Below are 226,184 nucleotides of genomic sequence, written 5' to 3' on the forward strand. Positions count from 1 at the left end.
GCCGATCAGGTGGTCCTCGTCCGTTCGCGCCCCGAAGAGTGCGACGTCCTCGCGGTCGAGCAACTGCGCGGTCCGCTCGACGGCACGGTCATTGTCCCAGTCCCCGGGAGGACGACCGGGAGGGGCGAACAGCCATTCCAGCCCCATGACGAACTGCGCCTCGGCGCCCCGCTGCAACCGTCTAACTTGGACTGCCATAGGAGCATCATCGACGGCGCCGTCGATGCCGTGGGGCCGGCCAGGCCAACGGTTGCGGAATTGCTCCCCCCGGGTACTACCGCAGCACCCGACGGCGGGTTACCGTTTCGCCCCAGCAGCCAGGGTCCGCAGGCAGCGTCGCCACCCCGCGGACCAGAGCGGAAGGTTGGCCGGTGAGCGTGCAGGAGTCGACGTTCCACGGCTTCGCGAACCCCGTCGATCCAAGTCCGGCGGAATTGCGAGCTTGGGCGTACAAGCCCGATTCTGTGCCTTTGGCCTCGATGCCACCCGACTGGGACCTGCTGGTCTCCGGTGACCGGCTGGTCCTGACGCTCTTCGACCTGGCGATGGATCCGACCTGCCCGGCACGACGTTTCGCGTTGCACTGTCTCTACATCTACGCGGCCGACGGCATCCGGACGAACTTCCGCGCCCACCCCAAGCGCCGCTTCCGCAAGCTCGTCGAGCAGGCCGAGCGCAACGGCGACGAGCTGATGAAGATCTGGGCGCACAACGGCCGGGTGCTACTGGCCCGCCCGGGCCTCTTCGTCTACCGGGACTGGTGCGAGGGCGGCCTGGTCCGCGAGAACCGCCGCCTCGGCTGAACGGATCTCCCGCCCGCAATCACGGGCCGGGACCCCCTTGCGGCAGCACCGCGTCCCGGCCCGAACCGCTGACGAGGTGCGGGCCGGGACCCCCTTGCGGCAGCACCGCGTCCCGGCCCGAACCGCTGACGAGGTGCGGGCCGGGACCCCCCGTGGGTCCCGGCCCGCACCTCGGTCACCGGTCAGTCCTGCTTGCGTTCGGCTTGGGTTGGGTTCTTGTCGCCGCCGTGATCGCCCTGTTCGGCGGCCTGGCCCGGGGCGTCCCGGTCCCGGTAGGTACCGTCGGTCACCTTGTCGAACTTCTTGCGGACGGTCTCGGCCAGGTCTTCCAACCGTTCTTCCGTCTGCTGGGCAACCTTCTTCGCCTGCTCCGCCATCGCTCCCCCTCGCCATGCCGGTAGGTCCGTATTAAGGCGATTGGACCCGTATCGACAGGCTAACCGAAGCGGCCCGGACCGCGCCGGGGAATCCGGTGCGATCCGGGCCGAGAAGACAGCTCCGGGTGCGCGGCAGGTCAACGATCGGGAGTACGACGGGGTCGCCACACCACAAGCGCGGTGGACGTGCGGTTGGTCGGGACCAGGTCACTGCCCGGGAAGCGGGCCAGTGACTCCAGTTCGGCAATTCTGCGGTACGCGGCGTCCAGCTCCGCCTCCAGCCGGGCCACCCGCTGCTGCGCCTGTTCCAACAGCCGTTCCAGCCCGATGATCCGTTTGACGCCGGCCAGGTTGATCCCGTCGTCCTGGCTGAGCCGCTGCACCTCGCGCAGCAGCACCACGTCACGGACGCTGTACCGACGCCCGCCGCCAGCGGCCCGGCCGGGCTGCACCAGCCCCAGCCGGTCGTACTGGCGCAGGGTCTGCGGGTGCATCCCCGCCATTCGCGCCGCAACCGAGATCATCAGCACCTTGGCCTCGTAGGCAGGGTCACCCGAACCGAGGAACTCGCCCGACATCCCGCTCACCTCCGCGTCCCTTCCACCGGACTAACTGACCCGACGCACCCGCGCCTCTAGATGTTCCCGGGCCGCTGGCGGGCTCTGCTCGGCGAACGCCTCAAGCGCGGTGCGCGCTTCGTCGGACAACCGGGCCGGCACCACCACGTCCAACGTGACGAGCAGGTCGCCGGCCTGCCCGTCGCGGCGGACCACACCCTTGCCCCGGGCCCGCAGCACCCGCCCGCTCGGCGTGCCCGGCGGGACCCGCAGGGTCACCGCACCGTCGAGTGTGGGCACCCGCAGGTCCGTGCCGAGCACGGCCTCCGCGAAGGTGATCGGCACGCTCAGCGTCAGGTCGTCACCGGTACGCCCGAACAGCTCGTCCGGCCGAACCTTGACGTGCACGAACAGGTCACCAGCCGGCCCGCCGCGCTCACCTGGCTCACCGCGCCCGGCCAGCCGGATGCGCTGACCGTCGGCCACGCCGGCCGGAAAGCGCACGTTCATGGTGCGTGTCTTGGTGACCCCGCCGCTGCCGTGGCACTCCGGGCACTTCTCCTCGACCACGGTGCCGACGCCCTGGCAGTTGCGGCACGGCTCGGAGAAGCTGAACGACCCCTGGTTGCGGGTGGTCACGCCGGCACCGTGGCAGACCGGGCAGGTCCGAGGCTGGGTGCCGGGCTTGGCCCCGTTGCCGTGACAGGTCTCGCAGACTCCCGGCGCGCGCAACGTCAGGGGCAGCGTGACACCCCGCACCGCGTCACCGAAGTCCAGTGCCACCTCGGTCTCCACGTCCCGACCACGGCCCGGACCGCGTGGTGCCGCCGGCCCGCCACCCTGCCCGCCCGTGAAGATCGAGCTGAACAGGTCCTGGAAGCCGGAGCCGCCGAAGCGGCGGTCGCCGCCTGCGGCCCCGCCGCCGAACATGTCGGAGACGTCGAAGGGCATGCCGCCCGGCTGTCCGCCACCCCGGGCGTTGCGCCGGAACGCGCCCGAGCCGAACAGTGAGCGCATCTCGTCGTACTCGCGACGGCGGCCGGCGTCCGACAGCACGTTGTACGCCTCGGACGCGGCCTTGAACCGCTCCTCCGCCTTGGCGTCACCCGGGTTGTGGTCCGGGTGCGACTCCCGGGCCAGCTTGCGGTACGCCTTCTTGATGTCGTCCGCGGAGGCGGCCTTGTCCACGCCGAGCACGGCGTAGAAGTCCTTCTCGATCCAGTCCTTCGAACTCACCGGTCCACCCCCTCTCGACCGTCGCGGTCCGGCCGTCCCGCCCACCGCGTGGCGGTGGGCGGGACGGCCCGGTCACTGCTTCGCACTATTCCGGATCCGCGACCGCTACCAGCGCGGGGCGCAACAGCCGCTCACCGAGCTGGTAGCCGCGCCGCATGACCTGCACGCAGGTCGGCTCGGTGACCTCGGCCGAGGTCTGGTGCGCGACCGCCTCGTGGCGGGTCGGGTCGAACGGGTCGCCCTGTTCGCCGAAGGCGTTCAGGCCGAACTTGCCGAGCGCGGTGGTGAGCTGTTCCGCCACCGTGCCGAACGGTCCGACCAGGTCGCCGTGTTCCCGAGCCCGGTCCAGGTCGTCGAGGATCGGCAGCAGTGCGGCCAGCACCGAACCGGTCGCCTGCTCCTGCACCAGGTTGCGGTCGCGGTCGACCCGCTTGCGGTAGTTGGCGTACTCCGCCGACACCCGCTGCACGTCCCTGGTCCGCTCGTCCAACTCGGCCCGGAGCGCCTCCAGTTCGGCACCGAGCGAGGTGCCCGTGCCGCCGCCGTCCACCGGCTGCGCCGGGGCGTCCACCACCGGCGGACCGGACGGCTCCGGACCGTCTGTGGAGTTGACCTCGACCTCGATCTCGTCGACCACGACCTCGGCGTCCTCGACCAGACCCTCGGCCGGCACACCGGTTTCCGCGTCGGCGGCGGTGCCCTCCGGCTCCGCCGTGTCGACGAGCTTGCGCTTGTTGCGGATGACCACCCGCTCCTCGTCGCCGCTGGTCGGCTCCGTGGGCGCGGAGCCACCCGGCGTCGACCCGGTGTCGCCCGGGTCGGCGGCTCGTGGCTTCTGCGTCATGCGGCTACCTCATCCCCTTCGCCGTGGACACGTGTCGGAGGCCGACTGTCACTTCTTGCCGTCCTCGTCCACGATTTCTGCGTCGACCACGTCGTCGGCGCCGCCGGACTGCGGGCCGGGCTGTGCGCCGGTCGCACCCGGGCCGGCCTCGCCACCCGGCTGCTGACCCTGCTCGTCCTGCTGCGAGTAGAGCAGCGAGCCGGCCTGCTGGGAGACCTGCGCCAGCTTCTCGTGCGCGGACTTGATCTTCTCGATGTCCTGGCCGCCGAGGGCGCCGCGCAGCTCGCCGAGCGCCTCGTTGAGCTGCTCCCGGTTTTCGGTGGGCAGCTTGTCACCGCTCTCGGCGAGGAACTTCTCGGTCTGCCACTGGAGCGCCTCGGCCACGTTGCGGGTCTCGGCGTCGTCGCGGCGGCGCTTGTCCTCCTCCGCGTGCTCCTCGGCGTCCCGGCGCATCCGCTCGATGTCGTCCTTCGGCAGCGACGAGCCGCCGGTGATCGTCATCTTCTGTTCCTTGCCGGTGCCCAGGTCCTTGGCGTGCACGTTGACGATGCCGTTGGCGTCGATGTCGAAGGCGACCTCGATCTGCGGCACACCGCGCGGCGCCGGCGGCAGGCCGGTCAGCTCGAAGGTGCCGAGCTTCTTGTTGTAGGCCGCGATCTCCCGCTCACCCTGGAAGACCTGGATCAGCACCGACGGCTGGTTGTCGTCCGCCGTGGTGAAGACCTCGGAGCGCTTGGTCGGGATGGTGGTGTTGCGCTCGATCAGCTTGGTGAAGATGCCGCCCTTGGTCTCGATGCCCAGGCTCAGCGGGGTCACGTCGAGCAGCAGGACGTCCTTGACCTCACCCTTGAGCACACCGGCCTGCAGGGCGGCGCCGACGGCGACGACCTCGTCCGGGTTGACGCCCTTGTTCGGGTCACGCCCGGTGAGCTGCTTGACCAGGTCGGTCACGGCGGGCATCCGGGTCGAACCGCCGACCAGGATGACGTGCTCGACGTCGGAGATCTTGATCCCGGCGTCCTTCACGGCCTGCTCGAACGGGCCCTTGCAGCGGTCCAGCAGGTCCTGCGTCATCCGCTGGAACTCGGCGCGGCTGAGCGTCACGTCGAGGTGCAGCGGGCCGGCCGCGCCGGCAGTGATGTACGGCAGGTTGATGTTGGTGGTGGTGGCGGCGGACAGCTCGATCTTGGCCTTCTCGGCGGCCTCACGGAGGCGCTGGAGGGCCATCTTGTCCTGACCGAGGTCGATGCCGTGCTCACCGCGGAACGTCTTGACCAGGTGGTCGATGATCCGCTGGTCCCAGTCGTCGCCACCGAGGTGGTTGTCACCGCTCGTCGACTTGACCTCGATGACGCCCTCGGCCAGCTCGAGCAGCGACACGTCGAAGGTGCCGCCGCCGAGGTCGAAGACCAGGACGGTCTGCTCCTTGGAGCCCTTGTCCAGCCCGTACGCCAGTGCGGCCGCGGTCGGCTCGTTGACGATCCGCAGCACGTTGAAGCCGGCGATCTCGCCAGCTTCCTTGGTGGCCTGACGCTGACTGTCGTTGAAGTAGGCCGGGACGGTGATCACCGCGTCGGTGATCTGCTCGCCCAGGTACGCCTCCGCGTCCCGCTTGAGCTTCATCAGCGTCCGGGCCGAGATCTCCTGCGGGGTGTACTTCTTGCCGTCGATGTCGACGGACCAGTTCGTGCCGACCTCGCGCTTGACCGACCGGATCGTCCGATCCGGGTTGGTCACCGCCTGGCGCTTGGCGACCTCACCGACGAGCACCTCGCCGTTGCGGGCGAACGCGACGATCGACGGGGTCGTCCGCGAGCCCTCCGCGTTGGCGATGACGGTGGGCTCACCGCCCTCGAGAACGCTGACGCAGGAGTTCGTCGTGCCGAGGTCGATACCGACCGCACGTGCCATCTTCGCTTCCTCGCTTCGTAAGGTTGTGCAGATGACGGGGGTTGCCCGTGACTGCTGGCGGGCACCGCCGGCAGCGGGCCACACCACAAGTTGAGTGAACTTGACTCAATAGTGCCACGCGTTGGCGAATCGTCAAGTCGAGTTGAGTCGACCCGACGCAACCCAGCCGTTACTACCGTCTGGTTGTCTTCCCTTGCATCGGTCGGGCACGCTTTAGCGGTGACGACGCACGGCGATTCCGCCACCCGTTCCGGCGCGCCCGCCGTCGCAGCCCGCACCGGTCCGCCGGACGCCGCGGAGGAGCCGCCCGCCACCACCGGGGACGACAGCCTCCCCGGCGCCCTGTCGGGCCTCCGGGAGGCGATCGGTGCGACCCGGTACCCCCTCGCACTGCCCTCCGCCGGCCCCGCCCGGCACACCGCCACCGCCCTCACCGACCAGCTCGACGACTACCTGCTACCCCGGCTCGCCCGGCTGGACGCCCCCCTTCTCGTGGTGGTCGGCGGCTCCACCGGGGCGGGCAAGTCGACGCTCGTCAACAGCCTGGTCAAGGCCCGGGTCAGCGCCGCCGGCGTGCTCCGGCCGACCACCCGCTCCCCGGTGCTTGTCTGCAACCCGTCCGACGCGGCGTGGTTCCGCCAGGGCGACCTGCTGCCCGGTCTGACCCGCACCACCGAGCCGAGCGACGACCCCCGCGCCCTACACCTCGTCACCGCCCCCGCACTACCCGCCGGGCTGGCCTTCCTCGACGCGCCCGACATCGACTCGGTGGTCGACGCCAACCGGGCGCTCGCCACCCAACTGCTGGCCGCCGCAGACCTCTGGCTCTTCGTCACCACCGCCGCCCGATACGCCGACGCGGTGCCCTGGGAGTTGCTGCGCAGCGCCCGGGCGCGCGGCGCGGTGATCGCCATGGTGCTGGACCGGGTGCCCGCCGAGGCCACCGACGAGATCGCCGCGCACCTGGCTGAAATGCTCGCCGCACAGGATCTCGGCCGGGCGCCGCTGTTCGTGCTGCCGGAGACCTGGGTCGACGGGCAGGGGCTGCTGCCCGAGGGCACGACCGCGGCACTCGCCGACTGGTTCGCCCGACTGGCCGCCGACGCGGACGCTCGGGCGGCCGTGGTCCGCCAGACGCTGGACGGGGCGCTGGCCGCGCTCCACCCCGCCGTCGAGGAGCTGGCCGACGCCGCCGACGAGCAGGTCACCGCCGCCGACGGGCTGGACGACCGGGTCCGCGCCGCGTACCGGGGTGCCGAGCGGACCACCGAGCAGGGGCTCCAGGACGGTCGACTACTTCGGGGCGAGGTGCTCGCCCGCTGGCAGGAGTTCGTCGGCACCGGGGAGTTCTTCCGCACACTCGAGGCACGGATCGGCCGCCTCCGGGACCGGGTCGTCGCCGCTGTCTCCGGTCGGCCGGCGCCCGCCGTCGAGCTGCGCAACGCCATCGAGTCGCAACTGATCACCCTGCTGCGCGGGGTGGCCTCGGAGGCCGCCGAGTCGGCGTACACGGCCTGGCAGGCGCACCCGGCGGGCCGAGGGCTGCTCGATCCGGCGCTCGCCCACCCGAGCGACGACCTGCCCGAGCGCGCCGAACGGATGGTCCGGGACTGGCAGCGCGGCGTGTTGGAGCTGGTCCGGGTCGAGGGCGGCGACAAGCGGTTCGTGGCCCGCACCGCCGCGTACGCGGTGAACGCCACCGGGTTGGCCGTGATGATCGCCGTCTTCGCCTCCACCGCGTTCATCCCGACCGGGCTGGAGCTTGCCACCGGGGCCGGCACCACTGTCGCCGCGCAGGCCGTGCTCCAGGCGATCTTCGGTGACCAGGCGGTGCGTACCCTGGCCGCCAAGGCCCGCACCGACCTGCTGGCCCGGGTGCGGACCCTGCTCGACGCGGAGGCCGACCGGTTCCTCAGCCGCACCGCCGACGCCCGCCCCGCCGCGGACGCCGGCGACGGGCTGCGCCGGGCCGCCGGCCGGGTCGAGCTGGCCCGGCACCGCAGCGGCCTGTCCGCCGGCGGCGACACCCGACCGGCCGGCGACGAGGAGGGCAACCGGTGAGCAACATCACCGGTCGGGTACGCGAGGCGTTCCGCGGTGAGCAGCGGGTGGACGCCGACGCGCTGATCGCCCGACTCGACGCGGTCCGGCGCCTGTTGACCGCTGTGGACGGCCTGCTGCCCGACGCCGAACTGGTGCCGGCGCACACCCTGGTCGAGCGGGCCGGCACGCGGCTGGCCCTGTCCCGGGATCACACGGTTGTCGCGTTGGCCGGTGCCACCGGCAGTGGCAAGTCCAGCCTCTTCAACGCGTTGGCCCAACTGGAGCTCTCGCCGGTGGGGGTCCGCCGGCCGACCACCGGCGTCACCCACGCCTGCGTGTGGGGGCCGTTGGCTGGCGCCAACCAGTTGCTCGACTGGATCGGCGTGCTGCCCCGACACCGCTTTGTCCGGGAGAGTGCCCTGGACGCGGACGACGAGTCGGCGCTGCACGGGCTGGTCCTGCTCGACCTGCCCGACTTCGACTCGGTGCAGCGCTCGCACCGCCTGGAGGTGGACCGGCTCCTCGGCCTTGTCGACCAGGTGGTCTGGGTGGTCGACCCGCAGAAGTACGCCGATCGGGTCATCCACGACAGTTACCTGCGCGAGTTCCACAGGCACCGCGACGTCACTGTGGTCGTGCTCAACCAGGCCGACCGGCTGCCCCCGGCCGAGCTGCCCCGGGTCCTGGGCGACCTGCGCCGGCTGCTCGACGCGGACGGGCTGACCGGTGTGCCGCTGCTGTCCACCACCGCCATCGACCCGGCCGGCATGGTCGGGCTGCGCGGCGCGCTGGAGCGGACCGTCGCCGAGCGGCAGGCCGCGCTGCGCCGACTCGCTGGTGACGTCGACACGGTTGTCGCCGGACTGACCGAGTTGATCGGCTCGGCCAACCCCTCGGCCGGACCGGACAGCTCAACCGTCGACGGGCTCAACCGGGCGCTGGCCGGGGCGGCCGGGGTGCCCACCGTCACCGTGGCGGTGGAGCAGGCGTACCGGCATCGGGCCGGCGCTGCCACCGGCTGGCCCGTGGTCCGGGGTTGGCGGCGGTTGCGACCCGACCCGCTGCGCCGGCTGCACCTGCCCGGCCCGGGCGGCGACCGCGACGCCCCGGCGGAGAGCCTGGTCGCGGCCACCTCGGTGCCGGCACCATCGGCCGCCCAGCGCTCGGCGGTGGGCCTCGCCGTCCGCGCGGTGGCCGACCGGGCCGCCGCCGACCTGCCCGCCGCCTGGCCCGGCGCGGTGACCTCGGCCGCCCGGTCCCGCCTCGGTGACCTGCCGGACGCGCTGGACCGCACGATCGCCGGCACCGACCTCGGCCTGGACCGGCGACCGCTGTGGTGGCGGGTCGTCGGCGGGGTGCAGTGGCTCGTCACCCTCGCCGCCGTGGTCGGGCTCGGCTGGCTGGTGCTCGGGTACGCACTGCGAGCCCTGGGCCTGCCGGCGCTTGACAACCCGACTGTCGGTCAGGTGCCGCTGCCCACCCTGCTGCTGCTCGGCGGGCTGCTGGCCGGGCTGCTGGTGGCGGCGCTGACCCGGCCGGTGGTGCGCTGGGCTGCCCGGCGGGCCCGGGCCCGTGCCGAGCAGCGGCTGACGGCAAAGGTCGCGGTGGTCGGCGAGGAGTACGTGCTGACACCGGTGCGGACCGTGCTGGACTCGTACGCGCAGGCGCGCGACGCGCTGCGGGACGCCGCCCGCCGCTGAACGCCCCGCCCGGCTCGCTACCGCTCTCCATCGGCCCCGGGCGGCGTAGGGTCGGAGCATGGCCACGCCTGAGACCCCCTACGACGCGGTGCTGCACGCCGCACGCGACGTGACCAAGCTGGAGTCCGCCCTCGACGCCGAGATGCTCGGCAGCGCGCTGCTGGGCAGTGTCTACGCCATCGCGGAGACCGACCGCGACACCGCCGTACGGGAGTTCGTCACCGGGTTCCTCGCCGCCACCGCCCGCCGACGGATCGCTGCGGCCACCACCATCCGGCAGGTCTTCGCCTCGCTCGTCCCGGACGCCGCGGGCACCGAACGGGTCCGTCCGGGCAGCCAGGCACCCGCCTGGTCCGGGCAGCTCGGCCGGGTGCACCTCACCGGCACCTGGGCGTACGGCGACGTGTACGGCGACCAGACCTCCTATCTCGCCACCTTCGCGTACGACGACGCGTCGGGTGGCACCGAACACGCGTTGGTGGCCCTGGTGGACCACAACATCGGGATCACCAAGGACATCTTCGTCGGCGGGCCGGCGGAACGGATCCTGGACCAGGTCCGGCAGATGTGCGCCGACGACGAGTTGACCTGGTTCCGGACCGAGAATCCGGCCCGACTCCGTGGCGAGGTGGCCCGCCACCTCGCGGTGACCGACGACCTGAGTGAGTTGCCCGGCGAGGGTTCCCTCGCCACCGACCGGGCGCTTGTCGGTGCCCGGCTGGCGCTGCTGCCCACCGCTGCCGATCCGACCGGCCCGGCGGCTGTCGAGCCGCTGTCCGCGGCTGAGCGCACCGACCTGGTCCGGCGGTTCCTCGCCGCGCCGGAGGCCGCCCGCTTCGGGCTGGACGCCGTCGACGGCGCGGAGTTGGCCTCACTGCACTTCTGCCTGAGCCTGGTGCTTGACCATTCGGCGAGCTTCCCGGACGGCGACCCGATGCGCTGGAGCCCGGCGGTGTCCGGGCTGTTCCTGCTCGACTGGGTGCACCGCCGGGCGGTGCTGGACATGGACGACGCGGCGATGCTGCCCCGGGTGCTGCGCGGCTGGGCACGGTACGCGTCACGCCAGCGTGGGCTGCCGGAGGCGGCGGCGACGCGCACCGACGAGGCGATCGAGGAGATGGTGCCGGAGTTCGCACGCCTCTACTCGACAGGTGAGCGGCGCAGTCCGGCGACCGCCGCGGTGGCGCAGCTGATGGCCGACGGGGTGGACCCGGACGATCCGGCCGCGTTGGACGCCTGGATCGAGGCGAACCGGCACCGCCTCGCCGACGACGGCGCCTGACGGTCTTCCGGGGCGGGTGGCATGCCGCCCGTCCCGGGTCCGCGCCCGGTGACGGGGCTCGGTCGGGGGCAGGCTGCCGGTCAGCGCAGCGCGCCGAAGACCACAGCGGCGATCAGCCCGCCGAGGACGCCACCCGCGAGCACCTGCGGCACCGTGTGGTCCCTGAGCCGCACCCTGGACCAGCCGACCAACACCAGCAGCGGCGCGGCGACGACCAGCCGGGTGCCGAAGGTCAGCATCAGGATGACCAGGGTGCCGGTGGCCACCGCTACGTGGACCGACATCTTCCACCAGTGGCTCACCGACACGGTGACCACGAGACCGACCAGCCCGGCCACGGCCAGCGCCAGCACCGGGCGGGGCGCGTCGAGCACGACGAGCAGGGCGAGCCCTGCCGTCACCGAGGCGAGGCCGACCAGCAGCGGCGCGCGGCGCTGCTCGCGCCTGCCGACATGGTGGTCGGTGAGGCGGCCTCGGCGTACCCCGCCGACGACGTAGGCGAACGGAATGCCGATGACGAAGAGCGTGGCGAGCAGACCCCAGATCAGGCCCTGACCAGGGCGGCGGGCGCTGTGCCAGCTCACTGTGACGATCAGCAGCGACACGATTACGGCCGGCGCGCTCACCTCGGTGACCAGCCGGGCGAACCGCAACCCCGGGCCGGGTCGGGTGGTGACCGGGCGGAATCTCGCACCGCCGCCCACGCCACCCCCTCCGGTACGTGCCCACCGCCGGGTCACGCCTGAGGGTCACCGTACCGTCGCGACGCGGAGCGTGGGGTGCGTTGGTCAGGCCACCGGCGAGCGGCTGACCGGGGGCGTCGACCGAACGTCAGTGGGCGACGGAACCGCCGGGCCGGGCCGGCTTGTCGGTGTGGCAGGGACGGCGGGTGGCCCGGGGGTGGTGGCCGGCGCTGACGGCGCCCTGGTCGGCACCGCGGTCGCGGTGGGGACGTCCGTCGGCGTCGGATCAATCGTGGGCGTCGGGTCCGTGGACGGCGTCGGCTCCATCGTCACGGTCGGGGTCGGGTCGGGAGCCGCCGAGTCGGTCGGGTCGGGATCCGCTGGGCCGGTCGGGTCGGGATCCGCCGAGTCGGTCGGGTCGGGATCCGCTGGGCCGGTCGGGTCGGGATCCGCCGAGTCGGTCGGGTCGGGATCCGCCGGGCCGGTCGGGTCCGGGTCGGCCGGTGTGCCGGTCGTCGGCGCTGGCGGGCCGGGCGGGGGGACGGCGGGCCAGGTCTCGCGGGTGGGCTTCGGTGCCAGTGGCGGGTAGGTCGTCGACCGGCCGGGGGCCTGGCCGGTCACGGGCTCCGAGCCGGGTCTCTCCGCGGTACGCCGGGGAGCGGGCAGCCAGCCACTGGCCGGGTCGACGCTTGGTGTGCCCGGTGGCGGGAGCGCCGGCTGGCTGGTCATCGGCATCGGGATGACCACCGGTCCCACCGACGGGGTCGGGATGAACGGGGTGCTGCTGTCGGGCAGCGCGGTGCTGCCCGGGGTGGCCGAGCCCGCGCTGATCGCGGCGAGGATGGGCATCGACGCGGTGCCGGCGAGCAGCGCGACGGTGAGCAGATAGCCCCGGGACGGGCCGCCCGCTCCCGGGGCGCGGTGGACGCCGACCATTCGGCGGTAGCCACCGGTCGACCGATGCCGGCCGAGTGCTGGTGGGCCTGGACCGTCAGCTGGCTCGTGCACCGCACACCCCTTGTCGTCGGCCGCCGCAGGACACGGATGGACGCCGTGCGAACGCCTGGCCGCCCCCCGTCGCCGGGCTCGTCGCCATGAGCCACAAATCCGGCATATAACCCGATAAACGTGATCGCGCAGGAATCAGCCTGGCCCAGTTACCCTCCGTCAGCCAACCTCCACCGCGTGTCGACACGCCGGCCTGACCGAACCGTGACGAATCATCGCCGGAACGTCTCGGAACGGCAGGCCGGCAGGAGGGCGACAAACAGCAGTAAAGGGTGGGTGGTCGGAATCCGGGGCGGGCGTACTGTGGGCGCGCTCACCTGCTCTGCGAATATGGAGCACGACGGCAACGCAGCCGTGACCTCCGCGCACCCTCGCGGCAGGCGCGGCCCGGCGCCGGCGCTCCCGATCCGGGTTCGGCCAGAACCCGGCTCATGCCGTGCGGCAACCCCCACCGGGGCTAGGCGCGGCCGCCAGGAACCGGTCCGGCAAGAGCCGGGCAGGCGCACGAGTTGCGTGGCCGGGTGACCCCCCGGTGCCGACGCAGACACGACAGGGAGAGACCGATGGCAAAGGGCGACCCCGGGGGCACCACCCGCAGCAGGCGGGCGGCACCCCGCTCCAAGAAGGGCACGGCCGGCGATCCCGAGCTGGTGCAGTTGCTCACCCCCGACGGCGAGCGGATCGACAGCGTCACCGGGCCGGACGGCACCGAATACCGCGTCGACTTCACCGACGAGGAATACCGCGGCCTCTACCGCGATCTGGTGCTGGTCCGCAAGCTGGACGCCGAGGCGACCGCTCTCCAGCGCCAGGGCGAGCTGGGCCTCTGGGCCAGCCTGCTCGGCCAGGAGGCCGCCCAGGTTGGTTCGGGACGGGCGCTACGAACGCAGGACATGGCCTTCCCGACCTACCGGGAGCACGGCGTCCTCTACTGCCGGGGCATCGACCCGATCATGCCGCTCGGCCTGTTCCGCGGTGTCGACCAGGGCGGTTGGGACCCGAACGAGTTCAAGTTCAACATGTACACGATCGTCATCGGCGCGCAGACCCTGCACGCGACCGGATACGCCATGGGCATCACCATGGACGGCAAGACCGGCACCGACGACGGCGAGGCGGTCATCGCCTACTTCGGCGACGGGGCCACCAGCCAGGGCGACGTGAACGAGGCGTTCGTCTGGGCGAGCGTGTTCAACGCCCCGCTCGTGTTCTTCTGCCAGAACAACCAGTACGCGATCTCCGAGCCGCTCGAGCGGCAGACCCGGGTTCCGCTCTACCAGCGGGCCGCCGGCTTCGGCTTCCCCGGCGTACGCGTGGACGGCAACGACGTGCTGGCCTCGTACGCGGTCACCCGCACGGCGCTTGACAACGCCCGCCACGGGCAGGGCCCGAGCCTGATCGAGGCGTACACCTACCGGATGGGTGCGCACACCACCTCCGACGACCCGACCCGCTACCGGATCGCCAGCGAGGTCGAGGCGTGGCAGGCCAAGGACCCGATCGCCCGGGTCAAGGCCTTCCTGGAGAAGCAGCAGATCGCCGACGCGGCCTTCTTCGCCGAGGTCGACGAACAGGCGCGCCGGGAGTCGGTGCATCTGCGTGAGCGGGTGCTCGACATGCCCAACCCCGAGCCGGTGACGATGTTCGACCACGTCTACCCGAACGGTTCTCCACTGCTCGACAAGCAACGTGCGCAGTTCAGCCGCTACATGGAGTCCTTCGAGGGGAGCGCCCACTGATGGCCACTGAGACGCTCACCATCGGCAAGGCCCTCAACACCGGCCTGCGCCGCGCCCTGGAGAACGACTCCAAGGTCATCATCATGGGCGAGGACGTCGGCAAGCTCGGCGGCGTCTTCCGGATCACCGACGGGCTCCAGAAGGACTTCGGCGACCAGCGGGTGATCGACACCCCGCTTGCCGAGTCCGGCATCATCGGCACCGCCGTCGGTCTGGCCATCCGCGGCTACCGGCCGATCTGCGAGATCCAGTTCGACGGCTTCGTCTACCCCGCGTACGACCAGATCGTGTCGCAGGTGGCGAAGATGCACTACCGCTCGGGCGGCAAGCTCAGCATCCCGATGGTGATCCGGATCCCGTACGGCGGTGGCATCGGCGCTGTCGAGCACCACTCCGAGTCGCCCGAGGCGTACTTCGCGCACACGGCTGGCCTGAAGGTGGTGACCTGCGCCAACCCGCAGGACGCGTACGTGATGATCCAGCAGGCGGTCGCCTCGGACGACCCGATCGTCTTCCTGGAGCCCAAGCGGCGCTACTGGGAGAAGGGGCAGGTCGACCTGGACGCGCCGCTGTCCGAGGCGTACCCCCTGCACTCGGCCCGCGTGGTGCGGCCCGGCACCGACGTGACGGTGCTGGCCTACGGGCCGATGGTGCGCACCTGCCTGGAGGCGGCGACCGCCGCCGCGGAGGACGGCCGGGAGCTGGAGGTCATCGACCTGCGTTCGCTCTCCCCGCTGGATCTGGCGGCGGCGTACGAGTCGGTGAAGCGCACCGGCCGCGCGGTAGTGGTGCACGAGGCGCCGTCCAACATCGGCCTCGGCGCCGAGCTGGCCGCCCGGATCACCGAGGAGTGCTTCTACTCGCTTGAGTCGCCCGTGCTGCGGGTCACCGGCTTCGACACCCCCTACCCGGCAGCCCGGGTGGAAGAGGAATACCTGCCCGACCTCGACCGGGTGCTCGACGCCGTCGACCGCACCTTCGGCTGGTGAGCGACATGTCCCGGATCAAGACGTTCAACCTGCCCGACCTGGGCGAGGGCCTGACCGAGGGCGAGATCCTGGCCTGGCTGGTCAAGGTCGGCGACACCATCGAGCTGAACCAGCCGATCGTCGAGGTGGAGACGGCCAAGGCGGCGGTGGAGATCCCGGCGAAGTGGGCCGGGCAGGTGCAGGCGATCCACCACCCGGAGGGCACCACTGTCGAGGTCGGTACGCCGATCATCGCGATCGACACCGACCCCGGTGCCGGCCCGTTGGCGGCACCGTCGACCACTGCCACGCCCAGCGGTGACCTGCCCACCCCGTCGGCGGCTTCGCTGGCGGCGGTGGAGGTGGCGCCGGCCGAGGGCATGGTGGAGCCGGGCCTGATCGGTGGCGCCGCCCCGGGCGGCCGCACTGCGGTGCTAGTCGGCTACGGCCCCCGCACCACCGCCGCAAAACGCCGCCCCCGCAAAAACGCGCCCCCCACCCCCACCCCCACCCCCACCCCCACCCCCGCCGCCGTCGATCATGGACTTGTGGTGGGGGACAAACCCGCTACTACCCCTGCAACTCCGGCACCACAAATCCATGATCGACGCGATGGGGTGAGCCTTGGGCGCGACGGGGTTGTGCTTGCCAAGCCTCCGGTGCGGAAGCTTGCCAAGGATCTTGGCGTGGACCTGCGCACGCTCACCGGGTCGGGGCCGCTGGGCTCGATCACCCGGGAGGACGTGCAGCAGGCGGCCAGTGGGGTGGCCCCGGCCGCCGAGCCGGTCACCGTCACGCCGGTGGCGACGAGCGCCGCGAGCTTCGGCACCGACCGGGAGCAACGCATCCCGGTCAAGGGGGTCCGCAAGCTCACCGCCGAGAACATGTCCCGCTCGGCGTTCACCGCACCGCACGTGACGGAGTTCCTGACCGTCGACGTGACCCGGGCGATGAAGGCACTTGAGCGCCTGCGGGGTCGGCGGGAGTGGCGCGAGGTGCGGGTCTCGCCGCTGCTGCTGGTGGCGAAGGCGGTGCTGCTGGCGGTCAAGCGGCACCCGATGGTCAACTCGACGTGGGCCGGCGACGAGATCGTGGTGAAGGAGTACGTCAACCTCGGCATCGCGGCGGCCACCGAGCGCGGTCTGATCGTGCCCAACGTCAAGGACGCCGGCCGACTCTCGTTGCGGGAGCTGGCGGACGCGCTCACCGACCTGGTGCAGACGGCGAAGTCCGGCCGCACCTCGCCGGCGGCCATGTCCGGCGGCACCCTGACCATCACCAACGTCGGTGTGTTCGGCGTGGACACCGGCACGCCGATCCTGCCGCCTGGTGAGTCCGCGATCCTGGCCTTCGGCGCGGTACGGGAGATGCCCTGGGTACACAAGGGCAAGGTCAAGGTGCGTCAGGTCACCACGCTGGGGCTGAGCTTCGACCACCGGATCATCGACGGTGAGTTGGGCTCGAAGTTCCTCCGCGACGTCGGTGACTTCCTGGCGGATCCGGAGGCGGCGCTGCTCGCCTGGACTTGATCGTCGATACGCCAGCCACGGCCGGTGTGCCACGGGTTAACGCCCGGCACACCGGCCGTGTCGTTGAGGCGACGAAAGCATCGGCCAGACAGCCTGTTGACCTTTGATTGTTAGGCAGGTGTCTCAGCTCACCTAATAATCGATGGAAGTTGGCGGGGTTCTGCTGTTGAATAGATGCATCAGGGGCTGACAACCGAATAGCTAGGGGGACCCACCAATGAGCATGATCGAGCGAATCCGCAACCACCGCGACGCCACCCGCCGCGCCCGTGCCATCGAGCACGCGCTGCGCTCGGCGAACACGCCGGCAGTTCGCGAGGAACTCCTCGTCATCGCCCAGCGTCACATGAGCTGACGCTCCACGACATTCCGCACCTCCTCCAGATCGATGGCCCACCCGGCCCACCGGGTGGGCCATCGGCGTTCCCGGCCACCCGCCACCGGGATTCCGCCCTGCCGCAGCGCCCGGTACGGTGGGCTTCGGTCGCCGCCCGCCGACCCGGCAGAGGCCGAGCAGTCCGAAGCTGCTCGACACCGACCGGCCACGCGGAGTGACGACCGGTGCTCCTTGGACGTGCCGTGCCACCACCCGATACCGTGCGGGGAGCCGGCACAGCGGTACGCCGGTGACGCCGGCAGCCATGCCGAGGAGACCGATCGGCACCGGCGAGCCGACATGTGATGGAGGAGGCGCACCCATGACGTCCGAGGGCCCGCACCGCACCGGCCATGAGCCGGACGAGGTGTCACCGGGCGCCGGCGGACCGGCGCCGTACGGCGACCGCCCGGCGCAGCCGGACAACGGCCACAACGCCGCCGGCCCCGACCTGGGCTGGGCACCCCCGCCACCGGCGCGGCCCGACGCGTCGACGCCGGCATGGGCGACCCAGTCCGAGCAACCGCCGGCCCCCGCCTGGGGTGCCGTCGCTGCCCCACAGCCAACCGACCCGCCGCAGCCCGCCTGGGGCGCCGCCCCCACCGCACAGCCGAACGACCCGCCGCAACCCGCCTGGGGCGCCGCCGCTGCCCCACAGCCAACCGACCCGCCGCAACCCGCCTGGGGCGCCGCCCCCACCGCACAGCCGAACGACCCGCCGCAGCCGGCGTGGGCGGCCGGCGGTGGCGTGAGCGAGCCGCCGCAACAGCAGCCCGGCACCTGGCCCGGCAGCGAGGGCACACCAGCCCCGGCGCAGCCGGCCTGGGCCGCACCCCAACAGCAGGGCTGGACGCCCGCTGAGCAGGGCACGCCCGCCCCCTCCTGGACCCCGAACGCGGCCGAGCAGCCCGACTGGGCGCAGGCCCAGCAGCCCGCGCGGGGCGCCGCGCAGGTGCCGCCGGCCACCACCGCCTGGCCCGCCCAGGAAGATCCGGCCGCTGCCGGTGGCTGGGGTGGTGCGGCGCAGAACAACCCGCCCGCCGCTGACTGGCACGGAGCCCAGGGCCAGCAGGCCGAGCCGCAGCCGGCCGCCAACTGGTCCCGCAGCGCTCCGCAGGACGAGTCATCAGGCAACGGCGGCTGGCCTGCCACCGCAGCGGGACGCGACGACCAGCCAGTGTGGACGCCGGCTGAGCAGTCGCCGCCGGCCTGGGGTCAGTCCGCCGAACCCGCCGAGCAGCCCGCCCCCGGGTGGGGTCAGGCCGCTCAGCCCAACGCGGCCCGTGGCGCGGCGCAGGTGCCGGCACCGGCGACGAACTGGCCCGGTCAGGACGACCCGGTCCGCTCCGGTGGCTGGGCCGCCCAGCAACAGCCGGACCAGCCCGCGCAACCGGCCGTCTGGGGCGATGCCGAGAGCCGTCCGCAGCAGCCCGACTGGGTGCTCCCGCCGCAGGACCAGCCCGCCGAGCGGCCGGAGCAGGTCGGGTGGACCCCCCCGGCGCAGAGCGCCCTGCCCTCCCGCGCCAGCGCCAGCGTGCCCGGCAAGGATGGCCCGGCCGAGGTCGAGCCGTGGGCACCCGGCGAGGTGTGGGGTCGCGCCGAGGCGGAAGCCTCCGCGCAGGCCCGCGGCGGCTGGGAGGCGGACCGGGGCGACGAGGCGCCGGCCTACCAACCCGGGCCCGCGCCGGGCATCTCACCGGCGAACGCGGTGCCGCTGCCGCCGCAGGAGCAACGGGTGCCGGGCGCCAGCCTGGCGGCTGCCCCGCCGACCGACTACGCACCCCAGGCCCAGTTCGCACCGATCCCTGAGCAGCCCGCGTACGCCGAGCGGGAGACCCCGGACGCCGCCGCGCAGTACGAGGCGGACCCGGCCGGTTGGGGCCGCGCCGAGGATGCCCCCGCCAATGCCGCGGTGGTGCCCGCACCGCGTACCTCTCCGGAGTCCGGAGCGGGTCGCGCGGTGGTGCCGGTGTCGGACGCCGAGTCGGCAGCCAGCGCGGCGGCCCGGGCCACGGCGAGCGCTTCGGTGCCGCTGGCCAGCCGGGTGATGCCCCCGACCGACCAGGCCATCCGCCCGACCGGCACTGCCACACCACAACCCCGGGTGTACGGTCGGCCGGCGCGAACCGAGCCGGAGAACGAGCCGGAGCCGGAGGCGTTCCAGGCCGACCCGGCTGCCGACCGCCAGTCGGCACCGGAGTGGCAGCACGATGCCCAGCGGCAGGTCGCACCGGAGTGGCAGAACGACTCCCCCCGTCAGGTCGCACCTGACTGGCAGAACGACCCGCAGCGGCAGATCAGCCCCGGCTGGGGCGGCGAGCCCGCTGCCGAGCCGCGCTTCGACGACCGGCAGCCCGCCCCGAACGCGTTCGGTGAGGCTGCGGCACCGCCGCCGGCGTTCCCGCCCGGTGTGCCTTCCTTCGTCGACGCGCCCAGCAACAACCGGCCGATGAACGGCACCCGGCCGCACGGCGGCGCCGAGCGGCCGGCCGACCAGTTCGGCGGCGCCGGATCGTCCGCCGCCGGCACCGCAGCGGTCGGCGGCACGTCGACGTTCGGTGCGACGAACTACGGCGGACCGGGCCCCAACGGGCCCGGCTTCGGCGGGCCCCCGATCGAGTCGGGACCGGGCGGCAGCTTCCCGCCGGCCTTCCCGCCACCGCAGCAGCCCGCGCCGTCCTGGGGCCAGGAGCCCGGCAAGTCGGATCAGGGCCGGTTCGACGCGTTCAAGCCGGACGCCGAGGAGCCCAAGACGGAGGCACCGGCGCCGAAGGTACGCAACGGTCGGGTGCTGGCCGCGGTATTGATCGCCGCGGTGCTCATCCTGGCGGTGCCGCTCGGCCTGCTGCTGCTCCTCGGGAAGGTCGGCAAGGAAGACACCCCGGCCTTCGACCCCGCGGTCGGCAGCTGCGTGAAGCAGTCCGGTCAGGGTGGCGCATCGGCGGCAACCTGCGGCGAGGCCGGTTCCTTCACTGTCGTCTCCAAGGTGGACGCCAAGGAGAAGTGCGCCGACCCGACGCAGCCCCACGTGGTGTTGCCGGGTAGCGGCACCAACAGGGTGCTCTGCCTCAAGCCGGCCACCAAGTAACTCCACCGACGGCGGGGTCACGGGCAACCGTGGCCCCGCCGTCGTCGTACCCGCCGCGGCGGCGCAACGCCCATGGCCAGGCGTAACCCGTCCCCGACCGACGCGGTCGAGGTCCGTGAATACGCCGCGAGGCGTCGGGAGCGCGACGAGGGCGGCGCGGGCGGGGACTGCTCAGCGGTCTGTCGCCCGGGTCACGGCGGTCGGGACTGCGGCGTGGCAGGCTGGCAGGCATGGGAACGACAGCGCGTGTACGTGCGCCCGAACTGCGGGGCCGCCAGTGGCTCAACACGGGCGGACGGAACCTGACCTTGCAGGACCTTCGCGGCAAGATCGTGGTCGCGGACTTTTGGACGTTCTGCTGCATCAACTGCCTGCACGTGCTCGACGAACTGCGCCCGCTTGAGGAGAAGTACGGCGACGTGCTCGTCGTGATCGGTGTGCACTCGCCGAAGTTCGAGCACGAGAAGGACGCCGACGCGCTCGTCGCGGCTGTCGAGCGGTACGGGGTGCACCACCCCGTACTCGACGATCCTGAGATGGACATGTGGCAGCAGTACGCGGCCCGGGCCTGGCCGACCCTCTCGGTGATCGACCCCGAGGGTTACGTGGTGGCCACCATGGCGGGCGAGGGTCACGCCGAGGGGCTGGCCCGGTTGATCGACGAGCTGATCGCCACCCACGAGGCCAAGGGCACCCTGCACCGGGGCGACGGCCCGTACGTTCCGCCGCCGGCCCCGGAGACGGCGCTGCGCTTCCCGGGTAAGGCGGCGCTGCTGCCGAACGGGAACCTGCTGGTCTCGGACTCGGCCCGGCACTCACTTGTCGAGGTTGCTCCCGACGGCGAGACGCCGGTGCGTCGGATCGGCTCGGGCGAGCGGGGCCGGGTCGACGGGCTGGCTCCTGCGGCGACGTTCTCCGAGCCGCAGGGGGTGTGCCTGCTGCCCACGCATGTCGCCGAGGTCGCCGGCTACGACCTGGTGGTGGCCGACACCGTCAACCACCTGCTGCGCGGTGTGCGGCTGGAGTCCGGCGAGGTGGTCACCGTGGCCGGCAGCGGCCGGCAGTGGCGTGCCGAGGTCGACGACCACGCCCACGACGCCCTCGCTGTGGATCTCTCGTCCCCGTGGGACCTGGCCTGGTACGACGACAAGTTGATCATCGCGATGGCCGGTATCCACCAGCTGTGGTGGTTCGACCCGATCAAGCGGACCGCCGGCATGTACGCCGGCACCACTGTCGAGGCGCTGCGCGACGGCCCACTGGCCGAGGCGTGGATGGCGCAGCCGTCCGGGCTCTCCGTCTCCGCCGACGGTGCGCGGCTGTGGATCGCCGACAGCGAGACCAGTGCTCTGCGGTACGTCGAGAACGGTGTGCTGGGCACCGCCGTCGGGCAGGGCCTGTTCGACTTCGGGCACGTGGACGGTCCGGCGGAGTCGGCGCTACTGCAACACCCGCTCGGTGTGTGCGCCCTGCCGGACGGCTCGGTGCTGATCGCGGACACGTACAACGGCGCGGTTCGTCGCTTCGACCCGGCCACCAACCAGGTCTCCACAGTCGCCGACGGGTTGGCCGAGCCGAGCGACCTGGTGCTCACCCCGGCCGGCGAGGTGCTGGTGGTGGAGTCCGCCGCGCACCGGCTGACCCGGCTCGCCCCGGGTGCCCTGTCGGCGGCCGGTGCCAGCACTGTCGACGGCCCCCGGCACCGCACCGAGCGCAAGCCGACCGACGTCGCGGCCGGTGAGGTCACCCTGGACATCGTCTTCACCCCCGCGCCGGGGCAGAAGCTGGACGAGACGTTCGGGCCGTCGACCCGGTTGGTGGTCTCCGCGTCACCGCCGGAGCTGCTGGTGGAGGGTGCGGGCACGGGCACCGACCTGTCCCGTCGGCTGGTGCTCAACAGCGAGGTCACCGCCGGGGTGTTGCAGGTGACCGCCCAGGCGGCCACCTGCGACGCGGACGTCGAACACGCGGCGTGCCACCTGACCCGGCAGGACTGGGGCGTACCGGTCCGGGTCGTCGACGGTGCGGTGACCCGACTCCCGCTGGTCCTCCGCGGCCTGGACGCCTGACGTGTGGAGGGGCCCGTGCGGGCCCCTCCTCTCACGCGAACGGTGCCAGGGACACGTCGGCGTCGATGAGGGTGGCGCGGACCAACTCGGCGGCGGAGACCGCGCCCGGGGTGTCGCCGTGCACGCAGATCGAGTCGACCGAGCAGGGGATGACGGTGCCGTCCACCGCCACCACGATCCGTTCGGTGGCCATCCGCGCCGCCCGTTCCGCCACCTGCTCCGGGTCGGTGATCACCGCGCCGGGTGTGCCGCGCGGCACCAGCGCCCCGTTGGGCAGGTAGGCACGGTCGGCGAAGGCCTCCGCGACGACCGGCAGGCCCGCGCCGACAGCGAGTTGGGCGAGCGTCGACCCGGGTAGGCAGAGCACCGGCAGCTCGGGGTCGTAACCGGTGACCGCCGCGACCACCGCCGCCGCCTGGGATTCGTTGGTGCTGGCTGCGTGGTAGAGCGCGCCGTGCGGTTTGAGGTAGCGGACCCGGGTGCCGAACAGCCGGCAGAACGCGTCGAGCGCCCCCAGTTGGTAGGTCACCTCGTCGCGTAGTTCGGCGAAGTCGTACGCGATGTGCCGTCGACCGAAGCCGGCCAGGTCCCGGTAGCCGACCTGCGCGCCCACCGCGACCCCCCGTCGCGCGGCGCCCTCGCAGACCCGCCGCATGGTGGACGGGTCGCCACCGTGGAAGCCGCAGGCGACGTTGGCGGAGGTGACGAGGCTCAGCAGCGCCTCGTCGTCGCCGAGCCGCCAGATGCCGAATCCCTCACCCAGGTCAGCGTTGAGGTCCATGGAATCTGACGGTAGTACCTGGCCGGGCCTGCGCGAGCGCTGTCACGTCGCTGACCACCCCGATGACGGGGTATCCACCGGTGGTCGGATGGTCGGCGAGGAAGATCAGGGGCTGTCCGTCCGCCGGCACCTGCACCGCGCCGAGCACGATGCCCTCGCTCGGCAGTTCGCCGGCCACCGCGCGGGGCAGCGCCGCGCCGGCGAGCCGCGCCCCGACCCGGTTGCTCACCGGGCTGACGGTGTACGCGGTGCCGAACAGCCTGTCGAACGCGGTCGGCGTGAACCAGTCCTCCCGAGGGCCGGGATGCAGCAGCAGGTGCAGTTCCGACGCCGGCGCGGCGGTGACGGTCAGGTCCACCGGCGCGGGCGGGCCGTGGGGCTCGCCGAGCGGCAGCCGGTCGCCGTCGCGCAGCGGAGCCGGCCCGAGCCCGGCGAGGGTGTCGGTGGCCCGACTGCCGAGTACCGGCGACACGTCGATGCCACCCGCCACCGCCAACCAACTCCGTACGCCCCGACGGGCCGGGCCGATCCGCAGCACTGTCCCGGCCGGCACGGTGAGTGGTCGTCCGGTGTCGCCGGGTCGATCGCCCGCCTGGACCGTCACCTCGGCCCCGGTGATTGCCACAGTGGTGGCCCGGGTCAGCCGCAGTGTGCAACCGGACAGGGTGACCTCCAGGCCCGCGGCGTGCTCCGGGTTTCCGACCAGCCGGTTGGCCAGCCGCAGCGCCGCCGGGTCGAGGGCACCGGAGCGGGGTACGCCCAGGTGCGCCCAACCGGGCCGGCCCAGATCCTGCACGGTGGTGAGCGCACCGGCGCGCAGCACTTCGACAGCGGCCGGACGGGTCATGTCGCCGCCATCCGGACCTGGGTGCCGGGTCCGAGTCGGGCCGGGGGATCGGCGTGCACGTCGAAGAGGACCAGCTCGGTCCGGCCGACCAAGAGCCACCCTCCGGGGGACGCGCTCGGGTAGATGCCCGCGTACGGGCCGGCCAGCGCGACCGATCCGGCCGGCACCCGGGGGCGGGGGGTGGCGAGCCGGGGCAGCGCCAACTCGTCGGGCAGCCCGGTCAGGTAGGGAAACCCGGGGGCGAAGCCGCAGAACGCGACCCGGAACCGGGTGCCGGTCAGCCGGCGTAGCACTGTCGGCACGTCGACGCCCCACTGCTCGGCCACCACCGGCAGGTCCGGTCCGTCGAAGACGACAGGCACGACCACGTCCGCCGCGGCACCGGCACGGCCGCCCGCCCCGCCGCCGCTGGCCCCGACAATGCCCACCGCTGTGACGCCGGGTGCCCATCGGGCCAACTGCTCGGCCGTGCCGGCCGGGTCGGGCAGGCCGTCGAGCAGGACCGTGCTGGCTGCAGGGACGATCTCGACGGCGACCAGGTCACCCTGTGCCCGACGCCGCCACAGCTCGGCCCGCCACGCTTCCACGAGCGCGGCGTCGGAAGTGCCGGCGGGGGCGGTGCAGTCGAGGAGCAGGGCTCGCGCCCCGACGGGTCGGATCCGCATCCGCTCATCCTCGCCGATGTCGTGCCGGTACGGAGTTCACGATGACGGTGCCAGGCGTCACCTACACCACTACTTGCAAGTAACCTACGGTGCCGTAACCTGACTGTGTGAGCACTTCCGCCCCGCTTCGCCTGAAGCCGGTCGACATCGGTAAGCCCCGGATGCGCGGCTGGCTACACACGTACGCCTTCTTCGTGGCCGTGATCTGCGGCATCGTGCTGTGCTCGATCGCCGCCACCCGCCCGGGGTGGGCACCCCTGGTCAGCTGCCTGATCTACAGCGTCACGGTGTGTGGGCTCTTCGGCACCAGCGCGCTCTACCACCGTCGGGTGTGGTCGGAGCGCGGCTACCAGGTGATGCGCCGGATGGACCATTCGATGATCTTCGTGTTCATCGCCGGCACGTACACACCGCTCTGCACGATGCTGCTCGCGCCCCGGCCGGCCACCGTGATGCTGGCCCTGGTCTGGGGTGGTGCGCTGGCCGGCGTTGCGGTCACGATGGTCTGGCCGCACGCGCCGCGCTGGGTGTCCGCGCCGCTATACCTGGCGCTGGGCTGGGTGGCGGTGGCCATGCTGCCGGAGATCCTGCACGGTGGCGGCGTCGCGGCACTGGTCTTGCTGATCGCCGGTGGCGCGATCTACAGCGCCGGCGCGGTCTGTTACGCGTTGCGCCGGCCCAATCCGTGGCCGACCGTCTTCGGTCACCACGAGTTCTTCCACGCCTGCACGCTGCTGGCAGCGCTCTGCCACCACATCGCGATCTACCTCGCGCTGTTCGCCTGACCTTCCGGGCCGACGAAGCCCGGGACCGTCCGCGACGCCGGGCCAATACGCGAGCCGGGGCCCCGCGACGCTGCGGGACCCCGGAGTTCGCGAGCGAGGATCAGACCGGCCGGCCCGGCCGACGCACCTCGCGGTACTCCTGCACAACCTGGTTGTCCTGGACCGGCACGACCCGGTCAGCCACCACGCGCTCCTCGCGGACCGGTGCGGCGACCACTGTGCGACGGCGGCTGTTCCAGAAGTAGAGGGTGGCGATCAGGCCGGCGACACCGGCCAGCATCAGCACCCAGCCGACCACTGACAGGTTCAGCCAGCCCAGATCGGCGTCCACGGCGAACGCGAGGATCGCGCCCAGCGCGATCAAGAAGATGCTGCCACCAATGCCCATGTCTCGCTCCTCGGCTCTAACCTGGCGTACGACGCGCCGCGGCCGTCGGTAGGGGTGCGGCATCCATCGACTTACCCAGGCACAGAGATCGCCAATCGGGCAAGCTGGGGGCATGACGGACGCTGACTCCGAGATGCGGACTCTGGTGTTGCTGCGGCACGCGAAGGCCGAGCAGGGCAGTGACGCGGCAGATGATGCCGAGCGCCCACTCAGTGCCCGTGGGGAGGCGGACGCGGCAGCGGCGGGTGCCTGGCTGGCGCACCACGGGTTGCTGCCGGACGTGGTGATCTGCTCGACGGCGAGACGTACCCGGCAGACCTGGCACGGGGTGGCGATGGGGATGACCGGCACGCCACCGGAGGGTGGCCCGGCCGGTCCGCGGCCAACTGTTCGTTACGAGCCCGGCGCGTACGACGCCCACCCGGAGGAGTTGTTGGCGCTGGTGCGTACGGTCGACGCAGCGGCCCGGACCGCCCTGTTGATTGCCCACAACCCGGGCATATCGCTGTTCGCGGGCCTCCTCGACCCGACAGGTGCGCCAGATGAGGGTTTGCGGACCGCCGAACTGTCGGTGCACCGTGGCCGGTTCGCCTGGATGGAGTTGGCGCCGGCGGGAGCGCCGGTCTCGGCCCGTCACATCGCACGCGGCTGAGCCACCCGTCGATCATCGACGGGTGGCTCAGCGGGATGTGCCGGCGTCAGGACGGCGGCGCGGTTGGTGGCGGTGGGTCTGGCGGTGGCGGCATCATCGCCGTCGGATGGGAGAGCCGGTTCTCCTCGACGATGAGGGTCCGGGCCCGCTTGCGCCGGTCCTGCCAGAACCAGACAGTGGTCAGCAGTACGGCCAGCCCGGCCAGGATGAAGACCCAGCCGACCGCCCGCACGTCGATCCACCAGACGTTGGCCCTCAGTGCGAAGGTCAGGATCGCGCCGATCGCGATGAGAAAAATGCCGCTTCCTACACCCATGTGCGCTGCACTCCCCCGTGCGGTGGCTCTGGGCGTTCCCTTTCGAGGTCACGCGACGGTTACCCGCCACGACGCCGGCATACCCGGCGGGGCTGGCCCAATGCGTGCCGGCCCTCGCAGCCGGGCCGTCCGACGCGACGAGGCCGGTCCGGAGCCGCCGCGATCCGGAGCCGCCACCCCGCTCTGTCGGCGACGCGCGGCGGCCCCGGACCCGGACGCGGCGACGGCCGGCGGGGCATGTCGCCCTCGCCGGCCGTCGGTGTCGGTACCGGGTGGTGCGACCCGGAACCGTCAGCCGTGCCGTGGTGCGGTCAGAAGGCCTCCTCCGGGAGGTCCATGATGTCGAGATCGGTGCCCTCGATGATCCGCCGGTCGGCGCCGATGCGGGGCAGCACCTCGCGGGCGAAGAAGCGGGCGGCGGCCACCTTGCCGGTGTAGAACGCCTTGTCGCTGGCGGTGACCTCGCCGGCCAACGCCTTCAGCGCCACGTCGGCCTGCTTCTGCAGCAGCCAGCCGACCACCAGGTCGCCGATCGCCAGTAGGAACCGCCGGCTGCTCAGCCCGACCTTGTAGAGCGCGCGGGTGTCGCCGCCCTGCGCCTCGCCCAGCCAGCCGGTCATGACGCCCAGGATGTTCTGGACCTCGACGAGCGCCTTGCCAAGCGCCTGCCGCTCCTCCTTGAGCTGGCCGTTGCCCGCCTCGGAGGAGATGAATTCCTGGATCTCGCTGGCTACCGCCATCAGCGCCTTGCCGTTGTCGCGGACGATCTTGCGGAAGATCAGGTCCAGGCTCTGGATGGCGGTGGTGCCCTCGTACAGGGTGTCGATCTTCGCGTCCCGGACGTACTGCTCCAGCGGGTAGTCCTGCAGGAACCCGGAGCCGCCGAAGGTCTGCAGGGCCTCGTGCCCGAGCAGCTCGTAGGCCCGCTCCGAGCCGACGCCCTTGACCAGCGGCAACAGCAGGTCGTTCACCCGCTTGGCAAGCTTGGTGGCCTTCTCGTCGCCGGCGGCCTCGGCGATGGCGACCTTGTCCTGCCAGCTGGCGGTGTAGAGGACAAGGGCACGGAGACCTTCGGCGTACGACTTCTGCAGCAGCAGCGAGCGGCGGACGTCCGGGTGGTGGGTGATGGTGACCCGCGGGGCGGTCTTGTCCGCCTGCTGGATCAGGTCGGCGCCCTGCACCCGGCTCTTCGCGTACTCCAAAGCGTTGAGGTAGCCGGTGGAGAGGGTGGCGATGGCCTTGGTGCCCACGAGCATCCGGGCGTACTCGATGATCATGAACATCTGCCGGATGCCGTCGTGCTTGTCGCCGAGCAGCCAGCCCTTGGCCGGTACGCCGTGCTCGCCGAAGGTCAGCTCGCAGGTGTTGGAGACCTTCAGGCCCATCTTGTGCTCGACGTTCGTGGTGTAGACGCCGTTGCGTTCACCCAGCTCGCCGGTGGTCTCGTCGAAGTGGAACTTCGGCACCACGAAGAGCGACAGACCCTTGGTGCCGGGGCCACCGACGCCCTCCACCCCGACCGGGCGGGCCAGCACGTAGTGCACGATGTTGTCACTCAGGTCGTGCTCGCCCGAGGTGATGAAGCGCTTCACGCCCTCGATGTGCCAGGAACCGTCGGGCTGCTGGATCGCGCGGGCGCGGCCGGCGCCGACGTCCGAGCCGGCGTCCGGCTCGGTGAGCACCATCGTGGAGCCCCACTGCTTGTCGATGAAGAGCTTGGCCCACCGCTTCTGCTGCTCGTTGCCCTCGACCTCCAGGACGTGCGCGAAGGAGGGGCCGGAGGCGTACATCCAGATCGGGGCGTTGGAGCCGAGCACCAGTTCGGCCATCGCCCACCAGAGGGCGCGGGGCGCGTTGGTGCCGCCCAGGTGCGGCGGCAGGTCCAGGCGCCAGAACTCGGAGTCCATGAATGCCTGGTACGACTTCTTGAACGACGCCGGCAGCGGCGCGGTGTGGGTGGCCGGGTCGAACACCGGCGGGTTGCGGTCACTGTCCGTGTAGCTGGCGGCGAGCTCCCCGCGAGCGAGGCGGTCCAGCTCGGCGAGGAACGTGCGGGCGGTGTCGGTGTCGAGATCCGAGTACGGCTCCTGGCCGAACGACCGGTCGGCACCGAAGACCTCGAACAGGTTGAACTCAAGGTCCCGCAGGTTGCTCTTGTAGTGGGTCATGCTCACTGGCCCCGCTTCCGGACAGGTGTTACCGATCAGTAACCCCGACTGTATTACTCGCGGGTAGGCAGCGACAAGCGGATGAGCCAAGTGACGGCGATTACACACTCCGCTCGGGTCAGCTCTCGGCGGCGCCGAACTCCCAACTCGGTACGGCCGCCGCCGCGCCGGTACGGGCACCGACGTACTCCATCAGCACCAGGGCGATGTCGTCGTCGAGCCGGCCGTGCACCCACTCGACCAGGGCGGTCTCCAGGGAGGCCAGCCCGTCGGCGACGGTGCCGTGACCGAGCAGCCGCCAGGCGCGGTCGGCGGTGGGAAAGAACTCACCATCCCGCCGCGCCTCGCCGAGACCGTCGGTGAACAGCAGCAGCCGGTCTCCCGGCTCCAGGCGCTCGACCCGGGGGCGGACCACCGGCATGAATCCGAGCGGGGGTGCCGGCGCCGGTGGTTCCAGTGGAATCACCGCACCCCGGCGCAGCAGCAGCGGTGACGGATGCCCGCAGTTGACGATGGTCAGTGTGCCGCCGCGCTCCTCGACAAGCGCGGCGGTCACGAAGTCCTCGTCGCCGACGTTACGAGCCACCGCGCGGTCCAGGTCGGCGACCACGGCGCGCAGGTCGGCCCGCTCGTACGCCACGTGCCGGTAGGAGCCGAGAACGATGCTCGCCAGCCGAACCGCGTCCAGACCCTTGCCGCGCACGTCACCGATGATCATGCGGACGCCGTAGGGCGTGTCGATCGCCTCGTACAGGTCACCACCGATCTCGGCCGTCGCGGTGGAGGAGATGTAGCGTCCCGCCACCGAGAGCGTCCCGACCTGGGGCCCGAGCGGACGCAGCACCGCCTGCTGGGCCACCGACGCGAGTTTGGTCAGCTCGACGATCTGCTCCGCCTGCCGCTGCCGGACCGACGCCACCGCCACCGCCAATCCGGTGGCGACCGCGACCGCGACAACGCTGACCGGGGTGATCATCGACATCTTCGGCTCGGTCAGGGCGAAGCCGGCACCGGTCAGGGTCGCCACGATGCCCACCCCCAGCACCACCGGCCAGGACGCCACGGCGGCGGCCAACCACGGTACGGCCGACAACAGTGCGACGTAGTGCGCGAACCGGCCGTCCGCCGCCTCCACCGCCGACACGATCCCGAGCAGGACAAGGGCCGCGCCGAGGCCGGCGCGGGATCCGGGGCTCAGCGGGCGACGGCCCGGCTGGAGGAGTCGCGTGGGTACGACTGACAGTTTGCCTGATCCACGTGAGTCGGTGAATGAACCTGACCCGTCGTCCGAGAAGGTTCTGTCCGGCCGGCCCTGTCGACCGGCCGAATCGGCGCGACCCGACCCGGTCAGCCGAGGACCTCGTAGCGGACGGTGAGCGCGCCCACGTCGACCGAGGCGATGGTGGCGAACGCGGCCCGGGAGAGGTCCAGGCAGCGGCCGTCGATGAACGGGCCGCGGTCGTTGATCCGCACCACTACCGACTTGCCGTTTGCCGGGTTGGTCACCCGGACCTTGGTGTTGAACGGCAGCGTCTTGTGCGCGGCGGTGAGCGCGCTCGGGTTGAACGACTCACCGTTGGCGGTCAACTGCCCGTCGGAGTAGAACGACGCGCCACACGAGCCGCTCTCCAGGACCTTCGCTGCCGCGGTGGTCTTCTTCACGGTCGGCTTCGGCGTCGGCTTCGGCGGCGCCGTACGGGTCTTGCCCCGGGAGGCCGCCTGCTGCGACCGGATGGCCGACGGGCTGGCGGACCCGCTCGGCGACGGGCTGACGGTCGGGGAGACGGCCGGGGAACTGGGGGTGAGGCTGCTCGCGGCGGTGCTCGGGGTGAGGTCGAGGCTCGCCTGCTCCGCCTGGCCGGAGCCGGAGGTCAGCTGCACGGCACCGAACGTGCCCCCGACGGCGAGGGCGACGCCGACCGCCGCGGTGGCCACGATGCCCGCCGGAGAGGAGAAGATGCGGGTACGGGAGTGCTTGGCTGCCACCGGCCCGGTCCTTTCGTCGTCTGAACAAACCGGGTCGGACCGTAACGAGAGAAGCACTTCCGACGTCAACGTGATCATGGTGGTATGCCCGTAATTGCACTGGTACGTGTAGCCGATCATCCGACCCGGGGTGGGCCGGCCGGCCCGGGTGCCGGCGCACCGACCACGGGTGCCGCAGGATGAGCGGATGCCCGCTGAGCTGACCGCACGCCTGGCCACCCTGTTCCAGTGGATCGACCCCGGACCGGACAGCAGTCACCTGGTCAGCGACATCTCCGGCTGGTGGCGGGACCCGGCGGTGCTGGCCGAACTCGGACCGGCCCTGGTCGCGCCGTACCGGGCCGCCAGGCCGACGGTGGTGCTCGCCCCGGCGGTCACCGGGCTGCTGCTCGGGCCGTTGGCCGCCACCGCCCTCGGGGTCGGCTTCGTGGCCGCCCACAAGCCCGGCGACGGCCGGTTGCCGGCCGGGCCGCTCACCTGGGCGCAGAGCCCACCGGACTACCGGGGTCGGCGGGTCGACCTGGCCGTCCGGGACCGGCACCTCGGCCCCGGCGACCGGGTCCTGGTGGTGGACGACTGGGTGCGTACCGGCGCCCAACTCCACGCCCTGTACGACATCTGCTCCGCACGCGGTGCCGACGTGCTGGGCACGGCGGTGGTGGCCGTCGACTGCCCGCCGGACGTCGCGGCCGAGCTACGCGTCACCGGCCTGATCAACGCGGCGGATCTGCCCGCCTGACTGCGTATTGCGGCGGCGGGCTGAGCCGTGCTGGCCTAGCCTCGGCAGGATGTGGCCTCGGATCGGTGAACTGCGCACCCTCGCCCTCGGCACGCCGGGTGAGCTGCGGACGACCCTCAACACCCTGGTACTCGCCGGGGTGAAGACGGCGACGGCCGGGCGGCTCGCCGAGTACGCCGAGGAAGGCGAGGAGTTGGAGCACGTCGGCGAACGGTTGGCGCTTGTCGACGACGACAACGCACTTGCCGGCGTAGTCGAGATCACCGAGGTGGAGGTGGTCCGCTTCGCGCAGGTGTCCTGGGACTTCGCCCACGCCGAGGGCGAGGGTGACCGCTCGATCGAGGAGTGGCGGGCCGGGCACTCGGCCTACTGGGCGCGGCTCGGCACCCCGGTCGACGGCGACACCCCGATCGTCTGCCTCCGGCTACGGCTGGTCTCCGCCGGCGAGGGCGGCGTGGCCAGCGGCGACCTCGGCACCTGAGCCGGTCACGTCGGCAGCGCGAGCTGACGCCACCGGTCCGCCGCCGGCGCTGTCCCGACCGTCGCCGCTGTCCCGACCGCTGGCGCTGTCCCGACCGCTGGCGCTGTCCCGACCGTCAGCGATGCGGGGGCGCGTGGTCAGCCGCGCAGCTCGGGGAGGAGTCTTGTCGCCACGTCCACCAGGATGGCCTCGTCGCCCGCGTACCAACTGCTGGCCCGCGGCCAGTGCGTCACCACGTCGGTGAAGCCGAGGTCGGCGGCCCGGCCGACCTGATCGGCGAAGAACTGCGCACTGCTGAGCGAGAAGACCGGCGCGGCGTCCAGTGAGAGATAACGGTCCAGGGTGGCCGGATCGCGGTCGGCCTCGGCCAGCGCCCGGTCCATCCGCGCGGAGAGGGCGACCACGCTGTCCCACCAGCCGGCCAGGTCGTTGTCGTCACCGGTGCCGGTGGTCACCCAGCCCTGACCGAAGCGCGCCACCAGCCGCATCGACCGGGGTCCGTTGGCGGCCATCACGAACGGCACCCGGGGTTGCTGCACGCAGCCGGGGTTGTTGCGGGCATCGACGGCGGCGAACCAGTCACCACGCCAGGTGGTGCCGTCCTCGCGAAGGATCAGGTCCAGCAGTTCGGTGAACTCGGCGAACCGTTCGACCCGCTGGCGCGGTGGCAGCGTCTCGCCGCCCAGCACCGCCGAGTCGAACCCGATGCCGCCCGCGCCCAGGCCGAGCAGCAGCCGACCGGCCGAGACGTCGTCCACGGTGGTGATCTGCCGGGCGAACGCGGCCGGGTGCCGGAAGTTCGGCGACGCGACGAGGGTGCCCAGCCGGATGCGGGAGGTCACCGAGGCGGCGGCGGTGAGCGTGGCCATCGAGTCGAACCACGGGCCGTCGACGAGGTCCCGCCAGCCCAGGTGGTCGTACGTCCAGGCGTGGTCGAAGCCCCACTCGTCGACCTGCCGCCAGCGACGCTGCGCCTCCGCCCAACGCTGGTCCGGCAGGATCACGATGCCAATGCGCATGATCGCCAGCCTAGCCGGGCCGGAACGGGGTGCCCTAGCATCGCGGTGATGCGGAGAAGCGGGCCGGCGGTACGACCGGCGGAGTTGTCAGACGTACCGGCACTCGTGGAGCTGCGCCTGGCGAACGCCACCGCGCACCTCGCCCTGGACCCGGACGTCTACCGGCTGCCGCAGCGCGAGGCGGTCGCCCAGCACTTCACGACAGCGCTCACCGCCGAAGCCGGCCGCGACGCGATCCTCGTCGCGGAGTTGAACGGGCAGGTGGTCGGGATGGTCGAGGTGCTGCGCCTACCCGAACCGCCAGCGCACCAGATCCTGCGCCCCGAGCCGTCGGCACAGATCCACACTGTGGTGTCGGACTCGACCAGGGGGCGCGGGGTGGGTGCGGCACTGCTCGACGCGGCCGACCGGTGGGCGACCGAGAACGGGATCACCAGCCTGTCGGCGGGCATCCACCACCGCAACGACGGCGCGGTGCACTTCTACCGCCGCCACGGCTACGCACCCTCGGGCACCTCCTTGAACAGGCAACCCGGGGCCTAGACCCGGGCACCACCGCTCGGGGCCACCACGGGGCCGGCGCTGCGGCTACCGTTCCGCTGTGGACCTACACGCTCAGCGCGTCGCCACCGTGCGATCGTTCGGCACGGTGGCGCTCGTGGCCGGCTTCATGACCTCGCTGATCACCATGGCATCCGCGTACCACGGGCTTGAGCCGCACATCCTCGCCACCTTCCTCATCCTGATCGGCCTTGGTCTGCGGATCGAGGCGGCGATCGTCGACCGGAGGTCGTAGCTCCATGCCGGGCCTGAGCATGAGGTGACGCACGTCACACCTCGATCCGGTAGGGAGACGCCGTTCGGCGCCGACCCCTCGGCGAGCGACATCCGTTGGTGAGGTGTCAGCCGAGGAGAGGACCAGACGCAATGACGAAGGTGACGGCACAGCTGTCGGTGTCGGTGGACGGCTGCTACGCCGGCCCACGGTTCGACGGAGACGGCGACTGGATGGACTCGGCGGAGAGCGCCAAGTTCTTCCGGGTCACCCGGTGGGCGACCGAAGCGGCGGCCTGGCGCGAACGGCAGGGTTTTGCCGGCGGGGAGCAGGACGCCAACTCCGAGGTGATCGCCGAGTCGTTCGGCGCTGCCGGCGCGTACGTGATGGGGCGCCGGATGGCCGACGGCGGTGAGGTGCCCTGGGGTGAGGAGCCGCCGTTTCGCGCGCCGGTCTTCGTCGTCACGCACCGCCCTCGCCAGCCGCTGCTGCGCGGCGGAGGCACCAGCTTCACCTACGTCACCGATGGCGTGGCCAGCGCCGTCGAGCAGGCCCGCGCCGCGGCCGGTGGCAAGAACGTCGCGGTGGCCGGGGGTGGCAGCCTGGTGCGGCAGGTGATCGAGGCCGGCCTGCTCGACGAGTTGGAGCTGCACGTCGTACCCGTCGTGCTGGGCAACGGTCTCCGACTGTTCGACGCGGACCTCGACCTCGGCGAGAAGGAGGGGTTCGAGCTGACGCCGACCCGGGTGATCCACACCCCGCAGGTCACCCACATCCGGTACGAGGTGCGCGGTCGTGCCCCGCTCGTGCTCGACGACCGGGGTAGGGGTGGCGGCCCGACGGTGACCGCCAACTGAACCCGGCCCGTCTACCCGAGAGGGGATCCTCATGCCGCAACTGCTGCGGGTGCAGTGCTTCAACGTTTCGCGCGACGGGTTCGGCACCGGGGAGGGGCAGAGCCTGGAACGGCCCTTCGGCCACGCCGACCCCACCCCGCTGTTCTCCTGGCGGGCCGCCACCGCGAGCTTCGTGTATCGCACCGAGCCGGGGGGCACCCGCGGCCTGGACGACTACCTGACCCGCGATGCCGAGTGCAACATCGGCGCGGAGATCATGGGTCGCAACAAGTTCGGCCCCCAGCGTGGCCCCTGGGAGAACCATGACTGGCAGGGCTGGTGGGGCGACAACCCGCCGTTCCACACGCCGGTCTTCGTGCTCACCCACCACGTGCGCCCGTCGTTCGCCCTGGCCGACACCACGTTCCACTTCGTCAACGCCAGCCCGGCCGAGGCGCTGGCCCAGGCGAAGCAGGCTGCCGCCGGCCGGGACGTACGCCTCGGGGGTGGGGTCGCCACCATCCGCGAATTCATCGAGGCGGACCTGGTCGACACGATGCACATCGCCGTCGCGCCCGTCGACCTGCACCGGGGCGAGCGGCTGTGGGGAAGCCCCGACGAACTGCTGGACCGCTTCCACCTCGAGTCGGTGCCCAGCCCCAGCGGAGTCACCCATCTGCTCTTCTGGCGACGATGACCCCGCCCTAGCCTAGAGCCGGGCCAGCACCAGCAGTCGGTTGCCGTCGGGGTCGGTGACCCGCGCGGACCGCTCACCCCAGGGCTGGTCCACCGGCTCCTCGGTGACTGTCGCTCCACCGGTGCGCAGCGCGCCGACGGCCGCGTCGCAGTCGTCGGCGTAGACGCACAACTCCCAGCGGTGCGACTCGGCCGGCCCGCCCGCCTCCGGGTTGGCGGCCAGGCCGAGCTCGCTACTGCCCAGCCGGAGAGCGACGAACTCCGGGACGCCGTGGGCGGGGAACCGGTAGGTCAGCTCGAAGCCGACCACGTCCCGGTAGAACGCGACAAGTCGTGGCAGGTCAGGTGTCGTCACGATCGGAAAAGCCTCGGTGAACACGAACCACCTCCACGCCGGACCCTAGCCGGTGCCGGATCCGGCAGGAACCGCCACTGTCGATCCCCCGGATGCCGTCGGCGCGCTGAACCGCTTGCGCCAAATGGTTTGTGATGCAAATCTATTGGCAGTGCAGCACCCGCGCAGCAGCCTGGAGGCCACCGTGTCGGACCGATGGAGCACCACACCGAACAGCGGCGACACACCAGGAGAGCTGCTGGCCTCGGTGACCGCCCTCCAGCGGCGTACCCGGGCCGTCCGCAATGCCTACTGGCTGCCGCTGCTGCTGTTCGGCCTGCTGATGGCGGCAGCCGCCCCGCTGTACGTCGAGTCGGTCGAACCGCCCGCGCTGCGCGTCGGGCCGGAAAACCCCGCCCTGACCGGCCTGGGTGGAGACTTCCTCGAACGCTCGGCGGCGCTCGGCTGGTACTGGCTGGCGGCGCTCATCGGCGGTTACCTGCTGAGCCTCTGGTGGTATCGGTGGCATGGTGTGCGGGTGGGCGTCCAGACACCGACTCGGCCGTACGTCATCGCTGGCATCGTGGGCACCACCGTCGGGCTCGTGCTGCCGATCGTGCTGCGGTACCTGCTGCTCAACACGGGTGCGGTGATCTCGACCGGGACCAACTGGTTGACCACACCGCTGCTGGGCATCTCCAACCGCGGGATGATCCCGCACCTGGTCATCGCGGCGGGCCTACTGGTCCTGGCCCGACTGGAACGCAGCCGCGGCCTGACGGTAGTGGCCACGGTCTACGTCGCGGCGATCGTCCTCGTGACCATCTACTTCCAGACCGCCGACTTCGAACCGGGGGACCTGAACCGCCACAGCTTCCTAATGGCGGCCCTGCTGCCCGCACCGATCCTGCTCGTCGGCGGCGGCATCGCCCTGCTCAACACGATCAGAGGTCGGCGTGAGCAGTAACGCGATGCCCGGCGGCCCGGGCAACGGCGGGCACCCGACGAACGGGCTCAGCGACACCGTCCACCAACGCAACCGGCTCGGCATCCTCACCATCGCGGCGGAGGCCGACCGGGTGGAGGTGGCCTACCTGCGCGACGCCCTCGAACTCACCGCCGGCAACCTCTCCCGACACCTCGCGGTGCTGGAGGAGGCGCAACTCATCCAGATCGAAAGGGGCTATCACGGGCGCCGGCCCAAGACCTGGATCAGGATCACCGCGCAGGGGCAGGCCGCGCTTACCGCCGAGATCGAGGCCCTGCGGGAACTCCTTCGACGCCACCAGGGGTTCCGGGCCACCACCTGACGGCCAGCCGGGTTCGGGCCGCAACAGCCGGAAGACCAGGCGGTGCGGGCGTTCGCCGCAGCGGAGGAGCTGACCACGCCGGAGGCGTCGAGGCCGCGGCGCGCGGTGTCACCGACCGGCCAGCCCTAGCGGTCGGTGCCGGCACCTGCGTCGAGCGCGCCACGGGCACCTGCCCGCACCCGGGTGAGGAACGCCAGTAGGAGCAGCAGCACCGCGCCCCCGGCACCGATGAGAATCGCGTACGGCGCGGCGACGTCAAGCACGCTGATCCAGGTCGGCGTCGTGTCGTCGTGGACGATGCCCAGTTGGTTCGGGTCGCTGCCGTCGTTCGGCGTGGCCAGCACCCCGGCAGCGCCGTAGGCGGCCAGCACCCCGCAGACCCACGCGATGATGCCCGGCCACCTTGATTCGGCGACGGCGACCCGCCGTGCCGCGATCCACAAGATCGGCAGCAGCACCGCCGTCAGGACCAAGCGCAGGTAGGCGAAGACTTCCTCCATGAGGGAGGCGAGCGACCCGCTCATGCTGCTGCCATAGTTGAACAGCTCGTTGAAGTGCACGAGGTCCCAGACCGTCCCGGCGGCACGGAGCAGCAGCCCGACGCTGAGCACGGCAATGGGGAGCGGCATCCAGGCGAGGTGCTGTCGATCTCGGGGTAGCGCGCCAACCGTCACGGCGCCCAATCTATAAGGCAGTTGTCCGTAGACGGTGCCACCGTCGACAGTTCACGCCATACCTGGCAGCGCACCTATCAGCCGCTTAACCGACCTTTCTGGGCAGTACACCTGGCTCAACGGATTGCTGATGACCGCTGCTGGCAGGCCAACCAGGGGCGCGTCGCCCACCATTCCAAGGAGGGGTCATGCACGTGTTGGTGCTGGGCGGTACCCAGTTCGTCGGCCGTGCCATCGTGACCGCGCTGCTCGATGACCACGAGGTCACCGTACTCAACAGGGGTTCCAGGCCACTGTGGGATCCGCGGATTCGGCAGCTCGTCGCGGACCGCAACGACGCCGCGCAGCTGAAGGAACTGGACCTGGCTGGCTTCGACGCGGTCGTTGACGTCTCGGGCACCGAACCGCATCACGTCACCAATGTGCTCGCGGCCCTGCCGGAGCCTCACCAGCTGCGCTATGTCTTCATCAGCTCGGCCGCCGTCTACAACCGGACGGTGGCGTCACCGCCGTTCCAGGAGACCGACCAAGCCGACGGCGATGCCATCTGGGGCGGTTACGGCGAGGCGAAAGCGGAGTGCGAGGCCGCGCTGCGAGGCGCCTGCGACACCGGTCTGACCGTCCTCCGGCCGCCGTACGTCTACGGCCCGCACAATCCGGAGCCGCGCGAGCAGTTCCTGTGGGCTCGCTTCCTGGCTGGCCAGCCGGTCTTCGTCCCCGGAGACGGTGGCACTCGCATCCAGTTCTGCCACGTCCAAGCGCTCGCCCAGGTGGTGGCCGCCGCGTGCGCGGGCCAGCTCGGTGCGGGAACGTTCAACGTGGGTGAGCCGGCCAGCTACACCCTGCGCGAGTACCTCGCGATCCTCGGGGAGGTCGCCGGAGTACGGCCGACGGTGGTCCCCGCCCCGGACCCCTCCGTCCGCGCGCGTAACTACTTCCCGTTTCGCGACGCAGAACTGGTGCTCGACGTGAGCCGGCTCGCCACGCACGTGCTGGTGAACCACGACGACCTGGTCACCGGTCTGACCAAGACGCTTACCTGGTTCCGCGAGAACGGCGACATCAGCGACGAACCGACCGCGCAGGAGTTGGCCTGGCGAGCCACGACCCGATGGTAGGAGCGGGCAGCGAACCCTTAGAGGGCCGGGAACGGCGCAGGAGATCCCTCGAATCGGCTACCCGCCGCCCGGCGTTCCGCCGTCACTTCCGTAGGCCGCATCCGCCGCCAGACCATCGTTGCCGCCACCGCCCTTGCCGCGAAGCGTGCCCCGCCCAGTACGACGCCCGTCCCGCGCGATTTGGCGGGTAGCGGCCCGCGCCGCCCGCAGCACCGCCTCCCGATCCTGCTGCGACGCAGCCTGCCTTCGCCGTCGTGCGAACATCGCCACCAATGCGGCCAGCCCGCACACCAGCGCGAGGAGCAACAGCCCCCATGCCGCCCAAACGACAGTCATGCATGGACGGTAGATGGTGTACCCAATGCACGGCATCGGTCAGGTAGCGGATGGGACTTTGCCGCTCGGGGCCGCGCTTCGACGTCGCCGGCGCAGTCCAGCCGCATGATCCTTGACCGTGAAACATCGAAGGCCCTGGCCGGGATTGTCGTCCTGGCCAGGGCCTTTCGTGTGGAGCGGGTGACGGGAATCGAACCCGCACTGTCAGCTTGGGAAGCTGATGTTCTGCCATTGAACTACACCCGCAAGCGGCACCACTGTACCCGAGTCGTCGAGCCTGTGCACCCAGGTACCCCGGCCCGCCGATTGTCCGCGCGCCGCTCCGCCTCGGCCGGCCCAGGTTGATCCACTCGGCTTCCTGAAAGTCGGGGCATCCGAGCCGGGATACCGCGACTTTCAGGAAGCCGAGTCGATCATCCCCGGCAGCGACCCACCGGGGGCGGCCTCGCAGGCGGCACGGCACGGGCGGCGCAGGGCGGCACGGGCAGCGCGGGCAGCGCAGGGCGGCGCAGGGCGGCACGGGCGGCGCAGGGCGGCGCAGGGCGGCACGGGCGGCGCAGGGCGGCACGGGCGGGCGGCGCAGGGCGGCGCAGGGCGGGCGGGCGTACAGACGGCGCCGGCTCCGTCGGGGACGGAGCCGGCACGGGACTGTCTCTGGTCGTGGTCAGGCGGCTGTGCACTGGACGTCACGGCTGCGGCGGGTCGGGCGGGCCTGCGGCACGGCGAGCGGCGCGGCGGCCGTCGACGACGGGGCGTGCGGGTCGAGCCAGACCCGAACGGCCGGCCGACCCGGTGTGAGGCCCGGAATGCCCGCGGTGTGTTGCTCGCGGCGGGTCAGCATCGCCACGTCGACGGTGAACTCGAACAGTTGCCAGTCGACCCGTGGCTCGGCGCGGGCGCCCTGGGCCAACCGGGCGACACGCGCCGGATCGGTCACCGGACGGGCACGGCCCGCCACGTACGCCTCGTCGTCGCTCTCCTCCGGCGGGAACGAGTGCAGCGCGTAGCGGCCGTCGCGTTCGAGGTCACGGCGCTTCGGGGAGTCGATGATGAAGCAGAACAGGCCCTCGTCGGTGATGACCGGGGAGACCGGGTGGACCCGGGGCCCGCCGTCGGCGCGGACGGTGGCCAGGTAGCCGAAGCCCGGCCCGTACTGCTGGAGGAGAACGCGGATCCCGTCGGCGAGTCGGGGCTCGTCGGCGGCGAATTCGGACCAGGAAGCCATGCGAGCATTCTATCGAACAAATGTACGAGCAGCGACCTCGACGCGCTGGTCACCGGCACCGAATCCGGCCAGTTTCGGCAGCGCCGCTATGGTGGTCCGATGCTGCTCTCCGACCGCGACCTGGTCTCCGAGATCAAGGCCGGCACGCTGGGCCTGGAGCCGTTCGAGCCCACCCTGGTCCAACCCTCAAGCATCGACGTACGGCTGGACCGGCTGTTCCGGGTCTTCAACAACCACCTCTACACCCACATCGACCCGGCGATGCAGCAGGACGACCTGACGTCGGCGGTCGAGGTGCCCGACGGGGAGCCGTTCGTGCTGCACCCCGGGGAGTTCGTGCTCGCCTCGACACTTGAGGTCATCTCACTGGGCGACCAGCTCGCCGGCCGGCTGGAGGGCAAGAGTTCGCTGGGGCGGCTCGGGCTGCTCACGCACTCCACCGCAGGCTTCATCGACCCCGGCTTCTCCGGTCACGTCACGCTCGAACTCTCCAACGTGGCGAACCTGCCGATCACCCTCTGGCCGGGCATGAAGATCGGGCAGCTCTGCATCTTCCGGCTCTCCTCGCCGGCCGAGCACCCGTACGGCTCGGCGGTCTACGGATCCCGTTACCAGGGGCAGCGGGGCCCGACGCCGAGCCGCGCCTGGCAGCACTGGCGCACCTGGCCGACCCGCTGATCCCGTGACGACGAGGGCCCGCCGCGACGAATCGCGACGGGCCCTTCGGTCAGCACCCTCGATCAGCCTGGGCGGCCGTAGCTGTGGATCGGGCCGTCGTCGACCTTCTTCATCTTGATCGGTTGACCGGCCTGCGAGGCGTGCACCACCCAGCCGCCGCCGACGTACATGCCGACGTGGTGGATGTCGCTGTAGTAGAAGACCAGGTCGCCGGGGCGCAGGTCGGCCCTGCTGACGTTCTTGGTGACGCGGCTCTGCGCGGCGGCGTTGTGCGGCAGTGACACCCCGGCCTTCGCCCAGGCGGCAAGCATCAGCCCGGAGCAGTCGTACGAGTTCGGGCCCTCGGCACCCCAGACGTAGGGCTTGCCGATCTGCGCGCAGGCGAACTTGACGGCCGTGCCCGCGGCGCCGCCGGGATAGCTGCCGGGGCAGGGAGCCGGGCGCAACGGACCGCCACCACCGCTGCCGTACACCTTGAGGCGCAGCTTCTGCAGCTTGTCGATCTCCTCGTTGATCTGCTTCTTCTTCGCCGCCAGTTGCGCCTCGGTGCGGGTCAACTGGGCCACCATCTGGTCGAGTGGCGCCTTCTGCCCGGCCAACTGGTCGCGCAGGTCGGCCACCTCGCGGACGTCCTGCTGCTGGTTGTGCGCGAAGCGGTCGAGCAGTTCGAGTTGACCGACCACCTCACTCGGTGACCGGCTGCCCAGCACCGCGTTGACGGTAAGCACGTTCTCGCCCTTGTAGGCGCGCACGGCCAGGGCACTGACCTTGTCCATCGCGGCGTCGACCTGACGCTCAAGCGGGGTGATCCGGGCGGCCAGCGCCTCGGCCTGCTTGCGCTTGGCGGCGAGGTCGATCCGGGTGGCGTTGTGCTGTTCGATGATCGGCTCGAGTTTGTTCCAGTCGGCGTCGATCTGGCGCTCGATCTCGGCGACGGACGGGTCGGCGTGGGCCGCCGTGGCGCTGCCGGTCAGGACGACGGCGACGCCGGCCAGTGCGGCGAGCGCGGTGGTGAAGCGGGACCAGCGTGGACGCGGCACGATCGACGTCGGGCCGGCTGCTGCCGACCGCTCGGACGACGGCCGCGGGGCATGGAGTGCCACCGGGGTTCCGTACTCCTTCTTCCTGACCGCCTACCGGGTTAGCTGACGGGTTCGGGCGGGAAGTCGGCGCCCTACCGCAGTGGCTGCGGATTCACCCCGGGGGACATGGGTCCCCGGTTCGTTCGGAAACGACTCGGCGGTGTCGGTCCGTTACCGCCCGGGCTGGACGGAGCTGCTATCGGGCCGACGAATGACCAGAGTAGAGACGCTCGTTACCACTTCGCAACCCGTGCGGCCGTGACACTCCGTACCGATCCGAGAGGGTCACCGACCGTACGTGAAAATTTCTTTCCCTACTGATCGATGGATGGAAAGGTATTGACGCGGACTCCCGGCCGGCGCGAAGGTGACCTCACCTTCACCCGCGCAATACAGGGGGTTCAATGCATCGTCCAACCCTGCTCGCCGCGACGGTGGCCGCCGTGGTCGCCGCCGCGACCACTGTCCCGCTACCTGCCAACGCCACTGCCGCACCCGCGACCGACCGCCAGCAGCAGTACGCCGCCGCGGCCGCCGAGTACGGCGTACCGACCGACGTGCTGCTCGGCCTCTCCTACCTGGAGTCCCGCTGGGACAGCAACGCCGGCACCCCCAGCACCAGCGGCGGTTACGGCCCCATGCACCTGACCGACGCCCGACACGTGGCCGCGCTGCCAGTGGGCGGCCACCACGACACCGGCACCGAGGACCCGCGCGGCGACGACTCCCGTACCGCGCTGGCACCTGCGCCCCGGCCGGCCGAGGACCCGGCGCCACCCGCCGCCGCGTTGCAGACCGTGGACGCCGCCGCCGCGCTCACCGGCGCGACCCCCGACGCGCTGCGCACCGACGCCTACGTCAACATCCGGGGCGGTGCCGCGCTGCTGGCGTCGTACCAGCGGGAGTTGGGCGCGCCGATCGGTGCCGGCACCGACCCGGCCAGCTGGTACGGCGCGGTGGCCCGCTACGCCGGCGCGGACAGCGCCGACGCCGCGGCGGCCTTCGCCGACGAGGTCTTCACCACCATCGGCGCCGGAGAGTCCCGGGTGACCGACGACGGGCAGCGGATCGCGCTGCCGGCCCGGGCGATCCGCCCGCAACGCTCCTGGCTGGACCGACTGGGTCTGCGCCGGCTCGCCCGCCCGGACGGGCTGGAATGCCCCCGGACCATCTCCTGCGAGTGGATTCCGGCGCCCTACGCGGCGTTCGGCGACGGGGACTACGGCAACCACGACCTGTCCGACCGACCCGCCCGGCAGAAGATCGAGTACATAGTCATCCACGACACCGAGGGAAGCTGGGCCACCACCCTGCAACTCGTGCAGGACCCGACCTACGTGAGCTGGCACTACACGCTGCGCTCGGTGGACGGGCACATCGCTCAGCACGTGAAGACCAAGGACGTCGCCTGGCACGCCGGCAACTGGTACGTCAACGCCAAGTCGGTCGGGTTGGAGCACGAGGGCTTCGCGGCGCAGGGCACCTGGTACACCGAGGCGATGTACCGGACCTCGGCGAAACTGGTCCGGCACCTCGCGCTGCGGCTGGGCATCCCGCTTGACCGCCAGCACATCATCGGCCACGACAACGTGCCAGGCACCACCGCCGCGACCGTCCGTGGCATGCACTGGGACACGGGTCCGTACTGGGACTGGACCCACTACTTCGAACTGCTGCACGCACCCCGGTTGGACACCGGCACCCCGGCCACCGGACTGGTCCGGATCGATCCGGACTTCACCACCAACCAGCCCGCGTTCGTCGGCTGCGTCACCGCCGGGGTGCCGTGCGCGCCGCGCGGCTCCTCGGCGGTGGTGCTGCGCTCCGCACCGGCCGCGGACGCGCCGCTTGTGAATGACATCGCGCTGCGCCCCGACGGCACCCCGAACACGATGGAGGTGTCCGACCACGGTGCCCGTGCCTCCGCCGGCCAGACGTACGCGCTGGCCGGCCGGCAGGGTGACTGGACGGCGATCTGGTACCTGGGGCAGCGGGCCTGGTTCCACAACCCGGCGTCCACGCCCACCGCCAGCTGGACCGTCGGCCTGGTGGCCACCCCGAAGCCCGGCCGGACCACCATCCCGGTGTACGGGCGGGCCTACCCGGAGGAGGCGGCCTATCCGGCCGGCGTGCCCTACCAGACGATCTCGCCACTGCAGTACACCCTGGCCGCCGGGCAGCGGTACGCCGTCGGCGCGGTGCTGCCGGGCGAGTACTACCGGGCCAGCACCGTCGACGGCTCGTCACCCGGTGACTGGACGGTGATCCGCGGCAAGAACCGGTACGCGCAGATCCAGTTCGGCCACCGCATCATGTACGTCGACCTGGCCGACGTGCAGCTCCTGCCGTCCCCGGTGGGCGCACCCCGCTGAGAACCACGACGGCCCCCGGTCGGAATGACCGGGGGCCGTCGTCGCGTGGTGGGGATCAGCCAGGTCGGCGGAAACCTGCGACCGGCATGGTGTTGATGCTCGACACCTGCACCGGTTTACCGGCACGTGGGGCGTGCACCATCTGGTTGTTACCCAGATAGAGCCCGACATGGCTCAGGCCGGAGTAGAAGAAGACCAGGTCACCGGGGCGGGCGTCGGCTCTCGCCACGGCCTTCCCCTCATTCCACTGGTCACCGGTGTGGTGGGTGAGGTAGATCCCGGCCGACTTGTAGGCGTACTGGGTGAGGCCCGAGCAGTCGAACGAGTTCGGACCGGTGGCGCCCCAGACATACGGATCGCCGACCTGCTGGCAGGCGGTCTTGATCGCCTTCTGCGCGGCCACGGCGAGCACACCGTTGATGGTCGGGCAGCCGGCGGTCTTGACAGTGGTCTTCGGCATCGACGCCTCGAGCTGCTTGATCTCGGCGTCGATCTGCTTCTTCTTGGCCGCCAGATCGTTCTGCTGCTTGGTCTGCGTGGCGATCAGGGTGTCCAGCTTCTGCTTCTCGCCGTCGTACTTCGCCCGTACGGCGAGGACGCCCTCGACCTCCTTGCGCTCCTGCGCGGCCAGCCGGTCGAGGATGGTGAGCTGCTCGGTGAGCGTGTCCGGCTTGGCACTCACCAGCAGGGCGCCGATGTCGTGCGACGGGCCGGAGATGTAGTAGCGGGAGGCGAGATCGCCGACCCGGTTGAGCGCCAACTCGCTCTGCAACGCCAGCGGCTCGATCTTCTTCTGCAGGTCCGCCGACTTCTGCCGATTTACCTTCAGCTGCGCCCTGACCTTGTTGTACTGCTCGATAGTGGGCTCCAGCTGCTCCCACTTCTTGTCGATCTGCGCTTCGATCTCGTCGACCGTTGGTGCGGCGTGCGCCGGGGCGGCGAGCAGCCCTGCGCCGACCACCGCGGCGGCGACCAGGACGAGCAGACGGTGACCAGCACGGCGCAGACCACCCGGCCGAGCAGACGCATTCAGGTCGTGACGATGAGGGGGCATGGTTGCCACCGGCACCGACTCCTTTGCAACCGACCGCCGGGCGCCTCGCGTGAGGAAAGGGCCGAGGCAGACGACCCACAGCGGTCGGTGCCTCACATTAGGGAAACGTGCGGCGGTAATCAAGGCGAGTGGAGTGACCGTCACTGTCGTGCAACCGCTTGCACACCAAGGGTATTGGCGCATCACCCAACGATTGCCGTCAATACATCATCGAGGGTGACCACACCGAGCGGGCGCCGACCGTCGCTGACCAGCACCATGTGCCGCCGTTCGCGGCGCATGGCCAGCAGCAGGTCCGCGAGACTACGCTCCGGCGGCACCACCGCAAGCGGGCGGTAGACCTGGGCCGGCACCGGCGACCGGCGCCCCTGTCCGGCGTACCCGAGCACGTCCTTGACGTGCACGAAGCCGAGCACCCGACGGGTCGACCGCTGCACCACCGGAAACCGGGACCGGCCGGTCCGGGTCGCCAGCACCTCCAGCGAGGCCGGCGAGACGTCCTCGGCCACCGTCACCACCGTCGACCACGGCTGCAGGGCGTCCGCCGCCGTGCGGCTGTGCAGGGCCAGCGCCCCGGTGATCCGGACGTGCTGCTCCTCGTCGAGCAATCCCTCGGTGCGGGCCTGCGAGACGAGCCCGGCCAACTCCTCGGCGGTGAACACCGTCTTCACCGCCTCGGACGCCTCGATCCGCCAGATCGCGAGCACCCGACGGGCCGCCCACTTCATGGCCAGCAGCAGCGGCTTGGTGGCCACGCAGAACGCCAGCATCGCCGGGCCGAGCCACAGTGCGGAGACCTCGGGACCGGCCAGCGTGATGTTCTTCGGCACCATCTCACCGACGACCGTGTGCAGGAAGACCACCACGCCCAGGGCCAGCACGAAGGCCACCGGGTGCACCGCCCGCTCGGGCAGGCCGGCCGCGTGGAACGGTGGCTCCAGCAGGTGCGCCAGCGCCGGCTCGGCGATCGCGCCGAGGCCCAGCGAGCACACCGTGATGCCGAGCTGCGCGCCGGCGATCATCAACGGGATCTGGTTCATCGCCGACAACGCCCACCGGGCCCGCTTCGACCCGGCGGCCAGCGGCTCGATCACCGTCCGGCGGGACGCGATGAGCGCGAACTCACTGCCCACGAAGAACCCGTTGCCCAGTAGCAGCAGAACGGTCACCAGCAGCTCAGTCATCGTCGTCCGGTTCCGCCGGGCGCAGCACCCGGACCTGCTCGATCCGGTGCCGCTCCACCTCGACAACTGTGAATTCCCAGCCGTCCGCCTCGACCGTCTCGCCGGCCGACGGGATGTGCCCGAGCCGAGCCATCAGGAACCCGGCCAACGTCTCGTAGGGCCCCTCGGGCAGGCGGAAGCCGGTCTGCTCGGCCACCTCGTCGGAGCGGAGCACCCCGTCGACGAGGACTGTGCGCTCGCCACCTGGGACGGTCAACTCGACCAGGTCGGCGTCGTCGACACTCGCCGGGTCGAACTCGTCGGCGATCTCCCCGACCAACTCCTCGACGAGGTCCTCGATCGTCACCACGCCGTCCGTGCCGCCGTACTCGTCGACCACGATGGCCAGGTCGGCCCCGGCCGCCTTCAACGCGGCGAGTACGCCGTCCAGGTTGAGGCTCTCCGGCACGTACACCGGCTCACGGGCCACCGAGCCGACCATCGTCGACGCCCGGTCGGCGAGCGGCACGCCCAGCGCGTCGGGCACTCCGGCCACGCCGGTCACCAGGTCCAGGGTCTCCTCGTACACCGGGAACCGGGTCCGCCCGGTCTTCCGGGACTGCTCAAGCAGTTGGGCCACGGTGGCCGTGGCGCGCAACGCGACAACGTCCACCCGGGGGGTCATCGCCTCGGCGGCCCGCTTGTCGCCGAACCTGATGGTGCGGCGCAGCAGCATCGCGGTGTCGGTGGGCAGCGCGCCGGCCCGCGCCGAGATGGCCGCCAGCAGGCCCAACTCCTCGGGCGAGCGGGCGCTCGCCAACTCCTCCTGCGGCTCCACACCGAGCGCCCGGACCAGCCGGTTCGCGGAGCCGTTCAAACCCCGGATCAACCAGCCGAACGTCCGGGAGAAGGTGTGCATCGGACCGGCGGTGGCCAGCGCCGCCGGCATGGGCCGGGCCAGCGCCGCGTTCTTCGGCACCAACTCACCGAAGAGCATGGAGAGCAGCGTGGCCAGGGCCAACGCCAGGAACGGGGTGAACCGCTCGGTGCTCTCCCCGGCCACTGGGCGCAGCAGCGGGGTGAAGATCCGCGCCAGGGCCGGCTCGGCCAGGTAGCCGGTGAGCAGCGCGGTGATGGTGATGCCGAGCTGCGCGCCGGAGAGCTGGAAGGAGAGCTCGCGCAGCGCCGCGCGTACCGTCAGGGCGGCCTGGTCGCCCGCGGCGGCCCGCCTGTCGATCTCCGCGCGGTCGACAGTGACCAGGGCGAACTCGGCCGCGACGAAGAACGCGTTGCCCGCGGTCAGGGCAACGAACCCGACCAGGGGCAACAGCGTCATCAAGAGTAAGCCGTCGATGTCGCCTCACCTCGGCGAGATTCTTGCACGACGGCGGCGGCCCGCAGGGGGCCGCCGTCGTCGATGTTCAGATCTCAGGTGTACGCGTCTCAGCCGCCGACCGGCGCCGTCTCCTTGCCGCCCTGCGGCTGCTCCGGCTTTACCGAACGGAGCAGCACGCTCGCCACGTCGATGACCTCGACCTGCTCGCCGGCGTCCTTGCCGTTGACCCCGTCGTTGAGCATCGTCGAGCAGAACGGGCAGCCGACCGCTACCGTCTTCGCCCCGGTGGCCATGGCCTCCTCGACCCGGTCCACGTTGATCCGCTTGCCGATCTTCTCTTCCATCCACATCCGGGCGCCGCCGGCGCCGCAGCAGAAGGAGCGCTCACTGTTGCGCGGCATCTCGGTGAGTTCGCCGGCGATGGCGTCGCCGAGGACCTCGCGGGGGGCCGCGAAGACCCGATTGTGCCGGCCCAGGTAGCAGGGGTCGTGGTAGGTCACGCCGCCGTCGACGGGCTGCACCGGCGTCAGCTTGCCGGTGGCCACCAGGTGGGCCAGCAGCTGGGTGTGGTGGACCACCTCGAACTCGCCGCCGAGCTGGCCGTACTCGTTGCCAAGGGTGTTGAAGCAGTGTGGACAGGTCGCGACGATCTTGCGCTTGGCCTTCTCCCGGCCCTCGAACGCCTCGTTGAGCGTCTCCACGTTCTGCTGGGCGAGCATCTGGAAGACGAACTCGTTGCCGATCCGTCGCGCCGGGTCGCCGGAGCAGGTCTCGCCCTCGCCGAGGATCGCGAACGAGACGCCGGCCTCGTTGAGCAGCGTGGCGACGGCACGGGTGGTCTTCTTGGCCCGGTCCTCGAACGCGCCGGCGCAGCCGACCCAGAACAGGTACTCGAAGTCGTCCACCTCGCCGACCCGGGGCACCTCGAAGTCCAGGCCCTTGGTCCAGTCCTCGCGGGTGTTCTGCGGGGCGCCCCACGGGTTGCCCTTGTTCTCCAGGTTGCGCAGCATCACGCCGGCCTCGGAGGGGAAGCTCGACTCGATGAGCACCTGGTAGCGGCGCATGTCGACGATGTGGTCCACGTGCTCGATGTCCACCGGGCACTGCTCGACGCAGGCCCCGCAGGTGGTGCAGGACCAGAGCACGTCCGGGTCGATGACACCGCCCTCCTCGGCGGTGCCGATCAGCGGCTTGTCGCCCTCGGCCAGCGAGAGCACGTCCAGGTGGGCGAGCTGGGCCTGGGTGGCCTTCTCCTCGCCGGTCAGGTCCTTGCCACCGCCGGCCAGCAGGTAGGGGGCCTTGGCGTACGCGTGGTCGCGCAGGCTCAGCACCAGCAGCTTGGGCGACAGCGGCTTGCCGGTGTTCCAGGCCGGGCACTGCGACTGGCAGCGACCGCACTCGGTGCAGGTGCTGAAGTCGAGCAGGCCCTTCCAGCTGAACTGCTCGACCTGGGCGACGCCGAACTGGTCCTTTTCCGGGTCGGCCTCCTCGAAGTCGAGCGGCTTGCCCTGGCTCGTCATCGGGCGCAGCGCACCGAGGCCGGAGCCGGCCGGCTTGGTCGGCTCACGCTTGAAGAAGATGTTGGGGAACGCCAGGAAGCGGTGCCAGGCGACACCCATCGTGACGTTCAGCGAGATGACGATCAGCCAGGTCATCGAGATTACGATCTTGATGAGCGCGGCGACGCTGGCCCCGTCCGACCAGTCGGGCAGCACCGCACCGACCGCGTGGCTGACCGGGGTGGCCCAGAGCGGGTACTCGAAATGGTCGGTGGCGACCTTGAAGCCGCGAATCACCAAGCCGAAGATCAGGACCAGCAGCACGATCCACTCGACGAAGTAGCCCTGCCACATCGTCGAGCCGGTGAACCGGGACCGCCCGCCCGGCCGGCTCGGCCGGTTGCGCAGCCGGATCGCCATCAGCACCAGGATGCCGACCAGACCCAGCACCGTGATGATCTCGGTGGCCAGGCCGAAGATGGTCCAGGCCCCGATGATCGGCAGACCGCCGGTCGGGGTGACCACCTCGAAGTACGCCTCGAGCACCAGCAGCGACAGCACGATGAAGCCGACCATCACGAACCAGTGCGCGGCACCCACCACGCCCCACTTGAGCATCCGGGTGTGGCCGGCGGTCTCCACAAGCATGGTCTTCGTCCGGGCACCCTTGTCGGAGAACCGCTCCGGTGCGGGTTGCCCGAGTCGGATGACTGCCGTCATCTTCACGACCGCACGCACCGCAAGCCACACCGCCACGGCGGTGATGGCGGCCGCGAGGATCGTGGTGACGATCTGGACGCTGCCCATCGAGTTGGCCTCCCCGGTCTGCTGCCTGATGACCTCGCTGCGCTCGGTCATGCACTGCAGCCTACGCGAAGGTTACCCAGCAGTAACGTGAGTCATCTCGCAGCAGGCCGCGCTGCCTGCGGACACCATAGGGGGCCCCGCCCGATCCTGCCGGGCAGGGGGACGGTGGGGTGACGTCGTGCCGCCGACGCGACGGCTCCGAGCCGGGCTCAGCGCCAGCGGGAGAGCAGCGCCAGCGAGGCCACCATCGCACCGAAGCCGACAGCGAGGTTCCAGTAACCCCACGCCATGACCGGGTACTCCTGCTCGGACAGGTAGTAGAGCACCAGCCAGCCGATCCCCACGACGATCAAGGCGACCGCGGTGATCGGCAACCACACCGGGCTAGGCTTGCTCGACGACGCCGTCGTCGACGGACGGACGTCCGTCGGCGGGGTGTACACCTTCTTCTTGCGGACCTGAGACTTGGGCACGGCGCTCTCCAGAGGGGTGACGACCTCGTCCGGCCTGACAACCGGGCGCGGGGGCGACGGTCCATGGCCAATAATGTTCGACAGCTAGCGTAGTCCCGATTGCCCGTCCGGACCATGAATGGGGTCAGGCCGGTGCACGGAGTGACCGAAAAAGGCGGGACTGTTCCCATCACCGGCCCAGCCGGGGCGGACCGATCCCCGACACGCGGAAGGAACGCTCGGTGGAGTACACATCCGGCGCAACCTCCTGGCAGAAGGTCCTCCGACGGGCCGCCGCCGGGCTGATGCCCCGGCGGCCACGTCAACGCCGACCGGGCTGGTCGATCGGGGTGCCCCTGATCGCCGCCGCAGCGGGGCTGCTCTTCACCACCACCGCGACCACCGCCGGCGGCACCGCGCTGCGCGAGGACCGACGGCCGCAGCTCAACCAGCTCATCGAGGACCGGCGCGAGCAGGTGGCGGCGAGCGAACGCCAGGCCGCCACACTGCGCGACGAGGTCCAGCAACTGACAAACACGCTTGCCGACTCGGACGCCCCGATCAAGGACCAGCAGGATCGCGCCCAGGGCAGCCTGCAGGCCGCCGGGTTCACCGCCCTCGGCGGGCCCGGGGTCACTGTCGAGCTGAACGACGCGCCGCAGCTCGACCAGACCCAGTCCGGCGCCGACAACGACGACCTGGTGGTGCACCAGGCGGACGTACAGGCCGTGGTCAACGCGCTCTGGGCCGGCGGAGCGGAGGCCATGTCAATCATGAACGTCCGCGTGCTCGCAACCAGCGCGGTACGCTGCGTCGGTAACACCCTGCTGCTCCACGGCCGGGTGTACTCCCCCCCATTCAAGATCGTTGCGATCGGCGATCCCGCTGCCCTCCAGCAGGCCCTCGCCAGCTCTGAGGGAGTCCAGTGGTTCAAGGACGCGGTCGACGACTACCACCTCGGCTACGAGGAGACAGCTTCCACGGTGCGAGTTCCGGCATTCGAGGACTCGACAGCCCTACGCTCGGCCACGGTGCCTAAGTGAGCACGCCAGACGAGCGCCGCGACGGGCGACACCGGGATCAGACCGACGATCCGACCGCCTTCCTGCCCAAGGTCGACCGGCCCGAGCCGGCGCCGACCCGGCCGACCCCGGCCGACACCCGGCCCGAGCCGATGCCGCCCACCTGGGCCGGTGCGTCGCGCCCGCCGGCCAGCCCGGAGCCGCCCCGCCCCGCCGACCCGACCCCGGGCCCCCGCGGGGTCGACGCACCCCCGCCGTGGCCGGGCAGCCCCGCCCCCCGATCCGGCCCGCACGCAGGGCCCACCGGTCCGGCCTCGCTCGACCAGCCGACCGCGACCCACCCGGGCCCGCTACGGCCCGCCGCCCCGGGCGACGCCCCGGCCGGCCCCACGAGCGCACCGGTGGCCGACTCACCTACCGCGTTCATCCCCCAGATCGCCGCCCGGCCCCCGCGCCCGACCGGCTCCCCGGTCGCTCCGGCCACGCCCGGGCCCGGGTCGAATGCCGCTACCTCCGCCGGGCCGGACCAGGTCCCGCCCACCGGGTCGACCCGGGGCCCCGCCGCCGGGCCGGATCGGGCCGCCGACCCCGCCGCCACCGCGTTGATTCCCGCCATGCCCGCCACCCCCACCACCCGCCCCCCGACAATGGACTCGACAGCGCTGATGGGTGCCGTCCCCCGCACGGCAGGCCCCCAGGAGCCGACCGGTGGCGGCGACAACCCCGCCGAGCCGCCCCGGCCCCGGCGCGGCGAACGGGTGGTCCAGCTCCGGCCACACCAGACCGGCGAGGGCTACAAGAGCGTCTACTCCGAACTCACCCGCCCGTCGTTCGGCTCCCGACTGCGCACCGGCATCCGTGTCACGGGCGAAATCCTGATCACCTGCGGCCTGGTGGTGCTGCTCTTCGCCGGTTACGAGGTGTGGGGCAAGTCGGCGATCGTCGACGCCCACCAGAACGACCTCAACAACGAACTGGCCCAGGAGTGGGGCCCGACCGACGACCCGACTGTCGCTCCGTCGGCCGGCCCGAGCGTCAAACCGTCGCCGCCGGTCCGCGGCAAGCCGCTCGCCGGCCTCTACATCCCCAAGCTCGACAAGAACTGGGTAGTTGTCGAAGGCGTCACCCAGCAGGACATCCGCTACGCCCCCGGCCACTACCCGGGCAGCGCCCTGCCCGGCCAGGTGGGCAACTTCTCCGTCGCCGGCCACCGCAACCGGGCCACCTTCTGGCGGCTGGACGAGCTCAACGAGGGCGATGCGATAGTGGTCGAGAGCAAGACCGACTGGTACGTCTACCTGGTGTCGCGGTCGCGGATCGTCCGGCCCACCCAGGTCGAGGTGGTGGCGCCGGTGCCCGGCGAGCCGGACAAGAAGCCGACCAAGCGGATGCTGACCTTGACCACCTGCAACCCCAAGTGGGACAACTACCAGCGCCTGATCATCCACGCCGAGCTGGACCGCACCCAACCCAAGTCGGCGGGCCGCCCGGCGGAGCTGGGAGGCTGACCCGATGTACGCGTTCATCTGGCGCAAACTCCCCTTCGGCCTGGCCGGCAAGCTGATCGGCTCGGTGCTGCTGGTGGCCGTCACGGTGGCCCTGCTCTGGAAGGTCGCCTTCCCGTGGGCCGAGCCGCTGCTGCCCTTCGACGACGTGCAGGTCGAGTCCGGCGTCCCCGGCGAGTCGGGTGACAGCGGCCCGGCGACCGATGACGCACCGGCCGGCGACGAGCACGACCTGCCGTACGACACCGACCAGAACAACCCCGCGCCACCCTCCCCGAGCAGGTGACCATGCGCATCCTGGTGATCGACAACTACGACTCGTTCGTCTTCAACCTGGTGCAGTACCTTGGCCAGCTCGGGGTGGACTGCGAGGTCCGCCGCAACGACGAGATCGACGTCGACGCGGTGGGCCGGGTGGGCGCGGCCGGCATCCTGCTCTCCCCGGGGCCCGGCAGCCCCGACCGGGCCGGCATCTGCCTGGACGTCATCAAGCAGTACGCGGGCGAGCTGCCGATCTTCGGTGTCTGCCTCGGTCACCAGGCGATCGGCGAGGCGTTCGGAGCGACAGTGACGCGCGCACCAGAGCTGCTGCACGGCAAGACCTCCGAGGTACGCCACCAGTCGGTAGGCGTACTCGCCGGCCTGCCCGACCCGTTCACCGCCACCCGCTACCACTCCCTCGCCGTGCTGCCCGACACGCTTCCGGGCGAACTGGAGGTCACCGGCTGGACCGACTCCGGCGTGGTGATGGCGATGCGGCACCGGACCCTGCCCATCGAGGGCGTCCAGTTCCACCCTGAGTCGGTGCTGACCGAGGGCGGTCACCTGATGCTTGCCAACTGGCTGGCCGACTGCGGTCACCGGGAGGCGTTGGAGCGTGCCCCCGCCCTGGCCGCCGAGGTCGACGCCCGCCGCCGGTCGGCCTTCGCCACCAGCTGACTGAGGCCGCGCCGCCCGATCAGCAAGCGTGGACAGCACCACTGGGGGAGACCCACGCGCTTCGCCGACGACGTGACCCCACGTACCGGACGGCCGGCACCGCCGCTGTCCGCCAGCGCCGCCACACTGCCGCTGCGCGCTCGCCGGATCAGTCGCGCAACGCGTCCTGCACGGCCGGATCCGCGGGCGAGCCGACCGCGGGCGGGCGACCACGGGCCGTGTCCCACGCCGCCTTACCGCTGGCGAAGTACTCCCGGACCGACTTCTCGGCGAACATGAGCCGTCCACAACCGTCGCACCGTGCGGTGACCCCGTCGACGTCGAGACCGAGTTGCCGGCACAGCGTCACCGCCCGGGGCAGGTGGAAGGACTGGGTCACGATCAGGGCCCGCTGTACGCCGTACACCTCGCGCGCTCGGGCGCAACTGTCGTACGTGTCCAGGCCGAACGGGTCGGCCACCACGCGCCGCGCATCGACACCGAGCCCGGTGAGGTACGCCGTCATCACCGCGGTCTCGTCACCCGATGCGCCGCCCCCGTCGCCCGACACGAGTACGACAGTGGCCCGTCCGCTCGTCACCAACGCAGCGGCGGTCTCCAGGCGACCGGCGAGCCGGTCACTGGGTTGTTGTCGATCGGCCGCCACGGCGGTGCCGAGGACGATCACCACGTCGGCGGCAGGGGCGTCAGCCTCGGCGTACAGGTGGCCACGGGCGGAGACCGTCGTCCACAGCCACGGAAGACTGGCGAGCAGCAGCGCGGCGACCGCCAGGACGGCCAGGCGTCTGCGGCGTCGGGGGCGGCTGCTCGGTACCGCCCCGACGCCGGACCCGTCGGCGTCACTCATCTCGTCGGCTGGACCCCGCCGCCGGCCGGCCCGGGGCTCCACCACCCGCCCTAGTCCTCGGGCAGCCAGCTCGGCGGGGGCGTAAACGGCAGGCCGACTCCGCCGCCGCCACCGGGCGTGGTCGGCGTGGCCGACGGCGTGCCGCTCGGCGTCCCGGAGGGCGGCGTCTCGACGACCTTCTCCGGGACGCCGACCTCGATGGTCACGGTCTTGTCCTTGGCCAGTTCGGTGCCCGGGCTCGGGTTCTGCTTCTCGACCCGGCCCGCACGGTCCGCCGGCACCTCGTCACCGTCGCGGACCTCGACGTTGTAACCCGCCTCGCGAAGCTCCGCGGTGGCCTCGTCCCGCGTCGAGTTGAGCACGTTGGGCACCTTGCTGACGTTGCCCAGCGAGACCTCGACGGTCACCTTGCTGTTCTGCTGGACGGTAGTCCCCGACGGCGGAGTCAACTTGAGCACGGTGCCCTTGGCCGCCGGGCTGTTCACCTGCTTGTCCTGCACGATCAGCCCCTGGGCCTCAAGCTGAGACTTGACCAGCTCGTACTGGGAGTTGACCAGATTGGGCGGGATCTTCACGTCGGGCTTGCCGTCGCAGATCTGAATGGTCACCGTGCCGGACTGCGCCAGCCGGGTGTTCGGCGGCGGGTCCTGCTTGGCGACAGTGCCCTTGGTGCAGTCGTTGGCCCGGACCGGCTCGCCCAGCTTCGGCTGGAACTTGGCATTGGTGATCTCGGCGACCGCGACCGCCTGGCTCTTGCCGGTGAGGTCGGGCACCGACTTGTTTGCCTTCTCCTGCTGCTGGTTCCAGAGCAGGGCGGCGACAAGGGCGATCACCGCCAGCACGCCGACCGCGCTGAACGTCGCGATCAGCCAGGAGGACGCCTTGCGCTGGCGCGGATCACCCACCCGGGCCATCTGCCCGGTCTGCGGCCCTCGGGTGGGAGTCGGGGGGTAACCGCCCCCGCCGCCGGCCGGGGCCATCGCCACCGTCTCCGCCTCACGCATCACCGGGGTGGCCAGCACGGGCCGACCGGCGGCGGCGCGGAGCAGGTCGGCCCGCATCTCGCCGGCGCTCTGGTAGCGGTTGAGCGGGTTCTTCGACAGCGCCTTGAGGACGATCGCGTCGATCGCCGGGGTGACATCCGGGTTGATGTCGCTCGGCGTCGGCGGCGTCTCCCGGACGTGCTGGTAGGCAACGCTCACCGGGCTGTCCCCGACGAACGGAGGGTGCCCACACACCAGCTCGAAGAGCACGCAGCCGGCTGCGTACACGTCGGAGCGGGCGTCGACGGCCTCGCCGCGCGCCTGCTCCGGGGAGAGGTACTGCGCCGTGCCGATCACCGCGCTGGTCTGCGTCATGGTGGTCGCGCCGCTGGCCAGGGCCCGGGCGATGCCGAAGTCCATCACCTTGACCTGGCCGGTCTGGGTGAGCATGACGTTGCCGGGCTTGATGTCGCGGTGGATGATGCCGTGCCGGTGGCTGAACTCCAGCGCCGCGCACATGTCGGCGCAGATCTCCAACGCCCGGCGGGGCTGGAGTCGACCCTCGGCGCCGAGGACCTCCTTCAGGGTCCGCCCGTTGACGAACTCCATCACGATGAACGGCAGGGTCTCGCCGGTCGGCGCGGTCTCCTCGCCGGTGTCGTAGACCGCCACGATCGCCGGGTGGTTGAGCGAGGCAGCGTTCTGCGCTTCCCGGCGGAAACGCATCTGAAACGTCGCATCACGGGCCAAATCGGTCCGCAGCATCTTGATCGCGACATCCCGACCGAGCCGGAGGTCGCGACCGCGGTGCACCTCGGCCATGCCGCCGTAGCCGAGCAGCTCGCCGACCTGGTACCTGCCACCGAGCAGGCGGGCCTGCGCTGTCATCGCGTCTGTCGTCCTTCGCTCGTCGTCGTCCCGCCGTCACCCGGCTGGAGTCGTATCTCCCGACGGTACGACGTCTGGGTCAGATCGTCGCGTCCGTCGGCTCGCAGCGCGCCGGACGTCGCGGTGCGCGCACTCGTTCCGAAGGGTTCGCCGGCCTGCGACTGCTTCTTCAGGTTGTAGGAAATCACGCCGGAGCAGAGCAGGACCAGCACGGCCAGCAAGATGGCGAGGAGCACCATGCCGGGCCGGGACCGCCGGGGCTCGGGGGACGGCGTCGACCCGACCGCCTGCCGTGCGTACGCCGCCGGTTGCTGCTGCCGGGGCGGCGGCGCCGACGGCACCGCCGCGGCACCGCGCGGATAACCGTTCGGTGCGACCGGCGGCCGGGCGGACGGTACGGACGGCGCGACGGCGGTGGGGCGCGGCTGCTGGGCCGGCGCGACAGCGGTCGGCCGCAGCCCGGCGGCCGGCGGACGGGCACCCGGCGGACGCAACTGATGCGCCTGCGGCACCTGGGCCCGACCCGGCGCGGCCGGCGAGGCCGGCGCAGCGGAGACCGGCCCGGCGTTGCCACCGGCCCTGGCCTGCTGGGAAAGCGCGGCCTTGAGCTGGCGGGCGACCCCGGCGAGAGCCGCGGCGCTCGGCCAGCGCGCGGCCGGGTCCTTGGCCAACGCCCGTTCCACCACCGCGCGGACCTGCGGGGGGATGTCGGCGGGCAGCGGCCGGGGCGTCTCCCGCACGTGCCGCATCGCGATGTCGAGCGGGTTGTCGCCCTCGAACGGACGCCGCCCGGCGAGACACTGGTAGGCGACCACGCCGAGCGCGTACACGTCCGACGCCGGGGTGGCCACGCCGCCGGTGGCCTGCTCGGGTGAGATGTACGAAGCGGTGCCGAGCACCGAACCAGCGGCGGTGAGCTGGCCGACCAGGTCGGAGCGGGCGATGCCGAAGTCGGTAAGCACCAGGGTGCCGTTCGGCCGGACCAGCAGGTTGCCCGGCTTCACGTCGCGGTGCACGATGCCCTTCTCGTGCGCGGCGTGCAGCGCGTCCGCGGCCTGCGCGACAAGGGCCATCGTCCGGGCCGGGGTGAGCCGGCCGACCCGACTCAGCGTGGACGACAGCGCGTCACCCTCGACGTACTCCATCACCAGGAAGGCGATCTGCTGGTCATTGCCGAAGTCGTAGACGTCCACCACCCCGGGGTGGTTGATGGTGGCCATGGTGCGGGCCTCACCGCGGAACCGCTCGGCGAAGTCCGGGTCGTCGAGCAGCGCGGGCAGCAGGCTCTTTACCGCGACCGTCCGGCCGAGCACCTGGTCGGTGCCGCGCCAGACGTCGCCCATGCCGCCGCTGGCGATCCGCTCGTCGAGGCGGTAGCGGTTGCCGAGCTGGACGCCGGGGCTGAGCATGTCAGCGACCCCCGGGGTCTTGAATGGCGGCCTTCATGATCTGGCCGGCGATCCGGGCCGCCTCACCGCTGCCGCCGGGGCCGGCCTGCTCGAGCATCACGCAGACCGCGGAGACCGGGTTGCCGTTCTTGTCCAGCGCGAAACCGATGAACCAACCGTGGTCGGGCCGGTCCGGCGCGGACTGCGCGGTGCCGGTCTTGCCACCGACCGTGTAACCGCTGATCGCGGCCTTCCGGCCGGTGCCGTTCTGCACGACGCTGACCATCATCTCGCGCAGGTCGGCGGCGACCTGCGGCTCGACGGGCTGGCGCAGTTCGCGCGGCTTCGCGGTGTAGTAGCTGGTGGTCCGGTCCGGAGCGAGCCACTGCTGGACCAGGTACGGCCGCTGCTGGCTGCCGTTGTTGGCGATCGCACCGGCGATCATGGCGCCTTCGAGCGGGGTCATCCGGACGTTGTTCTGGCCGATCGAGGACTGGGCCAGGGCGGCCTGGTCGGTGCTGCCGTCCGGGTTCTGCATGTCCCCGGTCCGGCTGGCGGCCGTGGGCAGGCCGTCCTCGCCGAGGTGACCGACGGTGAGGTCGTCCTCCTCGAAACCGAACTGGCGGGCCTTCTCCTTGATCGTGTCGGCGCCGAGCCGTACGCCGAGTTGCGCGAAGCCGGTGTTGCACGACTCGGTGACCGCCTCCAGCAGGGTGACCTTGGGCTCGGGGCAGATCGACTGTTCGGCGTTGCGGATCGGGGTGCCGGAGGTGGGCGGCGTCCAACTGGGGCCGGCCGGAATCTGGGTGCTCTTGCTGATGCCGTTCTCCAGCGCCGCCGCAGCGACCACGATCTTGAAGGTGGAGCCCGGTGGCAGCGTCTCGCCGAGCGCCCGGTTCTTCAGCGGTTCGGCCGGATCCTTTTCCAGCTTGTTGAACGCCGCGGTCGCCTCGGTGCCGTTGTGGCTGGCCAGCGGGTTCGGGTCGAAGCTGGGCATGGAGACGAGCGCCTGCACCGCCCCGGTACGCGGGTCGATGGCGATGGCCGCGCCCTTCTTCGCCCCCACCTGGTTGTTGCGCAGCTGGTTGTACGCCACGTCCTGAGCCCGCTTGGAGAGCGAGAGCAGCACGTTGCCACCACCGCTGTCGTCGCCGGTGAACATGTCCTTCACCCGGTCGCCGATCAGCTGGTCGCTGGTGCCGGCCAGGAAGTCGTTCTCCACCTGCTCGATGCCCTGGTCGGCCAGGTTGACCGGCTTGTAGCCGAGCACGTGGGCGTACTCCGCGCCGCCCGGGTAGGTGCGCAGGAACTTCAGCTTGCCGGTGGTCTCCTTGCTGGTGGCCAGCGCGGTGCCGCCGGCCTCGATGTTGCCGCGCTTGCGCTTGTAGTCGGCCACCTGGACGCGACCGTTGTAGTCGCTTGTGCGGTACTCGTCGGCCTTCTGGAACTGCACCCAGTTGAGGTTCGCGAAGAGCAGGCCGAACAGGACCATGACGACGACGCCGACGCGGCGCAGTGGTGCGTTCACGGCTTGATCACCTCCGTGGGAGCACCGTGCAGCTGCTCCGGGGCGCCACCGGTGGGTCGGGTGGCCTTGCTGGCACTCCCGCCGACCGGCCGGCGGGCTCCGTCGGAGACCCGCAGCAGCACAGCGATGAGCAACCAGTTGGCCATCAGCGACGAGCCACCGGCGGACAGGAACGGGGTGGTCTGACCGGTGAGCGGGATGAGCTTGCTGATCCCGCCGACGATCACGAAGACCTGGAGGCCGAGGGTGAACGCGAGACCACCGGCGAGGAGCTTGCCGAACGAGTCCCGGACCGCGAGCGCGGCCCGCAGCCCTCGCTCCACGATCAACAGGTAGACGACAAGCAGTGCGGAGAGACCGAAGAGGCCCAGCTCCTCACCGATGCCGGCGAAGATGAAGTCGTTCTGCACCTCGGGCAGGATGTCCGGTTGACCACCGCCCGGCCCGGCGCCGAAGAGCCCACCCGTGCCCAGGGCGAGCAGCCCCTGCACGAGCTGGTAGCCCTTGTCGGTCGGGTCGGCGAACGGGTCCAGCCAGATCTCCGCCCGGACGTAGAAGTTGGCGAACGGCCCACCGACCATCGAGCCGAGGACGTACGCGAGATAGACGCCGCCGAAGAAGAGAACCAGACCGATGAGCAGCCAACTGACCCGTTCGGTGGCGATGTAGAGAGTCACCACGAACATGCCGAAATAGAGCAGCGAGGTGCCCAGGTCCTTCTCGAAGACGAGGACCAGGAGGCTGACCAACCAGACGCCGACCACCGGGCCGAGGTCGCGCCCACGCGGAAAGTCGATGCCGAGGAACCGTCGGCTCGCCAGCGAGAGCACCTCGCGCTTACGGACCAGGTAGTAGGCGAAGAAGACGAGCAGCGCCAGCTTGGCGAACTCACCCGGCTGGATGGAGAAGCCACCCACCCGGATCCACAGCTTCGCACCGTTGATCTCGGAGATGCTCGCCGGCAGCACCGCCGGGAGCATCACCAGCACGATGCCGGCCAACCCCAGGGTGTACGAGTACCGGGAGACCGAACGATGGTCGCGCATGATGGCGAGCAGACCCGCGGCGAGGACCACCGCGGCGAGTGTCCAGGCCAACTGCCGCCCGCCGATGCCGGCGAAGATGGCCAGGCTCTCCCGGTCGGCGACCGGCGCCTCGCCCAGGTCGATCCGGCGGAGGAAGCCCACCCCGAGCCCGTTGAGCAGGGCCACGGCCGGTAGCAGTGCCGGGTCGGCGAACGGGGCGAGAAATCGGATGACCAGATGCAGACCGAGGAAGACCGCGCCGAGCGCGGCAGCGGGCATCCAGAAGTCCGGGGTGACCGTGTCCAGCAGGTTCGCCTCGACGGTCGCCCCGTACGCGGCCACCAACGCCATGGCGAGCAGGAGCAGGGACAGCTCGGCGTTGCGGCGCGACCGCGCCAGGCGTACGCCGGACTGCTCGCCCGCAGTGGCGGGCGAGGGTGCCGGTGTGGCCGCTACGGTCACAGGTGGAGTCCTTGGGATCTCAGCCGACGCTCACTCAGGAGACCGGCAACCGGCCGGGTCGAGCACCGGCGGGGCCGAATCGGAGGGCGTGTTGTCGGGCGTGGTGGACGAGCCGGTCGCACCGACAGCGGCGGTGGCACCGGTTGTCGGGCTCGCGCTGGCGACCCCGTTGGAGGTCGGCGACGCGATGGTGCTCGGGCTGCCGTTCGGGCTCGGTGACGGCTCGGCCGGTGTCGGCGTGCCGCCCGCCGGTGCGGTCGGGTCGAGCGGGCAGAGCGGTTTCAGGTTGGGGTTGCTCGGGGTGTCGCTTGTCAGCTCGGCGAGCTGGCGTTCGGCGTCCGGCTCGCTCTTGGCCCGGATGCCGACCTTGACGGTGTCCTGCGCCGCGACAGTGAGGTCGTCCAGTCGGGTGCCGCTGCGCCGGTGCACCGTGGAGAGGTCCATCCCGGCGATCTGACCCTGGACGCCACGGAAGACGGCGACCTGGCCCTCCTCGGTGGCCCCCACGTAGTACTGCCGCTGGGTGTACGTCCAGCCCGCGAAGGCCCCCCCAGCGACGATCACCAGCAGGGCCACCGCCATGGCGGCGGTCCGCACCGGGCGGCGCTTCGGCCGGTCCGATTCGTCGTCCGAGGGCGCTGGCTCTTCGGGCGCGGCCGGGCGCGGCGCGGCGAGCGCCGAGGCTCGGGCGGCCGGGGTGGAGTCGTCCGCGGAGGTCGCCATGCCGCGGTCCCGAGCGGCGGCACCGCCGACGATCGGGCTCGCCTCGACGATGTCCTGGTCGGTGGCATCGGCGATGATCACGGTGATGTTGTCCGGACCGCCGCCGCGCAGCGCGAGCTGCACCAGCCGCTCGACGCACTGCTGCGGGTCGGGATATTCCCGCAGGGTGTCGCCGATGGTCTCGGCGCTGACCACACCCGACAGGCCGTCGCTGCAGATCAGGTAGCGGTCGCCGGGCAGCACCTGGCGCACCGAGTATTCCGGGTCGATGTCCCGGCCGTCGAGGGCCCGGGTGAGCAGCGACCGCTGCGGGTGGCTGCTCGCCTCCTCGGCGCTGATCCGGCCCTCGTCGACGAGCATCTGGACGTACGTGTCGTCCTTGGTGATCTGCGCGAACTCGCCGTTGCGCAGCAGGTAGGCCCGCGAGTCGCCGATGTGGACCATCCCCAGCTTGCTGCCGGTGAAGAGGGTCGCCGTCAGCGTGGTGCCCATCCCCTCCAGCTGCGGGTTGGCGTCCACCGTGTCGCGGAGTTGTTGGTTGGCGGTGCCCACGGCCGAACGCAACGCGTCGACGAGAGCGTCCCCGGGGACGTCCTCGTCGAGCGGCGCCATGGCACCGATGACAATGTTGCTGGCGACGTCACCGGCGGCCATGCCGCCCATGCCGTCGGCAACGGCGAGTAGCCGCGGCCCGGCGTAGACGGAGTCTTGATTACCGTCTCGGATCAGACCGCGGTCGCTGTGGGCCGCATAGCGCAGGGTCAGAGTCATGGCCGTAATTCGAAGGAAGTGCGGCCGATCCGGATCGGCACGCCGAGGGGGACGGGGGTTGGTCCGGTGACCTTAGCGCGATCGAGGTACGTGCCGTTAGTCGAGCCGAGGTCCTCGACGTACCACTGCCCGTCGCGCGCCACGAGCCGGGCGTGTCGCGCGGAGGCGTAGTCGTCGGTGATGACCAGGGTGGAGTCCTCAGCCCGACCAATGGTGATCTGCGCATCACCCAGAGTGATCCTGGTGCCGGCCAGCTGACCGGCTGTCACTACCAGCTGGTGCGCGGCTCTGCCCCGTTTCGCCTTCGCCGGCTTCGCCGCCTGCCCCGTCGAGGCGCCGACCGCGCGTGGCGCGGCCACCAGACGCCCGGAGCGGGCGCCCGCGAAGAGATCCCGGCGGATCACGCCGACCACTGTGAAGACGAAGATCCACAGCAGGATCAGGAAACCGAACCGGGCAACGGTGATGACCAGTTCCGGCAAGGCGGGTCAGCCGTCCACGCGGAAGGTCAGCGTCGTCGTGCCGAGCTGGACCATGTCACCGGGGTTGAGCGCCACAGCGGAGACCCGCTGCCCGTTGACCATGGTGCCGTTCGTCGACCCCAGATCGGTGAGCACGACCTGACCCCCGTCGAAATCCAACCGGGCGTGTCGCCGGGAGATGCCGACGTCGGGCAGACGCAGATTGGCCTGGTCGCCGCGACCGATCACCGTCGACCCCATCTGGAGGGGGTAGGTGCGACCGTCGCCAGAGACCAGCCGCACGTTGCGACCGCCACCGTGCCCGGGCGGAGGGCCGTAGCCACCACCCTGGTCGTACGCGGGGTAGGCGGGCGGGCCGGCGTCGTAGCCGGGTGCCGACACCGGGGCGACCTCGCCGCCGGTGTAGACCTCGGCTGTGACACGGAACATGCCCGTGTCCAGGCCCTCACCTCGCTCGATCTCGACGATCACGTCGCCGTAGACAGTCCAGGCCTGCTCGCCGATGAACTCCGCCTGCGACTGGGCCAACTCCTGGGCCAGCGCAGCGGCGTACGGCGCCAGCCGACTGTGGTCGAACGGCGAGAGATCGATCACGTAGCGGTTGGGCACCAACGTGCGCCCACCGGCCAGGATCGCCTTGTGCGCCTCGGCCTCCCGCTGCATGGCGTTGAGGATCTCCACGGGGTGGACCACCCCTTTGAAGACCTTGGCGAAGGCCCCTTCTACCAGGCCTTCCAGACGCTTCTCGAAGCGTTGCAGCACGCTCACCGGCTCCTCCTCGGGTCCCGAGGACATGATGGTATCCGGCCGGGGCGCGCGCAGCTCACACGCCGCTCGGCCACCTGCTCCCGGCCCGTTCGGAAGGGCCGGGATTGCCGTGCTAATCTTTCGTCCGCCACGAACGATAATCACTCGTGGCGAGCGTCTGGGACAGCGTAATATTCCCGGGGCCGTTGGAGACAGCGGGCCGGGGCGGCTAGAGTGTTCCGGGTTGTGCCACGGGGATGTGGCGGAATGGCAGACGCGCACGGTTCAGGTCCGTGTGCCCGAAAGGGCGTGGGGGTTCAACTCCCCCCATCCCCACCACCGACGAGGGCTCCGCTTACCGCGGGGCCCTTCCGTCATATCGGGACGGGTCGGACGCCACGCTATGCTGCGATTGATTCTGTCTCCGATGGACCAGGAGTGGCGTGTGAGTGTCGCGTTGGTGACAGGGTCGGGTGGCCTGATCGGCTCCGAGGCGGTCCGGCACTTCGCCGGCCTCGGTCTGGACGTCGTCGGCATCGACAACGACATGCGCCGGTATTTTTTCGGCGAGGACGGCTCCACCTCGTGGAGCCTGGAACGGCTCGCCGGTGACCTGGGCGACGCGTACACCCACTTCGCGGTGGACATCCGGGACCGGGACGGCCTGGAGCAGGTCTTCAAGAAGTACGGCTCGGACATCGCCGTGGTGATCCACAGCGCGGCCCAGCCGAGCCACGACTGGGCCGCCAAGGAGCCGTACACGGACTTCGACGTGAACGCCGGCGGCACGCTCAACATGCTGGAGAACACCCGCCAGCACGCGATCGACGCGGCGTTCATCCACTGCTCCACGAACAAGGTCTACGGCGACCGGCCAAACACCCTGCCGCTGGTCGAGCTGGAGACCCGGTACGAGCTGCCCGAGGACCACCGCTGGTACGAGGGCATCACCGAAGAGATGTCGATCGACCACTCGCTGCACTCGGTCTTCGGCGCCTCGAAGGTCGCGGCGGACGTCATGGTCCAGGAGTACGGGCGCTACTTCGACATGAAGACCGCCTGCTTCCGGGGCGGCACGCTCACCGGTCCGGCGCACTCGGCTGCCGAGCTGCACGGGTTCCTGGCGTACCTGATGCGCTGCGTGATGGAGGGCCGGACGTACAACCTGTTCGGCTACAAGGGCAAGATGGTCCGGGACGCGATCCACTCCCGCGACGTACTCACCGCGTTCGAGGCGTTCTTCCGGGCCCCGCGCTCCGCGGAGGTCTACAACCTCGGTGGCGGCCGGCACTCCAACACCTCCCACATCGAGGCGTTCCGGATCGCCGAGGAGATCACCGGCCGCGAGGCGCGGATCAACTACGTCGAGCAGAACCGCACCGGCGACCACCAGTGGTATGTCAGCAGCATGGCCCGGTTCGAGGAGCAGTACCCGGACTGGAAGATCACTTACGACGTGCCGATGATCCTTCGGGAGATCTACGAGGCCAACGTGGGTAAGTGGGTATTCAAGGCATGACCGCGCGGACCAAGCGCAACGTGCTCGGCGTCCTGGTCGACGCCACCGACTACGCCACGGCGACCGATGCCGTGGTGACAGCGGCGCACGAGCGGCGTCCGCTCGCGCTCACCGCGTTGGCAGTGCACGGTGTGATGACCGGGGTGCTCGATCCGGCGCACAACGCGCGGCTCAACTCCTTCGACGTGGTCACACCGGACGGGCAGCCGGTGCGGTGGGCGCTCAACCTGCTGCACCACGCCGGGCTCTCCGACCGGGTCTACGGGCCGACGCTCACCCTGCACGTGCTGGCGCGCTTCGCCGACGAGGGGCTGCCGGTCTACCTGTACGGCTCGACCGAGGAGACCCTGGCCCGGTTGATCCCGGCGCTGGAGCGGATGTTCCCGGCCCTGAAGATCGCCGGGGTGGAGCCGTCCAAGTTTCGGGCCGTCCAGCCGGGTGAGGACGCCGAGATCGCCGACCGGATCCGATCCAGTGGTGCCCGGTTGGTCCTGGTCGGGCTGGGCTGCCCGCGCCAGGAGGTCTTCGCGTACGCCATGCGACCGCTGCTGGACATGCCGTTGATGGCGGTCGGCGCGGCCTTCGACTACCACGCCGGGCTCCTCCGCCAGCCGCCGCGCTGGATGCAGCGTGCCGGTCTGGAGTGGTTCTGGCGTCTCGGTCTGGAGCCGAAGCGGCTCTGGCGCCGCTACGTCATCCTCAACCCGGCCTACCTGAGTCGGCTCCTCGCCCAGAAGGTCGGCCTGTGGAAGGCCCGCCCGCCGGCCCCGGCCCACGAGCGGCCGGCCAGTTTCTCGGTCTGACTCCGCTCCGCCACGGCACGAGGCCCCACCCGATCTTCCGGGTGGGGCCTCGGTCGTGGGAGACCGTTCAGACAGTCAGGGTCCAGGTGTTGATGTAGCCGGTGTCGGCCGCGTACACGTCCCGCACCTGGAGCCGCCAGATGCCGTCGGCGGCTTCACCGGAGACGTTCACCGTGTACGTGGTGTTGACGTTGTCGGCGCTGTCCGAACCGCTGTTCTTCAACCGGTACGCGCTGCCGTCCGGCGCGAGCAGGTCGATGACCAGGTCACCCCGGTAGGTGTGCACGATGTTCACCGCGACGGTGGACGCCGACGAGGCGTTGCGACCACAGCCGGAGATGGTGATGGAACTGGTCACCGCCGAGCCGGCGTCCGGGATCGACACGTCGGTGCCGTTGGTGCCGGTGCAGCCGGTGGGCGGCGGCGGGGTGCTGCCGGTGCCCACGTAGAGCAACAGGTTCGGCGAGCCGGAGCCGGGGCTGCCCACCACGTTGGGGGTCGCGTTTGCCACCAGTTGGTTGCGCACCTGGGCCGGGGTCCAGCTCGGGTTGGCGCTGGCCACCAGGGCCGCCGCGCCGACCACGTGCGGCGTGGCCATCGAGGTGCCGCTGATCGTGTTGGTCGCGGTGTTGCTGGAGTACCAGGCCGAGGTGATCGACGAGCCGGGGGCGAAGATGTCCAGGCAGGTGCCGACGTTGGAGAACGACGAGCGGGCATCCGAGCTGGTCGTCGAGCCCACGGTGATGGCCTCCGTGGTACGCGCCGGCGAGGTGTTGCACGCGTTCGCGCCGCTGTCGTTGCCGGCCGCCAGTCCGTACGTGACGCCCGAGGCGATCGAGTTGCGTACGGCGCTGTCCAGCGAGCTGTTCGCGCCGCCACCGAGGCTCATGTTCGCCACCGCCGGCTTGATCGCGTTCGCGGTGACCCAGTCGACGCCGGCGATCACACCGGCGTTGGTGCCGCTGCCGGAGCAGTTGAGCACCCGTACGCCGACGAGTTGGACGGCCTTTGCCACGCCGTACGTGGATCCGCCGACGGTGCCGGCTACATGCGTGCCGTGCCCGTTGCAGTCGTCGGCCGACCCGCCGTCCACCGCGTCGTAGCCGGAGGTGGCCCGGCCGCCGAAGTCGTTGTGGGAGAAGCGGATGCCGGTGTCGATGATGTAGGCGTGCACGTTGCTGGCCGTGTTGGGGTAGGTGTAGGAGCTGTCCAGCGGCAGGTTGCGCTGGTCGATCCGGTCCAGGCCCCAGGAGGGCGGATTGGCCTGCGTGCCGGAGATGGACACCGTGTGGTTCTGCTCGACGTACGCAACCGCCGGGTCGGCCGCGATCCGCGCCGCCGCGCTCGCGCTCACCGTGACCTCGAAACCGCGTAGCGCCGCGCCGTAGGTGCGGGCCACCGTGCCGCCGTGGCGGCCGGAGAGCCGCTTCGCGGTGTCGCCGACCCGGTCCCGGGCCACGGCGCTGTCCTTGAGAACGACGATGTAGCTGTCCGGCACGGCGGTGGCTCCGCCGGCGGCCCTGACCACACCGGCAGGTTCGGCGGCCAGGGCTGGCGTGCCGACGGCCAGCACCGTCGCCGTGGCCACCCCGACCAGTACGGACCTTCGTGGAAGACCCATCTCCTACCTCCCTCTGACCGGTGGTGGAACGTGACCACCGGCCCCAACATCAATCGACATTCGCCGATCCAGCTGAGGGTAAGTCAGGGATCGGATGGTTGGACATGCCGGATCGTCCATATCTCTGTGCGATGACCCCTACGGGCCGGGCTTCCGGGGCGAACGGGGGACCGGCCCGGATTCGCCGCAGCGCGATTCGGGAAAGACTCTCGAACATGGAGAGTCAGCTCACCATCCTGCTTCCGATCGCCGCCGTCTGGTTGGCCGCCGGCGTCATTGCCGACGGGCTTCCCAGACTGCGCAACACCCGCATGCTGCGCCGGCGTACCGGATGGTTGCTGGTGTTGGCCCTCACCGGCGTGGCGCTCACCGCGGCCGTGCTCGGCGGCGGTCTGCTCAGTGCCGGCACCGCACCTGTCGACCGGGCCGCCGCCGGGCTCGCCCTGGCCGCCGGGCCGGCGCTGGTGGCGACGGTCTGCTCGCTAGGGCGGATCCGCCGGCTCCGGGCCGGCGCGGGCGCATTCGCCAGCGCCCCCGGCACGCCCGCGCCACACGGGCTACGCGCCGCTGCGGCCCACCCGCTTGTCGGCCTGCCGTTGCAGGTGACCGCGCTGGCCACGGTGCCGGCGTTGATCGAGGCGGTCGGCACCGACCTCGGAGCCGACCCGGGTGTCACCGGGCCGGCGATCACAGTGGGCGCGCTCGCGGTGATCGCGATCGGGGTCCGGCACGCGCTGCGGCACAGCCGGTTTGCCGAGCGGGCACAGCCCGACGTGCCGCGGTCAGCGCGGACGGCCGGCCCCCTGCACGTATAGCAACTCCAGAATCGCCCTGGTCGCCTCGAACCAACGATCCAGCCACTCCGACGGCGGCACGGTGCCCTTCGGCGGCAACTCCATCAGCAGGCCGCGGAGCAGCGGATGGTCGGCCAGCGAGGCGCTGGGCTCCATCGGCCAGCCGCTTGGCGGAAACGACGGCTCGACAAGTGGGTTCGGGTCCAGCGAGGGCAGCGAGAGCGGCATGTCCACCGACTCGGCGGCCGAGGTGTCCCGCCCGCCGATCTCCTGGTCGTTCGAGACCACCTCGGTCAGTACGCTGTCCCGACGCGCCCCGCGGTACTTACCACCGAACCGCTCCGGTTTGCCCGGACCGTTGGTGAGATTGTCTGACCCGATCGTCGTCATCCGTCTCGCCTACCTCGCTCGGTTGCCGGTCGGTGTGACGGGTCGTCGACCTGCGCCGCACCGACCAGTTCAACGAGACGGGCCGGCTGTGGCGACGGGAATCCCGGCGGAACCTCGCCGACCGACCCCGAGCGACCGACCCTCGTCGGACACGGCGAGGCCTCCGTCCGGATCCGGATCCGGACGGAGGCCTCGGTCGACACTCGGTCAGACCGTGTCGAACGCACCGCCTCGGGTGCCACCGACGAAGGCGTGCCAGTCACTCGGTGCGAAAACCAGGGCCGGGCCCGTCTTGTCCTTCGAGTCCCGCACTCCGACCGCCCCCGTCACGTACGCCACCTCCACGCAGTTGTCACAGTTCGGTCCGCTCTTCGAGCTCTTGAACCATGCTGCCTGCGTCAGGTCCACGGGGAACCTTTTGGTCGCCATTTCCACAACGGCTCCTCTGCCAGTTTTGCGATGTGTGCGACGGACTCCTCTGGACGTATGGCCGCAGCGCGGATGTGATCGAAGATGAAGCTGTACTTCTGTAGTTCGTCGCTCTTCTCGAGGAAAAGCCCACCCGTGGCGTTCTCCGCGTACACAACATCCGGATCACCGGGCTCAGGGAAGCTGAGGATCGTGAAGGTGCCGTCCATGCCGGCGTGCGCACCCACCTCGAAGGGCAGGATCTGGAGCGTCACGTTCGGCAACTCGGCAACCTCGACCAACCGCTTGAGTTGGCCACGCATCACCTCGTCCCCGCCTACCGGCCGACGTACCACCGCCTCATCGAGTACCACCCACAGATCGACCGGATCGTCCTGCGTCAATAACGACTGACGGCCCAGACGGACACGCACCCTCTGGTGTACCTGATCGGCGGTGAAGTCTGGCCGAGCCGCACGGATCATCGCACCGGCATACTCCTCGGTCTCCAGCAGGCCCGGCACGACCTGCTGTTCGTACGCCCGGATCGAACTCGCCGCCGCCTCCAGCCCGACGTACGCGCCGACCAGCACCGTGCTGTACGGATGCCACCAACCTTTCTGGCGGGCCTCACGGGCGATCTGCACCAGCTCGTCGCTCTCCGCGCCGACCACTCCGTAGATCCGCAGCATGTCCCGCACGTCGCGCGGGGTGGCGGTGGTGTGGCCGGTCTCGATCCGGGAGACCTTCGACGCCGAGCACTCCAACTGCTCGGCGACCACCTCGATGGTGATCCCGGCGGACTCACGCTGGCGGCGCAGCTCGGCACCGAGCCGCCGCCTCCTGATGGTCGGACTGCGCCGCTCACTCATCGCGCAACCCGTGAGTCGCTGGTTCCCGCCGCTGGCTGCTCGACCCCACTCGGGCTACCTCCGGTCGACGCGCCACTGCCTGACACCCGCCGGTGGCGCGACCGTCGGCCGGCGAGCGTTCGCGACGAAGGGGGTGGTGCCGGTCCTCGGCCGGCCGCGACGGGCGAAACCGGCTCCCAGTGTGCCGTCCGTACGCGGAAGGCATCAATAGGCCTTTCGCGTGACTCGCTCACGTATCGGCAAAAGTCGACGTGCAACTTGCATGTAGCACGTCGCTGATGCACTCTGTCCGTATGGCACGGGTTACTCAGCGTCTCGATCCGCTTCCTCGCAGTGGCAACCACACCGGGGCGGGGCAACCGGGCACGGCGCTGGCCCGGCCGGCACGACCGAGACGTGCTCCGGGGTAATGACCCCGCCGCTGCAAGCCGGCAAGCTGCGGCGGCGGGCGCGGTTCCCGGAAGCATCCGGGTGATGGTCGGGTGGCGGCACGCCACCAGCGGAGTACGGCCCGGCCACCACCATCCGCACCACCGGTTCACGAGGCACGACCCCGTCACCGGCCGAGACGTCCCCCGTTCAGGCACCGCCGGCACAGCCGCCGGCCGATCCTCCCCAGGAGCCCATGTGCTTCCCCGCACCGGTGACGTACTGCTCGTGACTCGCGCGGCGAGTGTCCAGTTCCTCAGGCCGATCAAGTTCCGGGTGATCCGGGTGCTGGACTGGCCCACCTACGACGGTTGGCTCTGGCTCGACGGCTACGAGTTGAACGCCGCGGGCGACGCGGTCAACCGACGGTCGATCTTCGTCCAGCGGGACGGGCTGCAGCAACTGCAGGCGGCCCCGGAGCCCCGCCCGCACACCGTACGGGCCCGGCGACCGGTCACCCGTACCGCGATCCGGGTCGGCTGACCGACCCGATCCGCCGCCGGTGGGCGTGCCGTCGCCATAGAATTGGTACGCCCACCCCGGCACCGTTCCACCCGCGCGTCCAGGACCCTGACCCTGGGATGGTCATGGTCAATCAGCCCGCCCTGCGGCGGCACCACCGCTCCCGTATCGCCTATGCATGTGGACTTCTCGCTCTCCTCGGCGCGATGGTCACGGCCCTCATCCTCGTCCGCGACCCGGCGATGTCGTCCACCCGGTTGACCGCACCGGTGCCGGCACCGGAGATCACCGTGATCGACGATCATTCGCCGACGGACGACGGTCCACCGGCAGCCGAGGAATCCGACTGGATCGGCGCGGATACGCCCGGCAACCAGGTCGGCGTCACCGAGCCGACCGGATCGGCCGGGTCGGCCGCCGGTGGTGGCGCCGGCGGCCCGTCCGACGGACGTCAGCAGCTCGGCGCGGCAGCTCCGGCCGGGCACCCCGGATTGGACACCCGCCGCTCTCTGTTCTGGTCCGGGATCTTCGGCCTCGCCATCTCACTTGCCGGCCTCGGGCTGGTCGGCACCCGTCGACGAATGTGGTGACCACCGGTTCAGGGCGTGCCCGTCACCGTCGGGCTCGGTGCGGACGGGCTCACCCCGGTCGAGGGCCGGGCCTGCGAAATGATCAACAGCACCTCGTCGTCGGTCGACACCGGTGTGCCGGTGCCCGGCTCGGTGCCCACCACAGTCCCGGGCGGCAGCTCGGACGGCCGGTACACCACCCGGTAGGCAAGGCCGAGCCGGCCAAGCAACCCCTCGGCGGTGGACTGCGGCAGGCCGGCGAGCGGCGGCACCGGCACCTCGACCGGTGCGCTGGTGACCGGCGGACTGCTCGGTGCCTCGCTTGTCGGCGCGGCCGAGGTGGGCGGGGCGCTGGTCGGCGCGGCACTCGTGGCGCTGGGTGGTGGTGCCGACGGGGTGGAGCCCGGGTCGTCCGGGTCGTCGTCCTGCTTGGCGAGCACCAACCAGAGCGCCCCGCCGAGCAGGCCGGCGAGCAGCAGCGCCAGCACACCCCACAGGATCGGCAGCCACCACCGCCTGCCGCCCTGCTCCTCGACGTACCACTCCCCGGCTGCATCGTCCGGCCGGGGCGGCCGGACCTCGGCCCGCCCGGACCACGCCGGGGCGGCCAACCGCCCCGCAGGCAGCCGGGTCGTCTGCTCGGCCGGCGGAGCCGGAGTGGTCGGCGGACCCGGAGTGGTAGGCGTGGTCGGCGGGCCCGGCGTGGTCGGACCATCCGGGCGGGTGGCCGCGGCACTGTCGATCGGCATGGTCTGGTCGGGCTCCGCCCGGTCGGCCGCCGGTGGCAGTGCGCGGGTCCGGTCGTCGTCCTGCTCGTTGGCGGGAGGCTCCTGGCGGTCGTCGCTCATCGCACGTCCTTTCCCGAACCGGACAGGCGGCATGGCCCTCGACCGTCAACCTAGTCGCCAAACCTGCCATCGGTGGGGATCAGCGTGCCGAGCCGTGCACGGACCGTCACACCTTCCCGGCTGCGACGATCCGGCACGGGCTTCATCCAGCTCAGGGAGTGGGCTTCGCCGTCGGTTGTTCGGGGGCGCCCGCCCCACACCAGATGCTCACCTCGTCGTTCCACCGGGCCGAGCCGTCCTCGACCGGCTCCTGCCGGGCGACCTTCCCGCTGCGACCGCTGAGGTAACGCGGGTAGAGGCCCTCGTCGATCAACTCGTCGACGGCTTTGGCGCAGTCCTTGCCGACCACGTCCGGCACCTCGGCAGCTGGCGCCGGCCCAGCCACCTGAAGTTGCACTGTGGCGCCCCGGGCGACCTCGGAGCCCACTTCCGGTGAGGCGCTCTCGACGGTACGACCGGTTCCGCCGCCAAAGACCAGCCGCCAGCCCAGCCGCTTCTCGCGCAGCATCTCCCGGGCCTCCACGAAGTCGGCGCCGACCACCGGTGGCACGGTCAGGCCGGCGCCCTTGGTCGCGGTGGCGGAGGTCCGGACCGCCGACGGCGTGGTCCGTCCGGTGCTCGGTCGAGGCGCGGTGGCCCGGCTGGTCGGCGGGCTGGTCGTGGTCGCGGCGGCCAGCGGATCCGTCGGGGATTCGCCGCCGGCCAGCAGCCAGCCGCCGGTCGCGCCGATCGCGGCGAGCAGCACCAGGGCCAACCCACCGCCCAGCCACATGCTGGCCCGGCTTGCGCCGCCGCCCACGGCATCCTGCGGGCCCGTGTTCGTGTCCGTCATACCGCCCACCGCCTCATCACCGGCGACCGTACCGCCCGCCGCTCCATCCGCCGCACCGACGGTCCGTCCATACCGGCGGGTTGTTGCGACTCGCCGCGCCGACGACGGGACGTTACGCTGCCCCGCATGGCCAGACAGGGCTGGGGAGTGTCGATCGCGACAGCGGTCGGGGTCGCTGCCGGCGCGGGCGCCGCGCAACTGGGCTTCGGCTACGGGCTCGGCGTCATCACCTGGACACCCACAGATGCCGGCGCCAGCGACACGGCCTGGGCTGACGGCCTCGCCTGGGCCACCTGGCTCGCCGCCAGCTCCACGGTGCTCGGCGCGGTCTGCGCGCAGCGGCTGCACCAGCGCGGCGCTCCGGTGCCGGCCACACCGCCGGTGAGCGGTCCGGAGGCGACCGGGAGTTCCGACTCGGCGACCGCCACGGATCCACAGGCCGCCGACTGGCCCGACCCGGAGCCGACCGACAACCGACCGTCGCAGGTGCCCGAGGCGCGGTCCGCCGGCCAGGACAGCCTGCTGCGGCGGGTGGTCCTGGCGCTCGCCGCCGGGATCGGCGGGCTGGTCACCGTGCTGCTGATCGCCGTTCCCGCGCGGGTCGCCACCGGCGCCGACACCGGGGCACCGCAACGGACCGCCGCCGTGCAGGCGGTGCTGGGCATCCTGATCGGCGTACTCGTGGCCAGCTGGGCGCTTCGTTCCCGGGCCGCCGCGATGAACGTGATCGCGACGGCCGCCTGGCTCTGGCTGCTCGCGGTGGTCTCGGTGATCGACGGTGTACGCGTCGGACGAGGGCTGACCGGCGCGCAGCTCGGCACCTGGCAGCTTGATCCGGACCAGCCGCAGTACTGGATCTCAGGCCAGCTCTACTGGCCCGGCGCACTGTTGGCACTCGTGCCCGCGCTGCTGATCGGCGTGCTGGCCGCCCGAGGAACGGCCCGTTCGGCCGGGCACCGGGTCGGGGCGGCCGCCTCCGGGGCCGCCGGGCCGGTGCTCGTCGCGCTCGCCTACCTGACCACCCTGCCGCACTGGTCGACGCTGGGTCCCGCGCAGCTCTCCACCCAACTGATCGCCCCGTACGCGGTGCTCGCCGGCATCGGCGGGTCGGTGCTCGCCGCTGTCCTCGCCGATCGCGGCGAGCGGAGTCGGGCGGCGCACCGGGGTGGGGCTGCCTCGGCCACGAGGACCGGGCCGGGCCCGGCGGTTCAGGCCGACCCGAGCCCGGTGACCGTCGACGGGGCGACCTCGGCCGATCGTGCCGATCCGGCCCCGACCGTCGAGCCCGACTCCACGCCGTCGACGGCAAGCGTGCCGGTCGACACCGCGGGTCGGCGCGGTAGGGCCGCCACCGCAGCCCAGCCAGCCGGTACGGACTCCCCGGTGGGTGAGGCCGTCACGTCCCGGGTGCCGGCGCCGCGGACCGAGCCGGAACTGCCCGGTCCGACCGAGGTGGAGATGCCGCCGCCGGCTGCTCGGCGGACCCGCGCGACCCGCCGATCCGCCCGCCCCACCACCGACTGAACCCGACCGCCGGGCGGCGGTGGGGTCAGGGGACCGGCCAGGTGTGGACGGGTTCGTTCGCGCGCTGGAGTTCCGCGTAGCGCTTCACCATGTGGTGCAGCGCGGCGGACCGGTCCATGCCGTGCCGGCGTTCCGCCGCCCACACCGCCTCGGTCTGCCAGACGGCACCGTTGCGGCCGGTGCGGCAGCGTTGCTCGATGATGCCGAGCAGCCGGTCCCGCTGCGCCGGGGCGACCCCGAAGCCGTCCAGGCCGGCCGCGGCGGTGGGCAGCAGCCACTCAAGCACCAGCTTGGTCACCGGCACGTCACCAAGCCCGGGCCAGTGCAGCACGGCGTCGAGGCCACGTCGGGCGGCGGCCTGGAAGTTCTCCTCGGCGGAGCTGAAGGTGAGTTGGCTCCAGATCGGGCGGTCCGCCTCGGCCAGACCCCGGGCCAGCCCGAAGTAGAAGGCCGCGTTGGCGAGCATGTCCACCACCGTCGGGCCGGCCGGCAGCACGCGGTTCTCCACCCGCAGGTGCGGCCGGCCGTTCATGATGTCGTAGACCGGGCGGTTCCACCGGTAGACAGTGCCGTTGTGCAGTCGCAACTCCCCGAGCTGCGGCACGCCGCCGGCATGCAGCACCTCCACCGGATCCTCGTCCTCGCAGATCGGCAGCAGCGGCGGGAAATACCTGACGTTCTCCTCGAAGAGATCGAAGATCGAGGTGATCCAGCGTTCGCCGAACCACACCCGGGGCCGTACGCCCTGGGCCTTGAGCTCGTCGGGACGGGTGTCGGTGGCCTGCTGGAACAGCGCGATCCGGGTTTCGGCCCACAGTTGGCGCCCGTACAGGAAGGGGCTGTTCGCACCGACCGCCACCTGCACCCCGGCGATGGCCTGGGAGGCGTTCCAGTAGTCGGCGAAGCTGTCCGGTGCGACCTGGAGATGGAACTGGAGGCTGGTGCAGGCGGCCTCGGGGGCGATCGAGTCGGTGTGCGTCCGCAACTGCTCGACGCCCCGGATGTCCAGCTCGATGTCCTCGCCGCGGGCGCCGACGATCTGGTCGTTGAGCACCCGGTAGCGCTCGTTCGTGGAGAGGTTGTCCTCGATTAGGTGCCCCTCGGTGAGAGTGGGCAGGATGCCGACCAGGACGATCTTCGCGTCGGACTTGGCCGCGCGTTCGTCGGCCCTGGAGAGGCTGCCGCGCAGGTCGTGCTCGTAGTCGGCGAAGCCGGTGCCCTCGATCAGCCGGGGTTCGGCGTTGAGTTCCAGGTTGAACTGCCCCAGTTCGGTCTGGAACAGCGGGTCGGCGATGTCGGCGAGGATCTCTTCGTTGCGCATCGCCGGCTCGGCCGCCGAGTCGACCAGGTTGAGCTCGATCTCCAGGCCGGTCATCGGCCGATCGGCGTCGAACCCGAAGTCGTCCAACATGAGGGCGAAGACATCAAGGCACCGTCGCACCTTCTGCCGGTAGCGGACGCGATCATCCCGGGTGAAGGCGCCCTGCGAGACGTCCCTGCCCATGTGTCCTCCCGACAGCCGGCGCGGTCGGGATTCTTCCGTCCCGGAAAGCGCATTGTGAACCCTCCACGGTAAGAGCGCCCACCTGACCCGGGCCAGAGGCCGACGGCGGTGATCCGACATCGACCGGAGCGGGCGCACTCGTGGCGCCATCTGTACCCCGTTCGTCTACCGACCGGACGCGATGGCGGCGCGAGCCGCTGGTGACAAATACCACGACTGCGGCGTCGGCGGTGGAGACGCCACCGGGCCCACGCCGAGGTGCGGCGTGGGCCCGGTGGACCGGCGATGCGGGGCAGATCAGGCCTGGCGGACGGCCTCGCCCTCGATCTCGATCTTGATCTTGCGGCTGACCAGCACGCCCCCGGTCTCCAGGGCGACGTTCCAGGTCAGGCCGAACTCCTCGCGGTCGATCTCGGTGCTCGCGGAGAAACCGAAGATGTCCTGACCGAACGGGCTGCGGCCGACACCCTCGAACTCCACCTCCAACTCGACAGGCCGGGTGACGTCCTTGATGGTCAGCTCACCGTTGAGCACGAACTCGCTGCCACGACGGGACTTGACCCCGGTGCTGCGGAACTCGAGCGTCGGGAACTTCTCGGAGTCGAGGAACTCGGGGCTACGCAGGTGCGCGTCCCGGTCGGTCTGGGTGGTGTCGATGCTGGCCGCCTGGATGGTCGCGACGACCGACGACTGCAGCGGGTCCTCGGCGATGGTGATGGTGGCGGTCGCCTCCTTGAACTCACCGCGAACCTTGCTCACCATCATGTGCCGGGCCACGAAGCCCACCCGCTTGTGCGCCACGTCGAGGGCGTAGGTGCCAGCCGCCGGAATGGTGAGGCCGTCCCAGTCGCGGGTAACCGCATCGATGCTGCTGGTCATGCTGCTGTCCTCCAGGGGGATTGTTTAGTAGCCCAACGACTGCTGAAGCAAATGTAACCGTAACAATATTCCTCGTGTCAAGTACTGCTAGGATTAACGAGTGACCAACGTCTTCGACGATCCCCGGATCACCGCCGTCGGCCTGCTCTTCGAGGCACACGCCGGGCTGTCCGCCCGGTTCAACGCCCAACTCGAGGAGCATGGCCTCTCCGCGGTCGAGTTCGAGGTCATCACCCGACTGGCCCGCTCGCCGGGCAACCAACTACGCATGACCGACCTCGCCGCGCAGACCTCGTTGTCGACGAGCGGTGTGACCCGGGTGGTGGACCGGATGGAGCGCGACGGGTTGCTCACCCGGCGAGCCTGCCCGAACGACAGACGCAGCTCGTACGCGGTGGTCACCGCCGCCGGGATGCAGCGGCTCAATGAGACGCTACCCGGGCATCTCCAGATGATCGAGCAATGGTTCACCGGCCAACTCGACCCGGAGGCGCTGACGGCCCTGCTCGACGGGCTGCGCCGGGTACGCGACGCCGCGCATCCGTGCGCCACCGCCGGCAGCGACGACGTCAGCCCCGAGCAGGAGGCCGCCGACACCGGGCCCTGAGCAGTCGGCGTGATGTGGTTGCCACCGGCAGAAAGACCGGCAGAACTTGTCGACGAAGCCGGACAATCCCGGCCAATCTGACTTTACGCCCCTATGGCGGTGGCAGGCTTTCTGTACCGGGAACCACCGGGGGGTGACGGCGCGGGCGGACAGCGAGGGGTAGCACCAAGGGGGCTATTCGTCCGCGCCACTCCCCGCCCAGCTAGGGCGCTTCCGGCCCGCTCCGGGCAGCCGTCAGCGCATAGAGCAGCCCCGACTCCTGCGGCAGCAGCTGGATGCCGCTCTCCTGGCAGGCCCGTTCGAGCCGCTCCAGGGCCACCGGGTCGCCGGTGCTCGCGGCAAGTCCCACAAGCGCCTCCACCACGTCTCGACGCTCCTGACCCTTGGCGTCGGCAGCGGCGGCGAACCACTCGGCGGCCAATTCCCGGTCACCCTGGTGCAGCGCCAGGTTCCCTTCGATCAACGCGGCGAGCCCCGCCTCCGGTCCGCCACCGGACCACGCCGCGTCCGCCGAGCGTTGCCTCGGTACCACGGCCCGGTGAGCCGGCGTCTGTTCGGCCGCCTCAGCGGCTCCCGTGCGCAGCTCGGTGAGCACCTCTGTCGCTTCCTCGGCGCGTCCGTCCTGGGCGAGCGCCAACCCGATCTGTCCGAGCACCCGCCGGCGCCGTCTCGGATCACCAAGCTCGGACAACGCCACGAGCGCCCGCCGGCCCTGGTCCACGGCGTCCGCGTACCAGCCCTCCAGGCGGGCGACCTCGGCTCGATCAGCCCAGGCCAGCACCCGAAGGCGCTGCTCCCCACTCTCGGCGGCGAGCCTATCGACAGCAGCGATCCGGCGGCGGGCGGCGGCCAGGTCGCCGGTCCGGATCTCGTGCCAGGCGAGACTGTGCTGGGCCACCGCCAGATCCCGGGTACGTCCGTTACGGGCGGCCAACCGCAGCGCCGTCTCCGCCTGCTCGCGAGCCTCGTCCTGCCCACCGACGGAGATCAGCAGGGTGCCGAGAAGGTTTCGCGCCTCAAGCTCCCCGGTGACGTCGCCGGCCTGCCGGAAGATGTCCAACGCCGCACGCGCCGTCGCCAACTCCTCGGCACCCGCACCGTGCTCGGCCGCGAGCCGGGCAACCCCGAGCGCGGCCCAGCCCCGCAGGATCGGATCAGCGTCGGCGGTCCGCGGGTCCGCCAGTAGCCGCCGCAGCCACTGTCGCCCGGAGACGTCGCGCCCGCGGAGCCGCCACCAGCGGGTCAGGCACGCCGCCAGCCGCAGCGCGGTGAGCGGGTCGTCAGTGGCCGCGTGGGCCAGCGACGAGCTGATGTCACTGCTCATCTCGTCGAGCCGGTGCATCGCGGCGGGCAGCCGGGGGCCGACCAGGTGGCTCGCGGTCCGGGCCACCAGGCGCGCGATCACCTCGGCGTGCCGGCGCCGGATGCAGGTCAGCTCACCCGCCCCGGCCGCCTGCTCGGCGGCGTAGTCGCGGACCGCGTCGAGCAGCCGGAACCGGAACGGCCCGGTGCCGCGTACGCTCAGCAACCCCAGCTCGACGAGCCGGTCCAGCAGTGGCACGGGGTCGATCGCCACCGTGCCGTCCCGGTCGGCCTGGTCGCCGAGCATCTCCTCGGCCAACTCCACCGACCAGCGGTCGCCGAACACGGCGAGCTGCCGCAGCGCGGCCCGCTCGTCAGGTGCCAGCAGCAGGTAGCTGGTCGCCACCGCGTCGCGCAGGGTGACCGACACCGCCGCCGTCGAGCCGGGGTACGACTCGCTGGCATGACGGGTACGCGGGCCCGGGGTGTCCCAGCCGGGGTGGGCCGCCGGATCCGCGGGAGTGGCGAGATCGAGTACGCGGTCGCCGTACCGGTCAAGCAGCTCGTTGAGGTCGAGCAGTCGGCCCCGGGCGGCCATCAGCTCGATGGCCAGCGGTAGCCCGCCCAGCCGGCGGACCAGCGCGACAAGCGCGGGCAGCTCGTCGGGAGTGGGTGGCTCCCGGCGGACCTGGGCCAGCCGGGAGGTGAACAACGCGACCGCCGGCCACGATTCGAGGGTGGCCGCTCCGGCGCGTTCGGCGCCCGGTGGCGGCACGTCGAGCGGTGCGACAGGCCAGACCCGCTCGCCGGGCAGTCCGACCGGATGCCGCCCGGTGACAAGCACCCGCAACGAGGGCACGGCACCGATCAGCCGGTGCAGCGTGGTGGCCACCGGTCCCGGCGCGTGCTCCACCGCGTCCATCACCAGCAGCGCCGGCCGGCCGGCGAGCCGGGCCACGAGTTCGGGCAGCCGGGCCGCGCCAAGCACTGCCGTCGACACGGCGAACACGTCCGGTCCGTCCGAGCCCTCGGCGACAAACATTCCGGCCACACCGCCCGGGTGCGCGACGGCCACCAGATGTGCCACCGCCGTCGCCAGCGCGGTCTTGCCGACCCCGGCCAACCCGACCAGGCTCACCAGCCGTGGCCCGCGCTCCGTCGTCAGTATCTCGGCCAGCTCGGCAAGGTCGCGGTCCCGGCCGACGAGCGCCACCGGCGGCGGGAGGGTGGCCGGCGGGTCGGTGGCTGCCGGCGAGGCCCCGCCACCGGTCCCGAGCGCCGTGGGGGTGGTGTCCGGCCGGGAGTCGGCGCTGGAGAGGCCGCGGGCGGCGGCCAGGAACGCCGCCCGGCCGGTGCCGGTCAGCGCCAATGCCGTGGCGAGCAACTCGACGGTGGTGCGTTGCGGCCGGACCGACCGGCCGCGCTCCAGGTCACGCACGGTCCGCACACCCACCCCGGCCCGCGACGCAAGCTCGGCCTGGGTCAGGCCGGCGGCGCGTCGATGTTCACGGAGCAGCTCCGGCAGGGAGGTACGACCAGCCGGGCTCCGTGACCGATCATGATCCGGAGTCATGGCCACGAAGAGTACGGATGGACTACGACCGTCGGCAGCCGAACGTCGGGCTGCCGACGCCGGTTCGCCGATAATCCGACAGCCCTACGGTCAGCCCTGCCGGGCCGACCGGTGGGCCCACCCGGCGGACCTTCAGAGACCCAGCTCGCGGGCGATGATCATGCGTTGCACCTCGCTGGTGCCTTCGCCGATCTCCAGGATCTTGGAGTCCCGCCAGAAGCGGGCCACCGGGTACTCGTTCATGAAGCCGTAGCCACCGTGGATCTGGGTGGCCTCCCGGGCGTTGTCCACAGCGATCGTGCTGGCGTGCAGCTTGGCGATGGCGGCCTGGCGCTTGAACGGCTCGCCGGCCAGCATCCGGGCGGCGGCGTCGTAGTAGGCCAGTCGAGCGGTGTGCGCCTTCAACTCCATGTCGGCGATCTTGAACTGGATGGCCTGGTTGGCGCCGATCGGCTTACCGAAGGCGTGTCGCTCCTTCGCGTACTTGATCGACTCGTCGACGCAGCCCTGGGCGAGGCCGACCGCCAGTGCGGCGATGGCGATCCGACCCTCGTCGAGGATCCGCAGGAACTGGGCGAAGCCCCGGCCCCGCTCGCCGAGCAGGTTGGCCGCCGGCACCCGGCAGTCGTCGAACGTCAGCTCATGGGTGTCCGAGGCGGTCCACCCCACCTTGGAGTAACCGGGGGCCACCGTGAATCCGGGCGTGCCGGTGGGCACGATGATCGTCGACAGCTCCTTGGAGCCGTCCGGGTTCGTGCCGGTCACCGCCGTGACGGTGACCATGGCGGTGATGTCGGTCCCCGAGTTGGTGATGAACGCCTTGGATCCGTTGATCACCCACTCGTCGCCGTCGAGCACCGCCCGGGTCTGTGTGCCTGCGGCGTCCGAGCCGGTGCCCGGCTCGGTGAGACCGAAGCCCGCCAGCGCCTCGCCACTGAGCAGCTTCGGCAGCCAGGTGGCCTTCTGCTCCTCGGTGCCGAAGCGGTAGATCGGCATCGCGCCCAGGGAGACCGCCGCCTCCAACGTGATCGCCACGCTGGAGTCGACCCGGGCCAACTCTTCCAGGGCCAGGCAGAGCGCGAAGTAGTCGCCGCCCATGCCGCCGTGCTCCTCGCCGAAGGGCAGGCCGAACAGGCCCATCTTGCCCATCTGGCGGATCACCTCGTACGGGAAGGTGTGCTGCTCGTAGTGCTCGGCGATGACCGGGGCGACCACCTGGCGCGCGAAGTCCCGCACGCTCTCCCGCAGCGCCGCTTGTTCGTCGGTGAGCCGGAAGTCCATCTCATCCTCCTGTAAGGACGGTCCGCCGGGCGCTCGTGACGCCGGGACGGGTCGCTGTGCGGGGTGGGTCGAGGGTCAGACCGGGGTGACGCCGTGCCGGCGACGGGAGAAGTGCCGATCCTTCGTACGGGCTGCCGCGAAGCGACGGACCAGCTCGGTACGCAGGTCGTGCGGTTCGACGATGGCGTCCACCACCAGTTCGCTGGCCAGCCGGACGACGTCGATGTCCTGCTCGTACTCGGCGCGCTTGGCGGCCACGAAGGCAGCCCGCTCGGCCTCGTCCTCGATGGCGACGATCTTGTTGGCGTAGACCGCGTTCACGGCGGCCTCGGCACCCATGACCGCGATCTTCGCGCTGGGCAGCGCGATCGTGGCGTCCGGCTCGAAGCCGGGGCCGGCCATCGCGTAGAGACCCGCGCCGTACGCCTTGCGGACCACCACACAGATCTTCGGGACTGTCGCCTCGGAGATCGCGGTGATCATCTTGGCGCCGTGCCGGATGATGCCCTGCTTCTCCACCGCGCTACCGACCATGAAACCGGGTACGTCGCTGAGGAACAGCAGCGGCACGTTGAACGCGTCGCAGAGCTGCACGAACCGGGTCGCCTTGTCGGCCGAGTCGACGAAGAGCACGCCGCCCTTGAACATCGAGTTGTTGCCCAGGACCCCGACGACCTGGCCGTCGAGGCGGCCGAAGCCGATTGTCAGCTCCTTGGCCCAGAGTGCCTGGATCTCGAAGAACGAACCCTCGTCGAGCAGGCCCTTGACGTACCGCCGCATGTCGAACGCCTGCCGTTCGCTCGCCGGCACCAACGCGGCCAGGTCGGCCTTCGCGGGCGCGGCGACCGCCGGCGCGGCCGGCGGCGCCTGGGTCCAGTTCGCCGGCAGGTACGACAGGTAGGTCTTGACCACGTCCAGCGCGTCGGCCTCGGTCTTGCAGAGGAAGTGCCCCACCCCGGACTCGGTGGTGTGCACCTTGGCTCCGCCCATCGCCTCCAGGGTGGTCTTCTCCCCGGTGACCATCTCGACCATCCGGTCGGAGCCGAGGTACATGCTGGCGTTGCCGTCGACCATGGCGACCACGTCGCAGAACGCCGGAATGTACGCCCCACCGGCGGCGCTCGGGCCGAACAGCGCGCACACCTGCGGGATCGAGCCGGAGGCGCGGACCTGGTTCCAGAAGATCTTGCCGGCGCCGCGTCGGCCGGGGAAGAGGTCGACCTGGTCGGTGATCCGCGCACCGGCCGAGTCGACCAGGTAGACCATCGGCACACCGGCGCCGTAGGCGCGCTCGATGATGCGGATGATCTTCTCGACGGTGCGGGCGCCCCAACTGCCGGCCTTGACCGTGGAGTCGTTTGCCATCAGGCAGACCTGCCGGCCGTCGATGGTGGCGGTGCCGGTGACCACACCGTCGGCGGGCAGCCCGTCGGCCAGCGCGTTGGCGTAGAGGCCGTCCTCGACGAACGATCCCTCGTCGACCAGGAGGGCGACCCGCTCGCGGGCGAAGAGCTTGCCCTTCGCCGCGTTGGCCGCGTGGTACTTGTCCGCACCGCCGGACCGGGCCCGCTTGCGCAGCTGCTCCAGTGCCTCACCGTCGAGCGTCACGCCGACTCCCTCACCAGGCTGACCTGAACGATCGTTAGGCTAGCGTATCGACGCCACCGCCCGCGACCCATGAGCGAATCAGACGGTGGCACCTCAGAGCAATACATTGAAAAACATGAATGCTTGTCGCTAGGCTCCTGACACCCCCTCCTCCCGGATTGGAGTCAGCGATGACCTCACGACTCAGTCGGCTCGCGGTCGCCCTGGTGGCAACCGCAGGTGCCACCCTCGGCGTCACGGTCGCCAACCCCGCGCCCGCGTCCGCCGCGATGACCATCTGCTACAACACCAGCCAGGCAGGCAGCTACGCCGGCACCGCCAGCCAGGCCGCCTCGATCTGGAACAACGCCACCACGAACCTGACGCTCTCCGCCAACTGCGGCTCCAACCTGCGGATCTACCAGATCACCGGCGGCGGCTCGTACGCCGTGCGGACCAGCCTCGGCAACGGCCGGGTCTACATCGACACCCAGCAGGCGGCGCAGTACAGCCCGCTGCGGATCATGACCCACGAGATCGGGCACATCCTCGGCCTGCCGGACAACTACAACGGCAACTGCGCGATCCTGATGTCCGGCGGCAGCGCCGGCACCAGCTGCACCAACCCGTACCCGAGCACCACCGAGGCGAACCGGGTGAGCAGCCTCTTCGCCGGCACGTTCAGCGCCACCGACCGTAGCGCGGACGTCTTCCGCGACAGCTGGCCGAGCGTGCTCACCCCGGCGAGCTGACCGAACTGGCACGTGGAAGGGGCCGGCGCGCGCGCCGGCCCCTTCGTCGCGTCCTCAGCTCGGCAGCGGCGTCAGCCGGGTGCGTGGGCCCGCGCGCAGCACCCCGGACGGCAGCTTCTTACCGAGCAACTCCTCGGCCAGTTCCGCCACCTCGATCAGCGCCGCCAGGTCGACGCCGGTGTCGATGCCCATGTCGTGCAGCATGTGCACGGCCTCCTCGGTGGCCAGGTTGCCGCTGGCCCCCGGCGCGTACGGGCAACCACCCAGACCGCCGACGCTGGCGTCGAACTCGGTGACCCCCAGCTCCAGCGCGGTCAACAGGTTGGCCAGCGCCGTACCCCGGGTGTTGTGGAAGTGCAGCAGTACCGGCACGTGCGCGTTGCGGTCGCGGACCGCGGTCACCAGCTCGCGGACCCGGCGTGGGGTCCCCATTCCGGTGGTGTCGCCGAACGCGACCCGGTCCGCGCCGTCGCGGACCACCCGGTCCACGATGCCGGCCACCCGCCGCGGGTCGATGTCCCCCTCGTACGGGCAGCCGAAGCTGGTCGCGATGATCACCTCGACCTGCGCGGAGGCGCCGTGCAGCAGGTCGATCAGCTCGGCGATGTCGTCAAGTGACTCGTCGGTGGACCTGTTGACGTTGCGCCGGTTGTGCGTGTCGCTGGCCGAGACCACCACCTCGATCTCGGTGAAGCCGGCCGCCAGGGCACGCTGGGCGCCCCGGGTGTTCGGCACCAGCGCCGAGTAGCGCACCCCGTCGGCCCGCACCGACCGCCGCCACACCTCGTCCGCGTCGGCCATCTGCGGGATCGCCTTCGGGTGCACGAACGAGACAGCCTCGATCCGGCGTACGCCGGTGGCGGAGAGCGCGTCGAGCAGCCGCACCTTGGCGTCGGTCGGGATCGGGTCCTCGTTCTGCAACCCGTCCCGGGGGCCGACCTCACGGATCGAGACGGAATCTGGCAACTGGCTCATCGGTCACCTCGCTGTGACGTCGGATCGGGACGGGGGGTCGGGTGCCCTGCCCGTCCTTTGCACTGCTTCAACTGACGCAACACCGATCGTCCGGTATCCGGACGTCCACTGTTGCGTCCAGGTAAGCAGAGCAAAGGGCGCGGATGCCAGTGCCGCCGCGCCGCCGCGAGGGCAGCGCGGCGCACGACCGGCGGTGTGCGACCGCCCGGGACTCAGCGCATGCGGGAGACGATCGCGGTGTCGTACACGCCGGAGAGGAACTCGTCGTTCTCCAGCAACTCGGCGAAGAAGGGCAGGTTGTTCTTCGGGCCGACTATCTGGAAGCCGGCGACCGCGTCCCGAGCGCGGGCGATCGCCTCTTCGCGGGTGTCGCCGCTGACGATCAGCTTGGCCAGCAGGCTGTCGTAGAACGGCGTCACGGTGTTGCCCTCGGTGTAGCCGGAGTCCACCCGGACGCCCTCGCCCGCGGGCTCCACCCAGGTCGTGACCTTGCCCGGGCCGGGCAGGAAACGCTTCGGGTCCTCGGCGTTGATCCGCAGTTCGATGGCGTGCCCGCGCGGCGCGAGCGCGTCCGGGTCGAACGTCGGGGCCAGCCCGGACGCCACCCGCAACTGCTCCTCGACCAGGTCGATGCCGTAGACGTACTCGGTCACCGGGTGCTCCACCTGCAGCCGCGTGTTCATCTCCAGGAAGAAGAACTCGCCGGAGGCCGGGTCGAACAGGCACTCCACGGTGCCCGCGTTGCGGTAGCCGACCGCCTCGCCGGCCCGCACCGCCGCGGCCAGGAGCCGGGACCGCAGCTCGGGTGAGACCGCCGGTGACGGGGACTCCTCGACCAGCTTCTGGTTGCGCCGCTGCACCGAGCACTCCCGCTCGCCGAGCGCCACCACCCGGCCGTCGGCCAGGCCGAGGATCTGCACCTCGACGTGCCGTACCCGGGGGAAGAACCGCTCGATCAACACCGAACCGTCACCGAACATCCGCTCGGCGAACGCGCGCACCTTGTCGTACTCGGTGCGCAGCGCGGCCTCGTCGACGGCGACGCCCATGCCCATACCGCCGCCACCGGCCGCGGCCTTGACCATCACCGGGTAGCCGATCTCGGCGGCGGCCGTCACCGCCGCGCCCAGGTCGGCGGCCGGATCGGTGGTGCCGGGCGCGACCGGAACGCCGGCCGCCGCCATCAGGTTCCGAGCGTTGATCTTGTCGCCCATCGCGGAGATCGCGTCCGCGCCGGGCCCGACCCAGATCAGGCCGCTGGCCTCGACGGTACGGGCGAACTCGGCGTTCTCCGACAGGAAGCCGTACCCGGGGTGGATGGCCTGCGCGCCTGTCGATTTGGCGGCGGCGAGGATCGCCTCGGTGTTGCGGTAGCTCTGCGCCGGGGCCGGCGGGCCGATGAGGACCGCCTCGTCGGCTTCGGCGACAAACGGCAGGTCGGCGTCGGCCTCCGAGTACACAGCGATCGCGCGGATGCCGAGCCGCTTGGCGGTCCGGATGATCCGGCGGGCGATCTCGCCCCGATTGGCGACCAACAGTGACTCGATCATGTTTCCTCCCGGCGTCCGGATGTTGGGACGATGTCAGGGAATCACGACCGGCGTGCTTCTGACGAGTCGGCTCAGGCGAGCAGTGCGGCCAGGGTCGCCCCGCGCAGCAGCTCGGCACGACGCCGCCGATCCACCTCGCCACCGAGGAACGGGGTCGAGTTCATCAGGCCAAACGCGGCGTGCGCCAGCACCCGCGCCTCACCGTCGGGCATGCCCGGGTGCAGCGCGGTGAGCACTGTCACCCACTCCTCCACGTAGAGCCGTTGCAGACGGCGGATGCGCCGCCGCGGCTCCTCCGGCAGGCGGTCCAGCTCGTGCAGGTGCAACGCGATCACCGCCGGGTTGGCAAGCGCGAACTCGACGTGGAAATCGATCAGCGACTCCAGCACCTCGCGCGGACCGTCCGGGTGCCCGGCCGCCCGTTCCCGCCCGCCGGCCAGCAGACCCTCGCTCACCGGGATGAGCGCGGCAGCCAGCATCGCCTCCTTACCGGCGAAGTGGTGGTAGAGCGCCGGACCGGTGACCCCGGCGGCCGCGCCGATGTCATCCATCGACACACCGTGGTAGCCACGGGCGGCGAACAGACCGACCGCGATCTCCAGAATCTCGTCCTTGCGGGACCTGCGCCGGCCCGTACCCGCCGCACCCCGTGCCTGCTGCTCCACCGTCACCCGGCAAGCCTAGACCGCGAACTGCCTGCGGTGGAGGACAGCGGCTTGACCCTCGACCCGGTTGACCCCGCACGGTCGCCGGATGACCTCCACCGCTCTCGGCCGGGATTTCCGGCTGCTCTGGTCCGCCGCCGTCTCGTCCAGACTCGGCGACGCGCTGCGTACGCCGGCGCTCGCCCTGCTGGCCGCGACGGTGACCCGCGACCCCCGGATCATCGCCGCGGTCACCGTCGCCGGTCAGCTGCCGCCACTGCTCTTCGGCCTGCTCGGCGGCGTGTACGCGGACCGCTGGGACCGCCGTCGGACGATGGCCCTGGTCGACGGCGTACGCGCCGCGGTGGTGGCGGCGCTGGCCGTGGCGGTCGCCCTCGACCGGGTCGACGTGGCGGTGCTGCTGCTCGCCGCGTTCCTCCTCGCCGCGCTCGGCTCGCTCTTCGACTCCGCCTCGTTCGCCCTGCTTCCGGCCTTGGTGCCCGCGGATGCGCTGCCCCGGGCGAACGGCCGGCTTCAGGCCGGGTCCGCGGTGGCCGGCGGTTTCCTCGGCGCACCCGCCGCCGGTGTCCTCTTCGCCGTCGCCCCGGCCCTGCCGTTCGCTCTCGACGCCGTCACCTTCGCCGCCGCCGCCCTGCTCGTACTGGCACTGGCACCGGGGCCGGTGCCGAGCCCGAACGCACGGCGCGGTTCGGTGCGCGGTGAGATCGCCGAGGGGGTGCGCTGGTTACGCGGCCACCGGACACTGTGGCGGGTCACTGTGCTCGCCGCCGCCTGCAACCTGGCGATCAGCGGGATCATGGCGGTGCTGGTGCTCTACGCGCTCGACGTGCTGCGGGTGCCGCCCGCTGGGTACGGGCTGTTCGCCGCCGCCGCCATCGTCGGCGGTGTGGCGGGAGCGCTCGGCGCGGGTCGGCTCGCCGCCCGGGTCGGCACCCTGCCGGCGCTGCGCGCCGTGCTCGCCGCGCAGACCGTGGCGCTCACCGGGTTCGCGCTGGCTCGCCATCCGGTGCCGGGCGGCCTCGCGTTGGCCGTCTTCGCCGCCGGGTCAGTGGTGTGGAACAGCCTGTCCGCGTCGTACGGGCAGCAGCACGTGCCGGCCGGCCTGCTCGGTCGGGTCGGTGCGGCCCAGCGGATGGTAGGTCTGCTCACCGCACCGGCCGGGGCGGTGCTCGCCGGCCTGGCCGCCGGGGCGTACGGCACGGTGCCGGTGGCGGGCGCGGCAGCTGTAACGTTCGCGCTTGTCACCCTCACCGCGTGGCGGACACTGCGGTCGGCGACGCCTGCCGTGCTGAGCCCCTAGCTGGGCGTCGACGTCCGGTGGGACAGCCCGGACAGCCGTAGCGCGACCCTCCGGCGGGCGGGCGGCAGGGCACCCAGCAGCCGGATCAGCACGTCCCGGGCAGGTCGGCGAGCCGGCGAGACGGTCGCCAGACGGGTCAGCCCGGCGGCGAAACTGAGCACGTCCTCGGCCATCGGCCGCTGCCCGGTGCTGTAGTCGTCGAGAAGCGATTCCGGGCCGCCGTCGAGCACGTCCGCCACCGCGGTGCCGAGGGCCACCGCGTCGCAGATGCCGAGGTTCATGCCCTGACCACCGGCCGGACTGTGCACGTGCCCGGCATCCCCGGCCAGCAGCACCGGCCCGGCCCGGAAGGTGTCGGCGATCAGGTGATGCACCCGGAACCGCGAGCCCCAGAGCACCTCGGTCACCCGGTCGGGTCGTCGCGCCGGGCCGCGCTCGTCGAGCAGCGTCTGGAGAAACGCCGCATCGGGATCCGACGGAGCCGCCGCCACCGCCGCCACCAGTCGGACCACTCCGTCCGGCAGCGGCGCCCAGATCAGCGGGCCGGACCGGGCGAGGAAGAGCGCCACCTCGTCGACGGGCAGGACGCTGTCCACCCGCACGTCGGCGAGCACGAAGGACTCCTCGTCGCGAGGGCCGGTGAACACGATGCCGGCCGCCTGCCGGACGGTGCTGTGCAGGCCGTCCGCACCGACCACGTACCGGGCGCGCAGCGCGGCCCCGTCCAACTGCGCGAGCACCCCGTCACCGGTCGGGGTCAGGCCGGTCAGCCGGTACGGCCGTCGTACCTGGACGCCGAGGGCGGCGAGCTGGGTGCTGAGGACCGCCTCGGTGACCGACTGCGAGACCAGCAGCGCGTAGGGGAAGCGGGACGGCAACTCGTGGAACGGCACCGTCAGCAACACCCGGTCCCGGTCGCGGACGGTGAAGCGCGGCGACCGCACCCCCTGGGCGACGAGCGGCGCGGCGGCGCCGATTCGGTCCAGCACCTCCAGGGTGTACGCGTGCACTACCGCCGCACGGGAGGTCGTCGGCGGTACTGCCAGTTGGTCGAGCACTGTCACGTCGATCCCGCGGCGGGCCAACGTCAGCGCGGCGGCGAGACCGGTGGGGCCAGCTCCCACCACCAGCACATCGGTGCTCAACGGCAGCATGGCCACCTCCGCAACAACGTTGCCAACAATTGTTGGCAAACACCTGTTGGCAACGCTAGGTCGCTGCTGATTGTGTGTCAACAGGTGTTGGCATACGGTCGTCGACATGACCGCGTCCGCCGAATCGCGCCACCCCCGGCGCTCCGACGCCACCCGGGCGACCATCCTGCGAGCCGCCCGGGAACGCTTCGCGGCGGACGGATACGAGCGCGCCACGATCCGGGCCATCGCCGCCGACGCCCAGATCGACCCGTCGATGGTCATGCGCTACTACGGCAGCAAGGAGGGGCTCTTCGCGGCGGCCGCCGAGTTCGACCTCCGCCTGCCCGACCTGACCGGGGTGCCGCCCGCGCGCCTCGGCGAGATGCTGATCCGGCACTTCCTCGCCCGCTGGGAGGGCGACGAGACGCTTGTGGCGCTGCTCCGGGCCGCGAGCACGAATCCGGGAGCCGCCGAACGCATGCGCGGCATCTTCGTCGATCAACTCGCCGCCGCGGTGGCCGCCGTCGGCACCGACCCGGCGACGACGGCCCGCCGGGCCGGTCTGGTGGCCAGTCAGATCCTCGGCCTGGCGTTCACCCGCTACATCGTCCGCCTGCCACCCGTTGTGGACACACCAGCGGAGGAGTTGGTCCCCTGGATCGCACCGACGCTGCAGCGCTACCTGACCGGGGTGCCGGAAGACTGACCCAACCTTTTACGCCTCCCCGTGCGTTTGCCAGGTGACGCGCAACGCGACTGCCGGGAGGAGGGCGGATGGCACCGACGGGAGGCGACGGCCGCGACGGCTACCTCGCCTTCGTGGAGAGCCACCAGCACCGGCTGCTCCGGGCGGCCTATCTGATCTGCGGCAACAAGCACCAGGCCGAGGATCTGCTCCAGGACGCCCTGCTCAAGCTGGCACTGCGCTGGAATTCCGTCCGGGACGGCGACCCCTCCGCGTACGTGCGGACCATCCTCTACCGGGACGCGGTGTCGTGGTGGCGTCGACGACGGCGGGAATGGCTGAGCGCCGCCCCACCGGACCGGGTGATTCACGACCGGGACGGCGCGCTGCGGCTGACGCTGCACGACGCACTGAGCCTGCTGCCGCCCCGGCAGCGGGCCGTCCTGGTGTTGCGCTACTACGAGGATCTGACCGAGGTGGCCACCGCCGAGGCCCTCGGGGTGACCGTCGGCACCGTGAAGAGCCAGTGTCATGCGGCGCTACGCCGCCTCCGCGAGGTCGCCCCGGACCTCGCCCGGGACGCCCAGCCGCGGCAGGGCTCGGCCGATCTGACCGCCGGCCTGGAGGTGAACCCGTGAACGAGCAGGACCTACGCCAGCTGCTGACGACAAGCGTCGAGGACGTCCTGCCGAGCCAGCCGGCAGCGGCCGCCTGGGACCGGGCTCGGCGCAAGCGGCGTACCCGACGGGCCGTCGGCGTGGTCGCCCTGACCGTGGCTCTCGTCGGCGGTGGCACGGTGCTGGCCCTGCGACCGCCCGACCCACCGCCGAACCACTCGGTGGCGCCGACCCCGACGGTGGTCCCCACGAACACCGGTCCCGTGCAGCGCCCCCCGGCCGAGCTGACCTTCCCACCCGATCCGCTCGCCCGGCTCGGCGGCCCGGCAACGGTGCCGCTCTCCGCGCGGCCGGTCCAGCGGGCGCTTGCGCTGTTCCAGCCCACGGACGAGGGAAATCTGGCGATCGGCCCGGTTCGGGTGCTCGGCGACGACGGCGTGGTACGCAGCCTCGACGTGCTGACGCTGGCACCCACCCGGGACGCGAGCGGCAACGAGGCGCCCGCCGTGAAGCCGGGCGTGCTGTCGCCGGACGGCCGGTCGGCGGCGTTCGCGCAGACCAAGGAGTTGGTAATTGTCGACCTCACCACCGCGGGGGTACGCCGGATTCCCCTCGACGGCTATCTGGAGCTCGTTGTCTGGGCGCACGACCGGGTGCTTGTCGGGGGCGAGGACCGGACGTACGCGGTGGACCGGGTCACCGGGACGGCGAGCCGGATCGACGTGTCGGCCTGGGTGCTTGCCGCACCCGATCCGGCGGGCAGCAGCGAGGCGGCGCTTGTCGAGCTGATCGGCGACCGGGACGACCTGACACTGCGCAGCCGCACCGCACGCGAGGCGACGATCCGTTCCGAACAGCGGATCACGGGCGACCGACTGCCCCCGCCGTACCAGATCAACGAGTTCTACGGCCGGGGCTGGCTGCACGGCGAGCGGCTGGCCAGCGCGGCCTGGATCACCAGCGGTGAGATCGACGGCGCCGAGGGGACAGCGGTGCTGGACGCGCGGACCGGTGCGGTGTCCCACCTGCTCGACCTGGGTCGGGAGCGCGCCAAGGGCTGCTGCGAGGTGCTGGGCTGGGACGACAGGGGTGCCGTGCTGCTCCGGCTGGAACCGGCCGCCCTGGCCCGCTGGAACCCGGAGACCGGCGAGGTCACCGGCATCATCCGCGACCTGCGCGGGGTGATCGCACTCGCCAACTGACAGCCGTCCCCGCGCGATCGGGGCAATCGCGCGGGGACGGCCGCACCACGTCAGGAGGCGAGGCCGCCGGGCTGGTCACCCTTGACCACAGGGGCCCGGACCAGGTTGCCCCACTCGGTCCACGAACCGTCGTAGTTGCGCACCTGCGGGTAGCCCAGCAGGTGCCGCAGCACGAACCAGGTGTGGCTGGACCGCTCACCGATCCGGCAGTACGCGATCACGTCGTCGTCGGGGCTCAGCCCGAGCTGGTCGGCGTAGATCGCCTTCAGTTCGTCGGCGGACTTGAACGTGCCGTCCTCGTTCGCTGCGGACTTCCACGGCTTGCTCACCGCACCGGGGATGTGCCCGCCCCGCAGCGCGCCCTCCTGCGGGTAGTCCGGCATGTGCAGCGTCTCGCCGGTGTACTCACCCGGCGACCGGACGTCGACCAGCGGGCGGCCGGCGGCGATGTGCGCCATGACCTGCTCACGGTAGGCGCGCAGCGGCGCGTCGTCGCGCAGCGGCACCGGGTAGTCGGCACGCGGGCGAGCCGGCTTGTCGCGGGTCACCTCGCGGCCCTCGGCGATCCACTTCTGCCGACCGCCGTCGAGCAGCCGCACGTCGGCGTGGCCGAAGAGCGAGAACACCCAGAGGGCGTACGCGGCCCACCAGTTGAAGTTGTCGCCGTAGAAGACGACGGTGTCACCCCGGCCGATGCCCTTCGCGGCGCACAACTCGGCGAACCGCTCGGCATCCAGGTAGTCACGGGTCACCTGGTCGTTCAGCTCCAGGTGCCAGTCGACCTTCACCGCACCGGGAATGTGACCCGATTCGTAGAGCAGCACGTCCTCGTCGGACTCGACAACCACGAGGCCCTCGTCGCCCAGGTGCTCGGCCAGCCACTCGGTGGTGACAAGCCGTTGCGGGTCCGCGTACGACTGAAGGCGGGGATCAGGATCATTCGGCACTGACATGATCCCCAAACTACGCCGTGATCCGGTCCGCCGAACGACCATCGGAGTGCGACTCAGCGCACGTGCGGCGCTCTCAGGCGCGGCGGTGCGCGATCCGACCGGCGACCACCGTCACCAGGCAGACCTCGTCGGCGGTGTGCACCGCGAGGTCGGCCCGCGCACCCGGATGGAGCGTGGGCGGCAGCGCGGCGGGCAGCACGAGCAGCTCACCCCTGTCGACGGCGACCCGTACCGCCGGGTCGGTCAGGTGCTCCACGAGCACCGCCGTCACCCCGGTCCGCAGCACCGCGTGCACCCGCTCGCGCGGGGTGGGCGCCGCCGGCAACGGGCCGTCGTGCAGCAGGCCCGGCCCCAGAATGCCGGGCCAGTGGCGGACCCGGACACCCGGGTACGTCGTACTCAACTCGGCAAGCGGACCGATGGCCTCGATGCGGTCACCGGTCACCAGCACCGCGTGATCGGGCTGCGGCGCATCGCCGGCGTTGCGCCGCAGCAGTGGCGCGGTGTGCAGTGTGCGCACTGTCAGTCGACGATCGGCCCGAGCGACGGGCGCTTCGCCGTCACCCGGTCACCTGACGACCGGCCGGTCAGCCGGCGCTTCAGCCAGGGCGCGAGGTGCCGACCGGCCCACCGCACGTCGGCGGCCCGGGCGGCCAACCACGGCGACGGCGCCGGGTGCGGCGGGACCATCAGCCACTCCTCGTCGCAACCGACCCCGAGCGCGTTCAACACCTGCCCGGCGACCCGCCGGTGGCCGGCCGGGGAGAGGTGCAACCGGTCGGTACTCCACAACATCGGGTTGAGGAAGGTGTCGTCGGCGTACAGGTCGACCATGATGGCGCCGTGCCGCTCGGCGGTCTCGCCGACGGCCTGGTTGAGCAACTGCACCCGGGGGGCGACGAGGCGCTGACCGGGCAGCCGGGCCATCACGTCGGCGAACCGGAAGAGCAGCACGTCCGCACCGCCCGAACGTAGCTGCCGGACCACCTCGTCGAAGCGGGACACCAGCGTGTCCGGGTCGAAGGTGCGGCGCAGCACGTCGTTGCCGCCGGCCGCGAAACTGATCAGGTCCGGCTTCATCGCCACCGCCGACGGCACCTGCTCGGACACCACGCTCGGGAAGAGTCGCCCCCGGATGGCCAGGTTGGCGTACCCGAAGTCGGGCCCCGCCTCGGCGGCGAGCCGGGTCGCCACCAGGTCCGCCCAGCCCCGGTAGGTGCCGTCCGGGTACGCGTCATCCATGCCTTCGGTGAAACTGTCCCCGACCGCGACAAAACTGCGCCAGCGCACCCGCGCCCCCTCACACCCACTCGTTGCCTGCGGCGACCAGTCTGTCACCGGAGGCATTGCGGGTAGTGCCCCGACAGGGCGACGTGGCGGAGGTCATGGGGCCACCGGATCATCCGGTCACTGGATCAGAGATCGGTCAGACGCTACTGTCGCCAATCCGGCTGATGGCGCACTGCCGTGGCTCGCGCCCAGGCCCCACAATGGGGGCCGATCACCGGTCCGAGCGGCGGGGAGGGCCTAGTTGAGCCAGGCAAGCGAGCCGAGCCCTCCGGGACCGACCCCGGCGGCGACCCCCTCACCACGCACCGCACGGACCCGCCAGATCCGCCTCGTCGGGCTCGTCGTCGCGCTGGCCGTCCTGGCCGCCGCCCTGGTGCCGATCGTCCTCGCGATGGGGCCGCCGACCCGTGACGAGTTGCTGGAGAAGGCCGGCCTCAAGGGCAAGCAGCAGCTCGTCATCGGGGTGAAGGACGACCAGCCGGGCATTTCGCAGCGCCTCGGGAACAACGTCTGGAAGGGCTTCGACGTCGACATCGCCTACATGATCGCGGGCTATCTCGGCTTCGACCACTCCCAGGTGCGCTTCGTGCCGATCGAGAGCGAGGACCGGGCCCGTCGACAGGCCCGGGACAACGACGGGTTCGTCATCGTCGACCTGGTCATCGCGTCGTACAGCATCAACGACAAGCGCCGGGAGGAGGGCGCCGTCTTCTCCGCCGCGTACCTGCACACCGAGCAGTCGGTGGTCACCCTGAAGAGCTTCAAGGGGCCGGTGAGCAGCCTGGAGGATCTGCGCGGGCTGACGGTCTGCTCGCTGACCACCTCGACGTCCATCCAGCGCCTCGGCGAGGCCGGCGCCACGCCGGTGGGCCGCAACCGGATCAGCGAGTGCATCCAGGAGCTGTACGACGGCAAGGTGCAGGCCGTCACCACCGACGCGGCGATCCTGGCCGGCTTCGTCACGGCCGACCAGCCGGGCGACGACGGTCAACGCTTCCCGGTGACCCTCAAGAACGCGAAGCCGTTGCAGCACTGGGACATCGGCTCGTCGCCGCAGGAGCGGTGGGGTGTCAACGTCGGCCCCAACCAGGCCCTGCTCGACCTGGTCGACCTGGCGCTCTACGAGTCGGCCAAGGACGAGGAGAACTCGACCTGGGAGAACGCGTACAACGCCAACCTCCGTTGGCAGCAGAAGTACAACCTCCCGCAGCCGGTCGCGGAACAGCAGCAACCCGACGCGAGGAAGGTGGAGGTGCGACAGTGGCCGTGGGAGAGGATCGCGCTACCGCCCCCGGCGCACCCCGGTTCGTCACCAGCTCCGGTGAGCTTCGCCGCCCGCGCCGGATGGCGGGGGCGCGGCAGGCGCAACAGTGGCTGCTGACCCTCCTTCCCGCCTTTCCGGTCCTGCTCCTGGTGCTGCGACTGTGGCAGCTCAGCCAACAGGACATGTCCACGATGCTGCTGCTTGTGCAGTACGTCAGCCCGCTCGGCCTGCTCAGCGCTCTGCTGATCGCCCTGGTGTGGGCGTTCCCCGTCGTCGTACTCACCTTCGGGGTGCTCGGTCGGCTGCTGCGGCTCAGTGCTCCTGACCGGTTCGACCCGGAACGGTCACTACTTGCCTCCGGGACGGCACGTACCCCGGGCTGGGTGATCAGCGCCGCGGTCGCGCTGGGGGCGCTCACCTGGCAGCTCCGCTTCCTGCCGTCGCTGCTGATGCTCGCCCTCTGGCTGCTCGCGTTGCGCACCCGCTACCTGCACCCGGACCAGCCGACCCGGGTCCTGCTGGTGAGTGTGGCGCTGCCCCTCGCGGCGGCGGTGCTGGCGTACAGCGTGCTGGGGCCGGCGATCTGGACGGCGTACCAGGATCGCGAGTTGGCCACCGCCGCACTGCTGGCGGTGCCACCCGCCGCCACCGTGCTGCTCACCGGCCCGATACCCGGTTGGATCGCCCCGGCGCTCACCCACGGCCTGGCGTTCACCGTCGCCGCGGTGCTCCCGGTGGTGATGGGCGCGGTGTTCCTCCGGGTGCCGCTGTTGCCCACCGTCGCGATCGAGGTGGTGCCGACGGAGCCAACCAGGACCACCCCGGCCGCCACAGCCACGCCGGGCGACGGCGCGCTGGACCCGGGCACCACCTCCGGTCCGACACCGGACGACGACGCCGGACCGGAGGTGGTGCTCGGCGCGCTCATCGCGGTCACCGACACGTCGACGATCGTGCTGGACCGGGCGGCCACCGTGCGGTTCCTGCCGAACGGTTGGGTCGAGTCGCAGGTCCTCTGTCCACAGGTGACGGCCGTGCCCTACAGCCTCGTGTCGGTGCGTGGTTGGCCGGTGGAGGAGACCGCGCTCGACTGGATGATGCCGCGCCGGCCGGTTACCGATCCCGACGTCCGCTGTGAGGGCCGACTGCCCAGCGCGCGGTGACCCGGCGGGTCCGGCGACGCCACTGACGAATTGGGTCGCTCGGCCGGTCCGCACGGCTCTACGCTGCGCGCATGCTGCTGCGCATGTCGACCCTGCTGCTCCGGACCCTGCGCGAGGACCCGGCCGACGCGGAGGTGCCGAGCCACCGGCTTCTCCTGCGCGCCGGTTACATCCGTCGCGCCGCGCCGGGCGGCTACACCTGGCTGCCGCTGGGCAAGCTGGTGCTGGACCGGATCACCGACGTGGTGCGTGGCGAGTTGTTCGCGATCGGCGACCAGGAGGTGCACTTCCCGGCATTGCTGCCCGCCGAGCCGTACCGGACGAGCGGCCGGTGGACGGAGTACGGCGACCTCCTCTTCACCCTCGCCGACCGGCGCGGCGTGGAGCACCTGTTGGCGCCCACCCACGAGGAGGTGGCGGCGCTGCTGGTCAAGGACGTGTTCACCTCGTACCGGGACTTCCCGGTGACGCTGTTCCAGGTGCAGACGAAGTTCCGCGACGAGGCGCGCCCCCGCGCCGGGGTGCTGCGCGGCCGGGAGTTCCTGATGAAGGACGCGTACTCGTTCGACCTGGACGACGCGGGGTTGCGGGACGCCTACGCCCGGCACCGGGCGGCGTACCAGCGGATCTTCGACCGGCTGGGCCTGGAGTACACGGTGGTGCACGCGATGTCCGGTGCCATGGGCGGCTCGGCGTCGGAGGAGTTCCTGGCCTCGACACCGGTCGGTGAGGACACCTTCGTCGGCTGTACCGCCTGCGACTACGCGGCGAACACCGAGGCGGTGGTCACCCGGGCACCCGCCGCGAGCGATCCGGCCGCGCCGCCGGCCGCCGAGGTGTACGACACCCCGGAGACCCCGACCATCGCCGGCCTGGTGGAGCTGGCCAACGCCCGCAGGCTGGGCGGCCGGGACGGCTGGACCGCCGCGGACACGTTGAAGAACGTCGTGTTGACCGCTCGTCAACCGGGTGCCGAGCGGGCCGAGTTGCTGGTGATCGGGCTGCCCGGTGACCGGGAGGTCGACCTGAAGCGGCTGGGCGCCGCGCTGGAACCGGCCCAGGTGGCCGTCTTCGACGAGTGGGCCGCGCATCCGGAGCTGGTCCGCGGGTACCTCGGCCCGCAGGTGCTCGACAAGCTGGGCATCCGCTACCTTGTCGATCCGCGGGTGGTGTCCGGCTCGGCCTGGCTGACCGGGGCGAACGAGCCGGGGCGGCATGCGACCGACGTGGTCTGCGGGCGGGACTTCACGCCCGACGGCACTATCGAGGCCGCCGAGGTACGCGCCGGCGATCCCTGTCCCGACTGTGGCGACGGCGAGCTGACCATCCGGCGGGGCATCGAGATCGGGCACATCTTCCAGCTCGGTCGCCGGTACACCGACGCGTTCGCTGTCGACGTGCTCGGACCGGCCGGCAAACCGGTCCGGCCCACAATGGGTTGCTACGGCATCGGCATCTCCCGGGCGGTCGCGGCCATCGCCGAGCAGCACCACGACGACCGGGGGCTGGTCTGGCCGGCGGCGGTCGCGCCGTGCGACGTACACCTGGTGGTGGCGGGCAAGGGTCCGCAGCTCGACGCGGCGCTGGAGCTCGGCGGACGGCTCGCCGCCGCCGGCCTGCGGGTGCTTGTCGACGACCGCACGCACGTCTCGGCCGGGGTGAAGTTCACCGACGCTGAGCTGATCGGCATCCCCCGCACCGTCGTGGTCGGCCGCCGACTCGTCGACGGGTACGTCGAACTGCGCGAGCGGGCCGGCGACGGGCGCACCGAGCCGCCGTTGGCAGGGCTGGTGGACCGGCTCGTCCACGAGGTGCGCGCGGAACGCGAGAACCTGGTGTAGCTGCCGCGTCAACGGGTAGTGCAGTTGGATCGGGTGTAAACGTCTTCGGAGGCTCTCATGACCGGTTACCGGGTCAGTGACGTGATGACCAAGCAGGTGGTGTACCTGCCGGCGGAGACCACCCTGGACGAGGCGGCCAGGGTGATGAAGGAGGCGGACATCGGCGACGTGGTGGTCACCGACGGCGCCAGTCTGGCCGGCATGCTCACCGACCGGGACATCGTGGTGCGGGCCGTGGCGGAGAACAGCTCCCCCGCGGCCACCACCATCGGCTCGATCGTCACCCGCGAGGTGGTCATGATCGAGCAGCACTGCACGGCGGGCGAGGCGGCGACGCTGATGCGGGACCGGGGGATCCGCCGGGTGCTGGTCTGTGACAGCGATCGCAAGCTGGTCGGGATCGTCTCGCTCGGCGACCTGGCCATGCAGCTCGACCCCACCAGCGCGTTGAGCGAGATCAGCGAGCAGTCGCCCACCGTCTGAGGCAGGTCGGGCCGGCACCGGTCGGCTTGCGGGAGGCGCTCCGCCCGACGGCGGTAGCCTCGACGCATGGCTGACATGCCGGCCCGATTGGCCGAGATCGTCGACGAGTTCGCCGCCGCGCCGCGCGACCTGGTGCTGGAGATGCTCCTGGAGTACGCGGACGTCATCCCGGTGCTGCCGCAGGGTGCCGTCGAACGCGAGGGCATGGAACAGGTGCCCGAGTGTCAGACGTCGTTCTTCCTGCGTGCCAAGGTGACAGCGGAGGGCACCGTGGCGACGGTCTTCGACTGCCCGCCGGAGGCGCCGACCACCCGGGCGTTCGCCGGCATCCTCGCCGAAGGGCTGGCGGGCGCGAGCCCGGAGCAGGTGCTTGCCGTACCGGACGACCTCTATCAGCGGATGGGCCTGGCCCAGGCGATCAGCCCGCTACGGATCCGCGGCGGCACGGCGATCCTGGGCCGGCTCAAGCGTCAGGTGCGGGAACAACTCGGCTGACCACGAGGTTGCCACCGATCATGGAGATCGAGATCTACGCGGACGTCATCTGCCCGTGGTGCTACATCGGCAAGCGCCGCCTGGACGAGGCCCTCGCCAGCTACGACGGTGAGGTGACGGTCCGCTACCGGCCGTTCCAGCTCGACCCGTCGCCGGTGCCCGAGCCTCTTCCGCTGGTGGAGGCGCTCGCCGGCAAGTTCGGTGGTCCGGAGCGCGCCCGGCAGATGGTCGATCACGTGACCCAGGTCGCGGCGGGTGACGGTCTACGGCTGGACTACGACCGCGCGGTGATCGCGAACACGTTCGACGCGCACCGGCTGGTCTCCTACGCCACCGACCACGGGCGGGCGGCCGAGATGGTGGAGGCGCTCTACCAGGCGCACTTCAACCGGGGCGTCGATGTCGGCTCCCGGGAGGCGCTGGCCGCGCTGGCCGGTGACATCGGTCTGGACGCGGCCGACGCACGACGATTCCTCGACTCCGACGAGCGCGTCGCCGACGTCGAAGCCCAACTGGCCACCGCTCGGGACCTCGGCGTCACCAGCGTGCCGATGTTCGTGCTGGCCGGGAAGTACGCGGTCGCCGGTGCGCAGGAGGTGCAGACGCTGCTCGCCGCGCTCACCGAGGTCGAGCAGCGCGAGACTGCGGCGCACTGAGCCATCGGGACGCCGGCATCGATGATCACAATGTTTCACGTGCAACAACATCGATGCCGGCCACTGGTCAGGCCGGCCTGGCCAGCCCTTCCACCACCTGCGCGCCGGGCAGCGCACCCAGCGCCGGGCCCGGCAACGCGATCTTGCTGTGCCGTACGCCCGACCCGATGATCACGTGCGGGGTGGCGATGACCCGCGAGTCGACAAGGATCGGCCACTGCGCCGGCAGCCCGATCGGGGTGATGCCGCCGTACTCCATCCCGGTCAACGCGACCGCGTCCGCCATCGGAGCGAAGCTCGCCTTGCGGACGTCGAGCGCCCGCCGGGCCACCCCGTTCACATCGGCTCTGGTGGTGGCCAGGACGATGCAGGCCGCGTAGCGGACCACACCCTCACGCTTGCCCGCCACCACGACACAGTTGGCCGACACGTCCAGCCCCACCTCGTACGCCGCGCAGAACGCGGCGGTGTCGGCGAGCTCGGCGTCGATCGGCGCGACAAGCACCTCGTTGACGTCCACCGGCGCGTCGGCGGGCCACTGCGCGACGGCTTCCGCCACCGGCGGGGCGAGCAGGTCCAGGCGGGCGCGGGCGGGTTCGGTCTTCAGCGTTCCCATCACGGGTGCGATCCTCGCATCCGCCACGCTGAACCGCCCGGCGGCACCCGGACCACCAGGGGACGCCACCGGTCCGGGCCGAACCGATCCGGTACTCAACTGCCGGCGAGGAACGCGTTGTCGCGCATGAAGGAGCGGTCGCGGGCGGCCGCCAACTCCTCCTCGCGCCGGGCCCTGGCCCGTTGCAGCTCCAGGTCCTCCATCGCGTGCCGGACACCCAGCCGGATCACGCCGTAGAGGAAGACGAAACCGAAGACGTAGAGGATCACCGTGGTGACGACAGCGAACATGGCGTCACCGTAAGACGAACGTGAACCGTTGTTGCTCTCATTTCCACCCCGTTCCCCCGTACGTGTGTCGGCGAGGCGGTTCACCCCGAGCGGATCAGATCCAGCACGGTCAGCAGCGCGAAGAATGCGATCACGATCTCGTTGACGAGCCAGGAATGCCCCTCGGCCCACTCCCGCATCCGGGTCAGGGCCCGGGCCGCGCTGCCCCCGAGCAGCAGCAACGCCAGCAGGGGCAGGGCGAGCAGGAGCACGGTGAGCAGCACGAACGGCACCAGGTGCCACCACGCCAGGTCGTGCCGGGCCACGCTCGCGCCGACGGCGGCCATTGTCAGGTCGTCGGTCGGTGTCACGACGAAGAGCAACGCGCCCAGTCGCATCGCCGCCCGAGGTTCGGCACGTTCGATGCTCTTCAACCATCTGGGCGGCCCGGACCGGTTGCGCCGGACCCACACCACGACGGCCAGGCAAACAAGCAGCGCGAGAATCACCAGGTCGATGGCGGGACCGCGATCGACCTTGCCGGCCACGGCACTGGCGTCGGCGGCCAATCCACCCAACCAACGGGTGAACAGCCAGCTCACCGTCACTCCGGCCGTGACCACCAGGCCGGCCCCGGCGAGGAAGCCCAGCGACGCCGCCCGGGGCCGGTTCGACGAGGCCAGGAAGACCGCCACGACCAGCTGGGATCCGGCGACCATCACCACGGCGAGCGGCAGGACGGTCAGGAAGCTCATCGCCCGTCATCCTCCCGGCCCGGCGGGTTCGGCTGCGGCCGTTTCCCCGGATCACCCGGAGTGGCGAGGTGCTCCCGAGCCCACCACGACCCGGCCGGCCAACAGCGCCCCGAGCAGCGCGAGGCCGGCCGCCACCGCGAGGGTCAGCGTGTAACTCGCCGGGCCGGGCGCGCTGCCCGCCGCCAGCACGGCCCCGGTCAGTGCCAGCACTGTCGCCGCGAAGAGCGAGTCGCCCAGTTGCAGCGACGAACTGTTGCGGCCCTGCTCGCCGGGGGCGGACAGCTCCAGGGTGAGCACCGACAACGACGGGTAGAGCAGTCCCATGCCGAGGCCGGCGACCGCCCAGCCGACCACCGCGACGCTCACTGGCAGCTCCGGCCGAACGGCGAGCGCGACAGTGGCGGTGCCGAGCGTGATGCAGGTCAGCCCGGCGCGCGGCAGGCTGGCCCGGGACGCCGGCACCGGAATCCGACCCTGCAACCAGGAGCCCACCGACCAGGCCAACGCGCCGACAGTGAGGACCAGCCCCGCCGCGGTCGGCGAGAGGCCCCGCTCCCGGGAGAGCATCAACGGGATGACCACCTCGGCGCCGACGAAGGCCGCCGACGCCAGCCCGCGCAACCCGACGACGGTCGGCAACCCGCGAGCCGCCCGAAGGAAGCCGGCCGGTAGCAGTCGCGGCGCACAGACCAGCAGGCCGGCCACGGCGATCACGATCAACACCAGAGCGAAGGTGCCGCGCTGCTGGCCCCCGATGTGCAGCAGCGCGGCACTCACGGCGGCACCGCACGCCCAGCCGATCCGCGCCACCGCCCCGGCCGGCGGACCGGTCGCCACGCTCCGACCCAGCGACCGAAGGCCCGGGTGGATCAGCAGGACCGCCGGCACGGCCACCGCCGGGACCGCCAGGAAGACCCACCGCCAGCCCAGGTACTGCACGATCAGGCCGGCGACCGCAGGCCCCACAAGTGACGGTACGACCCACGCCGCCGCGAAGGCCGCGAAGATCTTGCGGTGCAGCTCCTGCGGGTACGCCTGCCCGACGATCACATAGAGCGCCACCGAGAGCAGCCCGGAGCCGAACCCCTGCACCGCCCGCCCGACGACAAGCACACCCATCGCGTGGGCGGTCCCCGCGATCAGCAGCCCCACCACGAACCAGGCGACGCCGTGCCACATCGGACCTCGCGGGCCTCTGGCGTCGCACCAGATGCCGGAGACCACCATGGCCAGCACGCCGGTGGCGAACGGGCCACCGAACGCGATCCCATACAGCGCGACCCCGTCCAGGCTGCGGGCGACGGTGGGCATCGCCGTACCGACTGCCAACGCCTCGAACGCGAGCAACGAGATCAGCGCGACGCTCCCCACCGACATCGCCCGCAGCCGGGGTGCGAACAGCCCGGCTGCGGCGGGTATGGCGGGGGCGACGGTGCTCGGCATGGACCGAGCATGCGACCTCAACCCGCATTCAAGTCAATCGGCGGTGACCCGGCTCTCGTCAGGCGTCCTGCAACGCCCTCCCGAGCCCGCGCGCCAGTCCGGAAAAATGCTGGTCCGCCAGGAGGTGACCGGCGGTGATCACCACAGCGAGCGGCCACTCGATGAGCTGCAGGGCGGCAAGCACGCCGATCCCGGTGTAGTAGAGGACCTTGTCGGGTGGCGGCAGCGCCACCTCGCCCAGCATTGGTAGGTCCATCCGCCGGCTGTACATCTGGACGTTCGCCTGCGAACCACTGAGGTGTCGCGTCAGCATGCTCATTCCGGCCTCCCCATCTCCGGTGATTGTCATCGGATTCCACAGGTCCACCCGTCCATGCTTCGGCAACGACGGAAAGTTCCACCACTCGACGGGCATAACGGACGGCAGGTCGGGAAGCCAGGCCGCCGGACGTGCGGCGGCGGGAGGACGAGATGGCCAAGGTCAGGACCAGCGGCAGCAGGGAGCCGGGCCGGCGCCCGTCCAGCCGTACGCCTCGATGACGGCGGCAGGTCGCGCTGCCGGCCGCATCCTGCCGTCCTTCGGCGTGCACCTGGTCGGCGGGGCGTCCCGGACCGTCGGGTCGGCCGCGACCCGGCTGACCCGGTCCCTCGGGCTCGCCCGGCGTCGGGTCTGGTCCCGTCCCGGTCGACACCACATCGAGGTGCACGGAGTGTGCCAGGAGGGCGGCGACCGGCTCGCCCGGCAGGTGGAGGGCGCGCTGGAGCGGATGCCCGGGGTGGCCTGGGCCAGGGTGAACGCGCCGTCCGGGCGGGTCGTGGTGGCCGTGCGTGCCCCCGAACCCAAACTGGACGACCTCATCGCAACGATCAGCCGCGTCGAGCGGACCTGCGACCACGAACCCGACCCCGAGGTCCCACCCCCGCACCCCCCGGAGGAGGGCCCCCACAACCCGCGCACCCTCGGCGCGCTCGCCTCGGACGCGCTGGGTCTGACCCTCTGGGCGGCCACCCGGATCCTGCCGTTCGCACCGTTGCCCGCCGAGGTGGCCGGCGCACTGGCCGCTGTCGACCTGCAACCGAAGCTGCACGCGTTCCTCGGCAAGGCGTTGCGCTCCGACCCGCGCGCCGAGGTCCTCTTTCCGCTGGCCGAGGCGGTGGTGCAGGGCCTGACCGGCCGCTGGACCGGCATCGTCCTCGACGGCGCCCAACGGCTCGTGGAGTGGGGCGAGGACCGGGCCCAGTTCTCCGCCTGGGAGAAGGCCGAACCGCGGTTGACCGGCGACCCCGAGCGGGCCGTCGCCCGGTGGCCGATAGCCGACCGTCCCCGACCGAAGCCGCACGGCGCGGTCGAGCGGTACATCAACCGGGCCCTCGCCGGCGGTACGGCGGCCGGCGCGGCGGCGCTGCCCTTCGCCGGGCGCAAGCGGGCCGCCGCGCTGGGCCTGTCCGCACTACCGAAGGCGCCCGGCAGCGGACGCGAGGGGTATGGCGCCCAACTCGGCCGGATGCTGGCCCGGCGCGGGGTGATCGCGATGGACCGCAGTGTGCTGCGGGAGTTGGACCGGATCGACACGCTCGTGCTGGACGCCGCGGTGCTCGGCTCGGACCGGGGCGTGCTTGCCGATCTGGCGCCCGTGCCCGGTGCGGACGTCGACCAGGTGGCGGAGCGGGCGTTCGCGCTGTTCGACCCCGAGGATCCGGCCGGGGCCCGGGCGGCGGACGGCTGGCGGCTCGGGCCGTTGGACGAGATGCCGGCTCACGACCCCGTACCGGACGGCGACCGGCTGCGCTCGGCCGGCGGCCACCTGCTCGGCCTCGCCCACGGTGACCGGCTGGCCGCCCTGTTGCGGGTCGAGCCGGAACCCGCGCCCGGCGTCGACGATCTGCCCGCCGCCGCCCGGCACGCCGGACTGCGCCTGGTGGTGGCCGGCGGCGACGAGCAGCGGTACGGCTTCGCCGACGCGCTGCTGCCCGGCGGAGACCAACTGGCCGAGTCGGTCCGCGCGTTGCAGCGCGACGGCGCGGTGGTGATGCTGGTTTCGGCGGACCGCAAGGCGCTCGGGGCGTCCGACTGCGGCCTGGGGTTCGCCGCACCGGAGGACCTACCGCCGTGGGGCGCGCATCTGCTCGTCGGCGCCGACCTGCGGGTGGTGGCCCTGGTGATCGAGGCGACCGGGGTGGCTCGGCGTACGGCCCAGCAGAACATCAGGCTGGCCATGGCGGGCACCGGTCTCGGGGCGCTGGGCGCGTTGACGGCCCCGCCGACCGAACTGCCCGGCCGGTCACTCGTCGCTGTGAACGGCGCGGCCGGGTTGGCCTTCGCCAACGGGGTCTGGCAGGCCCGCAGGCTGCACGACCAGTCGGACACCCCGGCGCCTGTGACAACCGCCTGGCACCTGATGCCGGTCGGCACCGTGCTGGACCATCTGCGGACCACGCCCGACGGCCTGGCCAGCGCGGAAGCGCACCGCCGACACCAGGCCGCCGGCGGGAACGGCGGCACCGGCGCGGGGAGCGGGGGTCTGCTGCGTGCCTTCGTGGACGAGCTGTCCAACCCGCTCACCCCGGTGCTCGCCGCCGGGGCGGTGCTGTCCGCCTCGTTCGGATCGCTCGTCGACGCCGCCCTGGTGGGCAGCGTCGTCGGCGGGTCCGCCCTGATCGGCGCGGTGCACGAACGCAACACCGAACGGTCACTTGCGGAGCTGCTGTCCCGGTCGGCGGTGACCGCGCGGGTGCGCCGGGACGGCGCCGAGCAGGTTCTCGCCGCCGAGGACCTGGTCCTCGGGGACGTCATCGCCCTGGAGCCGGGCGACTCGGTGCCCGCCGACTGCCGCGTCCTCGAATCGGTGGGCCTGGAGGCGGACGAATCGTCGCTGACCGGCGAGTCGTTGCCGGTCGCCAAGTCCAACCGGCCGGTGGTTGCCGCCGCCATCGCCGACCGGCACTCGATGCTCTACGAGGGCACCACCGTCGCCGCCGGCCACGGCACCGCCGTGGTGGTCGCGACCGGGTCGGACACCGAATCCGGCCGCAGCCTGGCACTGGTTCGACAGGCCCCCCCGGCAAGTGGGGTGGAAGCCCGGCTCGGTTCGTTGACCAGCGCGGCCATCCCGTTGGCCGCCGGTTCGGCGATAGCGGTGGCCGGCGCGGGCCTGCTGCGGGGCGTACCCCTTGCCGAAACGGCGGCGACCGCGGCGAACCTCGCCGTGGCGTCGGTGCCGGAGGGGCTGCCGTTCCTGGTGAGCGCGGCGCAGTTGGCCGCCGCCCGGCGGTTGGCCGAGCACGGCGCGTTGGTGCGCAATCCGCGCACCATTGAGGCGCTGGGTCGGGTGGACGTGCTCTGCTTCGACAAGACCGGCACCCTCACCGAGGGCCAGTTGCTGCTCGCCGGGGTCGGCGACGGCGTGGGCGATCGGTACGCCTCGGTGGACCGGCTGGACGACCGGCTCCGGCTGACACTTGCCGCGGCGCTGCGCGCCACCCCCGCCGCAGCCAACCCGGAGGAGTTGGCGTTGCAGACCGACCGGGCGGTCCGGCGGGGTGCCGGGGTGGCCGGGGTGGTGGAGCAGACCGGTGCGGCGGGCTGGCGGCCTGCCGGCGGGCTGCCGTTCGAACCGTCCCGCGGCTATCACGCGAGCATCGGCGAGACCGACGGTCGCCTGTTGTTGAGTGTCAAGGGTGCCCCGGAGACAGTGCTGCCGCGTTGTTCGGCTCGGCGGATGGACGGCAGTCAGCAGCCGCTGGACGACGCCGGCCGCGCGGAGCTGGAGCGGGTGCTCGCCGATCGGGCCGGAGCGGGAAACCGGATCCTGGCCGTCGCCGAGTGCCAGGTGGACCACTCGAAGGTGACAGACGCCGACGTGCGAGGGCTGACCTTCGTGGGTTTCCTGGCCCTCGCGGACGGGGTCCGGGAGAGCGCCGCCCCGGCCGTCCGCCGGATCCGGCAGGCCGGCGTGCACACCATCATGATCACCGGTGACCATCCGGCCACCGCCGAAGCCATCGCGGCCACCATCAGCGAGCACGACGAGCAGCGGGTGGTCACCGCCGGTGAACTCGACCAACTGGACGACGACGCGCTCGCCGACCGGCTGGCCCACACCGACGTGGTGGCCCGCTGCACGCCCACGCACAAGGTGCGGATCATCCAGGCGTTGCAGAAGTGCGGGCGGACCGTGGCGATGACCGGTGACGGTGCCAACGACGCGCCGGCGATCCGGCTGGCCGACGTCGGCATCGCCCTCGGCCAACGGGGCACCCCGGCGGCGCGGGCCGCAGCCGACCTGGTGGTCACCGACGACCGGTTGGAAACCATCATCGCCACCCTGATCGAAGGGCGGGCCATGTGGTCGTCGGTGCGGCACGCGCTCAGCATCCTGGTCGGCGGCAACCTCGGCGAGATCGCGTTCAGTGTGCTCACCGCCGCGGCGACCGGCCGCTCCGCGCTCACCGGCCGCCAACTCCTGCTTGTCAACCTGCTCACCGACCTGGCGCCGGCGCTGGCCATCGCGGTCCGGCCACCCGCGTCGGACCGCACCGACGCGCTGCTCCGGGAAGGCCCGGACACGGCGCTCGGCGAGAGCCTGACCAGGGAGATCGGCCTCCGGGCGGCAGCGACAACGCTTGGCGCGACAGCCGGCTGGACGTTGGCCCGCTACACCGGACGCCGCCAGCGGGCCGGAACTGTCGCCCTCGTCTCCCTGGTCGGCACCCAACTCGGACAGACAATCCTGGCCGGCGGCACCAGCCCGGCAGTGCTCGCCTCCACGGCGGCGTCACTGGGTGTGCTCGTCGTGGTGGTGCAGACGCCGGGGGTGAGCCAGTTCTTCGGCTGCACCCCGCTCGGACCGGTGGGCTGGACCATCGGGGCCGGCTCGGCGCTCGGCGCGACCTTCGCCAACGGCGCGCTCACCAAGCTGATGGCACACGTGCCCTCGGTCCGACCCGACACCACAGCGGCGGACGGAGACGGCACGAGGGGTGCCGAGAACTGAGCCGCGAACCATCGGCAGGCAGACCCCGTCGCGAGGTCACCCCCGACGATCAGCCGCGCGGATCATCGCCGCTGTCTCCGGGTCGGGCATGAGTTCCCGGACCTCCTGGGCGCAGCGGCAGCCGACGGCCAGCTTGGCAGCCCACGCCAGCGCCTCCTCGCGGGTGGCCACCTCGACGACCGCGAACCCGCCGACGACCTCCCGGGTCTCCGGGTAAGGGCCGTCGGTGACCGTACCGTCGGTGGACACGATGCTCGCCTGCTGCCGTTCGAGTCCGCCGCCGAACACCCACACGCCGGCGGTCACGGCCTCCTGGACCACCGCGTGCGAGGACTTACCCACGTCCGGCATCTCCTCGGCGGGGATGTGGTCCATCGCGCCATCATTGAACGAGATCAGGTACTGCGGCATGCTCGCGACTCCCAGGTCCCGGCGGCCACCCTCCGGCCGCCTCTCATCTTCACTACGAACGACGTGCCCGGGATTCGACGCCGCACCGGAAAATTTCTGCGGGATCTTCGCCGGCCCGGCGCTCGCCGTGTCCGTCGCCCGAGCAGATCGCGCCCGCACGGGGTACGTCAAGGGACTCGGCTGGCGGCAGGCCTTCCCGGTGGCCCGCTACCTGCGGCCCGCCGGACCTGTCGGTGGCCGCTAGCTGTGCCCGACGCCGCCTGTCGAATCCTGGACGACGTCGCCTGACGACTCAATCAGGTCGATGAAGCGACGCAGCATGAGCCAGGGGACCTCACCGCTACAGCTGACCATCACGTCGCCTGCCGGGCGCGGTGTGAACGGCCCATCGTCCCGAGTCGCGTCTGGAATCGTGACGATGAGGCAGGGCCCGGTCCCCGGTGCTCCGGTCAGTCCGACCAGCTCGTACTGCCACGCGTCGTCAGGCAGGCTGTAGAACGAGTTGATCTCGTAGAGCCGACCGTCGTGCTCCCAGATGTCCACAGCAGCAGGATCACACGCTCGTGCGCACAGGGCAGTCCGTCACTGGTGGCCGCTGGCCGATGTCAGACGGGCCGCCACTCGTCGTGGGCGTCGAACTCGCCGAGGGAGTCCTCGGTCCAGCCCAGGTCACGCCAGGTGCCGGTGCCGTCCAGCGGGCCCTCGTGGAGCAGCTCCACGTAGCTGCCGCGATGGGTGGCCAGGCGTATGCGTTCGCCGCGACTGAAGAAGAACATGGAGAGGGCCACGTCGGGGCGGCCGTCAATGATCTCCATGCCAAGAACACCCTTCCACGTCAACTGGAACCCGGACGTGGGGACGGCCGGGCCACGCAGCAGACAGGAGAAGGCGTCCTCCATCTCGGTGAGGTTGACCAGCTCCACCTCCTGGTCGAAGTGGACGGACAGGCTGTCGACGAGCGCGGCGACCTCCACCCGCCATCGTCGGGACCCTTGACCTGCCTGTTCGTCATGTCCTTCGGCAACCGTCATGGCCAGTCCTGTTCTTCCCAGCGCTTGCGATTCGGATGGATAACGTCGTTGACCGGGTGCGGCCGATCCGCGACACAGGTGGTCGCCGCTCACCGGGGGCGTCTCCGCCCTCTGGGCGATCATGCCGTACGCGGTGATCACGGAGTCCGCCTTGCCCGCCTCGGTGATCGCCACCGAACGATCGCTGTAGTAGGTGTCCGCGCCCGGCCCATGCCGACCGGAGGTCGCCAGCAGGCCGGGGCCAGCCCGGCCGGACCTCGTGACACGGGCTCGTGCGGGATCATTGGTTCATGACGAGCCGGGAACACGGGGATCTGCAGTTCGTTCGTGCGACGTCAGCCGAGGTGGCGCAGGTCGTGGCGGTGCTCGACCACGCTGCGGCTTGGCTGATGGCCTCTGGCATCCGGCAATGGCCCGATAGATTTGATACGGAGTGGATAACGCCGTCCGTCGAACGCGGAGAGACCTGGCTGGTACGGGCCGGCGGTCGTGCGGCGGGAACGGTGACGTTGGACTGGTCCGACCCTCTGTGGAGCGACTGCGCCGGCAGAGCTGGATACGTGCACCGCATGGCGGTGGAACGGTGGGCCGCGGGTACAGGACGCGCCATCGTGGCCTGGGCTGTCGATCAAGCGCGCCTCCGAGACGCCGTTGCGCTGCGGCTCGACTGCGTGGCCGCCAATCCTGGGTTGCGGGCCTACTACGAGGCCATTGGCTTTCACCACCGCGGTGATGTCGAAGTCGGGGGTGCACCGGGTCAGCGCAGCGACGGCGGCATGCGAACGCTCGTCAGTCGTTACGAGCTACCGCTCTGACGACATCCGCCTTCTGGCCCCGCCGGAGGCATGCCTTGATCTCATAGAGCCAGCAATGCAGCCCACCAAGGGCTGTGATCCGACAACAGATCCGCGACACTCGTCCGCCAACTGAGGTGCGACAGATCCAGCGACCTAGAGGCGGCAGGTTGGCCGCCGACGAAACGTCCTGTCGTTGTCGTAGCCGAGGACAGTGCGTTGCCGTCCGGCGCCACGAGGGGTTGTTGGCCTGGCAGGCTCGAGAGTCTGCTGCTTACAGTTGGCTGCTGTGATGGAGTTGCCTGGTTTCGACGTGCTGTTAGGGCGACTGCTGGCGCATAGGCGGGCCGATCCGGCAGCGGTGGCGCGGGCTGCGGGTGTGTCCGTACCGGAGCTAGACGCCGTGCTGGCCGGCGGCCACGTCAATGCCCTTTTGCTGCGTCGTGTGGCACCTGCGTTGGGCTTCCACGCAGCGGACCTGTTCGTGATCGCCGGTCATGACGTTCCGGCCGACCTGGCTCCCGCAAGGGGCACCCGTCCCTGGCAGGTCGGGCACGTGATGCAGTCGGCCATGCGCCTGTACGGCAAGCGTTTCGACCGGCTGCACGAGTTCATCCGCTCACTTCCGGTCGTCCTCCCTGCCGAGCCGCTCCCGCCGCCGGCGCGATCTCCGGCAGGGCCCGGCGCGCTGGTGCTGGGTTTGCTGGCCAATCGGAACATCCGCCCGCACATCGCACAGCTGCTGTGCCGCGTAGGCGGTGGACCGTATGTCTCAGACTCGACGATCTACCGCGTGGTACGTGGCGAGTCGGCGTTAACTCCGCAGTACGTCACCGCATTCGCGGCTGTGCTGGGTATTGCGGCCGGCGACCTGACCGCCCTGACCGGCATCGGTCCACCTGTCGACACCGCACGGTTGCACCCTCGCCGGGCGGAACTGGCCGCGGTGGCCTGGGACGCAAGGCGGTTGAACAGCGAACAACTTTCGCAGGTTCAGGAACTCGCGTTCGACCTGGCACGAGTTGGCGGGCGGAGGTAGGACGGCCACCGCCCGCCAGGCGATGAGACCGAGTCCAGGTGAGCTCCAATGCATCGACGCATGCCCGAGGGCACACTGCCATAGCCACGATCAGCACGCTGAGGTGTCGCAGATCAGCTGGCGGAAACGTGTCGCACATGTCGACGGAGGACAAGCCCACCAAGGGCTGTGTCCGTCAAGGGAGATGCTTGGCACTCGCGTCCCACCAGACGCTTGCCGCTGTTGTTCACGACCACGCGCGGTAATCCGTTCACGGACCGGACGTGGTCGAACGAGTGGGTCAAGTGGCGGGACAAGGCGGGATGGCCCAAGAAGCACGGGAGGTTTCACGCGCTGCGGCACCTCTTCGCCACGACGCTGATCACCAATCACGCCGAACCACAGAATGTGCAACGGCTACTCCGTCACCAGACGCTACGGATCACCTTGGAGACATAAGTCCACTGGGGCCTCGGCGAGAGCGGCGGCGCGGTGTCATCGGTGATGTCCTGCGGGCTGCGGGGCACCGCCGGTAGATGCCAACCAAGGGAAGATCATTGCTGGGCTGTGCCGAATCTGCGCCCGATGATCTCGAACTTATCTCTGGTACAGCTCACAGGCTGTGTGTGGTGGGCCGGAGGTACCACCATGCGAACCGCACCGCCACGATCGCAGGCGATCCGCTGACCCTGAAGTTGCCCGGCTCAGGAACCTCGGGGCGTGCGCGGTGATTCCGACACGACCCGCCGAACCGTCGTGAGGCCCGAAACGCCTGCGGCCGGCGGCTGGTCCGGATGACCTTCGGCGGAGGCCTCACCTCGGAGTACTCGAACGGCGGCCACGACGTCCGTGACGGTGCGGTTAGGCGGGGCCAGCTCCGCTGGCCAGTCCTTTCCTCGGCTGACCCAGAGGGTGGCAAGCCCTGCCGCGCGGCCACCCTCGACATCCAGCACCGGGCTGTCACCGATCGCCCAGCCCCCGCCGGACAGATCGAGGCCGCACCCACGGGCTGCCGCCTCGAGAATTTCACGTGCTGGCTTCCGGATGCCCAACTCCCCGGACACTGCCCAGGCATCGACGCATCGGTCCAGCCCCGTACGCCTGATCTTCCCTAGCTGGTTGTCGGCCTGACCGTTGGTCACGATCGCGACCGTCCAGCCGTCGTCACGCAGCAGTGTCAGCGACGCCAACACCTCTTGGGGGCAGCTCACCAACTCCGGCATCCGGCGTCGGTACTGCCTCCATGTCTCATCCACCGAGGCTGCCAGTCCGAAACGCTCGGTCACCTCGCCGAAGAACCAGTTACGGGGCACGGCCCCGTCCTGATCCGTAGCGATCAGCCAGGCCAACGCGTCATCCGGCAGTTCGCGATCGGCGCAGAACTCGACCGCCCAGCGCCGGAATGCCTCCGAACGGTCCACGAGCGTGTTGTCGAGATCGAAGAGCGCCAACCGCTGCATGGTCAACAACCGTACCGGGCGGGTAAAGCGGATCTCCTCGTCGGGCAGTCGCCAGACCGTCCGGGGAGGCTGGTAGCCCTTGCGGTGCACGGTGATGGAGTTGCTGGGGCACTCCACGATCCGGATGACGGCCGACACCTACGCGCACGTCCCGCCGGCGCGGGCTCGTCAGGCTGCCTCAGTCATCGACCGGGTGCTGGGCGAGGAGGAGACGGCGTTGCCGCTTGGCCGTACTGATGGCTGCACTCGGGACCGAGATCAACCCGGGAAAGTGCTGGTGGGCCGGAGGCACCACCATGCGCACCACACCGCCACGATCGTCGGCGATCCGCTGCCGATGGGTTTGCCCAGCTCATTCGGTGCGTTCGTGACGACATCGGGTCGATTTGGCTAAGCTGTTAGCTAAAGGAGGAGGTTGAATCATGTCGGCTGAAGCAGTGCACTACAACATGCATGACGCCAAGACCCACCTGTCGCGCATCATCGAACGGGTGGAACGCGGCGAAGAGGTCATCATCGACCGGGCGGGCACTCCGGTGGCGAAGGTGGTGCCGCTCGTACGACGGGCCAACCGCACCGCAGTCGGCTCCCTCGCCGGGCAACTGGACCTGTCAGGCGACTGGGACTCCCCACAGACCAACGCCGAGATCGCCAACGACTTCGGCATCGGCGCATGACCCTGCTGCTGGACACCCATGTCGCGCTCTGGGCCATCACCGGCGATGCGACTCTCGGCACTGAGTTCCTCAACCAGCTGCGCCACGAACCAGACATCTTCCTCTCTCCGGTCAGTCTCTGGGAAATCACCATCAAGCAGAGCGCGGGGAAGCTTGCGGGCCCCCCTGACCTCGCCGAGCGAGTAAGGGACATGGGATTCCGTGAACTTCCGGTGACCCACGCCCACGCCATCGCCGCCGGCCGCCTGCCACCCCACCACCGCGATCCCTTCGACCGCATGCTCGTCGCACAGGCGATCACCGAGAGTTTGACCCTGGCCACCCGCGACGCTTCGATAGCGCTGTACGACGTGGACGTCCTCAAGGCGTGATCGGGCGGGCTCGTCCCGGCGTGCCGAAGAACCGCGCGGAGACATGCGCCGCCCCTTGCCGGACAGCGGCTCGATGCTTACCGAACGTCGCCCGGCAGAGCGCTAGTGGGAGTCACGTGACGTGCTGGGCGAACTCACTCGCTGAACGGCACGCAGTGGGGCGTCGGGCTCGGGCATGGCAGTGCTGCCGGACACCGGCCATGACCTGCATCTGGGCAGATCTTGGACCCCTCCGTCTGGGTATCCGTTTCGGTGGAGCCCAGGGGACTCGAACCCCTAACCCCTGCCTTGCAAAGGCAGTGCTCTGCCAGTTGAGCTAGGGCCCCGTGGACGGCCGCGGCGACGATCGCTCGTCACCGTGTCAGACGTCAGCGCAGATCGGGCGCGGTGGTCGCCTCGTGCCAGAGGGCACGCTCGTCGTTCGAGGCCTTGATCTTGTTGAACACGACGGCGGCCACGCCGACGACGCCAGCCAGAATCAGCAGCTTCTTGAACATGCGGCGACCCCTCGTGCTCGACTAACGTCGGACGACCGTGCGGTGGGGCTAGATGGAATCGAACCATCGACCTCAGAGTTATCAGCTCTGCGCTCTAACCGACTGAGCTATAGCCCCGCGTTGCGACGAGCAAGATTAACCCATCCGCTCTGCCAGCCCCAAATCGGGGTCCGGACCTGCGAGCCGGGTCGTCGCCGCCTGCCAAAACCTATCCGAGTACGGGACGCCGGGGCGACCGCATTACGCGGTGCCCCGGCGTCCCGGTCGCTCAGTCCCGCTCGGCGAGCGTCAACTCGATCCCGCCGACCAGGTCGGCGCAGACGTTGTAGACGAACGCTCCCAGCGTGGCAAGCGCGGTGAACAGCACCACGTTGACCAGACCGATCAGCGCCGAGCTGAGGATCACGCCCTTGGCGGTGATCTGGAAACCGCTGGTGCTCTGTCCACCGCCGGCGTTGACCAGGTCGCTCAGGCTCTCGTTGACGCTCTTGAAGACGCCCATCGCGTCCAGCGCCAGGTAGAGCACCGAGGTGGCGACCACCACGACGATGAACAGCACCACCGAGACGGCGAACGCGAACTTCATCACCGACCACGGGTCGATGCGCTTCAGGTTCAGCCGGGCCCGGCGCGGTCCCCGGGACGCCGCCGAGCTGACCGACGTACGGGCGGCACGTACCGCGTCACCGACGCGGGCAGCCCCGACGGCCGACGCGTTGCCGATGCCCGGCGGCAGGCCACCGCCGCTGACCGGGCGACCGCCAGCGGAGGTACGCGCCCCGTCCGACGGCGGCTGGGTCATGCCGGGTGTGATCCGGGGTTGGGTGCCGGTGGCCCCGGTCGACGCGGCCTGGCCGGGTCGGACGTTGATCGGCTGGGTCGTCGCCGGCCGGGCCGAGGGTGCCGCCGTACCCGAAGGGGTGGCGGCGGACGTTGGCGCCTCGGCACCGGACGTCTCGGTCTTGTCACCCGAGCCGGCATCATCGCTTGGCTCCGGCGGGGGTGTCATGCCCGGGGCCCTGGTGAACTTCGGGGCAGGCGCGTCGGCGGGGACCGTCGCCCGGCCCACGGCCGCGCGGCCGGTCGCTGGTGTGCCGCCCTTGGCGGCCTCCTCGTCGACCGGGTTGGCCGAGGTCCCCGTGTTCCCCGACTTCGCCTGTGTCTCCGTCATTCAACTAGTCCTGTTCGTCAGGCTCGTCGGCATTGCGAGCAATCGCCACGATAGTCACGCCGTCCGGGAGGTCCATCAGCTTGACCCCCATTGTGTTCCGGTCACGCGTACGGCGTACAGGCTTCACCGGAGTCCGAATGACACCACCGTTGCTGGTGATCGCGAACAGCTCGTCGTCCGGATCGATCACCACCGCGCCGACCAGACCACCGCGCCGTTCGGTGATCTTCGCAGTCAACACGCCCTTACCTCCCCGGCCCTGCACCGGGTATTCCTCGATCGGGGTCCGCTTCGCGTATCCCCCGTTCGTGGCCACCAGAACGTCCAGACCCTCCCGCACGACCTCCATGGCGAGCAGGACGTCGTCGTCCGTGAAGCGCATGCCGATCACACCCGAGGTGGCCCGGCCCATCGGCCGCAAGGCCTCGTCCGAGGCGTTGAACCGGATCGCCTGTGCCTTCTTGGAGACCAGCAGCAGGTCGTTCTCCGGCGCAACCAGCGCAGCACCGACCAGCTCGTCCTCATCGCGCAGGTTGATCGCGATGATGCCGCCGGAACGGTTGGAGTCGAACTCCTCAAGCCGCGTCTTCTTCACCAGGCCGTTCTTCGTGGCCAGTACCAGATAGGGGGCTACCTGGTAGTTCGGGATCTCAATGATCTGCGCTATCTGCTCGTCGGGTTGGAAGGCGAGCAGGTTGGCCACGTGTTGGCCCTTGGCTACCCTACTGGCCTCCGGCAACTCGTACGCCTTGGCCCGGTACACCCGGCCCTTGTTCGTCAGGAACAGGATCCAGTCGTGTGTCGAGCAGACGAAGAAGTGGCTGACGATGTCGTCCTGGCGCAGCGTAGCGCCACTGACCCCCTTGCCGCCGCGACGCTGCGAGCGGTAGAGATCGACCTTGGTCCGCTTGGCGTACCCGGTCCGGGTGATCGTAACGACCACATCCTCGCGGGCGATGAGGTCCTCCATCGAGACCTCGCCGTCGAACGGAATGATCTGCGTACGCCGGTCGTCGCCCCACTTGGCGACGATCTCGCCCAGCTCCTCGGAGACGATCTTCCGCTGCCGCTCGGGCTTGGCCAGGATGTCCTTGAGGTCGGCGATCTCGATTTCGAGCTTGGCCAGGTCGTCCACGATCCGCTGCCGCTCCAACGCGGCGAGGCGACGCAACTGCATGTCCAGGATCGCGGTGGCCTGGATCTCGTCGATGTCGAGCAGCCGGATCAGGCCCTGCCGGGCGTCGTCCACCGTCGGCGACCGCCGGATCAGCGCGATCACCTCGTCAAGTGCGTCAAGCGCCTTGCCCAGACCGCGCAGGATGTGCGCCCGCTCCTCGGCCTTGCGCAGCCGGAACGCGGTCCGCCGGCGGATCACGTCGATCTGGTGCTCGACGTAGTAGCGGATGAACTGCGCCAGGTTGAGCGTGCGCGGCACCCCGTCGACAAGGGCCAGCATGTTGGCCCCGAAGGTCTCCTGAAGCTGGGTGTGCTTGTAGAGGTTGTTCAGCACGACCTTCGCGACCGCGTCGCGCTTGAGCACGAGCACGATCCGCATGCCGGTACGGCCGGAGGACTCGTCGCGGATGTCGGCGATCCCGGCGAGCTTGCCCTCCTTGATCAGCTCCGCGATCCGCTCGGCGAGGTTGTCCGGGTTGACCTGGTAGGGCAGTTCGCTGACGACCAGGCAGGGGCGGCCCCGCTTGTCCTCGTCGACCTCCACCACGGCGCGCATCCGGATCGACCCGCGACCGGTGCGGTAGGCGTCCTGGATGGCGGTGGTGCCGACGATCAGGCCGTAGGTCGGGAAGTCCGGGCCCTTGACGATGCCGAGCAGGGCTTCGAGGGTGGTCTCCTCGTCCTCCTCGGGATTGTCGAGGCACCACTGCACCGCCGCGCCGATCTCCCGCAGGTTGTGCGGCGGGATCTTGGTGGCCATGCCGACCGCGATGCCCTCGGAGCCGTTCACCAGCAGGTTGGGGATCCGCGACGGCAGGATCGTGGGCTCCTTGGCCCGGCCGTCGTAGTTGTCCTGCAGGTCGACGGTGTCCTCGTCGATGTCCCGCAGCATTTCCATGGCCAGCGGGTCGAGCTTGCACTCCGTGTTGTGGCTGACGAACCCGTCGGAGACGAACGAGTGGTCGTCGGTGTCGACCCGGACGCTGTAGACCGGCTGCACGCCGGCGTCAGTGATCTGCGCCACCTCGGCGTAGTAGAAGCGCCCGTCGACAAGAGGCTCGACGACATCGAGCACGTCGGTGTTGGTGATGCGGGCAGCGATCTCGTCGCGGTCGCGCTCCCACCGCTCGACCCGGTCCACGTTGTGCCGACGCAGCCAGTCCTGCTCGGCCCAGCGCTGCGCGCCGTGCTCGCGGATGAAGTCGGCGACCAGCGGCACGTGGTCGCTGGAGAGGGCGGTGCTGCTCGCCGGCACCTGGGCCAGCTCGGCCTCCAGCTTGGCCTGCTTGCGGCCGAGGAAACCGACGTGCGCGGCGAAGATCCGAGCGTCGCGGCGGTTGGTCACCACGACCTTGATCTCGCCGTTGTCGTAGCGGGTCTGCCGGCTGATCACGCCGAACTCCAGCAGCAACTGCTGGACCTCGGCCGCCAGGCGCTCGCTGCGCGTCGAGTACGAGATCTGCATGGCGTTGCGCGGCAGCAGCGACGACGAGCCGTCACCCTCGAACAGCGCCTGGAGGAACGCCCGCTTGACCGCGGCCGGCCCCTGCCAGACGAACTCGGGAACGAACTTCGCGGCGCTACGCGCGCCCATCAGCTCACCCAGAAGGCTCGACCGCAGCGCGGTGAGGTCCTGCACGTCGAGTTCGTGCAGGGTGCTGCCGGAAGCGATGACCCGCTCGCTGACGTAACGCGGACCGCCCACCGCCAGGTCGTAGGCCGCGAGGACGCGGACGAAGAACTCGCGGTCGACGTTGTTGAAACCGGCCCGTCCCGTGGAGACCCAGCCCTCGCTGACGAAGGCGCCGGCGAGGACGGCGGCCTCGACGTGCTCCAGCATCGGGTAGCCGATCTCGTCCGGCACGCTGCGCTGGAGGACCACCCGGTCGCCGGGGGAGATCTCGGCGAGGAGCTTCCACAGCAGGGTCGGCACGCCGGCCACGTCCACCAGGCAGAGCACCGGGTGGTTGTGCGTGCCGGTCAGCTCGTACCCCTCGCTGGTGCGCAGCCGCAGCGTGGGGTGCTCGCCGGAGTGGAAGAACTTCGAGGCGCGCACCAGGTCGCCGTTGCGGTCGCGGACCTTCAGGTCGATGTCGGTCTCGCTGGACGGTGCGGCGTCCGCCACCACGTCCGCGATCCGCACGCTACCGTCGGCGGTACGAATACGGACATCTGCCGTGATGCAGTAACGCATCGCGGCCGCCGGATCATTACCCGGCGAGCCGAAGTTGCCGTTGCCGTCGACAAGCGGGTAGCGCAGCGACCAGGGCTGCGCCATCCGGACCAGCGCGTCGTAGATCGCCGAGTCGCCGTGCGGGTGGAACTGACCCATCACGTCGCCGACGACGCGGGAGCACTTCACGTAGCCGCGGTCCGGACGGTAGCCGGAGTCGAACATGGCGTAGAGGATCTTGCGGTGGACCGGCTTGAGCCCGTCCCGCACGTCCGGCAGCGCACGCCCGACGATGACGCTCATCGCGTAGTCGAGGTAGGAGCGCTGCATCTCCACCTCGAGCCCGACCGGTTCGATCCGGTCGTGCGCGACCACCGCGGCGATGGCCTCGGCGGGGACCTCAGGCTCGTTCGGTGTGGACTCGGGAGAATCGGTCACTGTATACCCTTATCAGACTCAGAGTCGTTTTTGTGCTGTGGATAACCGCTGTGGATAGCGGCGAAGCTGTGGATAACTCTGTGGACCGGTGGAGCGGCCGGGCACTGCCCGGCCGCTCCACCACGGTCTGTCAGATGTCCAGGAACCGGACGTCCTTGGCGTTGCGCTGAATGAACGACCGGCGCGCCTCGACGTCCTCACCCATCAGCACGCTGAACAACTCGTCGGCTGTCGCCGCGTCGTCGAGCGTGACCTGACGCAGGGTACGCGTTGCCGGGTTCATAGTGGTTTCCCACAGCTCGGGATAGTTCATCTCGCCGAGGCCCTTGAAGCGCTGGATGTCGTCCGGCTTGGCGTTCGGCTTCTTCTGCTGGCGCAGCGCGATCAGCCCGTCCCGCTCGCGGTCGGAGTAGGCGTACTGCGCGTCGTCGCCCTTCTTGTTCCACTTGATCTTGTAGAGCGGCGGGGCGGCCAGGTAGACGTGGCCCAGCTCGACAAGTGGACGCATGAAGCGGAACAGCAGGGTGAGCAGCAGCGTCTGGATGTGCTGGCCGTCGACGTCCGCGTCGGCCATCAGCACCACCTTGTGGTAGCGCAGCTTCTCCATGTCGAAGTCGTCGTGGATGCCGGTGCCCAGCGCGGTGATCAGCGCCTGGACCTCGTTGTTCTTCAGGACCCGGTCGATCCGGGCCTTCTCCACGTTGAGGATCTTGCCGCGGATCGGCAGGATCGCCTGCGTCCTCGGGTCGCGACCCTGCTTCGCCGAGCCACCGGCCGAGTCGCCCTCGACGATGAACACCTCGGACTCGCGCGGGTCGGTGGACTGGCAGTCGGCCAGCTTGCCCGGCATCGAGCCGGACTCCAGCAGCGACTTACGCCGGGCCAGCTTGCGCGCCTGCTGCGCGGCGATCCGGGCCCGAGCGGCCTGGGACGCCTTCGTGATGATCATCTTGGCCTCGGCCGGGTTGCGGTCGAACCAGTCGACGAGCCGGTCGTTGCAGACCCGCTGCACGAAGCTCTTCACCGGGGTGTTGCCCAGCTTGGTCTTGGTCTGACCCTCGAACTGCGGGTTGGTCAGCTTGACCGAGATGATCGCCGCGAGCCCTTCCCGGATGTCCTCACCGGAGAGCTTCTCGTCGCCCTTGAGCAGCTTCTTGTCGGCGCCGTACCGGTTGACCACGCTTGTCAACGCGGAGCGGAAGCCCTCCTCGTGGGTGCCACCCTCGTGGGTGTTGATGGTGTTGGCGAAGGTGTAGACCGACTCGCCGTACGACTCGTTCCACTGCATGGCGATCTCGACCGCCATGCCCTCCTCCGCCTCCTCGGCGTCGAACTGGACCACCGTCTTGTGGATCGGGTTCTTCGAGGCGTTGAGGTGCCGGACGAAGTCGGCGATGCCGTCCTCGTAGAGGAAGGTCACCTCGCGTGGCTTGCCCTCCTCGCCCTCGGCGACCCGCTCGTCGAGCAGGTGGATCCGCAGGCCGCGGTTGAGGAAGGCCATCTCCTGGAGGCGCCGGTAGATGGTCTGGAAGTCGAATTCGACGGTCTCGAAGATGTCCGGGTCCGGCCAGAAGGAGACCGCCGAGCCGGTGCGGTCGGTGGTCTCACCCTTCTCCAGCGGGTCGGGCTTGGAGTTGGTGTACTTCTGCCGCCAGACGAAGCCGTTCTTGTGGATCTCCACCGCCATCCTGGTGGAGAGGGCGTTCACCACCGAGACGCCGACGCCGTGCAGACCGCCGGAGACGGCGTACGCCTTGCCGTCGAACTTGCCACCCGCGTGCAGCACGGTCAGCGCGACCTCGACGCCCGGCTTCTTGAGCTTCGGGTGCAGGTCGACCGGGAAGCCACGGCCGTTGTCGGTGACCCGGACGCCGCCGTCGGCCAGCAGCACCACGTCGATGGTGTCGCAGTAGCCGGCCATCGCCTCGTCCACGGCGTTGTCCACGACCTCCTGCACGAGGTGGTGCAGACCGCGCTCGCCAGTCGACCCGATGTACATACCGGGCCGCTTGCGGACCGCCTCCAGACCCTCAAGAACGGTGATCGACTCTGCGCCGTACTCCTGCTTGTCCTGCGCTGCCACCCTCGGCCACTTTCTCGCGTCAGCCGCGCCGGTAGGGCGCGTCGGGCGCGGGTTCGGCGGACAGGACGCGACGTCGGCGCGTGGACCGGTGCCGGAGACCTCCGGACAACGGGTCGAACGCGCCGGTCGCCGCGGTTGCCCGCGGATCGCGATCGGCTCGACCCGACGTGGAGAATGAATCTGGGGCCACCGGCCCCGTGTCTCTCCCGCACCGGGTCTTCGTCTCGCTGTCAATCCTACTGTGCGCGGGGGACAGAACCACCACTCGGCACCCTCAAAGAGGCGGCTGAGATGTCCGTAGCCGGCAGAACCCCGCTGCCCGCGACTCCCCCCACACGCCATGGCCCGATCGCACGCGCCGCCCCCGAACGGGTTGACCCGCGCTCGGGCGGGTCGGGGGTCGCGGCCGGAGCGTCCGTGCCGTACGTTTGCGGCGCTCCGGAACCAGGCTTGATCTTTACCGGCCGGAACCGGGACGATCGACCCGATCGACCCGACACGTGCTCTTTAAGAGGTGACAGATGGGGCTGGACAACGTCGCGGTGCATTGGCCGCGGACCGGCCGCTTCTACGATCCGGTCGCGCCGGCCGAGTTCGTCGACTTCGGCGAGATCGTCGATCTGCCACGGATCTCCGCGCCGACGGCGGCGCTGGCCGAGCTGATCGCGAAGACCGGCACCATCCGGGCCACGGCGTACACCGAGTTGGTGGATCTGCTGCTCGGCCTGGAAGGTGTGTTGTACGCCACAGACGCCGCCGCCGAGGACGAGGACCCGGTGATCGACCCGGACGGCTGCTCCTGGATCGCCAGTGGGATCGAGCGGTTCGTGGCCGGACACCGCGCGCACGGTGAGGCGGTCACCTTCGAGTCGGTGAGCACGGTGCTGCGCTCGCTGCTCGGCGACGGCAGGCTGGCCGAGCAGCAGCTGCGGTGGCTGGAGAGCCGACTCGACGCGCTGCGTGACGAGCGCGGCGACCCGCCGCAGTGGAACTTCACCTGCGCCGAGCTGGGCGTGCTCGCCGCCTTCTACCGGCGCTGCGCCGAGCGCGGTTTCGCCGTCTACGCCGACGCCTGACCCACCGCGCCGCTTCCGGCGGTGGGCTGGTCGCCGCCCGGCCGGTTGGCGGCGGCGATCACCTGGGTGAGCACCGCGTGCAGGTGTTGCAGGTCCTCGACGGGCAGCCCGAGCCGGCGCACGATCGCGGCCGGGATCAACTCCGCCTGGCTCCGCAGCGCGGCGCCGCTCGCGGTCAGGGTGACGGCGAGGCTGCGCTCGTCGCCGGGGTCGCGTTCGCGGCGTAGGTAGCCGGCCGCTTCGAGGCGCTTGAGCAGGGGTGAGAGCGTGCCCGGGTCGAGCTGCAACAGGCGGCTGAGGTCACGACCGGACAGCGGCGCGTGCTGCCAGAGCGCCAACATGACCAGGTACTGCGGATGCGTCAGGCCCATCGGTTCCAGCAGTGGCCGGTAGACGGCCACCACGCTGCGCGCGGCCACCGACAGGGCGAAGCAGACCTGCTGCTCCAACGCCAACGGGTCGACGTCGTCGGGTCGCTCGCTCATCGGTTGCTCTCACCTGGCACGGTGACTACTCTACCGATCATTGGTGTGCAAAGCATTGGTGCCCCAATCCTCTGCCCGTGCGACGGGCGGGCGGACGCGAGCGGAAAGGGCGGCAGATGAGCGAGGACGGCGCGGCCACCAAAGCTCCGGGCGAGGGCGGCCGACTCCTGAGTTGGGCCTTCCGGCACCTCGCCGGCCCGGCCGAGGGTGTCCAGGGTGCGGTGCAGGGCGGCTCGGCCGAGGCCCGCGAGGCGTGGAAACGCGACCTGGCCGAGCGTAAGCGCCACAGCCGGGAGCAGCGCGAACAGCGGCGAGCGGCCCGTGCGGCGCGGAACGGCTGACAGCCGGCTCAGCCGTACGTGTCGCGGGGGCCCCGGCCGCGGACCCGGCGTGGCCCCTTCCCCCAGGAGGGCGCGGCCGGGCCGTGGATGTGCAGCTTGCGCACCACGTTGTGGCCGACCTCGCTGGCGATCTGCTTGAGCAGCGAGCCGGCGAGCAGTCGCAGTTGGGTCGCCCAGGCGGTCGAGCGCGCCTCCACGGTCAGCTCGCCGTTCTCCAGCTTGACCGGGCGACTGTGCTGGGCGATCTCCGCGCCGACGACTCGCTCCCAGGCACCGAACACGGTGGCCTCGGCTGCCGGCTGCTGCCAGCCCCGCGCCTTCACCAGCCGGTTCAGCACGGCGCCCAGCGGCTGCGGGTCGCGCGGGTCGGGGCCGGGCCCGGAGTAGCCGCGCAACCGCCGCCCCGACCCGCCGGCCGCGTCGCCGCCCGCCCCACCCGGGGTACGCCGCGCACGGGCCGCCGCCTGCCGCCGGGACAGCGCCGCGTCGAGCACCGCCCGAGCCAGCTCGGGCCCGCTGGCGCCCGCCGCCCCGGGGGTGGGCGCGGCTGCGGCCTCGCTCTTGCCGGTCTCCGCTCGATCGGGGCGTGGCTCATCCGACACGGCGTACCGTCCCTTCGCCAACCTGGTAGCGGGTGCCGCGCAGAGCCACCGGCACATCATCGTCCACCGCGCAGGTGACAAGCAGCTGACTCGCCCCGCCGACCAGTTCCGCCAGCCGCTCCCGGCGCCCGGTGTCCAGCTCCGCGAAGACGTCGTCGAGCACCAGCACCGGCTCGATGCCGTCGGCGCGCAGCAGGTCGTACCCGGCCAGCCGAAGCGCCAGCGCGAACGACCACGACTCACCGTGGCTGGCGTACCCCTTGGCGGGAAGCGGGCCGAGGGCCAGCGCCAGCTCGTCGCGGTGCGGCCCGACCAGGGTGGTGCCCCGTTCGATCTCCGCGGACCGGGACGCGGCCAGGGCGGCGGTGAGTGCGTCGGCAAGCACGGCCCGGTCGGTGGTCGGCTCGGCCAACTCGATCGAGGGACGGTAGGAGATGCTCGCCGCACCCCGGCCGGCGGCCACAGCGTCGTACGCCTTGGCCACGTGCGGGGTGAGTGCTGCCACGAGTTCCAGTCGGCCGGCGAGCAGCTCCGCGCCGTGCTGGGCCAGGTGGGTGTCCCAGACGGCCAGGGTGCCGAGGTCGCCGCCGCGCGACCCGCCGGTCTTGCGAGCCAGGTACGCGGTGCGCAGCAGTGCGTTGCGTTGCTTGACCACCCGCTCGTAGTCGGCCCGCACACCCGCGTACCGGGGCTGCCGGTTGACGAGCAGGTCGTCCAGGTAGCGGCGGCGCTCGGACGGGTCGCCCCGGACCAACTCGAGGTCCTCCGGGGCGAAGAGCACGAGTCGTAGGGCGCCGAGCACGTCCCGGGCCCGCCGCGCCGGTGAGCGGCCCAGCCGGGCCCGGTTGGCCTTGCCGGGCACGATCTCCAACTCGACGAGGAGCTCCCGGCCGTCGTGCACCACCACGCAGCGGATCACCGCGGCGGTGGCGCCCATCCGGACCAACGGCGCGTCGGTGGCCACCCGGTGTGAGTCGAGGGTCGCCACGTAGCCGAGCGCCTCGACGAGGTTGGTCTTGCCCACGCCGTTGGCACCGGTCAGGACGTTCGCCCCCGGCTGGAGGTCGACGGCCACCCGCTCGTACGAGCGGAAGTCGACAAGTTCCAGCCGGTGGACATACACAGGTTGTGGATACCGCTCAGCGCTTGTGGACGGCGTGGCCACCGAACTGCTGACGCAGCGCGGAGACGGCCTTCATGGTCGGGGAGTCGTCCTGCCGCGAGGTGAACCGGGCGAACAGCGACGCGGTGATGACGTTCAGCGGCACCCCCAGCCGGACCGCCTCGTCGACTGTCCACCTGCCCTCGCCGGTGTCCTCGGTGTAGCCGCTCAGGTCGGCCAGCTCCGGGTCCTCGTCGAGCGCCCGGTCCAGCAGGTCGAGCAGCCAGGACCGGACGACGGTGCCCTCCCGCCAGGACTTGATGACGCCCGGCACGTTCGTCACCAACTCCGAGGCCGCCATCAGCTCGTAACCCTCGGCGTAGGCGTGCATCAGGCCGTACTCGATGCCGTTGTGCACCATCTTCGAGTAGTGTCCCGCGCCGACCGGCCCGGCGTGCACGAAGCCGAACTCGCCCTCCGGCTTGAGCGCGCTGAAGATCGGCATCAGCCGGTCCACGTGCTCCTGGGCGCCGCCGACCATCAGCCCGTAGCCGTTCTGCCGGCCCCAGACGCCGCCGGAGACGCCGACGTCGATGTAGCCGATGCCCCGCGCGTTGAGCCGCTCGGCCCGGGGCGCGTCGTCACTGAAGCGCGAGTTGCCGCCGTCGATGATGATGTCGCCCTCGCCGAGCACCTCGGCCAGTTCGTCGATTGTGGCGTCGGTGACGCCGGCGGGCACCATGACCCAGACCGCACGGGGTGACTCAAGCTTCTCGGCCAGACCCGCGAGGGTCGGAACGTCGCTGAGCTGGGCGTTGTGGTCGAAACCGACAATCTCGTGACCAGCGGCACGCAACCGCTCCCGCATGTTGCCGCCCATACGGCCGAGTCCTACAAGGCCGAGCTGCATGTGTTTCTACCTCCGTGGATCTGGGTGTTGCTTGGCGCGATCAGCGCGAGACGCGGATCGGCATGATGAGGTACCGGTACCCCGGAATGACCTCTCCATCCTCGCCGGCGGGTGAGATCACCGCGGGCTTGAAGGCGTCGACGAACGAGAGCACGGCGGTCTGCGAACCGAGGTTGGCCAGGCCGTCGATGAGGTACTGCGGGTTGAACCCAATGGTCAGCGCGTCACCGGTGAAGGTGGCCTCCATCGCCTCGCTGGCCCGTGCCTCCTCGGAACCGCCGGCCTCGACCACCAGGCCGTCGGCGCTGAAGCTCAGCAGCACCGGGGTGGTCCGCTCGGCGACAAGCGCGACCCGCTTGACGACCTCGATGAGGGTGCTCACCGACACCCGGGCGGCGGCGTTGTGGGTGGCCGGGAAGAGCGACCGCACCGGCGGGTAGTTGGCGCCGTCGAGCAGGCGGCTGGTGGTGCGCCGGGTGCCGCCAGCAAGGCCGACCATGCCCTCGCCGGCAGCTCCCTGGGCAAGGGCGAGGGTGACCTCGCCGCCCAAGGGGCCAAGGGCCTTGGCGGTGTCGTTCAGGGTGCGGGCCGGCACCAGGGCGTTGATGCTCACCTCGGGGTCGTCCGGCTGCCACTGGATCTCGCGCAGCGCCAGCCGGTACCGGTCGGTGGCGAGCATCGACAACGTGTTGCCGGAGAGTTCGACGCGGACGCCGGTCATCATCGGCAGCGTCTCGTCCCGGCCGGCGGCGATGGCCACCTGGGAGACCGCTGTGGCGAACGCGGCCGCGTCCACAGTGCCGGCGCTCTGCGGCATCTCGGGCAGCGCGGGGTAGTCCTCCACCGGCATGGTGGGCAGTGTGAACCGGGCGCTGCCACAGACCAGCTCAAGGTGGGCACCGACCGCGGCGATGTCCACCGGCTTGGCCGGCAACGCCTTGGTGATCTCGGCGAGCAGGCGGCCGGAGACCAGGGCGGCGCCGTCGGCGTCACCCTGCACCTCGACGGTCACCTGGCTGGAGACCTCGTAGTCGAACCCGGAAACCCGCAGGTTGCCGTCGGTGACCCGGAGCATCACACCGGCAAGCACCGGCACGGATGGCCGGTTGGGCAGGCTCTTCGCGGTCCACGCCACGGCCTCGGCGAGCGCGTCGCGCTCCACTCGGAACTTCATAAATGCCTCCGCGTCGACGTCAGCGACAACTCTCTCATGCCGACCGCTGCCTACCGTCCCGCCCGACCGTGCGGGTACCCATCGCACCTTAGGGCGCGGGGGCATCGGCTGTGCGCCCGACCCCATGGTTCGTGTCGGTGCTGACCGGTCGATCGGGCAGCGTTCGGCACGATCCACAGAAAGCCCAACGGTGATGATTGGTTTTTGTTCTCTTAGAAGAGATAACTCATCGTCTTCATCGCACCTGTGCAAACTGTGGAAAACCCGAGTCTGGGCAGCTCAGACAGGTTATCTACAGGTGATTTAGCTGTGGAGAACCGGGGGGACAACCGGCTTGCCTGTCCACAGCCCGGTCTCGGCGGCTGGTTGTCCACCGTTGTCCACCGGTTGTCCACCGGTAATCCACCGACTTTCTCCCCAAGCCTGTGGATGACGATGAAGATCACCATTGCCGTCATCCCCAGAACCTTCAACAGCTCGTACACAGGCAGCCGCTCATCGGTGGAAAACGTGTCGGTTGTCCCCAGGCGTCCACAGCTCCGTACACAGGGTTTCTCCACAGCCTGTGGGTAACCGGCGGAGGACGGACCGTAGTTATCCACCGGCGGTGGATAACGAGCTGTGGACAACGACTGGGGATCGAGGCGGTCACGGCCTCCATGCTGTGGCCTACACCATGTCGAGAGTCCAGCCGGTGGGCCGAAAAACGCCCGACCGAAGATCCGGTCGGGCGTTTCCTGGGCTGCGGGCCGCCACGACGGCGGCGTACGCGTCAGCTGTTCTGCTTGATCCGGTTGGTCAGCTCGGCGATCTGGTTGTAGAGCGAGCGCCGCTCCGCCATCTGCTGACGGATCTTCCGGTCGGCGTGCATCACAGTGGTGTGGTCCCGGCCACCGAACGCCTGCCCGATTCGGGGCAACGACAGCTCGGTCAACTCCCGACACAGGTACATGGCCACCTGCCGGGCGTTGACGAGCACCCGGGACCTGGACTGACCGCGCAGGTCCTCCAGGCTCACCCCGAAGTAGTCGGCGGTGGAGGCCATGATCTGGTCGGCGTTGATCTCCGGACCGGCGCCGTCGGGCATGAAGTCCCGGAGCACCTCCTCGGCCAGGGACAGCTCGACTGTCGACCGGGTCAGGCTGGCGAACGCCGTCACCCGGATCAGTGCCCCCTCCAGTTCCCGGATCGAGTTCGACACCCGGGAGGCGATGAACTCCAGCACGTCCGGCGGGGCGTACATCCGCTCCTGCGCCGCCTTCTTCTGCAGGATCGCGATCCGCGTCTCCAGGTCCGGTGGCTGGATGTCGGCAAGCAGCCCCCACTCGAACCGGGTTCGCATCCGGTCCTCCAGGGTGGCGAGCTGGCGCGGCGACCGGTCGGAGGTGATCACGATCTGCTTGTTGGCGTTGTGCAGGGTGTTGAAGGTGTGGAAGAACTCCTCCTGCGTACGCTCGCGGTTCTCCAGGAACTGGATGTCGTCGATCAACAGGATGTCGACGTCGCGGTAGCGCCGCTGGAACGCACTTGTCTTGTCGTCCCGGAGCGAGTTGATGAAGTCGTTGGTGAACTCCTCGGTCGAGACGTACCGGACCGAGCGGGCGTTGCCGAGCGTCGTGGCGTAGTGCCCGATGGCGTGCAGTAGGTGGGTCTTGCCCAGACCGGAGTGCCCGTAGATGAACAGCGGGTTGTACGCCTTCGCCGGTGACTCCGCCACCGCCACGCTCGCCGCGTGGGCGAACCGGTTGGACGAGCCGATGACGAACGTCTCGAACATGTACTTCGGGTTGAGCCGGTTGCCGCCGGTGTCGGCGCCGGGCAGCCGGCGGTCGTCGCGGGCACCCGTCCGGTGGTCCACGCCGCTGCGGCCCGGTCCGCTGTCCGTGCCACCGTCGCGGGGCATCGCGCGGATCACATGCTGGTCGCGCGGGGACGCCGAGTCTTCCCGGTAGCGGGGCTCGTAGGGCCGGGTGTCCGGGCCGGGCGGGTCGAGGCGAGCGGCCTGCTCGTCGTAGCCGCGCCGGTCGGCGCCAGGTCGGGGGGACCGCATCGGCTCCGCGAAGGCGGCGCTGAACAGCGCTTCCTGGCCGTCCCTGCTGGCGGGGATCATCCCCGGCCGATGCGAGTCGACGCTCGGCGCGAGCGGCGGACCCGCGGGCGCGGGTGGCGCGACCGGCTCGGGTGGTCGCGGCGCGGGTGACTGCTCAGGGATCATCATCTCGGCGTGCGGTCGGGCGCCCTGGTCGTCGTCGAAGGGTGCGGCAGCCGGACCCTCGACGTCGAACGGGCTGGTCTCCGGGGCGCTGCGGTAGACGGTGCCGGCGGGTCGGCCGGTGGCGTCCTCGGCCACCCGAACGGTGACCGCCACCTGGATCGGTCGGCCCAGCCGCCGGGTGAGCGCCTCGGTGATCGCGGGACGCAGCCGTGACTCGATCACGTCCCGGGTGAACGCGTCAGGCACCGAGAGCAGAGCGGTGTCCTCGACGATCGCCCGCAGTCGGGTCAGGCGGAGATAGGCACGCTGTTGGGCGGAGATGATCTCGTCGGCGAGCTCGTCGGTCGCCGCTAACCACACTGCGGCAAGGTCGGTCGTACCGGCCACCGTCGTGCCACCCCCTCGCTTCTGCTCCCGGCCGCCGCTGTCTGCCAGCCGGCCATCCCGGGCCCGCCGCGTTCGCGGGTGGAACAACACCCACCCGGCTGTCGACCGGTGGTCATCCACAAGTTATCCACAGCCTGTGTACCGACCGATTGTGGCCGCCGCCGGACGCGGGTGCGACCTGCCCCTGCCTGGACGGGCGCTGAAGCGGGTTCACCGTGCCGAACGATTCACTGCCTTGTCCGGTCTTGCCTGTGCGACGACCGGAGCTTCCGACGCTCACCGCAATCGGGCACGGTAACAGCGTTGTCCCTGCGCCATCAACCGGCGACGCGAGGGCGCCCTTGTCGGCATCAGCGAAAACCGCCCTTCGGCCTCGGGCGCGTCCCGTTGTCCGCCGCTTGTCCGCTGCTCGGGGTGTTTGACGGTCATTGCCCCCCTGCGTAGGCTGGAACGGCTGCTTTCTCGCCCTCTGCTAGGGTGATGGGTGCTTGCTGTCCGCGGTCGCATCCCCCGCGTCGTCGAGGTCCCGCACCGTCGGACAGCACCGATCGGAGGCCACCGTCGAGGTGGCCTGGACACCACCACACGACCCCGGCGATCCCGTCGCGCGGGGCGCGTACGAAAACGGAGAGCCTGACGTGAGCAAGCGCACCTACCAGCCGAACAACCGCCGGCGCGCGAAGACCCACGGCTTCCGGCTGCGCATGCGCACCCGTGCCGGCCGTGCCATCCTCTCGAGCCGTCGCGCCAAGGGTCGCACCACCCTGTCGGCCTGAGCCGACCGGGCCGGTCAGGGGACGTGGGCAGTCGTGCTGGCCGCCGCGCAGCGACTGCGGCGCAGCACTGACTTCGCCGCAGCGGTTCGCGGTGGCCGACGCGTCGGACGAGGCGCCGTCGTGGTCCATCTGACCGTGCCGGCGCTCGCCGACCCCAGCATCTCGACCTCGTCGGAGCCGGTGCGGGACGACAGTGCGGAGCAGTCATCCGTGCCGTCCCGCGCCGGCTTCGTCGTGTCCAAGGCTGTCGGTAACGCGGTGGTCCGCAACCGGGTCAAGCGTCGACTGCGGGCACTGGTCCGGGACCGGCTGACCGCCCTGCCCGCCGGCAGCACCCTGGTCGTCCGGGCGCTGCCCGCAGCCGCGGTGGCGTCATATCCCCGCCTGGCCACCGACCTGGACGCCGCCATCGCGGTCGCCCGGTCGCCCCGCGAACGGCGGCCCCGATGACCGGTGCCGACAAGACCAGTCCACGCGCGTCGACAACCGGTGCCAAGGTGCTGATCGCGCCCATCATCGCGTACCGTCGGTGGATAAGTCCGGCGCTGCCGGCCCGCTGTCGGTTCTACCCGTCGTGCAGCGCGTACGCCCAGGAGGCGGTCGCCCGGCACGGCGCGCTCCGGGGAGCCGCGCTGGCGGTCCGGCGGCTGTTGCGCTGCCACCCCTTTCACCCTGGTGGACATGACCCGGTGCCGGAGCCGGGCAGCCGCCGCCGTGCTGATGTGACTGGAGCCCCGAATTGAGTCTGAGTCTCGACTGGATCTACTACGCGATTTCGTGGATCCTGCTGACCTGGCACTCTGCCTGGGACGCCATCGGGGTGCCGGTCGGCGCGGTGATCGGCACCAACTTCGCCTGGATCCTGTCCATCATCTTCCTGGTGGTCACCGTCCGGGTGATCCTGTTCCCGGTCTTCGTCAAGCAGATCAAGTCCCAGCGGGCGATGCAGGCGCTCCAGCCCAAGGTCAAGGAGCTTCAGGAGAAGCACAAGGGTGACCGGGAGACGCTCCAGAAAGAAATGATGGAGCTCTACAAGAAGGAGAAGGCCAACCCGCTCATGGGTTGCCTTCCGATGTTCCTTCAGATCCCGGTCTTCCTGGGCCTCTTCCACACGTTGAAGCGGCTGGACCCGGCGAACGGCGGCAAGACCCTGTACGGGTGGACCGTCAACCAGTTCGAGAGCGCCTCGCAGGCGAAGCTCTTCACCGCCCCGATCGCCGGCAAGTTCGGCTCGACGGCCGACGAGTTGTCCCGCCTCGGCGCCACCGGCAGCACCGTCAAGATCATTGCCGGCATCCTGGTCCTGATCATGATCACGACCACCTACCTGACCAGCCGGCAGATGATCCTCAAGACCGGCTGGGCGGAGGACCCGCAACAGCGGATGATCCAGCGGCTGATGCTCTACGGCATTCCGGCGTCGCTGCTGATCTCCGGCGCGATCTTCCCGATCGGCGTCATCATCTACTGGGTCACCAACAACCTCTTCACCCTCGGCCAGCAGCAGTGGGTGCTGCGGAAGTTCCCGCCGCCGGTGACCGCCAAGAAGACCGCCGCCCCCGCCGCCAGTCGCAACCCGGTGCAGCCCGCCAAGTCCGGTGGTCTGTTCGGTCGTGGCAAGACGGCACCGGCGGCGCCGGTCAAGGCGACCGCACCCAAGGTGGCCGGGCCGAAGCCGGGGGCCAAGCCGGCGAACAACCCGAAGAAGAGCCGTCCCGCCAAGCGGCAGGGCTGACCTCCGCGGGCCGTCGTCGGGTGACCGACGACGGCCCGTTCCGCACCGAGCAGCCGCCGTCCGGTGGCGCCGAGCGGAACCGACCGCGCATCGCGCGGCCACGGGCGACACTGCCCGTACAGACGTGCCCGCGGGCACCGGCGACCTCCAGCCGGCCCCGGGAAACCAGTCGGACCCGACGGTCCGGCCGAGCGAGTACGGAGATGAGACCGTGACCGAGACCAGCATCCCCCGCGCCGAGCAGTCCTTGGACGAGGAGGAGACCGCGACGCTCGCGGTGGACGGCGACGACACCCAAACCGACGACGACAGCGCGGCCGACGAGGACACCGATGCCGCGGCTGGCGGCAGGGTGAAGAAGGCGGTGAGCGAAAGCGACCTGTTCCGGCAGAGCGAGATCGCTGCCGACTACGTCGAAGGGCTGCTCGACATCCTCGACTACGACGGTGACATCGACGAGTTGGTCGCCGCTGGGCGTCCGATGGTCGAGGTGGTCGGCGAGCGGTTGCAGAACCTGGTCGGCCAGCGGGGAGCCACCCTTGAGGCGCTTCAGGAGCTGACCCGCCTCGCGGTCTTCCGGCAGACCGGCACCCCGAGCCGGCTGCTGCTCGACGTCGGCGGCTACCGGGCGAACCGTCGCAAGGAACTCGCCGCGGTCGCCAAGAACGCCGTCGAGAAGGTCAAGGAGTACGGCGAGCCGGTCCGCCTGGACGCGATGTCGGCCTTCGAGCGCAAGTGCGTGCACGACGTGGTGAACGCCATGTCCGGTGTGGCGAGCGAGTCCGAGGGCGTGGAGCCGAACCGGCGCATCGTCGTACGGCCGGTGGACTGACCGGGTGACCCACGACGACAGCACGGCTGACGCCGTGACCGGCCCGGGCGGCACGCCGCTCGGGCCGTCCGCTGTCCAGCCCGCCGGGGCCGACGCCGAATCGGACCGACTCGACGCCGCCCCGTCACCAGCTGACGCGGCGCTGCCGCCCGAGCTGGCCCCGGCCGCACGTACCCTCTTCGGCGATCGTCTCGACCTGGCTGCCGCGTACGCCGAGCTGTTGGTCACCGACGGGGTGGTCCGCGGTCTGATCGGCCCCCGGGAGGCACCTCGCATCTGGGACCGGCACCTGCTCAACTGCGCCGTGGTCGCCGAGCGAATCCCGTCCGGCGCGACGGTTCTCGACGTGGGCTCCGGTGCTGGCCTGCCGGGTCTGGTCCTGGCCATCGCGCGCCCGGATCTCACTGTCACCCTTATCGAGCCGCTCGCGCGGCGCACCTCGTTCCTGATCGAGGTCGTCGACCGACTCGGTCTGGCCAAGTCGGTGCGGGTGTTCCGTGGTCGGGCGGACGAGGCGGCTACCGGGTCGAGCGGTCGTGAACCGATAAGCGGCGACGTGGTGACCGCCCGCGCGGTAGCGCCACTGGATCGCCTGGCGGGCTGGAGCCTCCCATTGGCGGTCCGTGGCGGCCGGCTGCTGGCGCTCAAGGGTTCGTCAGCGGCTGCGGAGATCGAGGAGCACGCCGAGGTGGTGGCGCGACTCGGCGGTGGGGAACCGGCAGTGCACCTCTGCGGGACCGGGGTGATCGATCCGCCCACCACCGTCGTGGAGATCGTGCGCGAGCGAATGGTCGGCCCGCCACGGGTGGCGGCCACCAAGCGCTCGCGCGGCGGCCGCCCCCGCCGACGCTGACACACTTCGGGTCGGCGGGCTTCCGGCGGGCGGGTTGCCTCGTTGTACCGGTACGGATGGACAACCGGATGAGAACCCGACGTGGACCGGCCGCGCCCGTCCGCCGTAGGCTGACCGCGCGTCGATAGTGTGGAGCGGGCGACGGACGTCGCGGGTCTCCGACCGCTCCCGAGGGCCGTACGCTCCGGGTTGCGAGCGTGGGTGTGGCCAAGTTGACCGGGGCGCGGACCGACCATCCGAAGCGGGCAGGGATGACAGGTGCATGACGACGGCAGGTACGACGATCCACGCGTGACCGGGTCGACTAGCGATCCCGTTTCACGTGAAACCGACTACCCGAGCTGGTCGCCCGGCACGACCGGGCCAGCCATCCAACCTGCGGACGTTGATCCGTCGGTGTTCGGCGGAGATCCAGCGGCGCAACAGACCGGTCCCGAAGTTGTGGACCCGGCGGCGGCTCGACGGCCATCGGAGGGTTCGACCCGCCCGGCGAATGTCGTTGAGGTGCGGCAGACGTTGGGACGACGCAACACCGCGCGGGCGGTTCGCTTCGAGCCGGCGGTCCCCCACCAGCCCAGCGCGGCGGCTGTTCGGGACGCCACGGCGGTGAGTGCCGATCCACCTGTCGCTTCGACCGAGTCGTTGGCCGCCGTGGCGACCGACCCCACGTACGTTTCACGTGAAACCCCGACGCGCGAAGAGGATGACCCACCGTTGGCTATGGAGGCGATGCGCGCCGTGCAGATCCTGAATCCCAGTGGCGAGGTGACAATGCCTCGGCCCGACCGGACCCGGGTCATGTGCGTCGCCAACCAGAAGGGCGGCGTGGGTAAGACCACGACCACCGTCAACCTTGCGGTGGCACTCGCCCTGCACGGCAACCGGGTGCTCGTGGTCGACCTCGATCCGCAGGGCAACGCCTCCACCGGGCTCAACGTCCCGCATCACACCGGCATCCCGGACGTCTACGACTGTCTGATCAACAGCGTGCCGCTGGCCGAGGTGGCGCAGGCGGTCGAGGGCATCCCCAATCTCTGGTGCGTACCCGCGACCATCGACCTGGCCGGCGCCGAGATCGAGCTGGTGTCGGTGGTGGCGCGGGAGTCGCGCCTGGACCGCGCGATCGCCGCCTACCCGGGCGAGTTCGACTATGTCTTTATCGACTGCCCGCCCTCGCTCGGGTTGCTCACGGTCAACGCCCTGGTTGCCGCCCAGGAGGTGCTGATCCCGATCCAGTGCGAGTACTACGCCCTGGAGGGGCTCAACCAGCTGATCAACAACATCAACCTGGTACGCCAGCACCTCAACCCGAAGCTTGACGTCTCCACCATCCTCCTGACGATGTACGACCGGCGTACCCGGTTGGCCGACGCGGTCGAGCAGGACGTCCGGAACCACTTCGGCGACAAGGTCCTCCAGGCGGTCATCCCCCGCAATGTCCGGGTCTCCGAGGCACCCAGCTATGGCCAGTCGGTGATGACCTACGATCCCGGGTCGCGGGGTGCCACGAGCTACTTCGAGGCCGCCCAGGAGATTGCCGAGCGCGGCGTCAAGGAGCCGGTGGGCCGGAATGCGTAGTGCGGACGAGTCGCTGGGAGGCGAGGCATGAAGAACCGTCCTCGGGGCGGTCTGGGTAGGGGCCTGGGGGCACTGATCCCGACCGGGCCGGTGCCGGGTGCCGCCGACACCGTGACGGCAGAGCCGGAGATCGAGTACGCGGACGACGCCGGCACCCCGGCCGCCCCGGCAGTGCCCGCCCTGGCGACGGTGCACGAGCCGGAGTCCACGCTCAGCCCGGTACCCGGAGCGCGATTCGCCGAGATTTCCGTCGACGCGATCCTGCCCAACCCGAAGCAGCCCCGCCAGGTCTTCGACGAGGAGGCTCTGGAGGAACTCAAGACCTCCATCCAGGAGGTCGGCTTCCTTCAGCCCATCGTGGTTCGACAGCTCGACGACGAGAAGTACGAGCTGGTGATGGGCGAGCGGCGGTGGCGGGCCGCCCAGGCTGTGGGGCGAGACAGCATTCCGGCGATCATCCGGGACACCCGTGACGACGCCATGCTCCGCGACGCCCTGCTGGAGAACATCCACCGGGCCAATCTGAACCCTCTCGAAGAGGCCGCCGCCTATCAGCAACTGCTTGAGGAGTTCGGGGCCACCCACGAGGAGTTGGCCCGACGGATTGGCCGGAGCCGCCCGCAGATCTCCAACACGATCCGGCTACTCAACCTGCCGGCTCAGGTGCAGCGCCGGGTCGCTGCGGGGATCCTGTCGGCGGGCCACGCCCGCGCGCTACTGAGCCTCGATGACACCGAGGCGCAGGAGCAGTTGGCGCTGCGGATCGTGGCGGAGGGCCTGTCAGTTCGGGCGACCGAGGAGATCGTTGCCCTGACCCTCAACGACGGGCCGGCGAAGGGACAGGCCGCGAAGCGCCGGCCGAAGGCGCACGCGCCGGCCCTGACCGATCTCGCCGACCGACTGTCGGACCGGTTCGACACCCGGGTGAAGGTCGACATCGGCCGGAGCAAGGGGAAGATCACCATCGAGTTCGCGACAGTGGACGACCTTGAGCGGATCGTCGGAATCATCGGAGTTCAACAGGAGGAGAGCGGGGACTGAGCCGGCCCTCTCCGCCAACGGCCGCGCACCCCTCCGGGTAGCGCGGCCGTTCCGCATCCGGTTGACCGCGTTTCACGTGAAACGGCCGCCGTTTCAGGCTCGTCCAGCGGAGTTCTCTGAGACGTAAATCGTGGTTGCCGACCCCGACAGGGGTGACCGTGCGCCACGCAGACCCGTTGCTCCCTCCGGCGGACCGGCGGACCGGCGGGCGGCACTCGGCAAACCCGGCTCGGCAGACGAGGCCCGTTTCACGTGAAACGTGGAGGGGCCACGCCAGGAAGCCTGCGAGGCGCGCCCAGAGAACGACAGTGCGATGCCGCTGCGGCCGCTGAGCGGCCCGCTGCCGCCACGCAGGCCGCAGGGTGACCTCCGGCCGGCTCGGACCTCCCGCACGGCCTCTGGGCCCGAATGCGACCCCCGGTCGCCTCGCGCTGGCGCTACTCGTCTGCCGTCGGCGTTCGGCCGCCACCTCCGGTCGCTGGCTCCCGGGCCCCGGGCGGTGCCTCCGGTCGTGCTGAGGTTGAGGTGTCTCCGGCTCATTGGCACTCAACCAGCCGCGAGGCCGTCCCCTCGTCGGTGCGGCAGAGGCGCGGGGTGATGCCGGCTGTTGGGTGCTCGACGGCCCGGCGAGGTCCTCCTGTTGTTGATACGCCCAGATGCGCGGCGGTGGCGCCCCGGTCGTTGTTCTGCCCGAGGCACGATCGTGGCGTCCGGTTGTGGGTGTGCCCCCGAGGCGCGATCGTGGCGTCCGGTTGGCGGTGTGCCCGAGGCGCGACAGTGGCGTCCGGTTGTTGGTGCTCGACCGTCGCCAGCCTCCGGCCGCCGGTGCCTGACCGTTGGGAAGGCTTCCGGTGCTTGACCGTCGGCGAGAGCTTGGAGCGCTGGTGCTTGACCGCCCGGTCTGCCAGCCGTCGGCGACGCGGCGGCGGGGACACCCGAGGCCGTCGGCACGGCGATTGCCGACGAGGGACGATCGAGCTGTCGAGGCCGGTGAACGGTCGGCTGCGACGGCCCGTTCCCGTAGCTTCCGAAGCGGCAGAGGGTGGCAGATCGCCCTCGTTCGGCCGGCGCTGTCGGAGCAGTTGGTGCCGGGCGGTTCAGCGCTCCGCGGACAACGACCGACCGGCCAAAAAGTTATCCACACCCGTTGTCCACAGGTACCCCCTGTTTCACGTGAAACAGCGCGTGGGAGCGGGTGCGAGCCTGTGGATGACGGCCTGTGTTGGCGATCTCGGCAGCCTGTGGATACCGGTTTACCGGCCGGTGGTGACGTGGCACACCTGGCCGACTGAGGACACTGATCCGGTCAGCCGGGAGCTGTCAAACAGGTAGGGACAGCGGTGCCAGACTCGGTTAGGGTCAGCGTCGTGCACGACACCCCTCCCTCAGTCCCGGACTTCACGCAGTGGCCGTCGTTTCCCTTCGAGGGCGACCTCCACGTGAAGCAACTCGATGATCCGGTCCCGGTCGAGCCACCCCGGAAGGGCGAGGGTCTCCGGGAATGCACCGCCTGCAACGCACCCGACGAGGCCTACATCTGGGTCGGCGAGCGGTGGCGGGTCCGGGCCATGGACCGGCCCACCGGCCTACCCATGGTGCTCATCCTGGAATCGCGGACCCACCTCGACCTTGGCGACCTGCCGAACCTGCTCGCCGCTGAGCTGGGCGTGATGACCGTGCGGCTGGAACGGGCCATCCGGTCGCTCGACGGCGTGGCGCGGGTGCACGTGAACCGGTGGGGAGACGGCTCGGCCCACCTACACATGTGGTTCCTCGCCCGGCCGTACGGTCGGCTCCAGTTGCGGGGCACCTTCCTGTCGCTGTGGGATTCGATCCTGCCGCCGATCTCCGAGTCGCAGTGGCGGGAGAATCTGGCGCTCGTCGCCGCCTGGCTCGCCGAGTTCGGCGGCCGTCCGCTCGCCGAGCCGCCCCGAATCCAGTGGCAGGCGCCGTCCAGTCTGCTGGCCCAGTCCGCCGCCGCGGATGCCGCTGCCGCCGCGCAGGCCGCCGCGGAAGCCGCCTCGGCAGCCTCGGTCATCGAGGCAGCCGAGGAAACACCGGAGCCAGCACCGCAACCCAACGCCGGCACCGATCAGATCGACGTCGATGAGGCACCCGCAGCCGATCCGGCCGGCCCGGACCTGGACACCGGCTCGTCGGCCAACACCGGGCCGCTGGCCGACACAGGCTCGTCGACCAACACCGGCTCGTCGGCCGACACCGGCTCGTCGGCCGACACCGGATTGAGGGCCAACACCGGATTGAGGGCCAACACCGGAGCGCTGGCCGACACCGGACCGACTGCTGGGCCCGATCGACCGGCATCCGCCACGAACGCGCCAACCGGCGTCTCCACCGCCACACCGTCCGGTGCCCCAACGCCCGGCGCCCCGACCGCCGCCACGCCCACATCAGATACCTCGGCATTCGGCGTTGCGGGCGCCGACGAGTCGACTCGCGGCGGATCCACATCCCTCGCCGCTGCCGCAGCCCTTCGTGCTCGGGTGGGCAGCACCGGTGTCGAGCCCGCACCGGGCGCGGTCAACGAGGCCACCGCAGGGACCACCCCGGACAGCGCCACCCCGGACAGCGGCACTGCGAGTGCTCCCTGACCGTGAACCGGCCATGAGGGTGGCGCGGCGGCCCGGGCTCGTGGCAATCGCGCAAACCTGGTGGCCGGGCGCAGCGCCGCACCGAGGCGGCGGCGAGTGCGTCAGACAGTGGTGACGCGGGCCGCCGCCCGGGCGACAAGGGTGCCGAGGAGTCGGCCGAAGTCCAGCCCTGCCGCCTGCACGGCGAGTGGCAGCAGCGACGTCTCCGTCATGCCCGGCGAGACGTTGACCTCCAGCACGTGTGGCTGGCCGGCGGCGTCCACGATCACGTCGACCCGCGAGAGATCCCGCAGGCCGAGCGCGGTGTGTGCGGCGAGGGCCACGTCAGCGACGGCGGCGGACACCTCGGGGGCCAACCGGGCCGGAGCGTGCCAGGTGGTCCGCCCGGCCGTGTAGCGGGCCGCGTAGTCGTACACCCCGTTGCGCGGCACGATCTCCACCGGTGGCAGCGCCTGCGGCCCGGAGCCCAGGTCGACAACGGAGACCGCCACGTCCATGCCGGGCACGTACCGCTCCACCAGGGCGGTGGAGTCGTACGCGAAGCAGCCCACCATCGCCGCGGGCAGCGCTGCGGCGTCCCGGACCACCGCCCCACCGAGCCCAGACCCACCCTGTGCGGGTTTCACCATCAGCGGCAGACCCAGTCGGTCGACGATCCGATCGAGTACGGCGACCGCGCCGAGCTCGGAGAAGCGATCGTGCGGGAGGGCCACCCAGTCCGGGGTCGGGATGTCGTTTTCGCGGAGCACCGCCTTGGCCGACGGCTTGTCCCAGGCGACCCGGGAAGCTCGGGCGTCACAGCCGACGTACGGGATGTCGCACAGGTCAAGCACACCGCGCAGCGAACCGTCTTCGCCGGTGGCGCCGTGCAGCGCGATGACGACGGCGTCGGGTGGGTCGGCGGCAAGCGCCGGGAGCAGTGCCACATCGGCGTCCCGAAGTTCGGCTTCGACGCCGACGGCACGCAGTGCGTCGAGCACCCGCCGACCGGAGCGCAGCGACACGTCCCGTTCGTAGGAGAGCCCACCGGCGAGCACGACGACGTGGAGGTCGGCCGGGACTGCGGAATCGGTCACGAGGAGACGCTCGATGGCGGTCGTACCCATGCCGGCATCATGCCAAGTCAGGACCGGGCACGTCGGAGCCGGCCTGGCCGCGGCGGCCGGTGGCGCCGCCCACGGCACCGAAGACCCGGCGCATCGCGATTTCCTGCTCCATCACGCCGGACAGCCGGCGGACGCCCTCGCGGATCCGCTCCGGCGGCGGGAAGCTGAAGTTGAGGCGCATCGCCTCGGTGCCGGTGCCGTCGGCGTAGAAGCCGGTGCCGGGTACGTAGGCGACCCGGGCGGCGACCGCGCGGGGCATCATCGCCTTCGAGTCGAGCCCGTCGGGCAGGGTGGCCCACACGAAGAGGCCACCGGCCGGCTTGGTCCAGCTGGTGCCCTCGGGCATCAGGTCGGTCATCGCGTCGAGCAGGGCGTCCCGGCGTTCCCGGTAGACCTCGCGGTAGACCTTGAGCTGCTGCCGCCAGGGCATCGTGCCGAGGTAGGTGGAGACGGCGGCCTGGGCGTAGCCGCTGGGGCAGAGGATCTGCGCCTCACTGGCGATCACCAGCTTGTCGCGGACCGCGTGCGGGGCCAGGATCCAACCGACCCGCAGGCCGGGCGCGAAGGTCTTGGAGAAGGTGCTGAGGTAGAAGACCCCGTCCCGGCGGCGGGCCCGTAGCGGCGCCGGCGCTTCCCCCTCGAACCCCAGCTGACCGTACGGGTCGTCCTCGACGACGAGCAGACCGGCGCGCTCGCAGATGTCGAGCACCCGTTCCCGGCGCTCCTCGCTGAGCGTCACGCCGGTCGGGTTCTGGTAGGTGGGGATCGTGTAGAGGAACTTCACCCGGCGCCCGGCGCGGGACAGGTCGGCGATGGCCGCCTCCAGCGCTTCCGGGACGAGCCCGTCCGCGTCCATGGGTACGTGCACGACCTGGGCCTGGGCGGCCTGGAACACTCCGAGCGCACCGACGTACGTCGGCCCCTCGGCCAGCACCACGTCCCCCGGGTCGAGGAAGAGTCGGGCCACCAGGTCGAGTGCCTGCTGCCCGCCGACGGTGACCACGACGTCCTCGGGAGAGGCGCCACACGCGGCGTCGATCCCGGAGAGCGACATCACCTCGCAGATCCGTTCGCGCAGCTCGAGGGTGCCCTGACCGATGCCGTACTGCAGGGTGGTCACGCCGTGCTCGGAGCCGAGCCGGCCGAGCATCTCGCCTACCGCGTCGAGCGGCAGGGCGGCAATGTACGGTGCGCCACCGGCGAGCGAGACGACCTCTGGACGGCTGGCCACCGCGAACAGTGCTCGGATCTCGGAGGCGGTCATCCCACGTACCCGCCGGGCATACCGGTCGGTGTAGTCGTCGAGTGTCGTGCCGGTCATGACCTCACCTCGATCGCTGCTCGGGTGGCTACCGCCCGGGTACCCCATCCACCGATGACCATGGCGACGAGACACCGATTGTCGATCCTAGTCCGCCCGCACCGCACCAGGGCCCTACCGATTCGGATCGACCACATGCCGGACCAGCCTGGGTGTCCCCCGGTGGGCTGGGCATTTGCGCGTCCCCTCCCGGATCGCCGATCGGCGGCGTACGATCGCTCGTCGGAGCAGGAAGGCGGCGCTGTCGTTGCGCGCCGGTCCTACCACCGAGCCTATTGTGGGGATGCGCCATATGTCGCGACGTCTGGTCAGCCTGACCCTCGACACGCTTGAAGACCTTCCTCGCCCGTGCCGACAGTGCGTCTACTGGGAGCTTGATCCGGTCTCCGCGGACCGGGCCTGCGCCGCCGGTGATCCGGGCCTGGAGAAGGAGGCGTGGGTCTCCCAGACGCTGCTGGAGTGGGGCTCCTGCGGCAAACTCGCGTACGTCGACGGCATGCCGGCCGGGTTCGTCACGTACGCGCCGCCCGCCTACGTGCCCCGCTCGATGGCGTTCCCGACCTCGCCCGTCTCCGCTGACGCGGCACTGCTGATGACCGCCAACGTGGTCGCCGCGTTCGCAGGTGGCGGGCTGGGCCGGATGCTTGTGCAGGGTGTCGCCCGGGACCTGACCAAGCGGGGGATCAAGGCCATTGAGGCGTTCGGCGACGCCAAGTTCGGCGACGCGGACGACCCCGCGGGCGGCTGCGTGGCACCTGTCGACTTCTTCCTCTCCGTGGGGTTCAAGACGGTACGTCCGCATCCGCGCTTCCCCCGGCTGCGCCTTGAGCTGCGAACCGCGCTGAGCTGGAAGTCCGACGTCGAGTACGCGCTGGAGAAGTTGCTCGGCTCGATGAGCCCGGAGACCCTGCTCCGCCCGGTCCGCCCCGCGCCGGCCACCCGCTCCACGAACACCTGATCGCCGAGTCGGCGGATCAGTCGACAACCGTGCCGGCGATCACGACGGCCCGTAGTTCGCTGACGTCCAACGAGCCGGTGGGTACGTCCCGTTCGATCGGGTAGTACATCCGTTGCACCGCCGCCACGATCGCCTCCACCACCCGGTCGCGGAAACGGGGGTCGACCAGTTTGGCGCGGTCGGTGGGTGAGGTGAGGTAGCCGACCTCGATCCGCACGGCCGGCATTCGCGTCAGCCGCAGCAGGTCCCAGGTCTTGGCGTGGGTACGGCAGTCCCGGAGCCCCGTGCGGGCGACGATCTCCCGCTGCACAAGCCCGGCCAGACGTTCACCGGTCGCCGACGTGACGCCGTTGTCGGTGCCGTAGTGGTAGGTGGCGACGCCCTCCGCCTCGGGGTTGGCGTGCCCGTCCAGGTGCAGCGAGATGAACACGTCAGCGCCCAGCGAGTTGGCGAGCAGCGCCCGGTCGGTGTCCGGTAGGCATCTGTCGGGCGACGGGCCGCGGGTGAGCTGCACCCGTACCCCGGTCGCGGCGAGCCGCCCCTCCAGCCGGCTGGCCAGGTCATGCACCAGGTCCGCCTCCGTCCAGCGCAGCGACCCGTCGGGCACCACCATCCCCGGGTCGGTGCCCCCGTGCCCGGGGTCGACGACCACCGTCTTGCCGACCAACGCCGGCCCGGACTGTCGGATGGCGTCGGATTCGCGGAGCCACTGCGGTCGGCCACCGACCACCTTGCGGCCGATCCGGCGCAACGCGTTCATCGTGTGCGGGCCGCAGGAACCGTCGGGGGCCAGGCCGACCTCCCGCTGGAACTGGGCCACCGCCCGGGACGTCCGGATGCCGTAGATGGCGTCCGCCCGGCCCACGTCGTACCCCATCTCCAGCAGCCGCTCCTGCAGTGACCGAACGTCCTCGCCGCTGAGCGGGTCGGGGACCGCGTGGTAGAGGGTGCGGGCGCCGAGCCGCCAGCGGGCGGCGTCCAGGGCGCGCCAGGTTTCCGCCCCGACCCGGCCGTCCACGCTGAGACCCCGGGACTGCTGGAACGCGCGGACCGCCCGCTCGGTGTCCAGGTCGAATTCGTCGGTGGCCGGTCCCGCAGCGGTGAGCAGGTCGAGGCCGGTCAGGATGCTGCGGATCTCCGTGACCGCGGGTCCCCGGTCACCGGCTCGGATCGGACGCACGGCACGACCCCCTCTGCACGACGATGGCTGGCCGGGCGGCCCAGGGTTGAGGCTATGCGGTCCGGGGCGGCGAGGTGGCCGGGCCGGGAAAAACGTCAACCGGCGCGGGCCGGAAAGACACCTAACCCCGCACCCGAGATCGGGTACGGGGTTAGGTGGATGTTTCTGCTGGTCAGAGCGCCGATTCGATGAGTCGGACCAGCTCGCCCTTCGGCTTGGCACCAGCGATCGACTGCACCGGCTGGCCGTTCTTGAAGACGGTGAGCGTCGGCACCGACATGACCCGGTAGGCGCGGGCGGTCTCCGGGTTCTCGTCGATGTTGAGCTTGACGATGCTGACCCGGTCGCCCATCTCGCCGGCGATCTCCTCGAGCAGCGGCGACACCTTGCGGCAGGGGCCGCACCACTCGGCCCAGAAGTCGACCAGAACCGGCTTGTCGGCCTGCAGCACGTCTGCGACGAAGCTCTTGTCGGTGACCGCCTTGGTATTTCCCACTGTGCCCCTCCTCCGGGATGTGTTCTTGATTCAGCTGAGCGTCGCGATGAACCGTTCGGCGTCGAGCGCGGCGGCACAGCCGGTGCCGGCCGCGGTGATCGCCTGACGGTAGGTGTGGTCGACCACGTCGCCGGCGGCGAAGACGCCGGGCACGTTCGTGTGTGTGCCGGGGGCCTGGACCTTCACGTAGCCCTCGTCGTCCAACTCGACCTGACCACGGAAGAGTTCACTGCGGGGGTCGTGACCGATGGCCACGAAGACGCCGGTGACGTCAAGCACCTTGGTGTCGCCGGTGTGCACGTTGCGGACCCGTACGCCGGTGACCTTGCCGTCGTCGCCGAGGATCTCCTCGACGGTGCTGTTCCACTCGACCTTGATCTTCTCGTTGCTCAGCGCCCGGTCGGCCATGATCTTGCTGGCCCGGAACGAGTCGCGCCGGTGGATGATGGTGACCGACTCCGCGAAGCGGGTGAGGAAGGTGGCCTCCTCCATCGCCGAGTCACCACCGCCGACAACCACGATCTGCTGGTTGCGGAAGAAGAAGCCGTCACAGGTGGCGCACGCGGAGACGCCGTGGCCGAGGAACTCCTGCTCGCCGGGCACGCCCAGCGGACGCCAGGCCGAACCGGTGGAGAGGATGATGGACCGGGCCCGGTAGGCGGTCTCGCCGACCCACACGGTGCTAACCGCGCCGGAACCGGCGTCGCCGGTGTCCACCAGCTCGACCCGGGTCACGTCGTCGGTGAGGAACTCGGCACCGAACCGCTCGGCCTGCTTGCGCATGTTGTCCATCAGCTCGGGGCCGAGGATGCCGTCGGCGAAGCCGGGGAAGTTTTCCACCTCGGTGGTGGTCATCAGCGCACCACCGGACTGCACGCCCTCAATGATCAAAGGCTTCAGGTTGGCGCGTGCGGCGTAGACCGCCGCGGTGTAGCCGGCCGGCCCGGAGCCGATGATGATCAGGTTGCGGACCTCGTCCACTGCCGTCTCCCGAGTGTGTGTGTTCAGCGTCGGTGAGCGCACCGGCGCTGATCCGAGTTGCCGACGCCTGGGTGGGTCGACAGCTGACTTCCAGAACGTCATCGTACGAATCGGGGATTCCCGAGACGGGCATCTGGTGGGTCAGGTCACGTGGCCGGTCATCATGCCGATGACCGTGGATTCACCCTACCCGCGCGGAATACCGGCTGTCCGAGCCGGACCCCGGCACTCCGCACTCCGGGCCGCTCACCCAGGCCCAGCGGGACCCGGTGGCGTCGGTGAAACGGATGACAAGCGCCTGCTCGCCCTGGAAACGCGCATAGTCGATCATCTCGACCGTCAGCGGCGCGGATCCGTGCTCCGCCGCTACGTCGGCCAGGCAGGTGCTCAGGGCGGCGTCGGTGGTCAACCGGGCCAACTGGTCCGACCCGTCGGGTGAAGGGCGTCGCTCCCCGGTGCCCAACTCCGGCGGCGAGCCGGCCGCGTCACCCGTCGCCCGGCCGGGAGACGCCAGGGTCTCCCCGTCGACGTCCACCGCGTTGCCGAGGGTCTGCGGGGTGTAGTTCGTACCGCTGCGCAGTGCCGGGCCGGTGGTGCGGGCCGCTGCGGGCGCCGCGGCGCCCGCCGGTGCGTTGGCCGGCCGTTCCATCGCGCTGGTGCCGGCGGTGTCGTCGCCCGCACGCATCGACAGCTGGTTGAGGCCCAGCGCGACCGCGACAACGGCGATCGCGGCGGCCGCCACCGGCGCGCCACGGCGGATCCAGCCGGCACGGCGACCTGGTCCGGTGGAAGACCGACCAGAACCGGCCGGTGCGGGGCCGGCTGGCCGGCGGCGCGCCCCGCCCTGCATCGGTACGACAGGTGATGTCGCGGGGCGGTCGGCGTCGGCGGTCGCGGCGGTGTCCTCGTCGGTCGAGGTGTCTGCCACCATCGGCCCCAGCTCAACGAGCGCGGCGCCGAGACGGTCGGCGATCGCCTGCGGCATCTGCGGCGACGGCTCGGCCCAGCGGGTCAGCTCCGCCCGCACCTCCGCGAGCGCGGGCGCCAGCAGCGCGTGCGCCTCGGCCCAGGCCGGGTCCGTGGCCACCAGCCGGGCGACCTCCTCCTGCTGCGGGGTGCCGTCCAACGCCCCGCCGAGGTAGTCAGCGAGGAGGTCGTCGTCGACCCCCCGGAACCCCTCGGTCGTCACGTGTCCTCCTGATTGGCGTCCCGCCGGTACCGTCCCGACCCCGATCCGACGCCCTCGGCCGGGCCCGGGTTCCCCGGCGTGACGCCCAGCACCTCCCTGGTCGGGCCGGTCGGTTCCGGGCGGGCCGACGGCGGCGGTGGGTTGCCGGTGGGCCGCAGGTGCCCGAGCAGCACGGCCAGCCGGGCCCGTCCCCGGGCACACCGGCTCTTCACCGTCCCCTCGGCGACACCGAGGATCCGGGCGGCCTCGGCGACCGGATAGCCCTGCACGTCCACCAGCACCAGCGCGGCACGTTGCTCCACGGGCAGCGCGGCAAGCGCCGCACGGACCACGAGCGCGGTGTCGTGGTCCGGTGCGGGCGCCACCGGCTCGATCCCGCCGGTGCCCGAGCCGTCCCAGGCCCGGTTGCCGTCCGGCAGCGGCACTGTCGGGTGTGCCTGCCGGCGACGGATCCGATCCAGGCAGGCGTTCACCACGATCCGGTGCAGCCAGGTGGTGACTGCGGAGTCACCGCGGAAGCGCGCGGCCGCCCGGTGTGCGGAGAGCAGCGCGTCCTGGAGTGCGTCAGCGGCCTCTTCACGGTCACCGAGCGTACGCAGGGCGACCGCCCAGAGCCGGTCGCGGTGCCTGTGGAACAGCTCGGCGAAGGCCTGCCGGTCGCCATCGACGTGGGCGCGCAGCAGCTCCAGATCCGAAGCGGCAGCGCGCCCGTCCATCACCACGTCCTGCGGATGCGGTGCCACGGCGGAGATGCCAGGCTCACGACCCCTGGACCGTGATCTCCTCGACGTCGACCTGGAAGCCCCGCTCACTGGCCGGCAACTCGGTGATCCAGAACAGCAGGTACTGGTATTTCGTGTCGACGTCGAAGCCGTCGAACGCCATCGTGGTGCCGTCATGGTCCTCGAAGGGTTGCCCGATGGCGTTCTTCGCGGTCTTGTAGTTGGCGATCAGCTGCTTGTCGCCGGTGGAGGTCGACGGCGGGTCGATGGTGCCGGTGAGGAGCTGGGCGGAGGCGCCCCGGGCCGAGAGGACCGCCTGCACGGACTTGACCGTGTGCGGCGCACCGAGATCCAGCCAGATCCCCATGCCCTGCTTCTTGTTGCCGAACTTGGCGGTCGTGTACGTGTCGGTGCCCCAGCCCTTGTCGGGGTCGCCGTCGGTCACCTTTTCCGCGCCGCCCAGCTCATCGCGCACCTGGCTGTCCGGGTCGATGATCCGGACGGTCTTCACCGGCAGCTTGCGGACCGTGGCGGCGGCCGGGGTGGCATCGCCGGCCGGGGCGCTCGCTGAGGGGGTGGGGCTCTGCCCGGCCTGCGGGTCCTTGTCGCCGAGCGTGCTGATCCCGATCAGCAGACCGACCAGGGCCACCGCCAGCAGGCCGGCGATGCCCACGGCGACCTTGCGGCCGCCGGCCGCGGCCAGCGGCGACGGCTCTTCTCCGGTCTCGGCGGCGAACCGCAGCGGGCCGCTGTTCTCGAGGTAGTGCTCCTCCTCGGCCGGCACGTCCAGTCGGGCCAGCTCGGCGGCGAGCACATCGGAGGACGGCGGCGCGATCTCGGCGTCGAGCAGATCCATTGTCAGGTCGTCCAGGTACGCGGGCACGCCCGCGCGGACCTGACGTGGGGCCGCGATGCCACCCCCGGCATCCCGAACGGCGTCCGGGATAGCGGCCCGGCCGTGACCGGCGGTGGCGCCGTGCAGCGGTGCCTCGGCGTGCGGCCACGAGCCGGTGAGGGCGAAGTAGAGGATGCCGCCGACGGCCCGGATGTCGTTCTCCTGGCTGTCCGCGCCATCGGTGCGCGCATCGGCCAGAACCACGCGGCCCTCGTCACTGATCATGACGGTGCCGGGGTGGACGTTGCCGTGCACCATGCCGGTGGCGTGCACGGCGGCGAGTGCGCTGGCGACGGCGTTGCCGATCGCGGTGGCGCGGGCCGGGTCCAGCGGGCCGTCGGCCGCCAGGTCGCGCAGGGACTGCCCGTCGACCCATTCGCGCACCACGTACGCCCGCTCGGCCTCGTCGATCGCGTCGTAGACGCCGACCAGGTTGGGGTGGATGACCCGACTGGCCGCCACGGCGGCCTGGAGCATCTCGGTGGCGGAGTCGCCACCCGGGTAGCGCAGCACCACCGCGACGGGACGGCGCAGGATGACGTCGACCCCGCGCCAGACCAGCCGACCTGCGCTGTCGTTGTTGATGTGCTCAACCAGCTCGTACCGCTCGGCGAGGACTTCACCGGCCGTGGGAGCACCGAAGGTCATGACCGGAGGAGCGCTTTCGTCCGCCTCCTGACCCTCGCCGACCTGGGTCACCCGTCCTCCCTCGGTGATCGTGTCGATCGATGGACCCGCACTGCTGGGCATGTGGCTTCCCGCTCTGCCGTTGAAGGAACCGGCCGACCAGTGTCGACGCGCAGCGTCGGCCCCTGCCGTACCCGTCGAGAGCGACCTTACCCGGGTTGCCCGTCTCCCCGACATGTCATCTTCCCGCCGTACCCGACGGGCTTCCGGCAGCCCGAGAACTCGTCCGGTTACGACCGTTGTCAGCCACGTTGCTGGCACATGTACTAGCTAATCTACGGCTTCACCGCAAGTGACCGACGCCGGGGCTGGGCTGGTGTGGCGCTCCCGCGACAGTGCCTGTTCCCGCCGAACGGCGTGCCACGCTCAGCCGTACGGTTGGTTATCCACAGGCCAATGCGGTGGTTGACCGGCGAATCGCGGACTTATCCACAGCTGTGTCCCCAGCCTGGTGATCCGTTGTCACGTTCCGTGTGGGTGCGAACTTCTTGTGAACGAGCGCCGACGCTCAGCGACCGAGGCGGCGGCGGACCATGCCGACCACCTCGGTGATCTCGCCGATCCGCAACAGCATGGCCAGGCCCAGGTAGCTCCCGCCGATCACCGCGCCACCGATGACGAGTTGGACGGCCGCCGCGATCCAACTCGGTCGGTCGCCGCCGGGCAGCAGGGCGATCACCAGCCAGCCGATCAGCGCCGCGCCGAGTGCGGCGACCACGACCCGGCCGAGGGTGCGCATGATGGCGCCCAGCCCGATCCGGCCGACCCGGGGCCGCAGCAGCCAGGCCGAGGCAATCGCCGCGGCCAGGTAGGAGACCGCGTTGCCGATCATCATCCCGGCCGCCGCGAACTGCGCGGCGAACGCGGCGAAGAGCACGATCTGTACGCCGACCCGCAGCGCCACCACCGGGATGTTGATCAGTGCCGGGGTGCGGGTGTCCGGCAGCGCGTAGAACGCGAAGGTGAAGAGCTGACTGATCGCGAACGGCACCAGGGCCAGCGCGGCGGCAAGCAGAACCGTGGACGTCGCCGTCGCGTTCTCGGCGGTGAACGCTCCGTACCGGAAGACCACCACCGAGATCGGGGTGGACAGCACGGCGTAGCAGACAGCGATCGGCGCGAGCACCGCTGTCACCATCCGGACACCCCGGGAAAGGTCGGCGGTGACGTCGTGGAACCGCCCGTCCGCCGCCGCGGCGGCCATCCGGGGCATCAGCGCGGTGATGATCGAGACGGCGATGATGCCGTGCGCCATCATCAGTAACAGGAAGACGTTGTTGTAGATGAGGATGCCGGCCTGGTCCGTGCCCGCGGCCCGGGTGAGGAGGTTGACCACCACGAAGAGACCGAGCTGGTTGACCGCCACGTAGCAGAACATCCATGCGCCGAGCTGGGCCAGCTCGCGCAGACCCAGCTCGCGGAAGTCGAACCGCCACCGCCACCGGAAGCCGACCTTGCGCAACGCCGGCAGCAGCCCGGCGGTCTGCACCGCCACGCCGAGCAGGGTGCCGCCACCGACAAGCAGGATCCGGCCGGCGTCCATGTCCGCCGGCTGTAGCCCCTTCGCCCCGTAGACCAGGATGTAGAGACCGAAGACGCCGATCACCACGAGGTTGTTGAGGATGGGCGCCCACATCGGCGCGGCGAAGTGACCCCGCGTGTTCAGCACCGCGGCGATCAACGCGCTGACGCCGGTGAAGAACAGCATCGGCAGGATCAGCCACGACAGGCGGGTGATCAGGCTGGTGTAGGCCTCGTCCTTGCCGCTGGCGTAGATGGCGGTCAGCCAGGACGCCGACGCCACGGCGATCAGGGCCGCGACGGCCAGCGCCAGCACCGCCAGGCTGAGCAGCCGCTGGGCGTACGCCTCGCCCCGGTCCGGGTCACTCTTGCGTCGACGGACCAGCACCGGGATCAGCACGCTTGTGAGCACCCCGCCGAGCAGGAACTCGTACACCTGGTTGGGGAGGAAGATCGCGGTCGTGTAGGCGTTGCCGATCAGGTTGCCGAGGGCGGCACCGATCATCAGGTTCCGGATGAAGCCGGTGCCCCGGCTGACCAGGCTGCCGATCGCCATGACCGCGCTGTTGGCGGCGGCGCTGGTCTCGCCGACGACCTCCGGCGGCGGTGCCGTGGCCTCCACCCCGGGCTGGTTCAGCGGCTCCGCGGAGATGAAGACCGCCCCGTCAGCCGGCGGCACGTTACCGTCCGGCGTGGCGTTGGCGCTGCGGTAGAGCCCGCCGCTCATCTCCAGCCTCCCAGGGGTACGTCGAGCCGGACACCGACCCGCACGTCACAGACCATAGTCAACCCCCGCCCGATACCCGCGCCCGGCGGATCGGATCACACCCCGGCCCGATAAGCTGGCGATCCCATGTCCGAAGCCTCCGCTCCACACGCCGCCGACCGCCGCGAACTCACCGCCGCGCAGCGCAACGCCGTCGCCGAACTGCTCCGGGTCTCCCCGGTCGCCGACGAGTTGGGCCGCCGCTTCGTCCGCGCCGGTCACGAGCTGCACCTGGTGGGCGGTTCGGTGCGGGACGCCCTGCTCGGCCGGCTCGGTGACGACCTCGACTTCTGCACCGACGCGCACCCCGACGAGACGCTGCGGATCCTCAAGGGCTGGGCCGAGTCGATCTGGGAGACCGGTCGCGAGTTCGGCACCATCGGCGCGCAGCGTGACGGCCTCCGGCTGGAGATCACCACCTTCCGTGCCGAGTCGTACGACCAGGTCAGCCGCAACCCGGTGGTGGTGTACGGCACCAGCCTCGACGAGGACCTCAAGCGGCGCGACTTCACGATCAACGCGATGGCGGTCAGCCTGCCGGAGCACCGGTTCACCGACCCGCACGGCGGGCTGGCCGACCTCTCGGCCAAGATGATCCGCACTCCGAGCACCCCGGGTGAGTCGTTCGGCGATGACCCGTTGCGGATGCTGCGGGCCGCCCGGTTCGCCGCCCAGTTGCGCTTCGCCGTGCACCCGGACGTGCACCGGGCGATGAGCGAGATGGCCGCCGACCTGGACCGGATCACCGCCGAGCGGATCCGGGACGAGTTCACCAAGCTGCTCTGCGGCGCGGACCCGATCACCGGGCTGCGGTTGCTCGTCGACACCGGCCTGGCCGAGCGGTTCCTGCCGGAGCTGACCGGGCTGAAGCTGGAGATCGACGAGCACGCGCAACACAAGGACGTCTACGAGCACACCCTGACGGTCGTCGAGAACGCGGTCTCCTACGAGGAGGAGGGCTGCGACTTCGTCCTGCGGATGGCCGCCCTCCTGCACGACGTGGGCAAGCCGGCCACGAAGGCGGTCGGGTCCGACGGCCGGGTCAGCTTCCACCACCACGAGGTGGTCGGCGCCCGGCTGACCAAGGCCCGGATGAAGGCGATGCGGTACCCGAAGGACGTCACCGCGCAGGTGACCGCGCTTGTCGCGCTGCACCTGCGCTTCTACGGGTACGGGCGGGGCGAGTGGACCGACTCGGCGGTGCGTCGCTACGTCGCCGATGCCGGTGACCTGCTGCCTCGGCTGCACAAGCTGACCCGCTCGGACTGCACGACCCGTAACCGGCGCAAGGCCGCCCAGCTCGCGGCGGACTACGACGCGCTGGAGGAGCGGATCGCCCGGATCGCGGCCGAGGAGGACCTGGCCCGCGTCCGCCCCGACCTGGACGGCAACGCGATCATGGAGTTGCTCGGCGTACCGCCGGGGCCGGTCGTCGGGCGGGCCTGGAAGCACCTCAAGGAGCAGCGCCTGGAGCACGGTCCGCTGGACCGCGACGCCGCCGAGGTGGAGCTGCTGCGATGGGCGCGCGCCGAGGGCCTGATCGACTAGCTCCGCAGCCCTGGCCTTGATCGACTCGTTTTCCCGGAAACCGGGGTGTCCCGGTTGCCAGGACACCCCGGTTTTCAGGAACCCGAGTGGATCTGACGGGCGCCACCCCCCCGGAACCGGGAGCGGCGCCCGTCGACGTTCACCGTCAGCGGGTCTCGACGGCCGTCCCGTCCACTGACGCGCCCTTACCGGCCGATGAGCCGTTCCCGCCCGGCGTCGACGCGGAGCCGAGCCGCGCGAGCAGACCGGCCAGGTCGATGCCGGTCAGGTCGCTGCCGAGCTGGAGCCCCTGGGCCACGTTGCCGGCCACCGACTTGGTGAGTGACGACGCGCCGTCGGTCGAGATGACAGTCATCTTGTCGATCGCCCCGATCGGCGCGCTGGCCGCCTCCACCACCTGCGGCAGCACCTTGACCAGCAGGTCCAACACCGCCGCCTCGCCGTACGCGGCGAACGCCTCGGCCTTGCGCGCCATCGCGTCCGCCTCGGCCTCACCCTTGGCCAGGATGGCCGCAGCCTCGGCCTGACCCTCCCGCTCCACCGCCTCGGCGATGGCGGAACGGCGGCGCTGCTCGGCCTCACCCTCCTTGGCGCCCTCGATCGCGTTGGCCTCGGCCAGCGCGGCACGTCGGGCCCGCTCGCCCTCACCGGTGAGTCGCGCCTGCTCGGCGGAGGCCTGCGCGGCGGCGATCACCGACTGTCGCTGCGCGTCCGCGTGCAGCACCGCCGCGTTGCGGGACGCCTCGGCCTCCTGCTCCACCTTGTACCGGGCCGCGTCGGCGGGCTTGCGCACCTCGGTGTCCAGCTGACGCTGCTTGAGCTCGGCGTTGCGCTCGGCGACCTTCTGCTGCTCGGAGAGGATTGCCTGGTCCCGCTCCGCCTGGGCGAGCGGCCCGGCGGCAGCCGACTTCGCCTTCGCCGCGTCGATCTCGGCCTGGATACCGGCCTGCTTGAGGGCCAGGTTCCGGTTCGCCTCGGCGATTGCCTCCTCGGCGAGCAGTCGCTCCTGCTCGGCCTGCTGCCGGGCCCGCGCCTCGGCGATCGCCGCGTCCTTGAGCACCCGGGCGGCCTCCGGCCGACCCAGGTCCTGCAGGTAGGAGCCTTCCGCGAGGATGTCCTGGAGCTGGAACGTGTCGAGCACCAGACCCTGGTTGGTCATCGAGTGCTCGGCCTCCTCGGCGACCGCGCTGGCGAACGCCGCCCGGTCCCGGATGACCTCCTCGACGGTGAGCCGGCCGACGATCGACCGCAGCGCGCCGGCCAGCACCTCCCGGGTGAAGTTGTCGATCTCGTCCTGCTGGTGCAGGAACCGCTGGGCGGCGGCCCGGATCGCGTCCTCGGTGCCGCCGACCTTGACGATCGCCACACCGTGCAGGTCGGCGCGAATGCCCTGCTTACTCACCGCGCCCCGGATGCCGACGTCGATCCGGCGGCTGGACAGGTCGAGCGACTGGAGCTTCTGCACCACCGGCAGCACGAACACCGAGGCGCCCAGCACTACCTTCTGCCCGGAGTTGTCCGTCGACCGGCCACCGTCGGCGGTCTGCGTGGTGCGGCCCTTGCGGCCGGTCACGATGAACGCCTCGTTCGGCCCGGCCACCTTGATCCGGGAGAGCACGAAGAGCACCAGGATGAGCGCGAGGAGAACCGCGCCACCGATGGCGATGAGCAGGGCCATATAGGAAGTCCCGTCTACGAGGAGGAGAAGGAGATCAGTAGGTCTCGACGTGCACGCTTGTCTCACTGAGCGCCTGCACGACGAAGACCTGGGTGCCGATCGGTATTGGCTGGTCCGCGCGGGCGCTGAGCTTGACCGGTTGGCCGGCGAGGCGTACCCGCACCTCGCCGTAGCCGTCGACCGGCACCGGGGTGACCACCAGGCCGAGCGCGCCGACCAGGTCGTCGCGGGTGGGGGTGGGATCGGTGCGCATGTTCCGTGCCGCGCGGCTCAGCCGGGACGCCAACCACCCGGTGGGCACTGCCGCGAGCACCCCACCGGCCGCCGCACCGACGATCATTGCGGGGGTACGCGCTCCGAGCAGCTCGTTCACGATGGCCCCGCCGAAGCCGAACGCCCCGGCGAAACCGGAAACCGTCTCGACCGAGATCGGTCCGTCCACGTCGGCGTGCGCGAACTGGAACAGTTCGGTGCCGAGCAGCGCGAGCGCGAGCACCCCGATGCCCGCCCCGCCGATGATGAGAAAAATGAGCGTCCCCGTTGCCACGACCTGCACGGTATCGACGTCACGCAACGCGGCTGGCCGCCGGTCGTCGACGGCGTCCGCACGGCGTCGCCCCGGTCGGGGAGAATGGTGCGATGCGTTGGACAGTGCTCGACTCACCGATCGGCGAGTTCTCCGTCGGCACCGATGACGCGAGCGTGTGTGGCACCCGTTTCGGCCGGGTCGAGGCTGCCACCGAGCAACCCGACCTCGCGCTGTCCCGGCAGGCCGTCGCCGAGCTGCGGGCCTACTTCGCCGGCGAGCTGACAGCGTTCACCGTTCCGGTCTCGATGCCGCGCGGTTCGGACTTCGAGCGGGCCGTGTGGCGGGAGATGACGCGCATCCCGTACGGCGAGACGCTCACGTACGGGGAGGTGGCACGGCGGGTCGGCGATGCCGGGGCAGCGCGGGCGGTGGGCGTGGCCTGCAACCGCAATCCGGTGCCGGTGATCGTGCCGTGTCATCGGATCGTCGGCGCGGGCGGCAAACTTGTCGGCTTCGGCGGGGGTCTGCCGCGCAAGGTCAAGCTGCTGGAGCTGGAGGCCGCTGTCGCGCTGCGGCACGCCTGGTCCTGACCTGTCGCGGTCGGCCGTGCGCGCCGGAAAGAACCTTGACTATCAACCGACCGGTCGATGTGGATACGGTCCCGTAACGGTCATGATCGGGCGTCATTTCCACTTTCGCGGGGGTACTCATGACCGAAAACCAGGACAAGACCGTCGACCGGCGCCAGCTGCTGCGCCGCGCGGGCACTGTCGCCGCCGGTGTCGCCGGCACCACAGTTGTCGGTGCCGCCGTCGCCGGCCCGGCCCAGGCCGACCCGGGTCAGCCGGTGGTCCAGGCCGCCAGCAACTTCGTCACCGGTGGTGGCACCACCGCGCTCGTCAACCCGGCCAACGGGCCGACCCTGCGGCTGGCGAACACGAACGTCCAGGCGAGCGACGGCGTCGAGTTCGCCGGCCCGCCGCTGATGCTGACTCCCATCGGTGACCTGCTGAGCGAACAAGCGCCGGTCGGCTCGATGGGCGTGGACAAGTACGGCAACTTCCAGGTGGTCTCCGTCCAGAGCGGCTCCACCTCCATCACCGACTACGTGCACACCACCGGCAACTCGAACCAGATCGTGTCGATCGTGCCGCAGCGGGTCATCGACACCCGTGAGGCGGCGCGGCGGGTCCGGATCACGAACGCTTCGGCGACCACCCTGGACTCGGCCGGCCGGCTGCGGGGCGGTCAGACGATCCACGTCCGGCTGGACGACTTCGTCCACTACGGTGACGCGCTCTTCGGCATCGTCACCGCGACGTCCGCGGTGTCCGCGGGCTTCCTGCAGATCTTCCCGTACAACACCCCGCGTCCGCCGGCCTTCGCGTCGCTGAACTACGAGGCCACCCAGGTCTACTCGAACGCGTTCATGTCGGGCATCGGGTGGGACGCCGACTACATCTCCATCTACGCGCTGCAGACCACGCACGTCGTCCTCGACGTCACGGCGTTCGTGATCGGCTACGGCGCGGTCAACCCGGGCATCCTGCCGTACTCCGTGAACGCGGCGGGGCGCACCGCCAAGTCGCAGGCCGAGCGCAAGGCGGAGCGGGCGGCCAAGGCCAAGCAGAGCACGCCGAGCTGGAAGTAGCTCGATCGCCGTACCGGACGGCGAGGCACCGAACGCGGCGAGGGCCGGGTCCGTTCGGACCCGGCCCTCGGCCGTGCTTGCCGCTCAGCGGGTCAGCGCTCGACCTCGCCGGCGATGAACTCCTCGACGGCCTGGTGGGCGTCGTGGTCGGCGTACTGCACCGGCGGGGACTTCATGAAGTACGACGAGGCCGACAGGATCGGGCCGCCGATCTTCCGGTCCAGCGCGATCTTCGCAGCCCGGACCGCGTCGATGATGACGCCGGCCGAGTTCGGCGAGTCCCACACCTCGAGCTTGAGCTCGGCGTTCAGCGGGGTGTCACCGAACGAGCGGCCCTCCAGGCGGATGTACGCCCACTTGCGGTCGTCCAGCCACGGCACGTGGTCCGACGGGCCGATGTGCACGTCGCTCTTGCTCATCTCGTGCGGGATCTGCGAGGTGACCGACTGGGTCTTCGAGATCTTCTTCGAGACCAGCCGCTTGCGCTCCAGCATGTTCATGAAGTCCATGTTGCCGCCGAAGTTGAGCTGGTACGTGCGCAGCAGCTCGACGCCGCGGTCCTCGAAGAGCTTCGCCAGCGCGCGGTGCACGATGGTGGCGCCGACCTGGCTCTTGATGTCGTCACCGACGATCGGCAGGCCGGCGTCGGTGAACTTCTGGGCCCACTCCGGGTCGGAGGCGATGAAGACCGGCAGGGCGTTGACGAACGCGCAGCCGGCGTCGATCGCGGCCTGGGCGTAGAACTTGGCGGCCTGCTCGGAGCCGACCGGGAGGTAGCAGACGACGACGTCGACCTGCGCGTCACGCAGCGCCTGCGCCACGTCGACGGGGGTGGCGTCGGACTCCTCGACGATCTCGCGGTAGTACTGGCCCAGACCGTCGAAGGTCGGACCGCGCTGCACGGTGATGCCGGTAGGCGGCACGTCGCAGAGCTTGATTGTGTTGTTCTCGCTGGCGACGATCGCCTCCGCGAGGTCCATGCCCACCTTCTTGGCGTCCACGTCGAACGCCGCGACGAACTCGACGGAGTTGACGTGGTAGTCGCCGAAGGCGACGTGCATGAGACCCGGGACGCGGTCGTTCGGGTCGGCATTCCGGTAGTACTCGACGCCCTGAACCAGGGACGAGGCGCAGTTACCCACACCGACGATGGCGACGCGGACGGAGCCCATAGCGTCTGCCTCCTTCTTTTCTGTCACGGCCGCTCATTCCTGGTCTCTCCAGGCGGAGGCGGGCTGTTGTCTTCTCGTCGGCCGCCGGCCGTCCCGGTGTGCGGGACCGTCGGGGCTCGGCCGGAGCGCTCGTTGGCGATGAGCTCCTCCAGCCAGCGGACCTCGCGCTCACAGGCGTCAAGACCGTGGCGCTGTAGTTCCAAGGTGTAAGCGTCGAGGCGCTCGGCTGCCCGGCCCAGCACGTCACGAAGCCCTTCGCGACGTTCCTCGATCTTGCGGCGGCGACCCTCCAGAATGCGCAGTCGGGTCGCCTGGTCGGTCCGGGCGAAGAACGCGAAGTGCACCCCGAAGCCCGTGTCGTCGTACGTCTCGGGTCCGGCCTGTGCGATCAGCTGGGCGAAGCGTTCCTTGCCCTCGGCGGTGATTTTGTAGACCACCCGACCTCGTCGGCTGGTCAGCGCGGGAACCTCCTCGGCAGTGGCGGGCGTCTCAGCAGCCTCGGTGATCCAACCCGCCGCCTGCAGCCTGCGTAGGGTCGGGTAGAGCGAGCCGTAGCTGATCGCCGCCCGGATCGCGCCGAGTTTGGCGGTCAACTCCTTGCGCAGCTCGTAGCCATGCATCGGAGACTCCTGCAGGAGGCCGAGGATGGCGAACTCGAGCACTGGCCACCCTCTCTTTCCCCTCCGGCGTGAAGTAGTAACCGCCGCGATGTATCGGACCGATACATCGCACGTTAGCGGGTTGCACCGGCCAGGGCAAACCCCCGGATTCGAGACGCTGTCGTCACGGATCGTGAGCATGGTCGCCTGGTCGGGCCGGACCGCGTACCCTTCTCCGCATGCGTACGCAGCGCCAGGTCGTCGACTACTCGCTTCAGAAGCGAGCAGTGCTGCGTGAGCTCCTGGCCGGCCGGGTCGGCACGTACGACGTCTGCGACGCGTCGCCGTACCTGAAGAACGCCGCTCGGTTCCACGGAGAGCCGACCGACCGGCGCTGCCCGATCTGCCGCAGTGAAAACCTGACCCTCGTCCACTACATTTACGGCGACGAGCTCAAGCAGTCCGCCGGGCAGGCGCGGACACTTACCGAGTTGCCCGTCCTGGCGATGACGCTGCGTGAGTTCCAGGTCTTCGTGGTGGAGGTGTGCCTCGGCTGCGACTGGAATCATCTCGTCGAGCAGTACCTGCTCGGCCGGGACGGTCTGACCGGCGACAGCGACGGCACCGGCGAGCAGCAGGTGGCGGCCGCCGAAGGTGCAGGTCGGCGGAGGCGAGAGGCGCAACGGTGATCGCAGCTGGTTGGACCGGCCCCGGGGCCATCGACAACACCCGGGACGGACGACCACTCGATGGTCCGATTGGCCCGATTGATACAGCATTGACCTCGGTGAGGCGGCACCCCCGTGCCGCTGTCCCGGGTGAAGCAACTCACGGCAACCCGGTGGCGGCGCAGCCGCGCCCCACCGCGACCGGCAGGGTGTGAGGAATGAACTCGTACGGCGATCCCAGTTCTGCGCGCGGCCGGGCCCAGTACCCGGGTCCGGCGGGCGACTCCGGGGCGGGCGCGGACGACGCGTACCGCCGACCCGGCGGTGACTCCCGCGGAAATGGCTGGTCGGCCTCGGAGGGCGGAGCGGCGACCCCGGGCCGCGCCTCGGTGACGCCGCGGGCCGCCGGTGGGCGGGCCTCGGTGGGCGGGTCGGCCTCGGTGCCGCCACGCGGCGGCTCGGCAGCCGGATCCGCCTCGGTGGGCCCGGCGGCCGGATCGGCCTCGGTGGGCTCGGCCACCCCGGGCCGAACAGGGCGTGCCTCGGTTCCGGTGTCGCCGGCACCCGGAGTGGCCTCCGGCCGCGCCGGTGCCGGACGGGCCTCGGTGCCGGTGTCCCCGGCACCCGGAGCGCCCGCCGGTCGGGCCACCGTCGGTGCCGCCGCTGTCGGTGCCGCCTCGGCGGGTCGAGCCAGCGTGGGCTCCGCGTCGGTGGGTGGCCGGGCCGCTGTCGCCCGAGCGAGCGTCTCACCGGTTTCCGGTGGACCGGGTGGACCGGGCGGGCCCAACGGCCCGGGTCGAGGCGGTCGTGGTGCGGGCGGCGCGGGCGCGGCCCGGTCGAAGAAGCGCAAGCGGATGAACATACTCATCGCCGGGGTCGCTGTCTTCATCATGCTGGCCGGTGTCGGCGTGGTCGGGTTCACCTACTACTCGACGAACGTGGTCATGCCGAACGAGTTGCCGCTGCCGCTGTCCACCACCGTGTACGCCAAGGACGGCAAGACCCAGTTGGCCAAGCTGGGCAGCGAGAACCGCACCTTCGTCACGATCGGCCAGATTCCGGAGCACGTGCAGCACGCGGTGGCGGCAGCCGAGGACCGCAACTTCTACCGGCACTCCGGCGTCGACTACAAGGGCATCGTCCGGGCCGGATGGAACAACATCTCCGGCGGCGACAAGCAGGGTGCCTCGACGATCACCCAGCAGTACGCCCGCAACGCGTTCGAGAATCTCCAGGACGACACGTACGGCCGGAAGGTGAAGGAGGCGATCCTCGCCTCCAAGCTGAACGACACGTACAGCAAGCCGGAGATCATGCAGCACTACCTGAACGTCATCTACTTCGGACGCGGTGCCTACGGCATCGAGGCCGCGGCGCAGACGTACTTCGGCAAGTCGGCGAAGGACCTGTCCGTGGCCGAGGGCGCGGTGCTCGCGGCGGTCATCAAGCAGCCGCAGCCGAGCGAGACCCACAGGGGTTTCGACCCCGCGGTCAACCTGCCGGACGCCAAGACCCGGTGGGAATACGTGATCGGCGGCATGAAGAAGGAAGGCTGGGTGGACGCCCCCGGGCAGCCCGCCGCGCCGACCGAGTACCCCAAGGTGCTGCCGCCGAAGAAGGGCGGAAACGGGTTCGGTGTCGACAGCCCACGGGGCAACGTCATCAACTACGTCCGTGAGGAGATGGACGCGATGGGCCTCTGCTCCGATAACGGTGCGGAGGGCAAGAAGAGCTGCGTGGACGCGCTGCGCGACGACGGCTACCGGATCACCACCACCATCGACCCGAAGCTGCAGACCGCCGCCGAGAACACGGCGATGCAGTCGAAGAAGGGCTCCGAGCTGTACGGCGAGCCATCGAACCTGATGGCGGCGGTGGTGTCGATCGACCCGTCGAAGGGCCGGGTGCTCGCCTACTACGGCGGTGACAGCGGGGCCGACTTCGACTATGCAGGCAAGAACACCGACAAGAACGGCGACCTGACCGGTGGACACCAGCCGGGCTCGTCGATGAAGGTGTACAGCCTGGCCGCGGCGATCGAGGCGGGCATCTCGGTCAAGTCGCACTGGGATCCCACGCCGTACAAGCCCAAGGGATCCAAGGACCCGATCGGCAACGCCAACCGCACCAACCTCAAGTGCGGCAAGTACTGCACCCTCGAAGAGTCGACGGTCCAGTCGTACAACGTGCCGTTCTACTGGGTCGCCGACACGATCGGCGCCGACAAGATCGTGGACATGGCCCGGAAGGCGGGCGTGACCACCATGTGGGGCGTCGACCCGCCGCAGGCCTTCGACCTGTCGAAGAAGGGGCCGAACCCGTTCGACAACTACACAGCCTTCGGCAAGTACCCGATCACGGTGTTCGACCACGCCAACGCCATGGCAACCTTCGCCAACGACGGCAAGTACATCAAGGCCCACTTCGTCTTCAAGGTGGAGAAGCAGGACAAGGAATCCGGTAAGTGGAAGGTCGTCGGCAGCGAGCGCATCAATTCGGAGCAGCGGATCCCCAAGAAGATCACCGATGAGGTCACCGGTGTCCTGAAGCAGATCCCGCGCCCCAACAACATCTCGCTCGAAAACGGCCGTCAGGCCGCCGCCAAGACCGGCACCTGGGAGTACGACGACGACGACAACTCGCACGCCTGGACGGTCGGGTACACCCCGCAGAACGCCACAGCGGTGTGGGTGGGCAGCCGCGACCCGAAGAGGCCGGAGATCCGGCTCACCGGCGGCAAGGACATCGGCGGTTCGACGCTCCCCGGCCCGATCTGGGAGAAGTTCATGAACGCCGCCCTCAAGGGCCAGGAGGAGATCCCGCTGCCAAGCGTCACCGGCGAGGGTGACGTCACGAAGGGCAACGGCAAGGAGCCGCCCCCGACCATCCCGGGCCTGCCCGGCCTGCCCGGTCTGCCGGGCCAGCCGGGTCAACCGGGTCAACCGGGCTGCGACCCGCTCACCGATCCGTTCTGCACGGTCCCGGGCGGTAACCCCGGCGGTAACCCGGGCGGCAATCCTGGTGGCAACCCGGGCGGTAATCCTGGTGGGCCCGGTGGGCCAGGCGGTGGCGGTGGTGGTGGCGGCGGCGGGCTGCTGCCCGGTCTACCGCCTAACCAGGACTGATCCGCAGTTCCGCACACGCCGCCGCCGGCCGGACGATCTGTTCGGCCGGCGGCGGCGTTTCCGTACCCAGATCTCTCGGCGTCGGGACGGGACGGGTACCCCCGTCATACGGCAGGATGCCTTCTCATGAGCACCCAGTCGACGCCCGGCATCGACGACGCCGGAACCACCGACCACCCGTCCCGCTCCGACGGGTTCGTCCGCGGCCTCTCCGGCGCGATCGGCGGCCCACTGGGCGACCACGCGACAGCGCTCGACCGGCCGGCCGGCCAGGAACGGCGCTTCTGGACCGCCGTCCGGATCGTGCTGGCGCTGGCCTGCCTCACCCTCGCGCTGCACTGGGTGCAGAAGTCGCCCTGTCAGGACGGTGCCTGGCAGAACAACGTGCAGTACACCCGGTTCTGCTACACCGACGTGCTCGCCCTGTACTACGCCGAAGGGCTCAACGAGGGCAAGGTGCCCTACCGCGACCACCCGGTCGAGTACCCGGTGTTGACCGGCTACTTCATGGGCGCGCTGGGCCTGCCGGTGCACGCCGTCGGTGCCGACGACCCGAGCATCAACCAGGGCCAGTGGTTCTACAACCTCAACGCGCTGGTGCTGGGCGCGCTCGCGGTGGCCACGGTGGCGGTGATCCTGGCCCTGCGCCGCCGACGACCCTGGGACGCCGCGCTGTTCGCACTCGCCCCCGCGCTGGTGCTCACCGCCACCGTCAACTGGGACCTGCTGGCCATCGGGCTGGCCGCCTTCGGCCTGCTGGCCTGGGCCCGAAAACGACCGGCGGTCGCCGGCGTGCTGCTCGGGCTGGCCGGCGCGGCGAAGCTGTGGCCGTTGTTCCTGCTCGGGCCGATCCTCGTACTCGGACTGCGAGCCAACCGGGTCCGCGCCGCGCTCACCGCCGTCGGCACGGCGGTAGCCGCTGTGGTGCTTGTGAACCTGCCCGCCGCACGGGCCTACCCGGACAACTGGGACCGGTTCTTCGAGCTGAACACCACCCGGCCGATCGACTGGGGCACGCTCTGGTACATCGGGCGCTACCTGGACGGCAAGGTCGGCAACGACCCCGGCCAGCTCGGCCCGTTCGAGTGGCTGAACGCCAACATCCCCGCCCTCAACACCCTGTCGTACGCGCTGTTCGGGCTGGCCTGCCTCGGGGTGGCCGTGCTGGCGCTGCGCGCACCGCGCCGACCCCGGCTGGGGCAGCTCGCCTTCCTGGTGGTCGCGGCGTTCCTCATCTTCAGCAAGGTCTGGTCGCAGCAGTTCGTGCTCTGGCTCCTGCCGCTCGTGGTGCTGGCCCGGCCCAAGTGGGGGGCCTTCCTGGCCTGGCAGATCGCCGAGGTCTGCTACTTCGTCGCCTTCTACGGTGAGCTGCTCGGCGCGGCGACCAGCCGCCCGGTCTTCCCGGAGGGGGTGTTCGTGCTGGCCTCGACACTGCGGCTGACCACCGTCGTGGTGCTCTGCGTGTTTGTCATCCGGGAGATCCTGCACCCCGAGCAGGACGCGGTGCGGTCCACCTACCCGGACGATCCGGACGGCGGGGTGCTCGACGGCGCACCGGACGCGCCCTGGCTGGAGCGCTGGCGCCGCCCAGCGGCGACCAACGAACCCGAACCCGAACCCGCCCCCACCACGTGATCCCGTGCGCCCGCGTCAGAGCCGGTAGACGACGGCGTTCCCGACCTCCTGCCGGGTGATGCCGAGCGACTCGACCGGCGCGTCGATGGTGATCTCCCACGGCGTGCCGGGCACCCGGTCGCGTAGCAGCACCACCGTCCGGACGCCGAGCGTGCGCAGGTAGTCGACGCTTGTCTGGTTGGGGAACGACTGGCTCACCCGGCGGACGTCGTCGAGCTGACGGGGGGTGAAGCCACTGCCGCCGTTGACCACATCGGGAAACCCGCTTGTCGACCAGAGCATCACGTGCTGGTCCAGGTTCTGGCTGCTCGGCAGCACCAGCAGCGGCCCCTCGGCCGCGCGCAGCGCGGCCGGCTGCGTCGGCACCACCGGGTGCGGGGTGCTGTTCAGGCCTTCGACGGTCACCAGCAGCAGCGGCAGCAGCGTGGCCATCCGCAGCCACGGGCCCGGCCACGACGGGATCCGCTGCGCGGTCAGCTCGCGGACCCGGTCGGTGAGCGCCGTGACCGCTCCTGCCGCGAGCAAGCCCAGCAACAACGTGGTCCACAACATCAACCGACCAGGGGTACGCAGCCCGTTCCAGCCCGGCACGTGCTCGAACAGCGGCACGTAGGTGAAGGTGCCGTCGAAGAAACGGGTGCCCATCGCGAAGGCCATCGTCACCAGCACCCCGGCGAGCAGCAGCAGTCGGTGCCGCCGCCGCCAGACCGAGAAGAACAACCCACCCAGGGCGAGCGCGTAGAGCACGTAGCCCGGCAACAGGGTCATCTCCGGGTGCCACGGCAGCGCCGCCCGGGCACCCTCGTGCAGTCCACCCCAGATCCACGACTCGGCGGGTGCCGTCACGAAACCCGACGCCGGCGGCGAGAAGACACTGACGTCGTCGATGGTGCGCTCGGCGTACGGGTGCAGCTCGGTGACCCGGAAGAACGGGACCGCCAGCAGCGCCCCCACACCGGCGAACAACAGCCCGCCGAGCACGTCCGCGATGAACAACCGGCGGCCGAAGGGCACGGCCTGGCGGGTGCGCAGCCGCCGCACGTAGAAGAGGACGACGGCGACAAGCACCGCGCCGCCCAGGAAGTACGCGAACGGCAGCCCGATGCCGAAGCCGAGACTGAGCTGCCAGGCCGCCACCAGCCAACCGGCGTAGACCCAACCGTCGTGCCGCTGCTCGGGCCGGTAACCGTGCCGCAGTGACCAACCGTGCCCGCGCGCCAACATCGCCAACGCCAGCGGGATCCCGCCGTTGGAGAGCACGTGCAGGTGACCGGCCTGGGACAGCAACCACGGCGCGTAGGTGTAGGTGACACCTGCGACGGCGGCACCGATCCGACCGGCACCGAGCTGTCGAGCCAGGGCGTACGCCCCGAACGTGGCGAGCGCGTGTGCCAACACGAACATGATGTTGTAACGCAGGATCGCGTCCGCGGGGCCGCTGCCGAGCATCCCCGCCGGGGCGTACCCGAGCAGGGTGTCGGAGAACGCGAAGCTCCACAGCTCGGGGAAGAACGTGTTGGACTGCCACAGGTGCGCCGGGTCGGTCAGCAGGATGTGCCCCGACCAGGCCATCTGCCAGGCCTGCAGGCTCGGATCCCAGTAGTCCTGCGGGAGTGTGTAGCGCGGGTAGCGCAGCGTCGGCCAGGTCATCAGCACGGCCAGTGCCAGGGAGCCCAGTGCGGCCAGTGTCCACTCGTGGATCAGGAACCGCCCGACGGCCCGGCCGGCCCGGCTCACGATCGACGGCTTCGGCTCCGGAGCGGAAGCGAACGCAGCCCAACGATCCGGATCGACCGGCTTCGTCTCGCCGTCGGTCTGCGCCTGGCCCGCCTTCGCGCTCTCGGCGGAGCCACCGCCCGTGGTCGCGCCGCCCTTGGCGGCATCGACCTTCGTGCCGTCGCCGTCGACCGGGCGGCCGTCCTTGACCGGGCTGTCGACCTTGGCGGAGCCGGACTCGGTGCTGTTCCGCTTGGCCGTCTCGTCCTCGGCGGTCCCGGCCTTGGTGTCGTCCGCCTTGGTGGACCGGATCCTGGCGAACCACGCCTTGGCGAACCAGGTCCTCGCCAACCCGGTCTTGGTGTCGTCAGCCGTGGGCGCGTCGGTCTTGGCGGGTCCGGTCGTGGTGTTGTCCGCCGTGGTCGCGTCGCCCGTACCGGTGGCGTCCCGGACCGTGTCCTCGCCGTCTGCCGTGTCGCTGGCCTTTGCCGTGTTGGCGGCTTCGGCGGGGTCGCTGGCTTCGGCTGTGTTGCTGGCCTTTGCCGTGTTGTTCTTCGCGGGATCGGTCTCGTCGTGACCGGCGGCCGTGGGCCCACCGTTACTCGCTGCGGCGGGCTTCGCGGCGTCGGTCGGCGGCACGGGCTGCCCGGAGCTTCCCGTAGCGGTCGTTGTCTTGGCGGAGACGGACGTCCGGCCGGCGTCGGAGGTGCTGGACGGCCGGGCCGGGCTGCCCGTGGTGGGTAGGTGTTCGGCATCCGGGCCGGCGGGAACGGGCCGGGTCTTACCGGTCCCGGGTTGTCCGGTCGTCATGCTGGCCGGTGCTCCGTCCCGAGCTGCTGCCGGAGGAAGTCGATGTCGGCGGCCTGACCGGCCACCCCTCCCGGCGTCTCGACGACCACCGGCGCCCCGGCCGCCCGGATCACCGCCACCACCAGTTCCGGGTCGATCGTTCCGCCGTCCAGGTTGTCGTGCCGGTCCTGGCCGGAGTTGAACCCGCCCTTGGAGTTGTTGGCGTGGACCAGGTCGATCCGTCCGGTGATCGCCTTGACCCGGTCGACGAGCCCGAGCAACTCCTCGCCACCCGCGTACGCGTGGCAGGTGTCCAGGCAGAAGCCGACCTCGTGGTCGCCGATGGCGTCCCAGAGCCGGGCGAGCGCGTCCAGTCGCCGGGCGCAGGCGTTGTCGCCCCCGGCGGTGTTCTCGATCAGGACCGGCACGCCGAAGCCACCGGAGTCGGCGGCGTACGCGAAGGTCTTGCGCCAGTTGTCGAAGCCGACGGCCAGGTCGTCTCCGGCGTTCACGTGCCCGCCGTGGACGATCACGCCCTTGGCGCCGATGGCGGCGGCGGCGTTGGCATGGCCGAGCAGCAGCTTGCGGCTCGGGATCCGGATGCGGTTGTTGAGGGTCGCCACGTTGATGACGTACGGCGCGTGCACGTAGAGGTCGACCTCGGCCGCGCGTAGCCGCTCGGCGTCTTCCCGAGGCTTGGGCGCCTTCCACCCCTGCGGGTCGGCGAGGAAGAACTGCACGGTGTCGGCGGACCGGGCGGCCGCCTCCGCCAGCGGGTCGGTCGAATCGACGTGGGCTCCGATACGCATGTGAGCGAGCCTACGTCGCGGCCCTGACCGTCGTCCGCGACGGTCGGGGCGCTGTCGGGGCCCGTTGACGTCACCGCTCGGACCGACGGTCGTTGATGGGATTGAACCGGCGTCGACTGCCGGTCGGCCGGCGGTGCGAGCGCCGCGCACGGCGATCGGGTCGACGGCCGACAGCGAGGTTGCCTCCGCCGCGCGGCCCGGCGCGGCGGGGCGACCCCCTTCGCGAGGCGGATTCCGACACCTGAAGAATCCCGGAAATTTGTGCTTTTTCCCCCGACAAGGTACGAGTGCTGTTGTATCGTCAGGTAACAACACGATAAAGCTCCGCGGGGCGTCTTCGGTCCAACCTCATCGGTGTGGTCGTTCCTCCCCAGGTCCCACCCAAGGAATGCGGACCAGACGCCTCGCGGCCTCGTAGACGGGGGTCCACCACCGACCGGTTGACGGTTGGAAGGTGGGCCCCCGTCGGCGTGGTCGCGCGATGGCCCGACCACCCCAGGCATGATCGTCCGGACCGGGTATCCTGGTCAGGTTGTCCGCGTCCGGTCGGGTTCCCCCGGCACGTGCGGGCAGCGACACAAGACCTCCTGCCACGGAAGGACCGTGGCCGCTTAGCCCACAGGAGGTGAGCACGTCTTGCGTCATTACGAGATCATGGTGATCCTCGACCCCAGCCTCGAGGAACGCACCGTCGCCCCGTCGCTCGACACGTACCTGAACGTGATTCGGACCGCGGGTGGCTCGGTTGAGAAGACCGACGTGTGGGGCCGCCGGCGCCTCGCGTACGAGATCAACAAAAAGGCAGAGGGCATCTACGCCGTCGTCGACCTGCAGGCCACGCCTGCTGCGGTGGCCGAGCTGGACCGTCAACTGCGACTCAACGAGTCCGTGCTGCGCACCAAGGTCATCCGACCGGAAATGCGCTAAGCCTTCAAACCCCCGGTTCGTCCGGATCAGCCTCCGCGACTCTGTCAGAGGGCTCTGGGAGCCTGTACGACGAGACGCTGAGTGCGCGAGGAGATGGTCATGGCAGGAGACACCACCATCACGGTCATCGGCAATCTGACCGATGACCCCGAGTTGCGGTTCACCCCCTCCGGGGCTGCGGTCGCCAAGTTCCGAGTCGCTTCGACGCCCCGCTTCATGGACAAGGCGTCGAACGAGTGGAAGGACGGCGAGCCGCTGTTCCTCGCATGCACCGTGTGGCGGCAGGCCGCCGAGCACGTCGCCGAGTCGCTGCAGCGTGGCGCCCGGGTGATCGTGTCGGGCCGGCTGCGTCAGCGGTCCTACGAGACCCGCGAGGGTGAGAAGCGCACAGTCATCGAGCTTGAGGTCGACGAGATCGGCCCGTCGCTGCGCTACGCCACGGCGAAGGTGCAGAAGATGTCCCGCTCCGGCGGCAGTGGCGGCGGCTTCGGTGGCGGTGGCGGTGGCAACCAGGGTGGCGGCGGAGGCAACTTCGACGACCCCTGGGCTTCGGCCGCTCCCTCTCCCGCGCGTGCTGGTTCGGGCGCCAATTTTGACGAGGAGCCACCGTTCTAATGGCGCCTAGCGCTCGCGATCGCAAACCAGGAGCACGTGCAACGGCCAAGGCTGCGGCACTGCGCAAGCCGAAGAAGAAGGTGAACCCGCTCGACAAGGACGGGGTCGCCTACATCGATTACAAGGACACCGCGCTGCTGCGCAAGTTCATCTCCGATCGCGGCAAGATCCGCGCTCGTCGGGTGACCGGCGTGACCTCGCAGCAGCAGCGCCAGATCGCCCGTGCGGTCAAGAACGCCCGTGAGATGGCGCTCCTGCCGTACACGGCCACCACCCGCTGAGAGGAGGCACCGATATGAAGATCATCCTGACTCAGGAAGTGTCCGGCCTCGGTGCCCCGGGCGACGTCGTCGAGGTCAAGGACGGCTACGGCCGTAACTACCTGCTGCCGCAGGGCTTCGCGATCGCCTGGACCAAGGGCGCGGAAAAGCAGGTCACGGTCATCAAGCGGGCCCGTTCGGCCCGCGAGATCCGCGACCTCGACCACGCCAACGAGGTCAAGGCTCAGCTCGAGGGTCTCAAGGTCAACCTGAAGGTCCGCGCCGGCGACGGCGGACGGCTCTTCGGCTCGGTCACTCCGGCCGAGATCGTCGACGCCGTCAAGGCGGCCAGCGGCCCGGTCCTCGACCGGCGCCGACTGGAGGTGCCCGGTCACATCAAGTCGACCGGCAGCTACCCGGTGAAGATCAAGCTTCACCCCGAGGTGACCGCGTCGTTCAACCTGAACGTCCTTCAGGGCTGACGTCCGCAACACCACCACGAGGGCCCGCACCGAGCGATCGGTGCGGGCCCTCGTGCATACGTCGTCCGGCTCGCGTACCCGCGCCGACCCCTCGACCGGTCACCCGATCGGCTGACCGGTCACCACGCTGATCAGCACCGTGGACAGGCCGCCGCCCACCACCGCCGCGGCGACCGCGATGGTCGCCGAACGCCACGTCGTGCCCACCCGACGCAGCAGCGCCGCCACCACCAGACTGCTCACCAACGCCAACCCGAAGCGCGGCGAGCCCGCGAGCAGCGACTCCAACGCGCGGGACCTGGGCGAGTCGCACCCGCCCCCGCTGATGTCTGTCACACAACCAGCCGGCGCCTGACTGTCCAACGTCAACAGCCACACGAAGATCAACACCGCCGGCGTCAGGTAACACGCCGCCGTGTACAGCAACGGCCGGAACGGCCCACCCGGATCCGGGTCGAGCAGGTCGTCCTCAAGGCGGCGCGCCCAGGCACCCGTGGCCGCCGACTCGACCCGCTGACGCACCGACGCCGCCCCGACCGCCGGCCGGTCCGCCCGACGCCGCGGCACAGCCACCGGTGGCACAGCCGCGCTGCGCGGCCTCGGAGCCGTGTAACCCACCACCGGTGAGCGAGGCGCGGACGGCAGCGGATCCGTCCACCGGGGATCATCGCCGGACAGCCGCGTGCCGGACCAGAACCCGTCGTCCCGGGCCGGCCAACCCTGCGCAGCGACCTCCCGGTCGGAGCGCGGCGGCAGCGTACGGTCCCACTTGTCGTCCTCGATCGCGGACCGCTCCCACTGGCCGGTGCGTTCGGACCGCTCCCAGCCACCGACGCTCTCCACTGCCGACCACTGCTCGCTCAGATCCGTGCTGTCGACACCCGCCCCGGGCGGCCACGCGTGCACCCCCGAGGCGTCCCACGGGTCCACCGCGGGCGGGTACGACGGTTCGGGATCAGCCACCCGATCCGATCCACGGGCCCACGGGTCAGCCGCTGGCCGGGACCACGACTCCTCCGCCGCGCGACGACTACGCCGGGTGGGACGGCTCACGTCCGGCTCCGGTTCGCTCGGAGTGGCCTCCAACTCCCCGCCCGACCAGATCACCTGCGGACGGCCAGCCGGCGCCCGGCGGGGACGGCGGTCCTGGACAGCGCCGGAAATCGGCCCGTCCTCCCCGGCGTCCGCGCGTCGACGGCCGGCGTACCCCTGCTCCTGCGGGCGATCGAGGGTCCACTCGCGGGTGTGATCCGACTCGGGTGCCGCGCCGATCGCCGCCTGCTCCCGCCAACTCGTCTCACCACCCCATCGGCGGCTGTCCGACGACTCGATCGACCGCCGGCCGGCACCGGAACCCGGCCGCTCCGGCTCGCGTTCGGAATCGTCCTCGTCCGGTGCCGCGTGGCGACCGCCACCGTCAGCGTGCCGAACACCCGACTCCAACGCCCACCGGGGCAGGTAGGCGTCGACAGGTTCGTCCTGACCACGGTCCAACGCCCGCCGCCGGCTGGAGGTGCGGTAGCGACCGTCCTCGTCGTACGGATCAACCGGAAGAGACGCCGCGCGCTCACCCCACGGAGCGGTCGGCTGGCGCTCGCGCGGGCTGCCATCCCCGCGTCCCCAGTCCCGGTAACTCACGGCCGGAGTGTGACCCTTCTGAACCGAAAGCGAAATCCGCTGTCCAGGTGTAGCCGTTCGCTGGAGATAGTACGGGACGATCGTGTCACAGGCCCGACCGAAATATTATCCTCCACAGGCTGGGGAGCATGTTTCCGCAGGTCAACGACCTAGCGCCACGAATTCCCCAATGGTTATCCACAGGCTGTGCACACCCTGCGCACATCATGCCCACCGACATCCACAGGTTGTCCCGAGGCTCGTCCACCGGCCTTGTTGAGTCTCTGACCTCGGGGTCCGTATGGTTGGCCCTCGACCGCCGGCACGATGGCCCCCGATCGACCGGCCCGGTCGAAGGAAAGCGTCGTACCCCAGAGGTAGAGCTGGAACCAGATCCGGCGCAGTGGAGGGGGGACCCGTGTCGGTCACCGACGACATGCGGGCGGAGTCACGGTCCGGCGGCGGCCAGCCACCCGCCCAGCGAGACGGCCAGTTCGACAAGACCCCACCCCAGGACGTCGCCGCGGAGCAGTGCGTCCTCGGCGGCATGCTGCTCTCCAAGGACGCCATCGCCGACGTCGTCGAGATCCTCAAGACCAACGACTTCTACCGGCCGGTGCACGCCACCATCTTCGACATCATCCTCGACATCTACGGCCGGGGTGAGCCGGCCGACTCGATCACGGTCGCGGCGGCGCTCGCCGACTCCGGCGACCTCGTACGCATCGGCGGCGCGCCCTACCTGCACACCCTCATCGCCAGCGTGCCGACCGCCGCGAACGCGGCCTACTACGCACGCATCGTCAGCGAACGCGCGGTGCTGCGCCGGCTGGTCGAGGCCGGCACCAAGATCGTGCAACTGGGGTACGGCACCGCCAGCGGCGGCAGCCGCGACGTGGACGACGTGGTGGACCTCGCCCAGCAGGCCGTCTACGACGTCACCGAACGGCGGGTCAGCGAGGACTTCGCGATCCTGGCCGACATGTTGCAGCCCACCCTCGACGAGATCGAGGCGGTGGGTGCGCAGGGCGGGATGATGACCGGCGTGCCGACCGGCTTCAGCGACCTGGACCGGCTGCTCAACGGCCTGCACGCCGGCCAGCTGATCATCGTCGCAGGGCGACCTGGTCTGGGAAAGGCGCTTGCGCTCGACACCCCACTGCCGACCCCGGACGGCTGGACCACGATGGGCGAGGTCAAGGCGGGCGATCAGCTACTGGCTCCCGACGGCTCCCCGACCACCGTCACACGGGCCTTCGACGTGCTGCACGACCGCCCCTGCTACGAGGTCGAGTTCTCGGACGGCACCGTGATCGTGGCGGACGCGGAGCACCTGTGGAAGACGACCACCCGGGCGAGCCGACGGCAGAGCCCGGCACGACAGAGGCGGCACTGGTCCGAGTCGTCGCTGGCCAACGTACGTGCGGCCCACAAGACGCTCAGCGCCATGCGGAACCAGCCGATCACCCTCTTCGACCCGCTCGAGCAGGTCGGATCCAAGTTCCGGCATGTCCTGCAAACTGTCGCAACCGAGGTCGGGGCGATCGGGCGGATCGGCCGCCCCATCGTCCGCAACGGCAGGACACGAAACTGGACTGCGCCGGGCTACCCGGCCGGTCCCCTGATGACAGCGCTTCTGGAGCGAGCCGAGCGGGACGTCGACGCCGGCAGCCGGGCCGACCACGATGCTGTCGTCACCACTGCTGAGATCGCGGCCACGCTGCACACTGATACCGCCCAGCGGCGGCTCAACCATGCCGTAGGAAACTGCGCACCCCTCCAACTCCCGGACCGGGAGCTGCTGATCCCGCCCTACACGTTGGGAACGTGGCTCGGTGACGGGCACAGCGACGCCAGCCGTTTCACCACCGCCGACCCGGAGATGGTCACGCACGTCGAGGCGGACGGCTTCGTCGTGCGGCCCAGCGGGCCGATGGTTTACACCATCCTGCTGCGGCCCACGTCCGCTGCTCCGGCGAACGGCGTCTGCGTGGACTGTGGCGTTTCCACAAGGGCGTTGCGCGAGAACCCAGCGACCAGGAAGTGCGCCGGCTGTCGTCACCGGAACGGCTCCTTCCTCGGGTTGTTGCGTCAGGTCGGGGTAGCGGCCAACAAGCACATCCCGGCCGCTTACCTGCGGGCCTCGGAGGCTCAGCGCAGGGCGTTGCTCGCTGGGCTGATGGACACCGACGGGACGGTCGCTCCCACCGGCAACCTGCAGTACACGTCGACCTCGAAGCGGCTGGCCGATGACGTACGCGAACTGATCGTCAGTCTCGGCTACCGATGCACTGTCAACGCGAAGCAGGTGCGCGGCCGCACCCGCGAGTCGTCTACCGCGTACACACTGAATTTCTCCACACCGGATGTCATCTTCCGGCTCAAGCGCAAGCAGGACGCGCACACCGAACGCCGCCGCACCACCTCAGATGTTCGGACGACCTCACGGTTCATCGTCGACGTCCGGCCGGTTCCCAGCGTTCCGGTCCGGTGCGTGACTGTCGATAACGGCGAACACCTGTACCTGGCCAGCCGGGCGATGATCCCTACCCACAACAGCACCGCAAGTATGGACTTCGCCCGAAACGCCGCCATTCGCGCCAACCAGGCCGCTGCCATCTTCTCGCTGGAAATGAGCAAGGTCGAGATCGTGATGCGGCTGCTCTCCGCCGAGGCGCGGGTGCCGCTGCACGTGCTGCGCAGTGGGCAGCTCTCCGACGACGACTGGACCAAACTGGCCCGGTGCATGGGCGAGATCAGTGAGGCGCCGCTCTTCGTCGACGACACGCCGAGCATGAACCTGATGGAGATCCGGGCCAAGGCCCGGCGGCTCAAGCAGCGGCACGACCTCAAAATGATCGTGGTCGACTATCTCCAGCTGATGACCTCGCCCAAGCGCACCGAGAGCCGCCAGCAGGAGGTCGCCGACCTGTCCCGTGGCCTGAAGCTGCTGGCCAAGGAGGTCGAGTGCCCGGTCATCGCGGTCAGTCAGCTGAACCGTGGTCCCGAGCAGCGCACCGACAAGCGGCCCCAACTGTCCGATTTGCGGGAATCTGGCTGCCTGACGGCGGAGACCCGAGTGATCCGGGCGGATGACAACACCGAGATCACGCTCGCGGAGTTGTTGTCGAACAACGCCAAAGACATCCCGGTCTGGGCGTTGGACGAGAGCCTCCGTTACACGCCTCGCACGATGACCCATGTCTTTCCGAGCGGTCGCCGCGACGTGTTCCGGCTGACTCTCGCATCGGGCAAGCAGATCGATGCAACGGCAAACCACCCCTTCCTCGCGTTCACCGGGTGGGTGCCGCTCGGTGAGCTGTCACCCGGGGATCGCATTGCCACGCCGCGTCACCTACCGCCGCCAATGGTCACCCGCCCATGGGCTGACGCGGAGGTCGTCATGTTGGCGCACCTGCTGGGCGACGGCTCCTTCGTGCGGCGCCAACCCATCCGATACGCGAGTACTGATGAGCGGAACCTGCAGGCCGTGACAGAGGCGGCGAAGCATTTCGGCATCGACGCGATCCGCGATGATTACGCGGCGGCGAGGGTGACGACCCTGCGGCTGCCAGCGCCCTACCGCCTGGCTCGCGGTCGGCGAAACCCCATCGTCGCTTGGCTGGATGACCTCGGCCTCTTCGGCTTGAGATCGCACGAGAAGTTTCTGCCCTCGGCCGTCTTCAGCCTGCCGAAGGAGCAGATCACCTCCTTCCTGCGGCATCTGTGGGCTACCGATGGTTCGGTGACCGTCAACAGCTCAGGTCGCGGTGGGCGCGTCTACTTTTCGTCCACGAGCCGACGAATGCTCGAGGACATCTCTCGACTGCTCCTCAGGTACGGCATTACGGCCCGGCTGAGGGTCGTACCCGTCGTGGGGCACCGCCCTCAGTACACGCTCGACATCTCTGGACGAGACGACCAGTTGAGATTCCTGCGCGAGATCGGCGTGTACGGGCAGCGGTCGGAGCCCTGTGCTGCTCTCCTTGCCGCGTTGGAGTCGACGGAGAGCAACACCAACGTCGACACCGTGCCGCGCGAGGTGTGGACCAGGGTCAAGGATATTCTTGTCGAGCAGGGCATGACTCACCGCGAGTTCGCGAAGGCCATTGGCACCCAGTTCTGCGGCAGCACCCTCTGGAAGCATGCGCCCAGCCGCTCTAGGTTGGCGGCGATTGCCACTGTCCTCGACGCGGCCGATCTTGACCTGCACGCGACCAACGACATCTTCTGGGACTCGATCGTCTCTATCGAGTCGATCGGTGAGCAGGAGGTGTTCGACGCGACTGTGCTCGAGAAGCACAACTTCATCGCCAACGGCATCGCCACCCACAACTCGATTGAGCAAGATGCCGACGTTGTCATCCTGCTGCATCGTGACGACTACTACGACAAGGAATCCCCTCGGGCCGGGGAGGCGGATTTTATTGTTGCCAAGCATCGGAATGGCCCCACCGACACGGTGACCGTCGCGGCTCAGCTGCACCTGTCCCGCTTCGTCGACATGGCCATCGGCTGACCGCCGACCCGTCCTCGGTCAACCGAGCAGCGGAAACCAGCCCGCCGACTCGCCCAGCTCCAGCCGGTCCCGATCGGTCAGCGGAATGCGCCCGGTGGCCTTCAGCAGGAAATCGTTGTCGTCCCACGCGGCGGGCCGAACGGCGTCGTCGCTGAGCAGGCCGTCCATTGTCGCCACCGCGACGCGTACCGCAAGCGGGCCGGGCGGCGGCGCGTCCGGCAGCTCCAGCGTCAGGTCCAGGTGGTGGACGGTTGCCTCGGTGGTCAGCGTTGCGAGGAAGTCGGGTACGCGTAGCACGTGCCCCTGCGTGGCCACGTACGCCTCGGGGTCGGCTGACCGGGCGGCGCGGACCGCCGCCAGGGCGGTGTCCCGCCAGAGGTTGACGATCTCGGTGGGACGGTCGAAGGCGGCGGCCGAGCGGCGGACCCACCGGGCGTGCCCGGCGGCCTCGTCGTCGCCGCCGGGGAAGTCACGCCAGTAGCTCACGTCGTCGACGTCGGCCGGCCCGTCGACCGTGGTGGCCAGGGCGTCAAGCGCACGCTTGGCATCGCCGACCACGTGCAGGAGCAGGGCGGCGACGTCCCAGCCCTGGCAGCGGGTGGCTCGTCGCAGGCCGGCGTCGTCCAGGTCGCCGACCACCGCGGTGATCCCGTCGTACGCCTGGGCCAGCGCCTCGTCCGGTCGGATCGCGGTCATGCGATGCAGCCTCGCACGGTCCACCACGCCGGCCAAGCGTCCGCCGGGTGGGCGGGGTGCCCGGGTCGACGCGTGATCGACCCGGGCCGGTTGTCAGTCTCGACTCAGCCGAACATCTCGTCGAGGAAGCCCTTGCGCTTCTTCTGCCGGTAGTGGCCGTGGTAGCCGTGGTGCTGCTGCTGGTGGCCGTAGGCCGGCGCCGGCGGGTAGCCGGGCGGAGGCGGCGGCGGGACCGCACCGTAGCCGGGCTGGTGCGGCGGGGGCGGGGGCGGCGGGTAGCCGGCCGGCTGGTGGCTGGGTTGCGGCGGCGCACCACCTGTCTGTTGGCGGCTCCAGTTGGCCTCCGCCTCGAACAGCTTCTCCAACTCGCCGCGGTCCAGGAAGATGCCGCGGCACTCCCCGCACTGGTCGATCACGACGCCGCTGCGCTCGTACTGGCGCATATCTCCGTGACACTTGGGACAGGTGAGACTACTCATCGCCCGACGGTACCCGGTCGACCTAAGCGGTTGCTGTGAGCGCCTCGCTCACCTCTTCGTCGGACACCTCGTGGAAGTCGTCGTAGTAGACGCTCACCGCGCCGAAGTCCGGTGGGCGTTGGGCGCAGACGACCTGGTCCGCCACGGCGGCGAGCAGTTCGTACGCCTCCTGTGCGCCGACCGGAACGGCGACCACGACCCGGTGTGCCCCGAGTTGGCGGGCGACCTCCACGGCGGCGCGGGCGGTCGCACCGGTGGCCAGGCCGTCGTCGACGATCAGCGCGGTCCGCCCGGTGAGGTCCAACTGTGCGCGGCCACCGCGGTAGAGCCGCTCCCGCCGGGCGAGTTCGGCCTGCTCGCGTTGGCTGACCTCGGCGATGTCGACGCTGCTGAGCCGGCTTGCCACCGCGTCGTTGAGCACCTGGACCCCGCCCGGCCCGAGCGCGCCGAAGGCGACCTCCCGGGCCCACGGCATGCCGAGCTTGCGGACGACGAGCACGTCAAGGGGTGCGCCGAGCCGTTCGGCGACGACCCGGGCGACCGGCACGCCGCCCCGGACGAGGCCGAGGACGACCACGTCCGGGTCGCCGACGAGCGCGGTGAGCCGCTCGGAGAGCACCCGGCCGGCGTCGGCCCGGTCGCGGTACGTCGTCATGACTTCAGGTGTACGCCCTGGCCGGCCGTCGCGCCCAGCAGTTACGCCGATGTGGTCCGAGCGGGCAGGTCGGAAAGCGGGGTGGTCGGCGTGTCGACCGGGTGGCGCAGGGCGGGCGCCCAGGTGAGCAGGGCCATCGGGTAGAGCAGGTAGCCGAAGCGGGTCGAGGGCATCAGGGCGATGGCGGCGAGTAGCCCGTACCCGCAGATCAGCGCCGTGGCGACGGCGGTGCGGGGTGGGCGGCGGGCGAGCCGGACGGCGATGGCCACGCCGGCGGCGACAAGCAGTGCGGCGGCGACCAGCCGGCCGGCGGGTAGTGCGGTGGCGATCAGGTGGCCGGGGAAGGGGGACTGCGCGGGGCTGGTGACCAGGCCGTGGCCGAGGGGGAAGCGCAGCACGTTCTCGGTGAGCGCGTCGCGGTCGACGAGCATCGCCGGCAGCAGGGCGGCGATGGGTAGGCCGACAGCGCCGGCGGCGACCCGGGTGCCGGCCCGTCGGGTCAGGCCCCAGGCGATCAGGACCAGCGCCACCGGCCAGGCGAAGAGCTTGAGCGCGCCGGCCAGGCCGACCGCGAGGCCGGCCCGGCCGGGCCGGTCGGCGGCGGCGAGCGCGAGGGCCAGCAGGCAGAGCGCGAGTACGGGCAGGTCGTCGCCGCCGGTGGCGAGGGTGAGGGCGCAGATCGGCAGGACGGTGGCGGCCTGTACGCCGCGCAGCAACGCGGCGTGTCGCCGGTGGGCCTCCTGGGCGGTGCGGGCGGTGGCCGGTGTGGTGCGCAGGGCGGCCACGGCCAGGGTGAGCGCGAGTGCGGTGCCCACTGCGAACCAGACCCGGGAGTCGGTCCACCAGGTGTCGGCCAGGGCCCTGGGCAGGCCGAACATCGCCATGCCGGGCTGGTAGGGGGTGTAGCCGAGCAGTTGCTCGCCGGGTGGCAGGGCGGCGATCGCGTCGGGACCGAGGTAGGGCGTGCCGTGCTCCAGGAGGCGGGTGCCGGCGTGTTCGACGACGAGCACCTCCTCCTGGGCCCGGTCGGTGCGTCCGTTGGCCCGCTCGATGCTCTGCCAGAGCAGGGGTAGTAGTGCGGTGCTCGCCCAGGTGAGACAGGTGAGCACCGAGCGGGCTGGCAGCCCGACCAGGGTCGAGGTCGGGAAGCGCCGACGGAGCAGGAGTTGGACGAGCACCACAAGTGTTGCGACCAGGTATCCCACGGCGGCGACGGCACCCCATGCCCGGTGCGGCAGCAGCGTGGAGGTGAGCGCGGTGAGCGCGGCGAAGACGGCCGAGACGGCGTAGAGGCCGAGGTCGACGGCGAGTCCGCCGGCCGCGGTGTCGAGCGTCCGCCAGTGCCAGCGACGGCGGGGGGTGCTCGGGGCGTCGGCGATCACGGGCGCCAGTCTGGCAGATCGGGGGGTACCTGCACCGGGCCGCGTGGCGCGGGCGGCTGGTGCCCGGTCAGGCGGGCAGGTGCGGGAGGCGGGAGCGGCCGGTCTGGCGGCGGCTCTGGCTCAGTCGGATCACCGCGCCGGCGTCGTGCAGTGGCGCGGCCAGGGTGCCGGGTCGGCCGCCCGATCCGCGCTGCATGGCCGCGAGCAGGGTGCCGGCCGGCATCGGCCGGGCGAACAGGTGCCCCTGGCCGGCGACGCAGCCCAACTCCCACAGGGCCCGCCGCTGCGGTTCACTCTCCACTCCCTCGGCCACGACTGCCAGGTTGAGGCTGCGGCCCAGGTCGAGGGTGGAGCGGATGACGGCGGCGGCCTCCGCCGAACTCTCCATCGTCGTGACGAAGCTTCGGTCGATCTTCAGCTCGTGCACCGGGATCCGGGAGAGCAGGGAGAGCGACGAGTAGCCGGTGCCGAAGTCGTCGAGCGCCAGCCGGACGCCCTCGTCGCGGAGTCGGCTGAGCACCCGGTCGACGACGTCGAGCTGACTGAGGGTGAGCGTCTCGGTCAGCTCCAGCACCAGCCGGTCCGGTGGTAGGTCGTGGGCGCGCAGGCGGGCCAGCACCGAGCCCGGGAACCGTGCGTCGAGCAGGCTGCGTGGGGACACGTTCACCGCGACGGGTACGTCGAAGCCGGCGTCGCGCCAGTCGGCCGCCGCGATCAGCGCCTGGTCGAGGATCGCCTCGGCGAAGGCCGGCAGCAGGCCCGAACGCTCGACGGCCTCCAGGAAGCGCAGGGGGTCGATCATGCCGTGGGTGGGGTGGTGCCAGCGGGCCAGCGCCTCGGCGCTTGTCACCTCGCCGGTGCCCAGGTCGACGATCGGTTGGAAGTTGACGACGAACTCGTGGTCGGCGACCGCCCGCGGTAGGTCGCCACCGAGGGTGAGGCGGCCCAGGTCGGCGGTGTCCCGGGTCGGGGCGTACGTGGCGATCCGCTGCCCGGCCCGCTTGGCCTGGTACATGGCGACGTCGGCGCGGCGCAGTAGTTCGGCCATGCCACCGCTGGACGGGGCTACGGAGATCCCGCCGCTGGCCTCGACGCTGATCCGCATGCCGTCCAGGTCGAACGGCTCGTGCAGGGCGGCGAGCAGCGTCTCGGCTCGGTGCGCGGCGACCGCCGGAGCCGGCAGCCCGCGCAGGAGTACGGCGAACTCGTCGCCGCCGAGGCGGGCCACCAGGTCGGTCGACTGGGCCACCCCGCGCAACCGGTCGGCGACCTGCACCAACACCTGGTCACCGGCGGCGTGCCCGAGTGTGTCGTTGACCTCCTTGAAGTGGTTGAGGTCGATGAGCACCAGTGCGGTGATTCCGTCCGCGTGGCGGCTGCTCAGCTGCTCGGTGCCCTGGTCGAGGAGGTGTCGGCGGTTGGCCAGGTTGGTGAGCGCGTCGTGCGCGGCGGCGTAGGCGTGTTCGTCGGCCACCCGGGCCAGTTCGGCGTACGCCTGGGCGTTGCGGACCGCCGTGCAGAGAGCGGAGGCGAAGGTACGCAGGGTGTACTGCTCTCGTTCGGAGAGCTGCACGGGGCCACGGAAGCGCAGCCGAAGTATGCCGACATCGACGGTGCGGTCGTGGCCTTCGAGCCGGGTGGGGACGACGGTGCCGTGCACGTCGGTGGGCTTGCCGATGCGGCCGTCGAAGGTGAGGCCGCCGGTGCCGCCGCGCACGACGCGGTCGCTGTGGCGCAGTTCGATCTCGACCTCGTCGGCGGAGAAGAGTTCGGCGGCCTGGGTGACGGCGGTGGTGAGGACGGTGTCCAGGTCGACCACGTTGAGCGCGTCGGTGGTGCGGGCCAGCCGCTGCCAGGCCTGCTGTTCGGTACGGCCCCGGATACGGGCGGAGTAGGCCAGGTGCAGGCTCAGGACCAGGGGCGGAACGGCAAGCAGCAGGCGGGGGTCGGCCCAGAGGATGAAGAGTGTGCACAGCGCCACGATGAAGCGCACACCGAAGCCGGCGAGCCGGAGGTCAAGGTTGTTGAGGAACTGGCGGGAGATCCGGGTGCCGGTCGCCAGTGCGATGACGGGGATTGCCAGCAGGTCGTCGAGCAGGGCGGCGACCAGGTAGATCACTCCCAACAGGCCGATGAGTTCCATCGGCCCCACCGGGGGCCATTGCCAGTGCACCGCCAGCGCGGCGGCGCCCGCTCCACCGGCGACCAGGATGTTCTTGCTGACACCGAAGGCAGTCTTGATCGGAGGAAGTTTCATGATCGCTGACGCGATGCCGACGCCTACGCCGGTCGCCAGCAGCACCCAGGCGGGTGGAGTCACGGCGAGCCCGATCACGATCGCCGCTTCGAGCCAGGTGATCGAGTGGGTGGTCGAACGGATGCGGATCGGCGCTTTGATGATCGTCCCGAGGGCGGTCATGAACATCAGCGCGACGATGGTCGCTCCGTCGCCCACCGAGTCGGGCGGATGGGCGAACATGTCGACGACGGCGATGAGCGTCGGGCCGGCAGCCAGTACGACGATGAGTCCGACAAGCACCAGAAGTCGCCGGTCTGCCCGGGTGGTGTTCTCGGATGGGACTCGACTCATGAAGCTCCTGTCGTTGCCGACAGTTACATGTTGACGACAGGAGCTTACCGCTGTGTGTCGTTCGTTTGTCAGTGCCACTCGCTGCCGCGCATTGCACGCTCCCTCCACTCTCGTCCCCGGTTGGTTCTGTGCCCGGGATGTCGATCTGACGAGAGCCTAAGACGGGCCAGGTGTAGTTAGCACCAATAAATGTCGGTATGCGCAATATTAGTCAAGCTGATGTAGTTTTATTACGTTCTGTCCATCGTCATTGAACGGAGTGCGGTCGGAGTCTGCCCGTTCTGGATTCGGGGAAGGGCCTCATCCGTGGGCCTTTCCGGCGAGCTTATTGGTCGTGGTATTCCCTGAGTCTGGTGGTTCTACCAGCGCTACTTCAACCGGAGTTCGGCCGGGTGCGGGGGCGGGTTGGGCAATGTTGTCCCGGGCTTGGTCGCGTCCGGGCCGGCGGTGGCGTCCCACTCCGGCTTGCGCGCCTGTCGACGGCGAGAAGACAACGACGTTCAGTGGGCAACGGTGCAACATGTCGCAGACATGTTGCGGCCCCGGTCAGGCAATCGGGTGGCCATCCCCGCGAGCCTCCGTGGCAACCGATCGAGCGCGAGCGGTACGGCCTCGAAGGAGGGACATGGACCTCGTTGCGTGATCGACTGAACACCCGCCACCGATCGGGTGGGGGTGGGTAAGGGTTGACGTTCCGGGCGGTCTTTCGGCGCAACTGCCTGCCGCACGTTGCGCCTTGCGACACCCAGACAGCAGGCGAGCGTCGCGATGCTCGCACTTCGGCCCGGTCGACTGGGTGCGGTGGACGACCTCGTTGACGGGTTATGGCCCGATTGCTTACCGCGATCAGTCGTCGTTATTGTGCGTACCAATGCGGCCAGTCCGCGCCGGGCTGTCGAGGCTTCGCCGGCTGCTCGTGGGCACCCTTACGGCAGCGGGTCGGATATCCACTCGACGCCCGTCCGATGCTCCGCGTCGTCCTTATGCGTCGCGTCGGGGAGCGGAACTCCGACCGTCGGTCACCCCGGCCGTGCTGGCCGTCGCTCCTTGCGCGCAGCGTCGTACCGCACCGATAGGCTCTCGGCCGTGACCGAACCCGCACAGCTCAGCCACGTCGACAGCGCTGGCGCGGCCCGCATGGTCGACGTCTCCGCCAAGGCGGTGACCGGCCGCCTGGCGGTCGCGGCCGGCCGGCTGCGGACCACACCCGAGGTCATCGACCTGCTGCACCGAAACGGGTTGCCCAAGGGCGACGCGTTGGCGGTTGGTCGGTTGGCCGGGATCATGGGGGCCAAGCGCACTCCCGACCTGATCCCGCTGTGCCACCCGATCGCCCTGCACGGCGTCACTGTCGACCTGCGATTGACCGCCGACACCGTGGAGATCACGGCCACCGCCCGCACGGCGGACCGGACCGGCGTGGAGATGGAGGCACTCACCGCGGTCGCCGTCGCCGGTCTCGCCCTTGTCGACATGGTCAAGGCGGTCGACCCGGCCGCCTCGGTGGAGGCGGTCCGGGTGCTGCGCAAGGAGGGCGGCAAGACCGGGCAGTGGGTCCGGCCGGAGGACCGGCCGTGATCCGGGCCCGGGTGGTCGTCGCGTCCAACCGGGCCGCGGCCGGCGTCTACGCCGACACCAGCGGCCCCCTGCTCGTCGCGGGCCTGCGCGAGTTGGGGTGCCAGGTCGACGATCCGGTGGTGGTGCCCGATGGTGAGCCGGTCGGCGTCGCCCTGCGGGCCGCCCGCGCCGACGGTGTCGACGTGGTGCTCACCAGCGGCGGGACCGGGGTCACGCCGACCGATCGCACCCCGGACGTCACCCGGGGTCTGCTGGACTACGAGATCCCCGGCATCGCCGAGGCGATCCGCGCGGACAGCCGCGACCGGGTGCCCACGTCGATGCTGTCCCGAGGGCTGGCCGGTGTCGCCGGCCGGATGCTCGTGGTCAACCTGCCCGGCTCGACCGGCGGCGCCCGGGACGGCCTGGCCGTGCTCGGGCCGATTCTCGCGCACACCGTCGACCAGTTGCGCGGCGGCGACCACTGAGCCGCGCGGCTGCGCCGCTGCCCTCGCGGTGGTTACCCACTGAGCCGCGCGGCTGCGCCGCTGCCCTCGCGGTGGTGACCCACTGAGCCGCGCGGCTGCGTCGCTGCCCTCGCGGTGGTGACCCACTGAGCCGCGCGGCTGCGTCGCTGCCCTCGCGGTGGTGACCCACTGAGCCGCGCGGCTGCGCCGCTGCCCTCGCGGTGGTGACCCACTGAGCCGCGCGGCTGCGCCGCTGCCCTCGCGGTGGTGACCAGCGGAGTCACGGCAGGGATCACCGACCGCGGTCCACGCCGGGCCCCGACGGGTGTCGGTCCGTGCCGATAGGCTCGGTCGGTGAGCACGGAAACCGCACCCACCGCGGATCAGGTCGCCGCACCTCCGCCAGCCGGGTGGGAGGAGGCGCGGTCGCGGGTCTACGCGGTTGGTCTGTCCGCCGCGCTGCCCGCCCTCGCCCGACCCCTGGCCGAGATCGACGGGTCCACCCTGGCCGAGCCGTTGACCACCCGCACCGACCTGCCCGCCTTCCCGACCTCAAGCGTGGACGGCTGGGCGGTGCGCGGCACCGGCCCGTGGCGGGTCGTCGGCCGGGTCCTGGCGGGCAACACACCCGCGCCGCTCGCCGCCGACGGCACGACCGTCGAGATCGCGACCGGAGCCATGGTGCCCGAGGGGGCCACCGCCGTGCTGCGCGTCGAGGAGTCCACGATCGTCGACGGCCTGGTCAGTGGCACCCCGCGGGAGACGCCGGAGTGGCGGAAACCCGGCGAGGAGGCGTACGCCGATGAGGAGTTGTTGCCGGTCGGCACGCCGGTCGACCCGGCGGTGATCGGCCTGGCGGCCTCCTGCGGGCACGACACGCTGCGGGTCCGGCGGGCGCCGCGCGCCGCGCTGCTGGTCTTCGGCGACGAGTTGCTGACCGTGGGCCCGCCGGCGGCCGGCCGGGTCCGCGACGCGCTGGGTCCTGCGGTGCCGGCGTGGCTGCGGCGCTACGGCTGCCAGGTCCGTCCATCGGATGTGGTCGGCCCGGTGGCCGACACACTGCCCGCGCACGTGGCGGCCCTGCGTGCGGCGCTGGCAACCGCCGACCTGGTCTGCACCACCGGCGGCACGATGAACGGCCCGGTCGACCACCTGCACCCGACCCTGCAGGCGCTCGGCGCCGACTACGTGGTCAACACGGTGGCGGTTCGTCCCGGGTTCCCGATGCTGCTGGCCCGGCTGGCCGGCCACGACGGGCGGGTCCGGTTCGTGGCGGGGTTGCCGGGCAACCCGCAGTCCGCCATCGTCGCGCTGGTGTCGCTTGTCGCGCCGCTGCTCGCCGGCCTGCAGGGTCGCTCGATGCCGGTGCTGCCGCACGCCACGTTGGCCGAGGCGGTGTCCGGTCGCGGCGACCACACCCACCTGGCCCTGGTCCGACTGGACCGGGCCGCCGGGACCGCGTTCCCGGTGCGACACGTCGGCTCGGCGATGCTGCGCGGCCTGTCCGGCGCGGACGGGTTCGCCGTCATCCGGCCCGGCACCAGGGGCGAGCCGGGCGACCGGGTGCCGATCGTGCCGTTGCCACTGCTTCCCGGGGAGCGTCCGTCATGACCGCACCGACGATCACCTTCGGTGAGATCACCGATCAGCCACTCGACCTCGCCACCCATGAGGCCGCGGTCGCCGACCGTCGGGCCGGCGCGGTGGTCTCCTTTCAGGGCGTGGTCCGCGACCACGATCACGGCCGGCAGGTCACCAGCCTGGAATACGAGGGGCACCCCAGTGCCGCGCAGGTGCTGCGCGAGGTGGCCGCCGAGATCGCCGCGGAGCCCGACGTCTACGCGGTGGCGGTCTCCCACCGGGTCGGCCCGCTGGCGATCGGTGACGTGGCGCTGGTCGCCGCGGTGAGCACCGCGCACCGGGCGGCGGCCTTCGCGGCCTGCGCCCGGCTCGTCGACGAGGCCAAGGCGCGCCTGCCGATCTGGAAGCGGCAGGTCTTCACCGATGGCACCGAGGAATGGGTCAACTGCCCCTGACCGGTCAGCGGCGGGCGTTGAGCGCCATGGTCCGGGTGAGCCGGTCACCGTAGAACGCCGGCTCGGCTCCCGGACGCCAGGGCAGCGCGGCGACCAGCACGATGAGCGCGAGCGCGAGCGAGTTTTCCATCAGGGCTCCGAAGAGACCGTCCTGGTAGTGCGACATCTCCGGCAGCTGGTGTTCGTACGGCCAGATCGGTGAGATCAGGAAGAGCAGGTAGAGCCCGATCGCGGCGCCACCGTGCCGGAGCCCGGTGAGTGTTGGATACCAGATCGGTGGGCGGAGCCCGTTGACCCCGGGCAACCCCCCGAACACCGGGCCCTGTCCGGCGCGCTGTGGCATCGTCCGGCTCGCCTCGCGGCGGCGTACGGCGGCGTCGGCGAGCACGATGATCGCCGGGATCACCCAGACCAGGTGGTGCGTCCAGGAGATCGGGCTGATCACGTTGGCGGTGAGGCCGACAAGCGTGAAGGCTGTCAACTCGTCGCCGTCGGCGCGGGAGCTGGCCGCCCGGGACAGGCCCAGCGCCAGGATCAGCACCGAGAAGGCGAGCCAGAGCAGCCCGGGGGTCTCGATCGAGTCGTACAGGCGGGCGAGCAGGCCGGCGAGTGACTGGTTCGGCGTCATGTCCGCCGCGCCGACCCGCTCGGTCTGCCAGAGCACGCTGCCGAAGTACGTCCGCGACTCGTCACCGACGATCCCGAAGCTCGCCACCGTCACCCCGATCGCGGTGCCGATCGCGGTGGCCGCCACCCGCCACTGCCGGGTGATCAGCAGGTAGGCGATGAAGAGTGCCGGGGTGAGCTTGACCGCGGTGGCCAGGCCGATGCCCGCCCCGGCCCAGGCTCCGCCGTAGAGGAAGCGCAGCAGGGGACCATCCGTCGCCGCGTAGTGGGTGCCCCGGCGGGACCGCCACCGCAGGCCGATCAGATCAGCCATGATCAACGCGAACAGCAGGATGTTGACCTGGCCGTAGCCGAGCGTCTCCCGAGCTGGTTCGATGGCGACCGCGAGCGGCACCGCCACGGCCACGGTGAACCACAGTGGCCACCCCAGTCGGTCCACGATGGGGCGGAGCAGCCCGGCCAGCACCAGCGCCAGCGCGGCGATGCTGGCTACCGCGTTGACCATGCCGGCGGCGTCGATCGGCAACTGCGCCATCGGCAGCATGGCCAGCCCAGCGAACGGCGGGTAGGTGAACCCGAGGGTGGTTCCGGGCGCGATGAACTCGTAGAGCTCATGACCGCTCGCCCACCACACCACGGCACCGTGGTAGATCTTCATGTCGAAGAAGTTGTACGGCCGCCCGAAAGCGCCGATGGCGCGCCATGCGGCATAGGCGACGGCGGCCACGATGGCGGCCCGTACGACGTTCTTGCGATCGATCCGACGCGTCACGCGTTGGATTGGGGCGAGGCGGTCCGCCCGACTACCGACAGCCGTCGGCATGGCGCGGCCACCCCCATACCAAGGTCGTCCTACCCGTCCAGGTCCTGCACGGAGCCTAGAACGGCGCCTCACGTCAGTGCCTCCCGCGTTATGCGACCGTGTCCGATCCCACACATGTTTTTGACATTTCCACCGCGTTAACGCCTACCGGGTGGTTCAGGTAATTCGCGGCCTTAGCGGGGGGTGGGGGTGGCGCGGAGAGGCATCGATGCAGTTCAGCCGGGCAGTCGACGTGCCGTGGACGCGGAGCGGACGGCGATCCGAGCTTCCCGGCGGGCGGTACGGACGGCGCGCTGCATGGAACGTCGAGAGTGGCCGATGCGGTGACCGGTCCGCCAGCGCAGACCCGGCTTGCCACCGGTGTCGGCCGCGGCCAGCAGCAGACCGCCGAGGAGACCGAGGTTCTTGAGGGCGTGGATCTGGTTGTTGTTCTTGGCGACCGGATCGTCGCTCTTCCAGAAGGGATGCCCGGCGATGGTCACCGGCACCAGAGTGCCGGCGAGGACCAGCGCGGCGGGTCGACTGAGCCGTCCGGTGGCCAGCATCAGCCCGGCGCTCACCTGCACCGCCGAGTTGAGTCGGATCAACGTCTCGGTATCGGTGGGGAAGCTCGGGTGCGCCTTTTTCAACAGCGGCGCGACCTTGTCGGTGATCGGTGTGGCGGCCGGCGCCAACCGGCCCGGGTTGCGGAGGTTGCGATACCCGCTGACCACGAAGATGCCGCTCAACATGGCGCGGGCGAGGGAGCGTACGGGCGTCATGGATCAGTCATACCCCGTCGCGGCGTGTGCTACCCAGGCAACCGTCGGATCGGATCGGTGTTCATACACGTGCGCCACGCCGATTCGAGCGACAGTCACTGATGGGCCGGCCGTGGCGGGTAACGTCGCGCGGGTGACCACGCTGCGGCTACGCCCCGAGGACCCGGCCGACGCCGGTCCGGTGCGCCGCGTACTGGCCACCGCTTTCGCCCGCCCCGACGTGGCGACGCCGCCGGAGGTGAGCCTGGTCGACGAGTTGCGCGGCACCGCCGCATGGCTACCCCGGCTGGCGATGGTCGCCGAGTACGGCGGCGAGGTGGTCGGGTACGCGCTGCTCACCCGGGTGCGGGTGCGGCCGGAGCGGGGATCGGACGTGCCCGCCCTGGCGCTCGGCCCGGTGGCGGTGGCGCCGCACCGGCAGCGCGTCGGGCACGGCACGGCGGTGGTGCAGGCAGCCCTGGACGCGTCCACCGAGCTTGGTGAGCGGCTGGTCGTGGTACTCGGCGACCCGGCCTTCTACCGCCGGTTCGGCTTCAGCGCCGCGAAGGAGTTGGGCCTGACCGGCCCGTGGGCCGGCCTCGGTGAGCCCTGGCAGGCGTTGGTGCTGCCGCCGTCGACAAGCGAGGAAGGCCCCCCGCCGCGCGGCGAGGTGCTCTTTCCAGCGCCCTGGGCGAAGGTCTGACCGGGTCGACACCCCGTCCGGCGGTCAGGCCGGCTGGGTGCGCAGATACCTGCCGAAGTGCGGCACGGTGAAGGCTACGGTGCCCCGCTCGCCGGAGTAGATCAGCCCCTTCTTGATCAGTGCGTCCCGCGCCGGGGAGAGGCTTGCGGGCTTGCGGCCGAGCGCCCGGGCGATCTCGGCGGTGGGCACCGCGGCGTCCATGTCGTCGCGGACCACCGCCCCGGACTCGTCCTCGACCGCGGACATCATGGCCATCGCCCGCATGTACTCGCGTTCGGCCGGGGTGGCTCGCTCGAACCGGGAGCCGAAGAATCCGACCGCCAGTTCGGCCTCCGCCTCGGGTGCGGCGACACGCACGTCCGCGGCGGTGATCGGCGAGCGCGGCGCATGATCCCAGGTCGCCTTGCCGTACGCCTGAACGAAGTAGGGATAGCCACCGGACTTCTCGTAGAGCAGGTCGAGTGCCTTCTGCTCGTACTCGACGTCCTCGCGCTCGGCGGGTGCGCAGAGCGCCTGGTCGGCGGCGATCCGGTCGAGCCGGTCGATGCGTTGGTAGCGGAACAGCCGTTCGGAGTACGACTTGGCCGCGCTGAGCACCGCCGGCAGGTGCGGGAGGCCGGCGCCGACGACGATCAACGGCGCGCCGAGCTGGGACAGCTCGTGGCAGGCCGCGCAGAGCGCGGACACGTCCTCCGGGCCGAGATCCTGCATCTCGTCGATGAAGATGGCGATCCCGGTGCCGACGTCACTCGCCACCGCGGCGGCGTCGGTGAGCAGCTCGACGAGGTCGATCTCGATGTCGCCGGAGTCGGCCCGGCCGCTGGCGGCCGGCACGTCGATGCCGGGCTGCCAACGGTCGCGCAGCTTCGGGGCGGCACCGGCCCGGCCGGTCGGGGCGGACCGTTGGGCGAACGCCTTCAGGACGCCGAGGAACGCGTCGATCCGGTCGGGTGCGCGGTGTCGGGGAGCCAGCTCCCGGACGGCCATGTGCAGCGCGGCGGCGACCGGGCGGCGCAACGACTGATCCGGTCGTGCCTCGATCTTGCCGCTGCCCCAGAGATGGTTGATCGCCTGCGACCGGAGGGTGTTGAGCAGAACCGTCTTGCCGACGCCGCGCAGCCCGGTGAGCATCAGGCTGCGTTCGGGTCGGCCCCGGGCGATGCGTTCCAGCACGATGTCGAAGACGTCCAGCTCCCGCCCCCGCCCGGCGAGTTCGGGCGGACGCTGGCCGGCGCCCGGCGCGTACGGGTTGCGGACCGGATCCACGCATCGCAGAGTATCGGGCCGTCTAGCTGCGGGGCTAGACATGGATAGATGGGCCTATCGGCGTGTCGAGACCGTCGACAAAAAACTAGGGCTGTCTAGCTTCCACGCTAGACAGCCCTAGTTTTCGCAATCGGACTACTGCTCCTGCAGGCACAGCACGTAGTCGAGCTGGTCGTCCACGTAGGTCACTGTCGTCCCGGGTGCCAGCGACTCACACCGGCCCGCGTCAGTGGTCGCCGCGATCCGCAGCAACACCCGGTAGGTGCCTGGGCTGCATGGCACCTTGCGCAACTCCGCGTCCCGTCTGGTGCCCTCGTTCACCACGCAGTCGCCCGTGCCGAGTTCGTCGTCCGGGGACGGCGCGGCCGATCTCGGCATGTCCCTGGGCAGGCCCGGCGCGCTCGTCGCCGGGGTGCGCGTGTCGTTCGCGGCGTCGGCGACCCGCCACACCGCCCAACCGGCCAGGCCAAGGCACGGGCAGAGCACGAGCAGCACCACAAGCGCGACGATGAGGGCGACGTTGCGGCCGCTCTTGCGCACCGGCGCGACGGGTGGCATCCCGTAACCGGCCGGCGGCGGCTGGCCCCAAGGCCCGGGCGGCTGGCCCGGCATTGGCCCGGCGGGTGGGAACGGTCCGGGCGGCTGATCCGGCGTCGGCCCGGCGGGTGGGAAAGGGCTGGGCGGCTGGCCGGGCGGCTGGCCCGGCGTCGGCCCGGCCGGTGGGAACGGTCCGGGCGGCGGGTAGCCCGAGCCGGTGGGCGGCGCCCCCCACATCGGCGCGGTGGGTGGCGGCGCGGCGGGCGGCGGCGGGCCCCACTGCTGCCTGGTGGGATCTTCGGCGGGCGGCGGAGCGTTCCACTGGGGCAGGGTCGGGTCCTCCGCCGGCGGGCCGTCGGGCCCCGCCGGCGGGCGCTGGTACGGGTCGTCCGGCTGGTCGGAGCCCGCTGGTCCATAGGTCGTCATGTCATTCCCGGGGTGGGTGGTCTCAGCGTTGCTTCAGGCAGAGGACGAAGTCGAGAGTGTCCAGCTCACTGTCGAAGAAGTACCAGTTGGTGTAGCCCTGGACCTTGCCGCACTTGGCCTCGGCGTCGCGTTCGCCGCTGGTCGCGCCGTCGATCCGGCTCAACACCTCGTACGACTTCGCGGCGCACTCGCTGATCAGCAGCTTGGGCTTGCTGCCCGCTGCGGCGTCGTTGCGGACGCACTGCCCGACCTTGGCGAACCGGGGATCAGCCGACGACTCCGGGGCCGGCGCACTCGGTGCCGGCTCGGCCCCGTCGGTGTCCGCACTCGGCGCCACGGCGGTGGTCGAGTTGGCAGGAGCGGCCACCGGAGCCGGATCGTCCTGCCCGCGACGGAGCCAGAACGCCCCACCGGCAGCCACCAGCAGCAGTACGACGGCCAGCACCGCGATCAGCGGCCCCCGACCGCGCCGGCCCGGTGCCGGTGTGGGGTCCGGGCCGTACGGGTGTTCGTCCGGCCGGTACGGCTGCCCGCCGTACGCCGGAGGTGCCCCGCCCAACTGGTACCCGTCGCCGTAGGGGGCACCGCCGTAGGGCGTTGCCGAACCGCCTCCGTAGTGCGGTGGGCCGCCGTACGGCCCCTGCCGCTCCTGGGACACCTGCGGGTACGACGGGGGCGCCTCCGGGTACGACGGCGTCGGCTGCGGGTAGGGCCCGGCTGCCGGCGGGTAGGGCTGCGGCACCGGCCGGCCCGGCGTCTCGTCCGGACGCTGCCCGCGCCACGGTCCCGGGTTGGCGCCCCCGGGTGGGCCGTAGTTCGTCATGCCGCCCCCTGCACAAGTGGTGAGTCCGGCCACCGGTACGCGACGCCGGCTCCGACGTCACCGTAGCGTGGTCGACTGATGAGCTCACCTCTACCGAGCGCGACAGCCGGCATCGGCCACCGCGCAAACGTCGCGCCGACCCTGATCTGGACCGCGTTGATCGTGGTCTACCTGCTCTGGGGCTCCACCTATCTGGCCATTCGGATCACTGTGGAGACGCTGCCCGCGCTGCTGTCGGCCGCACTGCGGTTCACCGTCGCCGGACTGGTCCTGGCGGTGGTGCTGCGGCTGCGCCGCGGCCCCGGCGCGCTGCGGGTGGACCTGCGGCAGCTCGGCTCGGCGGCGCTGGTCGGGGTGCTCCTGCTCGCTGGCGGCAACGGCCTGGTGGTGCTCGCCGAGTCCGGGCCGCCCGGAGTGGCGGTGCCGTCCGGGATCGCGGCGCTGCTGGTGGCGACAGTGCCGCTGCTCGTGGTGCTGCTGCGTACCGGCACCGGGGACCGTCCGCCGGTCTGGACGTTCGCCGGGGTCACAGTGGGCTTCATCGGCCTGGTCGTGCTGGTGTTGCCCGCCGGCAGTGCGGACGCGGTGCCGCTGGTCGGGGCGTTGGTGGTGGTCGCGGGGGCCGTCGCCTGGTCGGTCGGGTCGTTCCTGTCCGGCCGGATCCGGATGCCCACCGACCCGTTCGTGGCCACGGTGTACGAGATGCTGGCCGGCGCGCTGGTGCTGGCCGTCGTCGCCGCCGGTCGAGGCGAGCTGAGCGACTTCCACCCGGCGGAGGTCAGCACCCGATCCTGGCTGGCGCTTGGTTACCTCATGGTGGCCGGTTCGCTTGTGGCCTTCACCGCGTACGTCTGGCTGCTGCACAACGCGCCCATCTCGCTCGTGTCGACGTACGCCTACGTCAACCCGGCGGTCGCGGTCGCGCTCGGTGCGCTGCTGGTAGCCGAGCCGATCACCTCCCAGGTGCTGCTCGGTGGTGCGGTGATCGTTGCCGGCGTCGCGCTCGTGGTGACCACCGAACGGCCGCGTCGGGCGGGCGCGGCAACACGATCGGGGGCCGCGCGGACGGTCGACCGGCGGTAACGTCCGGCCCATGTCGGCCGCCGCGCTGGTGCCGGTCGCGCTGCTCGGCGCGCTTGTCGGTGTCGTCGTACCCAGGCTGGCCCGGATCTTCACCACCGGCCCGACCCGGCGACGACCCGACGGTGCGGCCGGGGCGTGGCTCAGTGCCCTACTGGCGGCGGCGGTGTTCGCCGGGCTCGCGGTGGCCCGGCGGGACGACCCCGCCCTGCCGATCTTCCTCGCGGTGGCGGCGCCGGGGCTGGTGCTGGCCCGGGTCGACCTGGCCTGCCTGCGGCTGCCCGACCCGCTGGTGCTCGCCGCCGGGGTGCTGGCCGCCGGCGGCCTGACCGCCGCGGCGATGCTGTCCGGCGAGGTCGCCCGGCTGCTCGGTGCGGTAGCCGGTGCGGCGGTCGCCGGCGTGGCGCACCTGCTGCTGGCCCTGCTGCCGGGCTCCCGGCTGGGGTTCGGGGACGTGAAACTCGCGGCCGTCCTCGGCCTGCCGCTCGGTTGGCTGGGCCGGGACGCCCTGCTCGTCGGGCTGGTCCTGCCCCATCTGCTGCACGGTGCTCTGGTGCTCGGCCTGCTCGCCACCGGGCGGGTGCGTCGGGACACCCTGCTGCCACTCGGTCCGGCCCTGCTCGCCGGTGCCTGGCTGGCCGTGCTGCAAGCCTGAGTACCTGTGCAGCTCAGCCAGCCCGGCGACCGACGGTCTGAGATCGCCGGTCGCCGGGGCGGGCGGAGCCTCAGATCAGGCGGAGCTGGCGGTCCTTCGGGCGACGTGGCTCGGTCTCGCCGAACCGCTCGAACAGGCCCGGATCGATCACGCCCAGGAACGGCGACGGGGCACAGTCGCGTTCCGCGCCGTGCCGGGTGCGGCGGGCGGCGTGGCTCACGTACAGCCGGTCCTGGGCGCGGGTCAGGCCGACGAAGAAGAGCCGGCGCTCCTCGGCCACCGCGTCCTCGTCGGGCGTCGAGCCCGGCCAGCGCAGCGGCAACAACCCGTCCTCGACGCCGACCAGGAAGACCACCGGGAACTCCAGGCCCTTCGCCGCGTGCAGGGTGAGCAACGTGACCGCCTCCGCGCGGGGGTCGAGCGCGTCCACCTCCGCGCCGGTGGCCAGCTGCGACAGGAACGCCTCCAGGTCGTCGCCGCAGCGTCGGGCCAGCGGGGTGAGCAGGTCCACGGCTGAGCGGACGGCCTCGGGGCGTACCGTGCCGGTGCCGTCCAGGGTGGGCACCGCGAACCGCTCGGCGACCACCTGGCCGGCCAGCCGCACCCGGGCGGCGAGCGACCCGGCCAACCCGTCGGCGTGCCGCAGCTCGCGGGCGATGGCTGCCACCCCGGGCCGGTCCCGCAGCCGGTCGTGCGAGCGCTTCTGCACCGGGATGTTGGCCCGGGCCAGGGCGTCGACGATCGGCGCGGCCTGCGCGTCGGTGCGGTACAGCACGGCGATGTCGGAGAAGGACAGCGAGGTGGACCGGCCGTCGATCCGGCCCGAGTCCAGCGACCGGTGGGACAGCCCGCCGACCAACTCGTCGACAGTGCGCACCACGAAGTCGGCCTCCTCGGCGACCGACGCCGCCGGATAGCGCCCCACCAGCGGGGCCTCCGGGTCGAGTCGGGCCGGATCCAGCCGCCGGCCACGGACCAGCGAGGACGGTGCGATGGCCTGCACGGCGGCGGCCAGGATCGGCGCCGACGAGCGGTAGTTGCGGTTGAGCCGGACCAGCCGGGCGTCGGTGAAGTCCTCGGAGAAACGCAGGAAGTAGCCGACGTCGGCACCCCGGAACGAGTAGATCGCCTGGTCCGGGTCGCCGATCGCGCAGAGGTTGCCGTCGGCGGGGCTGAGCAGCCGCAGCAGCTCGTACTGCACCTCGTCGACGTCCTGGTACTCGTCGACGAAGATCCACCGCCAGCGGTTCCGGTAGGCCTCGACCAGCTTCCGGTCGGAGCGCAGCAGTGCCACCGGCAGGGTGACCAGCTCGTCCAGGTCGACCAGGTCCTGCTTGCGCAACAGCGCGGTGTAGCTGGCGAGGTCGTCGCCGGCCGCGGTGCGGGCTGCGGCCCGTTCGGTGTCGTCGGCGATGCGGAAGTCGGCCGGCAGGCCCGCCGCGTCGGCGTTCTCCCGCAGGATGGTCAGGCCCAGCGCGTGGAACGTGCCCACCGTGACGTCCTCGGCGACCGGACCGAGCAGGCCGTCGAGGCGGTGTCGCAGCTCCTCGGCGGCCCGGCGGGTGAACGTGATCGCGAGGCAGTGTTCGGGGAAGACGTTCAACTCCGCGCAGAGGTACGCGATCCGGTGCGTGAGTGTCCTGGTCTTGCCGGTGCCCGGCCCGGCCACGATCAGCAGCGGCCCGCCCGGCGCGGAGGCAGCCACCCGCTGCATCGCGTCCAGCCGGTCCAGCAGGCCGGTGCCGACCTCCTCCATCCCGGAGAGCATCGGCTCGAACGGCTCGTGGGGGGACGGTGGTGAGGCGATCGGCGGTGCGGGAGCCGGGATCGGCTTGCGCTTCGGCTTCGGCTCCGCTTTCGCCGCCGGGCGCTTGGCCGTCGACCGGGCCGCCGGTTCCGCGGGTCGGCGCTGCGCCGGCACCGGTACGTCGAACAGGGTCTCCTGCGCGCCCAGCTCGGCGGGGTCGAAGAGCGTGATCACCCCGTACTCGCCGTCGTAGCCGGGCACCCGGCGCACGTCGCCGCGCCGCAGCCGCCCGATGCCCTCGGCGAGCAGCTCACCGCCGACCTGCGCGATGTCGGCGAGCGGCGTCGTGGTCAGGATCTCCAGCTCCGGGCCGAGCGCGGCGAGCAGCTCGTTGAATCGCCCCTCGACCTTCTTCGACCGGGCGCCCACCTTGTTGATCTCACCGAGGATCTCGGCAAGCGGGACCAGGTGGGTGACGTCCCGGGCGTGGGCCGGCCGGTGCCCCGCCGGCCGGTCGGCAAGCTCCTCGATCCGGGTGAGCACGCCCACTGTGAGCGGCTTGCCGCATTCGGGGCAACGCCCGTCGGCGGCTCGGGTGCGCTCCGGGGACCAGTTGACCCCGCAGAGTCGGTGTCCGTCCGCGTGGTACTTGCCCTCCTCCGGGAAGAACTCGATGGTGCCGGCCAGACCGTCACCGGTGCGCAGCGCCTCGCGGACCGCGAAGTAGTCCCGCTCGGCGGTCAACACTGTCGCCTCCCGGCCCAGTGCCGGTGGCGAGTGAGCGTCCGAGTTGGAGACCAGTTGGTAGCCGTCCAGGCTGCCGACCCGCCAGTTCATCGCCGGGTCGGAGGAGAGGCCGGTCTCCACGGCGAAGATGTGGTCGGCCAGATCGGCGTAACAGTCCGCGATCGCGTCGAAGCCGGACTTCGAACCCAGCGCGGAGAACCACGGCGTCCAGATGTGCGCCGGCACCAGGTAGCCGTCTCCGCTGGCCTCCAGGGTGATCTCCAGCAGGTCGCGGGAGTCCAGACCGAGGATCGGCCGGCCGTCCGAGCCGAGGTTGCCGATCCGGCCGAGGGCGGCGTTGAACCGGGCCACCGCGTCCAGATCGGGCAGGTAGATCAGGTGGTGCACCTTGCGGGTCCGGTCGTCCCGCTTGTAGATCGTGGAGATCTCCACGCTCAACATGAACCGGACCGGGTCGGCCTCCGCCGCGCCGGCCAGCCGCGGTGGCAGCCGCCGCGCGATGTCCCGCTCCGCCTCGGCGTCGAGCCGGTACAACCCCGGCTCGGCCGGGCGCAGCGTCTCCCGCAGGTGGTCGTACCAGGCCGGGTGGGTGAAGTCGCCGGTGCCGAGCAGACCGATGCCCTTGCGCCGGGCCCACCAGCCGAGGTTCGGCAGCGTGAGGTCGCGGCTGCACGCGCGCGAGTATTTCGAGTGGATGTGCAGGTCCGCGACGAATGGCGAGAGGCCACCGGAGGGTACGGCACTGAACGGGGGCACGCCGCATCCTGTCACGCCCGCCGGGCCGGCCGGCGGCCGCCACGCGCGGACGTGACCTCCGCTATGCCGAGCGCAACTCCACCAGACTGATCTGCGGCTCGGCCCCGACCCGGACCGGCGGCCCCCAGAAACCGGCGCCGTTCGTCACGTAGACCTTGGTGCCGTCGACCTCGCCGAGGCCACTGACCACCGGCTGTTCCAGCCGAACCGCCAGGTTGAACGGCACCATCTGCCCACCGTGGGTGTGCCCGGACAGTTGCAGGTCGACGCCGTGGCGGGCCGCCTCGACCGCCGCGAGTGGCTGGTGGGCGAGCAGCACCACCGGACGGCTCGGGTCGCGGTCACCGAGGGCGGCGGCGAAGTCCGGCCCGGCGGCCAGACCGGTGCCCGTCGGGTCCGCGTCCAGGTCGTTCACGCCAGCCAGGTCGAGCACGCCGCCCCGGGCCTGGATCTCCTGCCGCTGGTTCTGGAGCACCCGCAGGCCGAGCCGGTCGACCTCCTGGACCCACTCCTCCACCCCGGAGTAGTACTCGTGGTTGCCGGTGACGAAGAAGCTGCCGTACCGGGAGCGTAGGTCGCGCAGCGGTGCGGCGGCCGGGCCGAGCTCGGCGACCGAGCCGTCGACCAGGTCCCCGACCACCGCGACCAGGTCGGCGTCGAGCCGGTTGATCGCGGCGACGATCCGCTCGGTGTGTGCCCGGCCGCGCAGCGGACCGAGGTGGATGTCGGAGACGGTCGCGATGCGCAGGCCGTCCATGCTGCGGGGGAGCTTGGCGAGAGGGATCTGCACCCGGTCCAGGCGGGGCGGGCCGAGGGCGGTGCGCACGCCGTACCCGGTGATGCCGGTGGCGGTGAGGCCGGCGAAGATGGCCGCCCCACGGGCCAGCAGCAGCCGGCGGCTCGGGTCGTGGTCCGGGGCCGTGACGGCGTCGGCCGCCGGCGGCTCGGGTGGCCCGGCGGCGCCGACGAGCACCGGCTCGGGCGCGGCGGTGGTCGGTTCGGCGGTGGCGAGCCGGCGGCGCAGCACCAGCCGGGTGACAAGCATCGGCACTTCGAGGACGGCGAGCACGACGAGCAGGTAGAACATCACGGCGAGCCACAGGTAGCCCGGCCAGGCGAGCCAGTAGAGCCCGGCCTGCGTCCCGGCGAGGGTGGCCGGCACGAGCAGCGCCAGCACCAGGGCGGCGACCCCGCCGACCCGCCGCCAGCGACCCGGGTTGGTGGTGTCCCGAACGAGCCGCTTCCACAGGTAGAGGTGGATGAGACCGGTGGCCAGCGCCAGGATGCCCACGAACCCCAGAACCGCCAACATGTGCGCCTCCTCAGCCACCCGCGAACGGAGGCAGAACGTCGATCGTGGCCCCGGCCGGCAGGGATGCTTCACGATCATGACAGGTGACGCCATTTACCAGGAAACTCGCCACTTGCAGCACTGCGGCGAGTCGATCGCCGTGGCGCCGTACCAGTTCGGCGGTGAGGTCGTCGAGCGACCGGCCGGCGGGCAGCACCTCCTCGGCGTGCCCGGCGGCGGCGCGAGCGCCAGCGAAGTAGCGGACGGTCAGTGGTGTCGGGGTCACGCCTCAACCCCCGATCGCGGACATCGGCCGGGTCGGCTGGAGGAAGGTCGGGTCGTCGATGCCGTGCCCGGCGCGCTTGCCCCACATCGCGGTGCGCCAGCGTCGGGCCAACTCCTCGTCGTCCGCGCCGGTGCGCAGCGCCGCGCGCAGGTCGGACTCCTCGGTGGCGAAGAGGCAGGCGCGGACCTGGCCGTCGGCGGTCAGCCGGGTGCGGTCGCAGTCTCCACAGAACGGTCTGGTGACGCTGGCGATGACGCCAACCCGGGCGGGACCTCCGTCGACAAGCCAGGTCTCCGCCGGTGCGGCGCCACGCTCGGTCGGGTCGGGGCTGAGATGGAAGGCGGTACGCAGGGACGCCAGGATCTCCTCGGCGGTGACCATGGTGTCGCGGTCCCAGCCGTGCTGGGCGTCCAACGGCATCTGCTCGATGATCCGCAACTGGTAGTCGTGCTCGACGGCGAAGCGGAGCAGGGCGGGCGCCTCGTCCTCGTTGACGCCGCGCATCAGCACTGAATTGATCTTCACAGGGCTGAGGCCGGCTGCGGCTGCCCCGGCGAGCCCGGCCAGCACCGCGTCGAGGCGGGGGCGGCGGGTGAGGGTGGTGAACCGGTCCGGGTCCAGGGTGTCCAGTGAGACGTTCACCCGATCCAGGCCGGCCGCGCGCAACGCCGGGGCCAGCCGGTCCAGGCCGATGCCGTTGGTGGTGAGCGAGATGCGGGGGCGGGGCTGGAGGGCGGCGACGGCCGTCACGATGCCGACCAGGCCGGGTCGGATCAGCGGCTCACCGCCGGTGAACCGCACATCGGTCACACCGAGCCGCTCGACGGCCACCCGGACCAACCGGACGATTTCCTCGTCGGTCAGCAGCTCGGGGCCGGCCAGCCAGGGCAGCCCCTCCGCCGGCATGCAGTAGGTGCAGCGCAGGTTGCACTTGTCGGTGAGGGACACGCGCAGGTCACGCGCGACGCGGCCGTACCGGTCGACGAGGACGCCAGCGGTCCCCGGGGCGAGGCTCACCTGTCGACCGTAGCGCGTTCGACCCGGCCCGGGACGGCGCGGGCGGCCTGAAGGACCGCGTCTCGATAGCCGCCACCGAAGAGCGCGGTGTGCACGAGCAGCAGATGCAGTTGATGCAGTGGCACCCGCTCGCGCCAGCCGTCCGACAGCGGCCAACTCTCGTGGTAGGCAGCCAGCGTCCGGTCCAGGTAGGGGATGCCGCCGAAGAGGGCGAGCTGGGCCAGATCCGTCTCCCGGTGCCCGCCGTGCGCCGCCGGGTCGATCAGCCAGGCCCGGTCGGTGGCACCCCAGAGCACGTTGCCCGGCCACAGGTCGCCGTGCACGCGCGCTGGTGGCTCGTCGCCGCCGAGCCCGTCGAGCCGACCGACCACCTGCTCGACCAGGATCGCGTCGGCGCTGGTGAGCGCACCACCGTCGACCGATCGCCGCAGGTAGGGAATGAGGCGTCGCTCGGCGAACCACGTCGACCAGGGCCCGTCGGTGGGGGTGTTGTCCTGCGGGAGCGACCCGATGAAACCCGGCCAGGCCGCACCGAAGGTGGGTGCGCCCGCCCGGTGCAGGTCGGCCAACTCCCGGCCGAAGCGTTCGGCGGCCTCCGGCGTGGGCTCGCCGGGCTCCACCCAGTCGAGCGCCAGCAGGGCCGGCAACGCCACGATCACCTCGGGTACGGGGATCGCCCCGGCCTCCCGCAGCCAGCGCAGCCCGGCCGCCTCGGCGGCGAAGAAACCTTCCGGCGCTGGTCGGCCCGCCCCCTCGGGCCAGGATTTGGCGAAGACGGAGTGGCCGTCGTCGAGGGTGAGCCGGGCGGCCGCGCAGATCTGCCCGCCGGCGACCGGCGTCTCCCGGATCCGCTGGTGGGTCCGGAAGGTCGGCAGGTGTGTCGGGTGCGCGCGCAGGTACGCCAGGTCCATCAGCGCACGGTAACCGCTCCCTGTGACGCCACGGTGCCGCCCGATGACATCGGGTCGCTTTCGGCACTCGTGGATACGCGATGAGCAGCGTAAACACGCTCAGTAACTGTGGATAAACCGCGTGTCGTCCACAGGGGCGGCGGCACCTGGGCGGCCCCGCGCAGGCTTCCGCCATGACCTCGACCGATCGCCCTCAGCTCGCCGTCCGCTCGCCAGCCGATCTGATCGCCGCTGTGCCGTACCTGCTCGGCTTCCATCCCGCCGACAGCGTGGTCGCGGTGGCGATGCTGGGGCGGCAGATCATCTTCGCCGCCCGCGCGGATCTGCCCGACCCGTCGACCGATCTGGTCGAGCGGGCCCGGCACCTGGCCGGAGTGATCCACCGGCAGGGCGCGGAGGCCGCCACCGTGGTCGGTTACGGGCCAGCCGATCGGGTGACGCCGGCCGTGGACGCGGCGCGCGCCGCGCTGACCGCGGGCGGGCTCGAGGTGCTCGACGCGCTGCGGGTGACCGAGGGCCGGTGGTGGTCCTACCTCTGCACCGAGCCCGACTGCTGCCCGCCCGAGGGCCGGCGCTACGACCCGTCCGCCAACCCGCTTACCGCCTCGGCGGTCTTCGCCGGCCAGGTCGCGCTCCCCGACCGGGCCGCCCTCGTGGCGCAGGTGGCGCCGGTGGACGGCCCGGCCCGGGACGCGATGCGGGCGGCCACCGCCCGGGCCCAGCTGCGCCTGACCGAGCTGCTTGGGCAGGCGCCCGCGAGCGACCTGCTCGGCGGCCGGACGATGTGCGCCGCCGGGGCCGCGACGGTCCGCGAGGCGCAGCGCCGGCAGCGCCGCGGTGAGCGGCTCGACGACGACGAGGTGGCCTGGTTGAGCCTGCTGATGACCCACCTGCCGATCCGCGATCACGCCTGGGAACGCACCGACGGTCGGGATCGGGACATCGCCCTCTGGACCGACGTGCTGCGCCGGGCCGAGCCGGATTTTGCCGCCGCGCCAGGTGCGCTGCTGGCGTTCGCGGCCTGGCGTGCAGGGCAGGGGGCGCTGGCGGCCGTCGCGCTGGAGCGCACGCTCAGCCTGCACCCCGACTACTCGCTCGCCATCCTGCTTGACGACCTGCTCCGGCGCGGGGTGCCCCCGTCCGAGCTGGACGGGTGGCCGTCGGTCGGGATGCCAGGGGTGATCCGTCCGCGTAGGCGGAGGCGACGTGGCCGCCGCTGACCGTCCCCGCAACACGCGCGGTAATACCGACGGTGCTACCCACGTTGATAGCCTGGAGGACATGACCGTGAAGCGCTCCGTGAGCCTCCCCGACGATGTCGCGGAGTGGCTTGACCAGCAGCCCAACGTCTCGGCCGCGATCACGACGGCGGTGCGGGCCCAGATGGACGCCAGCCACCTGCACGAGGTGCTGCGGCGCGCCGGCATTGAGGTGACCGAGGAGGGCAGGGCGCGCTGGCGGGAGCGGCTCGCGACGCCCATCCCGCCCGATGCCCTGGCTGAGGGGCGCCGGATGTTGGGGCGTGCCGGATGAGCGATCAGATCGCGGCGGTCTTCGACGCGTCGGCGTTGACTGCCTACATCGGGGGCAACGTCTCGGTGGGGGAGTTGATGCTGGAGGTCGCCGACGAGGGCCGGCAGGTTGCCGTCCCTGCGACGTGCCTGGCTGCCGCCATCGCGGGCGCGGGCGACGAGATCGATGTCGCGCTACTGGCCCTGATGATGAGTGCTCCGATGATCCGTCTGTTGCCGCTCGACGGCGAGGACGTGCGAGACACGGGCACGCTCGCCCGTGCCGTTGATGGAGACATCTCATTCGGCCATGCCGCCCGCGCGGCACTCATCCACGAGGCGCACTACGCGACGGTGCAACCGAAGGCGGCGGCGAAGGTGCTCCCCGCCAGGTGGAGCATCCTCGATCTGACCTGAGGTGTGGAGCGCGTCGTCGACCACGGGTCGGGCGGGGAAGGACGAGCCCCGGTCGACGGGGCCGATCTTCCTTGCCAGCCCGACAAAGCCCGCCCAGGCTGCCCGGCCCGACGCTGATCCCTCGTCCCCCGAGGTTGATCGTTCCCGGCGGGTTCCTCCGCCAGAGGATGTACGCCGCCAGAGGATGTACGGCGCACTCCTGTCCGCGGCCGACGCGGTAGCGCCAGCACTCCTTGATAATGATCTGATGTCCGCTCTTCGCACCGGTACGAAATGACCCTCGAACTGCTGCTCTCGCTGGCCGGGTTGGCGTTGGTGGACAGCACCAGCATCGGCACCCTCTTCATCCCGGTCTGGCTGCTGCTCGCACCCGGGCCGGTGAACGCCCGGCGGATCCTTGGCTACCTCGCCACCATCGCGGCGTTCTATCTCGCGGTGGGGCTGCTGCTGGTGTGGGGCGGCGGCAGGTTGGCCGACGTGTTTGGCGGTGCTCTGGACAACCCGGCCGTGCTCTGGGCGCAACTCGTGCTGGGTGTGGCGATGCTGGCGCTCAGCTTCCGCTACGACGGCAAACGACGTCCCCGTAGCGGTGGCGTGCTGCGGTGGCGGGATCGAGCCACCGCTGGAGACTCCTCGGCCCGCTGGTTGGTCGGGCTCGCGTTGCTGGCCGCGCTCGCCGAGGTGGCGACCATGCTGCCGTACCTCGGGGCGGTGGGGTTGTTGGCCACCTCGGGGGTCGGCCCGGCGACAGTTGTGGGGTTGCTGGCCGGATACTGCCTGGTCATGGTGCTGCCCGCGGTGGTGCTGCTGGCTGCCAGGGTGGCCCGCCCGGCAGTTGTCGAGCCGGTGCTCGCCCGACTCAACAACTGGATCGTCAACAAGGCGGGCAGCGCGTTGGGGTGGATCCTCGGCATAGCCGGCTTCCTTGTCGCTCGCGACGCCGCCGCGCGGCTGGCCCTGTTCGACCTGATCGGTCGCTGAGCGTCAGGCGGGCTGTTCCAGCGTGATCCGGTGTGGCCCGGTGTAGACGTTCATGGTCCGACCGCGCAGGAATCCGACAAGGGTCATCCCCGCCTCGTCGGCCAGTTCGGCGGCGAGCGTGCTCGGTGCGGACACCGCGGCCAGCAGCGGCAACCCGGCCATCCACGCCTTCTGGGTCAGCTCGAAACTGGCCCGGCCGGACACCAGCAGCAGGTGCCCAGCCAGTGGCAGCCGACGTTCGCGCACCGCCCAGCCGATCACCTTGTCCACCGCGTTGTGCCGGCCCACGTCCTCCCGCAGCACCACCAGCTCTCCCCCGGCCGTGAACAGACCGGCCGCGTGTAGTCCACCGGTCCGGTCGAAGCCACGCTGGGCGGCACGAAGTCGGTCGGGCAGTTCGACGAGGAGCGTGGCCGGCACGCTGAGCGGATCGGCGGCGACCGGGAACAGGGACCGGGTACGGACCGCGTCGATGCTGGCCTTGCCGCAGACGCCACAGGAACTGGTCGTGTAGAAGTTCCGGGACGGGTCGGTGGTCGGTTCCGGCACGCCAGGGGCGAGCGTCACGTCCACCACGTTGTACGTGTTCGGTGTCTCCGCGCCGGCGCAGAGCTGCGCGGTCAACACGTCGTCGGTCGACCGGATCAGCCCCTCGGTAAGCAGGAACCCGATGGCCAGATCGAGGTCGTCACCGGGGGTACGCATGGTCACGGCGAGGGGCTTGCGTCGGCCCGGCCCGGCCGCGCCGACCCGGATCTCCAGCGGCTCCTCCACCGCAAGCGTGTCCGGTCGGCGGATGGACCCGCGCCCGACAGTCGCCGCGTCCAGGTCGATCCGAAGTACGCCCCGCCGATCAGTTGCCCGTCCCATCCCGCCATCCTCCACCTCCCGCCGGCACGCCCGCACGGCCACCGGGCTGCGGGCACCCGGCAGCGACCGGCGGCGAGCGTCCACCCGGGTACCGTGACCGGGTGGGGACGTATGCCGCCGTGGTGCTCGCCGGTGGGTCCGCTCGACGGATGGGCGGGGTGGACAAGCCCGCAGTCCCGGTCGGTGGCCAGCCGATGCGCGCCCGGGTGCTGGCCGCCGTCAGCGACGCCAGCCCACTGGTGCTCGTGGGTCCGGCCGACACGGTTCCGGCGGGCGTGCGGGTCACCAGGGAGGACCCGCCGGGCGGGGGACCGGTCGCCGCCGCGGCTGCCGGGCTGGCGCTGCTCGAGCCGGACACCGCACTTGTCGCGCTGCTCGCCGCCGACCTGCCGCTGCTCACCCGCGCCGCGATCGGCGACCTGCTCACCCACCTCGCCGGAGCCGAGCCCGACGGCGCGTGCTTCGTCGACGTGGACGGGCGGCGGCAGTCGCTCTGCGGGGTCTGGCGGGTCGCGGCGCTGCGGGCCGGCCTGGACCGACTGACCGTCGAGCGGGGCGGCACCCTGGCCGGAGCCCCGGTCCGGGCGCTGCTGGCCGGGCTCGTGGTGCGGGAGGTGCCCTGGTCCGGCGACGGCCCGCCGCCGTGGTTCGACTGCGACACTGAAGAGGACGTACGCCGGGCGGAGGAGTGGGCGCGATGACGGTGATGGACGACTGGGTGACGGCGGTCTGCGCCGAGTTGGAGCTGGACCCGGTCGGTGTGCCCGTGCAGGCGGTGCTGGACGTGGCCCGCGACGTCGCCCACCAGGTGCTGCGACCGGGTGCGCCGGTCACCGCGTACCTGCTGGGGCTGGCGGTCGGCCGGGGTGCCGACCCGGCGGACGTGGCGGCCCGGCTCAGCGCCCTGGCCGGGACGTGGCCTGTCGAACTGGGCGCGGACCCGGCGGACCCGACCGCCCCCTGACGGCCGTTGTCCGATCCCGGTCCGGGCTGATCGGGTCCGTGGGCGGCGTGGGTAGGGTGATCGTGACGGACGGAGGCGATCATGACGGCTGACCACCCCTCGGCGCCGCTCGGTGACCTGCCCGGCGCGACGACTGAGCCGGCGGAATCGATCCTGCTCGACGAACCCAGCACTACCGATCTGCGGGCGAAGGTGACCGAGGCCTGGCAGGAGTTCGCCAGTGCGCTCGCCCTTCGGCTGCGGGAACTTCCCGTCGGCGCGCACCTTGAGGTGACCCTCGACCCGACCGCCTCCGGCACCGGGGACGCCGTCTACTCGGTGAGCGTGGACGTGCGCGACGGTGGCGGGTTGTCCGCGCGGGGGGTCGGGAACGCGACGCTGCCGGAGGGCTACCGGCTGGACCGCGATGCGGTGGCGGACATGGTCGCACTTGGCTGGTCGCCGCCCGGGGTGCTCGCCGGCTCCGGCGGCTTCTTCGGACTGGACGGCCAGACGAGCGAGTCGACCCGGATCGCCGCGCTGCTCTCCCGGACGCTGCGGGACGTCTACGGTGCCCCGCATCCGGCGTTCCTCGTCTACCTGGTGCATGACGCCGAGGGTGAGCCGCTGGCCGTGGACCCGTTGGGCACGGCGCGCAGCGAGTTCGGCCCGGACGCCGATGTCGAGGCCGACCTGGAGGAGGCGTTGGCCGAGGCGGCCTCCGCGCAGGCCGAGCGGGACGACGTGCTCGACCTGGCCGATCGGGTCCGGACGGTGGTCTCCACGATGCTGAAGTCGGACACTGACCGGTTGCAGATCGACTCGGACGGTGACATCAACATCCGGGCCGGCTCGGCGATGGTCTTCGTGCGGGTGCGGGACAATCCGCCGCTGGTGGACGTGTTCTCTCCGGTGCTCACCGAGGTGGAGCCGACCGAGCGGCTCTACGTCAAGCTCTCCGAGTTGACCAACCGGATGCCGATCGGCCGCCTCTACTGCGCCGACGACACGGTCTGGGCGTCCATCCCGGTCTTCGGCCGCAACTTCCAGGCCACCCACCTGATGCTTGCGGTGCAGGTGATGACAGGTCTCGCCGACGAGTTGGACGACCGGCTGCACGGCGAGTTCGGCGGCAAGCGGTTCTTCGGTGAGAGCGACAAACCGGTTCGGCGCGACGAGTCGGAGCACCGCACCGGCATGTACCTCTAGGGCCTCCTTCATAAGAGCTGGCCGGCCTGCGGCGGACCCGAACGCCGCCGGATCGCCGCCCGGACTCCGCCTCGGCGCGACCGCCCTTATGAAACAGACCTGATACTCCAACGTCATTTGATCGGCCGACTGCTTGCGCCGCACTAGCTCATGAAGAAGATCATGGCCGCGAGGCTTGCCCCCATGGCCAGGTGCTCCCAACGGAGCAGGTCCGTGATCGGTCGATTGCGCAGCCGGACGAGTGCGGTCGCCATCCAGCAGAGGTAAGCCGCCGTGACGGCGCGTACCAACACGAGCGCCGCGTCATGGCCGGTGACGGTGTCGTGGTCCGTCCGGGGCCCGGCGTCCATGTGGTGGGTAGCCACCGACTCACCGTGTTGATGCATCAACACGGCGAGCGCCATGAGCACGGCCCCGGCCGTACGGTGCCACTCCACCTCCGGGCCGCGCTCGGTCGGACCGCCGGCGACGATTGCCACCGCCAGGACCAGGAGCAGCAGCGTGCCCGCGTACTGCACAACCGGTGCGGCATCGAGGGTCACCGCGGCCATGACGGCCACCATCGCACCCGCAAGCATTCGGGCTCTGCGGGAAGCGCCCGCCCGCGGCACGACGCAGCAGCAGGCTGACACCGCGGTCGACCCGATCATGATCACCTCGATCATCAGAACGTCATTGCGGCGCGACGCCGGGGCGTGACCATTGCGCGGTGGGGCGGCCGTTGAGACGCCACGGGTGTCCGGTGACCCGCGGCCAGCCTTCAGGCGAATTTTCCCAGTTCTCCTGCCGGCCGTACACCGTGAGGTCCAGGGCGTGGTAGGTGGTCATCAACGCCTCCACGCCCCGCCCGGTGGTCCAGTAGGTCTCGTAGACCTCGTCGCCGTCGCGCAGGTAGCACGCGATGAACCCGAAGTCACGACCGTCGGCCAGAGCCGGGTCGGAGTCTCTCGCCGAATACCAGGGGAACCGGTAGCCCATGAACTCCGCGAACGGGGCACTTTCGTCGTAGGGACCCTGGCAGAACACGGCGTAGGTGACGTCCCGAGCGTGCAGGTAGTCCAGCGTCTGCACGTGACAGGTCGAGAAGGTGCACCCCTCACACTGATGCTCGTACGGCTTGCCGTCGTGCCACATGTGGAAGTAGGCGATGAGCATCCGGCGGCCCTCGAACACCTCCACCAGCGGGGTGTCCCCGCCTGGGCCCCGCACCGTCACCGTCGGCATCAAGGTCATCGGCAGCTGACGACGAGCGGCTGCGATCGCGTCTCCTTCGCGGGTATGGGCCTTCTCCCGGACCAGCAGTTCGTCGCGCTCACGCAGCCAGGTCTCCCGGTCGACGACCGGGGGCGCGGCGGCGCTGGACGCCGGGGTTGCCGTCATGGCTATCTCCTTCGTGGAGTGGGGATCGGTCACAGGTACAGACGACCGAGTCGGCGATCGTCATCGGTGACCGATGACGGATGGGGTCCGCGGTCGTCAGTACGGTGGCGAAGACCACTCAGCCCCGGGGAGATCACATGTCCGACTCGCCTGATGAGCAGGCGGTCTGGCTGCAGCGCGCCTTCGACGAACACCGGCGTGAGCTACACGTCCACTGCTACCGCCTCGCCGGGAACGTCACCGACGCGGACGACCTGGTGCAGGAGACCTTCCTGCGTGCCTGGCGGGCTCGCGACCGCTTCGAGGGTCGCGCGTCGGCGCGCACCTGGTTCTACCGGATCGCCACGAACGTCTTCCTCGACAGCCGCAAGGCGGCCGGTCACCGGACGCTGCCGTACGGTGATCCTCTGGAGTGGTCCACCGAGCTCGGTCCCTATCCCGACGCCCTGCTGGTCGACGATCCGCAGACCGGTGTCGCCGCCCGGGAAACCGTCGAGCTGGCCGTGATCGCAGCGCTCATGTACCTGCCGCCGCGGCAGCGGGCGGCCTTCGTGCTGCGCGACGTGTACGGCTGGACGCCGCAGGAGATCGCCGCCGCGCTCGACACCGCCGTACCGGCCGTCAACAGCCTCCTCCAACGGGCCCGCCACACCCTCCGACGGCAAGCGCCGTCGGACCCGAAGGACTGGCGCCGCCCGCAGCTCACCAGTGAGGACGAAGAGATCCTGCGCCGCTATGCCAACGCGAAGGACCCGGAGACGCTCCGGGCACTGCTCGCCGAGGACGTACGGATCACGATGCCGCCCGAGCCGCCGGTAGTCGGGATCGACGCGGCCGCGGAGTTCCTCGGCCGACCGCTCGACTGGCGTACGTTCCCTGCCTCGGCCAACGGGCGCCCGGCACTGATCAACTATCTCCGCCGGCCCGGCAGCCCGCACTACGAGGCGTTGGTCGTCGACGTACTCCGGATCGAGAACGGGAAGATCGTAGAGAGCAACGCTTTCATCGGTGCCCGTCACGTCGCCGCCTTCGGCGTGCCCGCCACCCTCGAGCCCTAGACGAGTGAGTCTCAAGCTAAGCGGCCGAGTCTGCGCTGGTAGTGGCCAGGTTGACCAGTGACGTTGGAGTCTTAATCGATGTCGAGCAGGGTCTTGCCGACCGTCGCCCGCGCCTCGATGGCGGCGTGCGCGTCGGCGGCGCGGTCGAGTGGGAACCGCTGGCCGATGAGCGGTCGCAGGCGGCCGGCAGCCCCGTCCGCCAGGGCCTGCCGGGTGTACGCCCGCAGCCGCTCGGGTGACGTGTCCGGCCGGACCACTGTGACCTGCCGTGCGGTGGCGGCCTCCGCCGACACCGAGGACCACTCGCCGCTCGCCAAGCCGTAGCTGACCATGCGTCCGCCGGGGTCCAGTAGGTCGAAAGCCGTTCGGGCCACCGCCCCGCCGACTCCGTCGAGCACCACGTCGACCCCGCCGGTGGTGGAACGGACCCGGTCGGCCCAGTCCGGTTGGCGGTAGTCGACGGCGAGGTCGGCGCCGAGGCCGGGTAACAGGCCCACCTTGCGCGGCCCACCGGCGGCGCCGATCACCCGGGCACCGGCCCGGGCGGCGAGCTGCACCAACAGGCTGCCGACGCCCCCTGCGGCGGCTTCCACGAGCACCCGGTCGCCGGGGCGGACCCCGACCGCCTCGATCAGCATGGTGGCGGTACGCCCGTCGGCGAGCAGTGCCACCGCCTCGTCCACGGCCAACCCGTCCGGCACCTCGATCGGCGCGGCGGCGTCCACCGCCGCGCGTTCGGCGTATCCGCCGGAGCCGCCGGTGGCGCTCACCACCCGCCGCCCGAGCAGTGCCGGGTCGACGTCGGGGCCGACGGCGGCGATCACCCCGCCGACGCCGTTGCCGGGGATCAGGGGTGGGGTGATCGCGAACGGTCCGGGGCGTCCGGCGCGCTGCTGCGTCTCGACGAAGGTGATGTTCGCGTGCGCGACGTCGATGAGCACCTGGCCGGGGCCGGGCGTCGGGTCGGGCGCGGGGCCGGGCACCAGCACCTCGGGCCCGCCGAACTCGCGTAACCAGACCGCCCGCATCGAATCCTCCTCGGCTGTGGTGGGCGATGCGCCCACGCTCCCGACCACCTCACCTCCTCAACCACGGTCGAGGTCAAGCGGTGCTGGGCGACGGGCCGACGCCGGGGGACTCGGCCAGCCGGGACAGCACGATGGTGCTGCGGGTGGAGGTCACGAAGGACTCGGCGCGCAGCCGTTCCAGGGCCGCCTCCAGGTGGGCGATGTCGGCGGCGCGTAGGTGCACGAGCGCGTCCGCCTCACCGGAGACGGTGTACGCGCCGACCACCTCCGGGTGCCGCCGGGCGGCGACGCCGATCTGGGCGGGGGTGGTCCGGCCGGCGCAGAACAGTTCGACGAACGCCTCGGTGGTCCAGCCGACGGCGGCCGGGTCAACAACTGCGGTGAAGCCTCTGATCACGCCGGTGGCGCGCAGCCGGTCGACGCGACGCTTGACCGCCGGGGCGGAGAGTGACACCCGGGTGCCGATGTCGGCGTACGACGCGCGGGCGTCGGCGACGAGCAACGCAATGATTCGCTGGTCTACCGCATCTATCTGCAACGTTCCGCCTCTGGGAAGCAACGGTTGTGGCTGTTACCAAAGTTCCACGGTACCTACTCTTGGTGACCGTGAACCAGCAGCGAGTCTCGCGAAAGCGGACATATCTCATGTGCTCGCCCGAGCACTTCGCGGTCGAGTACGCGATCAACCCGTGGATGGACGTGACCACAGCGGTCGACCGGGACCTGGCCGTCAAACAGTGGGACCGGCTGCGCGAGACGCTTGTCGGCCTCGGTCACGAGGTGCACCTGCTCACTGCCGAGCCGGGCCTGCCGGACATGGTCTACGCCGCCAACGGCGCCTTCGTGGTGGACGGCAGCGTGTACGGCGCCCGGTTCAAACACGAGCAGCGGGCCGCCGAGGCAGCTGTCCACCACGCCTTCTACGAGTCGCAGGGCTGGCGGTTCGTCGCGCCGAGCGAGACCAACGAGGGTGAGGGCGACTTCGCGTACCTGCCGGAGGCGCACGGTGGTCTCATTCTCGCCGGGCACGGCTTCCGCACCGAACTCCCGGCGCACGCCGAGGCGCAGGAGGCGCTGGGCCGCCCGGTGGTGTCGCTGCGGCTTGTCGACCCCCGCTTCTACCACCTGGACGTGGCGCTGGCAGCCGTCGACGACTCGAACGTCGTCTACTTCCCCGGCGCGTTCTCGGCGGCGAGCCAGCGGGTGCTCACCCAACTCTTCCCGGACGCGGTGATCGCCGACGACGCCGACGCGTTGGCCTTCGGGCTGAACCTGGTGAGCGACGGCGCGAACGTGGTGCTCAACAGCGAGGCCACCCGGCTGGCCGGCAAGCTCAAGGCCGCTGGTTACACAGCGGTTCCCGTCGAGTTGGCCGAGCTGAAGAAGGGCGGCGGCAGCGTGAAGTGCTGCATCGCCGAGCTGCGGCACTGATTCCGTGAATGCGCCGGGGCCGGCCTCCCAGTGGGAGGCCGGCCCCGACTCGTGCGTGGGGTGGGCGTTCAGCCAAGCGTGGCCAGCTCGTTGATCAGCACGTTCGACATGACCTGGCCGTCGCGCTGCACCTCGCGCAGGTACCACTTCTGCTGCGGGGTGCGCGGCTGGTTGAACTGCCAGATGCCGCGCGGGCTGTCGATCTGGCCGATCCGGCCGAGGGCCAGGTTGACCTGCTGCGGGTTGGGCGAGCCGCCGGTGAGCTGGATCGCCTGGTCGAGCACCTGCGCCGCGTCGTACGACGCCATCGCGTACGTGGTGGGCGTGACCTGGTACTTCTTGCGGTAGGCCGAGGCGAAGACCCGGTTCGACGTGTTGTTCAGGTCGGCGGAGTAGTTGAGCGCGGTCTGGATGCCCAGCGCGTTTTCCTTGAGGCTCTCCAGCACGTTGCCCTCGGTGAGGAAGCCGGGCGCGTAGACCGGGCCCTGGAACTTCTCCCGCAGTTGCTTGATGAACTCCACGGCGGCCGCGCCGGCGAAGAAGCAGAAGACAGCGGTGGGCTGCTTGGCCAACGCCTTGGTGATGTCGGCGGCGTAGGTGGTCTTGCCGGGGTTGGGGTTGGCGCTGGTGTAGGTGACCGGGTCGCTGATCCGCGGGTCGCTCGCGCCGAACTCCTGCCGGAAGCCGCGCACCACGTCCGGGCTGCCGACGTTCTCCGGCATGATGATCGCGACGCGCCCGTTTGTCGGCAGTTGGTCGCGCAGGTAGCGACCCAGCGCCCGGCCGGCCTCGTCGAGCACGTACGACGTCCGCCAGATGTAGAAGACGCTCTGCAGGCTGCTCGGGGAGGCGTTGGAGCCGATCAGCGGAACCTTGGCCTGCTCGACGGTGTCCCGGATGCCGACCATCACCGCCGAGTTGACCACGCCGGTGAGCGCCAGCACGCCCTGCTTGAGCAGTCCGTCGACGGCGGCCTTGCCGGTCTTCGCGGTGTCGCCCTCGTCGGCGGTCAGCAGCTCCACCGGGTGGCCACCCAGCCGCTTGTCGTGCATGTCGAGGAAGAGTTGGAAGCCGTTGGTGATGTCGTCGCCGATGCTCTTGAGACCACCGGCCTGTGGCGTGATCAGACCGATCTTGATCGGGCTGCGGTTGGCGGTCGGTTGGGCGTCGGTGTCGGAGCCACACCCGGCGACGAACCCGGTCGTACCGAGCGCGGCCAACAGTTGGAGCGCCCGCCTGCGATTCATCTGTGACACCGAGTTCCTTCCAAGGAGCGTTGCAGGGCTGAACACCGCCCCTCCGGCGTTCTACCTGGTCGGCGACGCTGCGTCAATGGCTAGTGATCAACGTGCAGGGACCGCAACGAATCCAGGACCTGAGGCCAGGCGGTCGACTCCGGGTCGATCAGCCCGAAATGCTCGCATCCGGGCAGTTCAAGAAGGGAGATATCGGATCCTGCGGCGGTTGCCTCCGCGACGAATTCCCTGCTCATCTCCACCGGAACCTGCAGGTCCTCGGAGCCGTGCAAAACTACTGTCCGTGTTCGCGTCGGTACCAACAATCGTGGATCCGTCGCCGCGTACCGGTCCGGAACCTCGATCGGGCCGCCGCCGAGCAACGCGGCCACCGCGCCCGAGTCCAGGTCCCGCCGGTACGCCTCGGCCAGGTCGGCCACCGGCGCCAGGGCGAGCACCCCACCCACAGTCGCCGCCGCGGTGGCCGCCACGTACAGCGCCAGGTGGCCGCCCGCGGAGTGCCCGACCAGAATCGGCGCCACCGCGCCCACCCGGCCGGGCAGCGCCTCGGCGGCCAGTACCGGCAGCGCGGCCACCCCGCTCAGCACGTCGGTGAACGTGCCCGGCCAGCCGCCTCCCGGCTGCCCCGTCCGCCGGTATTCAAGCTGCGCCACCGGGTAGCCGTCGGCGGCGAGTGCGGCGGCCAGCGGGTCGGTGTGCCGCCGGTCGTACTCGACCCGCCAGAAACCGCCGTGCAGGACGACGACCAGGGGCCGCGCCGGGCCGGACCCCGCCGGCCACCGCAGGTCGGCCACCTGGTCCGGGTGGTCGCCGTACGTCACGGTCAGCTGGGGCGCCGGCGCGGGTCGGGTCAGCACGGCGCGCGGGTCGGCAGGCATGGCGCGACGGTAGCGCGCCCGCGCGGGTGGTTGGGGTCCGGTACTCGGTCCCGGCTGCCACGGGTCCCGCCCGCTGGGTAAAGATGGACCCCATGACCGAAGCGCGCTCAGCTGGACACGACGACGAGCCGGGCACCGACGACTCCGGCCACCCCGGCACTGTTGTGGTGGTCGGTCCGGACGGCCGGCCGATCGGGACGATGCAGACCGACGAGGGCCAGGGTGAGGACCCGACCCGCCTGGTCGAACAGCCGGCCAAGGTGATGCGGATCGGCAGCATGATCAAGCAGCTGCTGGAGGAGGTGAAAGCCGCACCTCTCGACGACGCGAGCCGCAACCGGATGCGGGAGATCCACGAGCGGTCGATCGTCGAGCTCAAGGAGGGCCTCGCCCCCGAGCTGCGCGACGAGTTGGAGCGCATCTCGCTGCCCTTCACCGAGGACAAGGCCCCGAGCGAGGGCGAGTTGCGCATCGCCCACGCCCAGCTCGTCGGCTGGCTGGAGGGCCTGTTCCACGGCATTCAGGCGGCTCTGGTGGCCCAGCAGATGGCCGCCCGGGTCCAGTTGGAGCAGATGCGCGGCGGCCGGCAGGCACTGCCCAGTGGCCCTGGCGGAGTCGTCCCCGGGATGCCGGGCATCGGCCAGCCCGGCGGCGGTGAGGGCCACAACACCGGCCAGTACCTCTGACCTCAGCCCACCCCGAAGATCTTTTCCAGGTACGCCGCCACGCCGTCCTCGGAGTTCGTCGTCGTCACCTCGTCGGCGACCGCCAGGACGGCGCGGTGGGCGTTGGCGACCGCCACGCCCCGCCCGGCCCAGGTGAGCATCGGGACGTCGTTGGGCATGTCGCCGAAGGCCACCACGTCGGCCGCGTTCACCCCGATCCGGTCGCAGTACCAGGCCAGGCCGGCCGCCTTCGTCACGCCGGCCGCGGAGATCTCGACCAGGCCGGAGGAGGACGAGTGGGTGGCCTCGGCCAGCCCCGCCACTGCGGTGGCGATGAGCTCGGCGAAGGCGTCCGGGTCCTGTTCACCGGCGCGGGCGAGGAGCTTCACCGCCGGCACGGAGAGCAATTCCTCCGGCGTCTCGATCGCTCGGATGCCGTCCGGGTCGACATCCCAGCGCAGCGGGTAGTGCGCCTCGTGCCGCATTTGCCGGCTGTCCATGATCTCCACGGCGAAGCTGATTCCGGGCACCTCGGCACGTAGCCGCTGGGCCACCTCGGCCAGATGGTGCGGCGCGAGCGGGTCGGCCCGCAGCACCTCGTCGTTGGCCGGGTCGTAGACCACCGCGCCGTTGGCGCAGACGGCCGGCAGCGGCTTGGCCAGTTGGTCGTACACCATCTTGAGCCAGCGGACCGGACGGCCGGTGACCAGGATGACCGGCGTGCCGCGCGCGGAGATCCGCGCGAGCACGTCGGCGGTGCGCGGGCTGACGGTGTGGTCGTCGCGGATCAGCGTGCCGTCGATGTCGGTGGCGATCAGGCGGGGTGTCTCTCCCATCACCGGGACAGTAGCCGGTCCAGATACACCGCCACTCCGTCGTCGTCGTTGCGCAGGGTCACCTCGTCGGCGGCGGCGCGGAGCTCGGGGTGCGCGTTGGCCACCGCCACCCGCGCCCAGCCCGCCCACGCGAACATCGGCAGGTCGTTGGGCATGTCCCCGAAGACCAGGACATCGGCCGGGTCCACGCCGAGGGTCTGTGCCACCACCGTCAGCCCGGTCGCCTTGTCCACGCCCGGCGGGCAGATCTCGATGAAGCCGAGCCCGGCCTGGGTGAGCGTGGCGACCTGCGGCGGAATGATCCGGCGGGCCACCGCCAGCAACTCGTCCACGTGGTGGTCGGCGGTCCGGGCGAACGCCTTGATCACGTCGCAGGAGAGGCACTCCGCTCGGCTCCGCGCCTCGAACCGGTCCTGGTAGGGCCAACTCTCGTGGTAGTCGCCCCAGAGCGGGGCGTCGTGCTCGTCGGACGCCTCGACCATCACGGTAAGCGGCCCGACCTCGGCTTCCAGGTCGGCGAGCAGCCGGGCCAGCACCTCGGCGGGCAGCCGCTCGTCGCGCAGCACCAGCGGGCCGGCCGGGTCACTCTGGTCGACCACCCGGCCGCCGCCGGCCATCACCAGGAAGTCGGCGGCCCGGATGTCGTTGCGGGTCAACTCGGTGAGCCGAGGGCCGCGACCGGTCGCGCCGACCACCGGAATTCCGGCGGCCCGCACCCGGTCGAGCACCCCATGGGTGTACGCGGAGACGGTGTCATCGCTGCGGACCAGCGTTCCGTCGAGGTCGGTCGCGATCAGCTTGGGCAGTCCCGGGCGGGTCATCGTTCCTCCTTCGCCCACCGCCGTCGCGCCTGCCGTCCCCTTCTGCTGAGGAGACCCTGGCGTCGTGGCGGGCAGCAACCGTACCTCGCGGAACGGGTCGCATCCATGGCTTCCAGGCGAATCGGACGCGAACAAACCATCCTCGCTCCGCCCCCGCGCTGTCGGCTCCGGACGGGTGGCCTGGCGCACCTGGTGTCGGCCCGGGAGGTGGCAGCTCGCGGCCGGGGGTCAGGACGGTGGGGTGGGGTGGGTGAAGGGGGCGACGGGTGTGACGGTGAGGTCGGCCGGTGAGGGGAGAGCGTCGCCCTCGGCCGGGTTGCGGTCGCGGTGCCGGCGCCACGGGCGGGCCGTCGGCGCGTCGCCGGGGCCGTCGTCCGCCAGCGGCCCGACAGGTGTGCCGGGCGGTGCGGCCGGAGCCAGTCGCAGGGCCGCACCGAGCAGTACGCAGGCGACGAACGCCATCACCACACCGCGGCCGTACTCGGCCCGGAAGCCGTCCTGTGGCGAGTAGAAGAAGTTGCGCTGACTGGGGTCGTCGAGGGTGGCCGTGGCGGCGACCAGCAGCGTCAGCAGGGCACCGGCCAGGGTGAGACCGACCAACCGGGCGTTCGGCCGCACCGCCGCCGTGCCGCGCAGGGCGAGGGCCACCGTGCAGACGAGGCCGAGGAGCCCGACCAGGTAGCCAACCCCGAACCCACCGACCTCGGACACCCCGGCCGGCACCTCGATCGTGCTCTCACCGTCCGGGCCGCCGTTCGGCAGACTCATCACCAGCCACTCGCCGATCAGCGAGGCGACCCCGGCCACCGCGCCCAGACCGGCGAGCAGCAGCGGCAGCCGCGGGTCCTGCGTGAGATTGGCCAGGGACAGGCCGAACCGGCGTCGCGGAGCCGGGTCGGCGGCACCCCACTCGATCACGGTCGGCTGGTCGGACCGGTCGCCCTGCCGCGGGATCGGAAGCTCGTCGGACATCGGCCATCCTTCCGCCGGTCAGGGACCTGGTCGCATCATGGCACAGTCAGCCCGTGGTGACAGGGATCGCATGGTAGGCGTCAGTGCCGGTCGGTCGCCCGACGGTCACCTTTCCGCTAGCGTTCTCCTCATGCCTATCCGTACCGCTTCAGCACAATGGCAGGGCAATCTCACCGAGGGTGCCGGCACGGTCCGCACCGGTAAGGGTGGCCTGTCGGGCAACTACTCGTTCAAGTCGCGCTTCGAGGAGGGCGAGGGCACCAACCCCGAGGAGTTGATCGCCGCCGCGCACGCCGGCTGCTTCTCGATGGCGTTCTCGAAGGCGCTCGCCGACGCCGGCTCGACGGCCACCTCGGTCGACACCACCGCCAAGGTCCACCTGGACAAGACCGACGCCGGTATGACCGTCACCCGGATCGACCTGGAGACCGTCGGTCAGGTCCCGGGGATCGACGACGCGGAGTTCCAGAAGCTCGCCGAGTCCGCCAAGGCCAACTGCCCGATCTCCCGACTGCTCTCGCCGGGTGCCGAGATCACCCTCAGCGCGCGACTGGCCTCCTGAGCGGTCGACCCACAACGGCCGTTCGACCCACAACCGCTCGTTCACGGACAGAGCAGCCGCCCGGCGGTCGCTCTCTCCGTGAGCCTGCGGGGCCGGCCGCGACACGTCACGAGGGGCCGACCCGGTCCGGCATCGGGCAGAATGGTCGACGTGCCGGTGGAAATGACCCGTGAGCGCTTCGAGGAGCTGGTCGGCGACGCCCTCGACGAGGTGCCCGAGGAACTGCTCGGCCTGATGAACAACGTGGTCATCCTCGTCGAGGACGACCCACCGCCGGGCGAGGCCGACCTGCTGGGCCTCTACGAAGGCCACGCCCTCACCAGCCGCGGCTGGGACTACTCCGGCGTGTTGCCGGACCGGATCTTCATCTACCGGCGTCCGATCCTGCGGATCTGCGACAACGACGATGACGTCGTCGACGAGGTGGCGGTGACTGTCGTGCACGAGATCGCCCACCACTTCGGCATCGACGACGACCGGCTGCACGCGCTGGGCTGGGGCTGAGCCCACCGACGGCCGCCCGGTCCCCGCTCGGCCGATGGCCCGTGGTTGCCCTGGTCGCCTACCTTCGGTGCAGCGAACGCAACCCTGTCAGGAGGCACCCTTTCATGCGCAGTGAGCTGTTCTCCACGGAGAATCTGGAGAAGGAGTCCGCGCAGCCCGGCATGCGGCTGCAGAACTCCAAGATGTTGAAGATCGAACTCAACGGAGAGGCGATGGCCCGGGTCGGGTCGATGGTCGCCTACCAGGGGAATGTGCAGTTCCAGGCGCTGGGCTCGGGCGGGCTCGGCAAGTTTCTCAAGCAGAAGCTCACCGGCGAGGGTGTCCCCCTGATGAAGGTCTCCGGCCACGGTGACGTCTTCCTCGCCGAGCTTGCCAAGGACGTGCACATCATCGACCTGGAGCCGGGCGACGCCCTCTCCATCAACGGCTCCAGCGTGCTCGCCTTCGACTCGACCCTCCAGTACGACATCAGGATGGTCGGCGGTGCCGGCATGGCCTCGTCGTCCGGCCTGTTCAACTGTGTGTTCAGCGGCCACGGACGGATCGCCATCACCACCAAGGGCACCCCCGTCGTGCTCAACGTGGACGCCCCCACGTACGTCGACCCGCAGGCCGCCGTCTGCTGGTCGGCCAACCTCCAGACCGGCTACCACCGGGCCGAGCAGTTGGGCCTCGGCACGCTGCTGGGCCGGCGCACCGGCGAGTCGTTCACGATGAGCTTCGCCGGGCAGGGCTTCGTGGTGGTGCAGCCGTCCGAGGAGCCGCCGGTCATGGGCAGCGGCCAGCAGCAGCAGGAGGGCGGCCTGCTCGGCGGTCTGCTGAGCTGACCACCGCCACGCGACCGCTCCCGATCTGCTGGTTGGTCGGGAGTGGCGCGGGGCGCCAGCCGGTCAGGTCAGCTCGCCCGTGCGTAGTCGGGCCAGCCAGGCCGCCGCGTCGAGGTAGTCGGTGTCGGAGAGGCCCGTCGGCGCGGGCACCGGCCGATCGCCAGTACCCCCGGCCCAGCGGTGCCGGGGGTACGAGCCCAGGAAGCGGACGTCCGCGCAGACCCGGCGCAGCCCCTGCAACGCCTCGCCCAGTCGTACGTCGGCCACGTGCCCGGTGCAGTCCAGGAAGAAGACGTAACGGCCCAGCGCCTCCCCGGTGGGGCGGGACTCGATCCGGGTCAGGTTGACGCCCCGGACGGCCAACTCCATGAGCACGGACAGCAGCGCGCCGACCCGGTCGTGTGCGATGTAGACAGCGAGCGAGGTGAGGTCGTCGCCGGTCGACGGCGGAGGTGGCCCGGGACGGGACACCAACGCGAAGCGGGTCACCGCGTCCGGATGATCGGCAATCTTGTCGGCGAGTGTGCTGAGCCGGTGCCGGGCCGCCCCGATCGGCGCGCAGATGGCCGCGTCGTACGTGCCGGCACCGGCGCCCGCCGCGGCAGCGCCGTTGGAGAGCACGTCGACCACCACGGCGTCCGGCAGATGGTCGCGCAGCCAGCCCCGGCACTGGGTGGAGGCCTGCGGATGGGCCGCCACGGTGCGGATCGCGGTCAGCGGTGTGCCGGGGCGGGCACCGAGCACGAACTCCACCGGAAGGATCACCTCCCGGGTGATCACCAACGGCTCACCCTCGGCCATCTCGTCCAGGGTGACGCCCACCGCGCCGCCGATCGAGTTTTCAAGCGGCACCAGCGCCGCGTCGGCGTCACCGGTCCGGACGCTGTCAAGCGCCTCTCCGACGCTGCGGGCAGGTGTACGGGTGCCGCGTTCGGCGGCGGGGAGGGAGCGCAGCGCCTGCTCGGCGAAGGTGCCCTCCGGCCCGAGATAGACGAAGTGGGTAGGTGGTGTTCCCGGCATGTCGATCAGCCTACGCACTCGGCCCGACGGCCGGCCCGGCGTCACAGGCGAGGGCTCGGATTCCGGCCGGGCCGGTGGCGCGTACCTCGATGGTGCAGACGTCGGTGCCGGCGGTGACCAGGGTCGGTGCGCTGCCCTGGCCCCGGGTGACCACCTGGAGTTCCTCGTGTCCGGTCACCTCCAGGACGGTGTACTGCCACTCGGCGGCGCAGAGCGGCCCGGTGCGGACCTGGACCCGGACGTTGGCCGGCAGCACTCCGGCCCGGCCCCGCAGCAGTTGCACCACCCGCTGACCGGTCGGGCCGTTCCGGCAGGCCGTCGCGACGAGCCCGGCGTCCGGGGTGGGCGTGACCGTGCCGAGTGGCGGCGCGCTCGTCGACGGGCCGGTGGGTGGGGTGCTCGGTCCGGATGCCGTCGGGGCCGCGGTGCGGGTGGGCGTTGCGGTCGGCTCGGACAACTCGGGTGGGGCGCCACAGCCGGCGAGCACCGCGCTGGCGAGCACGGCGAGCGCGACCCGTCGGATCTGCGCGGTGGGTCGCACGGAGACGTGATCGGATGCCCGGTCGCGGGGCGCCGGTCGGCGGTGGGACGTCGCCCGTGGTGGGGGGGACGAGGGGCGGGGTGGGGTGAACGGCACGGGCCGATCCTCGGGACATCGGAGAATTCGTCGCGGCCGGGGTGGCCGAGCCCATCGTAGGGTCAGCGCCCGAGCGGGTGAAGGTCAGCCGGTGACGCGGTGCCCGGCGCGCTGGAGCGCCGCCGTGCCCTCGGTCAGCCGGACGGCCGGCACCAGCAGATAGTCGGTGTCGAAGGTGGAGAAGGTGAGCACGCTTACCCGTGCCTCGGCGAGCGGGTCGACAAGCGCGGCCAGGCTGCCGGTGCTGGCCAACCCCACCGGGGCGGTGACCCGCAGGCAGCGCCAACTGGTCTCCACCACGGCTTGCGCCGGCACCCGATCTGCTGGGCAGATCACCGAGATCCCGTCCGAGGTCCAGCTCACGGAGATCACGTCGGTGCCGCTCAGCCCACTCGACATCGCGTACGGCAGGGCGGTGCCGGCGGCCAGCCGGCACACGGCGTACTCCCCTGGCAGCACGGCGATATCGAGCATGAGGGCACCTTACGGGCTACTCCCGCGCGCCTGAGCCAGCAACGCCGTGTGCGGCTTTGTCGCAGGTCAGACCTCGGAGAAGAAGGTGAGCGAGCCGGCCACGGCACCGTCGGTGAGCACCGGGGTGGAGATCGCGTCGACAGTCGCGTCGGAGCTGTTCGCCGAGGCGGCCTGCACCCGGAGTAGTCCGCGGGCGAGCCGACCGGAGGAGAGCGCCAGCAGGGGCGGGATCTTGTCGATCTCGGCCTCGGTCAGCTCGCCCCGGTTGGCGGTGAAGTCGAGAAGGCGCAGCCCGCCGTTGAGCAGCGGACGCCCGATCAGGCCGTCCGGGTCGCCCAGGCAGAGCAGTTCGCAGCCGGCGGTGGAGATCGCCACCACCAGGGTGTCGGCGTCGATGAGCAGGCACGGCTCGTCGGCCCGGGAGACCGTCGAGGACCACTGGCCGACGTTGCCGGCCTCCGGTTCAGGCAAGGCCCGTGTCGCCGGCACGAACGCTTCTGAGAGCGAAAGTTCGACGTGGGCCACCGCGCCTCCTATGTGCACCGATCGACTGTCCACGCTAGCGGGTCGCCGACGGAATCACCGAGCGCACCGGGTCACCGAGCCGCGCAGCCTGAACCGAGGCGGTCGGTGACGGCGCGGAAACCGGTGAGGTCGAGGGGGGACCGGAGCCGCGTGGCGTCGCCGGTGACGTTACCGGCGACGGGCCGCCTTGTCAGCGGCCGTTCGGCCCTCGTCATACCACCGGTAGTCGGCCGGTGGACGGTACGTGCCGTTCAACCAGGTGCCGGGGTGCTGTGCGACCCGGGAAAGCTTTTCGGCGGTGGCCGGGCTGATCCGGCTGCCACCAGCCACGAGGAGCCGGTCCAACTCCCGGTGGGTGGCCATCAGACAGTCCTTCGGAAGGCCGTAGACGCTGATCACGCCGGAGCCGACGAAGGTCAGCACCGGCGTCACCGGGACGGGCAGCCCCACCGCGTCGGAGAGGGCCTTGCTGGCCCGCTTGGCGTCCCGGCGGGTCTCGGCCACGTACGGCGGACGCTTGCCGTTGATCTGCACGACGTCCCCGGCGACGAGCACCCGGGCCCGGCCGTGGTCGGCGATGGTCACGGCGAACAGACCGCTCGGCCCGATGGCGAGGAACCCGGCGCGGTCGTCCTGACCACGGTCGAGCACGTCGGTCACGTCGGTGCGCGGCCACTCGATGACGTGCCAGGCGGGCCCGAGGTGGTCGAGTTGCCCCAGTGCGCGCGCCCCGGCCGCCTCCAGGCGGCGCGCACCCCGTTCGGCACGACGGCGGCGAGCCCATTCGAGCGGTGTCGGACGGACCGGTTCGAGAGCCCCCGGCGACTCCACTCGGGGGTGTGGCACCGCGACGGGCGGCAGTGCCCGAGCGGACGGTACGGCTCGTCGTGCGGGAAAGACAGTCATCGCGACCTCCGGCAAAAGGTCCCTCGAAGTTATGTCCTCACTACCCTACGTTGCCACTACCGGTGTTCGGCAAGCCGGAGCGCCGGAATGACTGCGGATGAATGCCATATTCATCCACAGTTCTTTTCTCGGATGCCGCCAAACCCTGCCCTACGCTGCGGGAGTGACCCACTTCGTCGACAGTGAAGTCGGCCGGCTCGGCACCGTCCTGCTGCACCGGCCCGGCCCCGAACTGGCCCGGCTCACCCCGCGCAACAACGACTCGCTGCTGTTCGACGCGATCCCCTGGGTCGGGCGGGCCCAGGAGGAGCACGACGCGTTCGCCGCAGCCCTGCGCGACCGTGGAGTTGAGGTGCTGTACCTGGCCACCCTGCTGGCCGAGACGCTTGCCGTCGCGGACGCCCGTGCGGAGCTCACCGAGCAGGTGCTGCGCTCCCGACGGCTCGGTGACACCCTGCGGGCCCGCGTCGCCGACCATCTCTCCTACCTCGACCCGGCCGCCCTGGCCGACGTGCTCACCGCCGGGCTGGCCCACGAGGAGCTGCGGATCAGCTCGGAGCGGCCGGGCGGGCTCGTCTACACGCTGATGGACCGACACGACTTCGTCATCGACCCGCTGCCCAACCTGCTGTTCACCCGCGACTCGTCGCTGTGGATCGGCGACCGGGTCGGGGTCACCAGCCTGGCCATGCCGGCCCGACGTCGCGAGACCACGCTCACCGACGCCATCTACCGCCACCATCCACGCTTCGCCGGCACCGAGTTCGTCTACCGCCCGAACCTCGAGCACCTGGAGGGCGGCGACGTACTGCTGCTCGCCCCCGGGGTGCTGGCGGTCGGGGTGGGCGAACGGACCACGCCGGCCGGCGCGGAACGACTCGGCCGACAGGTCTTCGCCGCCGGCCTGGCGCACACCATCCTGGTGGTGCCGATCGCCCAGAAGCGCGCCACCATGCACCTCGACACTGTCTGCACGATGGTCGACGTGGACGCCGTACTGATGTATCCGAACATCGCGAGCACGCTGTCCGCGTACACGGTGATCGCCGGCGCGGACGGTGCGGACCCGCGGGTGGACGGGCCGGCGCCGTTCCTACGGGCTGCCGCCGACGCGATGGACCTCGACCTGCTGCGGGTCATCGACACCGGGCTGGACCCGGTGACCGCGGAACGCGAGCAGTGGGACGACGGCAACAACACCCTCGCCCTGGCGCCCCGGCTCTGCGTCGGCTACGAGCGCAACACCGAGACCAACGCCCAACTGGAGCGCGCCGGCATCGAGGTGATCCCGATCGCCGGCTCCGAGTTGGGCTCCGGCCGGGGCGGCCCGCGCTGCATGTCCTGCCCGATCAGCCGCGAGCCGTTGTGAGCGTGGTCGCCCGCGCCGGGACGCGACTCAGCGGAGGGTGAGCTGGCGGCCGAGCAGCCCTTGGCGGGAGCGTCGGCCGGGGGCGTCCAGCGGATCGGTGTCGGCCAGCGCCTCGGCGTACCGCTTGGCGAACTGCGCCACCGGCTCCTCCCAGTCGGCCGCCGGAGTCTCCTCCGGCAGGTCCCAGACCGGGACCAGCCGACCGTGTGCGCGGAACATGCCGGCGAACTTGGTCTGCTCGCCGAGCGTCAGCGAGCCGGCCGCACCGAGGCGGGCCAGTGCGTCCAGGGCGGCGTCCTCGTCGTCCGGCAGCACCCACCGCACGTGTGCCTTCTCCGGGACCTGACACCAGTACGCGGCCTTCGCCGCGGTCAGCCGCACGGTCGGGTAGATGGCGGCGTTCGCCCGCTCCAGCGATGCCTGCACCGTCGGATCGTCGGCGGCACCGGGGTCGAGCCAGAACTCGAACCCCTCATGCATGGTGATCTCCAGTGGGCCGTCCACGAGGATGTCCTGTAGGCGGGGCCCCGGGCCGGGCAGCGGCGGCACTGCCACCTGGCCACCAGGCTCGGTCCGCAGCGCGCAGAGCAGCGCCTCGGCAAGATCCCGGGAGACGTCCCCGGACTGCTGGTGGCGTTGAAGGCCGATGAGCACCCGACCGTCCGGCTTGGTGATCGCCGGAGCGGCCATCGGCAGCACCGTGGCGAGCGTCACCTGCCGGTCCCCGAACTCCTCGACCACTGCGGGGGTCAGCCGCAGCGGTGCCGAGGCGGCGGGCACCAATTCGCGAAGTGCGATCCATTCGACCTCGTCGACGAGCCCGTCGAACGGACGCGGCACGAAGACGTCACGCACCTTGTCGCGGCGGGGAGTGTCGGTGGCGGTGCGCTGGCTCTTTCGACGCTTACTCACGGCGTCACAGCCTAGAGGCCCGGCCGGCCGGCCGTGGGCCGGACCCGCCAGAGCCGGACTCAGGCCGCCGGCACCAGGTCGGGTCGGGGCGCCGGCGCCGGGTCGAACTCCGCCCAGACGCGCTGGCCCATGCCGTCCCGCTCGACACCCCAGCGGGTGGCCAGACCTGCCACGATGTGCAGCCCTCGCCCGTCCGCCGCGTCCGAGCTGGCCGTCCGGACCCGTGGCGTGGTGCTCGCGCCGCCGTCGGTGACGCCGAGTTGGATCTGTGGGCCCTGCGCCGAGGGCCGCAACCGCCAGGCCACCCGGACCACTCCGCCGGGCAGTGGCCTGGCATGCCGCACCGCGTTGCCCACCAGCTCCGCGAGCACCGCGATCAGATCCGCGAGGAGCGTCGGGGGTACGACGTCCGCCAGGTCACCGGCGAGCCGGCGCCGAGCCAGCCGTGCCCCGACCGGGTGGTGCGGAACCACCACGCACCACGCCTGATCCCTCGCTGCCACCGTCGCCTCCACGTCGCGTCACCTCGGTCAACCGCGCGGTAGCCGCACCTCTGCGACCGTACCGCCGCCGGTCCTTGGACGTAGGGATACCCATCCATTCTGTTGTTCAACGATCCGGCGGACGAGATAGAGGCCGAGCCCTGCCCCCGGGTAGCCGCGCCGGTCGCCGGACTCGCCCTGCCAGAACCTGTCGAACGCCCGCTCCACGTGCTCCGGTCGGATGCCGATGCCCCGGTCGCTGACCCGGAACGCGACAAGTTGACCGTCCACCGAGGCGGTGATCTCGATCGGCGACTCCGGTGGGGAGTATTTGCCGGCGTTCGTCGTCAGCTCGGTCACCACGGTGGCCAGGCTGGGCCGGTGGCCGAGCGCCTTGGGCAGGTCGACCGGGAGATGGAGCGCCAACCGGTGACGCAACTCGGTAGGCAGGTCCAGGACCGCGGCGCGCAGCGCTTCGCCGAGATCGAACGGGGTGGGCGGATCGTCACCCGGCCCGGCTTCGGCCGCCGAGCTGAGCAGCCGGTCGACCAACCGGGCCAGCTCGTTGGCGCGTTGCCCGATCACCCGGGCGGCCTGCCGTCGGTCGCCCTCGGTAAGCGAGTCCCAGTGGTCGGTGAGGGTGTCCGCGTACCCCTTGATCACGGTGACCGGGGTGCGGAGTTCGTGGCTGGTCACCGCGACGAACAGCTCCCGGTCGTGGTCGCGGCGCTGCTGGTCGGTGATGTCGCGGAAGGTGACCACCCGCAGCGTGCCGGGACCGGGCAGCTCGCCGGAGGTGATCCGCAGCCAGCGGCCGTCCGGCATCCGGTGGTCGCGGACCTGACCGGAGGGCGGCAGCGGGAACGGCAGTGGACGGCTCAGCGCCTGGTCGACAGGGCGGCCGGTGACCTGGGCGGCGGCCGGGTTCCAGAGTCGGACGTGCCCGTCCCGGTCGACGACGGCCAGTCCGTCGGCGAGGGCGGCCACCACCGGGCCGTCGCCGTGCACCGGCAGGCCGGTCTGGTCGCCGTACATGTGCGCGACACAGGATGCGAGGTAGCCGACCACCCCCTGCCGTTCGGCGTCCGGCTCGTCGTCGCCGGGATAGAGCGCGTGCAGGCTGCCGACGGTGTGGCCGCCGATCTCGGCCCGGGAGACCACCATCCAGCGCAGGTCGCTGCCGGCCAGTTCGGCGGCCAGCTTGCCGTTCAGGCGGCCCACCAGCACG

Annotated in this window: 216 protein-coding genes, 4 tRNA genes, 2 pseudogenes and 1 riboswitch (2 of these 223 cut by a window edge); of the genes and pseudogenes, 97 read left to right on the forward strand and 125 right to left on the reverse strand. The window is 71.0% G+C overall.

What is annotated here, in order from left to right; translation table 11 throughout:
• Positions 1–198, reverse strand: the 5' end (the start) of a protein-coding gene (locus AB0B86_RS06510; protein ID WP_357411570.1) for a GNAT family N-acetyltransferase. It extends 267 nt beyond the left edge of the window; 198 of the gene's 465 nt are visible here — the first part of the coding sequence; its start codon is at positions 196–198; its stop codon lies off the left edge, out of view.
• Positions 199–371: 173 nt separating this feature from the next.
• On the opposite strand from AB0B86_RS06510, the gene AB0B86_RS06515 reads away from it, so the two are divergent.
• A complete protein-coding gene (locus tag AB0B86_RS06515) occupies positions 372–803 on the forward strand; it encodes a hypothetical protein (RefSeq protein WP_357411571.1) in 432 nt (143 codons plus the stop codon).
• Between the two features lie 182 nt (positions 804–985).
• On the opposite strand, the gene AB0B86_RS06520 is transcribed toward AB0B86_RS06515, so the two are convergent.
• From AB0B86_RS06520 to dnaK, 5 genes are all read right to left on the reverse strand, one after another.
• Positions 986–1,180, reverse strand: coding sequence for a hypothetical protein (locus tag AB0B86_RS06520; RefSeq protein ID WP_357412435.1), 195 nt, complete (start codon positions 1,178–1,180; stop codon positions 986–988).
• Between the two features lie 137 nt (positions 1,181–1,317).
• Positions 1,318–1,758, reverse strand: coding sequence for a helix-turn-helix transcriptional regulator (locus AB0B86_RS06525; RefSeq protein WP_357412445.1), 441 nt, complete (start codon positions 1,756–1,758; stop codon positions 1,318–1,320).
• 30 nt (positions 1,759–1,788) lie between these two features.
• Positions 1,789–2,973 carry a molecular chaperone DnaJ gene (dnaJ, locus tag AB0B86_RS06530; protein WP_357412433.1) on the reverse strand — a complete coding sequence of 395 codons (1,185 nt, stop codon included), beginning with the start codon at positions 2,971–2,973 and terminating at the stop codon, positions 1,789–1,791.
• An 85-nt stretch (positions 2,974–3,058) separates the two neighbouring features.
• Positions 3,059–3,817 (reverse strand): nucleotide exchange factor GrpE, encoded by a 759-nt coding sequence (grpE, locus tag AB0B86_RS06535; protein ID WP_357412431.1) that lies wholly within the window; start codon positions 3,815–3,817, stop codon positions 3,059–3,061.
• A gap of 48 nt (positions 3,818–3,865) precedes the next feature.
• Positions 3,866–5,728: a molecular chaperone DnaK gene (gene dnaK, locus AB0B86_RS06540; protein ID WP_357412429.1), complete on the reverse strand. Its 1,863-nt coding sequence runs from the start codon at positions 5,726–5,728 to the stop codon at positions 3,866–3,868.
• 219 nt (positions 5,729–5,947) lie between these two features.
• Here dnaK and AB0B86_RS06545 point away from each other — a divergent pair, with 219 nt between their 5' ends.
• The 3 genes from AB0B86_RS06545 to AB0B86_RS06555 are packed head-to-tail and all read left to right on the forward strand — an operon-like array spanning position 5,948 to position 10,753.
• On the forward strand, positions 5,948–7,789 hold the full coding sequence (locus tag AB0B86_RS06545; RefSeq protein ID WP_357412427.1) for an ABC transporter: 1,842 nt from the start codon (positions 5,948–5,950) through the stop codon (positions 7,787–7,789).
• Positions 7,786–9,471, forward strand: coding sequence for a GTPase (locus tag AB0B86_RS06550; protein ID WP_357416382.1), 1,686 nt, complete (start codon positions 7,786–7,788; stop codon positions 9,469–9,471). Before AB0B86_RS06545 ends, AB0B86_RS06550 begins: the two co-directional genes overlap by 4 nt.
• Before the next feature lie 58 nt (positions 9,472–9,529).
• Positions 9,530–10,753, forward strand: a complete 1,224-nt coding sequence (locus tag AB0B86_RS06555; protein WP_357416385.1) for a hypothetical protein — start codon at positions 9,530–9,532, stop codon at positions 10,751–10,753.
• Between the two features lie 80 nt (positions 10,754–10,833).
• Here the strand turns inward: AB0B86_RS06555 and AB0B86_RS06560 are convergent, their stop codons facing one another.
• Together AB0B86_RS06560 and AB0B86_RS06565 are read right to left on the reverse strand one after the other, a co-directional pair.
• A complete protein-coding gene (locus AB0B86_RS06560) occupies positions 10,834–11,457 on the reverse strand; it encodes a phosphatase PAP2 family protein (RefSeq protein WP_357412421.1) in 624 nt (207 codons plus the stop codon).
• An 84-nt stretch (positions 11,458–11,541) separates the two neighbouring features.
• Positions 11,542–12,444 (reverse strand): hypothetical protein, encoded by a 903-nt coding sequence (locus AB0B86_RS06565; RefSeq protein ID WP_357416389.1) that lies wholly within the window; start codon positions 12,442–12,444, stop codon positions 11,542–11,544.
• Between the two features lie 563 nt (positions 12,445–13,007).
• Here AB0B86_RS06565 and pdhA point away from each other — a divergent pair.
• The 6 genes from pdhA (at position 13,008) to AB0B86_RS06595 (ending at position 22,213) form a co-directional block, all read left to right on the forward strand.
• Positions 13,008–14,183 (forward strand): pyruvate dehydrogenase (acetyl-transferring) E1 component subunit alpha, encoded by a 1,176-nt coding sequence (gene pdhA, locus AB0B86_RS06570; RefSeq protein WP_357412417.1) that lies wholly within the window; start codon positions 13,008–13,010, stop codon positions 14,181–14,183.
• The gene (locus tag AB0B86_RS06575; RefSeq protein ID WP_357412415.1) at positions 14,183–15,172 is read left to right on the forward strand and encodes an alpha-ketoacid dehydrogenase subunit beta; all 990 of its coding nucleotides are present in this window, start codon (positions 14,183–14,185) and stop codon (positions 15,170–15,172) included. The genes pdhA and AB0B86_RS06575 overlap by 1 nt, the downstream gene beginning before the upstream one ends.
• A gap of 5 nt (positions 15,173–15,177) precedes the next feature.
• On the forward strand, positions 15,178–16,680 hold the full coding sequence (locus tag AB0B86_RS06580) for a dihydrolipoamide acetyltransferase family protein (protein ID WP_357416714.1): 1,503 nt from the start codon (positions 15,178–15,180) through the stop codon (positions 16,678–16,680).
• 217 nt (positions 16,681–16,897) lie between these two features.
• Positions 16,898–17,035 carry a hypothetical protein gene (locus tag AB0B86_RS06585; RefSeq protein WP_357243345.1) on the forward strand — a complete coding sequence of 46 codons (138 nt, stop codon included), beginning with the start codon at positions 16,898–16,900 and terminating at the stop codon, positions 17,033–17,035.
• Positions 17,036–17,378: 343 nt separating this feature from the next.
• The gene (locus tag AB0B86_RS06590; RefSeq protein WP_357416394.1) at positions 17,379–20,144 is read left to right on the forward strand and encodes a hypothetical protein; all 2,766 of its coding nucleotides are present in this window, start codon (positions 17,379–17,381) and stop codon (positions 20,142–20,144) included.
• A gap of 230 nt (positions 20,145–20,374) precedes the next feature.
• Positions 20,375–22,213: an NHL domain-containing thioredoxin family protein gene (locus AB0B86_RS06595; RefSeq protein ID WP_357412411.1), complete on the forward strand. Its 1,839-nt coding sequence runs from the start codon at positions 20,375–20,377 to the stop codon at positions 22,211–22,213.
• Positions 22,214–22,244: 31 nt separating this feature from the next.
• Here AB0B86_RS06595 and AB0B86_RS06600 read toward each other — a convergent pair whose 3' ends face one another.
• From AB0B86_RS06600 to AB0B86_RS06610, 3 genes are read right to left on the reverse strand one after another with little or no spacing between them, the layout of a single operon-like run.
• Entirely contained in the window at positions 22,245–22,994 is a 750-nt protein-coding gene (locus tag AB0B86_RS06600; protein WP_357412409.1) for a 5-oxoprolinase subunit PxpA, read from the reverse strand.
• Positions 22,978–23,841, reverse strand: a complete 864-nt coding sequence (locus tag AB0B86_RS06605) for a biotin-dependent carboxyltransferase family protein (RefSeq protein WP_357416397.1) — start codon at positions 23,839–23,841, stop codon at positions 22,978–22,980. Before AB0B86_RS06605 ends, AB0B86_RS06600 begins: the two co-directional genes overlap by 17 nt.
• The gene (locus AB0B86_RS06610) at positions 23,838–24,506 is read right to left on the reverse strand and encodes a carboxyltransferase domain-containing protein (RefSeq protein WP_357416399.1); all 669 of its coding nucleotides are present in this window, start codon (positions 24,504–24,506) and stop codon (positions 23,838–23,840) included. The genes AB0B86_RS06605 and AB0B86_RS06610 overlap by 4 nt, the downstream gene beginning before the upstream one ends.
• 107 nt (positions 24,507–24,613) lie before the next feature.
• Between AB0B86_RS06610 and AB0B86_RS06615 the strand changes: the two genes are divergently transcribed.
• Positions 24,614–25,291, forward strand: coding sequence for a hemolysin III family protein (locus AB0B86_RS06615; RefSeq protein WP_357416403.1), 678 nt, complete (start codon positions 24,614–24,616; stop codon positions 25,289–25,291).
• Between the two features lie 100 nt (positions 25,292–25,391).
• On the opposite strand, the gene AB0B86_RS06620 is transcribed toward AB0B86_RS06615, so the two are convergent.
• Entirely contained in the window at positions 25,392–25,679 is a 288-nt protein-coding gene (locus tag AB0B86_RS06620) for a DUF6458 family protein (protein ID WP_357412401.1), read from the reverse strand.
• Positions 25,680–25,791: 112 nt separating this feature from the next.
• Here AB0B86_RS06620 and AB0B86_RS06625 point away from each other — a divergent pair, with 112 nt between their 5' ends.
• Positions 25,792–26,331: a histidine phosphatase family protein gene (locus AB0B86_RS06625; protein WP_357412399.1), complete on the forward strand. Its 540-nt coding sequence runs from the start codon at positions 25,792–25,794 to the stop codon at positions 26,329–26,331.
• A 46-nt stretch (positions 26,332–26,377) separates the two neighbouring features.
• Here AB0B86_RS06625 and AB0B86_RS06630 read toward each other — a convergent pair whose 3' ends face one another.
• From AB0B86_RS06630 to AB0B86_RS06645, 4 genes are all read right to left on the reverse strand, one after another.
• Positions 26,378–26,647 carry a DUF6458 family protein gene (locus tag AB0B86_RS06630; protein ID WP_030487564.1) on the reverse strand — a complete coding sequence of 90 codons (270 nt, stop codon included), beginning with the start codon at positions 26,645–26,647 and terminating at the stop codon, positions 26,378–26,380.
• 311 nt (positions 26,648–26,958) lie between these two features.
• The gene (locus tag AB0B86_RS06635; RefSeq protein WP_357412441.1) at positions 26,959–28,815 is read right to left on the reverse strand and encodes an acyl-CoA dehydrogenase; all 1,857 of its coding nucleotides are present in this window, start codon (positions 28,813–28,815) and stop codon (positions 26,959–26,961) included.
• Between the two features lie 118 nt (positions 28,816–28,933).
• Complete coding sequence (locus tag AB0B86_RS06640) at positions 28,934–30,058, reverse strand: PP2C family protein-serine/threonine phosphatase (protein WP_357412439.1); 1,125 nt, start codon at positions 30,056–30,058, stop codon at positions 28,934–28,936.
• A gap of 104 nt (positions 30,059–30,162) precedes the next feature.
• Positions 30,163–30,801, reverse strand: a complete 639-nt coding sequence (locus AB0B86_RS06645; RefSeq protein ID WP_357412397.1) for a septal ring lytic transglycosylase RlpA family protein — start codon at positions 30,799–30,801, stop codon at positions 30,163–30,165.
• A 187-nt stretch (positions 30,802–30,988) separates the two neighbouring features.
• Between AB0B86_RS06645 and AB0B86_RS06650 the strand changes: the two genes are divergently transcribed.
• Positions 30,989–31,540: a phosphoribosyltransferase family protein gene (locus AB0B86_RS06650; RefSeq protein ID WP_357416408.1), complete on the forward strand. Its 552-nt coding sequence runs from the start codon at positions 30,989–30,991 to the stop codon at positions 31,538–31,540.
• A gap of 49 nt (positions 31,541–31,589) precedes the next feature.
• Positions 31,590–32,021, forward strand: coding sequence for an ASCH domain-containing protein (locus AB0B86_RS06655; protein WP_357416411.1), 432 nt, complete (start codon positions 31,590–31,592; stop codon positions 32,019–32,021).
• Between the two features lie 137 nt (positions 32,022–32,158).
• On the opposite strand, the gene AB0B86_RS06660 is transcribed toward AB0B86_RS06655, so the two are convergent.
• Entirely contained in the window at positions 32,159–33,040 is an 882-nt protein-coding gene (locus AB0B86_RS06660; protein ID WP_357416414.1) for an LLM class flavin-dependent oxidoreductase, read from the reverse strand.
• Between the two features lie 48 nt (positions 33,041–33,088).
• Here AB0B86_RS06660 and AB0B86_RS06665 point away from each other — a divergent pair, with 48 nt between their 5' ends.
• From AB0B86_RS06665 to AB0B86_RS06680, 4 genes are all read left to right on the forward strand, one after another.
• Positions 33,089–33,583, forward strand: a complete 495-nt coding sequence (locus AB0B86_RS06665; RefSeq protein WP_357416417.1) for a GNAT family N-acetyltransferase — start codon at positions 33,089–33,091, stop codon at positions 33,581–33,583.
• Positions 33,584–33,641: 58 nt separating this feature from the next.
• Positions 33,642–33,836, forward strand: a complete 195-nt coding sequence (locus AB0B86_RS06670) for a hypothetical protein (RefSeq protein WP_357412386.1) — start codon at positions 33,642–33,644, stop codon at positions 33,834–33,836.
• 131 nt (positions 33,837–33,967) lie between these two features.
• Complete coding sequence (locus tag AB0B86_RS06675) at positions 33,968–34,672, forward strand: dihydrofolate reductase family protein (protein ID WP_357416419.1); 705 nt, start codon at positions 33,968–33,970, stop codon at positions 34,670–34,672.
• 31 nt (positions 34,673–34,703) lie between these two features.
• A complete protein-coding gene (locus tag AB0B86_RS06680; RefSeq protein WP_357412382.1) occupies positions 34,704–35,348 on the forward strand; it encodes a dihydrofolate reductase family protein in 645 nt (214 codons plus the stop codon).
• 12 nt (positions 35,349–35,360) lie between these two features.
• Here AB0B86_RS06680 and AB0B86_RS06685 read toward each other — a convergent pair whose 3' ends face one another.
• Positions 35,361–35,726 carry a VOC family protein gene (locus AB0B86_RS06685; RefSeq protein ID WP_357412379.1) on the reverse strand — a complete coding sequence of 122 codons (366 nt, stop codon included), beginning with the start codon at positions 35,724–35,726 and terminating at the stop codon, positions 35,361–35,363.
• Positions 35,727–35,886: 160 nt separating this feature from the next.
• On the opposite strand from AB0B86_RS06685, the gene AB0B86_RS06690 reads away from it, so the two are divergent.
• Positions 35,887–36,648, forward strand: coding sequence for a hypothetical protein (locus AB0B86_RS06690; protein ID WP_357416422.1), 762 nt, complete (start codon positions 35,887–35,889; stop codon positions 36,646–36,648).
• 4 nt (positions 36,649–36,652) lie between these two features.
• The gene (locus AB0B86_RS06695) at positions 36,653–36,991 is read left to right on the forward strand and encodes a transcriptional regulator (RefSeq protein ID WP_357416717.1); all 339 of its coding nucleotides are present in this window, start codon (positions 36,653–36,655) and stop codon (positions 36,989–36,991) included.
• A 125-nt stretch (positions 36,992–37,116) separates the two neighbouring features.
• Here AB0B86_RS06695 and AB0B86_RS06700 read toward each other — a convergent pair whose 3' ends face one another.
• Positions 37,117–37,620 (reverse strand): hypothetical protein, encoded by a 504-nt coding sequence (locus AB0B86_RS06700; protein WP_357416424.1) that lies wholly within the window; start codon positions 37,618–37,620, stop codon positions 37,117–37,119.
• A 233-nt stretch (positions 37,621–37,853) separates the two neighbouring features.
• Between AB0B86_RS06700 and AB0B86_RS06705 the strand changes: the two genes are divergently transcribed.
• A complete protein-coding gene (locus AB0B86_RS06705; protein ID WP_357416427.1) occupies positions 37,854–38,783 on the forward strand; it encodes an NAD-dependent epimerase/dehydratase family protein in 930 nt (309 codons plus the stop codon).
• Positions 38,784–38,840: 57 nt separating this feature from the next.
• Here AB0B86_RS06705 and AB0B86_RS06710 read toward each other — a convergent pair whose 3' ends face one another.
• The 3 genes from AB0B86_RS06710 to AB0B86_RS06720 form a co-directional block, all read right to left on the reverse strand.
• Complete coding sequence (locus AB0B86_RS06710) at positions 38,841–39,119, reverse strand: hypothetical protein (RefSeq protein WP_357416429.1); 279 nt, start codon at positions 39,117–39,119, stop codon at positions 38,841–38,843.
• A gap of 172 nt (positions 39,120–39,291) precedes the next feature.
• A tRNA-Gly gene (locus AB0B86_RS06715) sits at positions 39,292–39,365 on the reverse strand.
• A 418-nt stretch (positions 39,366–39,783) separates the two neighbouring features.
• Entirely contained in the window at positions 39,784–40,344 is a 561-nt protein-coding gene (locus AB0B86_RS06720; protein ID WP_357416432.1) for a pyridoxamine 5'-phosphate oxidase family protein, read from the reverse strand.
• Positions 40,345–40,443: 99 nt separating this feature from the next.
• Here AB0B86_RS06720 and dcd point away from each other — a divergent pair, with 99 nt between their 5' ends.
• Entirely contained in the window at positions 40,444–41,022 is a 579-nt protein-coding gene (gene dcd / locus AB0B86_RS06725; RefSeq protein ID WP_285792496.1) for a dCTP deaminase, read from the forward strand.
• A gap of 62 nt (positions 41,023–41,084) precedes the next feature.
• Here the strand turns inward: dcd and AB0B86_RS06730 are convergent, their stop codons facing one another.
• Positions 41,085–42,125, reverse strand: coding sequence for an NlpC/P60 family protein (locus tag AB0B86_RS06730; RefSeq protein WP_357416436.1), 1,041 nt, complete (start codon positions 42,123–42,125; stop codon positions 41,085–41,087).
• A gap of 13 nt (positions 42,126–42,138) precedes the next feature.
• A riboswitch (cyclic di-AMP (ydaO/yuaA leader) is annotated at positions 42,139–42,274 on the reverse strand.
• Between the two features lie 234 nt (positions 42,275–42,508).
• Here AB0B86_RS06730 and AB0B86_RS06735 point away from each other — a divergent pair.
• The gene (locus tag AB0B86_RS06735) at positions 42,509–44,476 is read left to right on the forward strand and encodes an N-acetylmuramoyl-L-alanine amidase (RefSeq protein ID WP_357416439.1); all 1,968 of its coding nucleotides are present in this window, start codon (positions 42,509–42,511) and stop codon (positions 44,474–44,476) included.
• A 55-nt stretch (positions 44,477–44,531) separates the two neighbouring features.
• Here the strand turns inward: AB0B86_RS06735 and AB0B86_RS06740 are convergent, their stop codons facing one another.
• From AB0B86_RS06740 to AB0B86_RS06760, 5 genes are all read right to left on the reverse strand, one after another.
• Positions 44,532–45,545, reverse strand: a complete 1,014-nt coding sequence (locus AB0B86_RS06740; RefSeq protein WP_357416442.1) for an NlpC/P60 family protein — start codon at positions 45,543–45,545, stop codon at positions 44,532–44,534.
• Between the two features lie 167 nt (positions 45,546–45,712).
• Entirely contained in the window at positions 45,713–46,714 is a 1,002-nt protein-coding gene (locus AB0B86_RS06745; RefSeq protein ID WP_357412358.1) for a hemolysin family protein, read from the reverse strand.
• Positions 46,707–48,029 (reverse strand): hemolysin family protein, encoded by a 1,323-nt coding sequence (locus AB0B86_RS06750; RefSeq protein WP_357416444.1) that lies wholly within the window; start codon positions 48,027–48,029, stop codon positions 46,707–46,709. Before AB0B86_RS06750 ends, AB0B86_RS06745 begins: the two co-directional genes overlap by 8 nt.
• Before the next feature lie 107 nt (positions 48,030–48,136).
• The gene (locus tag AB0B86_RS06755; protein WP_357416719.1) at positions 48,137–50,335 is read right to left on the reverse strand and encodes a (Fe-S)-binding protein; all 2,199 of its coding nucleotides are present in this window, start codon (positions 50,333–50,335) and stop codon (positions 48,137–48,139) included.
• Positions 50,336–50,544: 209 nt separating this feature from the next.
• A complete protein-coding gene (locus tag AB0B86_RS06760; protein ID WP_357412354.1) occupies positions 50,545–50,808 on the reverse strand; it encodes a cell division protein CrgA in 264 nt (87 codons plus the stop codon).
• 221 nt (positions 50,809–51,029) lie between these two features.
• Between AB0B86_RS06760 and AB0B86_RS06765 the strand changes: the two genes are divergently transcribed.
• The 4 genes from AB0B86_RS06765 to AB0B86_RS06780 are packed head-to-tail and all read left to right on the forward strand — an operon-like array spanning position 51,030 to position 54,253.
• Entirely contained in the window at positions 51,030–51,830 is an 801-nt protein-coding gene (locus AB0B86_RS06765) for a DUF881 domain-containing protein (protein ID WP_357412352.1), read from the forward strand.
• Positions 51,827–53,317, forward strand: a complete 1,491-nt coding sequence (locus tag AB0B86_RS06770; RefSeq protein WP_357416446.1) for a class E sortase — start codon at positions 51,827–51,829, stop codon at positions 53,315–53,317. Before AB0B86_RS06765 ends, AB0B86_RS06770 begins: the two co-directional genes overlap by 4 nt.
• 4 nt (positions 53,318–53,321) lie before the next feature.
• Positions 53,322–53,600: a hypothetical protein gene (locus tag AB0B86_RS06775; RefSeq protein WP_357416449.1), complete on the forward strand. Its 279-nt coding sequence runs from the start codon at positions 53,322–53,324 to the stop codon at positions 53,598–53,600.
• 2 nt (positions 53,601–53,602) lie between these two features.
• Positions 53,603–54,253: an aminodeoxychorismate/anthranilate synthase component II gene (locus AB0B86_RS06780; RefSeq protein WP_357416453.1), complete on the forward strand. Its 651-nt coding sequence runs from the start codon at positions 53,603–53,605 to the stop codon at positions 54,251–54,253.
• A 148-nt stretch (positions 54,254–54,401) separates the two neighbouring features.
• On the opposite strand, the gene AB0B86_RS06785 is transcribed toward AB0B86_RS06780, so the two are convergent.
• From AB0B86_RS06785 to AB0B86_RS06820, 8 genes are read right to left on the reverse strand one after another with little or no spacing between them, the layout of a single operon-like run.
• Positions 54,402–55,145: an ElyC/SanA/YdcF family protein gene (locus tag AB0B86_RS06785; RefSeq protein ID WP_357416456.1), complete on the reverse strand. Its 744-nt coding sequence runs from the start codon at positions 55,143–55,145 to the stop codon at positions 54,402–54,404.
• 5 nt (positions 55,146–55,150) lie between these two features.
• The gene (gene pknB / locus AB0B86_RS06790) at positions 55,151–56,971 is read right to left on the reverse strand and encodes a Stk1 family PASTA domain-containing Ser/Thr kinase (RefSeq protein ID WP_357416459.1); all 1,821 of its coding nucleotides are present in this window, start codon (positions 56,969–56,971) and stop codon (positions 55,151–55,153) included.
• Complete coding sequence (locus tag AB0B86_RS06795; RefSeq protein ID WP_357416463.1) at positions 56,968–58,380, reverse strand: protein kinase; 1,413 nt, start codon at positions 58,378–58,380, stop codon at positions 56,968–56,970. The genes pknB and AB0B86_RS06795 overlap by 4 nt, the downstream gene beginning before the upstream one ends.
• Before the next feature lies 1 nt (position 58,381).
• Positions 58,382–59,887 carry a penicillin-binding protein 2 gene (locus AB0B86_RS06800; protein ID WP_357416467.1) on the reverse strand — a complete coding sequence of 502 codons (1,506 nt, stop codon included), beginning with the start codon at positions 59,885–59,887 and terminating at the stop codon, positions 58,382–58,384.
• Positions 59,884–61,374, reverse strand: coding sequence for an FtsW/RodA/SpoVE family cell cycle protein (locus AB0B86_RS06805; RefSeq protein WP_357416470.1), 1,491 nt, complete (start codon positions 61,372–61,374; stop codon positions 59,884–59,886). The genes AB0B86_RS06800 and AB0B86_RS06805 overlap by 4 nt, the downstream gene beginning before the upstream one ends.
• 30 nt (positions 61,375–61,404) lie before the next feature.
• A complete protein-coding gene (locus tag AB0B86_RS06810; RefSeq protein WP_357416473.1) occupies positions 61,405–62,868 on the reverse strand; it encodes a PP2C family serine/threonine-protein phosphatase in 1,464 nt (487 codons plus the stop codon).
• On the reverse strand, positions 62,865–63,350 hold the full coding sequence (locus AB0B86_RS06815; protein ID WP_357416477.1) for an FHA domain-containing protein: 486 nt from the start codon (positions 63,348–63,350) through the stop codon (positions 62,865–62,867). Before AB0B86_RS06815 ends, AB0B86_RS06810 begins: the two co-directional genes overlap by 4 nt.
• A 6-nt stretch (positions 63,351–63,356) precedes the next feature.
• Positions 63,357–64,145: a DUF3662 and FHA domain-containing protein gene (locus AB0B86_RS06820; protein WP_007454122.1), complete on the reverse strand. Its 789-nt coding sequence runs from the start codon at positions 64,143–64,145 to the stop codon at positions 63,357–63,359.
• Positions 64,146–64,350: 205 nt separating this feature from the next.
• Between AB0B86_RS06820 and AB0B86_RS06825 the strand changes: the two genes are divergently transcribed.
• From AB0B86_RS06825 to AB0B86_RS06835, 3 genes are all read left to right on the forward strand, one after another.
• Positions 64,351–64,436: transfer RNA gene (locus tag AB0B86_RS06825), tRNA-Leu, on the forward strand.
• 64 nt (positions 64,437–64,500) lie between these two features.
• Complete coding sequence (locus AB0B86_RS06830; protein ID WP_357416482.1) at positions 64,501–65,616, forward strand: NAD-dependent epimerase/dehydratase family protein; 1,116 nt, start codon at positions 64,501–64,503, stop codon at positions 65,614–65,616.
• Complete coding sequence (locus tag AB0B86_RS06835) at positions 65,613–66,419, forward strand: WecB/TagA/CpsF family glycosyltransferase (RefSeq protein ID WP_357410376.1); 807 nt, start codon at positions 65,613–65,615, stop codon at positions 66,417–66,419. The genes AB0B86_RS06830 and AB0B86_RS06835 overlap by 4 nt, the downstream gene beginning before the upstream one ends.
• Before the next feature lie 67 nt (positions 66,420–66,486).
• Here the strand turns inward: AB0B86_RS06835 and AB0B86_RS06840 are convergent, their stop codons facing one another.
• Entirely contained in the window at positions 66,487–68,040 is a 1,554-nt protein-coding gene (locus AB0B86_RS06840; RefSeq protein WP_357410378.1) for a S8 family serine peptidase, read from the reverse strand.
• Positions 68,041–68,255: 215 nt separating this feature from the next.
• Here AB0B86_RS06840 and AB0B86_RS06845 point away from each other — a divergent pair, with 215 nt between their 5' ends.
• Positions 68,256–68,855 (forward strand): hypothetical protein, encoded by a 600-nt coding sequence (locus tag AB0B86_RS06845; RefSeq protein WP_357416486.1) that lies wholly within the window; start codon positions 68,256–68,258, stop codon positions 68,853–68,855.
• Here AB0B86_RS06845 and AB0B86_RS06850 read toward each other — a convergent pair.
• From AB0B86_RS06850 to AB0B86_RS06860, 3 genes are all read right to left on the reverse strand, one after another.
• The gene (locus AB0B86_RS06850) at positions 68,823–69,224 is read right to left on the reverse strand and encodes a hypothetical protein (RefSeq protein ID WP_357410382.1); all 402 of its coding nucleotides are present in this window, start codon (positions 69,222–69,224) and stop codon (positions 68,823–68,825) included. The two genes, AB0B86_RS06845 and AB0B86_RS06850, sit on opposite strands and share 33 nt — an antisense overlap.
• A 207-nt stretch (positions 69,225–69,431) precedes the next feature.
• Positions 69,432–69,653, reverse strand: a complete 222-nt coding sequence (locus AB0B86_RS06855; protein ID WP_357410384.1) for a DUF397 domain-containing protein — start codon at positions 69,651–69,653, stop codon at positions 69,432–69,434.
• The gene (locus tag AB0B86_RS06860; RefSeq protein ID WP_110562910.1) at positions 69,623–70,504 is read right to left on the reverse strand and encodes a helix-turn-helix transcriptional regulator; all 882 of its coding nucleotides are present in this window, start codon (positions 70,502–70,504) and stop codon (positions 69,623–69,625) included. Before AB0B86_RS06860 ends, AB0B86_RS06855 begins: the two co-directional genes overlap by 31 nt.
• Before the next feature lie 627 nt (positions 70,505–71,131).
• On the opposite strand from AB0B86_RS06860, the gene AB0B86_RS06865 reads away from it, so the two are divergent.
• Positions 71,132–71,416 (forward strand): hypothetical protein, encoded by a 285-nt coding sequence (locus AB0B86_RS06865; RefSeq protein ID WP_357410387.1) that lies wholly within the window; start codon positions 71,132–71,134, stop codon positions 71,414–71,416.
• A 98-nt stretch (positions 71,417–71,514) separates the two neighbouring features.
• A complete protein-coding gene (locus AB0B86_RS06870) occupies positions 71,515–71,985 on the forward strand; it encodes a hypothetical protein (RefSeq protein WP_357416492.1) in 471 nt (156 codons plus the stop codon).
• Between the two features lie 8 nt (positions 71,986–71,993).
• On the opposite strand, the gene AB0B86_RS06875 is transcribed toward AB0B86_RS06870, so the two are convergent.
• Both AB0B86_RS06875 and AB0B86_RS06880 read right to left on the reverse strand, forming a co-directional pair.
• Positions 71,994–72,812, reverse strand: a complete 819-nt coding sequence (locus AB0B86_RS06875) for a PASTA domain-containing protein (protein WP_357410391.1) — start codon at positions 72,810–72,812, stop codon at positions 71,994–71,996.
• 151 nt (positions 72,813–72,963) lie between these two features.
• Positions 72,964–73,644, reverse strand: a complete 681-nt coding sequence (locus tag AB0B86_RS06880; protein WP_357410393.1) for a PASTA domain-containing protein — start codon at positions 73,642–73,644, stop codon at positions 72,964–72,966.
• 126 nt (positions 73,645–73,770) lie between these two features.
• Between AB0B86_RS06880 and AB0B86_RS06885 the strand changes: the two genes are divergently transcribed.
• Positions 73,771–75,168 (forward strand): hypothetical protein, encoded by a 1,398-nt coding sequence (locus AB0B86_RS06885; RefSeq protein WP_357410395.1) that lies wholly within the window; start codon positions 73,771–73,773, stop codon positions 75,166–75,168.
• A 25-nt stretch (positions 75,169–75,193) separates the two neighbouring features.
• On the opposite strand, the gene AB0B86_RS06890 is transcribed toward AB0B86_RS06885, so the two are convergent.
• On the reverse strand, positions 75,194–76,672 hold the full coding sequence (locus AB0B86_RS06890; RefSeq protein ID WP_357416498.1) for a glutamate--cysteine ligase: 1,479 nt from the start codon (positions 76,670–76,672) through the stop codon (positions 75,194–75,196).
• Positions 76,673–76,969: 297 nt separating this feature from the next.
• The gene (locus tag AB0B86_RS06895; RefSeq protein ID WP_357410399.1) at positions 76,970–77,551 is read right to left on the reverse strand and encodes a YceI family protein; all 582 of its coding nucleotides are present in this window, start codon (positions 77,549–77,551) and stop codon (positions 76,970–76,972) included.
• Positions 77,552–77,651: 100 nt separating this feature from the next.
• On the opposite strand from AB0B86_RS06895, the gene AB0B86_RS06900 reads away from it, so the two are divergent.
• Positions 77,652–78,158, forward strand: a complete 507-nt coding sequence (locus tag AB0B86_RS06900; RefSeq protein WP_357410401.1) for a MarR family transcriptional regulator — start codon at positions 77,652–77,654, stop codon at positions 78,156–78,158.
• A gap of 202 nt (positions 78,159–78,360) precedes the next feature.
• On the opposite strand, the gene AB0B86_RS06905 is transcribed toward AB0B86_RS06900, so the two are convergent.
• The 3 genes from AB0B86_RS06905 to AB0B86_RS06915 form a co-directional block, all read right to left on the reverse strand.
• Positions 78,361–81,033 (reverse strand): helix-turn-helix domain-containing protein, encoded by a 2,673-nt coding sequence (locus tag AB0B86_RS06905; protein WP_357410403.1) that lies wholly within the window; start codon positions 81,031–81,033, stop codon positions 78,361–78,363.
• A gap of 132 nt (positions 81,034–81,165) precedes the next feature.
• On the reverse strand, positions 81,166–82,314 hold the full coding sequence (locus AB0B86_RS06910; RefSeq protein ID WP_357410405.1) for an acyl-CoA dehydrogenase family protein: 1,149 nt from the start codon (positions 82,312–82,314) through the stop codon (positions 81,166–81,168).
• Positions 82,315–82,389: 75 nt separating this feature from the next.
• Entirely contained in the window at positions 82,390–83,922 is a 1,533-nt protein-coding gene (locus AB0B86_RS06915) for an acyl-CoA carboxylase subunit beta (RefSeq protein WP_357410408.1), read from the reverse strand.
• A 170-nt stretch (positions 83,923–84,092) separates the two neighbouring features.
• On the opposite strand from AB0B86_RS06915, the gene AB0B86_RS06920 reads away from it, so the two are divergent.
• Complete coding sequence (locus AB0B86_RS06920) at positions 84,093–84,653, forward strand: snapalysin family zinc-dependent metalloprotease (protein ID WP_357410409.1); 561 nt, start codon at positions 84,093–84,095, stop codon at positions 84,651–84,653.
• A gap of 54 nt (positions 84,654–84,707) precedes the next feature.
• On the opposite strand, the gene AB0B86_RS06925 is transcribed toward AB0B86_RS06920, so the two are convergent.
• The 3 genes from AB0B86_RS06925 to AB0B86_RS06935 all read right to left on the reverse strand — a co-directional run bounded on the left by AB0B86_RS06925 (position 84,708) and on the right by AB0B86_RS06935 (position 87,849).
• Positions 84,708–85,619 (reverse strand): hydroxymethylglutaryl-CoA lyase, encoded by a 912-nt coding sequence (locus tag AB0B86_RS06925; RefSeq protein ID WP_357410525.1) that lies wholly within the window; start codon positions 85,617–85,619, stop codon positions 84,708–84,710.
• Between the two features lie 221 nt (positions 85,620–85,840).
• A complete protein-coding gene (locus AB0B86_RS06930) occupies positions 85,841–87,178 on the reverse strand; it encodes a biotin carboxylase N-terminal domain-containing protein (RefSeq protein ID WP_357410411.1) in 1,338 nt (445 codons plus the stop codon).
• Positions 87,179–87,249: 71 nt separating this feature from the next.
• Positions 87,250–87,849 (reverse strand): TetR/AcrR family transcriptional regulator, encoded by a 600-nt coding sequence (locus AB0B86_RS06935; RefSeq protein WP_357410413.1) that lies wholly within the window; start codon positions 87,847–87,849, stop codon positions 87,250–87,252.
• An 82-nt stretch (positions 87,850–87,931) separates the two neighbouring features.
• Here AB0B86_RS06935 and AB0B86_RS06940 point away from each other — a divergent pair, with 82 nt between their 5' ends.
• A complete protein-coding gene (locus AB0B86_RS06940) occupies positions 87,932–89,143 on the forward strand; it encodes an MFS transporter (protein WP_357410415.1) in 1,212 nt (403 codons plus the stop codon).
• Here the strand turns inward: AB0B86_RS06940 and AB0B86_RS06945 are convergent.
• Positions 89,140–90,297, reverse strand: coding sequence for an FAD-dependent oxidoreductase (locus tag AB0B86_RS06945; protein WP_357416508.1), 1,158 nt, complete (start codon positions 90,295–90,297; stop codon positions 89,140–89,142). The genes AB0B86_RS06940 and AB0B86_RS06945 overlap by 4 nt on opposite strands.
• A 106-nt stretch (positions 90,298–90,403) precedes the next feature.
• On the opposite strand from AB0B86_RS06945, the gene AB0B86_RS06950 reads away from it, so the two are divergent.
• From AB0B86_RS06950 to AB0B86_RS06960, 3 genes are all read left to right on the forward strand, one after another.
• A complete protein-coding gene (locus tag AB0B86_RS06950) occupies positions 90,404–90,985 on the forward strand; it encodes a TetR family transcriptional regulator (protein WP_357410419.1) in 582 nt (193 codons plus the stop codon).
• A gap of 68 nt (positions 90,986–91,053) precedes the next feature.
• Positions 91,054–91,602 carry a SigE family RNA polymerase sigma factor gene (locus AB0B86_RS06955; protein WP_357416512.1) on the forward strand — a complete coding sequence of 183 codons (549 nt, stop codon included), beginning with the start codon at positions 91,054–91,056 and terminating at the stop codon, positions 91,600–91,602.
• Positions 91,599–92,783, forward strand: a complete 1,185-nt coding sequence (locus AB0B86_RS06960) for a hypothetical protein (protein WP_357410423.1) — start codon at positions 91,599–91,601, stop codon at positions 92,781–92,783. The genes AB0B86_RS06955 and AB0B86_RS06960 overlap by 4 nt, the downstream gene beginning before the upstream one ends.
• Positions 92,784–92,833: 50 nt before the next feature.
• On the opposite strand, the gene AB0B86_RS06965 is transcribed toward AB0B86_RS06960, so the two are convergent.
• The 3 genes from AB0B86_RS06965 to AB0B86_RS06975 all read right to left on the reverse strand — a co-directional run bounded on the left by AB0B86_RS06965 (position 92,834) and on the right by AB0B86_RS06975 (position 95,026).
• Complete coding sequence (locus AB0B86_RS06965; RefSeq protein ID WP_357410425.1) at positions 92,834–93,736, reverse strand: sulfurtransferase; 903 nt, start codon at positions 93,734–93,736, stop codon at positions 92,834–92,836.
• A gap of 73 nt (positions 93,737–93,809) precedes the next feature.
• On the reverse strand, positions 93,810–94,256 hold the full coding sequence (locus AB0B86_RS06970; RefSeq protein WP_357410427.1) for a hypothetical protein: 447 nt from the start codon (positions 94,254–94,256) through the stop codon (positions 93,810–93,812).
• 2 nt (positions 94,257–94,258) lie between these two features.
• Entirely contained in the window at positions 94,259–95,026 is a 768-nt protein-coding gene (locus tag AB0B86_RS06975; protein WP_357410429.1) for an SGNH/GDSL hydrolase family protein, read from the reverse strand.
• A gap of 241 nt (positions 95,027–95,267) precedes the next feature.
• Between AB0B86_RS06975 and AB0B86_RS06980 the strand changes: the two genes are divergently transcribed.
• From AB0B86_RS06980 to AB0B86_RS07005, 6 genes are all read left to right on the forward strand, one after another.
• Positions 95,268–96,407, forward strand: coding sequence for a transporter substrate-binding domain-containing protein (locus AB0B86_RS06980; protein WP_357410431.1), 1,140 nt, complete (start codon positions 95,268–95,270; stop codon positions 96,405–96,407).
• On the forward strand, positions 96,293–97,453 hold the full coding sequence (locus AB0B86_RS06985; protein WP_357410527.1) for a hypothetical protein: 1,161 nt from the start codon (positions 96,293–96,295) through the stop codon (positions 97,451–97,453). The genes AB0B86_RS06980 and AB0B86_RS06985 overlap by 115 nt, the downstream gene beginning before the upstream one ends.
• 71 nt (positions 97,454–97,524) lie before the next feature.
• The gene (locus AB0B86_RS06990; RefSeq protein WP_357416517.1) at positions 97,525–99,294 is read left to right on the forward strand and encodes a proline--tRNA ligase; all 1,770 of its coding nucleotides are present in this window, start codon (positions 97,525–97,527) and stop codon (positions 99,292–99,294) included.
• A gap of 57 nt (positions 99,295–99,351) precedes the next feature.
• On the forward strand, positions 99,352–99,777 hold the full coding sequence (locus tag AB0B86_RS06995; RefSeq protein ID WP_357410435.1) for a CBS domain-containing protein: 426 nt from the start codon (positions 99,352–99,354) through the stop codon (positions 99,775–99,777).
• Between the two features lie 66 nt (positions 99,778–99,843).
• Entirely contained in the window at positions 99,844–100,272 is a 429-nt protein-coding gene (locus AB0B86_RS07000; RefSeq protein WP_357410437.1) for a SufE family protein, read from the forward strand.
• Positions 100,273–100,292: 20 nt separating this feature from the next.
• Entirely contained in the window at positions 100,293–100,928 is a 636-nt protein-coding gene (locus AB0B86_RS07005) for a DsbA family oxidoreductase (protein WP_357410439.1), read from the forward strand.
• A 67-nt stretch (positions 100,929–100,995) separates the two neighbouring features.
• Here AB0B86_RS07005 and AB0B86_RS07010 read toward each other — a convergent pair whose 3' ends face one another.
• From AB0B86_RS07010 to AB0B86_RS07030, 5 genes and pseudogenes are all read right to left on the reverse strand, one after another.
• Entirely contained in the window at positions 100,996–101,544 is a 549-nt protein-coding gene (locus AB0B86_RS07010) for a YbaK/EbsC family protein (protein ID WP_357410529.1), read from the reverse strand.
• A 95-nt stretch (positions 101,545–101,639) separates the two neighbouring features.
• On the reverse strand, positions 101,640–101,834 hold the full coding sequence (locus AB0B86_RS07015; RefSeq protein WP_357410441.1) for a hypothetical protein: 195 nt from the start codon (positions 101,832–101,834) through the stop codon (positions 101,640–101,642).
• Between the two features lie 80 nt (positions 101,835–101,914).
• A complete protein-coding gene (locus AB0B86_RS07020; protein WP_357416520.1) occupies positions 101,915–102,568 on the reverse strand; it encodes a GAP family protein in 654 nt (217 codons plus the stop codon).
• Positions 102,569–102,619: 51 nt separating this feature from the next.
• Complete coding sequence (locus AB0B86_RS07025) at positions 102,620–104,011, reverse strand: MFS transporter (RefSeq protein ID WP_357410446.1); 1,392 nt, start codon at positions 104,009–104,011, stop codon at positions 102,620–102,622.
• A 58-nt stretch (positions 104,012–104,069) separates the two neighbouring features.
• A pseudogene (locus tag AB0B86_RS07030) lies at positions 104,070–104,370 on the reverse strand (hypothetical protein).
• Between the two features lie 177 nt (positions 104,371–104,547).
• Here AB0B86_RS07030 and AB0B86_RS07035 point away from each other — a divergent pair.
• Positions 104,548–109,005 carry an HAD-IC family P-type ATPase gene (locus tag AB0B86_RS07035; protein ID WP_357416524.1) on the forward strand — a complete coding sequence of 1,486 codons (4,458 nt, stop codon included), beginning with the start codon at positions 104,548–104,550 and terminating at the stop codon, positions 109,003–109,005.
• Positions 109,006–109,041: 36 nt separating this feature from the next.
• On the opposite strand, the gene AB0B86_RS07040 is transcribed toward AB0B86_RS07035, so the two are convergent.
• From AB0B86_RS07040 to AB0B86_RS07050, 3 genes are all read right to left on the reverse strand, one after another.
• Complete coding sequence (locus AB0B86_RS07040; protein ID WP_357410450.1) at positions 109,042–109,416, reverse strand: YciI family protein; 375 nt, start codon at positions 109,414–109,416, stop codon at positions 109,042–109,044.
• A gap of 240 nt (positions 109,417–109,656) precedes the next feature.
• Positions 109,657–109,959, reverse strand: a complete 303-nt coding sequence (locus tag AB0B86_RS07045; protein ID WP_357410452.1) for a hypothetical protein — start codon at positions 109,957–109,959, stop codon at positions 109,657–109,659.
• Positions 109,960–110,021: 62 nt separating this feature from the next.
• Entirely contained in the window at positions 110,022–110,390 is a 369-nt protein-coding gene (locus AB0B86_RS07050) for a hypothetical protein (protein ID WP_357416529.1), read from the reverse strand.
• A 347-nt stretch (positions 110,391–110,737) separates the two neighbouring features.
• On the opposite strand from AB0B86_RS07050, the gene AB0B86_RS07055 reads away from it, so the two are divergent.
• From AB0B86_RS07055 to AB0B86_RS07065, 3 genes are all read left to right on the forward strand, one after another.
• Complete coding sequence (locus tag AB0B86_RS07055) at positions 110,738–111,262, forward strand: GNAT family N-acetyltransferase (protein ID WP_357410457.1); 525 nt, start codon at positions 110,738–110,740, stop codon at positions 111,260–111,262.
• Between the two features lie 268 nt (positions 111,263–111,530).
• On the forward strand, positions 111,531–112,280 hold the full coding sequence (locus AB0B86_RS07060; protein ID WP_357410459.1) for an XRE family transcriptional regulator: 750 nt from the start codon (positions 111,531–111,533) through the stop codon (positions 112,278–112,280).
• Between the two features lie 168 nt (positions 112,281–112,448).
• The gene (locus AB0B86_RS07065; RefSeq protein ID WP_357416534.1) at positions 112,449–112,718 is read left to right on the forward strand and encodes a tyrosine-type recombinase/integrase; all 270 of its coding nucleotides are present in this window, start codon (positions 112,449–112,451) and stop codon (positions 112,716–112,718) included.
• Positions 112,719–112,963: 245 nt separating this feature from the next.
• Here AB0B86_RS07065 and AB0B86_RS07070 read toward each other — a convergent pair whose 3' ends face one another.
• The gene (locus AB0B86_RS07070) at positions 112,964–113,857 is read right to left on the reverse strand and encodes an HAD family hydrolase (protein WP_357416537.1); all 894 of its coding nucleotides are present in this window, start codon (positions 113,855–113,857) and stop codon (positions 112,964–112,966) included.
• Between the two features lie 284 nt (positions 113,858–114,141).
• Here AB0B86_RS07070 and AB0B86_RS07075 point away from each other — a divergent pair, with 284 nt between their 5' ends.
• Together AB0B86_RS07075 and AB0B86_RS07080 are read left to right on the forward strand one after the other, a co-directional pair.
• A complete protein-coding gene (locus AB0B86_RS07075) occupies positions 114,142–114,396 on the forward strand; it encodes a type II toxin-antitoxin system prevent-host-death family antitoxin (RefSeq protein WP_357410465.1) in 255 nt (84 codons plus the stop codon).
• Positions 114,393–114,767 carry a type II toxin-antitoxin system VapC family toxin gene (locus tag AB0B86_RS07080; protein WP_357410467.1) on the forward strand — a complete coding sequence of 125 codons (375 nt, stop codon included), beginning with the start codon at positions 114,393–114,395 and terminating at the stop codon, positions 114,765–114,767. The genes AB0B86_RS07075 and AB0B86_RS07080 overlap by 4 nt, the downstream gene beginning before the upstream one ends.
• 253 nt (positions 114,768–115,020) lie before the next feature.
• Here AB0B86_RS07080 and AB0B86_RS07085 read toward each other — a convergent pair.
• The 6 genes from AB0B86_RS07085 to gyrB all read right to left on the reverse strand — a co-directional run bounded on the left by AB0B86_RS07085 (position 115,021) and on the right by gyrB (position 122,305).
• A tRNA-Ala gene (locus AB0B86_RS07085) sits at positions 115,021–115,093 on the reverse strand.
• Positions 115,094–115,135: 42 nt separating this feature from the next.
• The gene (locus AB0B86_RS07090; RefSeq protein ID WP_209444550.1) at positions 115,136–115,264 is read right to left on the reverse strand and encodes a DLW-39 family protein; all 129 of its coding nucleotides are present in this window, start codon (positions 115,262–115,264) and stop codon (positions 115,136–115,138) included.
• A gap of 43 nt (positions 115,265–115,307) precedes the next feature.
• Positions 115,308–115,381: transfer RNA gene (locus tag AB0B86_RS07095), tRNA-Ile, on the reverse strand.
• A gap of 151 nt (positions 115,382–115,532) precedes the next feature.
• On the reverse strand, positions 115,533–116,435 hold the full coding sequence (locus tag AB0B86_RS07100) for a DUF3566 domain-containing protein (protein ID WP_357416539.1): 903 nt from the start codon (positions 116,433–116,435) through the stop codon (positions 115,533–115,535).
• Between the two features lie 4 nt (positions 116,436–116,439).
• A complete protein-coding gene (gene gyrA, locus AB0B86_RS07105; protein ID WP_357410523.1) occupies positions 116,440–120,222 on the reverse strand; it encodes an intein-containing DNA gyrase subunit A in 3,783 nt (1,260 codons plus the stop codon).
• A gap of 130 nt (positions 120,223–120,352) precedes the next feature.
• Positions 120,353–122,305, reverse strand: a complete 1,953-nt coding sequence (gene gyrB / locus AB0B86_RS07110; protein ID WP_357411325.1) for a DNA topoisomerase (ATP-hydrolyzing) subunit B — start codon at positions 122,303–122,305, stop codon at positions 120,353–120,355.
• Positions 122,306–122,826: 521 nt separating this feature from the next.
• Between gyrB and AB0B86_RS07115 the strand changes: the two genes are divergently transcribed.
• A complete protein-coding gene (locus tag AB0B86_RS07115; protein WP_278143236.1) occupies positions 122,827–123,381 on the forward strand; it encodes a hypothetical protein in 555 nt (184 codons plus the stop codon).
• On the opposite strand, the gene AB0B86_RS07120 is transcribed toward AB0B86_RS07115, so the two are convergent.
• The gene (locus AB0B86_RS07120) at positions 123,366–123,866 is read right to left on the reverse strand and encodes a MarR family transcriptional regulator (RefSeq protein ID WP_357411323.1); all 501 of its coding nucleotides are present in this window, start codon (positions 123,864–123,866) and stop codon (positions 123,366–123,368) included. The genes AB0B86_RS07115 and AB0B86_RS07120 overlap by 16 nt on opposite strands.
• Before the next feature lie 116 nt (positions 123,867–123,982).
• Between AB0B86_RS07120 and AB0B86_RS07125 the strand changes: the two genes are divergently transcribed.
• Positions 123,983–124,207, forward strand: coding sequence for a hypothetical protein (locus tag AB0B86_RS07125; protein WP_357411321.1), 225 nt, complete (start codon positions 123,983–123,985; stop codon positions 124,205–124,207).
• Between the two features lie 8 nt (positions 124,208–124,215).
• Here AB0B86_RS07125 and AB0B86_RS07130 read toward each other — a convergent pair whose 3' ends face one another.
• The 5 genes from AB0B86_RS07130 to dnaA all read right to left on the reverse strand — a co-directional run bounded on the left by AB0B86_RS07130 (position 124,216) and on the right by dnaA (position 130,597).
• Positions 124,216–124,809 (reverse strand): DciA family protein, encoded by a 594-nt coding sequence (locus AB0B86_RS07130; RefSeq protein ID WP_357411319.1) that lies wholly within the window; start codon positions 124,807–124,809, stop codon positions 124,216–124,218.
• Positions 124,799–125,932, reverse strand: a complete 1,134-nt coding sequence (recF, locus tag AB0B86_RS07135) for a DNA replication/repair protein RecF (RefSeq protein WP_357411317.1) — start codon at positions 125,930–125,932, stop codon at positions 124,799–124,801. Before recF ends, AB0B86_RS07130 begins: the two co-directional genes overlap by 11 nt.
• 16 nt (positions 125,933–125,948) lie before the next feature.
• A complete protein-coding gene (gnd, locus tag AB0B86_RS07140) occupies positions 125,949–126,821 on the reverse strand; it encodes a phosphogluconate dehydrogenase (NAD(+)-dependent, decarboxylating) (protein ID WP_357411315.1) in 873 nt (290 codons plus the stop codon).
• Between the two features lie 40 nt (positions 126,822–126,861).
• A complete protein-coding gene (dnaN, locus tag AB0B86_RS07145) occupies positions 126,862–127,995 on the reverse strand; it encodes a DNA polymerase III subunit beta (protein ID WP_357243002.1) in 1,134 nt (377 codons plus the stop codon).
• 772 nt (positions 127,996–128,767) lie between these two features.
• On the reverse strand, positions 128,768–130,597 hold the full coding sequence (gene dnaA, locus AB0B86_RS07150; protein WP_357411312.1) for a chromosomal replication initiator protein DnaA: 1,830 nt from the start codon (positions 130,595–130,597) through the stop codon (positions 128,768–128,770).
• A 638-nt stretch (positions 130,598–131,235) separates the two neighbouring features.
• Here dnaA and rpmH point away from each other — a divergent pair.
• From rpmH to AB0B86_RS07195, 9 genes and pseudogenes are all read left to right on the forward strand, one after another.
• Positions 131,236–131,373, forward strand: a complete 138-nt coding sequence (rpmH, locus tag AB0B86_RS07155; RefSeq protein WP_007453904.1) for a 50S ribosomal protein L34 — start codon at positions 131,236–131,238, stop codon at positions 131,371–131,373.
• A gap of 33 nt (positions 131,374–131,406) precedes the next feature.
• Entirely contained in the window at positions 131,407–131,823 is a 417-nt protein-coding gene (rnpA, locus tag AB0B86_RS07160; protein WP_357411310.1) for a ribonuclease P protein component, read from the forward strand.
• A complete protein-coding gene (gene yidD / locus AB0B86_RS07165; protein ID WP_357411308.1) occupies positions 131,820–132,116 on the forward strand; it encodes a membrane protein insertion efficiency factor YidD in 297 nt (98 codons plus the stop codon). The genes rnpA and yidD overlap by 4 nt, the downstream gene beginning before the upstream one ends.
• Positions 132,117–132,118: 2 nt before the next feature.
• Positions 132,119–133,108 carry a membrane protein insertase YidC gene (yidC, locus tag AB0B86_RS07170; protein ID WP_357411336.1) on the forward strand — a complete coding sequence of 330 codons (990 nt, stop codon included), beginning with the start codon at positions 132,119–132,121 and terminating at the stop codon, positions 133,106–133,108.
• 211 nt (positions 133,109–133,319) lie between these two features.
• A complete protein-coding gene (locus AB0B86_RS07175) occupies positions 133,320–133,940 on the forward strand; it encodes a R3H domain-containing nucleic acid-binding protein (RefSeq protein WP_357411306.1) in 621 nt (206 codons plus the stop codon).
• 4 nt (positions 133,941–133,944) lie between these two features.
• Complete coding sequence (rsmG, locus tag AB0B86_RS07180; protein WP_357416550.1) at positions 133,945–134,793, forward strand: 16S rRNA (guanine(527)-N(7))-methyltransferase RsmG; 849 nt, start codon at positions 133,945–133,947, stop codon at positions 134,791–134,793.
• 258 nt (positions 134,794–135,051) lie between these two features.
• A complete protein-coding gene (locus tag AB0B86_RS07185) occupies positions 135,052–136,371 on the forward strand; it encodes an AAA family ATPase (protein ID WP_357411304.1) in 1,320 nt (439 codons plus the stop codon).
• Between the two features lie 27 nt (positions 136,372–136,398).
• Positions 136,399–137,412, forward strand: a complete 1,014-nt coding sequence (locus AB0B86_RS07190) for a ParB/RepB/Spo0J family partition protein (RefSeq protein WP_357411302.1) — start codon at positions 136,399–136,401, stop codon at positions 137,410–137,412.
• A 1,367-nt stretch (positions 137,413–138,779) separates the two neighbouring features.
• A pseudogene (locus AB0B86_RS07195) lies at positions 138,780–139,370 on the forward strand (hypothetical protein); the annotation flags it as partial.
• 755 nt (positions 139,371–140,125) lie between these two features.
• Here the strand turns inward: AB0B86_RS07195 and AB0B86_RS07200 are convergent.
• Both AB0B86_RS07200 and AB0B86_RS07205 read right to left on the reverse strand, forming a co-directional pair.
• Positions 140,126–141,130 (reverse strand): D-alanine--D-alanine ligase, encoded by a 1,005-nt coding sequence (locus tag AB0B86_RS07200; protein ID WP_357411300.1) that lies wholly within the window; start codon positions 141,128–141,130, stop codon positions 140,126–140,128.
• Positions 141,131–141,137: 7 nt separating this feature from the next.
• Positions 141,138–142,451, reverse strand: coding sequence for a PLP-dependent aminotransferase family protein (locus AB0B86_RS07205; RefSeq protein WP_357411298.1), 1,314 nt, complete (start codon positions 142,449–142,451; stop codon positions 141,138–141,140).
• Positions 142,452–142,743: 292 nt separating this feature from the next.
• Between AB0B86_RS07205 and AB0B86_RS07210 the strand changes: the two genes are divergently transcribed.
• Positions 142,744–143,409, forward strand: coding sequence for a GNAT family N-acetyltransferase (locus AB0B86_RS07210; RefSeq protein WP_357411296.1), 666 nt, complete (start codon positions 142,744–142,746; stop codon positions 143,407–143,409).
• A 16-nt stretch (positions 143,410–143,425) separates the two neighbouring features.
• On the opposite strand, the gene AB0B86_RS07215 is transcribed toward AB0B86_RS07210, so the two are convergent.
• The 7 genes from AB0B86_RS07215 to murJ all read right to left on the reverse strand — a co-directional run bounded on the left by AB0B86_RS07215 (position 143,426) and on the right by murJ (position 151,807).
• Positions 143,426–144,589, reverse strand: a complete 1,164-nt coding sequence (locus tag AB0B86_RS07215; RefSeq protein ID WP_357411293.1) for an N-acetylmuramoyl-L-alanine amidase — start codon at positions 144,587–144,589, stop codon at positions 143,426–143,428.
• Positions 144,590–144,761: 172 nt separating this feature from the next.
• Positions 144,762–145,085: a thioredoxin gene (gene trxA / locus AB0B86_RS07220; protein ID WP_053651673.1), complete on the reverse strand. Its 324-nt coding sequence runs from the start codon at positions 145,083–145,085 to the stop codon at positions 144,762–144,764.
• Positions 145,086–145,115: 30 nt separating this feature from the next.
• A complete protein-coding gene (trxB, locus tag AB0B86_RS07225; RefSeq protein WP_357411291.1) occupies positions 145,116–146,066 on the reverse strand; it encodes a thioredoxin-disulfide reductase in 951 nt (316 codons plus the stop codon).
• Between the two features lie 181 nt (positions 146,067–146,247).
• Positions 146,248–147,255, reverse strand: coding sequence for a hypothetical protein (locus AB0B86_RS07230; protein ID WP_357411289.1), 1,008 nt, complete (start codon positions 147,253–147,255; stop codon positions 146,248–146,250).
• A complete protein-coding gene (gene sigM, locus AB0B86_RS07235; protein ID WP_357411331.1) occupies positions 147,252–147,971 on the reverse strand; it encodes an RNA polymerase sigma factor SigM in 720 nt (239 codons plus the stop codon). Before sigM ends, AB0B86_RS07230 begins: the two co-directional genes overlap by 4 nt.
• A gap of 43 nt (positions 147,972–148,014) precedes the next feature.
• Positions 148,015–149,622, reverse strand: coding sequence for a protein kinase family protein (locus tag AB0B86_RS07240; RefSeq protein WP_357411287.1), 1,608 nt, complete (start codon positions 149,620–149,622; stop codon positions 148,015–148,017).
• Between the two features lie 445 nt (positions 149,623–150,067).
• Complete coding sequence (gene murJ, locus AB0B86_RS07245; RefSeq protein WP_357411285.1) at positions 150,068–151,807, reverse strand: murein biosynthesis integral membrane protein MurJ; 1,740 nt, start codon at positions 151,805–151,807, stop codon at positions 150,068–150,070.
• A gap of 126 nt (positions 151,808–151,933) precedes the next feature.
• On the opposite strand from murJ, the gene AB0B86_RS07250 reads away from it, so the two are divergent.
• The gene (locus AB0B86_RS07250; protein WP_357411283.1) at positions 151,934–153,394 is read left to right on the forward strand and encodes a CCA tRNA nucleotidyltransferase; all 1,461 of its coding nucleotides are present in this window, start codon (positions 151,934–151,936) and stop codon (positions 153,392–153,394) included.
• A gap of 145 nt (positions 153,395–153,539) precedes the next feature.
• On the opposite strand, the gene AB0B86_RS07255 is transcribed toward AB0B86_RS07250, so the two are convergent.
• The gene (locus tag AB0B86_RS07255; protein WP_357416559.1) at positions 153,540–155,072 is read right to left on the reverse strand and encodes an SPFH domain-containing protein; all 1,533 of its coding nucleotides are present in this window, start codon (positions 155,070–155,072) and stop codon (positions 153,540–153,542) included.
• Positions 155,073–155,106: 34 nt separating this feature from the next.
• On the reverse strand, positions 155,107–155,628 hold the full coding sequence (locus AB0B86_RS07260) for a hypothetical protein (protein WP_357411279.1): 522 nt from the start codon (positions 155,626–155,628) through the stop codon (positions 155,107–155,109).
• Positions 155,629–155,711: 83 nt separating this feature from the next.
• Between AB0B86_RS07260 and AB0B86_RS07265 the strand changes: the two genes are divergently transcribed.
• Both AB0B86_RS07265 and AB0B86_RS07270 read left to right on the forward strand, forming a co-directional pair.
• The gene (locus AB0B86_RS07265; protein ID WP_357411278.1) at positions 155,712–156,191 is read left to right on the forward strand and encodes a methylated-DNA--[protein]-cysteine S-methyltransferase; all 480 of its coding nucleotides are present in this window, start codon (positions 155,712–155,714) and stop codon (positions 156,189–156,191) included.
• Between the two features lie 119 nt (positions 156,192–156,310).
• Positions 156,311–157,252 (forward strand): hypothetical protein, encoded by a 942-nt coding sequence (locus tag AB0B86_RS07270; protein WP_357411275.1) that lies wholly within the window; start codon positions 156,311–156,313, stop codon positions 157,250–157,252.
• Between the two features lie 92 nt (positions 157,253–157,344).
• On the opposite strand, the gene AB0B86_RS07275 is transcribed toward AB0B86_RS07270, so the two are convergent.
• Together AB0B86_RS07275 and AB0B86_RS07280 are read right to left on the reverse strand one after the other, a co-directional pair.
• On the reverse strand, positions 157,345–158,424 hold the full coding sequence (locus tag AB0B86_RS07275) for an inositol-3-phosphate synthase (protein WP_357411274.1): 1,080 nt from the start codon (positions 158,422–158,424) through the stop codon (positions 157,345–157,347).
• Between the two features lie 23 nt (positions 158,425–158,447).
• Positions 158,448–159,086 carry a PadR family transcriptional regulator gene (locus AB0B86_RS07280; protein ID WP_357411271.1) on the reverse strand — a complete coding sequence of 213 codons (639 nt, stop codon included), beginning with the start codon at positions 159,084–159,086 and terminating at the stop codon, positions 158,448–158,450.
• Between the two features lie 176 nt (positions 159,087–159,262).
• Between AB0B86_RS07280 and AB0B86_RS07285 the strand changes: the two genes are divergently transcribed.
• Positions 159,263–159,712, forward strand: a complete 450-nt coding sequence (locus tag AB0B86_RS07285; RefSeq protein ID WP_357411269.1) for a DUF5318 domain-containing protein — start codon at positions 159,263–159,265, stop codon at positions 159,710–159,712.
• Positions 159,713–159,851: 139 nt separating this feature from the next.
• Here AB0B86_RS07285 and AB0B86_RS07290 read toward each other — a convergent pair whose 3' ends face one another.
• Complete coding sequence (locus AB0B86_RS07290) at positions 159,852–160,559, reverse strand: hypothetical protein (protein WP_357411267.1); 708 nt, start codon at positions 160,557–160,559, stop codon at positions 159,852–159,854.
• On the opposite strand from AB0B86_RS07290, the gene AB0B86_RS07295 reads away from it, so the two are divergent.
• Together AB0B86_RS07295 and AB0B86_RS07300 are read left to right on the forward strand one after the other, a co-directional pair.
• Positions 160,546–162,816 carry a transglycosylase domain-containing protein gene (locus AB0B86_RS07295; RefSeq protein ID WP_357416563.1) on the forward strand — a complete coding sequence of 757 codons (2,271 nt, stop codon included), beginning with the start codon at positions 160,546–160,548 and terminating at the stop codon, positions 162,814–162,816. The two genes, AB0B86_RS07290 and AB0B86_RS07295, sit on opposite strands and share 14 nt — an antisense overlap.
• A 126-nt stretch (positions 162,817–162,942) precedes the next feature.
• Entirely contained in the window at positions 162,943–164,451 is a 1,509-nt protein-coding gene (locus AB0B86_RS07300) for a glycosyltransferase 87 family protein (protein ID WP_357411263.1), read from the forward strand.
• Between the two features lie 15 nt (positions 164,452–164,466).
• On the opposite strand, the gene AB0B86_RS07305 is transcribed toward AB0B86_RS07300, so the two are convergent.
• Together AB0B86_RS07305 and AB0B86_RS07310 are read right to left on the reverse strand one after the other, a co-directional pair.
• Positions 164,467–166,977, reverse strand: a complete 2,511-nt coding sequence (locus AB0B86_RS07305) for a hypothetical protein (RefSeq protein WP_357411261.1) — start codon at positions 166,975–166,977, stop codon at positions 164,467–164,469.
• Positions 166,974–167,765 (reverse strand): deoxyribonuclease IV, encoded by a 792-nt coding sequence (locus AB0B86_RS07310; protein WP_357411259.1) that lies wholly within the window; start codon positions 167,763–167,765, stop codon positions 166,974–166,976. Before AB0B86_RS07310 ends, AB0B86_RS07305 begins: the two co-directional genes overlap by 4 nt.
• Before the next feature lie 636 nt (positions 167,766–168,401).
• Here AB0B86_RS07310 and rpsF point away from each other — a divergent pair.
• The 4 genes from rpsF (at position 168,402) to rplI (ending at position 170,049) form a co-directional block, all read left to right on the forward strand.
• A complete protein-coding gene (rpsF, locus tag AB0B86_RS07315) occupies positions 168,402–168,692 on the forward strand; it encodes a 30S ribosomal protein S6 (protein WP_007073791.1) in 291 nt (96 codons plus the stop codon).
• 81 nt (positions 168,693–168,773) lie between these two features.
• The gene (locus tag AB0B86_RS07320) at positions 168,774–169,307 is read left to right on the forward strand and encodes a single-stranded DNA-binding protein (protein WP_357411256.1); all 534 of its coding nucleotides are present in this window, start codon (positions 168,774–168,776) and stop codon (positions 169,305–169,307) included.
• The gene (gene rpsR, locus AB0B86_RS07325) at positions 169,307–169,588 is read left to right on the forward strand and encodes a 30S ribosomal protein S18 (RefSeq protein WP_357411254.1); all 282 of its coding nucleotides are present in this window, start codon (positions 169,307–169,309) and stop codon (positions 169,586–169,588) included. The genes AB0B86_RS07320 and rpsR overlap by 1 nt, the downstream gene beginning before the upstream one ends.
• A 14-nt stretch (positions 169,589–169,602) precedes the next feature.
• Positions 169,603–170,049: a 50S ribosomal protein L9 gene (rplI, locus tag AB0B86_RS07330; protein WP_357411252.1), complete on the forward strand. Its 447-nt coding sequence runs from the start codon at positions 169,603–169,605 to the stop codon at positions 170,047–170,049.
• Positions 170,050–170,148: 99 nt separating this feature from the next.
• Here the strand turns inward: rplI and AB0B86_RS07335 are convergent, their stop codons facing one another.
• Positions 170,149–171,687, reverse strand: coding sequence for a hypothetical protein (locus AB0B86_RS07335; RefSeq protein ID WP_357411250.1), 1,539 nt, complete (start codon positions 171,685–171,687; stop codon positions 170,149–170,151).
• Positions 171,688–172,102: 415 nt separating this feature from the next.
• Here AB0B86_RS07335 and AB0B86_RS07340 point away from each other — a divergent pair, with 415 nt between their 5' ends.
• A complete protein-coding gene (locus AB0B86_RS07340) occupies positions 172,103–176,185 on the forward strand; it encodes a replicative DNA helicase (RefSeq protein WP_357416723.1) in 4,083 nt (1,360 codons plus the stop codon).
• An 18-nt stretch (positions 176,186–176,203) separates the two neighbouring features.
• Here AB0B86_RS07340 and AB0B86_RS07345 read toward each other — a convergent pair whose 3' ends face one another.
• The 5 genes from AB0B86_RS07345 to AB0B86_RS07365 form a co-directional block, all read right to left on the reverse strand.
• On the reverse strand, positions 176,204–176,881 hold the full coding sequence (locus tag AB0B86_RS07345; RefSeq protein ID WP_357411246.1) for a maleylpyruvate isomerase N-terminal domain-containing protein: 678 nt from the start codon (positions 176,879–176,881) through the stop codon (positions 176,204–176,206).
• 104 nt (positions 176,882–176,985) lie between these two features.
• The gene (locus AB0B86_RS07350; RefSeq protein WP_357411244.1) at positions 176,986–177,360 is read right to left on the reverse strand and encodes a zf-TFIIB domain-containing protein; all 375 of its coding nucleotides are present in this window, start codon (positions 177,358–177,360) and stop codon (positions 176,986–176,988) included.
• Between the two features lie 22 nt (positions 177,361–177,382).
• The gene (locus AB0B86_RS07355; RefSeq protein ID WP_357411242.1) at positions 177,383–178,015 is read right to left on the reverse strand and encodes a phosphoribosyltransferase family protein; all 633 of its coding nucleotides are present in this window, start codon (positions 178,013–178,015) and stop codon (positions 177,383–177,385) included.
• A 41-nt stretch (positions 178,016–178,056) separates the two neighbouring features.
• A complete protein-coding gene (locus tag AB0B86_RS07360) occupies positions 178,057–179,397 on the reverse strand; it encodes a glycosyltransferase family 87 protein (RefSeq protein ID WP_357411240.1) in 1,341 nt (446 codons plus the stop codon).
• Between the two features lie 67 nt (positions 179,398–179,464).
• Positions 179,465–181,987 carry a bifunctional diguanylate cyclase/phosphodiesterase gene (locus AB0B86_RS07365; protein ID WP_357416572.1) on the reverse strand — a complete coding sequence of 841 codons (2,523 nt, stop codon included), beginning with the start codon at positions 181,985–181,987 and terminating at the stop codon, positions 179,465–179,467.
• A gap of 1,086 nt (positions 181,988–183,073) precedes the next feature.
• Between AB0B86_RS07365 and moaC the strand changes: the two genes are divergently transcribed.
• The 4 genes from moaC (at position 183,074) to AB0B86_RS07385 (ending at position 186,047) form a co-directional block, all read left to right on the forward strand.
• Complete coding sequence (moaC, locus tag AB0B86_RS07370) at positions 183,074–183,565, forward strand: cyclic pyranopterin monophosphate synthase MoaC (RefSeq protein WP_357411236.1); 492 nt, start codon at positions 183,074–183,076, stop codon at positions 183,563–183,565.
• Positions 183,562–184,032 carry a MogA/MoaB family molybdenum cofactor biosynthesis protein gene (locus AB0B86_RS07375; RefSeq protein WP_357416576.1) on the forward strand — a complete coding sequence of 157 codons (471 nt, stop codon included), beginning with the start codon at positions 183,562–183,564 and terminating at the stop codon, positions 184,030–184,032. The genes moaC and AB0B86_RS07375 overlap by 4 nt, the downstream gene beginning before the upstream one ends.
• A 333-nt stretch (positions 184,033–184,365) precedes the next feature.
• Positions 184,366–185,622, forward strand: coding sequence for a molybdopterin molybdotransferase MoeA (locus AB0B86_RS07380; protein WP_357411232.1), 1,257 nt, complete (start codon positions 184,366–184,368; stop codon positions 185,620–185,622).
• The gene (locus AB0B86_RS07385) at positions 185,619–186,047 is read left to right on the forward strand and encodes a molybdenum cofactor biosynthesis protein MoaE (protein ID WP_357411229.1); all 429 of its coding nucleotides are present in this window, start codon (positions 185,619–185,621) and stop codon (positions 186,045–186,047) included. The genes AB0B86_RS07380 and AB0B86_RS07385 overlap by 4 nt, the downstream gene beginning before the upstream one ends.
• A 4-nt stretch (positions 186,048–186,051) precedes the next feature.
• Here AB0B86_RS07385 and AB0B86_RS07390 read toward each other — a convergent pair whose 3' ends face one another.
• Both AB0B86_RS07390 and AB0B86_RS07395 read right to left on the reverse strand, forming a co-directional pair.
• Positions 186,052–187,497 (reverse strand): glycosyltransferase 87 family protein, encoded by a 1,446-nt coding sequence (locus AB0B86_RS07390; protein ID WP_357411227.1) that lies wholly within the window; start codon positions 187,495–187,497, stop codon positions 186,052–186,054.
• A gap of 215 nt (positions 187,498–187,712) precedes the next feature.
• Positions 187,713–188,258 carry a DoxX family protein gene (locus AB0B86_RS07395; protein WP_357411225.1) on the reverse strand — a complete coding sequence of 182 codons (546 nt, stop codon included), beginning with the start codon at positions 188,256–188,258 and terminating at the stop codon, positions 187,713–187,715.
• A 133-nt stretch (positions 188,259–188,391) separates the two neighbouring features.
• On the opposite strand from AB0B86_RS07395, the gene AB0B86_RS07400 reads away from it, so the two are divergent.
• The gene (locus AB0B86_RS07400; protein WP_357411223.1) at positions 188,392–188,940 is read left to right on the forward strand and encodes an N-acetyltransferase; all 549 of its coding nucleotides are present in this window, start codon (positions 188,392–188,394) and stop codon (positions 188,938–188,940) included.
• Between the two features lie 24 nt (positions 188,941–188,964).
• Here the strand turns inward: AB0B86_RS07400 and AB0B86_RS07405 are convergent, their stop codons facing one another.
• The 3 genes from AB0B86_RS07405 to AB0B86_RS07415 form a co-directional block, all read right to left on the reverse strand.
• Positions 188,965–190,206, reverse strand: coding sequence for an ATP-binding protein (locus AB0B86_RS07405; protein ID WP_357411221.1), 1,242 nt, complete (start codon positions 190,204–190,206; stop codon positions 188,965–188,967).
• Between the two features lie 135 nt (positions 190,207–190,341).
• Positions 190,342–190,764 (reverse strand): hypothetical protein, encoded by a 423-nt coding sequence (locus AB0B86_RS07410; RefSeq protein WP_357411219.1) that lies wholly within the window; start codon positions 190,762–190,764, stop codon positions 190,342–190,344.
• 427 nt (positions 190,765–191,191) lie between these two features.
• Positions 191,192–191,728 (reverse strand): hypothetical protein, encoded by a 537-nt coding sequence (locus tag AB0B86_RS07415; protein ID WP_357411329.1) that lies wholly within the window; start codon positions 191,726–191,728, stop codon positions 191,192–191,194.
• A gap of 342 nt (positions 191,729–192,070) precedes the next feature.
• Between AB0B86_RS07415 and AB0B86_RS07420 the strand changes: the two genes are divergently transcribed.
• Together AB0B86_RS07420 and AB0B86_RS07425 are read left to right on the forward strand one after the other, a co-directional pair.
• A complete protein-coding gene (locus AB0B86_RS07420) occupies positions 192,071–193,075 on the forward strand; it encodes an EamA family transporter (protein ID WP_357411217.1) in 1,005 nt (334 codons plus the stop codon).
• Positions 193,076–193,085: 10 nt separating this feature from the next.
• Complete coding sequence (locus AB0B86_RS07425; RefSeq protein WP_357411215.1) at positions 193,086–193,727, forward strand: prepilin peptidase; 642 nt, start codon at positions 193,086–193,088, stop codon at positions 193,725–193,727.
• 70 nt (positions 193,728–193,797) lie between these two features.
• Here the strand turns inward: AB0B86_RS07425 and AB0B86_RS07430 are convergent, their stop codons facing one another.
• The 5 genes from AB0B86_RS07430 to AB0B86_RS07450 form a co-directional block, all read right to left on the reverse strand.
• On the reverse strand, positions 193,798–196,977 hold the full coding sequence (locus tag AB0B86_RS07430) for a UvrD-helicase domain-containing protein (protein ID WP_357416585.1): 3,180 nt from the start codon (positions 196,975–196,977) through the stop codon (positions 193,798–193,800).
• Positions 196,978–197,038: 61 nt separating this feature from the next.
• Positions 197,039–198,289, reverse strand: coding sequence for a metallophosphoesterase (locus tag AB0B86_RS07435; protein WP_357416587.1), 1,251 nt, complete (start codon positions 198,287–198,289; stop codon positions 197,039–197,041).
• A gap of 10 nt (positions 198,290–198,299) precedes the next feature.
• Positions 198,300–198,554, reverse strand: coding sequence for a MoaD/ThiS family protein (locus AB0B86_RS07440; protein ID WP_357411209.1), 255 nt, complete (start codon positions 198,552–198,554; stop codon positions 198,300–198,302).
• A 3-nt stretch (positions 198,555–198,557) separates the two neighbouring features.
• A complete protein-coding gene (moaA, locus tag AB0B86_RS07445; protein WP_357411207.1) occupies positions 198,558–199,571 on the reverse strand; it encodes a GTP 3',8-cyclase MoaA in 1,014 nt (337 codons plus the stop codon).
• A complete protein-coding gene (locus AB0B86_RS07450; RefSeq protein ID WP_357416591.1) occupies positions 199,568–200,482 on the reverse strand; it encodes a fructosamine kinase family protein in 915 nt (304 codons plus the stop codon). Before AB0B86_RS07450 ends, moaA begins: the two co-directional genes overlap by 4 nt.
• Before the next feature lie 173 nt (positions 200,483–200,655).
• Here AB0B86_RS07450 and AB0B86_RS07455 point away from each other — a divergent pair, with 173 nt between their 5' ends.
• The 4 genes from AB0B86_RS07455 to AB0B86_RS07470 all read left to right on the forward strand — a co-directional run bounded on the left by AB0B86_RS07455 (position 200,656) and on the right by AB0B86_RS07470 (position 203,391).
• Positions 200,656–201,702 (forward strand): DUF4192 domain-containing protein, encoded by a 1,047-nt coding sequence (locus AB0B86_RS07455; protein ID WP_357416593.1) that lies wholly within the window; start codon positions 200,656–200,658, stop codon positions 201,700–201,702.
• A gap of 61 nt (positions 201,703–201,763) precedes the next feature.
• Positions 201,764–202,015 carry a hypothetical protein gene (locus tag AB0B86_RS07460; protein ID WP_357411200.1) on the forward strand — a complete coding sequence of 84 codons (252 nt, stop codon included), beginning with the start codon at positions 201,764–201,766 and terminating at the stop codon, positions 202,013–202,015.
• Entirely contained in the window at positions 202,012–202,410 is a 399-nt protein-coding gene (locus AB0B86_RS07465) for a hypothetical protein (protein ID WP_357411198.1), read from the forward strand. The genes AB0B86_RS07460 and AB0B86_RS07465 overlap by 4 nt, the downstream gene beginning before the upstream one ends.
• A 273-nt stretch (positions 202,411–202,683) precedes the next feature.
• Positions 202,684–203,391 carry a GAP family protein gene (locus AB0B86_RS07470; protein WP_357411196.1) on the forward strand — a complete coding sequence of 236 codons (708 nt, stop codon included), beginning with the start codon at positions 202,684–202,686 and terminating at the stop codon, positions 203,389–203,391.
• A gap of 3 nt (positions 203,392–203,394) precedes the next feature.
• Here AB0B86_RS07470 and fdhD read toward each other — a convergent pair whose 3' ends face one another.
• On the reverse strand, positions 203,395–204,261 hold the full coding sequence (gene fdhD / locus AB0B86_RS07475) for a formate dehydrogenase accessory sulfurtransferase FdhD (protein WP_357411327.1): 867 nt from the start codon (positions 204,259–204,261) through the stop codon (positions 203,395–203,397).
• 101 nt (positions 204,262–204,362) lie between these two features.
• On the opposite strand from fdhD, the gene AB0B86_RS07480 reads away from it, so the two are divergent.
• The 3 genes from AB0B86_RS07480 (at position 204,363) to AB0B86_RS07490 (ending at position 206,413) form a co-directional block, all read left to right on the forward strand.
• A complete protein-coding gene (locus tag AB0B86_RS07480; RefSeq protein WP_357411194.1) occupies positions 204,363–204,962 on the forward strand; it encodes an NTP transferase domain-containing protein in 600 nt (199 codons plus the stop codon).
• The gene (locus AB0B86_RS07485) at positions 204,959–205,225 is read left to right on the forward strand and encodes a DUF6457 domain-containing protein (RefSeq protein ID WP_357416597.1); all 267 of its coding nucleotides are present in this window, start codon (positions 204,959–204,961) and stop codon (positions 205,223–205,225) included. The genes AB0B86_RS07480 and AB0B86_RS07485 overlap by 4 nt, the downstream gene beginning before the upstream one ends.
• 81 nt (positions 205,226–205,306) lie before the next feature.
• Positions 205,307–206,413, forward strand: a complete 1,107-nt coding sequence (locus AB0B86_RS07490; protein ID WP_357416599.1) for a hypothetical protein — start codon at positions 205,307–205,309, stop codon at positions 206,411–206,413.
• Positions 206,414–206,556: 143 nt separating this feature from the next.
• Here the strand turns inward: AB0B86_RS07490 and AB0B86_RS07495 are convergent, their stop codons facing one another.
• On the reverse strand, positions 206,557–206,964 hold the full coding sequence (locus AB0B86_RS07495; protein WP_357416601.1) for a hypothetical protein: 408 nt from the start codon (positions 206,962–206,964) through the stop codon (positions 206,557–206,559).
• Between AB0B86_RS07495 and AB0B86_RS07500 the strand changes: the two genes are divergently transcribed.
• A complete protein-coding gene (locus tag AB0B86_RS07500; RefSeq protein WP_357411186.1) occupies positions 206,963–207,112 on the forward strand; it encodes a hypothetical protein in 150 nt (49 codons plus the stop codon). The genes AB0B86_RS07495 and AB0B86_RS07500 overlap by 2 nt on opposite strands.
• On the opposite strand, the gene AB0B86_RS07505 is transcribed toward AB0B86_RS07500, so the two are convergent.
• Complete coding sequence (locus AB0B86_RS07505; RefSeq protein WP_357411184.1) at positions 207,086–207,793, reverse strand: DUF899 family protein; 708 nt, start codon at positions 207,791–207,793, stop codon at positions 207,086–207,088. The two genes, AB0B86_RS07500 and AB0B86_RS07505, sit on opposite strands and share 27 nt — an antisense overlap.
• A 137-nt stretch (positions 207,794–207,930) precedes the next feature.
• Between AB0B86_RS07505 and AB0B86_RS07510 the strand changes: the two genes are divergently transcribed.
• Positions 207,931–208,851 (forward strand): RNA polymerase subunit sigma-70, encoded by a 921-nt coding sequence (locus AB0B86_RS07510; protein WP_357416607.1) that lies wholly within the window; start codon positions 207,931–207,933, stop codon positions 208,849–208,851.
• Positions 208,852–208,922: 71 nt separating this feature from the next.
• On the opposite strand, the gene AB0B86_RS07515 is transcribed toward AB0B86_RS07510, so the two are convergent.
• On the reverse strand, positions 208,923–209,927 hold the full coding sequence (locus tag AB0B86_RS07515) for a zinc-binding dehydrogenase (protein WP_357410185.1): 1,005 nt from the start codon (positions 209,925–209,927) through the stop codon (positions 208,923–208,925).
• A 25-nt stretch (positions 209,928–209,952) separates the two neighbouring features.
• Positions 209,953–210,417 (reverse strand): Lrp/AsnC family transcriptional regulator, encoded by a 465-nt coding sequence (locus AB0B86_RS07520; protein ID WP_357410183.1) that lies wholly within the window; start codon positions 210,415–210,417, stop codon positions 209,953–209,955.
• A 59-nt stretch (positions 210,418–210,476) separates the two neighbouring features.
• Between AB0B86_RS07520 and ddaH the strand changes: the two genes are divergently transcribed.
• Positions 210,477–211,310 (forward strand): dimethylargininase, encoded by an 834-nt coding sequence (gene ddaH, locus AB0B86_RS07525; RefSeq protein ID WP_357410181.1) that lies wholly within the window; start codon positions 210,477–210,479, stop codon positions 211,308–211,310.
• 68 nt (positions 211,311–211,378) lie between these two features.
• On the opposite strand, the gene AB0B86_RS07530 is transcribed toward ddaH, so the two are convergent.
• The gene (locus AB0B86_RS07530) at positions 211,379–212,566 is read right to left on the reverse strand and encodes an ABC transporter substrate-binding protein (protein ID WP_357416611.1); all 1,188 of its coding nucleotides are present in this window, start codon (positions 212,564–212,566) and stop codon (positions 211,379–211,381) included.
• 80 nt (positions 212,567–212,646) lie between these two features.
• Positions 212,647–213,444 (reverse strand): alpha/beta hydrolase, encoded by a 798-nt coding sequence (locus AB0B86_RS07535; protein WP_357416613.1) that lies wholly within the window; start codon positions 213,442–213,444, stop codon positions 212,647–212,649.
• 83 nt (positions 213,445–213,527) lie between these two features.
• On the opposite strand from AB0B86_RS07535, the gene AB0B86_RS07540 reads away from it, so the two are divergent.
• Complete coding sequence (locus AB0B86_RS07540; RefSeq protein WP_357410175.1) at positions 213,528–214,130, forward strand: bacterial proteasome activator family protein; 603 nt, start codon at positions 213,528–213,530, stop codon at positions 214,128–214,130.
• 2 nt (positions 214,131–214,132) lie between these two features.
• On the opposite strand, the gene AB0B86_RS07545 is transcribed toward AB0B86_RS07540, so the two are convergent.
• The 3 genes from AB0B86_RS07545 to AB0B86_RS07555 form a co-directional block, all read right to left on the reverse strand.
• Positions 214,133–214,945: an HAD family hydrolase gene (locus AB0B86_RS07545; RefSeq protein ID WP_357416617.1), complete on the reverse strand. Its 813-nt coding sequence runs from the start codon at positions 214,943–214,945 to the stop codon at positions 214,133–214,135.
• Positions 214,945–215,766, reverse strand: a complete 822-nt coding sequence (locus AB0B86_RS07550) for an HAD family hydrolase (protein ID WP_357416620.1) — start codon at positions 215,764–215,766, stop codon at positions 214,945–214,947. Before AB0B86_RS07550 ends, AB0B86_RS07545 begins: the two co-directional genes overlap by 1 nt.
• Before the next feature lie 228 nt (positions 215,767–215,994).
• A complete protein-coding gene (locus AB0B86_RS07555; RefSeq protein WP_357416622.1) occupies positions 215,995–216,738 on the reverse strand; it encodes a hypothetical protein in 744 nt (247 codons plus the stop codon).
• Positions 216,739–216,868: 130 nt separating this feature from the next.
• Here AB0B86_RS07555 and AB0B86_RS07560 point away from each other — a divergent pair, with 130 nt between their 5' ends.
• The 3 genes from AB0B86_RS07560 (at position 216,869) to AB0B86_RS07570 (ending at position 218,631) form a co-directional block, all read left to right on the forward strand.
• Positions 216,869–217,300 (forward strand): OsmC family protein, encoded by a 432-nt coding sequence (locus AB0B86_RS07560; protein ID WP_357410167.1) that lies wholly within the window; start codon positions 216,869–216,871, stop codon positions 217,298–217,300.
• A gap of 156 nt (positions 217,301–217,456) precedes the next feature.
• Positions 217,457–217,804 carry a metallopeptidase family protein gene (locus AB0B86_RS07565; protein ID WP_357410197.1) on the forward strand — a complete coding sequence of 116 codons (348 nt, stop codon included), beginning with the start codon at positions 217,457–217,459 and terminating at the stop codon, positions 217,802–217,804.
• A 104-nt stretch (positions 217,805–217,908) separates the two neighbouring features.
• The gene (locus tag AB0B86_RS07570) at positions 217,909–218,631 is read left to right on the forward strand and encodes an AIM24 family protein (protein ID WP_357410165.1); all 723 of its coding nucleotides are present in this window, start codon (positions 217,909–217,911) and stop codon (positions 218,629–218,631) included.
• Positions 218,632–218,694: 63 nt separating this feature from the next.
• Here AB0B86_RS07570 and pheA read toward each other — a convergent pair whose 3' ends face one another.
• The 5 genes from pheA to AB0B86_RS07595 all read right to left on the reverse strand — a co-directional run bounded on the left by pheA (position 218,695) and on the right by AB0B86_RS07595 (position 222,193).
• On the reverse strand, positions 218,695–219,651 hold the full coding sequence (gene pheA / locus AB0B86_RS07575) for a prephenate dehydratase (protein WP_357410163.1): 957 nt from the start codon (positions 219,649–219,651) through the stop codon (positions 218,695–218,697).
• A gap of 10 nt (positions 219,652–219,661) precedes the next feature.
• A complete protein-coding gene (locus AB0B86_RS07580; protein WP_357410160.1) occupies positions 219,662–220,192 on the reverse strand; it encodes a hypothetical protein in 531 nt (176 codons plus the stop codon).
• Positions 220,193–220,372: 180 nt separating this feature from the next.
• Positions 220,373–220,762, reverse strand: coding sequence for an ACT domain-containing protein (locus AB0B86_RS07585; protein WP_357410158.1), 390 nt, complete (start codon positions 220,760–220,762; stop codon positions 220,373–220,375).
• Between the two features lie 66 nt (positions 220,763–220,828).
• Positions 220,829–221,287 carry a hypothetical protein gene (locus AB0B86_RS07590; protein ID WP_357410156.1) on the reverse strand — a complete coding sequence of 153 codons (459 nt, stop codon included), beginning with the start codon at positions 221,285–221,287 and terminating at the stop codon, positions 220,829–220,831.
• A 168-nt stretch (positions 221,288–221,455) separates the two neighbouring features.
• On the reverse strand, positions 221,456–222,193 hold the full coding sequence (locus AB0B86_RS07595; protein ID WP_357410154.1) for a hypothetical protein: 738 nt from the start codon (positions 222,191–222,193) through the stop codon (positions 221,456–221,458).
• A gap of 163 nt (positions 222,194–222,356) precedes the next feature.
• Between AB0B86_RS07595 and AB0B86_RS07600 the strand changes: the two genes are divergently transcribed.
• On the forward strand, positions 222,357–223,562 hold the full coding sequence (locus AB0B86_RS07600; RefSeq protein WP_357410152.1) for an arginine deiminase: 1,206 nt from the start codon (positions 222,357–222,359) through the stop codon (positions 223,560–223,562).
• A gap of 27 nt (positions 223,563–223,589) precedes the next feature.
• On the opposite strand, the gene AB0B86_RS07605 is transcribed toward AB0B86_RS07600, so the two are convergent.
• The 3 genes in view from AB0B86_RS07605 to AB0B86_RS07615 are tightly spaced (at most 59 nt apart) and all read right to left on the reverse strand, a layout consistent with a single transcriptional unit that may run on beyond the window.
• On the reverse strand, positions 223,590–224,474 hold the full coding sequence (locus AB0B86_RS07605) for a DUF5926 family protein (protein WP_357410150.1): 885 nt from the start codon (positions 224,472–224,474) through the stop codon (positions 223,590–223,592).
• A 59-nt stretch (positions 224,475–224,533) separates the two neighbouring features.
• A complete protein-coding gene (locus AB0B86_RS07610) occupies positions 224,534–224,950 on the reverse strand; it encodes an ATP-binding protein (protein WP_357410195.1) in 417 nt (138 codons plus the stop codon).
• A 54-nt stretch (positions 224,951–225,004) separates the two neighbouring features.
• Positions 225,005–226,184 carry the 3' portion of a PAS domain-containing sensor histidine kinase gene (locus tag AB0B86_RS07615; RefSeq protein ID WP_357416629.1) on the reverse strand. 275 nt of this gene lie beyond the right edge of the window, so only the last 1,180 of its 1,455 coding nucleotides appear in the window; its start codon lies beyond the right edge, outside the window — the gene reads right to left on this strand; its stop codon occupies positions 225,005–225,007.

Source organism: Micromonospora sp. NPDC049047 (assembly GCF_040649135.1).
In the GTDB taxonomy this organism is placed as follows: Bacteria; Actinomycetota; Actinomycetes; order Mycobacteriales; family Micromonosporaceae; genus Micromonospora.

Coding starts and splice junctions, on each gene's coding strand:
- AB0B86_RS07265 (WP_357411278.1), top strand. CDS start 155,712: ATGCGTTGGACAGTGCTCGACTCACCGATCGGCGAGTTCTCCGTCGGC.
- AB0B86_RS07025 (WP_357410446.1), bottom strand. CDS start 104,011: ATGCCGAGCACCGTCGCCCCCGCCATACCCGCCGCAGCCGGGCTGTTC.
- grpE (WP_357412431.1), bottom strand. CDS start 3,817: ATGACGCAGAAGCCACGAGCCGCCGACCCGGGCGACACCGGGTCGACG.
- AB0B86_RS07485 (WP_357416597.1), top strand. CDS start 204,959: ATGACGGTGATGGACGACTGGGTGACGGCGGTCTGCGCCGAGTTGGAG.
- dnaN (WP_357243002.1), bottom strand. CDS start 127,995: ATGAAGTTCCGAGTGGAGCGCGACGCGCTCGCCGAGGCCGTGGCGTGG.
- AB0B86_RS07425 (WP_357411215.1), top strand. CDS start 193,086: ATGTCGGCCGCCGCGCTGGTGCCGGTCGCGCTGCTCGGCGCGCTTGTC.
- AB0B86_RS06630 (WP_030487564.1), bottom strand. CDS start 26,647: ATGGGTGTAGGAAGCGGCATTTTTCTCATCGCGATCGGCGCGATCCTG.
- AB0B86_RS06885 (WP_357410395.1), top strand. CDS start 73,771: ATGGCCAGACAGGGCTGGGGAGTGTCGATCGCGACAGCGGTCGGGGTC.
- dnaK (WP_357412429.1), bottom strand. CDS start 5,728: ATGGCACGTGCGGTCGGTATCGACCTCGGCACGACGAACTCCTGCGTC.
- AB0B86_RS07490 (WP_357416599.1), top strand. CDS start 205,307: ATGACGGCTGACCACCCCTCGGCGCCGCTCGGTGACCTGCCCGGCGCG.
- AB0B86_RS06520 (WP_357412435.1), bottom strand. CDS start 1,180: ATGGCGGAGCAGGCGAAGAAGGTTGCCCAGCAGACGGAAGAACGGTTG.
- AB0B86_RS06655 (WP_357416411.1), top strand. CDS start 31,590: ATGTGGCCTCGGATCGGTGAACTGCGCACCCTCGCCCTCGGCACGCCG.
- AB0B86_RS06835 (WP_357410376.1), top strand. CDS start 65,613: ATGACCGCGCGGACCAAGCGCAACGTGCTCGGCGTCCTGGTCGACGCC.
- AB0B86_RS07190 (WP_357411302.1), top strand. CDS start 136,399: ATGAAGAACCGTCCTCGGGGCGGTCTGGGTAGGGGCCTGGGGGCACTG.
- AB0B86_RS07570 (WP_357410165.1), top strand. CDS start 217,909: ATGCGCAGTGAGCTGTTCTCCACGGAGAATCTGGAGAAGGAGTCCGCG.
- AB0B86_RS06810 (WP_357416473.1), bottom strand. CDS start 62,868: ATGACTCTGACCCTGCGCTATGCGGCCCACAGCGACCGCGGTCTGATC.
- AB0B86_RS06575 (WP_357412415.1), top strand. CDS start 14,183: ATGGCCACTGAGACGCTCACCATCGGCAAGGCCCTCAACACCGGCCTG.
- AB0B86_RS06745 (WP_357412358.1), bottom strand. CDS start 46,714: ATGACTGAGCTGCTGGTGACCGTTCTGCTGCTACTGGGCAACGGGTTC.
- AB0B86_RS06780 (WP_357416453.1), top strand. CDS start 53,603: ATGCGCATCCTGGTGATCGACAACTACGACTCGTTCGTCTTCAACCTG.
- dcd (WP_285792496.1), top strand. CDS start 40,444: ATGCTGCTCTCCGACCGCGACCTGGTCTCCGAGATCAAGGCCGGCACG.
- AB0B86_RS07305 (WP_357411261.1), bottom strand. CDS start 166,977: ATGACGACCGGACAACCCGGGACCGGTAAGACCCGGCCCGTTCCCGCC.
- AB0B86_RS06965 (WP_357410425.1), bottom strand. CDS start 93,736: ATGTCAGTGCCGAATGATCCTGATCCCCGCCTTCAGTCGTACGCGGAC.
- AB0B86_RS07290 (WP_357411267.1), bottom strand. CDS start 160,559: ATGAGTATGTTCATCCGCTTGCGCTTCTTCGACCGGGCCGCGCCCGCG.
- AB0B86_RS07035 (WP_357416524.1), top strand. CDS start 104,548: ATGACGGCGGCAGGTCGCGCTGCCGGCCGCATCCTGCCGTCCTTCGGC.
- AB0B86_RS07055 (WP_357410457.1), top strand. CDS start 110,738: ATGACGAGCCGGGAACACGGGGATCTGCAGTTCGTTCGTGCGACGTCA.
- AB0B86_RS06590 (WP_357416394.1), top strand. CDS start 17,379: ATGACGTCCGAGGGCCCGCACCGCACCGGCCATGAGCCGGACGAGGTG.
- AB0B86_RS07015 (WP_357410441.1), bottom strand. CDS start 101,834: ATGTTCGCTGTCGTCACCACGGTGATCCTCTACGTCTTCGGTTTCGTC.
- AB0B86_RS07010 (WP_357410529.1), bottom strand. CDS start 101,544: ATGGGAACGCTGAAGACCGAACCCGCCCGCGCCCGCCTGGACCTGCTC.
- AB0B86_RS06680 (WP_357412382.1), top strand. CDS start 34,704: ATGCCGCAACTGCTGCGGGTGCAGTGCTTCAACGTTTCGCGCGACGGG.
- AB0B86_RS07000 (WP_357410437.1), top strand. CDS start 99,844: ATGGCTGACATGCCGGCCCGATTGGCCGAGATCGTCGACGAGTTCGCC.
- AB0B86_RS07210 (WP_357411296.1), top strand. CDS start 142,744: ATGTCGCGACGTCTGGTCAGCCTGACCCTCGACACGCTTGAAGACCTT.
- AB0B86_RS07075 (WP_357410465.1), top strand. CDS start 114,142: ATGTCGGCTGAAGCAGTGCACTACAACATGCATGACGCCAAGACCCAC.
- AB0B86_RS06735 (WP_357416439.1), top strand. CDS start 42,509: ATGCATCGTCCAACCCTGCTCGCCGCGACGGTGGCCGCCGTGGTCGCC.
- AB0B86_RS07560 (WP_357410167.1), top strand. CDS start 216,869: ATGCCTATCCGTACCGCTTCAGCACAATGGCAGGGCAATCTCACCGAG.
- AB0B86_RS07595 (WP_357410154.1), bottom strand. CDS start 222,193: ATGACTGTCTTTCCCGCACGACGAGCCGTACCGTCCGCTCGGGCACTG.
- AB0B86_RS06675 (WP_357416419.1), top strand. CDS start 33,968: ATGACGAAGGTGACGGCACAGCTGTCGGTGTCGGTGGACGGCTGCTAC.
- AB0B86_RS07545 (WP_357416617.1), bottom strand. CDS start 214,945: ATGGGAGAGACACCCCGCCTGATCGCCACCGACATCGACGGCACGCTG.
- AB0B86_RS06610 (WP_357416399.1), bottom strand. CDS start 24,506: ATGCGGATCCGACCCGTCGGGGCGCGAGCCCTGCTCCTCGACTGCACC.
- AB0B86_RS07390 (WP_357411227.1), bottom strand. CDS start 187,497: ATGCCGACGGCTGTCGGTAGTCGGGCGGACCGCCTCGCCCCAATCCAA.
- AB0B86_RS07345 (WP_357411246.1), bottom strand. CDS start 176,881: ATGACCGCGATCCGACCGGACGAGGCGCTGGCCCAGGCGTACGACGGG.
- gnd (WP_357411315.1), bottom strand. CDS start 126,821: ATGCAGCTCGGCCTTGTAGGACTCGGCCGTATGGGCGGCAACATGCGG.
- AB0B86_RS07200 (WP_357411300.1), bottom strand. CDS start 141,130: ATGGGTACGACCGCCATCGAGCGTCTCCTCGTGACCGATTCCGCAGTC.
- AB0B86_RS06625 (WP_357412399.1), top strand. CDS start 25,792: ATGACGGACGCTGACTCCGAGATGCGGACTCTGGTGTTGCTGCGGCAC.
- AB0B86_RS06830 (WP_357416482.1), top strand. CDS start 64,501: ATGCTGCGATTGATTCTGTCTCCGATGGACCAGGAGTGGCGTGTGAGT.
- AB0B86_RS06595 (WP_357412411.1), top strand. CDS start 20,375: ATGGGAACGACAGCGCGTGTACGTGCGCCCGAACTGCGGGGCCGCCAG.
- AB0B86_RS06620 (WP_357412401.1), bottom strand. CDS start 25,679: ATGGGCATTGGTGGCAGCATCTTCTTGATCGCGCTGGGCGCGATCCTC.
- AB0B86_RS07410 (WP_357411219.1), bottom strand. CDS start 190,764: ATGCCACCCGTCGCGCCGGTGCGCAAGAGCGGCCGCAACGTCGCCCTC.
- AB0B86_RS06950 (WP_357410419.1), top strand. CDS start 90,404: ATGACCGCGTCCGCCGAATCGCGCCACCCCCGGCGCTCCGACGCCACC.
- AB0B86_RS07385 (WP_357411229.1), top strand. CDS start 185,619: ATGACCGCACCGACGATCACCTTCGGTGAGATCACCGATCAGCCACTC.
- AB0B86_RS06850 (WP_357410382.1), bottom strand. CDS start 69,224: ATGACGACGATCGGGTCAGACAATCTCACCAACGGTCCGGGCAAACCG.
- AB0B86_RS07585 (WP_357410158.1), bottom strand. CDS start 220,762: ATGCTCGATATCGCCGTGCTGCCAGGGGAGTACGCCGTGTGCCGGCTG.
- AB0B86_RS06945 (WP_357416508.1), bottom strand. CDS start 90,297: ATGCTGCCGTTGAGCACCGATGTGCTGGTGGTGGGAGCTGGCCCCACC.
- pdhA (WP_357412417.1), top strand. CDS start 13,008: ATGGCAAAGGGCGACCCCGGGGGCACCACCCGCAGCAGGCGGGCGGCA.
- AB0B86_RS07250 (WP_357411283.1), top strand. CDS start 151,934: ATGTCCGAAGCCTCCGCTCCACACGCCGCCGACCGCCGCGAACTCACC.
- murJ (WP_357411285.1), bottom strand. CDS start 151,807: ATGAGCGGCGGGCTCTACCGCAGCGCCAACGCCACGCCGGACGGTAAC.
- AB0B86_RS07080 (WP_357410467.1), top strand. CDS start 114,393: ATGACCCTGCTGCTGGACACCCATGTCGCGCTCTGGGCCATCACCGGC.
- AB0B86_RS07020 (WP_357416520.1), bottom strand. CDS start 102,568: ATGAGCTTCCTGACCGTCCTGCCGCTCGCCGTGGTGATGGTCGCCGGA.
- AB0B86_RS07510 (WP_357416607.1), top strand. CDS start 207,931: ATGTCCGACTCGCCTGATGAGCAGGCGGTCTGGCTGCAGCGCGCCTTC.
- AB0B86_RS06580 (WP_357416714.1), top strand. CDS start 15,178: ATGTCCCGGATCAAGACGTTCAACCTGCCCGACCTGGGCGAGGGCCTG.
- AB0B86_RS06585 (WP_357243345.1), top strand. CDS start 16,898: ATGAGCATGATCGAGCGAATCCGCAACCACCGCGACGCCACCCGCCGC.
- AB0B86_RS06635 (WP_357412441.1), bottom strand. CDS start 28,815: ATGACCCACTACAAGAGCAACCTGCGGGACCTTGAGTTCAACCTGTTC.
- AB0B86_RS07535 (WP_357416613.1), bottom strand. CDS start 213,444: ATGCCTGCCGACCCGCGCGCCGTGCTGACCCGACCCGCGCCGGCGCCC.
- fdhD (WP_357411327.1), bottom strand. CDS start 204,261: ATGGGACGGGCAACTGATCGGCGGGGCGTACTTCGGATCGACCTGGAC.
- AB0B86_RS07495 (WP_357416601.1), bottom strand. CDS start 206,964: ATGGCCGCGGTGACCCTCGATGCCGCACCGGTTGTGCAGTACGCGGGC.
- AB0B86_RS07435 (WP_357416587.1), bottom strand. CDS start 198,289: ATGTTGGCGGTTCTGGGGTTCGTGGGCATCCTGGCGCTGGCCACCGGT.
- AB0B86_RS06755 (WP_357416719.1), bottom strand. CDS start 50,335: ATGGGCAGCGTCCAGATCGTCACCACGATCCTCGCGGCCGCCATCACC.
- AB0B86_RS06705 (WP_357416427.1), top strand. CDS start 37,854: ATGCACGTGTTGGTGCTGGGCGGTACCCAGTTCGTCGGCCGTGCCATC.
- AB0B86_RS07005 (WP_357410439.1), top strand. CDS start 100,293: ATGGAGATCGAGATCTACGCGGACGTCATCTGCCCGTGGTGCTACATC.
- AB0B86_RS06720 (WP_357416432.1), bottom strand. CDS start 40,344: ATGGCTTCCTGGTCCGAATTCGCCGCCGACGAGCCCCGACTCGCCGAC.
- AB0B86_RS06890 (WP_357416498.1), bottom strand. CDS start 76,672: ATGGGCAGGGACGTCTCGCAGGGCGCCTTCACCCGGGATGATCGCGTC.
- AB0B86_RS06910 (WP_357410405.1), bottom strand. CDS start 82,314: ATGGACTTCCGGCTCACCGACGAACAAGCGGCGCTGCGGGAGAGCGTG.
- AB0B86_RS07115 (WP_278143236.1), top strand. CDS start 122,827: ATGGGGCTGGACAACGTCGCGGTGCATTGGCCGCGGACCGGCCGCTTC.
- AB0B86_RS06775 (WP_357416449.1), top strand. CDS start 53,322: ATGTACGCGTTCATCTGGCGCAAACTCCCCTTCGGCCTGGCCGGCAAG.
- AB0B86_RS06710 (WP_357416429.1), bottom strand. CDS start 39,119: ATGACTGTCGTTTGGGCGGCATGGGGGCTGTTGCTCCTCGCGCTGGTG.
- AB0B86_RS07205 (WP_357411298.1), bottom strand. CDS start 142,451: ATGACCGGCACGACACTCGACGACTACACCGACCGGTATGCCCGGCGG.
- pknB (WP_357416459.1), bottom strand. CDS start 56,971: ATGACAGCGCAGGCCCGCCTGCTCGGTGGCAGGTACCAGGTCGGCGAG.
- AB0B86_RS07505 (WP_357411184.1), bottom strand. CDS start 207,793: ATGACGGCAACCCCGGCGTCCAGCGCCGCCGCGCCCCCGGTCGTCGAC.
- sigM (WP_357411331.1), bottom strand. CDS start 147,971: ATGGACGGGCGCGCTGCCGCTTCGGATCTGGAGCTGCTGCGCGCCCAC.
- AB0B86_RS07470 (WP_357411196.1), top strand. CDS start 202,684: ATGACCCTCGAACTGCTGCTCTCGCTGGCCGGGTTGGCGTTGGTGGAC.
- AB0B86_RS07340 (WP_357416723.1), top strand. CDS start 172,103: ATGCGGGCGGAGTCACGGTCCGGCGGCGGCCAGCCACCCGCCCAGCGA.
- AB0B86_RS07455 (WP_357416593.1), top strand. CDS start 200,656: ATGACCTCGACCGATCGCCCTCAGCTCGCCGTCCGCTCGCCAGCCGAT.
- pheA (WP_357410163.1), bottom strand. CDS start 219,651: ATGCCGGGAACACCACCTACCCACTTCGTCTATCTCGGGCCGGAGGGC.
- AB0B86_RS07550 (WP_357416620.1), bottom strand. CDS start 215,766: ATGACCCGCCCGGGACTGCCCAAGCTGATCGCGACCGACCTCGACGGA.
- AB0B86_RS06665 (WP_357416417.1), top strand. CDS start 33,089: ATGCGGAGAAGCGGGCCGGCGGTACGACCGGCGGAGTTGTCAGACGTA.
- rplI (WP_357411252.1), top strand. CDS start 169,603: ATGAAGATCATCCTGACTCAGGAAGTGTCCGGCCTCGGTGCCCCGGGC.
- AB0B86_RS06860 (WP_110562910.1), bottom strand. CDS start 70,504: ATGAGTGAGCGGCGCAGTCCGACCATCAGGAGGCGGCGGCTCGGTGCC.
- AB0B86_RS06525 (WP_357412445.1), bottom strand. CDS start 1,758: ATGTCGGGCGAGTTCCTCGGTTCGGGTGACCCTGCCTACGAGGCCAAG.
- AB0B86_RS07365 (WP_357416572.1), bottom strand. CDS start 181,987: ATGAGTCGAGTCCCATCCGAGAACACCACCCGGGCAGACCGGCGACTT.
- AB0B86_RS06875 (WP_357410391.1), bottom strand. CDS start 72,812: ATGAGCGACGACCGCCAGGAGCCTCCCGCCAACGAGCAGGACGACGAC.
- AB0B86_RS07090 (WP_209444550.1), bottom strand. CDS start 115,264: ATGTTCAAGAAGCTGCTGATTCTGGCTGGCGTCGTCGGCGTGGCCGCC.
- AB0B86_RS07275 (WP_357411274.1), bottom strand. CDS start 158,424: ATGGGCTCCGTCCGCGTCGCCATCGTCGGTGTGGGTAACTGCGCCTCG.
- AB0B86_RS06795 (WP_357416463.1), bottom strand. CDS start 58,380: ATGCTCAGCCCCGGCGTCCAGCTCGGCAACCGCTACCGCCTCGACGAG.
- AB0B86_RS06905 (WP_357410403.1), bottom strand. CDS start 81,033: ATGACTCCGGATCATGATCGGTCACGGAGCCCGGCTGGTCGTACCTCC.
- AB0B86_RS06600 (WP_357412409.1), bottom strand. CDS start 22,994: ATGGACCTCAACGCTGACCTGGGTGAGGGATTCGGCATCTGGCGGCTC.
- AB0B86_RS07350 (WP_357411244.1), bottom strand. CDS start 177,360: ATGAGTAGTCTCACCTGTCCCAAGTGTCACGGAGATATGCGCCAGTAC.
- AB0B86_RS07125 (WP_357411321.1), top strand. CDS start 123,983: ATGAGCGAGGACGGCGCGGCCACCAAAGCTCCGGGCGAGGGCGGCCGA.
- AB0B86_RS07355 (WP_357411242.1), bottom strand. CDS start 178,015: ATGACGACGTACCGCGACCGGGCCGACGCCGGCCGGGTGCTCTCCGAG.
- AB0B86_RS07555 (WP_357416622.1), bottom strand. CDS start 216,738: ATGTCCGACGAGCTTCCGATCCCGCGGCAGGGCGACCGGTCCGACCAG.
- AB0B86_RS07465 (WP_357411198.1), top strand. CDS start 202,012: ATGAGCGATCAGATCGCGGCGGTCTTCGACGCGTCGGCGTTGACTGCC.
- AB0B86_RS06820 (WP_007454122.1), bottom strand. CDS start 64,145: ATGTCCTCGGGACCCGAGGAGGAGCCGGTGAGCGTGCTGCAACGCTTC.
- AB0B86_RS07100 (WP_357416539.1), bottom strand. CDS start 116,435: ATGACGGAGACACAGGCGAAGTCGGGGAACACGGGGACCTCGGCCAAC.
- rpsR (WP_357411254.1), top strand. CDS start 169,307: ATGGCGCCTAGCGCTCGCGATCGCAAACCAGGAGCACGTGCAACGGCC.
- AB0B86_RS07285 (WP_357411269.1), top strand. CDS start 159,263: ATGCGTACGCAGCGCCAGGTCGTCGACTACTCGCTTCAGAAGCGAGCA.
- AB0B86_RS06955 (WP_357416512.1), top strand. CDS start 91,054: ATGGCACCGACGGGAGGCGACGGCCGCGACGGCTACCTCGCCTTCGTG.
- AB0B86_RS06750 (WP_357416444.1), bottom strand. CDS start 48,029: ATGACGCTGTTGCCCCTGGTCGGGTTCGTTGCCCTGACCGCGGGCAAC.
- AB0B86_RS06695 (WP_357416717.1), top strand. CDS start 36,653: ATGCCCGGCGGCCCGGGCAACGGCGGGCACCCGACGAACGGGCTCAGC.
- AB0B86_RS07395 (WP_357411225.1), bottom strand. CDS start 188,258: ATGACGCCCGTACGCTCCCTCGCCCGCGCCATGTTGAGCGGCATCTTC.
- AB0B86_RS06840 (WP_357410378.1), bottom strand. CDS start 68,040: ATGGGTCTTCCACGAAGGTCCGTACTGGTCGGGGTGGCCACGGCGACG.
- AB0B86_RS07420 (WP_357411217.1), top strand. CDS start 192,071: ATGAGCTCACCTCTACCGAGCGCGACAGCCGGCATCGGCCACCGCGCA.
- AB0B86_RS06995 (WP_357410435.1), top strand. CDS start 99,352: ATGACCGGTTACCGGGTCAGTGACGTGATGACCAAGCAGGTGGTGTAC.
- AB0B86_RS06650 (WP_357416408.1), top strand. CDS start 30,989: ATGCCCGCTGAGCTGACCGCACGCCTGGCCACCCTGTTCCAGTGGATC.
- AB0B86_RS06870 (WP_357416492.1), top strand. CDS start 71,515: ATGGTCATGGTCAATCAGCCCGCCCTGCGGCGGCACCACCGCTCCCGT.
- AB0B86_RS06880 (WP_357410393.1), bottom strand. CDS start 73,644: ATGACGGACACGAACACGGGCCCGCAGGATGCCGTGGGCGGCGGCGCA.
- AB0B86_RS07500 (WP_357411186.1), top strand. CDS start 206,963: ATGACGGCCACCATCGCACCCGCAAGCATTCGGGCTCTGCGGGAAGCG.
- AB0B86_RS07270 (WP_357411275.1), top strand. CDS start 156,311: ATGACCGAAAACCAGGACAAGACCGTCGACCGGCGCCAGCTGCTGCGC.
- AB0B86_RS07120 (WP_357411323.1), bottom strand. CDS start 123,866: ATGAGCGAGCGACCCGACGACGTCGACCCGTTGGCGTTGGAGCAGCAG.
- AB0B86_RS06990 (WP_357416517.1), top strand. CDS start 97,525: ATGCTGCTGCGCATGTCGACCCTGCTGCTCCGGACCCTGCGCGAGGAC.
- AB0B86_RS06930 (WP_357410411.1), bottom strand. CDS start 87,178: ATGATCGAGTCACTGTTGGTCGCCAATCGGGGCGAGATCGCCCGCCGG.
- AB0B86_RS07040 (WP_357410450.1), bottom strand. CDS start 109,416: ATGCCGCAGTACCTGATCTCGTTCAATGATGGCGCGATGGACCACATC.
- AB0B86_RS06895 (WP_357410399.1), bottom strand. CDS start 77,551: ATGACCAGCAGCATCGATGCGGTTACCCGCGACTGGGACGGCCTCACC.
- AB0B86_RS07310 (WP_357411259.1), bottom strand. CDS start 167,765: ATGCGTATCGGAGCCCACGTCGATTCGACCGACCCGCTGGCGGAGGCG.
- AB0B86_RS06660 (WP_357416414.1), bottom strand. CDS start 33,040: ATGCGCATTGGCATCGTGATCCTGCCGGACCAGCGTTGGGCGGAGGCG.
- AB0B86_RS06855 (WP_357410384.1), bottom strand. CDS start 69,653: ATGGCGACCAAAAGGTTCCCCGTGGACCTGACGCAGGCAGCATGGTTC.
- yidD (WP_357411308.1), top strand. CDS start 131,820: ATGACCGGTGCCGACAAGACCAGTCCACGCGCGTCGACAACCGGTGCC.
- AB0B86_RS06555 (WP_357416385.1), top strand. CDS start 9,530: ATGGCCACGCCTGAGACCCCCTACGACGCGGTGCTGCACGCCGCACGC.
- AB0B86_RS06700 (WP_357416424.1), bottom strand. CDS start 37,620: ATGCCGCTCCCCATTGCCGTGCTCAGCGTCGGGCTGCTGCTCCGTGCC.
- AB0B86_RS06605 (WP_357416397.1), bottom strand. CDS start 23,841: ATGACCCGTCCGGCCGCTGTCGAAGTGCTGCGCGCCGGTGCGCTCACC.
- AB0B86_RS06920 (WP_357410409.1), top strand. CDS start 84,093: ATGACCTCACGACTCAGTCGGCTCGCGGTCGCCCTGGTGGCAACCGCA.
- AB0B86_RS06940 (WP_357410415.1), top strand. CDS start 87,932: ATGACCTCCACCGCTCTCGGCCGGGATTTCCGGCTGCTCTGGTCCGCC.
- AB0B86_RS07240 (WP_357411287.1), bottom strand. CDS start 149,622: ATGCCCAGCAGTGCGGGTCCATCGATCGACACGATCACCGAGGGAGGA.
- AB0B86_RS07255 (WP_357416559.1), bottom strand. CDS start 155,072: ATGGCCCTGCTCATCGCCATCGGTGGCGCGGTTCTCCTCGCGCTCATC.
- AB0B86_RS07295 (WP_357416563.1), top strand. CDS start 160,546: ATGAACATACTCATCGCCGGGGTCGCTGTCTTCATCATGCTGGCCGGT.
- AB0B86_RS06845 (WP_357416486.1), top strand. CDS start 68,256: ATGGAGAGTCAGCTCACCATCCTGCTTCCGATCGCCGCCGTCTGGTTG.
- AB0B86_RS07450 (WP_357416591.1), bottom strand. CDS start 200,482: ATGGACCTGGCGTACCTGCGCGCGCACCCGACACACCTGCCGACCTTC.
- AB0B86_RS07300 (WP_357411263.1), top strand. CDS start 162,943: ATGAGCACCCAGTCGACGCCCGGCATCGACGACGCCGGAACCACCGAC.
- AB0B86_RS07460 (WP_357411200.1), top strand. CDS start 201,764: ATGACCGTGAAGCGCTCCGTGAGCCTCCCCGACGATGTCGCGGAGTGG.
- AB0B86_RS07540 (WP_357410175.1), top strand. CDS start 213,528: ATGGACCCCATGACCGAAGCGCGCTCAGCTGGACACGACGACGAGCCG.